Below are 230686 nucleotides of genomic sequence, written 5' to 3'. Positions count from 1 at the left end.
CCATCTTGTTGTGCAGCGGCGCCCAGCTGCGCACCCGCTTGGCGTCGATCATCGCCTCCATCTCTTCGACGGTGTTGAAATCGACGTGGAACTGTTTGAGGTAATGTGCGGGGCGAAAGATGAAAGGCGGCGCGGCCTGCGCCAGCATCTGCAAGAAGATCGGGTTGGGCCGGGGAAAGCTCACCACCACCGTGTGCTGGTCCGGGAATGACATGGTGCCGAATTCGTCGCCCACGCGCATGATCTCGGGCGGGCCATTGGGGCTCAGCTCGGGGTTCTGGGCGACGTTTTCCCACCAATAGCGGAAATCATCCGACGTAAACGGCGACCCATCCGACCAGCGATGCCCGGGCCGCAGATGCAGGGTAAACACGCGGCCCCGCTCGACCTCGAAATCGTGCAGGATATCGGGTTTGAGGCGGTATTTCTCGTCATATCCCACAAGGCGGGCATAGCCGTAGACCACCATCTGGCGCACGTCCTTGGAGCGGGTGACCATTGTGCGCAACGTGCCGCCTTGCGTGCCATAGGTGCGCCCCTTGGCCTCAAGATCGACGACCAGGGGCGTGTCGGGGATACGCTCGGCGGCGGGGTCCATGTTCCCCTTCTTGATCTCGCTTTCCCAGAACGGGCTTTCCTTGACGACCGGCTGTGCGACCGCCGGCAGGGCAAGAAGGGCGGCAAGGCACAGGGCACTGAAACGGTTAAACATGGCAACGCACCTTGTGTCCGGGCTCGATCTGTATGAGGTCGGGGGCATTCAGCCCCTCGAAGCGGAACTGTTCGGACCAGTCGGCGGACGACCCGGCCCCGCGCGACACCAGATCGAGGTCGATGGGGCGGTTCAGGTCCGGTTCCGGCTGGGCGGCGATCAGCGCCTTGGTGTAGGGATGGCGCGGGCTGTAAAACAGCGTGTCGGGCGGGGCCTGTTCGACCACCACACCCTGACGCATCACCGCCACTTCGTCCGCGATGCGGGCCACCACGGCCAGATCGTGGCTGATGAACAGGTAGCTGAGACCCATACCGTCGCGTATGCGCTCAAGCAGGGTCAGGATCTGTTCCTGCACCGATACATCCAGCGCCGAGGTCGGCTCGTCACAGACCAGCAGCACGGGGTCGAGCGTAAGGGCGCGCGCAATCGACAGGCGCTGGCGCTGACCACCGGAAAAGGCGTGTGGATAGCGTTTCAGCATATCCGGGTTCAGCCCGACCCAGCGCAGCATCTCGGCTGCCTTGTCGCGGCGCGCAGTCTTGTTGCCGATCTTGTGGATTTCCATCGGCTCGGTCAGAGCCTCCTGCACCCGCATGCGCGGCGAAAGCGAGGAATAGGGGTCCTGAAACACCATCTGCGCCTGACGCTGAAAGGCGACCTTTTCAGCGCGGCTGAGGGCGCCGATATTGACCGGCTCACTGCCTGCCTCGGCGCGAAACAGCACTTGGGCGCCGTCATCCGGCACTTCGGCACCAAGGGCGATGCGCGCGCACGTGGTCTTGCCCGACCCGCTTTCGCCCACCACCGCCAGCGTCTTGCCGCGGGGCAGTTTCAGCGACACGTCGCGGCAGGCATGCACCAGCTTGCGCTCGCGCCAGCCGCCTGCGCGCACCGAATAGGTTTTGGACACTTTTTTGAGTTCGAGGATCAGATCGTCCTCGACCACCGGGGCCGAAGGTTCGGCCACTTCCGGGATCATCGGGGCCGCGGCAAAGAGTTTCTGGGTGTAGCCGTGACCCGGCGCGCTGAGGACGGCCGAGGCCGGTCCGCTCTCCATAACGTGACCCTTGTTCATCACCACGACAGAGTCCGCCATATTGGCCACCACGCCCAGATCGTGCGTGACCAGGATCATCGCCATGCCGGTGTCGCGCTGCAGCGTCTTCATCAGGCCCAGAACCTGGGCTTGCGTGGTCACATCCAGCGCCGTTGTGGGTTCGTCCGCGATCAGCAAATCGGGCTTGGCGACCATGGCCATGGCAATCATCGCGCGCTGGCGCATGCCGCCCGACATCTCGAACGGATAGGCGCGGTAGGCGCGTTCGGCATCAGCAAAGCCAACCCGGTCAAACGTGGCCAGCACGTCGCGCTTGGCCTCGGCCAGCGTCATGTCGCGGTGCAGGGTCAGCACTTCGCTTACCTGATTACCGATCCGGTGCAGCGGCGACAGGGACCGCATAGGTTCCTGAAAAATCATCGAAATCGCGTTGCCGCGAATGGCCCTGATTTCTTTCTTGCCGAGGGTCAGCAGATCGTTGCGCGAGGCCCCCGTGCCAAATTCGATCGTGCCGCTGCGCAATTGTGCCGCCCCCGGAAGGATGCGCAGAACCGAGCGGCAGGTCAGCGTTTTGCCCGATCCGCTTTCGCCCACCAGGGCCAGCGTTTCACCTGCATCGACGGAAAAATTGACCCCCGCCACGACCGGAGGCGCCTCGCCAAAGCCGATTGACAGGTTCTTAACGTCCAGCAGGGGGGGCATATACCGTCCTTTGTTGCGTGAGCGTGCCAAAGGTCAGTGAACCCGATTCCGCCCCGTAGGTCCATACACAGGTTATCGCGCGATTGTTGCTACACTTTTTCCGCGTTCTGCCCCATGTAGAATGAAAGCCTGAGGAATATGTGAATGACCCAAAGCCGCCTTGATCTCTTTGTCGACCGCATGGTGTCCCAACGCGCCTGTCTGGACCACGCCGCGACCCGGATCGCCGATCTGTCCGGCCCTGTGTTCGAACTGGGCCTTGGCAACGGGCGCACCTATCATCACATGCGCCACATCCTGCCGGATCGCGACATCTTTGTGTTCGAGCGCGCCGTGGCCTCGCATCCCGACAGCACCCCGCCCGAAGACATGGTGCTGCTGGGCGATGTCTATGACACGCTGCCCGCCGCGCTGACCCGCTTTGGTGACAGTGCGGCCCTGATCCATGCGGATCTTGGAGGGCACATTGCGGCGAAGAACGACATTTTTGCCCGCAACATCTCGCCCTTGGTCGAGCCGCTGGTGGCGGTCGGCGGCCTGATGGTGGCGTCTGACCGGATGTATTTCGACAATCTGGTTGAACAGCCCTTGCCCGAAGGTGCGGTGCCGGGCCGCTGCTTTATTTATCGGCGCGAAAGCTGATCCGCATCACGCTGATGGATAGCGACCCTCCGGGGGGGATTTTTTAAATCAGAGAAGAGGGACGTGGCGTCCTGACGGGTAGGGCTTGCCCTTTTGTCGAACTGCCATAGGCTGGCCGCGCGCGTGTCGGCAGGAGGAATCCGGCACCCGCTCATCTGAATATGCGGAGGCCCCATGAGCGACAAGATTGCCTATTCCCGTCACGGTGACATTGCCGTTCTGAGTGTGCAGAACCCGCCTGTGAACGCACTGTCACAAGCGGTGCGGCAGGGTTTGCTCGATGGCGTGACCCGCGCGGAGGGCGATACGGGCGTGCGCGCCGTGCTGATCGTGGGCGAGGGGCGTGCGTTCTTTGCCGGGGCCGACATCACCGAATTCGGCAAGCCGCCAATGGAACCCTACCTGCCGGACCTGATCAACCGGATCGAGGCCTCGCCCCTGATCGTCGTCGCCTCGATGCACGGGGTGTCCTTGGGGGGCGGGCTGGAAGTTGCGCTGGGCTGTCATTATCGCATCGCCGTGCCAAGCGCCCGCGTTGGCCTGCCCGAGGTGCATCTGGGCCTGATCCCCGGCGCTGGCGGCACCCAGCGCCTGCACCGTCTGACCGGGGTTGAGGCAGCACTCGACGTGATGACCACGGGCCGCCAGATCGGCGCCGCCAAGGCTCATGAGCTGGGCATCATCGACGAAATCAGGGACGGCGATCCCAGGGACAACGGCATCGCCTATGCCGAACAACTGCTGGTAGATGGTGCCGCACCCCGCCCGGTCAGCGGATTGCCCCTGCCCGCCGCCATCGACTGGGACGGCGCGTTCGAGGCGACGCTGGCGCGCTCCAAGGGGCAGATTTCGCCCGCATGGTGCGTGCGCGCCATTCAAGCCTCTTACGAGAACGACTTTGCCGAAGGGCTCAAGGCCGAGCGCAAGATATTCTTCGACCTCATGCAGACCGACCAGCGCAAGGGCATGATCCACGCGTTTTTCTCGGAACGCGCGGTGGGCAACCTGCCGGAGTTGAAAGGGGTCGCACCACGCCCCGTCGCCCATATCGCGGTGATCGGTGGCGGCACGATGGGGGCGGGGATTGCGACAGCGGCCCTGCTTGCGGGCCTGCGCGTGCACCTGCTGGAAATGTCGCCCGAGGCAGGAGAGGCCGCGCGTGAACGGATCGCGGGCAACCTTGCAGGGGCCCTGAAACGGGGCAAAATCAATGACGAGCAGCACGCCACGATCCTGAACTCGGCCCTGCAGATCGTGACCAGCTATGACACGCTGGCCGAGGTCGATCTGGTGATCGAAGCGGTGTTCGAGGACATGGAGGTCAAAAAGGCGGTCTTTGGCGAACTGGACCGCGTGTGCAAACCGGGTGCGGTGCTTGCCTCCAACACGTCCTACTTGGACATCAACGAGATCGCGGCGACGACCTCGCGGCCCGGCGACGTGCTGGGCCTGCACTTTTTCTCGCCCGCGCATGTGATGAAGCTGCTTGAGGTCGTGGTGGCGGACAAAACCGCGCCCGAGGTGGCGGCTACAGGCTTTGCACTGGGCAAGGCGCTGGGCAAAATCAGCGCCCGGGCCGGGGTCTGCGACGGGTTCATCGGCAACCGGATCCTGTCGACCTACCGCACCTGCGCGGATCACATGATTCTCGACGGCGCCTCGCCCTACCAGATCGACACAGCCCTTGAGGCCTTCGGATTTGCCATGGGACCTTTCGCCGTGGCCGACCTTGCGGGTCTCGACATCGGTTGGGCCGTGCGCAAGCGCAAGCGGGCCGAGGGGCTGGATTCCCGGGCGCGGGACACGACCTATGCGGATAAGCTGTGCGAGGACGGCCATTTTGGCCAGAAGACCGGCAAGGGCTATTATGACTATGCGGGCGGCGCCAGGGCGCGCGTGCCCAACCCCGATGTCCTGCCCCTGATCGAGGCGGAGCGGGCCGCACAGGGCATCACCCCGCGCACCTTCACGGACGAGGAAATCGTACGCCGCTACATGGCGTCCATGGTCAACGAGGCGGCCAAGGTTGTGGGCGAGGGTATCGCGCGCCGCCCGCTGGACGTCGATATGGTGCTGCTTTTTGGTTATGGCTTTCCGCGCTATCGCGGCGGGCCGCTGAAATGGGCGGATATCGTCGGGCTTGACGGATTGCTGAGCGATATCAAGGCCTACGCCGACACCGACCCCTATTTCTGGCAACCTGCGCCGCTTTTGACCGAACTGGTCGCGACGGGGCGCACATTCGACGATCTGAACAAGGAGGGCTGAGACATGGACTTGAGCTTTACACCCGAGGAACAGGCCTTTCAGGACGAAGTGCGCGCCTTTATGCGTGACGAGTTGCCGGGCGAGATTGCCGATAAGGTGCGTCTGGGGCGCGAGTTGACCAAGGACGATATGGAACGCTGGCACAGCATTCTGAACGCACGTGGCTGGCTCGCGCAGAACTGGCCTGCGTCCTTTGGTGGCGCAGAATGGAGCGCTGTGCAGCGCCACATCTATGACGTCGAGGCCGCCGCCGCCGCCGCGCCGCGCATCGTCCCCTTTGGGTTGTCGATGCTGGGGCCTGTACTGCAGAAATTCGGCAGCAAAGAACAGCAGGACCATTGGCTGCCGCGCATTCTGGACGGCTCGGACTGGTGGTGTCAGGGCTATTCCGAACCGGGGGCGGGGTCCGATCTGGCGTCGCTGAAAACTCGCGCGGTGCGCGATGGTGACCACTATGTCGTCAACGGGCAAAAGACGTGGACGACCCTTGGCCAGCACGCAAACATGATCTTTTGCCTTGTGCGCACTGACCCCGAGGTCAAGCAGCAGGAAGGCATCTCGTTCCTGCTGATCGACATGGACAGCCCCGGTGTCGAAGTGCGCCCGATCATCCTTCTGGATGGCAGCCCCGAGGTGAACGAGGTCTGGTTCACGGATGTGCGCGTGCCGGTCGAAAACCTTGTCGGTGAGGAAAACAAGGGCTGGACCTATGCCAAGTATCTGCTGACCCACGAACGCACCGGCCTTGGCGGGGTCGGGGCCAGTCAGGCAGCACTCGCGGCGGTCAAACGGGTGGCCCGGGCCGAGATGCAGAATGGCAAGCCGCTGCTGCAGAACCCCCATTTCGCCGCCCGCGTTGCGCAGGTGGAAATCGACATGCGCGCGATGGCCACGTCAAACCTGCGCATCGTATCCCAAGCGGCCGCCGGGGGCGCGCCAGGGCTTGAGGCGTCGATGCTCAAGGTCAAAGGCTCGATCATCCGTCAGGAAATCAACGATCTCGCGCGCCGCGCCGTCGGCCCTTACGCGATGCCCTTCGCCTCTGAGGCGGTCGACGGGGCCAATGATCTGATCCCGGACCCGCACGAGGCGGGGCCGGTCGCAGCGGAGTACTTCAACAACCGCAAGCTGTCGATCTTTGGCGGCTCGAACGAAATCCAGCGTGGGATCATCGCCAAGGTGACCATGAGCGGGGGTGCATAAATGAACTTTGATCTGACCGAAGAGCGGCAGATGCTGCAGGACACCCTGCGCCGCTATCTGCGTGACAAATACACGACTGCCGTGCGCAACGGCATTCTGAACTCCGAGGCGGGCATGTCGCCCGAGATCTGGGCCGAACTGGCGGAACTGGGTGTGCTGGGCGCGCTCTTTACCGAGGAACAGGGCGGCTTTGGCGGTGCAGGTTTCGACATCGCGGTTGTGTTCGAGGAACTGGGCCGCGCGGGTGTGGTCGAACCGGTGCTGGATGGCGCGCTGATGGGCGGGCGGTTGCTTGCCGCTGCGGGCAAGGGCGACATGGTCGAAGAGCTTATCGCAGGCGCGCTGCATCTGGCTGTTGCCCATGGCGAGCCCGGCGGGCGCTATGATCTCGACCATGTCCAAACGGTTGCGAACGGGGGCCGCCTGACCGGGCGCAAGGCGGTGGTGATGAATGCCGAGGCGGCGGATCACCTGATCGTCTCGGCCCGCGAGGGCGACACCATCGGCCTCTACCTCGTGGCCAAGGGGGCTGAGGGGCTCGACATTCAGGGCTATCCGCTGCTGGCCGGGGGCCGCGCGGGCGAGGTCACGCTGGACAATACGCCTGCCACGGCTCTGGGCCTTGGTCTTGCGGAGTATGAGGCCGTCAACGACCTCGCCCTTGTCGCCATCAGCGCCGAAGCGCTTGGCGCGATGGAGACGGCCACGGCGCTCACCAAGGACTACCTGATGACGCGCAAGCAGTTCGGGCGGCCCATCGGTACGTTTCAGGCGCTCGCGCATCGCATGTCCGATCTGTTGATCGAGTTGGAACAGGTGCGTTCCGCCGTGATCAACGCGGCAGGCAACCTTGATGCGCATGACCGCGATCTGCACCTGTCGGCCACCAAGAACCTGATCGGGCGGGCCGGGCGGCTGGTCGCCGAAGAGGCGATCCAGATGCATGGCGGCATCGCCATGACGCAGGAATACGAACTGGCCCATATCGCCAAGCGGATCATCATGGCTGACCACCGCTTTGGCGACACGGATTATCATCTGGAGCGGTTCATTGCCCTCTCCGCCGCCTGAGACGGGGATCATTCGGGACACGAGACCGGCGCGCAGACGCTGTTGGGTTATGTGGTCGATATCACGGCCGGGGATGGCACGGCGCGCTGCCATCTCGACATTGGCCCCCAGCACAGCAACCGCCATGGTGGGCTGCATGGGGGGATCATCTCGTGCATGCTTGACAACGCGATGGGCTTTGCCGCCTCGCTCACCGGCGAAGCGGCGGGCGAGACCCGGTTCATGACGATTTCGATGACGACGCAATACCTCGCCCCGGCGCGCCCCGGTCGCGTGACGGCGAAGGGAGAGATCAGCGGCGGCGGGCGTTCGCTGGTCTTTGCCGAGGGGGTGGTGACGGATCAGAACGGCACGGTCGTGGCCACATCCACAGGTGTCTACAAGCGGGTCAAACCATGAGACCGGGCAGGGCGCGGCATGGCTGAGGACCGCGTTGATCACCTGCTTGCCGCGCAAGTGGCCGAGCGCCCGGACGCGCTGGCACTTGAGGATGCAACCGGGGCGGCGTGGTCGTGGTCCGATCTGGACGTTTCCGCCCGCGCGCTGGGTGCAGAGCTGCGCGCGCAAGGTGTTATGCCCAAAGACCGCGTGCTGATCATGATCGAAAACTGCGCCGCTGCTGTCGCGGCCCTGTTTGCATGCTGGCAGATCGGGGCCGTGCCCGTGCCGGTCAACGCGCGCCAAAGCGGGCGGGAGATCGATCGGATTGCCGCCCATGCGGCCCCGCGCGTGCTCCTGTTCACCACCGAAGTCTCCCCCGATGCCACCACCCACGCCGCGCGTTGCGATGCCGCGCCTTTGCACGGGGTGTGGGGTCAACTCGCCATCGCGCAAGGCAGCGGTGATGACGTACCCTGCGCGCCCGACACCGCTGTTGTCCTCTACACCACCGGTACCACAGGCGCGCCCAAAGGCGTGATGTTGAGCCATGCCAACCTGCGCTTCGGGGCCGCCACATCCGTCACCTTCCGGGGCATGACATCGCGCGACCTGATCTATGGCGTGCTGCCGATCACCCATGTGTTTGGTTTGTGCTCGATCCTTGTGGCGGCGGTGCATGTGGGCTGCACCCTGCGGCTGATCCCCCGCTTTGACGTCAGCGCCGTGTTCGAGGGTTTGAGGCGGGGCATCACGCTGTTTTCCGGCGTGCCGCAGATGCACGCGCTGCTGATGGCCCATGCCGCCGCACAGGGGCTGGAACAACTGGGTTCGGATACATTGCGCTTTGTCTCGTCCGGTGCGGCCCCGCTTGATCCTGCGTGGAAGCGCAAGGCCGAGGCGTTTTACGGCGTCGCCTTGCAGAACGGCTATGGCATGACCGAAAGCACGGCCGGGATCGCGGTGACACATAATGCGCTGGGTGATCCGGACATTTCGGTCGGTCCAGCCCTGCCCGGCGTGGAGCTGCGCATCGACGAGGATGTGCCCGGCGGCGGGGACGGCACGGGCGAAGTGCTGGCGCGCGGCGGTCACGTGATGACCGGCTATTTCCGCAATCCCGAGGCGACCGCAGCGGTGCTGAACGCCGAGGGCTGGTTGCGCACGGGTGATCTGGGGCGCATGGACGATCAGGGGCGGTTGCATATCGTGGGCCGCTGCAAGGAGTTGATCATCCACGGCGGCTTTAACGTCTATCCGCCCGAGGTCGAGGCGGTGCTGAGCGATCATCCCGGCGTCGTGCAGGCCGCTGTGATTGGGCGCGCGCGTGCAGGGGATGAAGAGGTGCTGGCATTCGTGCAGATCGTGCCGGGGGCTGGTGTTCAGGAGGCAGAGTTGCGCGCCTATGTGGCCGAGCGGCTGGTGGGGTACAAACGGCCCTCAACTTACGTCTTTGCCGACAGCCTGCCTGCGGCACCCACGGGCAAGATCCTGAAACACAAGCTGATCGCAGTTTTTGCCGACCGTTTGGACTAGGGCGGAGTGCGACACGCTCTCCGGGGTCGCTTTCCGACACGGAAAACGGCGCTGAGAAAAGTGGTTACGTCCAGACACCCTCGGCAGCGGCGCGAATGGCGCGGATATTGTCGCCATAGGGCGCCGGGTCACTGACCGACCCGCCACGAAATACCGCTGATCCGGCCACCAGCACATCCGCACCTGCCTTTGCAACAAGCGGCGCGGTGGTGGGGTCAACGCCGCCGTCGATCTCGATATGCACAGGCCGGTCGCCGATCATATCGCGCAAGGCGCTGATCTTGGCGGTCATGTCGATGAATTTCTGACCGCCAAAACCGGGGTTCACCGTCATCACGCAGATCAGATCGACCATATCCAACACCTCGGCCACCGCGCTGGCCGGGGTGCCGGGATTGAGGGCCACGCCTGCTTTCATCCCCGCGCCCCGGATTGCCTGCAGCGTGCGGTGAATATGCGGCCCTGCCTCCACATGTGCGGTCAGCACATCCGCGCCCGCCTGAGCAAAGGCGTCGATGTAAGGGTCCACAGGCGCGATCATCAAATGCACATCCATCACGCCCTTGATGTGGGGGCGGATCGCCGCGCAAGTGGCCGGGCCAAAGGTGATATTGGGCACGAAATGCCCGTCCATCACATCCACATGAATCCAGTCCGCGCCCTGCGCCTCGACAGCGGCGCATTCCGCCCCGAAATCGGCGAAATCGGCGGCGAGGATCGAAGGTGCGATCTTGATGGTGCGATCAAAGGGCATGGCAGGCTCCTGTCAGGTGTGGTCGCGATATACCGACCCCGCGTCCCGGTGGAAAGGGGCCCTTCGGGGAGGATTTTTTTTAATCAGAGAAGGGGCAGGTGTCGCCGACAAGCCCTGCGGGCGCGTTTCGCTTGTGACTGGGCGGAGCCCTGCACAGGTCGGGGCGGAACTTATTTAATTTGACATACGAATTAAAGCGAGTGAGAGTGCCCGACAGGGAGGATTCTTTATGTTTCTGGGGCTTGATCTGGGCACCTCGGGTGTCAAGGCGTTGCTGGTGGACGGCGATGGCCGGGCCGTGGGCAGTGCTGATGCGACATATGACGTGTCCAACCCCGCACCCGGCTGGAGCGAGCAGGACCCGGCGGACTGGATCACAGGCGTCACCACCGCCCTGAGCGCGCTCAGGGCCGCACACCCGCAAGCGTTTGGCGCAGTGCAGGGGTTGGCCCTGTCCGGGCATATGCACGGTGCGGTTCTCGTGGACGCGGACGGCGACGTCCTGCGCCCCTGCATCCTTTGGAACGACACCCGCAGCTTTGATCAGGCCCGCACCATCGACAGCGCTGAAAATGCCCGCGAGATCAGTGGTAACATCGTCTTTCCCGGCTTTACCGCGCCAAAACTGGCCTGGGTCGCTGCAAATGAGCCGGACATTTTCGCCTGCGTCGCCCGCGTGATGCTGCCCAAGGACTATGTCGTGTGGTGGCTGACGGGCCGCTACGCGACCGAAATGTCGGATGCGGCCGGAACCGCTTGGCTGGATGTGGGCGCACGCGCCTGGTCGGACGAGTTGCTGGCCCTTGGCGGCATGAGCGCGGCACAGATGCCCGACCTCTTGGAAGGCTCGGACGTGGTGGGCGAAGTGCAATCCGCCCGCGCCGGCCTTGGTCTGCCTGCCACCTGCAAAGTGATCGCAGGCGGGGCGGACAATGCGGTGGCCGCTTGCGGCGTCGGCGCGCTGGGCGAAGGGCAGGGGTTCGTCTCGCTTGGCACCTCGGGCGTTGTGCTGTCGGGGCGGGACACCTATGCGCCGCTGCCCGCAAGTGCTGTGCACACGTTCTGCCATGCGGTGCCCGGGCGCTGGTACCAGATGGGCGTGGTGCTGGCCGCAACCGACAGCCTCAACTGGCTGTCCCGGATCACCGGACAAAGCGCGCAAACGCTGGCTGCGGGTGCAGGTGAGGCGCTGCAAGCACCCGGCCCCGCCAAATTTTACCCGTACCTGTCGGGCGAGCGCACGCCGCACAATGACGCCCATGTGCGCGCCGGGTTCACCGGGCTGGATGTGGCCACCGAGACCGCAGACCTCACCCGGGCCGTGATGGCAGGCGTCTCCTTTGCCCTGCGCGACAGTTTCGAGGCGCTCAAAGCCACGGGCGCGCAGCTGGACACAGCGCTCGCCATCGGGGGCGGCAGTCGCTCGGATCACTGGTGCGCGATGCTTGCCACCACGCTCAATATCCCGCTGGAACGACCCGCCGAAGGAGCCTTTGGCGCCGCCCTCGGGGCCGCACGCCTTGCCATCTGCGGGGTGACGGGCGCGGAACCTGCCAGCATCATGACCAAACCCCCCATTGCCGACATCATTCACCCACAGCCCGACTTGGTCGCGGCCTATGACGATGCCTATCGCGGTTTTGCCGCCGCCTATCCAACTTTGAAAGACATGCCATGACCACAGGATTTTTCGACGCCGTCCCGCCCGCCAAGTTCGAGGGCGCAGACAGCACCAACCCCATGGCCTTCCGCCACTATGACCCGAACGAAAAGGTCATGGGCAAACGGATGGAGGACCACCTGCGCTTTGCCGTCGCCTATTGGCACTCGTTCGCGTGGGAAGGGGGCGATCCGTTTGGCGGACAGACCCTGATCCGCCCCTGGCACCCGCAGGACGATATGGGCCGGGCCAAGATGAAGGCGGATGTGGCGTTCGAGATGTTCGAGCGGCTCGGCGTGCCCTATTTCTGCTGGCACGACGCAGATGTGCGCCCCGAAGGGGACACGCTGTCCGAAAGCATCGACCGGCTGAACGAGATCACCGACTATTTCGCTGAAAAAATGGACGGGGCCAAGGTCGGCTGCCTCTGGGGGACGGCCAACATGTTCTCTCACCGGCGCTGGATGTCAGGGGCGTCGACCAACCCCGATCCGGACGTGTTCGCCTATGCGGCGGCCACTGTGAAATCCTGCATGGATGCGACGCTGAAACTGGGGGGCGAAAATTACGTCCTCTGGGGTGGGCGCGAAGGGTACGAAACCCTGCTCAATACCGATATGGGGCGTGAGTTGGACCATATGGGCGCGTTCCTCAACATGGTCGTGGAATACAAGCACAAGATCGGGTTCAAAGGGCAGATCCTCGTGGAACCCAAACCGCAGGAACCCTCCAAACACCAATACGACTTTGACGCGGCCACCTGCATCGGCTTCCTGCGCAAATACGGGCTGGAGGATGAGGTCAAACTGAACCTCGAACAGGGGCACGCGATCCTGGCCGGGCACAGCTTTGAACACGAGATCGCGGTGGCCGCATCCGAGGGGCTGCTCGGCTCCATCGACATGAACCGCAACGACTACCAGTCCGGCTGGGACACCGACCAGTTCCCCAACAACGTGCCCGAAGTGGCCCTGTGCTACTACCACATCCTCAAGGGCGGCGGCCTCGGGCAGGGGGGCACAAACTTCGACGCCAAGCTGCGCCGCCAGTCTCTGGATGCCGAGGATTTGATCGCCGCCCATGTGGGTGCGATGGACATTTGCGCGCGCGGGCTCAAAGCTGCGGCAGCGATGATCGAGGATGGCGGGCTCGAGGATGCGCTCAAGGCGCGCTATGCGGGCTGGGACCGGGACGAGGCGCAAGCGATGCTGAAAAGCGATCTCGCCACGATCTCGGAACGGGTGCTCGGCCACGGGATCGAACCGCAACCGCGCTCGGGACGGCAGGAGATACTGGAGAATTATGTCTCGCGTTTCGTTTAAAACCCTTGCCTTCGGCCTGATCGCCGCGCCCCTCTGGGCGGGCGATCTGCCATTTGACGAACCTGTCTTTCCCGACCACCCCAGCGCCCAGATCGAGCTGGGGCAATTGCTGTTTTATGACCCGATCCTGTCAGGCTCGCGCACCGTGTCCTGCGCCACCTGCCACCACCCGAAATTCGCCACCGGCGACGGGGTGTCGCTGGGGCTGGGGGACGGGGGCAAGGGTCTTGGGCCTGATCGCGCGGTCGATGCGACCAACCCGCCCGAACAGCGCATTCCGCGCAATGCCCCACCGCTCTTCAACCTGGGGGCCGTTGAATTCACGTCCTTTTTCCACGACGGACGACTTGAGGAAGACGCAAGCCGACCCACAGGCATCCGCACGCCTCTGGGCTCGGAAATGGAGGCTGGATTTGCCTCCGCCCTTTCCGCACAATCCATGTTCCCGGTGCTGTCAGCGGACGAAATGGCCGGGCACTATACCGAAAACGACGTGGCGCAAGCCGTCCGTCAGGGCCTTCTGACGGGCGCGGGTGGTGCATGGGACATCCTGTCCAAACGGGTCGAAGGCATCCCCGAATACCGCGCCCGTTTCGATGCGGTGATCGGGCCCAAGCCGGTGGCCTTTACCGACATCTCCGACGCGCTCGCCGCCTTTCTTGATTTCGAATGGCGCGGCGTGGCCAGCCCCTTTGACCTCTACCTGCGCGACGGTACGGTGATGGAGCCTGCCGCGATGCGCGGGATGGAGCTGTTTTACGGCAAAGCGCAGTGCGTAGACTGCCATTCGGGCCGCTTCCAGACCGATCACGATTTCCACGCCATCGCCATGCCTCAGATCGGGCCGGGCAAGGCTGCGCGCTTTGAATCCCACGCGAAAGACACCGGACGGATGCGCGTGACGGGTGACCCGGATGACGCCTATGCCTTCCGCACGCCCCCGTTGCGCAACGTGGCGCAAACCGCGCCTTACGGACATGCCGGGGCCTACGGCACACTCGAAGGGGTGGTGCGTCACCACCTCGACCCGGTGACCTCACTGCGCGCCTATGACATCAGTCAGGCGATCATGCCGGGGTTCACGGCGGATGATCTGCGCGTGCTGGGTGACGAACAGGAAATGGCCGCAATTGCGGCTGCCAACACGCTCAAACCCATCACGCTCAGCGATGCAGAAGTTGACGATCTCCTGGCTTTCCTCAACGCGCTCACCGACCCGCAAAGCATCCGCGGCGCCTTCGGCATCCCGGACGCAGTGCCAAGTGGCCTGCCCATCGACCGGTAAAGTACCGCCAGTCCTCCCTTCTCTGTTTTCAAAAAATCCTGGGGGAGTCCGAAGGACGGGGGCAAAGCCCCCCAAAACATGGCGTCGCCGCATGGCGGCCTTTGGATCACCGCCAAACACCGCGCGCTGCGTTAACACATCGCCCCAAGTGCATCCGCGGTGCACAGGTTGTGCACAGCCTGTGCACGCGCAGTGCATGCCCAAAATCAGCCATTAACCCATATAAACAAGGGCTGAACGCGACAGCGACGCTATTCGTTAACAACCAGCACCTGATCCGCGCGCACAGAGCGCCAGTCCGACCAGTCTTCATGAGGCCAGCGCACGCGCAGACGCACACTCTCGGCCGCGCCCAATCCAAAGTGCTGCGGTCCGGCCACGCCACCGGCATGGCCCCCGCCCACGGTCACTTCGCGGGCTTGCACGGTGGTGCCGTCATCCACCTCAATCCACGCGCCAATCCCACGGGTGTTCACACCTTTCCGGCGCAGATCGACCGCCAGCCAGTGCCCGGTGCCGACACTCACATTCTGCCAGACCTCCAGCGGTGCGCGGCGGTTCACCACCGCCAGATCCAGCAGCCCGTCACCATTCAGATCGACCAGCGCCGCACCCCGTCCACGATGAAGCGAGGCAACACCCGCCACATCCCCGGCCTCGGTGAACGTTCCGTCTTCTTGCGAAATCAACAGGTTATTGGGGTCTTCCATCGCGTTTCCGGGCATCTGCTGCACATTGCCCTTGGCGATGAACACATCGTCGCGCCCGTCATTGGTCACATCGCCAAAGGCGATATGCCATCCGGTCGAGGGGCGGCCATCACCGCCCGTATAGGGCCGTTGCGCCGCTGTTCCCATGGCAAAGGGCACGTCCGAAAACGCGGGGCCCTCGCCTGTGCGCCGCATCAGGCGCTGATCCCCCATCGAGCTCAGAAACACCTCGTCCCGCCCATCCCGATCCAGATCGCGCGTGGCAATGCCCATGCCCCACAGTTGATGGCGCGCCCAGCCTTCATTTTCTGTAAACAGACGCGGGCTATCTTCCATGGCCCAAAGCTGCTCCTGCCCGTCGCGCACGTAGTAGTGGCGGTCATTCGAAACTCGCAAATCGGCCCGACCGGAACGGGCCCAGTCAGTAAACAGGATCGACAGCGCGCAATGGCCGGGGGTCAGATTGAAACGCGCATAGCCATCCGGGTCAGGGCGGTGCAGATGGTTCACATCACAGGCCTCGAACGGACCATCCGGATCCGTCCGGTCCACATAGTGACCAAAGGCGAGGGTGGGCAGGCTTTGCCCCGCTTCCCAAGTGGCGGAAAACGCGGTGCTCCATGTGTCATCTGTGTCGAAGGGGACGGGTTCAAAATTGCAGTCACCGAGGCTGCGCAGAAGGGCATCGGGCCCAACCCGCAGGACAACAAGATCCAGCAATCCATCGCTGTCCAGATCAATCGGATAGGCGCCGGTGGTTGCACCGATATCCAGCACCTCCGGCGTCGCATCCTCAAAGGACACAGGGCCACCCTGCAGGGACGTGTTGCGCAGCAAGATGGGTGGATTGCTGCCCCCCGCCGCCACCAGATCGGGGCGCATATCGCCGTCACAATCCAGTACCGCGAGGCCGCCGCCGACAAAATGCTCCCACCCGCCATCATAGACATGCGGCGGGACATCGACGGGTTGAAAGGCAGGCGTCTGGGCCGCCACGCCCGGCGCGATCAGCAGGGCGGCAAGGCACAGGGTTTCACGCATCTTCCAATGCTTCCACGGCAGTATCCTGAACAAATTCAAGCGCATAGGCCGCACCACCCCTTGCCCACATGAAGGTGTCCCAGCGATGAACAACAACATCCGGCGCGGGTTTGTCGATGTCGACGATGCTCTTGCGCATCTCTTCGATCACGACATCCGCATAGAGGTGGTCAAACTGCATCTGCTCGCCCGCAAGGATGATCCGTTCGGGGTCAAAGATGTTGACGAGGTTGGCAAGGCCAAGGGCGAACATCTTGCCCGCCCGCTCGATCACGGTGCGCGCGGTCGGGTCGCCCGCCTTGGCGGCCGCCAGAACCGCTGTCACCGCCTTGGGGGTAGAGGCCATCTGCGACACGGCCCCCACGCTGACCGCCTCGCGCACAACGGCGTAGTCCGCCACATAGGCCTCAAGACACCCCCGCTGCCCGCAACGGCACAGCGCGCCATCCAGATGCACCTTGGTATGGCCAAACTCGGCGCCGCAGCCGCGCGTGCCCCGATACAGCTGCCCGCCCAGCACCATGCCCATGCCCACCCCGCTTTCGATGGTGATGACGATGAAATCGGAATGATCCTTGCCGATGCCAAAGGTCAGTTCGGCGATGGCAACAAGGTTGGCGTCGTTGTCCACATAGGCCGCAATGCCCAGATGCTGCGACAGCACGGTCCCAAAAGGCACGTTGCGTCGATCAAGCGACGGGGACCAGTAGACAAGGCCATTGCCCGCATCGACCACACCGGCCAGCCCGACTCCGACACCCGAGATATCCGAAAGGGTGCATTCCGCCTTGGCCGCGAGCCCGGACAGCCCCTGAGATATCTCGTCCGCCAGCTCTTCGGGCGTATAGCGGCGGGGTTCGATCCGACGCTCGTGATGGGCAACATCGGCCCCGTCAAAGTCCATCAGCACCAGCGAAATGCAATCATCCGCCACCTTGAGGCCCGCAATCAGATGGGCGCGCCCGGCGATTTTCAGATCGACCCGCGGGCGCCCGCGGGGGGTGTCATCGCCGGTCGAATCACGTGGCACTTCCTCGATCAGACCACCGCGCAAAAGCTCGGCCGTGATGGAGGTCACGGTGGCCCTGCTGATTCCCGTGCGGTCTGCCAAATCGATGCGCGGCAGTGGTCCGCGCTGCGAAATCTCGCGCAGCAGCAGCCGTCTGCTTTCAACCTTCTGGTGGCGGAACGCCATGAAAACAATTCCTTTTTCCCCTCCCGCCCACGGCATCGCCGCGCACGCTCCATGGGGATGATGACTGTTTTTCCGCAGCCTGTCCAATTTAATTTGCTTTTCAAATTAAAACGTCTATCAATATCCCACCCAGCCGCAAAACGCATGACGGCGGGGCAATGTCTTTGGGAGGACACTTGATGAAACGACGTACTCTACTTGGCGCCCTTGCGGCTGCCACGATGCTCACCACACCTGCCTTTGCTGACGGCCACGCCAAAACAGTTGGCGTCAGCTGGTCGAACTTTCAGGAAGAGCGCTGGAAAACAGATGAGGCCGCAATCAAGGCGGCGCTGGACGCTGCCGGTGCGAATTATCTGTCCGCCGACGCGCAATCCTCATCCACAAAACAGCTGGCCGATATCGAAAGCCTGATCACGCAAGGCGTTGATTCGCTGATCATCCTGGCACAGGACGGTGCGGCCATCGGCCCGGCCCTGGATGCGGCCGAAGCGGCTGGCATCCCTGTCATCGGCTATGACCGCCTGATCGAAGACCCACGCGCCTTCTACCTCACATTCGACAACGTCGAAGTGGGTCGGATGCAGGCCCGCGCCGTGTTCGAAGCGGCACCAAAAGGCAACTATGTGATGATCAAGGGCTCGCCCACCGATCCGAACTCCGACTTCCTGCGTGGCGGTCAGCAAGAGGTGATCCAGGCGGCCATCGATGCCGGTGACATCACCATCGTTGGCGAAACCTACACCGATGCATGGGCTCCGGCCAACGCACAGCGCAACATGGAACAGATCCTGACCCAGAACGACAACAACGTCGACGCGGTCATCTCTTCCAATGACGGCATGGCCAGCGGCGTAGTCGCTGCCCTGACGGCGCAAGGCATGGACGGCATCCCCGTCTCCGGCCAGGACGGTGACCACGGCGCGCTGAACCGCGTCGCCAAGGGCACGCAGACCGTATCGGTCTGGAAAGACAGCCGCGAACTGGGCCGCAACGCCGGTGAAATCGCTGTTGCTCTGGCCAATGGCACAGCCATGGATGCAGTCGCAGGCGCGGGCAAATTCACATCGCCGGGCGGTGTGGAAGTCAACGCGATGCTGCTGGCACCCCAGCCCATCACCAAGGACAACCTGAACCTCGTTCTGGATGCCGGCTGGATCCCCAAGGACGTGCTGTGTCAGGGCGTCTCGGGTGTGGCTGTCTGCAACTAAGCCTTTCCGTTTAAGATAAAGGGGCCCCATCCTCGGATACGGGGGTGGGGCCCTTTTCACAAAACCCGCCTGGAACGGCGGTAACAGGGGGAGCGACCAATGGGCGGCCTTGGGAAGCTAATAAGAACTTTGCAGCTGGACACGCGGCTGCTGGGGATGATCGGAGCGTTTCTGTTGATCGCTCTCATCTTCAACATCGCAACAGGCGGGACGTTTCTGACCCCGCGCAACATTTTCAACCTCACACTGCAGACAGCGTCGGTGGCGATCATGGCCACGGGGATGGTGTTTGTGATCGTGACCCGCAATATCGACCTGTCCATCGGCTCTATCGTTGGGGTGATCGGCATGGTCATGGGGCTGGTGCAGGCCTTTTGGTTGCCCGAGATCGTGGGCTTTGGCAGCCCGGTGATCATCGTGGTGACCGTGCTGGTCGGAATCGGGCTGGGTGTGCTGATCGGGGGCCTGCAGGGCTGGATGATCGGCTACCTTATGATCCCCTCCTTTATCGTGACCCTTGGCGGCCTGCTGATCTGGCGTGGAGCGGCCTGGTGGGTGACGCGCGGCACAACTGTCTCGCCGCTGGATGCGAATTTCGTCATGCTCGGCGGGGCCAGCGGCACAATTGGCGTGACCGCCAGTTGGGCGCTTGCCATTGTCGGCGCGCTCGCCACGGTCTGGTTCCTGATGCGCTCGCGCCGTCAGCAGATGGCGCATGACATCGCGGTCAAGCCGCTCTGGGCGGAATATGCTCTGGCCGGCATCCTGGTCGCTGCCATTGCCGGGATCACGGCCATCATCAACGCCTATCAAATCCCGACCCGCGTGTTGCAACGCCGGTTCGAACGCAACGGGCTGGAGATGCCCGAGGGCTATACTGAAGCCTACGGTTTCCCTATCTCGGTCCTGATCGTGATTGCCATCGCCATCGTGATGACCATCGTGGCCCGCAAGACCCGCTTTGGCCGCTATGTCTTTGCCATGGGCGGCAACCCGGATGCGGCAGAACTGTCGGGGATCAACACCAAGATGCTGACGGTCAAGGTGTTTGCCCTGATGGGTGGCCTTGCCGGGATCGCGGCCATCGTTGCCTCGGCCCGTCTGGCCTCGGCCGGGAACGACCTTGGCACATTGGATGAGCTGCGCGTGATTGCGGCCGCCGTCATCGGGGGCACCGCGCTCGCCGGTGGGGTCGGCACGATCTATGGCGCAATCCTTGGGGCATTCATCATGCAAAGCCTCGTCTCTGGCATGGGCATGGTCGGTGTGGATGCGCCGTTCCAGAACATCATCGTCGGCGCCGTCCTGATCCTCGCGGTCTGGGTCGACATCCTCTATCGTCGCAGAACGGGAGAAGCCTGATGACCACTCCATTGCTCGAAATGCGCAACATCTCGATCCATTTTGGCGGGATCAAGGCGGTGGACGACGTGTCCATCGACCTGATGCCTGGCGAGGTTGTGGGCCTGCTGGGTCACAACGGGGCGGGCAAATCCACGCTGATCAAGATCCTGTCGGGCGCCTACAAGAAGGACTCGGGCGAGATCTATGTGGATGGCCAAAAGGTCGATATCCGCAGCCCCGCGGATGCGCGCAAGTACAACATCGAGACGATTTATCAGACACTTGCCTTGTCTGATAATCTCGATGCGGCCTCGAATCTGTTTCTGGGGCGCGAGATCACTACGCGCTTTGGTCTGGTCGACGACACCAAGATGGAGGCCGAAAGCCGCAAGATCATGGCGCGGCTCAACCCCAACTTCAAACGCTTCTCCGAACCGGTCCGCTCGCTGTCCGGCGGACAACGGCAATCGGTGGCCATTGCGCGCGCGGTCTATTTCAACGCCCGCATCCTGATCATGGACGAACCGACTGCGGCCCTTGGCGTGCACGAAACGGCCATGGTCGCGGACCTGATCAAAGAGCTGAAGGCACAGGGTCTGGGCATTTTCCTGATTTCGCACGATACGCGCGAAATGATGGAATTGTGCGATCGGGTGTCGGTGATGAAGAACGGCCAATTGGTCAGCACCGAACGGGTCGAGGACGTGACCGAGGACGATGTGTTGTCGATGATCATCATGGGCAAAAAACCCGGAGAGACGGTCGATGCGTGAGGGCGCTGGCGCTCCGAACCTCGTCGCCGATGTCGGGGGCACCAATTGCCGTCTGGCACTGGCGGATGCGGGTGGCGTGCGCGCCGACACGGTGCGCCGCTTTCGCAATGACGACTTTGCCAGCTTTGCTGATCTGGCGCGTGGCTATATCGCTGACCAGCCTCTGCTGGCCTCTGCGGCTGTGGCGATTGCTGGGCCGGTGGGCAAGGGCGAGGGGCGGCTGACCAACCGCAACTGGCACTTTGACGCGACGGGTCTTGAGGCCGAATTGTCGCTGCCACGGGTGCATCTGCTCAACGACCTTGAGGCGCTGGGTCATGCGATCTGCGTGCTGCCCGACGCCTCGCTCAGCCATCTGAGCGGCACCCCCACACCGGACGAGCCGCAGGCACTGGTTGTGGGACTTGGTACCGGGTTCAACGTGGCCCTCACGCATCGCCCCTCGGGCGTGGTGTTCTCGGCCGAGATGGGCCATGCGCGCCTGCCCCATTCCGTCGAATCCATCGTGGCCGACGCTATTGGCGACGCAGATGTGTTTGACACGGTGGAACATCTGCTTGCGGGCAAGGGGCTGGCCAAGCTGCACAAGGCCCGCACCGGTCACAGCTGCGACCCCGAACATGTCGAGGCGGCTGAGGGCGGTCGCGAAACGCTTGCCCTTGCCGCCCGGGCGTTGGGAGCATTGGTGCGCGAAGTTGCCTATCTTTACCTGCCCGAGGGCGGGATCTACTTCAACGGGAGTCTCGCGCGGACCTTGCTGTCAGGTGAGACGCGAGAACTGGCGCTTGCACCTTTGCTGGCCGAAACCGGCTTTGGCGGGCGCATGGCGGGCATCCCGACCTATCTGCTGAACGATGACGCCTCGGCCCTGCAGGGCTGTGCGCGGTTCCTGTCGGTGGGGACACCCTAGGCCCGGCGCGCGATGTCCGTGATGGCGTCAAAGGCGGTGTCGAAATCCCGTGCTTCGCAGTCGAATTGCCCGGCGGTGAAGCGGATCACCTTTTGCCCGTCCACCAGCGTCTGCGTCAGGTATATCCGCCCGTCCGTATTGATCGCATCCACAAGGGCCTGCGTCTCTTCATCCGAGGCACCGGCCACCTTGAAGGTCCACAGCGACAGGATCGGCTCCGTCACAATCTCGAACTCCGGCTCGCCGCGCAGTCGTTCGCACAAGGCCTGGCTCCACCTCACATGGTTGCGGATGCGGGTGCGCAGCCCCTCCATCCCGTAGTGGCGCATCAGGAACCACAGCTTCAGCGCCCGAAACCGCCGCCCCAGCGGTATCGACCATTCGGAATAGTCGATGATGTCGTCAGCCCCGTGGGTTTTCAGGTATTCAGGACGAATGGCGAGGGTCTGGCGCAGCAGGTCTGGGTCGCGCAGGAAATGGGCGGCACAGTCGAACTGCGCGCCCAACCATTTGTGCGGGTTGAAGACGATGCTGTCGAACTGATCGGCCCCGGTCCACAGGGTGCGAAATTCGGGGCAGATCATGGCTGAGCCCGCCCAGGCTGCGTCCAGATGGGTGTAGATGTCGTGTTTTTTGGCGATGGCGGCCACCGCTTCCAGATCGTCGCAGGCCCCCATGCCTGTGGCACCGGTCCCGGCGATGATGCCTGCGGGAATGCGGCCTGCCTGCTTGTCCTCGGCGATGGCGGCCTCAAGGTCGATCGGGTCCATATGGCGCAGATCGCCGGTGGTGCGGACCTTGACCAGATTGTCTTGCCCGATGCCCGCGACCCAGATGGCCCGGTCAATCGACGTATGCACCTGATCCGAGCAATAAATGCGCAATTGCGGCTGGCCATGCAGCCCCTCGATATTGCCGCGAAAGGCGAGGGCCCGCTCGCGCATCGTCAGCACTGCAACGAGCGTGGCCGAAGAGGCGCTGTCCTGAATGACCCCCCGAAACACCTCCGGCAACCCCAGCCCATGGCGCAGCCAGTCCATCATCCGGGTCTCCATCTCCGTCGCGGCCGGGGAGGTCTGCCAAAGCATGCATTGCGGCGCGATGATCGCCGTCAGGAATTCGGCCAGCACCGAGGCGGGCGCCGCATTGGCGCTGAAATAGGCGAAAAAGCGGGGATGCTGCCAATGGGTGATACCGGGCATCACGATCTCCTCGAAATCGGCCATGATGGCGCCCAGATCAGTGCCAGTCTCGGGCGGCGTGTCGGCGAGTTGGGCGGCGATGTCACCGGGGCGGGTCTGCGCGCGCACGGGGCGGTCGCGCAGGGTCTTGTGATAGCTGGCCCCCCAATCTGCGCTTTGCTTGGCGTGTTTGGCGAAATCATCCCAACTCATGTGCGTCCTTTCATGGGCGGTGGCGCACCAGGGTGCGCCTTACAGGCGTAAGGCAGAGGTGTCCTCCGCCCGGATCGATCTGTGATGCTGTTTCTGCTGGTTTGAATAGTGAACCAGCGGATGCAAAAAAATATTGCAACCTGAAACACGCTGCGTCAAGCTTTGCGGATGTCGACTATCGCCAAAGCTCTTGGACTTTTGGACCTGTTTTCGGATGGCCAGCCCCGGTTGGGCCTGTCTGATGTGCAGCGCCTGACGGGGCGGGACAAGGCAACGGTGCACCGCCATCTGGTTGCGCTGGAGCAGATGGGATTTCTTGAGCAGGACGCAGATACCCGGGCTTATCGCCTTGGTCCGGCCCTGACCCGACTGGCAGGCATGCGCGCGCGCACCGTGCCCGAGGTCGAAATGGTGCGCACGGTCATCGACGCGCTCAGCCGCGCGGCCAATGAGCTGGTCCATATCAGCCGGTTGCAGGGCTTTGATCTGGTCGATGTCTACCACGCCGAACATCACGATCATCCCGTGCGCGTCAGCTTTGACGCCTATGGGCTGCCGCCGCTGTTTGCTACGTCCTCGGGCAAGGCTTACCTCGCCTATTCCCCTGGCGGTCTTGTCGATCTGGCGCTGGCCGATCCGCGCACGTGGTTGCCCGGTGCGGGTGCGCCCGACAAGACTGACCTGCTGGCCGAATTACAATCTATTGCCCGGCGCGGATATGCCCGCAACCGCGATGCGTTGCGGCTCGGCGTGTCCTCGGTCGCGATCCCGGTCTTTGATGCGGCGAGCCGTGCGGTCGCCACCTGTTCCATCGCCTATCCCACCGTACGGGGCGGAGCGGAGGCCGAGGCCCGCCTTGCCGCACTGCTGATGGCGCAGGGGCGCGACATCACGGAGGCGATGGGCGGCGCCGTGCCCCCCGATGTGCAGGCCATCTGGACCCCAAGCCGCGAAAGGGCCGCGTCATGAAAGACAGCAATTTCCTGAAAGAGCACAACGCCCGCCAGTTCTGGCACCCGATGACCCACCCGGCCGACAGCAATGCCAACCCGCCCACCATCCTGACCGGGGGGGAGGGTGTCTATATCACGGACGTGGACGGGCACCGCAGCATCGATGCTGTGGGCGGCTTGTGGAACGTGAACCTCGGCTATTCCTGCGCCCCGGTCAAAGCGGCCATTGCCGCGCAACTGGACGCGCTGCCCTATTATTCGACCTTTCGTGGAACCTCGAACGACAAGGCGATTGAGCTCGCCTATTTGCTGGCCGATTTCTTTGAGCCGGACGGGATGACGCGCAGCTTTTTCACCTCTGGCGGGTCCGACAGCATCGAGGTCGCGCTGAAATTCGCCCGCCAGTATCACCGCATCCGGGGCGAGGGGACGCGGACCAAGTTCATCAGTCTGGAAAAGGGCTATCACGGCACGCATTTTGGCGCCGCCTCGATCAACGGCAATGCCAAGTTCCGTAACGCCTACGAGCCGCTGCTGGCGGGCTGTTTCCACATCCCCGGTCCCTATCTCTATCGCAACCCGTTCGGGGTCGAGAGCGCGGCCGAGCTGGCCAAACTCTCTGCCGCCATGCTCGAACGCGAGATCGCATTTCAAGGGGCCAACACGGTTGCCGCCTTCATCATGGAGCCTGTGCTGGGCGCAGGCGGGGTGATCCCGCCGCATCCCACATTCATGCAGATGGTGCGCGACATTTGCGACAAACATGGTGTGCTGCTGATCACGGACGAGGTCATCACCGCCTTTGGTCGTACAGGCTCACCCACCGGGTCGCGCCATTGGGGGGTGCAGCCCGATTTGATGTGTACGGCCAAGGCGATCACCAATGGCTATTTCCCCTTTGGCGCGGTGATGATCGCCGATCACATCGCCTCTGTGTTCGAAGAGGATCGCACCGGGATGGGTTCGGTCGATATGGGTTATACCTATTCCGGGCACCCGGTCGGGGCCGCGGCGGCGGTTGCCACCATGACCGAAACCACGCGCATCCGCCCTTGGGAAAACGCGGGCCCGCGCGGGGCAGAGTTGAAGGCCGGGCTGACAGAGCTTGCCACGCGCTATGACGTGATCGGCGATGTGCGCGGCGAAGGGCTGATGTGTGCCATCGAACTGGTCAGCGACCGCGTGGCCAAGACGCCTGTGGGCAAGGCAGCACCGCTGGCCTTTCAACAGGCCGCATATCAGGACGGCGTGATGGTGCGGGTGTCGGGCAACAACGTGATCCTGTCGCCACCTCTGATCATCGATGCAAGCCATGTGCAAAAGATCCTCGCCGCGACCGAGGCGGGTCTCAAGGCGGTCGCCGCGTCATGAAAAGCCGGGCCTCCGCCACTGCGCTCAAAAGCGCGACGCGGCGGGCCCCGCAGCCTTCAACCACGACGCCGCGCGGATTTGTCAGTATCTGTCCGCCCGCGCAGCGCGTGAATGTCGCGGATGTCACGGACTTTCGCCGCACCCGGGGTGATTTTGTCTTTTCCGTCTTCATGGTCGGGATCGCGCTGTTTTTCCTTGCCTTTTTCTTCACCCAGACCGGGTGGGAGGACCGCAAGCTGCCCGCCAATATGGCGCGGTACTGGATGGATCAATTTGGCGTCTCCTCGCCCGAGGGGCGGCTGGGACGGCTCGGCCGCATCCTGAAACAGGGCTGGGTCGCGCCACTGATCTGTCTTTGCATTCTGGTCCCTGCCGCTCTGTGGAACCTGCGCGGGGCATGGCGGGCACAGGTCTGGCGGGCGCGATTTCGCCAGCCCACAGCCCTGCGCCATGAGTTGACCCAATGGGCGCGGGCACTGGAATATGTGGGCTGGTTTGTCGCCTACACGGCCCTTGTTCCCGTGCTGGGGTATCTGGTGGCGACGCTGATCCTTGGCACCGCTTTGCCCTGGCGGCTGGGCTATCGGGGCGCGCGATGGATGGGCATTTGTCTGGCTGCCAGTTTCACTATTGTCCTGATCTTTCGCACCGGCCTGCAGATCCGCACGCCGGTGAATATCTGGCTGTATGACCAACTGCCGCAGGGCATGGAGACGTTCATGCAGGTGTGGTTCTAGTATGGAGGCACTTTGGACAGGGCTCGACAATCTGGCAAGCTGGCCCGTGCTGGTCGCTATCCTGATCGGGTCGGTTGGGGGGCTCGCCATCGGCGCGGTGCCGGGGATCGGCCCGGCCATTGCCATCGCGATCCTGCTGCCTGCCACCGTGTTCCTCGATGATCTCGTGAGCCTCGTGCTGCTGCTGGGGGTATACGGATCAAGCATGTATGGCGGCGCAATTCCTGCGATCCTGATCAACACGCCCGGCACGCCGGTCAATGCGCTGACCACCTATGACGGTTATGCGATGACCCGCCGGGGCGAGGCCGCGCGGGCGCTGTCGCTGGCCTATGCGGCGTCGTTCTTTGGCGGCTGTTTTTCGATCCTTTTGGGCTTGTCCGCTTTGATGCTGTTTGGCCCTTACCTGCGCGATTTGGGTGCGCTGTTCGGGCAGCGGGATATCTTTATGGCGGCCGCTTTGGGTGCTGTTTTGCTGGTTGCGGCGCATCGCAAGACGATGGGGATTGCGGCACTGCTGTTTGGGCTGGGGTTCCTGATCTCGCTTATCGGGCGGCAGACGACACGGCAGATCGACCGCTATACCTTTGATGTCGAATATCTTTTTCCGGGCTTTAATCTCATTGTGGTGATTGTCGGGATCTTTGCGATTTCTCAGGCTCTGTTCCTGCTGACAGGCAAGGATGCAGACCCGCCCGAGGCGCGCCTCAAGGGGGGATTGCTGCGGGGGTTTGGCGAGTTGGGGCGGTTCAAACCCGTGGCGGCAATCAGCGCAGGGTACGGGACGATCATGGGCATCATCCCCGGCGTGGGCGAGTTCGTGGCGCAGTTTTTCAGCTACTCGACTGCGCGGGCCATATCGCGCGATCCGGGCAAGTTCGGGCGCGGCGCGCCGGATGGGCTGATCGCGTCCGAGGCCTCCAACAACGCGGTGCCTGCGGCGGCCATGGTGCCGCTGCTGGCGCTTGGCGTGCCGGGCGAGGCGCTGACGGCAATGATGATGGTTGTGTTCTTTGATGCGGGGATCAAGCCAGGGCCGGATATTTTCGAGAACAACCCGGACTTCCTGTTTTCGCTGTTCTTTGCGCTGTTGATCATCAACGTGCTGGTGGTGATAACGCTGTTGGTGTCCACCCGCCACATCGCGCGGATCATCTATATCCCCAATCGGTTGCTTGGTGCGTTCATCCTGATCCTTGCCTTTGTGGGCGTGTTTTCGATCCGCAATTCGTTTGCGGATTGCATGTTTGCGGCCGGGTTCGGCTTTCTCGGGTTTGTCCTGCGCCGCCTGGATTGGCCGCTTGTGCCGATCGTTCTGGGTCTCGTTCTGGGCTCGATCATGATCGACAAGCTGACCGCCGGGTCGGGACAGATCAAGACCGTGTTCGATCTGGTCAACAGGCCCGTGTCGGGCACGCTGTTCGTCGTCATCCTTGTCGTGATTTCGGTCACGATCTTCACCAGCCTTCGCACCCGAAGGTTCGAACATTAACCAAAAAGCAAAACAAACTCAGGGAGAGTGAACATGAAAAAGCTTTTGACATCAGCGGCCCTAGCGCTTGCGGCCCTCACAGGGCCTGCGCTGGCTGAATATCCGACGGGGCCTGTGCAGTTCATCGTGCCGTGGCCTCCGGGCGATTTCGAGGACATCCTGACGCGCATGATCGCCGCCGACATGGCCGAGGCGACGGGACAGCCGGCAAGTGTCGTGAACCGTCCCGGCGGCGGGGACGGGCCGTTTCCCGGCGCCTTGGAGGTGCTGAATGCGCCCAATGACGGGTCGGTCATCGGCTCCTTTGTGATTGGTGTGCCGGTGGTTGGCCCCAAGATCGACATCGGCATCGAGGAAGACAGCTTTGTCCCCGTGGGCATCTTTCTGACCTACCCGTTTGTGCTGGCAGCCAGTGGCGATGCGCCTTATTCCAACATGGCGGAACTTGCTGATTACGCGAAAGAAAACGACGTTGTGCTTGGTCATTTCGGGGCCGGTCTGACCCCCACAGCGGTGTCCATGGCGGCGGCCGTAAAGATGGGGTTCGAGTTTGCCGATGACAGCGCATTCGACCTGCTGGACTGCAACACGCTGTCCTCCGGCGATGCCGATGTGATCAACACGACGCTGGCCCTGATCGAGCCTTGTCTGGGCGAGATCAACGTGCTGGGCAATATCGGCGCTGATCCCATCGCCAAGCTGGACGGGGTGCAGACCATTGCCGCGCAGGCGGGGGTCAACGATGTCGAATTGTGGAACGGGCTGTTCGTGACCAAGGGCACGCCGCAAGAGGTGATCGATGCCATCGCGGAGGTTGCCGCCAAGACGATGGCCTCGCCCGAGGCACAGGCGTTGATGGCTGAAACCGGGGCTGCCGTCTACTGGCAGGGTCAGGCCGAGGCCGAGGCGCGGATTGCGGCGGATCGTAAAAAGTCCGCTGAGATCAACGCGATCCTGGGTCGATGATCCCTGTGGGGCGGCCCGCTGGACCGCCCCATGTTTACTCTGAACGAGGTGACCCGTGGCCCGTCTCAAACTCGGCATCCTGCAGGTGAACCACGACCGGTCGGTCGAGGTGGGCGATGCGTTTCCGGATGACGCGCACCGCTTTCGCGATCTGTTTGATGCGCAAGATCAACGGTTTAGCTATCGCGTTTACATGACCATCGGGGGCGAGGTGCCGGCTGACGTACACGAGCAGGACGCCTACCTCATCACCGGCTCACCGCTGAGCGTGCTGGATGATCTGGCCTTTTTGCCTGCGCTTTACGACTTCATCCGGGCCTGCGATGCGGCGCAAAAACCGCTGTTGGGCGCGTGCTTTGGCCATCAGGCGATTGCGGTGGCCTTGGGCGGGCAGGTGGCCCGGCAGGACTGGAATATCGGGATCGACCTTGTCGAGATCACCGGCGCGATGCCTTGGATGGTGCCCGCGCGATCCACGCTGAACCTCTATCAGTTTCACCATGATGGGGTGACGCAATTGCCCGAGGGATGTGTGGTGTATGCCACCTCAAACAAGTGCGGGATCGCTGGATTCACCAAGGGAAATCATATCTTTACCACGCAAGCCCACCCTGAGTTCACCGATGCGTTCATGCGCTGCGTGCTGGATTACACCAAGCCGATCCTGAACCCCGTGCAGATCGCTGAGACCGAAGCGACGTTGGATGCTTCGCAGGACGGGCCGGTATTCGCGCAGTGGGCTACCCGCTTTTTCGGAGGGACACCATGAAGAACCTTGCCGATCACGACAGCTTTGTAGATGGCGTGCCGCATGGCACGTTTGCGCAGATGCGCGCGCAAGCACCGTTGCATTGGACGCCTGATTTCGGCGCGGATCGCGGGTTCTGGTCGCTGACCCGCTACGCCGACATCATGGCCGCGCAAAAGGACCCGCAGACGTTTTCGAGCGCGCAGGGCATCCGGATCGAGGATCAGAGCCGGGCAGAATATCTAGCCCGCCGCACCTTTCAGGAGACCGACCCGCCCGAGCATTCGACAACACGGCGTGTGGTCAATCCGGCCTTTGCCAAGCCGGTGATGGCGGGGTTCGAGCCGATGATCCGTGACCTTGCCCGCGACATCGTTTCCCAGGCGCTGGACCATGCCGAATTCGACGGGGTCGAGCACATCGCCAAACGTCTGCCGATGCTGATGCTGGGTCGCATCCTTGGCGTGCCGGATGCGGACCTCGACTGGCTGGTCGAGCGCGGTGATGCGCTGATCGGCAACACCGATCCGGAGTTCACGACCACCGTCATCGACAAGGTCAACACGGATGATTATGCGATGATGCCCTTTCGCTCTCCGGCGGGCGTAGAGCTATATGATTACGCTGAACAGATTCTTAACGGTACGCGCGAGGTGGACGATGCGGGCATTCTGGCACGTGTTCTCAGGGCTGAGGGCGGGGCCATTCAGGGGCAGGAGTTCAAGAACTTTTTCTGTCTGCTGGTTGCAGCCGGGAACGACACGACGCGCTATTCCATTGCCATGGCGTTGTGGCTGCTGAGCCAGCAAAAGGAGCTGCTGGAGCAACTGCAATCGGGGGCGGTCTGGGACACATGCGCGGATGAGTTTATCCGTCTTGCCTCGCCCACGCTGCACTTTCGCCGCACCGCGACGCGCGATGTGGAGATGCACGGGGAGACGATCAAGGCAGGCGACAAGGTGCTGATGTGGTTTGTCTCGGGCAGCCGGGATGAGGCGGTGTTTGACGCCCCCGACACCGCCAATCTGGCGCGCAGCCCGAACCGGCATCTGGCCTTTGGACAGGGGGGGCCGCATGTCTGTCTGGGCATGTGGCTGGCCAAGCTGGAGTTGAAGGTGGTGCTGCAGGAACTGGTCCCTCGCATCACCGCGCTTGAGGCCACATCCGCCCCCACCTGGACCCGTTCGAATTTCATCTGCGGGGTCAAATCACTGACCCTGCGCCCAACGCTGAAGTGATGTCGATGACCAAACGCACCCGAGTTCTGTTCTGTGATCTTTTGAACCTGCCGCGCGGCAAATACATCCCCGCCGAAGTCGCTGCGGGGGGCAAGATCGGCTTTGCCCGGGGTGTGTTTGGCACCACTTTTGATCGCGATCTGATCCCGGTGCCGGGGGCGGGCGTGTTTGACGGCATCCCGGATATGGAGCTGGTTCTGGATGGCGCCCGCTGCCCGGACTGGCAGGCCGGGACAGAGATTGCACTGGGAACGCTCCACGTGGATGGTGCGCCCTTTGAACTCTGTGCACGCGGGCGCTTGCAGGCAGCGGTCGAGGCGTGGAAGGGTCGTGGCCTCAGCCCGAAAGTGGGTTTGGAACTAGAAGCTTACGTGTTTCAGCAGGATGCAGACGGGGTTTGGGCGCCCTATGACACACCCGGCGCGTTTGTCTATGGAACGGGCTCGCAGAATGATCCGGCAGGGCTGATGAATGCGCTGTGGGACGTGGCGGGCGAGGTAGGGCTGCCAATCGAGTCGATGAACGGTGAATATGACAACGGGCAGTTCGAATTGACGCTGCAATTTGATGATGCGGTGGCGGCTTGCGACAACGCGTTCCTGTTCAAAACGATGGCGCGTGAGGTTGCCGCTGATCTGGGCCTGTTGCTGACCTTTCTGCCCAAGCCGATCCCGGATCGGGGGGGATCGGGGCTGCATATCAACTTCAGCTTTGTGGATGAGAGCGGGGCCAATGTGATTGCGCCGGATGGGGCGCTGTCGGACGTGGCCAAGGGGTGCATTGCGGGGATGCTGCATCACCATGAGGGGCTGGCGGGGCTGCTGGCGAGCACGGTGAACAGCTATGATCGGCTGGGGCCTGCGTCGATGGCCGGGTATTGGGCGAACTGGGCGGAGGATCATCGGTTGGTGACGGTGCGCTCGTCGGTTGCGTCGCCGAGAACAGCGCGGCTCGAGCATCGGATGGCGGATTGTGCGACCAATCCCTACCTCGCGGTGGCGGCGGTGTTGCAGGCGGCGCTGATGGGGGTCGAGCAGGGTTATTCCGTGCCCGAGGCGGAGGATCTGGATGGGCTGGAGAATGTGCGCGCGACGCGGCACGTGCCCTCGGCCCTTGATCGGGCGCTGGACGCTTTGGACAAGGACAAGCCGCTGCGGATGGCGGTGGGGGAGGGGATTTGTGACGCCCTGATCTTCCTCAAGCAGGACGAATGGAAGCGGTTGAAGGACAAATCCGTGGACGAGGTGCGGGATTTTTACCTGCCATTTGTTTAACGCTCGGATTTTTGTTGATTAAGCGTTTGTTTGGAATGGTTTACGCCAGATATGGCGGTGCACAACCCGTACACAGGGCGTGCACAGCCTGTGCACCGCGGATGCACCAACGGCCAAGTGTTAACGCGTCGCGCGCCTCTTTTCGGGTTGCCGCAACGCGGCCTAGCTGGCCGCCAATTCGTTGGCCCAGGGCGGGTTCGCACCGGCGCGTGAAACCGTGACGGCCGCCGCGCGGGCGGCGAGGGTGAGCATGTCGTGCAGCGTCGCCTCGGGCAGGTCCGCGATGGCGGCGGGGTTCAGGGCGTCTGCGGCGCGCAGGGCGGCGAGGCAGCCCGCGTTGAACGTGTCACCGGCCCCGACCGTGTCCACCACCGTCGCTTTTTCTGCTGGCACGTGCAGGTGCCGTCCGCTGGAGAGATAGGCGGTGGCGCCGTCGCCCCCTTCGGTCAGCAGGAACATCTTTGGCCCGCGCGCGAGGATCGCCTGCGCCTTGTCTGCCAGCGAGGCGCTGCCCGGTTCCACCCAGTTCAGATCGTCATCGGACAGCTTGATGATGTCCGCCCGCCCGATCAGCGCGTTGAGCCGGGTGCGGTAGCCGTCGTGATCCGAGACAAAGCTGGGCCGGATGTTGGGATCGGCCATGACGAGACGCCGTTCGGGTTGCGCCAGCGCAAGTGTCAGCAGGCTGTCGGCCACGGGCGGGTTGCACAAGGATATGCCGCCAAAGAACATCGCCTCGGTTTCGGCGGGCACGGGGTCGATGTCGTCGGGCTGGATCGCGCGGGTGGCGGTGCCCTCGTCATAGAAGGTGTAGGTGGCCTGCCCCTCGTCCAGATGCACAAAGGCGAGCGTCGTGTTGCGCGCCGAGCGCACTGTGTAGGCGGTCGACACATTGCTGGCCGTCATGTGATCGGCGATCATCGCGCCAAACGGGTCCGAGGACAGGCCAGTGATCAGGCCGGTAGACACGCCGAGCCGCCCAAGGGCCACAGCCGTGTTCAGAACCGCCCCGCCCACATGCGGGACATAGGCACCATCCGCGTTGGGGATCATGTCAATCAGCGCTTCGCCGCAGCACAGGATCATGTTGGCACCTCCGTCCAGATGATGTCAGCCGGGGCCGACGTGGTTTGTACAGTCGTGATGTTGGGCACGTCGTTTGTGTCGATCCAGGCTTGCGCGCCCGGTTTGCCGTGTTCGACCCAGCGGGCCTTGAGACGTTCGATCAATAGCTCCATCGGCGGGTTGAGCGCAATGGACAGGGCCCAGAGATCGTGCAGCTGGTCCCAAGGCGATTTGTTGAGCAGCAGGTAGTTGCCTTCGACGATCACGGTCTTGCAGGTGGCCGGAACGCGGCCCGCGCCTGCGATGGCAATCTCGCGGCTGCGGTCGAAAATGGGGTAGATGACCGGATCGTGGGATTGCAGGGCCCTGATCATGCGCACAAAACCGTCTGCATCAAAGGTGTTTGGCGCGCCCTTGCGGTTTTGGGTGCCGTCCTGTTGCAACAGCCGGTCGTCGAGGTGAAAGCCGTCCATGGGCACGACAGCCGCCGCTTCGCCCTGTGTCGTCAGGTGCGCGGCCACAGCCTGTGCCACGGTGCTTTTGCCGCTTGCGGGCGGGCCCGCGACGGCCACGAGCCGCCGGTGCGGGGCGGGTGGCTGCGCGAGGATGCGCGCGCAGATCTGGTCGAGCGTCATGTCAGGCCGCCATCTCCGGAACCGCAGCGCCGGTCATATAGGCCACCGCGTCGGACATGGAATGTTCCTTCGGGTCGATCACGCAGAGGCGTCTTCCCAGTCGGTGGACATGGATGCGGTCGGCGATTTCGAACACATGCGGCATGTTGTGGCTGATCAGGATGATCGGGATTCCCCGGCTGCGCACGTCCTGAATAAGCTCGAGCACCTTGCGGCTTTCCTTGACCCCTAGAGCGGCCGTGGGTTCATCCAAAATCACCACCTTGGAGCCAAAGGCCGCCGCGCGCGCCACGGCGACGCCCTGACGTTGTCCGCCAGAGAGGGATTCGACCGCCTGATTGATATTCTGGATCGTGGCGAGGCCCAGTTCGGACAGCTTTTCCCGGGCGAATTTCTCCATCGCCGATTTGTCGAGCTGGCGGAACAGCGTGCCCATGATCCCGGGTTTGCGCAACTCGCGCCCCATGAACATGTTGTCGGCAATCGACAGGGCCGGGGACATGGCCAGTTGCTGATAGACGGTTTCGATGCCCATCTCGCGGGCCTCGATGGGGGAGCGGAATTTGATCTCCTTGCCTTCCAGCCAGACCTGCCCTTCGTCCGGGATGGTGGCGCCGGAGACGGCCTTGATCATCGAGGATTTGCCGGCCCCGTTGTCGCCGATCACGGCGAGGATTTCGCCGGGGTAGAGGTCAAAGTCGGCGTGATCGAGTGCGGTGACCTTGCCATAGCGTTTGACCAGTCCGCGTGCTTTCAAAATCGGTTCCATTATGCTGCAACCTCCCTGATCTCAGCGGCTTTGCCGCGTACCCGACAGGCGATGCGTGCATCGACGAGAGGGCATTGGAGCAGCGCCGCTGCGCAATTGGGTTCAAAAGGCGTGAGGGTCATGCTGCAACCTCCCGGATCCACTGGTCGACCGCGACGGCGGCGATGATGAGCAAACCGATCAGCATGAAGGTCCATTGCGGGTCGGCCCCGGCCATGCGCAGACCCAGTTCGAACACGCCCACGATCAGCGCGCCGAACAACGCCCCCGCGATCGAGCCGCGCCCACCAAACAGCGAGATGCCACCGATCACCACCGCCGTAATCGCCTGAATGTTGCCAATGACCCCGGTGGTGGCCGAGGGCGAGATCGACCCAAACCGTCCGATCATCACCCATGCGGCCAGCGCGCAGATGAACCCGGCGGCCATGTAGACGGACATGTAGGTCTTGTGCACGTTGACGCCAGAAAGTTCTGCCGCCTCCGGATCGTCGCCCACCGCATAGACGTGCCGCCCCCATGCGGTCGAGCGCAAGCTGTAGGCCAGCACCACGAACAGGAGGATCATCAGGATCACGCCGAAGGTAAAAGTCGCCCCGCCGAATTTGATCGGTGTGCCGAGGAATTGCAGGAACGGCGCTTCGGCCTCGATATCCTGGCTGCGGATGGTTTCGTTGTTGGAATAGAGATAGTTCGCCGCCAGCACAATCTGCCACATGCCAAGCGTGACGATGAAGGGCGGCAGTTTCATCCGGCTGACGAGCCAGCCGCTGATCGCGCCGAGCGCCGTGCCCACGGCCATCCCGATGGCGACCGAGATGGCGGGTGGGATGCCGTAGCTGAACGTCGCCTTGCCCATGACAACCGTGCACAGCACGGCGATGGCGCCGACGCTGAGGTCGATGCCTGCGGTCAGGATGATCAGCGTTTGTGCCGCCGCCAAGACACCTACGATCTGCACCTGTTGCAGGATCAGCGTCATGGCGAAGGGGGAGAAAAAGCGTGAGCCGAGCAGGATGCCGAACAGGGCAACCGAAAACACCAGGACGATCAGCGGTACGAGTGACGGGGTCTGGTGCAGGCGGTTCTGCACGCGGCCCACAAGTCCAGTGCGCGTGTCCTCGAACTGCGCGATTGCGTCTGAGGCCGCACTGGCGGCGGCTTCGTGGTTGTCAGATGGTGACATGCGGTGTTCCCCCTCCCAAGGGTTGAAAAGGGGCAGGCGCGTGGCCCGCCCCGATCTATGTGCGTGGTTTCGGTGCTGTATCGGAGCACCGGAAGTGTGACCCCCGGGGCTCCGCCCGTAAATCCCTCAATCGCCCCGTTGGGGCGATTGCCGGACGAAGTCCGGTCAGGGATTTACCCCCAGCACCGATCCGTGCCTTCGGCGACCGAGATGCTCTCGACCCCATCCGCAGGCTTGTCCGTCACCAGTGACACGCCGGTGTCAAAGAACGCCTTGCCTTCGGTGGCTTCGGGCTTGCTGCCGTCCTTGGCCCAGGCGGCAATCGCCTCGATGCCAAGCGATGCCATCAGCAGCGGGTATTGCTGCGAGGTGGCCCCGATCACGCCGTCCGCGACGTTCTGCACGCCGGGGCAGCCGCCATCGACGGACACGATCAGCACGTCATTTTCGCGCCCGATGGCCTTGAGCGCCTCATAGGCCCCCGCAGCGGCAGGTTCGTTGATCGTGTAGACCACGTTGATGAAGGGGTCCTTGGCCAGCAGGTTTTCCATGGCGCGGCGGCCGCCTTCTTCGTTGCCCGACGTGACGTCGTGACCCACGATGCGCGGATCGTCCTCATCCCCCCATTTGTTGGGGTCTTTGATGTCGATGCCGAAGCCCGTCATGAAGCCCTGGTCGCGCAGCACGCCGACGGTGGGCTGGCTGATGGCGAGATCGAGCATGGCGATCTTGGCGTTGGCAGCGTCATCGCCCAGCGTCGCAGCCGCCCATGCGCCGATCAGCTCACCGGCGAGGAAGTTGTCGGTGGCAAAGGTCATGTCTGCCGCGTCAATCGGCTCAAGCGGTGTGTCGAGCGCGATGACCAGAAGGCCTGCGTCGCGCGCCTGTTGGACCACGGGTGTGATCGAAGACGTGTCGGACGCGGTGAGCAGGATGCCCTTGGCGCCATTGGCGATGCAGGTTTCGATCGCCTGGACCTGCGTTTCATGGTCGCCATCGACCTTGCCCGCATAGGAGTTCAGCGTGATGCCCAGCTCTTCGGCCTTGGCGGTCGCACCTTCGCGCATTTTGACAAAGAAGGGGTTGGTGTCCGTTTTGGTGATCAGACAGGCCGAAATGCCGTGGCCGTCCGCAAATGCAGCACCTGCCATCGTTGTCATGGCACAGGCCGTGCCGAGAAGTAATTTCTTCATGGTGTCCTCCCTAGGTTTTGGTCAATCCGGGCGTTCACCCGGCGGTGACTTCCCTTAGGGAAACGCGATTCTGCGATGGTGTCAATTAATAAATCAACTTGATTTATTAATGGCGCTGAGTCTGAATATGGGCCAGGGAGAAGACGGTCATGACACTGGACCACGTGCGCAGCCTGTCCGGCGGGATCAATCAGACGGGCGTGCGCGCCTACAACGAGCGGTTGTTGCTGTCGATCCTGCAGCGCAACGGCGCCTTGCCGGGCAGTGATCTGGCGCGCCGCACCGGCCTGTCGCCGCAAACCGCCTCGGTCATCCTGCGCAAGCTGGATCATGACGGGCTGCTGCTCAAGGGCATGCCGGTCAAGGGCAAGGTCGGCAAACCGTCGGTGCCTTATGCGCTGAACCCGGACGGGGTGTTCTCGCTGGGCCTCAAGGTGGGGCGGCGCAGTGCGGACCTTTTGGTTCTCGATCTGGAAGGCAAGGTCCGCCATCAGCTGCGCGAGACCTATGATTATCCGTTGCCCGACACTGTGTTCGGTTTTCTGCGGGACGGCTATGCCTACCTCATTGACGACATGACCGACACCATGCGTAGCCGTTTGTGCGGGATCGGTGTCGCCGCCCCGTTCGAATTGTGGAACTGGCACGAGCTGATCGGCGCCCCGGCCAAGGATTTCGCCGCGTGGAAGGATGCCGATTTCAAGGCGCAGGCCGAACAGATCACCGGGCTGCCAGTCCATATGGTTAATGACGCGACGGCCGCCTGCCGGGCCGAGCATATCTTTGGCATCGGGCGGGAATATCGCGACTATGTCTATTTCTTTGTTGGTGCGTTCATCGGGGGCGGAATTGTCCTTGATCACGCAGTGTTCGAGGGCAATCAGCGCAATGCCGGTGCCTTTGGACCGCTGCCTGTCGCCGATGTAAATGGGGTCGAGCGGCAGTTGATTGACCTTGCTTCGATCCGCACGCTTGAGGCCCGCCTTTCCAGCGCGGGCGAGGATCCACGCCAGTTGTGGCGCCAGCCACAGGACTGGTCCCATCTGGAGCCTTTTGTTGCGCCCTGGCTGGATCAGGCGGCGCGTGCGTTGGCCACGGCGATGACCGCGTCCTGCGCGGTGATCGATTTCGAGGCGGTGGTGATCGACGGGGCCATGCCTTCGGATGTGCGTGCGCGGTTGAGTGATCTGACGCGCAACTATCTTGCCACCAAGGACATGCGGGGGCTGATCGCACCCGTCACCATCGAGGGCCATATCGGGGCCAATGCGCGCGGCATTGGGGCCGCGGCGGGGCCGATTATCGGCCAGTTGATGCTGGACCGGTCAGCGGCGATGTTTGACCACGGATAAGCGGTTGGATGGCGGGGTGAAACCCCGCCCTACATCATCGCACGACCGCTGGTGCCAGAGCCCGTAAGGCGGAGGTGTCCTCCGCCCAAGTCTTCAGCGGTAGTGCAGCGATTGGCCGTTGGCAAAGAGCTGCACCTTGCCGGGCACGGCGGTGACCTTGACCGTGGTGCCGCGCAGATTCTGGTGGATGCCGGGCATTTTGGCCAGGACCGGATCGGCCCCGCCTTCGGATTTGAAGTAGAGGATCGTGACCTCGCCCAGAGCTTCGGTGAAATCCACCACCCCTTCATAGACCGCGTCATCGCCAGTGGTGACTGTCATGTCCTCGGGGCGCACGCCAACATTGACCTTGAGACCCTTGTCGCTGTGATTGGTTGGCACGTCGGCAGAAATCACATGGCCCTGCGCCATCTTGACCTTGGTCTGCGCGCCGGTTTCGATCACTTCGCCGGGCAGCAGGTTCATCGCCGGAGAGCCGATGAATTGCGCCACGAACTCGTTCTGCGGGCGCTCGTAAAGTTCGAGTGGAGAGCCGACCTGCGCGATGCCCTTGTTGGCCAGCACCACGATGCGGGTGGCCAGAGTCATCGCCTCGACCTGGTCGTGGGTGACGTAGATCATGGTGCTGTCGGGCATGGATTCCTTGAGCTGCGCAATCTCGATCCGTGTGGCGACGCGCAGGGCCGCATCAAGGTTCGAGAGTGGTTCGTCAAAGAGATAGACCTTGGGGTCGCGCACGATGGAGCGCCCAATAGCGACCCGCTGGCGTTGCCCACCCGACAGCGCCTTGGGCAGGCGGTCGAGATAGGGTTCGAGCTGCAGGATCCGCGCGGCCTTGTCGACGGCGGCGTTGATTTCCTCGTTCGACTTTTTGGCCAGCTTCAGCGCGAATGTCATGTTATCGCGCACCGTCATGTGCGGATAAAGCGCGTAGGACTGGAACACCATCGCGATACCGCGCTGGGCGGGGGGCACGTCATTGACGACGGTGCCGTCGATTTCCAGCGTCCCGTCCGAGATCTTTTCCAGCCCCGCAATCATGCGCAAAAGCGTGGACTTGCCGCAGCCCGAGGGGCCGACAAAGACGATCAGCTCGCCTTTTTTGATGTCGAGGTTGATGTCCTTGAGCACGCTGACTGTGCCGCCATAGACTTTGGCCACATCCTTGAGTTTCAAATCTGCCATGGTCGTCCCCTCCCGTGGACACGCCCGCTGTTAGAGCGCATATTTCTCGTGTTCAGTTTCTGCGGGCCAGGGCCACTTGCCATGGTCCCAGATGCAATGCGTTGTCTGCGCCGGGGCCGATGCTGCCCAGTTCGGCGCCTATGGTGACCCAGTTGCCATCCGGCAGGTGATGGGTCGCGGTTGTGTCGCTCAGGTTCACGGCGCAAAAGACCACCTCATCCCCGTGGGTGCGCGTGAAATAGACCACGTCTCCGGCGGCCTTCACCCCGTCATGATCCCCTTTTTGCAGGGCCTTGTGGGCTTTGCGAAACCCGATGGCCTTGCGGTAGTGGTGCAGGATCGAGCCCGGGTCCGCCTCTTGGGCGGCGACCGAGTTGTGAGCGTGTTCGGGGCTGACAGGCAGCCATGGATCGCCGGTGGTAAAGCCTGCGTTGCGGTTTGACGCCTCCCACGCCATTGGCGTGCGGCAGCCGTCGCGGCCCTTGAATTCGGGCCAGAATTCGATCCCATAGGGGTCTTGCAAGTCTTCAAAGGCGACGTCCGCCTCGTGCAGGCCCAGTTCTTCGCCCTGATAGATGCAAGCCGAGCCGCGCAGGCACATCAACAGTGTCGATAGCGCCCGGGCGGCTGCCGGAGACAGGTCCCAGCGGCTCATGTGGCGCACCACGTCGTGGTTGGAAAACGCCCAGCAGGCCCAGCCGTCGCTGACCAGCCGGTCGACATCACCCATCACCTTGGCCACGCGTTCAGCCGTGGGGATGGTGGGCGACAGCAATTCAAAGCTGTAGCACATGTGCACCCGGTTATCGCCCGTGGTGTATTCGCCCATGATCTCGAGCCCCATCTGGGCATCCCCGACCTCGCCCACGGCGGCGGCGGCATCGTATTCCTCAAGCACCGCGCGGAACCGTTCGAGGAACAGCAGGTTTTCGGGCTGGTTCTTGGAATAGAGGTGCAGCTGGTGATTGTAGGGGTTCACCGATGGCGCGATGGTTGCGTCCCGCTGGTCCTTGGGCAGGGCCGGGTTTGAGCGCAACTGCTTGTCGTGGATATAGAAGTTGATCGTATCGAGCCTGAACCCGTCCACGCCCCGGTCGAGCCAGAACCGCACCACGTCCAGCAGTGCATCCTGCACGTCCGGGCAGTGAAAGTTCAAATCGGGCTGCGACGTCAGGAAGTTGTGCAGGAAATACTGCTCGCGCCGTCCGTCCCATTGCCAGGCCGACCCGCCAAAGATCGACAGCCAGTTGTTGGGTGGGGTGCCGTCCTCTTTCGGTTCGGACCAGACGTACCAATCGGATTTGGGATTGTCCCGGTTGGCGCGGCTTTCCTTGAACCACGGGTGTTCGTCCGAGGTGTGCGACAGCACCAGATCGATCATCACCCGCAGGCCGAGGCTGTGCGCCGTTTCGGTCAACACGTCGAAATCCGACATCGTGCCGAACATCGGGTCAATGCCGCGATAGTCGCTCACGTCATAGCCGAAATCCTTCATCGGTGACGTGAAGAACGGCGATATCCAGATCGCATCGACCCCAAGCGAGGCGATGTAGGGCAGACGTTGGGTGATCCCGTTGAGATCCCCGATGCCGTCGCCATTGCTGTCCTGAAAGCTGCGCGGATAGATCTGATAGATCACCGCACCGCGCCACCAGTCCTTGTCAGCCACAAGAGCTTGCCCCATGTCGATTGTCGCCCTTTCGTTCATACCAAACCCTTATTTTACTGAACCCGCCAGCAGCCCGCGTACGAGATATTTCTGCATGGCAAAGAACACGCACAGAGGCACCGCGATCGAGACAAAGGCCGCCGTGGCCAGAATTTCCCAGTTGCCGCCCCGTGTTCCCAGCAGGTTCACGATCTGGTCGGTCATCACGGTGGTCTGGCCGGTTGCGTCGATCAGGAACACCTTGGCCACCAGCAGGTCATTCCACGTCCACAGGAACTGGAAGATCGCAAAGGAGGCGAGCGCCGGGAAGGACAGTGGCAGGATGATCTTGGTGAAGATCTGGAAGTCCGTGGCCCCGTCCACCTTGGCGTTTTCGATGATGTCACGCGGCAGGCCGACCATGTAGTTGCGTAAGAGATATATCGCGAGCGGTAACCCGAAGCCGGTATGGGCCAGCCAGGCGCCCAAATACCCTTTGCCGATGCCGATATCGACATGCAGTTTGAGCAGCGGAATCAGCGCCAGTTGCAGCGGCACGACCAGCAGGCCCACAACAGCGGCAATCAGCAGTGCGCGCCCCGGAAAGTCCATCCACGCCAGCGCATAGGCCGCAAAGGCCGCCACAACGATGGGAATGATTGTGGCCGGGATCGTGACCGTCAGCGTGTTGAAGAACGCCTTGGCCATGTTGTCGCCGGGCCCGCCGCTGAACAGGATGTTGTCATAGTTGCGCACGGTGAATTCCGGCGGCGAGATCGCGGTGACAAAGGCCCGCTGCCCGCGCCCCGAGATCTGTTCGTCATTGCCGGACCAGACATAGTTGCCGTCTGAATCAACGGTGAAGGTTTCGCCATCGCCGAGATCGGCGGTTTCGCCTGCCTGATAGGCGCTGACGTCACGCGACGAGGTGCCCCAGCTTTGGATTTCGCCGACGGCGGTGCCTTCTTCAAAGAGGTTGCCCTCGACCACGAACAAGCCGTCGCGTTCGATCCGGTTGTCGTCCGGATCTGCCACGCGATAGCGTTCGGTCTGCTCGGAAGGGAACAGGGCCGCCCACCAGCCTGAGCCGGAAATCTGGTCTGCAGTGCGGAAGGAGGACACCAGAAGGCCGAAGGTCGGAAAGACCCAGAGCGCGACCAGCAGCACGACCGAGATGTTGACAGCCCAGCCCAGAGACGATTTGGAACCAGCAATGTTATCCATGATTTGCTTCCTTATGGGCGCGGGCCATTATTTCATCTCCTTGCGGGCGTTGTGGACGTTCCAGATCAGGATGGGCGAGACCATGATCATGATCACGATGGCCGCCGCCGATCCGACGCCCCAGTCATTGGCGCGGAACAGCTTGTCGAACATGTAGTTGGCCAGAACCTGCGTCTCCCACTGGCCGTTGGTCATCGCAAACACGATGTCAAAGACCTTGAGAACGGTGATGGTGATCGTCGTCCAGACCACCACGATGGTGCCCATGATCTGCGGCACCTTGATCTTGAAAAAGACCTGGAACGGGTTGGCGCCGTCGACGATGGCGGCCTCGATGGTTTCCTCGGGGATGCCGCGCAGGGCTGCCGACAGGATCACCATGGCAAAGCCGGTCTGAATCCAGATCAGCACCACCATCAGTAGGAACGAGTTCCAGAACGGGATGGTCAGCCATGTCTGCGGCTCGCCGTAGGGGTAGTCAAATGTGAACACTCCGATCAGCGAGGAGATGGACAGATAAACGAGGTAGAGCGCGCCGGCCCCGACAAAGAGGCGCAGCGGCACAAAGCCCGCGCCGCCGCCGTTCTGGCGGCTTTCGGCGATGGGGCGCACAAAGATCCAGCCCACATAGGCGACAATCCCGGCAAAGCAGAGCAGGATGATCGTCGGCAACAGTTGCAGCATCAGAAATGATCCGATGCCGCCATCAAAATTCAACCACACCGCGTTCAGGATGCCGATCTGGTTTTGATCAGCGGGCCGGGTTTCATAGACCAGCTTGAAAATCACGCCCGCCCCCACGAAGGAGATCGCCATGGGCATGAAGATCAGCGACTTGGCCACCGATCCCCATTTGATCCGGTCGGTCAGTTGCGCGGCCAGAAGGCCGAAGGCGGTGGAGGCGGCAGGCACAACAATCAGCCAGAGCAGGTTGTTGCGCAGTGCCTCCCAGAATTTCGGTTCGCCGAACATCTGGTTGTAGTTGGCCAGCCCCACAAAGGCGCCACCCTGATCGCGGTCCGTCAGGGACAGGCGCAGGGTCTCGAACACCGGATAGGCAAGGTAAAGGCCAAGGGCGAACATGGCCGGAAACAGGAACAGCCAGGGCCGGATCATGTTGGCCTTGTTAATATTCTGCCCCGCCTTTGGGCCTTTGGCAGGGTACAGCACTTTGTCCAGAAACTGGTTGGACAGGTAGAAATAGGCGATGCACCCACCGACGCCGATGATGATGGTGATCAAGCCTTGGAATGCCGGGTTCATGGACTGTCTCCCTTGTCACGGGCCCTTTTGGCCGATGGTGACCGCATTTTTTCGGTCTGTTCTTGGACCAGCCCGCGCGGGGCGGACTGGTCGTTTTCGTGAGTGGTGCGTTTGCTTACTTGAGCGCGTCCCAGCTGGACTGGATGTCAGCCGCAACGGCTGCGGCATCCTTGCCACCTGTGTAGTCGACCATGCCGGTCCAGAAGGTGCCGGCACCGACGCCACCGGGCATCAGGTCAGACCCGTCGAAACGGAAGGTGGTCGCGCCCAGCAGAACGTCACCCAGCGCGCGCAGCGTGTCGTCCTTGTAGGCCTCGGTGTTGACGCCCTTGTGGGGTGTGAGGAACCCGGTCTGCGCCATCATGATCTCGTGGCTGATGGGCAGTTTGAAGAATTCCATCAGTTCCGAGGTTGCATCCGATGGGCTGGTGACAGCCATCAGAGTGCCGCCGCCCAGAACCGGGTTGCCCAGGTCCTTGGAGGCGTAGCTTGGGAAGTAGAAGAAGCCGGTGTCCACGCCGAATTCCACATCTTCGGGGAAGAAGGCAGGCACAAACGATGCCTGACGGTGCATGTAGCACTGTGGGGGAGACGAGAAGAGGCCCTTGGGGCTGTCCCGGAAGTCGGTCGAGGCCACCGCACCGGCACCGCCGGACACTTTGGCATCATCACGCGCGAAATAGCCGAACTCTTCGATGGCGGCCACGACACGTGGGTCATCGAACGGAATTTCGTTTGTGGTCCACTGGTCGTAGACCGAGGGTTCGACCGTGCGCAGCATCATGTCCTCGACCCAGTCGGTCGCAGGCCAGCCTGTCGCCGCACCACTTCCCAGACCAATGCACCATGGCACTTCGCCGTCGGCCACGATCTGGTCGGTCAGGGCCTTGAGCTCTTCCATGGTTTCAGGAATGTCATAGCCTGCATCTTCGAAGTTTTCCGGGTTGTACCAGACCAGCGATTTGACGTTCACGTTGTAGAAAAAGCCATACATCTGGTCGTTGCCATCGGCATCCGCATAGGTGCCCAGATCGACCCAGGACTGACCGGCGGCGTAGTTTTCGGCAACCCAGGAGGCCATGTCATCGCCCAGTGGCGTCAGCTGACCCTTGCCCGCCATCACGGCAGCCAGACCTGGCTGTGGGAAGACAGAGATGTTGGGGGCGGAGCCCGCTTCGGCGTCGATCACGATCTGCTGCTCGAAGCTGTCGGAGCCGGTGTAGATCACGTCGGCACCAGTGGCGTCTTCGAAATAGGCCAGCGCGTTGTTCAGATAGCCGTCTTCGGGTGTCAGCCAGGGGCCGAACACTGTCACGGTCTGACCGCTCAGGTCTGGGGCGTTTTCGGCCCATGCGTTGTAGCTGTCCCAGCTGAACGGACCTTCGCCGACCGGGAACGTGATGTGCCCGTCTGCATGTGCGGTCGCCGCCGTGATTGCCAATGCGGCTGCACTGGCCAGTAGAGTTCTGGTCATTTTGGTTATCCTCCCATTTATACCCAATTCGCACCGCCACTGAGACGGCCCGCCCACGCGATGGCACTTTGCCAAAGCGCTTTGGAATGGCCCGACCGTCGCTGAAAAACATCTGTCTGTCAAACACTGTGCGCGTGAGGGTCGCAGAAAGCGTAACACGCAGGGGTGGAATCGCCGAAGGTTTTGACGAAGGGGTCGCCATTGAGTAGCGTCGCCGCAATCTAAAGCGCTTTGGATCGGAATCCTGTGAATCTTAAGGAACTATCGAAACATCTGGGTCTCAGTCAGACAACGGTCAGTCGCGCGCTGAACGGATATCCCGAGGTGTCAGAGGCGACGCGGGCCCGTGTTGTGGCCGCAGCGCATGCCAATGATTACAGCCCCAACACCCGCGCCCAGGGCCTCGCCACGGGGCTGAGCCGCTGCATCGGGCACGTGATTTCGGTGGGTGATTCGGGTGAGATGGTGAACCCGATCTTTGGAGATTTCATGGCCGGTGCGGGCGAAACCTATGCCGCGCACGGCTATGACATGATGGTGACGCGGGTGGGTGAGCGCGACGAGGCGGAAACCTATCGCCGTCTCAAGGCGCGCGGTGCGGTGGACGGGCTGGTGATGCATTCCCCCCGTTTCAACGATTCGCGGCTGGACCTGCTGAATGATCTGGGGCTGCCGTTCGTGGTGCATGGCCGTTCAAGCGGGGCGCAGGTGCCCTATTCCTATCTCGATGTGAACAACCGGCGCGCCTTTTACGAGACAACGCGGCATCTGACGGGGCTCGGCCACCGCCGGGTTGCGCTGCTCAACGGGCAAGAGCAGCTCGATTTCGCGATTCGTCGTCGTCAGGGCTATGAGCAGGGCATGCAGGAGGCCGGGTGCGACATTGACCCGGACCTGATGGCGCAGGACGAGATGACCGAGGATTACGGCTATCGCACCGCGATCAGTATGCTGGATCTGCCTAGCCCCCCGACCGCCTTTCTGGTGTCGTCGATCATTTGTGCCGCTGGCGTGCGCCGCGCGCTGGATGACCGCAACCTGCGCCCCGCCAAGGACGTGTCGATTGCGACTTTTGACGACTGCCTCAGCTACTTTCGCAACAGCGCCGCCCCCCCGGTGTTCACGGCGATGCAGTCATCGGTGCGCGCAGCGGGTGCGACGCTGGCCCGGATGCTGATCGACCGGATCAACACGCCAAACGCGCCACATACCCAAACCCTTTGGGAGGCCGAATTTGTCGTCGGGGCCTCCACCGGCCCGATCAAGGACTGACCCCATGCTGACCCATGCCCGTTCCGATTTCCCCGACGGTTTTCTGTTCGGGGCCGCCACCTCTGCCTACCAGATCGAGGGCCACGGGTTCGGCGGGGCCGGGCGTGCCATGTGGGACGATTTTGCCGCGACACCCGGCAATGTGGTTCGTGCCGAAGACGGGGCCCGGGCCTGCGATCACTATCACCGCTATGCCAGCGATCTCGATCTGCTCAGCGATGCGGGCTTTGACGCTTACCGCTTTTCCACCAGCTGGGCGCGGGTGATGCCCGATGGGCGCACGGTCAATCCCGAGGGCCTCGATTTCTATGACCGGCTGACGGATGCGATGCTGGAACGTGGCCTCAAGCCGATGGCGACGCTGTATCACTGGGAACTGCCCTCGGCGCTGGCCGATCAGGGCGGCTGGCGCAATCGCGACATCGCGGGCTGGTTCGGGGATTTCACCGAATGCGTGATGGGCCGACTTGGAGACCGGATGTATTCGGTGGCCACGATCAACGAATTCTGGTGCGTGTCATGGCTGTCCCATTTTCTGGGCCAGCACGCGCCGGGCCTGCGCGACATCCGCGCCACCGCCCGCGCGATGCATCATGTGCTGCTGGCTCATGGCACGGCGATCGAGCGGATGCGCGGCATGGGGGTCATGAACCTTGGTGCTGTGTTCAACATGGAATGGGCGGCCCCGGCGGATGACAGCGCCGCGTCGGTCGAGGCGGCGGCCCTTTATGACGACTATTACAATCATTTCTTTGTGTCCGGCGCGTTCAAAGGCACCTATCCCGACCGGCTGGTCGCCGCACTTGGACCGCATCTGCCGCAAGGCTGGCAGGATGATTTTGCGACCATCACCGCGCCGCTTGACTGGGCCGGGATCAACTACTACACGCGCTCTTTGCTGGCCGGAAATGATGGTCCATGGCCGCATTTGCATGCCGTTGAGGGACCGCTGGAAAAAACCCAGATGGGGTGGGAGGTCTATCCCCAAGGCTTGCATGATTTCCTTGTGCGCACGGCGCGCGACTACACTGGTGATCTGCCGATCTATGTGACCGAAAACGGCATGTCCAATGCCGACCAGCGGGTCGATGGCACCGTGGATGACCCCGCCCGCATCGCCTATTTCAACAGCCATCTGTCTGCCGTGCGTGACGCCATCGCCAAGGGCGTACCCGTCAAGGGGTACATGGCGTGGTCACTCTTGGACAATTACGAATGGGCGCTGGGGTATGAGAAGAGATTTGGCATGGTGCATGTGGATTTTGACACGCTGGAACGGACGCCCAAAGCGTCCTGGCACGCGTTCAAGGACATGCTGGCGCGGTAGTTCCTGCGTGAAGAGGCAACCCTGCGACCTGCAGAAATAACTGCAATTACAAACCTGTAGGATAATGACGCCGATCGGTCAGCGTACCCGCTCGTATGGCGCAGAGACAAATCGCTTGCCTGTCAGCCATTAACAAGCAAGGATGTCGCATCGACGTTGGGAGAACCAAGGACGTTGGTGCCGAAGGAGCAACCGCCCCGGAAACTCTCAGGCAAACGGACCGACGTTGATGTGAAGACTCTGGAGAGTGGCATGTAATTTGTGCCCGCCGAAGGGATAGCGATCTCAGGCAAACGTACAGAGGGGGCATCACGCGTGAAGGCTTGTGCTTTCACGCTTTGGTGGTGCCGCAGGAATCCCAGATTTCCGAATGGCCCAAGACAAGTAGAGGCCTTCGATGACTGACCTTTTTCATACGCCGCTGCATCAGCTTCACGTCGCACTCGGTGCCAAAATGGTGCCTTTTGCTGGCTACGACATGCCGGTGCAATACCCGATGGGGGTCCTGCAAGAGCATCTGCACACCCGCAGCAAGACGGGGTTGTTTGATGTCAGCCACATGGGGCAGGTGATTGTCAGGGGGGTCGACTATCAGGCTGCCGCCACGGCGCTTGAGGGGATTATTCCGGTCGATATCCTTGGTCTTGGAGTTGATCGGCAGCGTTATGGGTTTTTTACCAATCCGGAGGGCGGCATCCGGGATGATCTGATGCTGGCCAACCGCGGAGATCACGTGTTCATGGTCGTGAATGCGGGCTGCAAGGCGGATGACATCGCCTATATGAACGCCAGTCTGAGCGGCGTCACCGTCACCGAAGTCACGGATCGCGCGCTGTTGGCCCTGCAGGGTCCCGCCGCCGAGGCTGTCTTGTCGACATTGGATGCGAACGCCGCCGATATGCGGTTCATGGATGTGGCCACGCTGTCGCTGGCCGGGGCGGAGTGCTGGGTGTCACGTTCGGGGTATTCCGGCGAAGACGGTTACGAGATTTCCGTCCCAACCGCACAGGCCGAGGTGCTGGCGCAGGCGCTGCTGGCCCACGCGGATGTCGAACCCATCGGTCTTGGCGCGCGCGACAGCCTGCGTCTTGAGGCCGGGCTGTGCCTGTACGGGCATGACATCAACACCGACACGACCCCTGTCGAAGGCGCGCTGAGCTGGGCAATCCAGAAGGTGCGGCGCAGGGGTGGTGATCGGGCCGGGGGCTTTCCCGGTGCAGACGTCATTCTGGGCGAGCTTGCCGATGGTGCGACGCGCAAACGCGTTGGCCTTCTGCCCGAGGGGCGTGCGCCGATGCGCGAGGGCGTGGCCCTGTTTGCGCAGGCCGATGACGATGATCCGGTCGGCGCGATCACATCCGGTGGCTTTGGGCCCACGGTCGGTGCACCCATTGCGATGGGGTATCTGCCGGTCGCGCACTGTGCAAACGGAACCACGGTTTTTGGCGAGTTGCGCGGCAAGCGATTGCCGTTGACGGTCACCTCGCTTCCCTTCATTCCTGCAAATTTCAAACGCTAACTGACGGAGACTAAACATGAAATACACAGAAGAGCATGAATGGCTGCGCCCCGAGGGCGACGTTGTGGTGGTTGGCATCACTGAACATGCCACAACCCAATTGGGCGATATCGTCTTTGTCGAACTGCCCGATGTCGGCGCCGAAGTGGCCAAGGACGACGAGGTGGTGGTGATCGAAAGTGTCAAGGCCGCCTCGGACATCATGGCCCCGATTGACGGTGAAATTATCGAGGTAAACACCGCCCTTGCCGAAAATCCAGCGCTTGCGAACGAAGATGCGACCGGCGCGGGCTGGTTCTTCAAGATCAAGCCATCTGATCCTTCGCAGATGGACGGCCTGATGGACGAAGCCGCCTATAACGCAATGATCGCCTGAGACTGCGGAGCCAAACATGACCTTCACCCCGACCGACTATCTGCCCTATGACTTTGCCAATCGACGTCACATTGGACCCTCGCCTGCCGAAATGACCGAAATGCTGAACGTGGTGGGGGCGGACGATCTGGACGCGCTGATCACGGACACGGTGCCGGCCAAGATCCGGCAGGCCGACCCGCTTGATTTCGGCAAACCTATGTCAGAGCGCGAGTTGCTGCATCACATGAAGGTCGTGGCCTCCAAGAACAAGGTTTTGACCTCGTTGATCGGGCAGGGGTATCACGGCACGGTCACGCCACCCGCCATTCAGCGCAATATCTTTGAAAACCCGGCCTGGTACACGGCCTACACGCCCTACCAGCCCGAGATTTCGCAGGGCCGTCTCGAAGCACTTCTCAACTTTCAAACAATGGTGTCCGACCTGACGGGGCTGGAGATTGCCAACGCCTCGTTGCTGGACGAGGCGACGGCCTGCGCCGAAGCGATGACCATGGCCCAACGGGTCGCCAAGACGAAGGTCAGAGGATTCTTCATCGACGAAAACTGCCATCCACAGAACATCGCTGTGATGAAGACCCGCGCGGCCCCATTGGGGATCGAGGTGCAGGTTGGCAAACCCGATGATCTGGATGCCAGCGGCGTCTTTGGCGCGATCTTTCAATATCCGGGGACCTATGGGCACCTGCGCGATTTCGCGCCCGAGATGGCCAGGCTGCACGAGGCCCAAGCCATCGGCATTGTCGCCGCCGACCCTCTGGCGCTGACATTGCTGAAGGAACCGGGGGCGATGGGGGCCGATATTGCTGTCGGCAGCACGCAGCGCTTTGGCGTGCCCGTCGGATATGGCGGCCCGCACGCGGCCTATATGGCGACCAAGCAGAACTATGCCCGGTCGATGCCGGGCCGGTTGGTGGGCGTGTCCATCGACAGTCACGGCAACCGGGCCTACCGGTTGTCTCTGCAAACCCGCGAACAGCATATCCGGCGCGAAAAGGCGACCTCGAATGTGTGCACGGCGCAGGCGCTGCTGGCCGTGATGGCCGGGTTTTACGCGGTGTTTCATGGCCCCCAGGGCCTCAAGGCGATTGCCCAACGCATCCATCGCAAAACGGCGCGGCTGGCCGAAGGGATCAAGGACGCAGGCTTTGATGTGCGTCCGGCGACGTTCTTCGACACGATCACGGTTGAGGTTGGCCCGCTGCAGGCGGCCGTGATGAAATCGGCAGTGGATGAGGGCATCAACCTGCGCGCTGTCGGCACCACTCAAGTGGGCATCACGCTGGATGAACGCACGCGCCCCGCCACCATCGAAGCCGTCTGGCGTGCCTTTGGGATCGAGCGCGAGGACAAGGACTACACCCCGCATTACCACGTGCCGGAAAAGCTGATCCGCACCTCGGATTATCTGACCCACCCGGTGTTCCACATGAACCGGGCCGAGACCGAAATGATGCGCTATATGCGCCGGTTGGCGGATCGCGACCTTGCCCTTGATCGCGCGATGATTCCGCTGGGGTCCTGCACAATGAAGTTGAACTCGGCCGCGGAAATGATGCCGGTGTCCTGGGATGAATTCTCGCTTTTGCATCCTTATGTCCCCCGTGATCAGGCGGCGGGTTATATGGAAATGATCGACGATTTGTCGGCCAAGCTGTGCGACGTGACCGGCTATGATGCGATTTCGATGCAGCCCAATTCCGGCGCGCAGGGCGAATATGCAGGCCTGTTGTCGATAGCCGGCTATCACCGCGCCAAAGGGCAGGATCATCGCAACATCTGCCTGATCCCGATGTCCGCCCATGGCACCAATCCGGCCTCGGCCCAGATGGTCGGCTGGAAGGTTGTGCCGGTCAAATCGGCGGCCAATGGCGACATCGATGTCGAGGATTTTCGCGCCAAGGCGGAACAACATGCCGAAAATCTGGCGGGCTGCATGATCACCTACCCCTCGACCCATGGCGTGTTCGAGGAAACCGTAACCGACATCTGCAAAATCGTGCACGCGCATGGCGGGCAGGTCTATATAGACGGGGCCAATATGAATGCCATGGTCGGACTGTCCCGTCCCGGTGATCTGGGCGGCGATGTCAGCCACCTGAACCTGCACAAGACCTTTTGCATCCCCCATGGTGGGGGCGGACCCGGCATGGGCCCCATTGGCGTCAAATCCCACCTGATCCCGCACCTTCCGGGTGATCCCAATACGGGCGAAGGGGCAGTGTCGGCGGCGGCCTTTGGCTCACCCTCGCTGCTGCCCATCTCATGGGCTTATTGCCTGATGATGGGCGGCGAGGGGCTGACGCAGGCCACGCGCGTCGCCATCCTGAACGCCAACTACATCGCCAAACGGCTCGAGGGGGCGTTTGATGTCCTGTACAAAGGGCCCACAGGTCGAGTCGCCCATGAGTGCATCATCGACACGCGCCCTTTTGCCGACAGCGCCCATGTGACAGTGGATGATATCGCCAAGCGTCTGATTGATTGCGGGTTTCACGCTCCAACCATGAGCTGGCCCGTTGCAGGCACGCTGATGATCGAGCCGACCGAATCTGAAACCAAGGCCGAGCTGGACCGGTTTTGCGATGCGATGCTCGCCATTCGGGCGGAGATTGCGGAGATCGAAAGCGGTACTGCCGATCCCGAGCACAATCCGCTGAAATACGCGCCGCACACGATGGAGGACCTGGTCAAGGACTGGGACCGGCCCTATTCGCGTGAAACAGGGTGCTTCCCGCCCGGCGCGTTTCGGATCGACAAGTACTGGCCGCCCGTCAACCGCGTGGACAATGTCTGGGGGGATCGGAACCTCACATGCACCTGCCCGCCGATGGAGGAGTACCTGGACATCGCCAGCTAGCGTGCGGCCCCGGCGCGATTTGTCGTGGAGGGGTTCGTGATCCGGCAGATCGCGACGGTGCCATGGTTGTGCTTTTCAATCCGCAAAACCCCTGCCAAACTCAGCGGAACGGATACATCCACACCTTGTAGTCAGCGACCAGAATATGCGCCCGATCAATCTCTTCCTGCGTCATTTTCTTGACCACCTCTTCGAGGCTGATCGCGGCGTCCGGATCGCCCCCGATGGCGGAAAGGGTGTACCACATATAGGCGCGCACAAGGTCCGGGGCAGGCATGCCGCGCCCGACCTCGTAGTACCAGCCGACGCCCGATTGCGCACCCGGATGCCCTTTCATCGAAGCCCGCAGGTACCATTCAAACGCCCGCTCGTCGTCCCGCTCGACCCCGAGGCCGAGGGCGTACAGGACACCGATCAACTCTTCGGCCTCGGCATTGCCCGAACGGGCGGCGGGCCAGAGCGCGTCATAGGCGGCCTTGTACGCGCCGGCCTCCATCAGATCGCGCGCCTGTTCCAGTTCGGCCAGCGCCGGGGCGGCCAGAAACACAAGGGCTATGGCAAGTTTGCGCATGTCATCCTCCTGAGTGCGACGCCGGTCTTCGCCGATGATCTGCCGCGCGCCTTGGGGCCGGATGATTTCATCCCCGTCGACGCGGCGCAAGCGCAGTTGGGGCAGCTCCTGTTTTACGACCGCATCCTGTCGGGCAACCGCAACATCGCCTGTTCCACCTGCCACCATCCTGATCTCGGCACCGGCGATGGTCTCAGCCTTGGCATCGGTGAAGGGGGCGAGGGGCTGGGCCCCAAGCGTACCGCTGGCACAGGCGATGATCGCATACGCAAGCGTATCCCGCGCAACGCGCCGGGGTTGTGGAACCTTGGCGCGCGTGACCTGACTGTCATGTTCCATGACGGGCGGCTGAGCATCGCGGACACTTATGAGAACGGGTTCAACTCTCCGGCCGAAGAGCGTTTGCCCGAAGGTCTTGATAACCTGCTGGCTGCCCAAGCCATCTTTCCTCTGGTCGCCCAATTCGAGATGGCGGGTAACCCGAAGGAAAACGAAGTGGCGGGAGCGGTGCATGATCGCATCGATTACGCCTGGCCGATCCTGACCGATCGGGTGCGCCATATCCCGGCCTATGCCGATCTGTTCGCCGCGGCCTATCCGCATATCGAGACGTCCAGCGACATCACGATTGCCGATATCGCAAATGCCCTCAGCGCCTTCATGATCTGGGAATGGACCAGTTTTGACAGCCCGTTTGATGCCTATCTGGGTGGAGATTCGGCGGCACTGACAGCGCAGCAGGTCGCGGGGATGGAGCTATTCTATGGCAACGCGGGCTGTTCGGCCTGCCACGCCGGGTCGCTGATGAGCGATCAGGAGTTTCATGCGCTGGGTCTGCCGCCCTTTGGACCCGGGCGCACGCGCCAATGGGACCCGATGGTGCGCGATGTGGGGCATATGGGCGAAAGCAACCGATTGGAGGATGCCTATGCGTTCCGTACGCCGATGCTGCGCAATGTGGCGCTGACTGCACCTTACGGGCACAACGGGGCTTATCCGACGCTCGAAGGGATCGTGCGGCACCACCTTGATGCCGAGCAGGCCTTTGAGGCGTGGACGCCGGAACTGGCCGCACTGCCCGAGGTGCCGTGGCTGTCACAGATCGACTTTGCCGTCTGGCAGGACAGCCGCGAAATGGCGCGGCAGCGTGCGGTGCTGAACCGCGCATCCGTCGAGATCAGTGACGCCGAGGTCGACGCCATCGTCGCATTCCTGAAAGCGCTGACCGGAGCGAGTGCGCAGTCGGACCGGCTGGGCATACCGGATACCGTACCCAGCGGCCTGCCCGTGGACGGGCCGATCCGCTAGCGCCCCTTCCAGACCGGATCGCGCTTTTCGGCAAAGGCGCGCGCGCCTTCTAGCTGATCTTCGGAGCGGTAGAGCCGTTCGACCGAGGCCAGTTGGCTCTTGGTGATCCGGTTCATCGCGTCCTGAAACTTGGCATCCTCAGCGTCGCGCACGATTTCCTTGATCGCGGCATAGACCAGCGGTGGGCCGGAGGCGAGCAGGCGGGCGAGGTCCCAGGCGCGCTCCATCAGGTCAGCGCCGAGCACGATTTCGTTGACCAGCCCCCAGCGATGCGCCTCGTCCACATCAAACCAACGCCCGGTCAGTAACAACTCCATCGCGATGTGATAGGGGATGCGCTTGGGCAGCTTGACCGAGGCCGCATCGGCCACCGTGCCCGAGCGGATTTCCGGCAAGGCAAATTGCGCGTGATCGGCGGCCAGAATGATGTCGGCACTCAGCGCCAGTTCCAGCCCACCCCCGCAGGCGATACCGTTCACGGCGGCGATCACCGGCTTGTTCATGTCGCGCAGTTCCTGCAGGCCGCCAAAGCCGCCGACGCCGTAATTGCCGTCGACCGCGTCGCCATCGGCGGCCGCCTTGAGGTCCCAGCCGGGGCAAAAGAATTTCTCTCCCCCGCCGGTCATGATCGCGACGCGCAAATCCGGGTCATCCCGAAAGGCCATGAATGTGTCGCCCATCACGACGCTTGTGGCCAGATCGATGGCATTGGCCTTGGGGCGATCAAGCGTGATTTCGAGGATCGCGCCCTCGCGGCGTGTCTTTACCGGGCTGTCGGTCATGTGCGCTCTCCTGTGGCGGCAAAGGGATCGTTGTCGGGGTCGGGATTGCGGATGTATTCGGCCCAGTTGGCGGCGTCCTGTGCAGGTTTTTCGCCGAGGCAGTCCTCGATCACGGCCAGTGCCATGTCCATGCCTGCCGACACGCCGGAGGAGGTATAGATCGACCCGTCCTTCACCCAGCGCGCGCTGCGCTGCCAATCGACTCCGCTGGTCTGGTCGACCACCCAGTCAAAGGCGAGCTTGTTCGTGGTGGCACATCGCCCTTCAAGCACGCCTGCCTTGGAGAGCAACAGCGATCCGGTGCAGACCGATGTGGTGTATTCGGCGCTATCTGACTGGTCTTTCAGCCATTTCAGAAACGTCTCATCACTATCCACATTGCGCGTGCCGCGACCGCCGGGGACAAGCAGCATGTCGTACTTGCGCCCGTCGTCAAAGGTATCCTCGGCATAGGTGCTTGGCCCGCCCGACGCTTTGACGGGTCCCGTTTGTGCAGCCACTGTGCGGATTTCGAAATCATCTCGAAAAAAGGAAAACATCTCGAGTGGCCCGTATAGGTCAAGCATTTCAAAGTCTTCAAACAGCACGGCGGCCAGTGTTCGCATCGGCTATGGCTCCTCTGCCAGTCGGATCAACGCATCGACCGCCACCGCGCGGGTCGGGGTGCAGATCAGCGGATTGACCTCAACTTCGCTGAGGGTGCCCTGATGCGCAAGGACGTAGGCCTGAATGGCAAGGACGGCCCGGATGATCGCGTTCCGGTCTGCGGCGGGTTTGCCGCGATAGCCGCGCAGGACGGGGGCAATGGCGAGGGTGTCGAGCGCGGATTGGATGTCGCCTTCGGCCACGGGCAGCAGCAGGGATGTGGAGTCACGCAGGAGTTCGGTCAGCACGCCTCCGGCCCCCAATGTCAGCACAAAGCCGTGGGCAGGGTCGCGAGTCACGCCGATCAGTAGCTCGGCAATGCCGTCTGTTACCATCTCCTCGATCAGGATCTCCGGAGTGCCGATGCGCGTGGCGGCCTCTGCGATGTCTGCGTGATCAAGGCCCAGAACCACCGCTCCGGCTTCTGTCTTATGTGCGAGGCCCAGCCCCTTCGTCGCCAGCGGAGCAGTCAGGGCCTGCGACATGGCCTGTGCGTCCGTCGCCGGGCCGGACGCGCGGGCCGGGCAGGCCAACCCATACGCCGAGAGGGCCGCCTTTGCCGCATCTTCGCCCAGCGTTTCGCGCGCTGCCCCGGTGCCCGGCAGGCACAGCGGCAGGTCGTGGGGGGCACGTGCGGGGCCAGCGGCGGCGATGGCTGCCAAGGCTTCGCGCAGGCCGAAGAAAGGGATGACGCCGCCCGCCATCAACTGATCGGCGACGTCTGGCGGCATCAGCTCGGGCAATGTGGCAACGACGCCGAAGGGGCGGCCTGTTTCGCGGCGCACATTGAGGGCCGCATCCGTAGCGCAGGTCCAATCGGTGGCGTCGGTGGCGGGGTAGTCGACGATCGACAGGGTCATGTCGATATGATCTCCGGTCATGCCCGCCCAGGCCTGCGCCATCGCCTTTGCGTCGCGCCAGATATACGTGTTGTAGTCCAACGGGTTGCTGAGCGCGACCATCGGCCCGAGCGCCGCGCGCAGCCGCGTGGACTGGACCTCATCAAGGGACGGAAAGGTCAGTGGGGTCTCCAGCGACATGTCCGCAATCAGGCTCGCCTCGCCCCCTGAGCAGCTGATCGAGGCCAGCCGCGTGCCGCCAAGGGGACCGTAGGCATGCAGCAGTTTCAGCGTCTCGAGGAAATCGGGCAGGGCGCGCAGACGCGCGATGCCAAGGCGGTCCAGCAGCGCCTGCGCGCCTGCATCCGAGCCTGCGAGAGACGCGGTGTGGGACACGGTAGCCTGTTGCGCCTGATCGGAAGCACCGACCTTGAGCGCGATCAGTGGCACGCCGCGTGCGTGGGCATTGGCCGCCAAGGCCTCCCAATGGCGCAAGGCCCCGAACCCTTCGATATGTAACCCGATGGCGGTGACGCGCGGATCATCGAGAAGGGCCATCGCGATCTCGGCCTGTGAGGTTTGGCCCATGTTTCCACATGTGACCACGTAGGCGACGGGCAGAGCGCGTTGCTGCATGGTGAGGTTGATGGCGATGTTCGAACTTTGGGTCAGGATCGCCACACCTTTTGACACAGGCATGCAGCCATGCTGGTCGGGCCACAGCAGCGCGCCGTCAAGCGCGTTGATGAAGCCATAGCAGTTGGGCCCGAGGATCGGCATGTCGCCCGCTGCGGCCACGAGGCGGTCCTGCAGGTCATGCGCGCCGGAATCCTCGGCCCGCGCCTCGGCAAAGCCGGAGGCGAAACAGACCGCACCACCCGCACCCATTTGAGACAGTTGGGCGACGACATCCACGGTTGTGTGGCGATTGACGCCGATGAACACCGCATCGGGGGCTTCGGGCAGATCGTCCAGCGAGGGAAAGGCGCCATGTCCAGCTACGAGCGCGGCTTTGGGATGTACCGGCCAGATCGCCCCGTCAAATCCCATCTTTTCGGACTGTGCGATCACCTGCGCGCACCACGCGCCGCCACCTATCACGGCGATAGAGCGGGGGCGCAACAGGCGCTCAAGCCCCCGCATGGATATCTCTGCACATCTTCTTTTGACCCAAAATACCACGGGGAGCGCGAGGGGCAGCACCCCTCGTTCCCGCGATATCAAGATGGCCTGAACGCAACCGCATCAAGCCCCCAGCGGGCGCAGCAAATCGCGCGCGATGATGTGGCGCTGGATTTCGCTGGTGCCGTCCCAGATGCGTTCGACGCGGGCATCGCGCCAGAATCGTTCGATCGGGAAATCGTCCATCAGCCCCATGCCGCCATAGATCTGCAGGGTTGCATCGGTCACGCGGGCCAGTGTTTCAGACGCGTAAACCTTTGCGCTCGCAATCTCGCGGTTGGCGGGCAGGCCCTGATCCAGACGCCACGCGGCGGCGAGCGTCAGCCAGTCGGCGGCGTCGATCTCGGTGATCATGTCGGCGATCTGAAAACCCACCCCCTGAAACTTGCCAATGGGCTGTCCGAATTGTTTGCGCTCGGCGGCGTAGCTGAGGGCATAGTCGAAACACCGCCGTGCCCGTCCCACGGAAAAGGCGGCAACCGTCAGGCGCGTGGCGTAAAGCCACTCGTTCATCACTGCAAAGCCGCCATCGACTTCACCCAGCACTTGTGCATCGGACAGGCGGCAGTCATCGAAATCCAGAATGCAGTTCTTGTAGCCCTTGTGGCTGACGGAATTGTAGCCTGCGCGCACCTCGAATCCCGGCGTGCCGCGATCCACGAGAAAGGTGGTGATCCGTTTCTTGGGGCCTTTGTCGGTCTCGTCCACACCCGTGGCCACGAAGACGATGAAGAAATCGGCGTGATCCGCGCCCGAGATGAAGTGTTTGGAGCCATTCACGACCCAATCCCCGCCTGATCGCACAGCGCTGCATTTCATGCCGCGCACATCCGATCCGGCATCAGGTTCGGTCATGGCCAGCGCGTCCATCCGCTCACCCCGCACGGCGGGCAACAGATAGCGTTCGCGCTGATCGTCGTTGCAGGCCATCAGGATGTTTTGCGGACGGCCAAAGAAGTGGGTGAGCGCCATCGACCCGCGCCCCAATTCACGCTCGACCAGCGTGAAATCGAGATGACTGAGGCCCGCGCCACCCACCTCTTCGGGGAAGTTGCAGGCGTAAAACCCAAGCTCAATCACTTTGGCCTTGATCGCCTCGCCCAATGCGTGGGGCACCTCTCCGGTGCGCTCGACTTCGGCCTCATGGGGATAGATTTCACGCTCGACAAAGCTGCGCACAGTCGAGACGATCATTTCCTGTTCGTCGCTGAGGCCAAAGTGCATGGGGAGGCTCCTGTCCGGGGTGGTCTGAGGTCACCAAAACCCAAGCGGACGCGGCATGCCAAGGCAAATCCGACAGGACGCGGGCAGGATCAGACAAAATCGTGTGCGCTATTCGACGTCGAGAGGTTCGAAATCCTCGGCACGGGCGCGGTTCCAGCGGTGCAGATAGCCGTATTTGTCCTCTTCCTCGCGCAGCAGAAAGCCGTCAGGCAGGTAGGGATAGACCTCTTGACCCGTGACCATGTTGCGATCGCCCTCACGCATGAGCAGGTGATGGGGGCGGAAATCGTTGGGGTGGGACAGACCGGCAGCGCCTGTCATTTCGGCCAGCGCCTTGAGCGTATTCTTGTGGAAGCGATACACCCGCTCGGCCTTGTCCGGCACCACCAGCGCGCGTTGGCGCAGTGGGTCCTGGGTGGCGACGCCCACGGGGCAGTGGTTGGTGTGGCAGGCCTGCGCCTGAATGCAGCCGATGGCAAACATGTAGCCACGCGCGGAGTTGGCCCAGTCGGCCCCAAGCGCCAGCATCTTGGCCATGTCAAAGGAGGACACGATTTTGCCCGAGGCGCCGATCTTGATCCGGTCGCGCAGGCCTGCACCCAGCAGCGTGTTGTGGGCAAATGTCAGCCCCTCGACCAGCGGCATGCCAACATGGTTGGCAAATTCGAGCGGCGCGGCCCCGGTGCCGCCTTCCTTGCCGTCGATCACGATGAAATCGGGGGTGATCCCGGTTTCGATCATAGCCTTGACGATGCACATGAATTCGCGACGGTGGCCGATGCACAGCTTGAAGCCCACAGGCTTGCCGTCCGCGTTGTCACGCAGCTTGCCGATGAACTGCATCATCTCGATGGGGGTCGAAAACTCGGGATGGGCCGAGGGCGAGACGCAGTCCTGACCCATGGGGATATCGCGGGCTTCGGCAATTTCCGCGGTGATCTTGGAGGCGGGCAGGACGCCGCCATGGCCGGGCTTGGCGCCCTGGCTGAGCTTGAGTTCGATCATCTTGACCTGTGGGTCGCTGGCCTGTTTGCGGAACTTGTCGACGTCAAAGCGCCCCTCATGGGTGCGACAGCCGAAATAGCCCGATCCGAGTTCCCAGATCAGATCGCCACCGCCCTGACGGTGGTAACGGCTGATCCCGCCCTCGCCGGTGTCATGGGCGAAACCGCCCTTTTGGGCGCCTGTGTTCAGCGCCAGAATGGCATTGGCGGACATCGACCCGAAACTCATCGCTGAGATGTTGTAGATGGATGCCTCGTAAGGCGCCTTGCAATCCGGCCCGCCTATGGTGACGCGGAAATCGTGGTTCGTGAGGTGCTGAGGGACGACCGAATGGGTGATCCACTCGTAACCTGAATCGTAGACCCGCTGCTGGGTGCCGAAGGGGCGTTTGTCCTCGACCCCCTTGGCGCGCTGGTAGATGAGCGAGCGCTGGTCGCGAGAAAACGGTTCTTCGTCCTGATCGCTTTCCATCAGGTATTGCCGGATTTCGGGCCGTATTCCTTCGAACAGAAATCGCAAATGCCCCATGATCGGATAGTTGCGCAGGATTGAATGGCTGGGCTGCATCACGTCGTAGATGCCAAGGGCCGTCAGGCCCGCAAAGAACAAGGCCAGGACGATCATCCAACCCGACCAGATCAGGGCGATCAGGCAAACAAGCGTCAGGGCGGCGGATGCAATAAGAAGGCTGTAGCGGGTCATGATCGCATCCTTTGATGGGCGTCTGTCAGTCGCGCTTTCGAACGCGCGGGGGCTGGTCAGGTCTGGCCCTTGCGTGATTGTGCATTGCGTGCGCGGTGTTGCAAGGCTTGTTCGGGTGTGTGGGAACCTTGTGCGCAGCAATCGCTGCGAGTCACTCCGGTTTGCGGTCGGTCTGTGCGATGGTGCGCCCCTGTTGGCCGATCGGGTTGGGTCCATCGTAGGTCCACCTGTACGCGGGCGGGGTTGGCCCCTTGTTGCGTCCGCCCTGGTTCATCTGTTCCCATGCGTGGGACAGGATGCCCACCGAACGCGAAAGGCAAAACAGCCCGCGCGCCAAGGGTCCGGCGAATCCGAGTTCGGCAAAGATCACGGCGGTGGCCCCGTCGATGTTCATCGGCACGGGCTTGCCCTTACGGGTGTTGAGCGTGTGTTGAAGGGCGCGCGCGATGTCGGCGTAGCGACCATCGACCGTGCCTGCGCGCGCGGCCCCGTCCACCAATGTCAGCAGGCGCGGGGCGCGGGGGTCTTCGGGGGTGTGGAAACGGTGACCAAAGCCGGGGACGAAGCGGGTGCGTTCGGCCTGCCAACGGTCGATCATCTCTGCTGTTGCCGTCTCAAGGGCTGCGCCATCGCGCATTGCACTGTCGATCCAGTGATAAAGCTCGACCGCCTGTTCCCCGGCGCCGCCATGCACATCGTCAAGCATGTTGACGCCCGTCGCCATCGCCCCGTTGAGGCCAAGACCGCAGGTCACCGCCATTCTGGCGGCAGCGATGGAAGGCGCCTGGGGGCCGTGATCGACGGCGGCTACCAGCGCGGCCTCGAACAGCGACGCTTGGGCGTCAGTGGGCAAGTCCCCGCGTGTCATCAGCCAGATCATCTGAGGAAACGTGACTTGGCCGATCAGGGCCTCGATCGGGTAGCCGCGCAGGCGGATTTCGCCGGGCGCCATGTCGATGATGTCGGTGCGCCACCAGTCGGGGACATCCTTGCCAGCGTCGCTCATATCACACCTTCCTGTTTCAGGGCGTCCAACTCGTCGCCGGAAAGGCCCAGTTCAGCCCAGACGTCATTATTGTGCTCGCCAAGCGTCGGGGGCGGAGTTGCGACGGACGGTGCGCACCCGTCAAGTTTGATGCCAGTTGTGGCAACGGTGACGTCGCGCCCCACACCGGGAGCGTCCTTGAACGTATGCAGAAAACCGCGATCCGCGATTTGTGGGGTGTCCAGCACTTCGGGCACGCTCAGCACGGCGCCGGACGGGACGTCGATGTGGTTCAACTCTTCGGCCCAGACATGCGCGGGTTTGGTGGTCAGCACGGTTTCCATCTCGGCCTTCAGCGTCAATCGGTTCTGTTTCCGCATCTCGCGGGTGGCATATTCGGGGCGGTCGCGCAGGGCGCTCAGGCCCAGATGATCGCTCAGCAACACCCATTGTTCGTCCTTGTTGGCCGCGATGTTGATCAGGCCATCGGCAGCCTGAAATGCGCCGGACGGGGCGGAGGTTGCGTTTTCGTTGCCGTTGGCAGTCGGGGCGACCCCGCCGATTAGGTGGTTGGAGACGGCCCAGCCCATGGCCGACAGGACAGATTCGAGCATCGAGACGTCAATGAATGTGCCCCTTGGCGTGGCGTTCAGCGCTGCGGCCACGGCAAAGGCCGCGGTAATGCCGCCCATCGTGTCCGCAACCGGATAGCCGACACGCAAAGGTGCGCTGCCTGCATCGCCGGTGATCGACATCACGCCAGAGACGCCTTGAATGATCTGGTCATAGGCCGGGCGATGGACCCAAGGACCATCCTGCCCAAAGCCGGAAATCGCACAATAGACCAGCGACGGATTGACCTCTTTCAGCACCGCATAGTCGACGCCAAGGCGGTCCATGACGCCGGGGCGGAAATTCTCGACCAGCACATCGGCGGTCTTGACCAGTCGCAGGAATAACGCCTTGCCCTTGGCGCTTTTGAGATCGAGGGTGACCGACTTTTTGCCCGCGTTCTGGGCCAGAAAAGAGACGCCCATACCTTTGGCATTCAGGTCAGGATCAGCGCCAAGTTCGCGGGCCAGATCGCCGCGCCCGACCGCTTCGACCTTGATCACCTCGGCGCCCAAATGGGCCAGATGATGACAGCAGAAAGGGCCCGCCAGCACGTTTGTCAGATCGAGAACACGGATGTCGGACAGGGGGCGCATCGGGTCCTTGCGGTGTTTGAGGCCTGTTTTGGTGTGTCCAGTCAGGCAGCACCGGTTACAGGTTAGAGGCCTGATCGCGCGAAGGAAACCGTGTAGTGTTGCGGGGCTAGGCCGCTCTCAAAGCAACACCCGGCGCGTTTGATGCCCAAGGGCCGCGCCGGGTGTCACAGGTTTCAGCAGTCTTAGCGGTTCAGAGCGCCAACACCAGAGAAGCGGAAGGCCTCTTGTTCCAGCGCGTTCAACTCATCCGCGCTCATTTGATCGTGGGCCACAGTGATGCGGCCAAGGAAGACAAGCGGCAGTTCTTCGGCGCGCCCTTCGAGGTCGGCCTTGATCGCTTCTGCCGTGGCAGCACCCACATCGTCACCCATGCGCATAGGTGTGGCGTCCAGCTCGCCGCGACGGATCGCTTCCAGCTCAAGACCTGTGCCGCCCCAACCGGTCGAGAAGATGTCTTTCTCTTTGCCCATGGAGACTTGCGCTTCGACCGAACCCATCGCCATCGCCGTGTTGGCGTTGTGGATGATTTTGGCCTCTGGGTAGGATTGCAGGATCAGGGACGTGCCCTCGAATCCGCCTTCGGTCTGGTATTCACCGTAGTGCTCATAAACCGTGGTCCAGTTGCCCTTTTCCTCGACGCAGGCTTTGAAATCGCCCGAGCGTTGGTTGTCGGTGATGCCTGGAATACCCCGGTTCATGGCCATTGTGACGTCGTTGCCAAGGCGACCCAGCATGTATTCGCACATGGTCAGGGCACCGGCGGCGGACGAAAAGTCAAACCATGCAGCGGGTTGCGGGTCGAGGAACTTCAGCGGTGTGTGAAAGGCCCAGACATAGGTGGCAAAGCCGTCATTCTTGGCCAGCTTTTCGATGTTGTCACCCTGAATGGCCAGTTCGGACGGGCCAAAGATGACATAGTCATAAAGGTCCGCGTCCTGATCCACCTGGCTTGCATAGGTCGCTTGCAACGAGTGTTCGATCTGGCGGCTGGCGAATTCGGTTGTCTCGTAAGCGATGCCCAACTCGTCCAGACGTTTGGTCATCGCCAGATAGTTGCGCGCCCAGAAATCCGATGTGTCGGCTGAAGGGTAGATCAGCGCGATCTGGATCGGCTCGTCCAGAGTGCCGGAGTAAGCGACCGCTTCGCCGCCAACCACGGCTTGCAATGCTTCGAGTTTGCCGGGGGCGTTGACTTCGCCCGGCAGCCAGTGGTCGCGATCCGCGATGCCCGGCAGTTCCTGCAGCGGCAGATGCCCGTCCGCCCATGCGGCCCCGGCCATGGCAACGCCGGCCACCAGTGCGGTTGTTGTAAATAGTTTCATGTAAAGTCCTCCCGTTTCATGAATACGAAGCTGTTTGGTTCGGGCGCAGGTTTTGACCTGCGCCCGACCGCTTCGCTTGTTTGCCGATCACCCGCTTGGATTGGGGTTGCCAGCCGTCAGCAGGCCAACCGCAAGCAGCGCGATCAGCACACCAATCAGAGCCGCACAGAAGCGCAGCATTTTCTTTCCCTCGGGCGTGTTCAGGCCAGCCATCAGGCCACCCGCGCCGTCGCGGTCCTTTTTCTGCATCCAGGTATAGAGCGCGACCGAGCTGATGATCACGACACCCGATGCCACCGATTGCCAGAAGAATTCGATCCGCAATGTCACCAGGGCGTTGATCATCATCGACAAGAGCAGCACCCCGGCCAGCGAGCCGACAATCGCCGCGCGCCCACCAAAGAGCGACGTGCCGCCAACCACCACCGCCGCAATCACGTGCAGGTTAAAGTATGGGGCCGACGTCGCCTGAATGGCGTTCAGCTTGCCCGTCAGCATCACACCGGCAAGTGCAGCGCAAGCTCCGCACAGCACATAGGCATAGACCTTGTGGCGATTGACCGAGATGCCGGTCAGTTCCGCCGCTTCGGGGTTTGAGCCGATGGCGACCGTGTAGCGCCCGAAATAGCTGCGGTGCAGGATGAAGTAGCCCGCGATCATTGTCGCCAGCCCGATCAGCACCGGGATGGGTACGAAGCCCGGAATCTGGCCACGCCCGATATCCGTCAGAAAGTCGGGAAAGCGCGCCAGCACCAGCCCTTTGGCCAGCACGAGGGCAAAGCCACGATAGACCAGATCCATCGCCAATGTGCCGATCAGGTCAGGCACGTTGAAACGGGTGATGATCAGCCCGTTGATCAAGCCCATGACCGCCCCGAGGGAAATGGCGATGGGCACGGCGATATAGACAGATACGCCGTATTGCTTGATCAGAAAGGCCATGATGATTCCGGACAGGGCCGCAATCGAGCCGATGGACAAATCGATCCCGCGCTGGGTGATTACAAAGGTCATCGCCATCGCCATCGGCATATAGAGCGCCGCATCCAGCAGGATCAGGTTCAGGTTCGTCGTGCGGAAATAGCGGGTCGGTTCGACGATGCCCATGAACACCAGAATGGCGAGGATCATGACCATGGGGCCGATGATCGCGATGTAGGGCTCGAGCCGTTCCGTGAAGGAACGGGATGTCGTTTCGGTCATCGCCATTATGCGGCCTCCTCTGCGCCGACGATCATGCCAAGCACTTCTGTGATGTTACTTTCCGCTGTTTTGACGACGCCGACGCACTGGCCGCGGCGCTGCACGTGGATGCGGTCAGAGACCTGAAACACATCATCCAAAGAATGGCTGATTAGGATCACGGCAAGGCCCTGGGCCTTGACTGCTTCGATCAGTTTCAGTGTGCGTGCGGTTTCCTGTGGACCGAGGGCGGCGGTGGGTTCGTCCATCACCAGCACGCGCAACCCGTCATGATAGACGGCGCGCGCAATGGCGACGGCCTGACGCTGACCGCCCGAAAGGCTTTCGGTCGGGGCATCCAATGACTTCAGCTTGACCCCGAGGCGCTCCATCAGGACGCGCTCGGTCTCGGCCCGCATGCGTTTGTTGTCGAGCATGGTGATGCCGAAAATCTTGCGTGTCAGTTCGTTGCCAAGAAACATGTTGGCTGCCGGATCAAGGTGATCGGCCAGCGCGAGGGTCTGATAAACGGCATCAATCCCCTCTTCGATAGCCTCGGCGTGGTTGGAAAAGGCGACGGGCCGACCGTCCAGCATTATCTCGCCGGATGAGGGCTGATAGACCCCGGTCAAAACCTTGATGAGCGTTGATTTGCCCGCGCCGTTGTCACCAACGATGGCCAGCACTTCGCCGGCATGGGCATCAAGATCAACGTTGGACAGGGCGGTCACCCCGCCAAATCGTTTGGTGATCCCGCGCATCTTTACGAGTGGTTCGCTCATCGTGGTCTCCTCTGGCGCCGCATTGTGTCCCACGGAGGCGATCCGGGGCGGCAATTGGTCTTTGGATGTGCGTCCATAGGGCCCCGGCGCGGTTGCGTCGGGGCCCTATGGGCAAAGCCTTACTTGCCCCAGATTGCCTTGTAGGCATCGCGGTAAGGGGAATCCGGGTCGAATTGGTTGCTATCGCCCAGTTTGGCCAACCCTTCCTGTGTGACCAGCGCAGGCGAGGTCACATAGCCCGAGCAGGGTTCACCTTGAACGGCGCGGTTCAGCTCGTCCACCAGTTGCCAGCCTTGCAGGTTCAACGGCTCGGCCACGGTGATCGCCTGATATTGCGCACCGCGGATACGCTGGAAGGCAGCCTCGGATCCGTCCCCGGCAGAACCGGCGAGCGGCGCGCCGTCGCCGCTAATCCCGGCAGAGGCGAGGGCTGGCCCCATGAAGTCGAAATAGAGGTCGTTGATCGCCAGCGCGTGGGTCCAGCTGGCCCCGTATTTCTGGAGCAGCGAGGTGGTCAGCGGACCCATGCGGCTGGATGTGTCGGCGATTGGCGTGTCGACATATTCAAGGACGGTGCCGCCCATGGCCTCGATGGTTTCCTTGATCCTGTCGGCCTTGTCGATGGCGATCTGGTAGGTGCTGTCGGTAAAGATCACGACGCCTACATCGCTGCCGCCATCTTCCATGGCCCATTCTGCGGCCACTTCGGACACCTGCATCGCGTCCGTCGAAACATTCGCAAAGATGCCGCCGGGCGCGTCACAGCCAATCTTGGGACCCGAGTGCCATGCGACCATCGGAATGTTGGCCGCCGCGACACCCTCAAGGGCGGCCTGCTGTTCGACGGCGTCAAAGCCGTTGATGATGATCCCGTCGGGTTGCAGCGCCATGGCCTGACCGATGGCGGCGGTCCGACCCTGGATAGAACCACCCCCGTCCAGCACGCGCACGTCCCAGCCGATAGCGGCGGCGGCCTCTTCAACACCGGTGGTCACGCCCAGGATGCCGCCGTTTTTCAGATCACCCGCAAGTACCACGATGGACTTGCCATCGGCCGCTTTGGGTCCGCTTGTGGGCCCGTCAAAGGGCACTTCGGCGAGGCCGGGCAGACCAAAGCCTGCTATGACGCTGCCCACCAGGACGGTGTTCAAAAATGTTCTCTTTTTCATGTCGTTCCTCCCGTTACATGATCGCGCTCACGCGCTATTTCTTGGCGCCTTTGCGGCGTTGCGCGTACCCGGCGATGCCGATGGCAATCAGCAGGGTGACTCCGTTGAACAGCGGCTCGACCCAGAAAGAGCCGCCGAATTGTTGAATGCCGGAAATGCCGACGGCCAGAATGGCGACGCCGACGATCGTGCCCCAGACATTGACCCGCCCCGGCTTGATCGTGGTGGACCCCAGAAACGCCCCCACAAGGGCGGGCAGCAGGAATTCCAGCCCGACCGAGGCCTGACCGATGCGCAGTTTCGAGGCCAGAATGACCCCGGCCAGTGCCGTGATCGTTCCCGAGCACAGGAACGCGCCGATGACGTATTTGCGGGTGGGAATGCCGTTGAGCTGGGCCGCTTTCTGGTTGGCCCCGATGGCATAGAGATAGCGCCCGACTGGTGTGTATTCGAGGACGATCCACATGATGACCGTGATGCTCAGAACGTAGAACCCGGTGATCGGCAGGCCCGCAATGAACGTCCCGTTGATCGACAGGAACCCGTCCGGCAACACCCCGACCATTTGCCGCCCGCCCGTGTGCCACAGCGCCAGCGCGTAAAGCACGGTGCCGGTGCCCAGAGTGGCGATAAAGCTGTCGATCTTGGCCACTTCGACCAAGAGACCGTTGAGGAAGCCCGAAACCGCCCCGAGAACCAGCACCACGGCAACCGCCACGGGCCAGGGAAAGCCGTAGATCGTCTGCAGGCTGATCGCGAGGATGTGCCACAGCACGATACCATAGCCGACGGTCAGATCGATCCGACCGGCGGCCATGGGGATCATCGCCCCAAGGGAGAGAAGGGCGATGATCGCCTTGTCCGACACGATGGCACGCAGGTTCAACATGGTCGGAAACGTGTTGGGCAGCAGGATCGAGAACAGCCCGATCAGGAACACCGTCAGGATCACCAGCCCGTAGACCGGCAGGAACCGGGCCAGCCGCGCACCAAAAGACAGGCCCTTGAGGTCGGCCTTGGTCGGCTCCAGCGCGCCGGATTCAAGCGATTGCATTTGTAGGCTCCTGTGATGGTGCGATATTTCCGGCAGAGGCCGATTGGATCAGGTTCTCTGTGGACAGGCGGGTGCCGCTGAGTTCGTCCACGATGGTGCCCTGAGAGAACACGATCGCGCGGTGGCAGATCGTGGCGATTTCCTCGAAATCGGTCGAGACGACGATGATCCCGACCCCTTCGGCCAGCGCGCGGTTGAGCAGGGCATAGATTTCAGCCTTGGCGCCAACATCGACACCGGCGGTCGGGTCTTCGCAGATCAGCAGCGTCCGATTGGTGGCGAGCCAGCGCCCGATGACCACCTTTTGCTGGTTGCCACCCGACAGGGCCTCGATGGCGAGGCTCGGGTCATTCGGCGACAGGCCGAGTTCGGCCCCGATGGCACTGGCCTGCGCGGCCTCAGTCCGGGGGGACAAGATATTGAGGATCTTGCGGCCAATGCCATCGGGATTCAGAAACGTGTTTTCGCGGATGGTCAGGTTCATCGCGACGGATTCTTCGGTGCGGTCCTTTGCAACCAGACCGACGCCCGAGGCCAGCGCCTTTTGCGGGGTGGTGAGGTCGGGTGTCACGCCCTTCAGCGTCACATTGCCCTCGAACGGTTCAAGACCGAAGAGCGCCCGGCTGATGGCCTCATGACCGGCTCCGCGCAAGCCGACGAGGCCAACAATCTCGTTCTCGGCCAGTTCAAAATTCAGCGGGCCCACGCCGGCGACGCGAAAACCATCCAGGTTGAGAATGGTGTCGCCCTTGGGCGCCGTGCTTTTCGCGGTTTCGCGGGTTTTCCGCCCGACGATCTTTTGCACCAGCTCTTCAGGCGTGGTGTGGGCGATGTCGCGGATGCCAACCATCATGCCATCGCGCAGAACGGCAACGCGGTCGGCGACCTGAAAGATTTCGTCCAGACGGTGGCTGACATAGATCATGCCGACCCCTTGTTCGCGCAAGGGGCGCAAGGCCTTGAACAGCCGCTCGACCTCGTCTGCAGGCAGGGATGCGGTCGGTTCGTCCAGCACCAGAAATTCGCTGTCCACAGCCAACGCGCGGGCAATCGCGACCAGAGATTTTTCAGTACGCGACAGGGCCTCGACCCGCGTGGTGGGATCGAAATCGCAATCGACCTTTTTCAGAGCGGCAGCGGCAAATTCCTCGACCGAGCCCCAGCGGATCAAGCCTCCTTTGCGGGCAAAGCCGAGGGCCAGCGCGATGTTTTCGGCCACGGTCATCCATTCGATCAACCCGAGGTCCTGGTGGATGAAGGCGACCTTTTGGCGCTCGCCAAATCCGGCGGGACGGTGCTGGTAGGGCTCGCCATCTATCAAAACCCGCCCGGCGTCGGGTTGATGGATTCCGCCCAGCACCTTGATCAGCGTGGACTTGCCTGCACCGTTCTCGCCCAGCAGGGCCACAACCTCGCCGCGCCCTACGGACAAGGACACATCCTTGAGCGCGTAAGTCCCGCCAAAGTGCTTTTCGATGCCGTCAAAAAACAGACCTGACTGCAGGTTCTGCATTTAGTGCCCCTCCCATATACGGCTCAACGCTTCCGTTGAGTTACCCGTAACGTTGCGCTATTGTTTGGCGAAGGAATGGGATGAGTCAAGGGATTAGTTACCGGTAACGTAGTGAGCGGAAATGGCCGAAAAATCGCATAAAAACAACAAAGTAAGCCTTTCTCAGGTGGCAAACGCCGCCGGGGTGTCCAAGATGACGGCCAGCCGAGTGCTGCGCGGCGAGGGCGGCTATTCGGAAAAGACCCGTGATCTGGTCATGCATCAGGTCGATCGCCTCGGCTATTTGCCGAATCGTCTTGCGGCAGTGTTTGCGGGCGACAAAACCTCTACCTTTATTGGTGTTTCGATCCCCGATCTGGGCAACGAGGTGTTTGCGCAGGTGCTTGAAGGTATTGATCACAAGCTTGGCTCGTTTGGGCACCAAACCGTTCTTGGGCTGACACAGCATACCGAGAAGGAAGAAGAGGACTGGATCCATACCGTTCTGTCCTGGCAACCGGCGGGCCTGATCCTGACCGGGCGGTTCCATTCGACCCGTGCCACCGAGATGTTGCGCAACTCCGGGCTGCCGATTGTCGAAATCTGGGATCTGAACTCCAGCCCGCTGGATATGAGCGTGGGGATCAACCATTTTGACGCGGGCTTTGACATGGGTCGGTTTCTGGTGGGCTGTGGTTATCGCAACATTGGATATGTGGGCACGTCCCATGACACGGCCAATGCGGCCACCACGCGGCTGGCCGGGTTTGTCAAAGCGGTGACAGGCGGTGGCGGTGAGGTGACCAAGCAATTGTGCCTGCACGACACAGCCGCCTATTACCCCGGGTATTACGGCACTGAACAGTTGCTGACATCCACGCCGACGCTGGATTGCGTCTTCTACCAGAATGACGCGATGGCCTTTGGGGGTATGCAGTATTGCGCGGCCAAAGGGCTGAAGGTGCCCGGTGATATCGGCATCGCGGGCTGGGGCGATCTGCCTATTGCGGCGGTGTTGCCACGGCGGCTGACCTCGATGCACGTGCCACATCTGCGGCTGGGGCAAACGGCGGCCGAAATGATGATGTCGCGGCTGTCTGGCGAACCGGTGCAACCTGTGAAGGACATCGGGTTTCAGTTGATCCCGGGCAGTACCGTGAAAAACGTCGGGCTGCGCTGAGCGCCGCGAACCCTGCAATATCCGAACGACGGAGATGCCGAAATCGGCCTGCAAATTTAACTGCGATTAAATCTACTAAAGAATTAGTTGACAGATCAGTTGCCCTGCGAATAGCGTTGGTTTGCTGGCATAAGTCAGCTCAAATAATCTTTGGGAGGAGATAAGATGCGCAAGTATCTGCTCTCCGCGACTGCGGCTGCTGCCGTCATCGCGGGGTCCGGGTCTGCTTTTGCCGACGCAGCAGCAGCTCAAAAATGGATTGATCAGGAATTCCAACCGTCAACCCTGTCAAAGGCCGAACAGCTGGCCGAGATGGAATGGTTCATCAGCGCGGCCGAGCCGTTTAGCGGCATGGAAATCAACGTGCTGTCCGAAGGCATTCCGACGCATGGCTACGAATCCGAAGTGCTGACCAAGGCCTTTGAGGAAATCACCGGCATCAAGGTGAACCACCAGATCCTCGGCGAGGGCGAAGTGGTGCAGGCCGTGCAAACCCAGATGCAAACCCAGCGGAACTTGTATGACGGCTACGTCAACGACTCCGATCTGATCGGCACACACTCGCGTCTGCAACTGGCTTACAACCTGACCGAACAGATGGGTGGGGACTGGTCGGCGACGACCAGCCCGACGCTTGATCTGGATGACTTCATGGGCATTCAGTTCACTACGGGCCCGGATGGGAACCTCTATCAGCTGCCCGACCAGCAGTTCGCGAACCTCTACTGGTTCCGCAAGGACTGGTTCGATGACGAGGACAATAAGGCCGCGTTCAAGGCCAAGTACGGCTATGATCTAGGCGTTCCGGTCAATTGGTCGGCTTATGAGGACATTGCTGAGTTCTTCAGCAACGACGTGCAGGAAATCGATGGTGTGCGCATTTATGGGCACATGGACTATGGCAAACGCGCACCCGATCTGGGTTGGCGGATGACCGATGCGTGGCTGTCGATGGCAGGCACAGGGTCCAAAGGTGAGCCAAACGGTATTCCAATCGACGAATGGGGTATCCGGATGGAAGCCGGATCGTGCAACCCTGCCGGTGCGTCCGTGACGCGCGGCGGTGCGGCCAACGGCCCTGCGGCCGTCTATGCGATCCGCAAGTGGGACGAATGGCTGCGCAACTATGCCCCTCCGGGTGCGGCGTCGTTTGACTTTTACCAGTCGCTGCCCGCGCTGTCCCAAGGCAACGTGGCCCAGCAAATCTTCTGGTACACCGCCTTTACCGCGGACATGGTCAAGCCGAAATCCGAAGGCAACAACACCGTGGATGACGATGGCAACCCGCTGTGGCGGATGGCCCCCAGCCCGCACGGCCCCTATTGGGAAGAAGGCCAGAAGGTTGGGTATCAGGATGTGGGATCCTGGACGTTCCTGAAATCCACACCTTCGGACCGGGCACAGGCTGCATGGCTTTATGCGCAGTTCGTGACCTCCAAGACGGTCGATGTGAAGAAGTCCCATGTGGGTCTGACCTTTATCCGCGACACCACCGTCAACCACGAAAGCTTTACCGAACGCGCGCCCAAACTGGGTGGTCTGGTCGAGTTCTATCGTTCGCCTGATCGCGTGGCATGGTCGCCAACCGGCATCAACGTGCCTGACTATCCCAAGCTGGCCCAAATCTGGTGGCAGCAGATCGGTGACGTGAACTCTGGTGCGTTCACCCCCCAAGAGGCGATGGATCGTCTGGCCGGGGAAATGGACATCACCATGGCCCGGATGCAGGCGGTTGACGAAGCCGCGGGTGTCTATGGTGGCTGCGGCCCACGCCTGAACGAGGAAAAAGACCCCTCTGAATGGCTGGGCAAAGGTGGCGCCAAAGCGAAACTGGACAACGAAAAGCCGCAGGGCGAGACCGTCAACTACGACGAGCTGGTCGCACGCTGGAACCAGTAAACCATTGCCGGCCCTCCTGATCGGGGGGCCGGTGTCTTGGCCGACGCCTCTCCCATAGGCATCGGCCATCCTCTATCGGGGTGGGGAACACATGGTAGTTGAGCTAATTGGAGCGACAAAGTCGGTCCGTGGGATCACCCATATCAAGCCGACATCGCTCAAGCTGGAAACCGGGCACTTTAACGTGCTTTTGGGGCAGACCGGATCGGGCAAGACATCACTGATCAAACTGATGGCGGGGCTGGACCCGCTGGCCGGCGGGCAGGTGTTCATGGACGGTATGGATGTATCCAAACTGTCCACGCAAAAGCGCAATATCAGCCTCGTGCACCAGTTCTTTGTGAATTACCCGCACATGACCGTTTTTGACAACATCGCCTCCCCCTTGCGGGTTGCAGGCATGGCGAAGTCCGAACTTGAGGCCCGGGTGCAGGAGGCGGCGGACATCCTGCAACTGGGTCCGATGCTGAAACGTCGCCCGCATGAATTGAGCGGCGGGCAGCAGCAGCGCTGCGCCCTTGCACGCGCCATCGCCAAGGAAAGCCGGGCGGTGTTTCTGGACGAACCTCTGGCCAATCTGGACTACAAACTGCGCGAAGAGTTGCGCGAGCAACTGCCCGAGCTGTTTGCCGGGCGCGGGGCGGTGGTGGTCTATGCAACCTCCGAACCCGAAGAGGCCTTGTTGCTGGGCGGCAAGACCGCGTTGATGGATGACGGCGTTGTCACGCAGTACGGCACCACGGCCGACATCTACCGCAAGCCTGAAAACCTGACCGCTGCACGGGTGTTTTCCGACCCGCCAATCAATGCGGCAGAGGTAATCAAGACCGGGCAGACCGCGCGGATGAAAACCGGAGTCAGTTGGGATCTGGATGGCCCGGCAGCGGACCTGCCCGATGGACCCTACACAGTCGCCATTCGCCCACACCATGTGTCGCCGGTTTCAACGTCCGAAGGAGACGTTGCGATGGATGGCACGGTTCTTGTGACCGAGCTTTCGGGATCGGAGTCCAGCGCCCATTTCCAAATGGGTGAGGACGGGTGGGTGTCCCTTGCACACGGCGTTCACCCTTACGAAATCGGCGAAAACCATCGCTTTTACATGGATGCCAGCAAAGCGTTTTTCTTTGCCCCGGACGGGAGGCTCGCAGCCTGATGGCAAAGATCACATTGTCCAACCTGCGCCACTCCTATGCGCCCAATCCGCAAAGTGCCGATGACTATGCACTCAAGCAGATCGATCTCGATTGGGAGGACGGCGGCGCCTATGCGCTTTTGGGGCCGTCGGGGTGCGGCAAGTCCACGCTGCTCAACATCATTTCGGGTCTGCTGGTCCCGTCCGAGGGGCGCATCCTGTTTGATGATCGTGACGTGACTGGCCTGCCGCCTGATCAGCGCAACATCGCGCAGGTGTTCCAGTTTCCGGTGATCTACGACACGATGAGCGTGCGCGACAACCTCGCCTTTCCGCTGCGCAATCGCGGCGTGGAGGAGGGACGCATCGCGCAGCGCGTTGCCGAAATTGCGCGCATGCTGGATGTCGAGGACATGCTGGATGTGCGCGCCTCACACCTGTCGCCGGACAACAAGCAAAAGATTTCGATGGGCCGGGGTCTAGTCCGCGACGATGTGAATGTCGTGATGTTTGACGAACCGCTCACCGTGATCGATCCGCATCTGAAATGGAAATTACGATCAAAACTCAAGGAGTTGCACCAGCGGGTGCGCGCAACAATGATCTACGTGACCCACGACCAGACCGAGGCGCTGACATTCGCCGATCAGGTTGTGGTGATGCAGCAGGGCGAAGTGGTGCAGATCGGAACGCCGGTCGAGTTGTTCGAGCGGCCCCAGCACACCTTTGTCGGCCATTTCATCGGCTCGCCGGGCATGAACGTGCTTCCGGCCGTCCAGGCAGACGGGCGCGCGACCTTTCAGGGCCAACCCGTCGCGCTTGAAGGCAAGATCACCGGGCAGGGCGGGGCAACCGAATTGGGCATCCGGCCTGAGTTCGTCACCTTCGCAGACGAAGGCCTTGAGGCGCGCGTGCGCAAGGTCTCGGATGTGGGCCGCCATTCGGTGGTCGAGGCGATGGTGGGCGACACGGCGGTCAAGGCCGTGGTCGAGGGCGACGTGCCCGAACAGGGGGCGGCGGTGCATCTGCACTTTGCGCCCAAACACACGCGGCTGTACCGCGACGGCTGGATCGCAACGGAGGTGGGCCCATGAAAACCGAGAACGCAAAGGCGTGGTTCTTTGTCCTGCCCGTGCTGCTGCTGGTTGCCTTCAACGCGCTGGTGCCGATCATGACGGTGGTCAACTATTCGGTGCAGGAGACCTTTGGCAACAACGTCTTCTTCTGGCAAGGCCTCGACTGGTTCGAACAAATCCTGCGCTCGGACCGGTTTCATGCCGCCTTGGGTCGGCAGTTCCTGTTCACCTTCCTGATCCTGATCATCGAGGTGCCGCTGGGCATCATCATCGCGCTGTCCATGCCGAAAAAAGGCATCTGGGTGCCGGTCTGTCTGGTCCTCATGGCCCTGCCGATGCTGATTCCGTGGAACGTGGTGGGCGCGATGTGGAACATCTTTACTCTGCCCAAGATCGGCTTGCTCGGATATCTCATGAACGACGTGCTGGGCATCGCCTATGACATGACCCAGAACCCGTTGGCTGCTTGGATCACGATCATTGTCATGGATGTCTGGCACTGGACGTCGCTGGTGGTGCTTTTGGCCTATGCGGGCCTCGTGTCGATCCCGGATGCCTATTACCAGGCGGCCAAGATCGACGGTGCCTCTCCCTGGAAGGTGTTCCGCTACATCCAGTTGCCCAAGCTCAAGACGGTGCTGACCATCGCGATCCTGTTGCGGTTCATGGACAGTTTCAACATCTACACCGAAGTGTTCGTGCTGACCGGCGGAGGGCCAGGCAATTCGACGACACTGCTGTCGATTGATCTGGTCAAGATTGCGCTGGGCCAGTTCGACCTTGGGCCCGCGGCGGCGATGAGCCTGATCTATTTCGCGATCACTCTGCTGGTGTCGTGGTTGTTCTATACGCTGATGACGAAGGATGATGCGAAATGAAACAGACCCAATTCCATCATCTGTACCGTGCCCAAACACAGGGCAGCCCTGCGATGCCGTGCCAAAACTTTGCAGATGAGGTATGCACATGAGAAAACGCTCTCTCATACCGATCCTCTACGTCGCTTTCCTGATGCTGCCGATCTACTGGCTCGTCTCGATGAGCTTTAAGACGACAAACGAGATCCTGTCGGGTTTCAGCCTGTTTCCACAGACCTTTACGCTGGAAAACTACGCGGTGATCTTTACGACCCCGACCTGGTATTGGGGCTACCTCAATTCGATCTTCTACGTGTCTCTCAACACGGTGATTTCGGTCAGTGTCGCGCTGCCTGCGGCTTACGCCTTTTCGCGCTACCGGTTCCTTGGGGACAAGCAGTTGTTCTTCTGGCTTCTGACCAACCGTATGGCACCGGCGGCAGTGTTTGCCCTGCCATTCTTTCAGCTCTATTCATCCGTCGGTCTGTTTGACACGCACATCGCCGTGGCGCTGGCCCATTGCCTGTTCAACATCCCGCTGGCGGTCTGGATCCTCGAAGGATTCATGGGCGGCGTGCCCAAGGAACTGGACGAGACGGCCTATGTGGATGGCTATTCCTTCCCGCGCTTTTTCGTCACCATTTTCCTGCCGACGATCAAGGCCGGGGTCGGGGTCGCGGCCTTTTTCTGTTTCATGTTCTCATGGGTTGAATTGCTGCTGGCCAAGACGTTGACGGCGGTGGAAGCGAAACCCATCGCCGCCGAGATGACCAAGACGGCATCCTCGGCGGGCTACGAACTGGGGCTGCTGGCGGCGGCGGGGACGCTGACGATCATTCCGGGCGCCATCGTCATCTATTTCGTACGCAACTACATCGCCAAGGGCTTTGCCCTGGGGAGGGTATGATGAAACGTCTGATCCTGCCGCTGGGCCTGCTGGCCGCAAATCCTGCATTCGCCCAAGGCTGGGGCAATGTGGCCAACAAGGAGGAGCCTGCCTTTTCCTGGACCGCGCCGCTGTGGCCTTCATTCTGGATGGCGTGGACCCCGGCGACGTTCGTGTTGTTCTGCGTTCTGTTCAGCGTGATCGCCCTGATCGGGGTGCTGGAAGCAACCAAGTACCGCGATGGGTTGGAGCGCAAAGGCATCCTTGGGTTGACCACGACAATCGGTGATCGGCTGTTCATCACGCTTTTGGGGACGTCCTATATCTTTCTCGCGTGGCTCGGAATTTTTGGCCAGCCGCTGTGGTGGCCGCTCGGGCTTTCCATTGTCTGGGGCATCTTTTGTTTCAGGAAAGTGTGAGAAATGGCTTTGGATCACGGCAGCGATGCGTTTTACTTGATACGCGTAACGAGTGAGCGTGTGTGCGGAACGGAATGGCGATGAAAAAGAAGAAAAGCGAACTGCTGACGGAGGTGGAACTGGAGTTCATGAATGAACTTTGGGCCTTGGGAGAGGGAACTGTGCGTGACGTGCTGGACAAGCTGCCAGAGTCGCGATCCCTTGCCTACACCTCGGGCGCCACCATTCTGCGCATCCTTGAACAAAAGGCATTCGTCACCAGTCGGAAATCCGGCAAAAGCCACATCTATACACCGACCCTGGCCAAGGACGCCTACCAGTCACGCTCGCTTAAGGATCTGTCGATGAAACTGTTTGACGACACGCCCGCATCGCTTGTGGCGCGTCTGGTGAACGATGATGAATTGACCGAAGAAGCATTGGGGCAAATCCGGGCACTTGTGGATCGGAGGTTGAAAAATGATAGCGGGTGAAGCACTGCTCGATGCGTTCATCAATGCCAATATCCTGTTTGGTGTGGCATTTGTTCTGTGGTTCCTTGTCCGGGCCGTCATGTGCCGGGTCGGTCTGAAATACGCCTACGGGATTCAGCTGTCGCTGCTGAACGCGGTCTTTATCGCCATTATCTGCGCCCCGTTTCTGGTGGCAGGGTTCAGCGCACTTCAGGGGTCCGGCGTCGCCAAAGGCGTGAACGTTAACCTGTCGGACATGGTTGTGTCCTACTACCTCAATGGCGGTCTCAAGATGAAAGCCTCGGATTTCGAGGGGCTGATCCTGATGCGCGATACGTTCATCCTGAATGTGATGCATGCGGACGGTCTTTTTGCACGGGCGGTGATTGTGACCTTTGTGGTCGGGGTTGCCTTGGGGTTTGTGCGCCTATGTTATTCGATCTTTTGCCTCTGGCGGATTGTGGCCAGCAGCTATGACCTGCGCCGTATCGGACGCGTCCGTATCCGCCTGTCTGACCGTACGCTGGTGCCGTTTTCGACGCGGGGATTTCGCAATTACTACGTCGTTATCCCGTCGCAAATGCTGGGGCAGCGGGACGAGTTGAAGGTCTCTCTGGCCCATGAATTCCAACACATCCGCCAGGGCGATCTGGAATGGGAAGTGCTGCTTGAAGTGATCAAGCCGTTCTTTTTCCTCAACCCGGCCTATCATGCGTGGAAGCGGCAGGTTGAGCATCTGCGCGAGCTGAGCTGTGACAGCAAGGTCATGTCGCACGGTCGGATCGACGTGCGCGAGTATTGCGAAACACTGTTGTCGGTGTGCCAGCAGACCCTGCGTCGGGACCGCGCCTTTCTGTTGGCCGTGCCCAAGGTGACGCTGGTGACGGCGGATCGCACACCAGTGAAGATCGGCAAGAGCCTGCTTGAGCGCCGTATCCTATCGGTGCTGGATGCGCGGCGGCTGCGGTATCAAAAGCTGGTCTTTGTCACCGCCGCCATTCCCCTGATCGCAGCGGTCGCCTTTACCTCGGTCGCGATCCAGCGGCCCGGTGACTGGAGCCATGACCGGCTGATGCTGTCGACTGTGGTCAACCTTGACCGGCTGGACGAGATCAACCGGCTGTCCACCTTCGGTCGTATCCGTAACTAAGGCCCGGATTAGAAACGCAAAGCGCGCCCCGGGATGAGGGCGCGCTTTCTTGTTTTTCAGTGTAGGCTCAGTCCCCGTCGGCGACGCCTTCAGCCTTGCGCTTTGCGATCCGCGCCCGGTAGCTGGGCAGCAGGATCAGGATGGCCGCGATGACCAGCAGGCCAAGCGTCATGGGCCGTTCCCAGATAAAGCTGACCCCGTCGTAAAGCTGCATGGAGCGGGCAAAGTTGTTTTCGAGGATCCCGCCCAGAATGAAGCCGATCAGCAGTGGTGCCAGCGGGTAGTCGGCGAATTTGAGAGCGGTCGCACAGACCCCAAAGCCGACAAGGATCAACAATTCGGTTGCGTTGTTCTGCCCGATATAGGCCCCCATCAAGGTAAAGAACAAAATGAACGGGATGAGGAAGTTGCGCGGGATCGACAGAACCTTGGCGATGTAGGGGATCAGCGGCAGGTTCAGGATCAGCAGCACCAGATTGCCGATGAACATCGACATGATCACGGCCCAGAAAATCTGCGGCTCGTCGATCATCAGGCGCGGGCCGGGCGAGACGTTGAGCGCGATGAGCGCGCCCAGCAGGATTGCCGTGGTGCCCGAGCCGGGGATGCCCAGTGTCAGCAGTGGCACGAACGAGCCCGTGCAGGCGGCGTTGTTCGCCGTTTCGGGCGCGGCAAGACCCTTGATCGATCCCTTGCCGAACTCGGCCTGCTCTTCCTTGGTGGCGAGGTTGCGCTCAACCGCGTAGCCGAGAAAGCTGGCGATGGTGGCACCCGCACCGGGCAGGACCCCGATAAAGAACCCCTGCACCGATTGACGTCCGACCACCGGCGCGATGGAGCGCGCCTCGGCACGGGAAATGCGCAGGTCCTTGATCTCGTCCTCGGCGCTGCCTGCGACTTTGGGCTTGAGAACGAGAAACAGCGCCTCGGGCAGGGCAAACATCGCCATGGCCAGCGTGATAAAGCCAAAGCCGGACTGCAGATCCATGATGCCAGCGGTAAAGCGCGGCAGGTTGAACAGAGCGCCCTCACCCACGGTGGCCATGATCAGTCCAAGCAGAGTCATGATCATGGCCTTGGCGACCTGACCGGTGCCCGCAAAGGCGGCGATGGCCGACAGGCCCACCACCATCAGCGCGAAATACTCGGCCGAATGGAACAACAATGCCACCGATGACAGCATCGGCGCGAAGACCATGAGCAACACCGCCCCGATGGTGCCCCCGGCAAAGCTGCACACGGCGGCGATGGTCAGCGCCTTGCCCGCCTTGCCCTGGCGCGCCATCGGATAGCCGTCAAAGCTGGAGGCGACCGTGCCCGCAACGCCGGGCGCGTTGAGCAGGATTGACGACGTCGAGCCGCCAAAGATCGCGCCGTAATAGACCCCGGCCAGCAGGATCAGTGCGGCGGATGGATCGCCCATCGAAATGGCAATGGGGATCATAATGGCGATGATCGACATTGGGCCAAGCCCCGGCAGCATGCCGATGAATGTGCCGATCAGACAGCCCGCGATCACCATCGCGAGGTTCTGGAATGACATGGCGGTCTGCAGACCGATCAAAAGTCCTTCAAGCATCGATCAGCCCCCCAGAAAGCCGGGCAGCGGACGCAGGAAGATGCCAAGCACCTCCTGCACCAAATACCAGACGATGACAGTTGCGATGAGGGCGACGACGACCATCAGAACCCATTTGCGCTCGCCCAGTATGAACGCGCCGAGAAACAGGAATGCGGTTGTGGAAAACAGAAAGCCTGCCGGGCGCAGCAGCAGCGCATAGGCGACCATCAGGCCGAGCAGCAGCACGGCTTGGCCGAGTTTGTACTCGTGCAGGCGGCGATAATCGATCTCGGCCTCTTTGGGCTCGGATTTTTCGATGCCGGACAGGATGACGAGGCAGGCGATAATGGCCAGAACCGACAGCGCCTTGGGAAAGGTGCTGGGCCAGATCGGGTTGCGTTTCATGAACGGGGCGAGGCTTGCATCCATCGTGAACCAGGCCGTGTAGCCGTAGACCAGGCAAATGCCCAGCAATATCAGTGCGATCCAGCGATCAAGCGCCATCGTTTTGTCCCCCCGGAAAACAAAAAAAACGGCAGAGCGGCGGACCGCTCTGCCGATGAAATCAAAGCTTAGAGAAAGCCCAGTTTCTTCATCAGATCGCCGATGACCTTTTCCTGGTCTTCGAGGAAGGCGCGGAAATCGTCACCGTTGTTGTGGATGTTGACCCAACCGTTACGCGCACGGACTTCTTCCCATTCGGGTGTGTCATACATCTTGGTGATGGCGTCCTGATAGGCGGCCAGCTTGTCGTCCGGCAGGCCGGGCGCACCAAAGAACCCGCGCCAGTTGACGAAAGTGGTGTCGATACCCTGTTCGGTCATGGTCATCGCATCTGCCGCCGCGGGCACCCGCTCTGGGGACGTGACGCCGATGATTTTGACCTCACCCGCATTGGCCAGATCGATGGCTTCGGACAGGCCTGTGGACAGGGCTGCGATCTCGCCCGACAGCAGGGCTGCCATGGCTTTGCCGCCAGCATCGTAAGGAATGTACTTCACTTCGAGCGCGTCGCGGCCCGCTGCTTCCATCACCATCGCGGCCACAAGGTGGTCCATGCCACCCGGAACCGAGCCGCCGCCAATCGCGGTGCCCGAGGGGTCCGCATCATAGGCTGCGATCAGGTCTGCCATGGTGTTCACGGGGCTGTCCTTGCCCACGACCATTGCGGCATAGTCACCGATGGTGCCCGCCACGAGGGTCAGGTCCCGGAAGCTCTGCGGGAACACGCCGGTGAGCGAGCGGATCACGATGGGGGTCGAGTTGACCATCAGGGTGTCATGGTTGCTGTCCGCATTCTCGATCAGAAAGCCGATGGCCTTGCCACCGCCGCCGCCGGACATGTTTTCGTAAGACGCCGTGCCCACCAGACCGGCGCCCGTCAGGGCCTCACCCGTCCCGCGCGCGGTTCCGTCCCAGCCGCCGCCAGCACCGCCGGGGATCAGAAAGTGGATCTTGTCCACAACCTGGTGACCGTCCGCGAAAGCAGATGAGGCAAAGCCCATCGTGGCAACAGCTGCTGCAATCAGGGCCCTGCGGCCCAGTGTAAATGTCGTCATTCTTTCCTCCCATTTGACAACTGCCCGCACTGCGGCTCAGTTGCCTTAACCAAGACATAACAACCTGACACTGACCTGACACCGATAAAATTGGCACCTGACGCAGATGAAATTCCTTCTTGTGGAAGACAATCAGGAACTCGCAAGTGCGATTTCATCCCGCATGCGTCAGGACGGGCATGTTATTGAACATGCACCGAATTTATCCGATGCACAGGCCTTTATCGAAACCACCGAATTCGATCTGATCCTTCTGGATATCATGCTGCCGGATGGGGACGGGCGTGCCTTTCTCAAGCGCCATCGCGCCAGCCAACTGGACACGCCGGTGATCATCCTGACCGCGCGCAGTCAGGTTTCGGATCGAATCGGCACGCTTGATCTGGGTGCGGATGACTATGTGACCAAGCCGTTTGATCACGCCGAACTGGAGGCCCGCTGTCGCGCAGTGTTGCGCCGCAAGGCGGGGACCTCGCAAACCGTGATCGAGCTGGGCGGTGTGCGATTTGACCCTGTCGCCGGGCTTTTGGATGTGCGCGGGCAACGTGTCAGTTTACGCAATCGGGAACTGCGTCTGCTCGAGCTGTTGATCAATGCGCCCGGGCAGGTCTTTTCCAAGCAGAAGCTGGCCGATCGGCTGTTTTCCTATGACCATGATGCGTCCGAAAACGCGATCGAGGTCTATGTCGGACGCTTGCGCAAGCATCTCAAGCCGTCTGATCTGACAATCACCACCCTGCGTGGGCTTGGCTATCGGCTCGACAATGGGTCATAGCCCGTCCGTTTCCGGTTCTCTCAGGAACCGCCTTGTCCTCAGCCTGATCGGCGGCGCGGCCATTCTCGCAGTCTTGCTGTTCTTTGTGGTCCGGAACTATGCGGCTCAAGTGGCACAACAGGGGCAGGACAACATCTTGCGTGCCTCGGTGACGTCGATTTTGGATGCGGCGGCCATTCGCGAAGGAGAGGTCGAGGTTGATATCCCTTACGCGGCATTTTCGATGTTGGGCACCGCGTCGGACGACCGGATTTTTCATGCCATTTATCAGGATGCCAGATTTCTGTCTGGCTATCCCTACCTGCCGATGGCTGCCGGGCGGGGGCGCGAAAGCACCTTTGCCACGGTGTCTCATCAGGGCGAGGCCGTGCGCGTCGTGACGGCCAGCCGCGTGTTGATCGCAGATGGCAAACGCACGAATGTCCGGGTGGCGCTTGCGCAAACACAGGATGCGTTGTCGGGCCAGCTGGAGCAGATCTCGAAGAATGCCGCCCTTTTGGGGGCGGGCTTTTTCGTGCTGGCCATCTTGTTATCCTTTTGGGCCACATCGGCCACCATAGGGCAGTTGAAGCGGCTGACAGACGCGGTTACTCGCCGCGGGCCTCAGGACCTCAGTCCGTTCCAAAAACCGGTGCCGTCCGAGATGCTGCCGCTTGTCACCTCGCTCAATTCCCTGATGGGGCGGCTGGATCAGTCTCTTGGCCAGTCCGAAGACTTCATCGCCGAGGCCGCACACCGGGTTCGCACGCCGCTGGCCACTGTGCGCTCTTATGCGGAAGCGACGTTGCAGCGTCTGGACAAGGAAGAAAACCGGCAAGACATGCGTTCGATGATGCGGGCCATCGACGAAAGTTCGCGCGCAGCCGTGCAGTTGCTGGATCATGCGATGATCACTTTTCGCTCGGATCATCTGGAACGGCAGGATATCGACCTTGCGCAACTGGTCGATGAACTTGTAGTGCGATTGACGCCGATTGCAGAGATGAAAGACCTGACGCTGCACTATGAAAGCGACGGGCCGGTGCCCTATTCCGGGGACCCGATCCTGATCCAGAATGCGGTGCGCAATCTGCTCGACAATGCGCTGAAATATGCCCCCATCGAAGGCACGGTGACCATCGCAGTCTCCGCCACCCCGCAGGTCGTGATCAACGTATGCGACAGTGGCAAGGGATTTCCTGACGGGGAACTTGAGACGCTGACCTCGCGATTCAAACGCGGTGCAAATGCCGAAGGCACAATCGGGTCAGGCCTTGGATTGACGATTGCGATGGATGTGGCCTCGGCCCATGGCGGTGTGCTCAAGCTTTCAAACCAACCGGAGGGCGGCGCGTGCGCACAACTCTTGTTCTGATATTTTTGCTGCTCCCGGTGCTTGCCCTCGCGCAGGATTGGGAGGATCGGCGTGTCTTCGGCAACCCGGAAGCAGAGACGCAACTGCGCATCATTTCCAGTACGGATACTTCGCTGTTTGCGCCGGTCATCGAGCGCTATCTGGGCGATAACACGGACCTATCCGTCGAATACCTCGTGACCGGAACGTCTGATATCTACACAATTTTTCGCGAAAATCCCGAAGCCTTTGATGTGGTGATTTCAAGTGCGATGGATTTGCAAATCAAGATTGCCAATGACGGCTTTGCACGGCCGTTGTCGAATGTATCGCATCCCGAATGGGCCCAGTGGCGCAGCAGCCTGTTTGCTTTCACGTCCGAACCTGCGGCGATTGTGATCAATCGGGCGGCATTTGCAGGGCAGGCCATCCCCGGCACCCGTCAGGAATTGATCGAAGCCCTGCGCGCGCGCCCCGAGATGTTTCGTGGCCGCGTTGGAACCTATGATGTGCGTCAATCCGGGTTGGGATACCTGTTCGCCACCCAGGACGCCCGCGCATCCGAGACATACTGGCGCTTGATGGAGGTCATGGGGGCCTTGGATGTCCGGCTGTATTGTTGTTCGGGCGATATGATTGATGATCTGTCGGATGGCACAATCGCTGTCGCCTATAATGTGCTGGGAAGTTACGCGACCGCCCGAGTGGACAGCCGGGAGACACTTCAGATTATTTTACCATCCGATTTTCCAACGACCATGATGCGCACGGCCATGGTGTCGCGCGCGGCACCCCATCCCGAACGCGCCGATGCCTTTGTGCGGCACCTGATCGCGCTTCAATCCAGTGCGGATGGGGGTGTCCTTCCGCTTCCGCCAATAGACGCGCAGGTCAACGACCCGGATGGCGCAACGATTGTTCTGGAACCTGCTCTCATGACGTTCCTCGATGCGCTCACCCGCAAGAAATTCCTTGCCGAGTGGGAAGACGCGGTCATCCAGAAGTAAGTCATGTCAACGGCCGGATCTGGTTCAATGGATTTGCTGCGGTGGTCGCAAGGATGGTGAGCTATTTACCGTTGTCCAACCCCTCGCGACGAGAAAGGGGATATCGTCGAATGTTAGGTTGGGTTTCGTCCCATTGAAATCAGGCTGACTGGGAGCAGAAGGTTTTTGATTGACGTGCATGTCTTATAATCTAAACGTTCGGCCCGTCGTAAAAAACTGCGTGGAATTCATTAAATGTACTTTCGAAATGGATAGCACTTTTTCGAATTTTCAGAAATTCTAAGAGACATAATTCAATTTGTGTTTCAATTCACCTTCGTTTTGAGAGATATCCTCAGAATCACGTGCCAAAGAGAATTGATCGACCGCACTGCTGAGGGCTTCTGCTTCTCCGCGCAACGCAAAACTTGCGGCCGTCATTTCTTCAAACATGGCGGCATTCTCCTGGGTCACGTGATCCAGGTCTGTCACGCCTGCGTTGATCTCGCTCAGCCCGGAGGATTGCTCGTTGGTCGAGGTCGAAATTCCGGACAGCCGCCCGGCAATCTTTTCCACGGACGAGTACAGGTGGGTCAACGCATTGCCTGACTTCTCAACCAATTCGACACCGTGATGAACATGTTCACGGGACGTATCGATGAGAGCCGTGATCTCGCGCGCCGCATCCGCGGACCGTTGCGCCAGTGCACGCACTTCGGTTGCAACGACGGCAAACCCTCGGCCCGCCTCTCCGGCACGGGCGGCTTCTACTCCGGCATTCAACGCCAGCAAATTTGTCTGAAAGGCGATGTCGTTGATAAGCGACGTAATCTGGCCGATCTGTTCTGACGACGACTTGATTTCGTCCATGGCGCGTACGGCTGCGTCTGCGACTTCGGCCCCTTCTTTTGCCTTCTCCTGTGCCTGCACCGAGATGGTGTTGGCTTCGGCGGACCCTTCGGCAGATGTCTTGACCGAAGCAGTCATCTCATCCAAGGCGCTGGCCGTTTCCTCCAGCGTCGCGGCCTGTCTTTCGGTTCTTTTCGACAGGCTGTCTGCTGCGCTGCTGAGTTCTGCCACCTCGTTATGAATGGAGACAGCGTTGTTTTTCACGGCGGCGAAAGCGGTATTCAGGCTGTTGACGGCTGTATTGAAATCCATCCGCAACTTCTCGTACTCTTCTGGAAACGTTTGTGAAATTGTCGATGACAAGTCACCGGTCGACAAGGCGTGTAATGCCTCGCCCAATGTTTCAACGACACCTCGCTGTTCTTCAGCGCGTTGCGCGTTGATGGCCGCATTTTTGGCCTCCAACGCCTGTTCTTTCTCGAGACGTTCACGTTCCAGCCGTTCCTTGTCTGCCTTGGCCTTTTGCTGATCCAACTCGCGCTGACGGCGTTCCTGTTCCCGTTCGGATTCAAGTTTTTTCTGCGCAGTTTCCGCCTCAACGCGTTCGGCTTCCAATTGTCTTGTCTCGATCATCGTGTCGCGAAAGCGGATCAGCGCCTGACCGAGAAGCCCGATTTCATCCCCGCGTTTATCAAGGTCGGTTTCAAATTCCGTGTCCCCGTCATGAAGCTTGGCAATGATCGACAGTGACTTTTCCAACGGGCGCGTGACGGACAGCGAAATTGCATAAAGCATCGCGCCAAAACCGATGAAGGCCAAGGCGCCAATGATCGCGGCCATCGTTTTGGCCTGGCGAATATCGGCCTCGACGAACGCGCGCGTGTAAGCGGTGTAAAGATCGCCAATTTCCGTCCCATCGTCCCTGTGCAGCGGCGTGCGGTAGATTCGCAGCGAACCGACATTGATGATCGTGTCCTGTGCCGGGTCCATTTCGGACAGTTGCGAAATAAGTGCATTCCACTCTTCTTGCCACTCCATCTCGTTTGAGGTGCGTGCCATGACGTCCCCCGAGGACGTCACTTGCGCAAACTGAAATGACGATACGCGCGCCAGGCCTGAAATCGATTTCTGAACACTGTCCGTATTATAGTCCCAAACCGCCTCAACAAGCGAAGGACCGATATATTCCTTGGCCGACTGATATTCGTTTTCAAAATTCTGGTACAGCTCGGCGCTGTATTTCGTCGCCCAAAAGAACGTCAGCCCCAAAACAAGCAACAGAACAGACGCTTGCGTTGGAATCAAAAGTTTTTGTTTAATGGACAGTTGTGGCATTCATTCGCATCCGGCTCGTTCCAGCCCGTGCAAACTAGAATCGGAAAGTTGCCATCTTGCTAACGGTAGTTTCCGGAAATCCGAACAGTCTTTAACCGATGTTTCAGACTTTCTTGGCTACACGTTTCGCCACTGAAACTGCGTGCTCCGGGGCCCGGCGGCGCGGCGTTTTACACCTTATGTAGCGGAGAAAACATGAACACGATTACCAGACGCGGCGCTCTTGGCGTATTGAGCGGAGCCATTGTTTCAACTGTTGTCCCAAGCGGCGCTTTTGCTGCGATGGGACCGTATAAATTTGTGCGCATCGACGGTCTTGCCGAGCAGGCGGTTGGTGAGGCGCTATTGAAAGAAGTGTACAAACGGGCCGAGATTGACATTTCCGTCACGCCAATGCCCGGTAAGCGGGCGCTGCAACAGGCTTCCTCTGGCGCGATGGACGGGGAAACGCTGCGGGTGTTTGCTCTGGGCGAAAATGTGAAATCGCTGATCCGGGTGCCAACGGCGCTGTCGAGCCTGCAAACCGTTGCGTTCCGCAAGACCGGTTCCGACGTTTCCGTCACCAAGAAGGAAGACCTGAACAACTATTCGAATGTGATTGTTACTGGCGTTCTACATACACACGCGATCACCGAAGGTGTGTCTGATGTGAACGAGGTGAGCGATCCCAGTGCGATGTTCAAGCTTGTCCAAGGGGGGCGTGCGGACATTGCCTTGACCAGTTATCTTGATGGTCTTGCGTCGATCCGCAAACTCAAGATCGAGGGCGTCGAGGACATCAAACCGGCGCTGAACGACCAACCGCTGTTTCACTATGTCCACGAGTCAAAACAGGATGTGGTTCCGGTGGTGGACGCCATCATCAAGGGCATGGCTGACAGTGGCGAGCTGGCGGAGCTGCGCACGAAGCTGGAACAGGACTATCTCGCGCAACTTTGACACAGAATGTTTGGCGCCTTTGGTTGGGCGTCAAACACCCATCTTGAATACTGCCACGACGCCAGAACGTCCCGACGGGGCTTTCGTGAGCTTCTCATACGTTGGTGGTTTTTCGATGTCTGCCCTTAGGCAGATGCTGATGAGGGCGGCACTTGGCAGGTGAGTTTGAGATCTATTTTTGGTGCTATTGCGCGCGGATCCCCGCATGGAGTTTTCCGGTCCGGCGACGAATAGAGTGAAGGACACGGGTCGTTCTTGGTCCGCTGTGTTAGTGAGTTGTAAAACGCAGTTCGAAACTGTGTGTTCCGCGCTCCAGTGCCGAAAAAAAACCTACCATCACTGTTTGTTCGCAAAGATGCTGCCGCAATCTCTCCGGCAACCCAGTTGCGATTGAAGCGGATACAAACCATTCAGCCACAACAGCCAGTGTACCTTGTACCGGACCATAGGCTAGGTGATGCACTCTGCGTTCGTTGCCCGCTCCGACACGACCGCAGTCAAAAAGGCTGCTTGGTGTGCCAAATGGCTGCAGCATGCTAGATATGATTTTAATTTGGGAAAAATGACCTGAGGCAAGTGAACAGCCCTTTGATCTGGGGTGGTCACATATCTTTGGTATCCAAGCCTTTTTGTTGATTTTGGACGGATCGCCGAATGCGATGCCGGGAAGCTTTTTTAAAAAGGCTTTTGAGAAGTACGGCTATAGCAACACAGATGGTTTCGGACCAAGGCCGCAAATTCCTTGAGATGTTTGTTCTAACCATGACGGCGCAACCTTCGGTGGATGCCCCCGCGACGGATGATGCGGCCGAGGCTTTGTCCGGCGATGCAGATGTCACGCCTTTCCAAAAGGCCAAGGCGGAATGGGAGCGGACGCGCAAGGATCTCAATGGGCAGATGAAGGCTCTGCAATCCGCCATCCTCAAGCGCTGCGCGCAGATCGGTATCACCGGTATCAAGGGCGAAACGGATGAACTTCTCCGCCAGTTGGGTGGGCTTGATCAGGCGCTGGAAGATGCGTTGCAGACTGTCATTGCATCACCCGACGCCGAAACGCGGCAGGGCAATCAAAAAGCCGCCGGAAAAGTCGCAGACAAGATGCTGAAGGAATTGAACAGTCCGTTTTCAACACCGTGGACAGCGGCAACGGGTTTCGCAGCGTGGCTGTGCGGGCGGATGCGGTGGATGTATTGCGCGCCGTGTGTTCGCTGTTGTGAGCGTGACACCGCGCCAGAGAGAGGGCTGACATGGGCAAGGGATTTGACATCCAGATGCCGCCGGACATCACCATAGACGAGCGGATCTTTCTGATTTCGCATCTCAAGGTGCCTGAGGAAAAACTGAAGGGCCGCGTGTTCACCCGTGACAGGACGCGCGACAAGATACGCCAGACCAAAAGCACAATCGTTGATGACGACAAGCAGTATGCCGAGGCGCGCGAAGGTGTGAAGTTCAAGCTTGACCGCCTGCAAACCGGTGACTGGAGCAGGGCCGGCTATCCGGACGCGTGGGAGAGTGATCCGTTGTTTTCTCAAAAGCTGGACGTCTATCAGAAAGAGTTTGTCAAAGCGCTGGGCGAGACGCGCGACTCCACTGCCGTGACCGCGTTTATTCAGGGGGCCGCTGACCTTTCGCGGTTGATGGATCAGGTGGATACGCTGGCCGAAGGGATCGTTGGGTTCGAAGTGGTTGCCGCTGCAGACGCCGATGATCAACAGGCCGCGCCAGCCCCCGTTGCCCCCGTTCCTCTGGACCAACAGCGCGCCACGCTTGAGGCGCGCGTTGCCACGCAAACCCCGCCGCAGGCCGCACCCAACACGGTCGAGCGGGCGTCCCTTGACGTGCGCGACCTCAAACGGATGGAGTTGGTGGCCGCAGAGCGTACGCGGCTCAACACGGCTGATGCTGCATTGACGGCCTGCAAAACCGGGCTGGAAGCCTTGCGCGATGCGACCCCGGCGCCACATGCGGTTGAGATATTGCGCATCCGCGAGGAACTCAAGCAGGTCGCCGCGCAACTGGTGGTTGTGACTGACCGAAAGGAGACGCTGAACGCCTTTGACGCAGGTTTCGCCACACGCGAAGAGGTCAAGGCGGACATGGACGCGCAACAGGCAGGCCGATGTTGCGGCGGACGCGGTCGGGGCAGCCCTTTCGACGATGGCTGCTGGCGACGGGTTGCTCGCGGATGTGGCGGCAGGCGCGCTGGCCAGTGGCGACACCAAGGTCTCTGGCGATACGTCCGTGGCAACAGCGCTGGACAAGCAGCTTGAGGCTGACATTGCCGCCCTGGCGCCGCGATCACGGCGGATGTCACCACGCCCTTGCCCGGCACGACGCGGATGCATCTGGTCGAGCCTGATGTGATGTGCCTGAGTATGGCGCAGGCGGGTGCATTGAATGCGGCGCTGCAAAGTGCCACGACTCTGCGCACCCAGACTCCGTCTGCCGTTAAGGAAGCCTGGGCGATGTACGAACTGGCCAGCACCATGCGCACGCATTTTCACCGTCAACGGCAGGTGCCCATGCTTCAGCCGAAACCGGTCAGCGACTTGCGCGCAGACCTGATCGCGCGCGCCAAGTCGGTGATGGTCGATCTGGATCGCTTTTGGGGGCAGGGCGGTGACGTCTCAGCCTTGCGCCCCGTGCTGGTCAGCACCAGCGACCGGCTGGTGCTTGCGGCCGACGATCCCGCCCTGTTTGCCATCGAAAAGGAACTGGACACCTTCTGCCACGATCTGGCCGATGCGCGCATGGCCTTTCAGCCCGCCGCATTCGCTCCGGGCAGCGATGAATATCTGCGCACCCAAGAGGCGGCACCGCGGGCCCGCGCGCTCAACACCAAGCTGTTGGATGTCTATTCGACCGAAACCATTTCCGGCACTGATATTGCGCGGGTCGACCGCGCGCTGTTGATCATCATTCCGGGCGCGGGGCAGCGAACCTGACCAGTTTTATCGCATCAAGACTGAGGAGCATCAGGGCGCGAAGGAGCCCAAGCTGAAGAACAAGAACATCCCGCGCGAGACGGCTGCCGCCCTAAGGGAAACGGCAAACCGGCTTGATGACCTGTCCCACGCCACGGTGCCCGAGCTGGGCGACAACGTGATCAGTGCGGCTGGCGACGCGGACCAGTTGGTGGCCAATCTAACGGACGAGTCGCTGGCCCTCATGGCAGACATAAAGACTGGCATTTCCAAATGCCGCTCGGCCGCCATGTATGCACGGTTTGAAACCTATGTCGCGGCGGAATTGAAAACCAAGCTCGAACGCGTTGGCGGCATCGAATCCAGCTATCCCAAGGCGGGCGATCCGGCGGGTCTGCTGGCCGAACTGGTGGGCAGTGGCGCCAAGAAACCCGATGGCGGTTTACATCAGGCCTTCAAGGACATGTTCGAGCAGGCCAAGGCCGACGAAAAGGCCTATGGCGACGTGGTCAAGGCGTTGGACCAGATCGACAAGCAACTGGCGGGCAAGACCGGGTGGTTCTCGAACCGAAGCAATATCGGCACTGCCATGGATGATCTGCGCGCGCTGGAAGACAAGCTGGCGAGCCGGTTGGCCAGGCAGGTGTCGGGGTGGCGGATGAAGCCGTCGAGGGATTGGCCGAACCGGGCGTGGACAGCGGATCGGCCAGTGCTGTGAACAAGGAAACCGCCTTTGACGCGACACAGGCCGCTCAGCTTGAGGCCATTCTGACCAGCGCCGCATCACTGGTCTAGCAACAAAGCCTCGTGGATGTCGTCCTTGAGGCGCAGTTCACCAAGGAAATGCACGACGCCCAGATGGAGGCCGCTGAACAGGCACTGCAAAGCCTGAGTTCTCCCGAAATCGTCGCGGAAATCCGCGGCGAGATCGCGGCCGAGTTGCTCGAAGTCGAGGAAATGTATTCCAAGGCCATGCCGCAGCTTGATGTGGTCGACCCGCAAGAACTGGCGGCAGCCCATGCAGCGCTGGACAAGGCAATGGGGCAGGGTGCGGAACTGAACACCGCGCTGACCCTGTTCGAAATAGTCAATGGGGGCCTCGCGGTGCTGGCCTCGGTCTATCCGGGGGTGTCTATTGCCGTTGCGGGCAAAAAGCTGATCAAGGATGGCATGATCCTCAAGAAAAAGGTCGAGCTGCACAACGCCTGGGTCGATGTGATGAAAACTGCCGTGGCAAGGCAGGGCGGTACCGCTTCGGCCGTCGAAAACGCGCTGCACAACGCCAAGGTCCATCGCAACACCGCCGCGATCGACACAGTGTTTTCCTTTCTCAAGGTCGGCTCGTCCGTCGTTTCGACATTGGATCCGTCGGGTATCGGATTGGCAGTGTCCGGCGCGGTGACAATGGCGGCGGCCCTGAACACGGCCGTTCAGCGGGTGCATGGCTGGAACGAGGTGCGCAAGGGGTGGAACGCCTACAAGGCCGCCAAGGAAGACCCGGCAAACCGCCGTCTCGCCCGCGCTGCATTGCAGCTGAATTCGACGCTGGCCAAGTGCTGCATTGCCTGTGGTGCGACCGAACTGAACGATCCGGCGGCCAAACCGGCCCTGATGTCGAGCGGCCTGTCGATTGCCGCCATCCAGAACGACGACGATATCTGCGTACGTCTGGTCGACTATCTGCAAAAGGAACTGGCGGATGACGGCGAGGTCCTCAAGGTCGAACTCAGAACGTCCAACGCGTCGTATCCCGGCAAGCCTAAGTTGAGCCTCACCGGTTGGCGCCGTTTTGTGTCGGCCGCAAGCAAAGCGGCCCCGCCTTTGCATTCCACCTGCCGGGACACGCCCGCGATTGACCGTCTGCTGGCTGAGGCGTCGGATGCGGGACCTTGGCCCGCCCCCGACAGTTTCCCCGCGACGGATGATCCGGACTTTGAAGCGGACGCAGTCGAAGAGGCGGTCGATTCCACGCCAGCCGCTGCGGCACTTTTTCAACGGTTGGAGAACGCGATTGATACCTACAAACCGCTGGCGGTGGGAGAGACCGGCGGGGCCCTGCCGCCGCATACATCGATGGCCGAAGCCGTGAGCGCCTTTGGCACATTGTCGCGTTGGCCGATCAACAAGGCCAAGGCAGATGAAACGGCCCTGGAAAAGTTGCTTGCCTGATGTGTTCGCCGGGAATCTGCCGCGCACATCCGGCTGATCTAGATCACGATGGGCAATTGCCTTGCGCCCGAGATGGTGTTTGCTGACCCACCCGGCAGGTTTGCGCCTTAAGCTGTGAAGCCCGCCAGACACTGGTTTCAGTGTCACATCTTGAAATGAAAAATTCCTCTAAGCATTTGTCTTTGGTCAATTTAACAGTGTGGCCACCCAAAGTCCGACAGTCCGTCGAATCGATCTGCGTGACCAACACTCCGGGCCTCCTCCCATCACTTCCACGCACGTTCAGGAATGTTGAATTGACATACCTTATTAAAATACTCAGATTAATCGCAATATCCAGCCACCCCGATTTCATCCGGGGAAGCCCGACAATCGTCAGATGAAAGGATTCCCGAGATGAGAGATATCGCAGAGCGTTTGAACGACCACATCCGAGAACGCAGCACACCCCGCCCGGACCGATCCGAGATGGCCGAAATCTGGCTTCAGGTCGGATTGCCTCAGGGGCTTAGCATGGAATGGGTGTTTGATCGTTACGATCAAGGCAGCACATATGCACAACGGCGCAACCGATGACCTATCAGCCCGCCCCAGAGACGTTGAAGCCTGCGCCAAATACGCTGCCGACCTATGCAGCTGAGGACCTCACGAAAGGCGCGGATCAGGCGCAAATCGTTCTGGGCAATCAGACCTACCTCTTGCGGATCACGCGGGCTGGCAAGTTGATCCTGACCAAGTGACACGCGTCGTTTGAAGCCGTGCTCCATATGCCGGCCTTTGTCTCTGCTTCAGATTTGCGTCTATGATGCATTTGGCCAAAGGCATCGAGCGGGGCAATTGGATGAGGAAGCAGTACCACACCCGAGCCGTCGGGGCCGACCGGCATGTCTGGGATATTCATCGTCTGGTGCGGATTGCCCGGACGCTGACAGCCCATCCTGTCCCGCTGTCCGAGATATCAGAATTGGATGAACTCTGGTGGTTTCAGACCGAAGACGACGTTCCGACGCCGCGCGCCGTTGCCGCGCATATGGCGCTGGTTGAGCAAGCTGATCTGCAATATCCGATCCTGCTGTGCAGCGAGGGGCGTCTGATGGACGGTATGCACCGCGTGGTCAAAGCGGTGCTTGAGGGCAGGGAGACCATTCAGGCCATCCGGTTCCCGTCGACGCCCGACCCGGACTATGTCAACGTTGACCTGAACGATTTATGCTATCCGGATGAAGACGTCTGAACCTCTGCAGCTAGACGCAATTCCAAGCGCTGAGATTCGAACAGAGGATCAACCATGAACAACCTTGCTTCGGCCCAGTGGCTTTTTGAAAACCAGAACCGCGAGGATGTCGTGATCCTCGATTGTTCGGTTTCCCCGTCGTCGGATGACAATGGAAAAACGGTTTACCACAGCGGCAAGGCCCAGTTCGATGCAGGCCACATTCCCGGCGCACAACATGCGGACCTTGTCGGGGCCTTGGCAGGCAAGACCGGAAGCATGCTGTTTCAAATGCCGGATGCGGAGCAGTTTCGTGATGAAATGCAGCGCCTTGGCGTGCATGATGGTGCGACGGTTGTTCTTTATGATCAGAGCTTTACCGCCTGGGCTGCGCGGGTCTGGTGGATGTTGCGCTGGATCGGATTTGACAACGCCTTTGTTCTGAATGGCGGCCTGAAGGCGTGGACCGACGCAGGCTATGCCATCTCAGAGGACACTGACCCGCCTGTGCCCGGCATGCTGTCGCTCGCGCTGCGCCCTGACGTCATTGCCCGGCAAAGCGACGTGCGCACGTCGTTGGATGATCCGCAAACCTGCCTGATCGACACGCTGTCGGCTGAGAGCTTTCAGGGTGAAAACAACGCATATGCGCGCCCGGGTCACATTGCGGGGGCCAGCAACGTCTTTGCGCTGTCCATGTTCAAAGAGGATGGCACCTTCAAATCAAAAGACGACCTGCAGGCCATGTATGACGGTGCCCCAGATCAACGCCAGATCACCTATTGCGGCGCAGGCATCCTTGCCTCGGCGACGGCTTTTGTGCTGGTGCAGCTGGGATATGAAGACGTCAGTGTCTATGCCGCGTCCCTGCAAGAATGGGCCGCGGATCCGGACAATCCGATGTCTGTGAAGGACGGTTGAAAAGACGGATTATTGGCTTGACAGGTAAAAGTGATTGCTATCAAGTTGTATATACAAATATTGCGAAATGCTGCCATCCGAACCATCACCTGCACGTGCTTTGACGCTGACGTTCTGGCGGAACGGAGAATTGACGCCCTGATGAAACAGGGGTGTCTGGATGCAAAACCGCAAGCTCAAAAACCAAGGGAGAGAAACATGCGACCGCTGACGAGAATGGGCCTTTTCGCATCTGCGATGGCATTGATGCCGATGATGGCGACAAGCGACACGGCTGACGGCGAAGCCCTCAACACTATGTCCTGGCCGGAAATCGAAGAGCTTGCCCGTGGTGGCGAGGTGAACTGGTTCCTGTGGGGCGGTTCGGACAATATCAACCAATATGTCACCGAATATGTCGGCGGCATTCTCAAGGATGAATATGACATCACGCTGAACCGGGTCGGCCTCAGCGACACGGTCGAGGCCGTGAACATCGTGTTGGGTGAGAAGGAATCCGGCGTGCTCGACAACGGGTCTGTCGACATGATCTGGATCAACGGCGAGAACTTCCGCACCATGAAACAGGGTGATCTGGCCTATTGCGGCTATACGGATGTCCTGCCCAACAATGCGCTGGTCGATTGGAACAACCCGGCGATTGCCAACGACTTTGGTGTACCCGTCGAGGGATGCGAGGTGCCGTGGTCCAAGGCGCAGTTCGCCTTTGCCTATGACACCGCTCGTATGGACAACCCGCCGCGCTCGATCGCCGAGCTTATTGACTGGGTCAAAGCCAACCCCGGCCGCTTCACCTATCCCGCACCACCGGATTTCAACGGATCGGTCTTTGTGCGCCACGTGTTCTATTATGCGGCTGGTGGCGTCGACAATCTGCTGGGTGACTTTGATCAGGCCAAATATGACGAGGTTGCGGCCAAGACCTGGGACATCCTGAACGATCTTGAGCCCTACCTGTGGCGCGAAGGGGCAACATACCCGGCCTCGATTTCGGCGATGGAACAGCTTTATGCCAACTCCGAAGTCGATCTTACTTTCAACTATGAACCTGCTGGCGTTGGTCTGAACATCGAGAACGGCACCTTCCCGCCAACCACCCAAGGCTATGGCCTGACGGATGGCACGATCGGGAACACCAACTACACGATCATCCCGTTCAACTCGCCCAACAAAGCGGCGGCGCTGGTTCTGCAAAACGTGCTGCTGTCAGGTGAGGCGCAGCATCAAAAGGCGCTTCCAACAGTGTGGGGCGCGGCGCCCGCCATCGAAGTCAGCCGCACAAGCAATGATGTACAAGCCAAGTTCAACGCCATCGAAAAGCACCCCAACGTGGTGCCTGCCGAAGAACTTGCAAAGGTCGCTTTGCCCGAACTTCAGGCCTCCTGGATTTCGGCAATCGAAAAGGGCTGGCTGGAAAACGTCGGTCAATAGTCTCTCCCTGTGACTTCCCCTGCGGTGCTTTTGACATCGCAGGGACTTTTCCTTCAGACCTCAAAGACGGTGGGTGCAGGGCGCAATGTCGGACCGCATGAAAATCTTTCTGCTGCTGCTGCCGGCCATGTCCATTATCGTGGTCCTTTTTTTCGGCGGCCTGCTGATCGGGCTGATGCGCAGCTTTAACTACATGCCGGTGATCGGACTGACCGAACCGGACCTCAGCGCCTATGCCTCTGTCTTTACTGACCGCGAATTCTACTATTCGTTCCTTTTGACCTTCCACATCGCGTTCACCTCGACGGTGATCTCTTCGATCCTCGCGATTGGCGCGGCCCTGTTGCTGCGCCGCAATTTCATCGGGCGTGGCGTTGTGAATTTCCTCTTTCAACTGAACCTGACTGTGCCGCATCTGGTTGGTGCCATCGGCATCCTCTACCTGTTCTCGCAATCGGGCAGCTTTGCGCGTCTGGCGGCCGAATTTGGCATGATCCAGCGGCCCAGCGATTTCCCGGCACTGGTGTTTGACCCCTATGCGATCGGGATCATCCTGCAATATGTCTGGAAGGAAATCCCGTTCATCGGCGTGATCGTTCTGGCCAACATGCAATCCATTGGCGAGGACTACGAAAGCGTGGCGCGCTCGCTTGGGGCCAGCAAGTGGCAGACCTTTCGTCATGTGCTGCTGCCGCTGATCTTTCCCGGTGTGCTGTCGGCCAGTGTGATGGTCTTTGCCTTCACCTTTGGCGCTTACGAGATCCCCGCGATCCTCGGTGCCAATTTTCCCGCCGCGCTGCCGGTGCTGGCCTATCGCAAATACACCGACGTCGATCTGGCCGCGCGCCCCGAGGCGATGGCCATGGCCATTGTCATCGCTCTGTTGAGCGCGCTGATGATCTATTTCTACGTGCGCTATTCGCGCCGCCGGATCAGGGGATAAGACATGGGCAAGGAACCCCTTGGCATAAGAAGCTTTCGCGTCCTGACCGGGGCAGTACTGATCACCTGGCTGATCCTACCGCTTGTGCCGCTGGCGATCTGGTCCTTTGCCAAGGGCTGGTTCTATCCCGACATCCTGCCGCGCAACTGGTCCATGCGGGCGTGGGAATATGCCATGTCCGACACCGCCGGGGTGCTGGACAGCCTGTGGCTCACTATCTGGATTTCACTGGTCGCGACCATTCTGTCGATCCTTGTGGGCGTGCCTGCCGGGCGTGCATTGGGAATGTACAAATTCCGCGGCAAGGAGATCGTCGAACTGATGATCCTGGCCCCCACAATCGTCCCCGGCATTGCCGTGGTGCTTGGCATCCACTCGATCTTTATCTCCATGGGGCTGACCAACTCGGTCGAGGGCGTGATCCTCGTCCACCTGATCCCGACGTTGCCTTACATGGTTCTGGTGATGGCCGGGGTTTTTGCCAATTACGATCCGGCCTTTGAGGCGCAGGCGCGCAGTCTGGGTGCGTCGCCGCTCAAAACGTTCTGGTACATCACGCTGCCCGCGATCCGCCCGGGCATCATCGTTGGCGGCCTGTTCGCCTTTCTCGTCTCGTGGAGCCAGTACATCCTGACCCTGTTGATCGGTGGTGGCCGCGTCGAAACGCTGCCGCTGTTGCTGTTCAACTTCGCCACTTCGGGGCGCAACGACATCACGGGCGCCATCGGCATGATCTACATTCTGCCCGGCATCATCATTCTACTTCTCACCGCCAAGCATCTGTCCGGACGCAGTGGCGCAGTCGGAGGCTTTGGCCAGATTTGACCCATGTTTCGATTCAAGAACTGACCAAGGTCTATCCGGGCGCTACGGAACCATCGCTGGATCGGTTGTCGCTCGAAATCCCGACCGGAGAGTTGACCGCGCTGCTGGGTCCGTCGGGCTGTGGCAAGACCACGACCATGAAGATGATCGCAGGCCTGCTCGAACCCACTTCCGGCGATGTCTGCTTTGACGGGCGGTCCGTGCTGCGCGACAAGCCGGAAAACCGCGGCGTCGTGATGGTGTTCCAGAACTACCTGCTGTTTCCCTATATGAGCGTGGCCGACAATGTGGGCTTCGGTCTGAAGATGCGCAAAACCGACCCCGCGGAGATCAAGCGCCGCGTTGGCGAGATGCTTGATCTGGTCAAACTGCCCGACCTGGGCGACCGCAAACCGTCCGCACTGTCAGGCGGGCAACAACAGCGGATCGCACTGGCCCGGGCACTGATCGTGCAGCCCAATGTGCTGTTGCTGGACGAGCCGCTGTCGAACCTTGATGCGCATTTGCGCTTTGAGATGCGTGACCTCATCCGCTCGCTGCAGCAGGAAATGGGCATCACCACCATTTTTGTCACCCATGATCAGGAAGAGGCGGTTGTTCTGGCTGACCGCGTGGCGCTGATCCTTGATGGCCAGATGAAGCAATATGAAAAGGCCGACGTGTTCTACAAACGCCCTGTGGACGAGGCGACAGCGCGTTTTTTCGGGGGCCACAACTTTATCCCCGGCCATTCGAATGGTCGGGCGTTTGATTGCGCGTTGGGCAAGCTGGTCCTGCCTGAAGGTGCGAAATCCGGCGCCGGCAAGCTGACATTCCGGCCCGAGAACGTGCGGATCGGGCATGATGCAGACGGGGAAAACAACCTTGATGCCGTAATCGAGGACATCATCTATCTCGGCACCCAAACCCGGCTTAAGCTGCGCGTGGGCGACACCGCATTAGAGGCGGTGGTCAATCCTAACGAGATCGAAAACCATCCCAAGGGCGGCAATCTGCCCATTCACATGCCACGCACAACCCTATGGGTGATCGAATGACGGTGAATTTCCGCTCCATCTTTGAGGTGACCCGGGACGAGTGGCTCGGGGGTCTGAAGCTTGCCGAAGAGGACATTCCAGACGTCGTCATCATGGAGGGGTCATGGTGGCGTGACGCGCGGCAAAAGATGCGCCTGAAACACCTTAGCGACGTGCGAGAGCTGGGCTTCCCGGACATCTTCTGGGGTCGTTGGAAGGACAAGAAGGTTGTCTTTTGCATGGCCTATGGGGCGCCGCGTGCGGTCGAGGTTTCCCAGATGTTCGCGGGTCTTGGGTGCAAGCTGGTCGTTCAGATCGGCACCTGCGGTGGGCTGCAGCCTCAGCTGAAACCGGGCGATATCATCGTCCCCGACCTGATCCGCTGCGAGGACGGTGTGGCCGAACACTACACCAAAGACGGGTTGACCCGCGCCGACCCGGACTGGGTCGAAAGGGCCGCAAATGCCCTAAAGGCCCGCGATCGCACCGTCTATGTCGGCCCGCACGTGACCTTTGCCTCGCTCTTTGCCGAAACGGTCGAGATGTATGAAACCTGGCACAAGGACGGGCTGCTGAGCGTCGAAATGGAGGCAGCAACCTCAATCGCCGCCGCCCGCCGTTTTGGTGTGCCGGGCGTCGCACTGGTTGTCGTCTGGGACGAGTTGACCGCAGGGCGCCGGTTCATGGACCCGATGGCGCCCGAGGACTTGGCGGAACTCGATATCAGCAACGAGGCGGTGTTCACCGCAGCCCTGGAACTGACGGAGCAAAGCACATGAAATACGGCATTCACGCAGGTCTCTGGCAGGCGCAATGGACGGACGAAATTGTTCCCATCCTGCGCACTGTGGCCGATTTGGGTTTCGATGGCGTCGAGGTCTCCCTTTTGGGCATGACCGATGAAAAAGCAGCCGCCCTTGGCAAGGCCGTACGCGATCACGGGCTTGAGGTCACCTGCTCTGACGGGCTGGCGCCGGACAAGGACATCACGTCAGATGATGCGGACGTGCGTGCGGCTGGTGTCAAATATCTGCAATGGGCCATCGAAACGACGGCCAAGATCGGATCGCGCGGATTGGCGGGCGTCGTGTTTGCCCCGTGGGGCGTGTTTGACCCGCTCAACAAACCAACCCGCGCCGCCCGATCCGCCGAAGCGCTGGGATCGCTCGATCAGGTGCTGGCGGACAATGATGTCACGCTTGGGATCGAGGCGCTGAACCGCTTTGAAACCGATCTGGTCAACACCGCTGACGAGGCCTGTTCGATTGCACGCGCCTCGGGCTCGGACCGGGTGGGCGCGCTTCTGGATACCTTTCACCTCAACATGGAGGAAAAGGATATTCGCGCCAGCATCGCCGCCTCGGCCGACAAGCTGGTGCATTTTCATGTCTCGGACAATGATCGCGGCGCGCCGGGGTCGGGCCATGTCCCGTGGGATCACGTCAAGGCCGGGTTGGCGGACGCCAATTACAACGGCTGGATTGTGGCCGAGATGTTCGTCATCGCAGGCAACCCTGCGAGCGCTGACCTGAACATCTGGCGCAACATCGAACCCGAACCGACCGATGCCGCCAGACGCGCGCTGGCCTTCATGCAAGAGACGTTTGGATGAAGGATTTCCTCGCCCTTTGTGTCACCCGCTTTGAAGCGTTGGAGCAAGAGCTGAATGCCCTTGATGCCGCGACAGGTGATGGTGATCACGGGGCTACGATCCTGAAAGGGTTGCGCGCTGCGGCTGCTGCCGAAGACGCGCCCGAAAAGGCGTTTCGCAGGGCAGCGGGAGGGGCGTCAGGGTCGCTCTTTGCTCAGATCATTGCCGCATTGGCCAAGGTCGAGCAGGGCTCAGACCTTGGTACGGCACTGGGCGATGCGGCCACGCGGATCACCCAATTGGGTCAGGCGCAGGCCGGAGACAAAACGCTACTCGATGCCTTGTTCCCTGCATCACAGGCCGCAGATCCGCGCGCGGCGGCAGAGGCTGCCGAACTGGGCCGACGGTCCACAAAAGACATGGCCGCAAAGCGTGGGCGCGCCAAACATGTCGCAGGCGCAGGCGTGGGATATGTCGATGCCGGAGCAACATCCGTGGCGGTCCTTTTGGATGTCTTTGCAACATGGAGAGGCACATGAAAAAGCTTTTCAACAGCCAGGAGCGTATGCCCGACGACATGATCGACGGGTTTGTCGCGGCCTTCCCCCAGATCGTGGCGCGTGGCCAAAGCCCGCGTGTGGTGCGGCGAAAGACCTTGCGCACCAAGGAAGGCAAGGTCGCCCTGCTGATCGGCAACGGATGTGGGCACGAACCCATCGCTATGGGTTTTGTTGGCGAGGGTCTGTTGGATGCAAATGTGGTTGGCGATGTGTTTGCCGCGCCTTCCGCAGACGCCATTCTGGAAGGGATCGAAGAAGTCACGGGCAAGGCGGGTGCCGTGTTGCTGATCTCGCGCCACGAGGGTGATGTGATCAACGGCACGGCCGCCGCGATGGAGGCGCAGGATGACGGGCTGAATGTGCAGCCCTTGCTGATGTATGACGACATCTCGTCTGCGCCAAAGGGTCAGGAAGAGGACAGGCGCGGTGCGGCAGGTACCATGTTCATCTATAAGATACTCGGCGCCGCCGCAGAAGAAGGCATGGCGCTCGATGATCTGATGACGCTTGGCGCTGCGGTCCGTGCCGCCACGCGTACCTTGGGTGCGGCTGTCTCACCCGGCGTGTCGCCGATCACGGGCGAGTTGATGTTCACCCTGCCGGACGACGAAGTGTTCATCGGCATGGGTGTGCACGGCGAACCCGGCGTGGGTCGCCGGAAGATGGAGCCGATCCGGGACCTTGTCGCCTTCATGCTGGCCGAATTGCTGGACGATCGGCCAATTGCGACAGGCACACCGACCGTTGCCCTGATCAATGGCAGTGGCGGCACAACACAGATGGAGCTGCTGACGATCTACGGCGAGGTTGCCAAGCAGCTGGCTGAAATAGGGATCGAAACGGTGTCCCCCATGATCGGCTCTTATTCCACGACGCAGGAAATGGGTGGATTTTCGATCTCACTGTTCACCCCAACGCAGGAGATGATGCGCCTGTGGCGCATGCCCCATGGGGCCCCGCATTTCCCGCATATTGACCGGCAAGGAGGCTGAGCGATGGCCGACCCATTTCATGGCGTTGCAGTTGATGCAGGCAGTGGGTTGGCTGCCGCGATCAAATCCGCGCGCGGGGACAAGGAGCAGGAAGACGACCTGCTGACCTTCAAACGCGCGGTTCTGGAAACGCTCGGGCCTGACGCGTCCACCGTGCTGGTGGATGCCAATTGTGGCCCCGACCTGCTCACCAGCTACCCGGATGGCTGCACCCGCATGCTCGCCTTTGAGGCGGATGTCTACCACATCTCGGATGAGGACCGGATCACCGTCCTGCCGGACAATTTCACAGTCGCGGATTATCCCAAGATGGGCGTGCCGCTGTTGAAATTCTTCATGTATTACGCCCCCGACGACGATGCGGCGCTGAATACGCGCAAGCAGGACCTTGTGGCAGATATTGGTGCGCAATGCCGCGCGGCGGGCATCCAGTTCCTGATGGAACCGCTGGTCTATCATCCCACGACCGACCCGGGCACGGCGGAATATGCCGCACTGAAACCCGGCCTTGTGCGGCGCGCCACCGAGGTCTTTGCCGATCCGAGATTTCGGGTCGATGTCCTCAAGGTCGAAATTCCGGTCGACCTGAACTTTGTCGAAGGGTTTGGGCAAGCCGACATGACCCGCGCCGATGCGTTGCAGGCGTTTCGCGATGCGGCCGCTGCGGCAGGCCAGGTCGATCTGGTCTATCTCAGTGCCGGCGTTGCCTTTGAATGGTTTGAGGCCTCTCTCAAGATGGCGCGGGAAGCGGGGGTTCCATTCCGGGGCTTCATGTGTGGCCGCGCGATCTGGTCTGATGCCGTCGGGATATTCGGTGATGCCGGAGAAGAGGCGCTGCGCGCGTGGCTGAAGGAGACAGGGCGGCAAAGACTGCGCCAGTTGATCGCCGCATTGGATTAGGAGAACGCTATGCTTTTGAAGGACAAAATCGCAATCGTGACTGGCGGTTCCAGCGGCAATGGACGTGCGATTTCCAAAGCGTTTGTCGATCAGGGCGCAAAGGTTATCGTCGCTGATCTCACCCCCGAAGGCCGCGAGGGCGGCGAACCCACGGCGGATGAAATCAACGCCAAAACGCCGGGCATGGCCAGATTTGTCAAATGCGATGTCAGGCAGGTTGCCGAACTCGAAGCCCTTGTCGCCGCTGCCGAAGACTGGGGCGGCGTCGACATCATGGTCAACAACGCGGGTATCCTGCAAAAAGAGCCCTTTCTTGAAGCCACCGAAGACACCTTTCACCGCATGATCGACGTGAACGTTAAATCCGTGTTCTTTGGCAGTCAGATGGCGGCGCGGTCCATGGCAAAGCGCAAAAGCGGCGTGATCATCAACATGTGCTCGATTGCGGGCATGCGCGGCACGGGCGGGTTCACGCATTACAACCAGTCAAAAGGTGCTGTGCGTCTGTTGACCTATGCGCTCGCAGACGAATTGGGGCCCATGGGCATTCGCGTCAACAACGTGAATCCGGGCATCATGCGCACTATGATGAATGTCGAGGATGACCCGGTCATCGGCACCGAAACCGGCGAAGGGTACCTCGACATGATCCCGGCCCGGCGCTGGGGCGAACCCGAAGAGGTTGCGGATGCCTGCGTCTATCTTGCATCCGACCTTGCCAAATACGTCATGGGCACGTCCCTTGTCGTGGACGGAGGATATTTGCGGATATGAAAATCGGGCTGATCAAGGCATCGCTGCCAAGTTATTTCCCGGAAAAACACGGCGTCTGGGCCGCGGCCGAGGCGGCCTTGACCGAGTTGTGCGCAGCAGAAGGGGCCACTTTGGTTGTCGCAGGCACCGTCCCGATGGATGCGCGCGAGACCCGGCAGGTGCTCGACGCGTTCCAGACCGACGGAGTGGATTTTGTCCTTGTTCTGCATGGCGGTTTTTCCATGGGGGACGTAGCGCGTGCCGTTGCTGCGTCGCCGTTCCGCTGCGGGTTCTGGTCCGTGCCGGAGCCGGTGCGCACGGGCGATGTGCAGCTTAACAATTTCGTATCGCTGAACATGTCGATGTCCATTGCCCGTCAGGTGCGTGACCTGTCCAGCAATCCTGCCCAATGGTATCACGGCGCGCCCGACAGTCCGGCCTTGCGCGCCCGCCTGACCACCACGTTGCGCGCCATCCGTGCCGTCAAGGCCCTGCAGGGTGCGCGGATCGGTGTGATCGGCGGGCTTGCCATGACATTTTACAATATGGAGGTCTCGACCTCTGACCTGCGCCACCGCCTCGGGGTCGATGTGGCCCATCACGATATTCACGAACTCACCGACCGGATGGAGGCCATCGACGAGGCGCGCGCGGCAACCGAAGTTCTGGCCATGGCGCGGGCGGCAAAGGTCGATGGCGTATCGGATACGCAAATGACCCTCACCGCCCGTGCGGCGCTGGCCCTGTCAGATATGGCAAAGTACGGGGAATATGACGCATTGGCGGTCAGCGATTGGCCCGCATTGCAGGCCAATCCCGGCATGCACCCCGGCGCCGCTTTCACCTGGCTGGAAGAGACGCAAAACCTTGCCGTGGCCTCCGAAGGGGATGTGCTGGGGGCCATCACGCAACTGCTCGCCCGGGCGCTGACCGGCAAGGTCGGCTATGTGCTTGATATGACCGAACCCGATCTGGACGCCGGACAGTTGCTGATGTGGCATGGCGGCGGAGGGCCGCTTTATCTGGCGGATGCAAAGGGTGCGCGTTGGATCAACCACCCGATGATCGGACGCGGCACCGAAGAAGGGCCGATCTATGGCGCGATCAGCGATCTGGTCTTTGCCGATGGTCCGGTGAGCGTCTTCCGGGTCGCCCGCAATGCGGGGGCTTTCTTTGCGATGACGGCCACCGTCGCGGGGCGCGATCCCAGCGGGTTCACCGGCTGTCGCGGCTGGCTTGAGGATTTCACAATAGACGGTGAAGCGGCGAGCCTCGAAGATGTTGTGGCCTCGGTCATGGCGCATGGGCTGGAACATCATTTCATTCTGGTGCCGGGCACGCACAGTGATGCCCTGACCGAATTCGCCTCATGGTGCGGGATGGACATTCTGGGCCGCGTGCCGATGCGCAATCATCTTGATCGGCGCGATTTTACCTGACCGCGCGCGCCAGCTTGTCATAGAAATCGAGGAATATCTCGTCGCGCTGTACATCATGGGCCTCGCGCATCAGATGGCGCGTATCGGATTTCTCCCAAAAGAGGTCTTCGTTCAGGATCGGGGACGTGGTGAGTATGGTCGGCACCCAGTCCGGATTGATCAGCCACGCGATGTCGATAATGTCCCAGATCACCCACGTCCGGCGCGCCCGATCGTCGATTGCGAACATGTCATGCAGCGGATTGTTGGTAAAAAGGTGATGCAGGTAGTCGCCAATCGCGCCCTGACCTTTGACATGGGCTTCCATCTCGGGCCGCGAAATCTTGAGCTGCGCACCCACGTGATATCCGGGCAGGTAAATATGCGGCACGCCGCTGTCAAATATCACCCGCGACGCATGCACGTCCTGCACAAGGTTGAGCGAGGGCCGATTGCAATGCGGGGCATGGGACGGGTAGGCCGAGGTCCAGATCACGACAATACGCTCGCGTATCTCCGGCGCTTTGAGGATCGCGGCTGCGATATTCGTCACGCATCCCATTGCCGCGATGTAGAGGGGCGTATCGCCGGACATGGCGTGGTCGATGATGACATCAACCGAATCCGATTCCACGATGTCATCCGCATGTTCCATATAGCGCGTCGCACCGCGATAGACGCGACCATCAGAGGGCATTCCCAGCTTGTCATAGACCCGGCAGATCTCGGCATAGCTCAACTCCATCCCCTCGGGCGGTAGTATGAAGTTCAGGTCTGCCGCACGCTGCCCAACCTTGTGAAGCCGGTCGATCCAGCCCTGAAACCCGCCAACCAGATGCTCTTGATGGTTCTGCCCCGCCTCCATTGCCCGCTCGGCGGCCAGCAATTCGGGCTGGTGGTGGGCAAAGGAAAACGGCTCGGCCGTGACCGCCTCGACCGTCATATGTTCGGGCGACAGCAAGGCCCAGGCCAGCGCGTACTGGTCGTCAATCTCATTGGCCGTGTCAGTGTCGATCAGCAGGCGCACCGGCCCATCCGAGGGCGGCGCAAGACGCTCTTTCATCAACTCTTCGGGCAGCGGGGTGAACGACGCCATGTCAGGATCCTCGCAATGGATAGCGGGGTTTGCGCGAGGCCTGCGTCAGGCTGAAGCTGAGCGGGCCGTTGCGATAGACATCCTCGTGAAACACCATCGCCCCGTTGTCATCATATGCCGAACAAGCCTGTCGGAGCAGGGGTGTGCCTTCGTCGATCCGGAAGGTCTGCGCCATATCCGCATCCGCCAGAACCGGGCTGATATCCTCGCAAGCCGCCGACCATTCGAGGTGAAACCGGGCCTGCAAAATGCGCAGGATCGACTGTTCGGGACCGGTTTCGGGGAAATCGGCAGGGCTTGCCTCGTGCAGCAGGGCACTGGGCGCATAGGTCATCACCAGCATCGTCGGCTCGCCATCGACCATGCGCAGACGGACCACGCGGGTGATTTCGGACCCGCGCATTTCGGGCGGCAGGGTGGACGTTTCCGGCGCGCCCGGCGCAAAGCGATCAATCGAGACAAAGCGCGAGGTCGGCTCGCGTCCCGCCCGCAGCATCGCGTCGGTAAAAGAGGTCAGACAGGTATCAGAGGCGGGCGACAACGTCAGAACCGTGTACCCGCTGCCCTGCTTGCTTTCGACATATCCGTCCTGCACCAGCATATCGAGCGCCTTGCGGATCGTGACCCGGCTGACATCAAAGTGGCTGGCCAACTCGCTTTCCGTTGGCATGCGCCCTCCGACCGGGTAGCGCCCCGCCCGCAAACGATCGAGGATGACCCGATAGGCCCGTTCATATTTCGGAAGTGTTTCAACCTGCATGTTGCTGTCCTCTCAGACCACCTGACCACGCACGATGCGGGGGTGAAAACAAATTGCGACTGTCCTTACGGCAAAGCGGCGGCGCTGTCATTTCGAAGTCCCCTTTGCCAGTTCTTGTTCCGCCTCACGCAGGGCGCGGCGATTGATCTTGCCCGACGATGTCATTTCAAAGCCATCGACAAAGGTGACTTCGCGCGGGGCCTTATACCCGGCCAGCCTGTCATTTACATGTGCGCTCAGCGCCGTGGCCAAGGCCGCATCACCCGTTACACCAGCCTTGGTTTTCACAACGGCCTTTACGATTGATCCGCGATCCGCATCCGGTTTGCCGATCACCGCGACCTCGGCCACGGCGGGATGCGCCAGCAGACATTCCTCGATCTCGGCAGGGCCAATCCGGAACCCCGACGATTTGATCAGATCGTCCGAGCGCCCCTTGTACCAGAAATACCCATCCTCATCCCGCACGGCGAGGTCATGGGTGCGCAGATAGGGCCCCAGTTTCATCTCTTCGGTCTTGTCGGGATTGTTGTGATAGCCCAGAAACTTCGTCGGCGAGGTGTCACTGGTGACAATTTCGCCCGGTTCACCGTCCGGTACGTCCTGTCCGTCCCCATCGACCAGCCGCACATCATGGCCGGGATAGGCCCGGCCCATGGACCCCGGTCGCCTTGGGTAAATGGCTGCGCAGTTGCCGATCAGGTGGTTGACCTCGGTCATGCCGTAAAACTCGTTGCACACAACGCCCAGCTTGGTCTCGGCCCAGGTCAGGGTTTCAGAGGCAAGCGCCTCGCCGCCCGTGCAGATATAACGCAAGGCCAGATCGTATTCGGCATGCGGATCGGCTGTCTGGGCCAGCCTTTTGATCGCCGTGGGGGCCAGAAAGGTGTGGGTGACCTTGTGTCGGCTGATAAAGCCATAGGCATATTCGGCTGTGAACCGTTCCAGCGAAGTCGCGATCGGTTTGCCTGCCATCCATGCCGGGAACAGCATGTCCAGCAACCCACCAACCCACGCCCAATCGGACGGCGACCAGTAGACGGCGTCGTCCTCCTCCATCGCAAGGTTGAAAAACAGGTTGATCGACGGGGTGTAGGCGGCAAGGACGCGGTGCCCGTGCAGAATGCCCTTGGGCTTGCCCGTTGAGCCTGACGTATACATCAGCAAGGCCGGGTCATCCGCACCAGAATAGTCCGGCACGAACCCTTCTGCGGGATACGCGAACGCGGCGGCAAGGTCATGCTCATCTGCTGCAGGATCGCGGCACAGGACCGTTTCAAGATGCGGAAAGTCGGCACTGGCCGTTGCGCGCATCGGCGCCCAGGCCTCTGCACTTGTGATCATGACCGGCAGTTGGCAATCGTTTATCGCGTGGCGCAGCGTGTCGGGGCCATAAAGTTGCGACAGCGTCACCGCAACACCGCCAAGCTTGCAGATCGCCATATGCGCCACGGCAGTGTCGGGGTGTTGCCCGGTATGCAGGCCAATCAGACTGCCGCGCTCGTACCCTTTGCCCCGCAGCCAGGCAGCCAGACTCGTCGCGGCGCGATCCACTTCGGCAAAGCTTTGGACCGTGACGGCACCGCTCTGATCTTCGAAAATCAGGGCCGGGTTGTCGCGGGTATCGGCCCCCAGATATTTGCCCACCGTCATGTGGAAAATATTGGCATCCGGCGCCCAACGGATCGCAAAACCGTCACCCGTCTTGTGCAGGTTCAGCCCGTCGAGCAAGGCATCGGGAATGGGCAATGTGCCTGTCATGTTTGCATGTCCTGCGAAATTGGGCCCAGGACCATTTGCGGCGCATCACCGTCGGGTCGATACAGACATCCGCGGGTGTCATGGGCCTCGATGCCTTGAAGTCTGACAACGCTTTGGGTGTCCGCACCGTCGAATTTGACCAGTGCAAAGGCACCATCGACACCTTCAGTGCGCCAGACGATGTCGGCCTGACCTTTGAGTTTTTGCCACTCGCCCGCCGCCTCCCCGCAGGTGCAGGTTCGCAGCGGAGGGTAGCTCACATTCTGACAGGCGGCGCATCGGCGTGCCCATGCTGTCGCGGTCAGCAATCCGTCGATGAAGGGGGCGAAAAACCCCGGGGCCAGTACGTAATCCAGTGTCAGCCGGTGATTGATCATGCCGCCACCGCCTGCCGCAGAAGGGTTGTCGCGGCGACTGTGCAAATGCCGCCATGTGTATCGGCCAGCGCATATTGCGGCACCGCTTTGGGCTGCAGATCGGAGTGATAGCGCCCCTCAAGCAGCAAGGCACACGTGGCGGTCTGCCCGACTCCGGTTGCGCCCACCGGCGCCCCTTGCCCCATCAATCCACCGGACAGATTGACCGGACAGCGCCCGTCTGGAGCAAAGCGTCCGTTCCGCAAGTCCTGAGCCGGTTGGTCGGACAATCCGAGGGCTAAAAGCGCCTGCAACTGCGCCCCGGCATAGGCGTCATATATCTCGGCCAACCCAATCTGGTCGGGGACAATGCCGGCCTGCTGACAGGCGATCTTTATCGCCCTTGTCTTGGCCGTGAAGTGACCGGGTGAGGATCGCGCGCCCAAATGCATGTGATCTGTCGCAGCCCCTATGCCTGCAACCTGTGGCGCGCCCGCCCGACTGCGTGGCAGTGCCGATCCCTGAGAGACAATCAGGGCCGCCGCGCCATCCGAGAGAGGCGAGCAATGCAGCCGCCGGTAAGGGCTTGCGATCATGGGGCTTTCGGCGATCTCTTCGGCGCTGTCGCGACGGCCCAGATGTGCGCCGGGATTGTAGCAGGCGTTTTCGCGGTTTTGCTGTGTGACTGCGGCCAGATCGTCGTTGGTCGTACCAAATTCAGCGGCAAAGGCCTGATAGGACAGACCGTACAGCGCGGTGGGGGTCACGCCTGTCATACCGTCCGTCCATGCATCAAAGGAAAAGCCGTAAAGCGTGCGGATTGCGTCCCCCGACAGGCTTGAGGCGGATGGATCGACCCCGATGACGGCCGCATGTTTTGCTGAACCGGAAGCGACCGCATTCACCGCCGCATGCACGGCCACTTGCCCTGATGCACCCCCGCCCTCGCACCGAGTCGCGGCAACCCCGACCAGCCCAAGATCGCTCGCCAGAATTGATCCCGGATTAAGCTGCATTGAGAAAAAGTCGCTTTCCGTGGCGACGAACAGCATGTCGATATCGCCACATTCCAGATCAGACATGGCCAGTGCTGCCTCGAACGCCTCTGCGGCCCAATCGCGGAACCCGCTGCCGTCTTTTCTGCGGCCATACGGGGTCAGCGCGGCGCCGGAGACTATGACGGGGGGCAGTGACATGGCAATATATTGACTTAACTTATTTGTATATACAAGTTGAATTGACCGGCACATTTCGTACGGGAATCAGCGCTATCGGGGCTGCATGAAAGCATTTGATCCATCCCATTCTTCGGGTGCGGCCCTCGCGGTTGCGGTGATCTGCTGTTTCTTTGCCGGCGGGCTTTACGGGTGGAGCGCGCTTGCAGCACCCTTGCAGGTGACCTTTGGGATTTCGACAGCCGATACCGGCCTCGCCTTTTCGCTGGCCATTGTGAGTTTCACGCTCGCCGTCATTTTCACCCCTGTGTTTTTCGCGAACCGTGTCTCGACCCGTCACATTGCGGGATTGGCCGTGATCGGGGCCATCTGCGCCTTCATGGCCGTCCATGCGGCCAGCTTCGGGATGTTTCTGTTTTGGTTCAGCGCAGGCTTTGGCGCGATGAGCGGGGGGCTTTACAGCACAACGCTTGCCATTGGCGCTGCCTCAACGAACCGCACGGTCGCGACGCCCGTCATTGTCGCAAGCTTTGGTGCCGGAGGGGCGGTGTTCGGCCCGCTCTGGCGCATTCTGGACGCGGCCAATTGGGGGCTGCACGGGCTGTACTTTCTGGCCGCGGGACTGACCCTTTCGGGCATCTTGGGCTGGCTTATCAATCACACGATTTGCACAAGATCCGCATCATCCGGTGACATGCAGGCCCGAGCGGACGCGGAGCCATCCCAGCAACGCCGTCTCGCCCTTTTGTGGCTGATATTTGCGTTTGGGTCCTATGGCGGTCTGATGGTTCTTGGCATGGCCTCGAAAATGATCGACGCAAACGGCATCAGCATATGGCTGGCCAGCCTCACCCTGTCCGGCATTGCGATCTGCAACACGGCAGGCCGGTTGAGTGTCGCAGCACTTTGCCCACGTCTGGGTCTTGCCGTGTGCCTGTCCCTGTCGGTTGTTTTGACCACATCAGGGCTGGTTCTGATCTATGCGGGGGGCGTCGTTGCCATCCTGATCAGCCCGGGCTTGATGCTGATCGCTGGCGGCTATGGCCTCGTGGCGTCAACCATTCCGCTGCTGACCTGCGCATCGTTCACGCCAGACACCTTCCAGCGACGGTTCGGCATTGTATTTACCGCATGGGGCACGGCGGGGTTCAGCGCGCCGTGGATTGCCGGAACGCTGTTTGACATGACCGGGAGTTTTGATCTTGCTTTGCTGAGCGCCATTCTGGCCACCGGTGCGTTTGCGGTCATCGGGCGGTCGTTGGTGAGGGAGATCGAGCAAAGTATCGATGATCGGACTTCGTTGCAGCCGCCCAGAGTGTGATGCCGCCCGACAAAGGCGGTCACCGGTACAGAGAGTTTTACGTAAACTCTGCACATCTTAGACACCAACCAACAGGTTGTGATTCACATAGGGTCGCTCAGCATGAATAAAGTGGCTGGGATGGTAGGATTCGAACCTACGGTACACTGTACCAAAAACAGTTGCCTTACCACTTGGCTACATCCCAACGTGAGGGGCTAATTAGTCTGCTGCGGGCAAGCGCGCAAGCCCCTATGGGGCAAAAAACACATCATTCCTTCGCACCATCATCGCTCAGCAGATCAGGAGCCTCTGGGTCGCTGCGTTCGGCTTCGACCAGCCTGTCCAGCGCCGCCTCGGAGGTGTCCAGCACGTCATCGGGCGTACTGGTCGGCAGCATCTCGGCTTCGGGCGGTTTGCGCGTGTCGCTTTCGGTGATCGTCGCCTGCATCGTACCTGAGGCTCCCAGCATCTGGATGCGATAGGTGGTGTCGGGCACTTCGACCCCGGCGGCCTCGATGGCGGCCTTGACGAGGCGCAGCACCTCGCCCTTGGCCCGCACAAGCGAGGTTTCGCGCTGGTCGATCCATCCGGTCACCGTCAGGATCACCGCGCCGTCGCCGATCCGATCGATCCAGACCATCGGCGCAGGTTCATCCAGCACGAAGGGCTGCTCTTCCACCACCGCTTCGGACAATTGGCGCACCGAGGCCAGATCGCAATCCGACGCGACCCCGATCTGAAATTCGAACCGGCGTTCATGGTGGGTCGAAAAGTTCACGATCCGGCTTTTGAACACGGTCGCGTTGGGAATGCGGATGTGGTTGCCGTCAAAGGACAAAAGGATGGTGGCGCGGCTGGTGAGGCGGATGACCTTGCCCAGATCCCCTTCGATTTCGACAATGTCGTTGGGCCGGAAAGGCTGGCGGATCGACAGCATGATCGAGGCGATGAAATTCTCGACCGTGTCGCGCACGGCAAAACCGATGGCCAGACCGACGATCCCGGCGGCACCAAGGATGGTGCCCAAAAGGGCCGTGGCCCCTAGGATGTCGAGCGCGATCACCAGCCCGCTGACAAAGAACACCATGCGCACGACTTGCCGGTAGATATTGGCGATGAATGCATTAGGCGCGATCCGGTCCCAAGGGTAGCGCATCCGCGCCAGCAGGATCCCGGCAAAGAGCACCACAAGAAAGGCAAGCAGGGCAACGGCGACCAAAGGCAACAGTGCCACGGCTTGGGAAATACGGGTGCGGAACCGCTCGACGGCAGGGTTAAGCCGCGCCACCACATCCGTGGTCTCGGCCACCTCGTTTTCGATGGCCACAACTCCAGCCACCCGCGCCACGATGTCATTGAGCCGTGCGGCTTGGGGCCCATCAATGGTGGTGCCCCGCAGGGTCACAATGCCGGAAGAGACGGTTACGGTAACCTCTTCGTACCCGTCCAGTTCGCCTAGGATGTCGCGGATACGCACGGCGATGGCGGCGTCTTGCGTGGCGCTGTCCTCGACCTGGATCGTGCCTTGCGGCTGGTCAGCGTTCTGGGCAAGGGCCGGGCCTGCGCCCAGGCACAACAGAACAAGCAGGGCGCGGATCATCGGCTGACCTCCACCAGGATTGCGCCGGATCGGTTGCCGGTTTCGACTGCCTTATGCGCTGCCGCGCAGTCTTTGAGTGCATAGGTTTCGGCGATGGGGCAGGACAGCGCGCCTTGTTCTAGGGCAGCGTGCAGGTGCTGGATTGCCTGCATGCGTTCCTGCGGAGGCAGCAGATAGATCAGGAGGATGTCGATGGCCACCGCCTTGAACAGCATCGGCCCAAAGGCGAGGTGCGGGGTCATGTCCTTGGCCGAGCCATAGGCCGCAATGGTGCCGTTGGGCACGATCACCTCGGCATCGACGGCTGCGTTGAGGCCGAATTCGACCTCGATTATCCGCTCGATTGGGCTGCCTGCCGCGCAGTCGGTGATGGCTGCGGCCAGATCGGTCTGGGAATAGTCCAGCACCGCATCCGCCCCGGCCCGCTGTGCGGCCGCAACCCCGTCGCCGCGCGCCGTCGCGATGACCCGCGCACCGCCCCACTTGGCCAGTTGCACGGCCAGGAGGCCGACCGTGCCTGCGCCGCCTTGCACCAGCACGGTCTTGCCAGCCACATCGCCGCCGCCGAACACGGCGTGGGCTGCCGTGAGGCCGGGAATGCCCAGCACGGCACCCGTTTCCAGCGAGACGGCATCGGGCAGGGCCACGGCCTGATCGGCGGGCAAACAGATATGCGTCGCCGCGGTGCCAAAGGGGCGCTGCCACTGGCCGTTCCAGATCCAGACCCGCGTGCCGATGCGATCCTCAGGCACGCCTTCCCCTACCGCTTCGATCACGCCCGACCCGTCGCTGTGCGGGATGATTTGCGGAAAGGCTGGTTTGGTCACACCGGGGCGTGTGCCCGAGCGGGCCTTGACATCAGATGGATTGACCCCGGAAAAGGCCAGCCGCACCAGCACGTCGCCGGGATCGGGTGTCGGCGTGGGCATCTCGGCCAGGGTCAGCACATCCTCGGCGGGTCCGAAGGCTGAGTAGGAAATGGCGTGCATGATTGTGGTCCGACTTTGGTGCGAATGTCCGGGCAGGATAGGCACACGGGCGGGAATGGCCAGCCCCGAGATGCACGTCGGGTTCAGATGGTCCTGGGGCCCGGGGATATGCAAAGAACAGGGGCAATGACCCCTGTTCTCCAGTTCGATGAAAGCGTTTGAGGGGGCTTAGCCCTTGCGGTGATTCATCCAGCCCATGAGGCCGAGGCCGGCCAGCAACAGGGGCAGGGAGGCAGGCAGCGGTACGGCTGGAATGGACGGCGCAACTTCGGCAAAGACGAAAGACCCGGTCCGCGTCTCTTCCTCTGCGTTGCCGGTAATGGCGTCAAAGCCGATGGCGATTTGATTGGGCACACGACTGCAGGCCCCGGTATTTTCGCCCTGCAGGCAGAAATAGTTGCCATGATCGCCACCGCTGAACAGCGCGGCCGTGTTCCCCGCGAAGTCAAAGATCAACTGCGTCGCACTTGCGGTAACGCCGGTGGCAGTGCCCGATCCGAAGGTTTCTAAAAAGGAAATGCCCGCAGAGGCCGTTGTCGTGCCGATCACGTCCGGCGTACCGCGCCACAGGTTCGGGGCGGTCAAAGTAAGCTCCCACGCGACGAAGTCGCCTGCCGCAAGCACACCCAGAGTGCCGTTGGTTTCAAAGAACCCCGTGACCGATCCGTTGCCGATGTTGAGATCAATGTCATAGGTGATTGCGGCTGCGGGATTGGCAACAAAAGCAAAGGCGGCAAGGGCAAAAGCGGTGAGTTTTGAATGAAACGTCATGTCGTGCGGTCCTGATTATGTGGGCGATTTTTGAGAAGGTGACGTAATTTGTTTGGGTACAGAATGTGTCGGATCTAGCAAGGCCGAGTCAGTCGCGCAATTCGTCCATTGAAACACCCCACAATCGCGCCTTGGGGGCCCAGCCCTTGTAGCCAGCGGCGGTGACGCGGCACCATTCGGGGTCGCATTTGCCGAGCCGTGCAATCACGCCTGCCTCCAGGGCAGCGGCCACGGGGGCTTCGGCATCGGGGCGGGTGCGGATGGTCAGCATGTCCTGTTCGATCAGCACAGTGCGGGTGCCGGACAGCAGCGAGTAATGAACCCAGCCGCCCAGCCCGTCGCGGTCCTCGACCCGGCGCCAGTGGCCGTGTTCGGCGGTGACTTGCAGCGGCATGTCACGGCGGGTGTAGACCCAGTCGATCCGGTGCGACAGGGAGGGACCGCGCCGCACGTTGCCCTCGGCGGCCTTGAGCGACACGTAGCGGGGCAGGGGCAGGTTGGTCACAGGCCCCACGTCCTTGGCCAGCGCAGGCGCCGCCAGCAGCACAGCACAGATGGCCGCACAAAGGACGGCCTTGATTGGAGAAGTTTCGCGCATCTCTCGCCTCTTGAAATGGCCGAGGTTCTTGTGCCTCGTGCTCACTTCCGCCACCATGGTCTGAAATGGCGCAAACGCCAAGGCCGGGGAGGGCATCAATGCCAAAGGATCGTCTGAGTGTTGTCGTTACGCGACGGTTGCCCGCAGAGGTGGAAACCCGGCTGAGCGAACTCTTTGATGTGACCCTGCGCGACAGTGACGACGCGATGAGTCGGGCCGAGATTGTCGAGGCGATGAAGTCCGCGGATGTGCTGGTGCCCACGATCACCGACACAGTGGATGCGGCGATGATCGGGCAGGCCGGGGACCGCCTGAAACTGATCGCAAATTACGGGGCGGGGGTGGACAATATCGATGTCTCGACGGCCCGCCAGCGTGGCATTCTTGTGTCCAACACGCCCGGGGTTCTGACCGAAGACACGGCCGACATGACGATGGGTCTGATCCTGGCCGTGACCCGGCGGATGCCCGAGGGGCTGGCCGCGATGCAGGCAGGCAACTGGAACGGCTGGTCGCCGACCGCTTTTCTGGGCGGGCGCATTGCCGGGCGGCGTCTGGGCATTCTGGGCATGGGCCGGATCGGGCGGGCCGTGGCGAAGCGTGCCGCTGCGTTCGGCATGCAGGTCCATTATCACAACCGTCGCCGCCTGCGCGCGGAGGTCGAAGAGGATCTTGAGGCCACGTGGTGGGAGAGCCTTGATCAGATGGTGGCGCGCATGGACGTGATCAGCATCAACTGCCCGCATACCCCGTCGACCTTTCATCTGATGAACGCGCGTCGCCTCAAATTGATGAAGCCGGACGCGGTGATCGTGAACACCTCGCGCGGCGAAGTGATCGACGAAAATGCCCTGACCCGCATGTTGCGCACGGGCGAAATCGCCGGGGCGGGCTTGGATGTTTACGAGGGCGGCACGCAGGTGAACCCGCGCCTGCGCGAGTTGCAGAACGTGGTTCTGCTGCCCCATATGGGCTCGGCCACGCGCGAAAGTCGCGTTGAGATGGGCGAGAAAGTTATCATCAATATCAAGACCTTCGACGATGGGCATCGCCCCCCTGATCAAGTGGTCCCGTCGATGCTGTAGCCAGCCGGAACACGACACGTTTTCCGGCCAAGAGTTTTGCTCAAAACTCTTGTTCACCAAAGGAGAAACTGATGCGCTTTTGTCTGACTGTTGCCTTTTCGATCATCGCCGGTGCGGCCCTTGCCCAGCAAGCAGCCGATACGGTGCAGCCTGAAACCGGGACCGCCGGGACAGGTGTCGCCACCTCCGAACGTGCCGCCGCCGCACTTGCCGCCAAGGACGCCGGATCACCTGTCACCGCGCAGACCTACATGGTCGCTGCCGCCAATCCGCTGGCCGTGCAGGCCGGGGTCGATGTGCTGGCCGAAGGCGGTACCGCTGCCGATGCGCTGGTGGCTGTGCAGACCGTTCTGGGCCTCGTCGAGCCGCAATCCTCAGGGCTGGGCGGTGGCGCGTTCCTTGTCTGGTATGACGCAGCCTCGGACACCCTGACCACGCTGGATGGCCGCGAAACCGCGCCGCTGGCTGTCACGCCGACCCTGTTCCAGAACGAGGACGGCACGACGATGGGGTTCTTTGATGCGGTTGTCGGCGGCCGCTCTGTCGGCACGCCGGGCACACCTGCCTTGCTGGCCGAGGTTCACGCGCGCTGGGGCAACCAGCCGTGGGAGGGTCTGTTTGATGCGGCCATCGATCTGGCCACGGGCGGGTTCGAGGTTTCACCGCGGATGGCTGGATCGATCGAGCGGGACGCGGAACGCCTTGCGGTGTTCCCGGCCACGGCGGCATATTTCCTCCCCGATGGCGCGCCTCTGGCAGCGGGAAGCACGCTCAAGAATACGGCCTATGCCACCACGCTGCGTGCGCTTGCGACAAGCGGGGTGGATGCGTTCTATACCGGTCAGATCGCCAAGGATATCGTGGCGACGGTGCAGCAATTCTCTGCCAATCCGGGAGTGCTGTCTGAGCTTGATCTTGCCGTTTATCAGGTCAAGGAACGCCCGCCCGTCTGTGCGACCTATCGCGCGCATGACATTTGCGGCATGGGTCCGCCCTCTTCGGGTGCGCTGAGCATCGGGCAGATTCTGGGGATGCTGGATGGCTATGATCTGGCCGCATTGGGGGCCGAAAACCCTGAAAGCTGGCGACTGATCGGTGATGCCTCGCGCCTCGCCTTTGCGGATCGGGGCCGCTACATGGCTGACAGTGATTATGTGCCGATGCCTACGGCGGGTCTGGTTGATCCGGCCTATCTGGCCGAGCGGGCGACCCTGTTGGGCGGCGAAGCGGCGCTGAGCGAAGTCGCTCCGGGCAATCCGGCCTTTGATCACGCGCTGAACTGGGCCGATGATCAAAGCATCGAGTTTCCCTCGACCTCGCATATCTCGATTGTCGACAGTTTCGGCAATGTCGCCTCGATGACGACGACCATCGAAAACGGGTTTGGATCGCGGCTGATGGTGCACGGCTTTCTGCTCAACAACGAGTTGACGGATTTCAGCTTTGCCACCCATTCGGACGGGGTGCCGATTGCCAACGCCATCGCGCCGGGCAAGCGTCCACGCTCGTCCATGGCGCCGACCATCGTGATGAAGGACGGCGCACCGGTGCTTGCCATCGGGAGCCCCGGAGGCAGCCGGATCATCGGCTACACGGCCAAGGCGATCATCGCCTGGCTCGACTGGGGCATGGATGTGCAACAGGCGGTCAACCTGCCCCATGCGGTGAACCGGTTCGGCTCTTATGATGTCGAAGAGGGCACGGCAGCCGCCGATCTTGCCCCGGCTCTTGAGGCGATGGGCTATGAGGTCAATGTGCGCGGTCTGAATTCGGGCTTGCATGCCATTGCCATTGGCGATGTGTTGCAGGGCGGGGCGGATCCGCGTCGCGAAGGGATCGCGCTGGGCGACTAGGCCCGGACGTCAGGGAAAGGAGCCAGCACCATGGCACAGGCTATTGATTTGCCACGCAATGAGGATGGGATCGCCAGCGCGCTGGGTATTCTCAAGCAGCAGTTTGGCGACCGGTTCCACACTGGACAGGCCATCCGGGATCAGCATGCCCACACCACGACGTGGCTGACCCCGCAGCCTCCGGATGCGGTGGTCTTTCCCACTTCGACGCAAGAGGTGTCCGACATCGTCAAGGTCTGCGCGACCCACCGCGTGCCGGTCATTCCCTATGGCACGGGCACCTCGCTTGAGGGCCATGTGAATGCGCCTGCCGGGGGTGTCTGCGTTGACATGACTAGCATGGACCAGATTCTTGCGGTCAATGCAGAAGACCTTGATTGCGTGGTGCAACCGGGTGTGACGCGCGAGCAGCTCAACACCTATCTGCGGGACAGAGGGCTGTTCTTTCCCATCGATCCCGGCGCCAACGCGTCGCTTGGCGGCATGGCCTCGACCCGGGCGTCGGGCACCAATGCGGTGCGCTATGGCACGATGAAGGACAATGTGCTGGCCCTTGAAGCGGTGATGGCCGATGGCCGCGTGATCCGCACGGCGCAGCGCGCGAAAAAGTCCTCGGCGGGGTATGATCTGACCCGTCTTCTGGTCGGTTCGGAAGGGACGCTGGGCCTGATCACTGAAATCACCCTGAAACTGCATGGCATCCCCGAAGCGATCCAGGCGGCGCGCATGTCCTTTCCGTCGATTGATGCGGCCTGTCAGGCGGTGATGACCACGATTCAATATGGCATCCCCGTCGCCCGGATCGAGCTGATGGACGAATTGAATATTCGGGCGGCCAACGCCTATGCCGGTCTTGATCTGCCCGAAACGCCGCTGCTGCTGCTTGAATTTCATGGCTCGGACAGTGCTGTGGTGGAACAGGCCGAAATGTTCGGCTCCATCGCCGAGGATGTGGGCGGGTTCGATTTCGAGGCCACCGGATCAACCGAGGAACGCAACAAGCTGTGGCAGGCCCGTCATGACCTGTATTGGGCGACAATGCTGCTGCGCCCGGGCGCGCAAGGCGTGGCGACGGATGTCTGTGTGCCGATTTCGCGGCTGGCAGAGGCCGTGACCAGCGCGCAGGCCAAGGCCGCGGAGTTGAACCTGTTGTCCCCGATTGTGGGCCATGTGGGGGATGGGAATTTTCACTCGCTTGTCCTGCTGGATATGGAGGATGCCGACGAGGTCGCCCGCACCGAAGAGTTCACCGCCTACCTAGCCGAAGAGGCGATCCGCATGGATGGCACCTGTACGGGCGAACACGGGATCGGGCAGGGCAAGATCAAATATCTGGTCAAGGAACTGGGGGCGGCGGTCGAGTTCATGACGGCCATCAAGGGCGCGTTTGATCCGCTTAACATCATGAATCCGGGCAAGATTTTTGGCCCGCATCAGGGCTGACACAGGTGCTGCGCGCCCAGTTGATATGCGCGGCCTGCCTATGGGCGCATGCGGCGTTTGCGGAAAGTGATGGGGCGACGTACCGCGTCGAGGTCTCTTTTGACTGGTCCGGGCAAGCGGGTGCGGGCGGCCATCCGTCGGATGCGCACTGGTCGCGCCTGATCGCGGTGGCCCACAGTGCCCGCTATGCGCTGTTTGCCGATGGGCAGACCGCCTCAACCGGCCTTGCGCTGGTGGCGACCAACGGTCGGGTGTCGGTGCTTGAGGCGGAACTGGCCGAAACCCGGCGCCGTGGCCGCGCCGGTGTTCCTGTTGTGGTGCCGGGTCTTGAGACCGGAGTGGGGACGTTTGTGCTGGACCTCGCGCTTGATCCAAAGCTCTCGCAGGTGTCCTTTGCCACGATGCTGGCCCCCAGCCCGGACTGGTTTTCCGGGGCGAGCGGGGTGGCGTTGCTGGTCGATGGCGCCTGGGTTGAACGGCTCGACGTGCCGTTGTGGGTCTGGGACGCGGGCGCGGATCATGGGCCGGATTTTGAAGGGCCCAACATGGATACGCAGCCGCGCCAGTCGGTGCGGTTGCTGGTGCATCCGGCCTTCCTGACGGCGCGTGGCATGACCCCGATTGGCACGGCGACGTTTACGCGCCTGCCTTGATCTTGCGGACGCGCTGACGCGCGACGCCATTTTTTTGGGGGGCTAGCCCCCGTCCTTGCGGACTCCCCCAGGATTTTCTCAAATCAGAGAAGGGAGATGCGCGGCAGGCGTCGTTTTTTTGCTGCGAGCGGTCGGCTTGCTGGCGCGCGACAAGTGAGGGTTTCCTAGAAGATAACAGTCTGCTTGAGGGAGTCGGGACATGAAAACGCAAATCAAAGCATTGGTTGTCGGGGGCGGGGCCGTGGGCACGTCGATTGCCTATCATCTGGCGCGTGCGGGCTGGGATGACGTGATGTTGCTGGAGCGGGACGAGCTGACGAGCGGCAGCACCTGGCATGCGGCGGGTCTGCTGCCCTATTTCAACATGTCCTACGCCACCACCCACATCCACGACTATTCGATCAAATTTTACAAGACCCTTGAGGAAGAGACGGGCCTGAACGCTGGCTTTGCCGTGGTGGGCAACCTGCGCATGGCGCAGACGCAGGAGCGCATGGACGAATATATGCTTTATGCCTCGACCGCCGAGACCTGCGGTGTGCCTTACGAATTCCTGACGCCCGCGCAGATCAAGGAGAAGTGGCCGCTGATCCGCACCGAGGATCTGAAAGGCGCGCTGTATCACCAGACCGATGGCTACATTAACCCTGCTGACGTCACCATGGCGATGGCCAAGGGCGCGCGTCAGCGCGGCGTGATGATCGAGCGCAAGTGGCAGGCGGATGCGTTTCACTGGAACGGGGAGGCCTGGGAAGTGACGGCCACCAAGATGGTGGAAAAGGGTGGCAATCTTGTGCCGTCCGACGAGCAGATCGTGATCACCGCCGAGCATGTCGTCACCGCCTCGGGCAACCACGCCCAACGTACCGCCAGGATGCTGGGCATCAAGATGCCTGCCATCCCGGTCGAGCACCAGTTTATCGTTATGGAACAAGACCCTGAGCTGGTGAAGTTCCGCGCCGATGGGAATGGCGAACACCCCGTGATCCGCGATGCGGATGCGCAATCCTATGTGCGCGAGGAACGGGGTGGCTGGATCCTTGGGGTCTATGAAAAGAATGCTCCGGCCTGTTTTGAATACGGGGTGCCTGACAGTTTCCGGGCCGATCTGTTCCAGCTGGATCTGGAGCGGATTGAAGAGCAGTACATGGCGATGATCCACCGGGTCCCTTCCTGCGAAAACAGCGGGTTGAAGGACGATTTCAACGGGCCGATCTGCTATACGCCGGATGGCAACCCGCTGGTGGGGCCTGCGCCGGGTCTGCGCAATATGTGGCTGGCCGAGGGGTTCAGCTTTGGCATCACGGCGGCCGGTGGCACGGGATATTACCTTGCGCAGATGATGGTGGAGGGGGAGGCCGAGATCGACATGGCCTCGCTCGACCCCAAGCGCTATGGCAACTGGATGACAACCGAGTTCGCGGCGCGCAAGAACGAGGAATGTTACGACCACGTCTACATCCTGCACCACCCCGATGAGGAGCGCCCGGCCTGTCGGCCGCTGCGCACGTCGCCCGCCTATGATCGCCAAGCCACCAAGGGCGCGCAGTTCGGGTTTGTGAACGGATGGGAGCGACCCAACTACTACGGCCCACTCGATGCGCCGGAGAATTTTGATCATGATTCCAGAAGCTTCCGCCGTGGTGCATGGTGGCAATATGCCCATGATGAAGCCAAGGCGATCCGCGAAGGTGTGGGCCTGATCGATGCGACGGCCTTTACCAAGCACCGGATTTCGGGGCCCGGCGCGACCGCCTTTCTGGACTGGTTCACCACCAACAAGCTGCCCAAAGTGGGCCGCATCAACTTGACCTATGCGCTGACCGCCGCCGGTACGACGCGCACGGAATACACCATCGTGCGACTGGCCGAGAACGACTATTACCTCGTCTCTGCGGGCGCGTGGACGGCCTATGATCAGGATTACCTTTACAAGGCGATCGAGGATATGGAGCCGACATTCGGCCGTATCAACGAGGCGGAAGAGACCACGCAATGGGGTGTGTTCGCCCTGGCCGGGCCGAAATCGCGCGATGTGATGGCCGCGCTGATCAAGGATGCGGACCCTGAGAGTGCCTTGTCCAACAAACGCTTTCCCTGGCTCTCCATGCGCAATATCGAGCTGGGCATGTGCCCTGTGCGTGCCATTCGCGTGGCCTATACCGGGGAGCTGGGTTGGGAGCTGCACCACCCCATCGAGATGCAGAATTATCTGTGGGATCAATTGCTTGCTGCTGGCGAGCCGCACGGGCTGAAGCTGGTTGGCGCGCGTGCGCAGAACTGGTTGCGGCAGGAGAAATCCTATCGCGCCTTCGGGACCGAGTTGGGGCGCGATGCGACGCCTTTGGAGGCCGATTTGCCGCGCTTTGTGGACCTCTCCAAGGACTTCCATGGAAAGGCCCCGATGGAGGCGATTGGTGTACGCTCAAAATGCGTGACGCTGCTGATCGACGGGCCGGAGGATGCTGATCCCTGGGGGCGCGAGGCGCTCTATCATGGGGATACGCGCGTGGGGCGTTTGACGTCGGGCGGGTACTCCGTCGCCTTTGGGAAGTCGATTGGCATGGGGTATGTCCGCCCCGAATTGGCGGTGCCGGGCACGAAGGTGCAGGTCAGGATGCTTGACCAGCTGTGGGATGCCGAGATCGTGCAGGACAGCCCTTATGATCCCAAGAACGAACGCATCCGCATTGATGGATGAAGCGGCGGCGGGGTGGAACGCCGCCCTACCGGATGCTGCGCCGGTCGAGCCAGCTGTCCCAGGCCTCGCGTGAGCCGTTGAAGGCGTTGATGTCGATTGCGCCGGGCGTGTTGGGCAGGGTGCCGGTGGAGGTGTATTGCCAGAAGCGCCAGCGTTGGCCGGGGAAGGCTTCGGCCGGGGTTTTGGCCGTGGTTCGCAGCCAGAAATCTATTCCTCTGAAAGCACTTAGCCCGTTTTCGGCATAAAAGCGCGGGGTGGTGTAGATGATCGGTTTCTGCCCGAAATGGGCGGTGACGATGTCCATCCAGCGTTGCATTTCATTGCGCACGGTGGCCCCGTCCGGGCGGCGCTGGCAGGTGGGGGAAAACGGGTTCCATTCCATGTCGAGGACCGGGGGCAGCGTGCCCTTGGTGCGCGGAACAGTGTCGATAAAGAACTGTGCCTGTACCTCGGGCGAGGTGCAGAAATAGTAGAAGTGATAGGCGCCACGCCTGATCCCGGCGCGCGCGGCCCCGCGCCAGTGATCGTCGAATTTGATGTCCTTGAGGTCGCCGCCTTCGGTCGCTTTGAGGAAGACGAATTCGATGCCCACGGCCTTGGCCCGCGCCCAATCGACCGAGGTTTGAAAGCGGGCGGCGTCCATACCGCGCACGGGGTACGTGCTGGGCTGGCGTCCGTTGAAGCGGACCGGATCGCTGTCGCCGATGACCATCGGTCCGTTGAACGGGGCCGGGCCCGGGGCGCAGGCGGCGAGGAGCAGGATCAGCAGGGCGGCAAGGGTTCGCATCAGCAAGGGGACCTTTCAAGAAAAGCGGGCGGGGGAGAGCGCGTTGATGGTGGCGGTGTCGACCTGCGGGCTGTGTCCGAGGGTGATGTCGGCAAGCAGCTGGCTGGCCGCGGGGGCGGTCTGAAAGCCATAGCCGCCCTGTCCGGCACACCAGATAAATGACGCGTTTTCAGGGTCTTGCCCCAGAACCAGCGTGCGGTCGGGGGCGAAACTGCGCAAGCCTGCCCATGAGGATTCGACCCGCGTGACCGGCTCGGTGACGTGCTGTCCATAACGGTCGAGCCCTTGGGCCAGCACCATGTCATCGGCCCATGCGTCATGCGGTTCGACGGTGTCCGCGTCCGCCGGAGAGACCAGCAGCGCGCCTGCGTCGGGCTTGGCATACCACGCCTCATTGACGCCGAAGAAGATCGGCCAGCGTGACACATCCCGCCCGCCCGGCGCAGGGATGCGCGCCATGGAGCGGCGGTGTGGGCTGATCCCGACGGGTGTGATCCCGGCCATGACCGCGATCTGATCGGCCCATGCCCCGGCCGCATTGACGAGCCGTGGGGCGGTTAACGTCTCGTTACCGCAACGCACGGTCCAGACGTCGTCGAAACTGAGCGCCGTGACCGCGTGCCCGGTCAGAACCTGCCCGCCATTTGCGCGCACCGTCCTTGCGAAGTCCTGAATCATGCGGTCGGTGTCGATGTCGAACGCGTCCGCGTGATAGGCGGCGCGGGTGATGGTGTCGTTCAGGACGGGGACGTGGGTGCGGGCCTCTTGCACTGAAATTTCAGGGCATTTCATGGTGTTGGCATCCGCCTCGAAGGCCGCGTCTTCGCCTGCCCGTCCCACCAGAAGAAAGCCGCGTGGGGACAGATAGGGCTGGTGAAAGGACGCACTTGCACGGTTGAGCGTGATGACCGATGGCAGGCCGTAGTTTTCCTCGAACAGCGCGGCGGAGCGACCCGAGGCGTGGTATCCGAGCGCGCTTTCGCCCTCGACCAGCGTGACCTTGGCATGGGCGGACAATCGTGCGGCGGCGGAGACACCGGCGATGCCACCTCCGATCACGATGATGTCGCTCATGCCTCTTCGATCCGGTCCGTGGCCGGGGGCGGGGTCTGGCTGAGCGCGGTGATCTGGTCATAGAGTTCGCCCGTCATGTCGATGTCGAGCGCGGCCAGCGAGGGCGCGAGTTGTTCGACCGAGCGCGCCGAGATGATGGGGCGGGGGCGGGCCGGATGGGCCATGGCCCAGGCCACGGCGAGCGAGGCCGGGTGCACGCCCATATCACCCGCAAGAGCGGCCAGATCAGCCGCCGTCTGATGCATCCAGTCGACATTGTAGCGCGTCGCATACATCGCATTCTCGGTCAGGCGTCCGGTTTCTCCGCGTGCGTATTTCCCGGTCAACAGTCCCCCACCCAATGGGGAATAGGGCACGATTTCAATCCCTTGATCCACGCACATGGGAAAGATTTCGACCTCGGCCTGGCGTTTGACGAGGCTGTGCATGGGCTGCACCATCTCGATTTTCACATCGAATTGCGCGGCCACAGTTTGCGCTTTCATCACCTGCCACGCGGCAAAGTTCGACACCGCGATGTGGCCGATCTTGCCTGCATGTTTCAACGTGGCCAGCGCGTCGAAGGTTTCCTGCAGTGGCGTGTCGTCGTCAAAGCGGTGCAGGTAGAGGATGTCGACCGTATCGAGCTGCAGGCGCTGTTGCGAGGTGGCAAAGCCGGTCAGGATGTTGTCGCGGCTCGACCCGCCGTCATAGGCCGCCTTGGTCGCGATGATCAGGCTGTCACGCTCGGCCCCGATCATCTCGCCCAAAAGGGTTTCGGAGGCGCCGCCATTGTAGACGAAAGCCGTGTCGAAATGGGTGATCCCGGCGGCGCGGGCGGCGTCGAACATCGCGCGGCTTTGCCCGGCATCGGCATTGCCGCCGAATTGCATGGTGCCAAAGGTCAGGGGTGAAAGCGGGGTGCCGTTGGGGGATGTAATCATGCGAAATTGGTGCCACGGGGGCTGCGTGCGCGCAACGGTTAATGGCGCGCCTCGGGCGAATCGTGCCGAGGCCCTGTTAACCATGGGGTTTGGGCCATGCACTGGACGTGCACCACCTGTGCACACCCTGTGCACCGCGCGATGCACCGGGGCCGGGTTAACGGACCGTGCGCGCGGGTTTATGAACAAAGTGTAAACGGCCCCTGAGCGGTGTGATATGCTGGTTCCGATATTACGGAAAGGGTGACGTTATGGCGGATGGATTTGAGCAGATGGTGGACGCGGCGCTGGCCTTTTTCCCCAAGCTGGCGGCGAACAATTCCAAAGAGTGGTTTGATCCGCACAAGACCCATTACAAGGAGGCGATTGCCGCGCCTGCCGGTTTCTTTGCCGATCTGATGGCCGAGGACCTTGCCCGCCTGACCGGCAAGCCGCACAGCCCGAAGGTGTTTCGCATTTACCGCGATGTGCGCTTTTCCAAGGACAAGACGCCGCTCAACACCCATCTGCATGTGATGTGGGGTCCGGCGGACAAGGACGCGCTGGCGCCGTCCTGGTTCTGGGGGCTGAGCCCGGATTATTTCATCCTCGGGATGGGGGTGATGGGCTTGCAGGGCGAAAGCCTGACCCGCTACCGTGGCTTTGTGGATTCCTGGGGCGACGGGGTGCAGGAGGCGCTGGATGGTGCGGCGGCGTCCGTGGGGGCCACAATGAGCGATTGGGGGCCTGATCCGTTGAAGAAGGTGCCCAAGCCCTATGCCGCCGATCATCCCCATGCCGCGTTGCTGAAGCGCAAGGCGCTGGCGGTGAGTGCGCCGATGCCCGGTGACTGGCGGGAGGCGGGGGGTCCTCAAGGCGTCAGTGGCGACGGCGAAAGGGTTGCTGCCCGTGTGGGAGATGTTTGACCGGCATTTGTGAGGGTGGTTCTGAGCGCCCGGATCGGAATCAAGCCGAAGGCGCCGATCAATCGCCAGCCCGCCCGGACGGGCCGGCGATTTGGTTGATCCTGGTGCGACAGGTCAGCGGAGAGATATCCTTGAACCATAAAGCGCCCGGGAAGGGGCGTTGCACCGCCATCCCGCGGACTGGCAATGGATCGGCTAGGGAAAGTAACCGGAACCCTGTTTGCTCATTGGATGCAACATACCAGATAGGCACCAAAGATCGGAATCAAGCCGAAGGCGCCGATCAATCGCCAGTCCGCCCGGACGGGCTGGCGATTTGGTTGATCCTGGTGCGACAGGTCAGCGACGCGATATTCTTGAACTATAAAGCGCCCGGGAAGGGGCGTGGTATCGCCATCCCGCGGACTGGCAATGGATCGGCTTGGATGATTTTTGGTTCTGACCGGAAATTTTTTCGCCCAAAATGTCCATTCACCCGATCCTCGTTCGTCATGGATGTGAAAGCACACACGCTTTCGCCAACATGAGGAGAGAAGATCATGACCATCTGGACCATTCTTGCCAGCAGCGCAGGCGTTGTCGCGCTCGCCGCTGCAGGCAGCCTGCTATTGCCCCGCCACGTCCATGTCGAGCGGCAGGCGACCTTGTCCGCCGCTCCCGAGGCCGTGCTGGCGCTGGCCGCATCGAACACCGGTTACCAGCAGTTCAACCCTTATCTGAGTGCTGACCCTGCGCTGAAGATCGACCCGTTCGGGCCTGCGACGGGTGTGGGGTCAGGCTTTGCCTTTGACGGCAAAGACGGCACGGGCACTCAAGTTGTGGCCGAAGTGCGCGCGGATGCGGTGCGCTATGACATCGATCTGGGGCCCATGGGCCAGCCCACCCAGACCATCGCCACCCGTTCCGTGGATGGTGGCGTTCTGGTGACGTGGAGCATGGATGCGGACATGGGGTTCAATCCCGTGGGCCGCGTTATGGGCCTTTTCCTCGATCGGATGATCGGCAACACTTTCGAGCAGGGTCTTGGCAACCTTGCCACCGCACTCTGAAGGAGATTTCCAATGCGCTATACATTTTTGCTTTATACCGATCCGGCTGATCTGGCCAACATGACCGAGGCGGAGGGGATGGCCCAACGACAGGCCTATCAATCCTATATCGAGGCGCTGAATGCTGCCGGTGTGTTTGTCGACACCGACTGGTTGCAGCCGGTGACCACGGCCACCACCCTGACCCTGAAGGGCGGAACGCGGCAGGTGCAGGATGGCCCGTTTGCCGACACCAAGGAGCGGCTGGGCGGATATTTCGTCATTGAAGTGCCTGACCTCGACGTGGCGATGAGCTGGGCAGAGAAGTGTCCCGCCGCGCAGACCGGAAAGGTCGAAATCCGCCCCTCGGCCATGCCGACCGGGTGAGGCGCGTGGCACCGGAGCCTTGAATGACTGATGCGGACCGCGCTGCCGAACGGGTGGCGCGGGACAGCTACGGGCGCTTGCTGGCCTATCTTTCGGCGCGCAGCCGCGACATCTCCCTGGCCGAGGAAGCGCTGGCCGAAGCCTTTGCCCGTGCGCTGAGCACGTGGCCCGACGTCGGCGTGCCCGACAACCCTGATGCGTGGTTGCTGGCCGTGGCGCGCAACGCCATGACCGACCGCCAACGCCATTTGACCCGGTTCCATACGGACGCGGAGGTACCCGACATGCCTGCCCCCGAGGCAGCCCAAGACCTGCCCGACGAGCGCCTGACCCTGCTGATGGTCTGTGCTCACCCGGCTATCGCGCGTGATCTGCATACCCCTTTGATGTTGCAGACTGTTTTGGGGATCGAAGCGCGGGTGATCGCGCGATTGTTCATGGTCTCGCCAACCGCGCTGACCAAGCGGCTGGTCCGCGCCAAGGCCAAGATCAGGGCCGCCCGTATCCCGTTTTCGCTGCCTGCGCACGAGGATTTGCCGAACCGGGCCGCAGCGATCATGGAGGCGATCTATGCGGTGCACGGTGTGGACTGGGTGTCGCCCGGGGACGGGTTGGGCGATGAGGCGCTGTATCTGGCTGATCTGCTGGCGCGGCTGTTGCCGCAGGACGCCGAAGCCGCAGGCCTTGCGGCGTTGATCGCCTTTGGTCATGCGCGTGCGCAGGCCCGCGTGCGTGACGGCATTCTGGTGCCGACGGATACGCAGGATACAGCCCTTTGGGATGCCACATTGCAGGCCTATGCCGACCGTCAATTGACCCGCGCCTTTGCTTTGGGCGCGCCGGGGCGGTTTCAGATCGAGGCCGCCATCCAGCAGGTGCATATGCGGCGCAAAGGCACGGGCGTGACCGATTGGGAGGCGTTGAACCGACTGTATCATGCGTTGTTACAGATTGCCCCGTCGACCGGGGCGCGGGTGGCGCAGGCGGCGGTGACGGCACGTGTGCACGGCCCTGCGGCGGGGTTGGAGGCGTTGGCGCAGATCGAGGTTGAGGCGGGCACGGATGTGCAACCGCTCTGGGCGGCGCGGGCGGATTTGCTGGCGCAACTGGGGGAGGGTGCGCAGGCCGAGGTTGCCTATGACAAGGCGATTGCGCTGGCCACGGATATGCCGGTGATCCGCTTTTTGCGCGGCAGGCGTGACGCCCTGATAGATCGCATTTGAGCGAAATTGCGCGGGTTACGTGCGGGGATGGCAACCAGTTGTCAACGGCTTTGTTCCACTTTTGTCTTCACGCGATGATTTCAGAATGAGGTTGGTATGGAGCGGATATGGGGCCTGTTGGCCTGTGCGGGATTGTGTGTGCAGGCGGCCATTGCCTGGGGTGAGGCACTGCCAATGGCCGCCCGCGGCAGCCTGCTGACCGAACGCGCGCCGCTTTACGTGCAGACCGCTGTGAATGCACCGTCCTCGCCCAGTCTGTTTGCGGGCAAAAGTGGCACCAGCCTGTTTCGCCCCATGCCAGTGTCACTGAAAGCGCCACCTTCCTTTGGATCGATCCCGACACCCGGTGTTGGTCCGTTGGGCGAGCTTCGGTCGCTGATCGCGCGGGCCGAAGCGGGCAAGAAAGGCTATGATGCGGTGCAATACGGGGCTGACATTTTGCCTGCCGCACCGCCGACCGCGATGACCATCCAGGAGATTTACAACTGGATCGACGCAACACCCGGACAGCCGCACGCCATTGGGCGCTACCAGTTCATTCCGCCGACCCTTCGCCGTTTGGTCAAACGTCTGGGGATCAGTCCCGAGGCGCGGTTCAGCCCCCGGGTGCAGGATCAGCTGGCCGATCTTTTGCTAAAGGAGGCTGGCCTGCATCGCTTCCTCTCCGGAGAGATGGAGCGGCAGGCGTTCATGAACAACCTCGCCAAGATCTGGGCCGGGCTGCCCAATGATACCGGAAAGTCGCACTATCACGGCTATGCCGGGAACAAGGCGACGATGACCTGGGCGTTTTTCGATGCACAGATGGCGCGGATTTTTCCGGGCTGATTCTGGCCTTTCACGGATTGCGATGCTGCGTCGCACAACCGCCCGGACCCGAGTGGTTTCGGGAGTTTGGGCAGAAGCGGTTTGCGTGCGTTCACGGAGCGGCGGGCTGGTTCGAACCACGTGACGAAGCGCGAGGCCCGGCAGTGCCTGCGGCGTTGATGGGGTAACAGCTCGACGCGTGTGTTTGCCGTGGCTACAAATCGTGCGGTCTTTGCGCGGACGTCATCGATCAAGAAAACATGGTATAAAAATCAATAGGTTGTTTGATTTCGGCCCCGTTTTGAGGTGCGCACCTCAGAAATATGTAGACTTGAGGAGCGTACCTCAAATAGCGTTTGAGTCGTCTGATGGACGATTCGGCGGCGTGAATTGAAACGTCGGCTTCACTCTGGGAGGAGAACCTATGAAACATTTGAAACTGGCCTCAGCCAGCGCGCTCAGCATTGCAGCAGCGTCATTCGCAAGCACCGCGCAGGCAGAAGACCTGACATTGTGCTGGGCCGCCTGGGACCCGGCAAACGCGCTTGTGGAACTCAGCAAGGAATTTGAGGAACAATCCGGCCATTCCATGAGCTTTGAGTTCATTCCATGGCCCAACTTTGCCGACCGGATGCTGAACGAGCTGAACTCGGGCGGCAAGCTGTGTGACCTGCTGATTGGCGACAGCCAGTGGATCGGGGGCGGCGCCGAGAACGGCCACTACGTCAAGCTGAATGACTTCTTTGATGCCGAGGGCATCAGCATGGACGATTTCGCCGAAGCGACCGTTTATGCCTATTCCACATGGCCCAAAGGCACGCCGAACTACTACGCGCTGCCTGCGATGGGCGATGCGAATGGCTGGTTCTATCGCAAGGACTGGTTTGCCGATCCCGAGATTCAGGCCGCCTATAAAGAGGCCACGGGGCAAGACCTGCGCGAGCCGCAGAGCCAGAAGGAAATGCTGCAGATCGCCCAATTCTTCCAGGGCCGCGAGATTGACGGCAAAACCGTTTATGGCGCGTCGATCTTTACCGAGCGTGGGTCCGAAGGGATCACGATGGGCGTGACGTCGGCGCTTTACCCTTGGGGGTTCAAATACGAAAACACGCCCGGCTCTTACGACATGGACGGCGCTGTGAACTCGGCTGAAGCAGTTGAGGCCCTTGAATTCTATAAGGAATTCTACGAGACGGCGACGCCTCCGGGCTATACGAACAGCTATATGGGTGAATCGCTGGACGCGTTCAAATCCGGTCAGGTCGCGATGGCGATGAACTGGTTTGCGTTCTTCCCGGGCCTTTATGCCGATCCGGCCACGGGCGGCGACAAGATCGACTTTTTCGTGAACCCACCGCAAAATCAGGCAGGTTCCACGCTGGGCGGTCAGGGCATTTCAGTTGTCGCCTATTCGAACAAGCAGGACGCGGCCCTTGAGTACATCAAGTGGTTTGCCGATCCCGAAGTGCAGGCCAAATGGTGGTCGCTGGGCGGCTATTCGGCGCATAATTCGGTGCTAAACGATCCCGGGTTCAAGGACAGCGCACCCTTTGCCGGTGATTTCCTCGAGGCGATGGGATCGGTGCAGGATTTCTGGCAGGAGCCGGCCTATGCCGAGTTGTTGCTGGCCATGCAGAAACGCCTGCATGACTACATCGTGGCCGATCAGGGCACGGCGCAGGAGGCTCTCGACAAGCTGGTCGAGGACTGGACCGAAGTCTTCGAAGACGAAGGCAAGCTTTAACGCGCATGCATTGGCGGGGTACCCCCCGCCACTCAGCCTCCCTTGACGGTTGGGCGGGGACATCCCGCCCGGCCACAGGAAAGAAGTGAGTCGATGACAGACACGCCTGCCACACGCGCAGCCAAGGCGACCCCGGTTCGGGTGGCCCGCAAGATCAAGGGCCTGAGCGACCGTGCCATTGCATGGATTTTCGTTGGTCCGACGATCTTTCTGCTGCTCGCGATCAACATCTTTCCGCTGATCTGGACGATCAACCTCAGCTTTACCAATTTCCGCGCCAACCGTCCCAATCGCGAGGTCGACTATGTCGGCCTGCGCAATTATGAGCGCATCCTGACCGACAGCGACATCTGGCTGAACATGCAGGCCACGGCGCATTTCCTGTTCTGGACGATCTTTTTCCAGGTGCTGATCGGATTCACGCTGGCCTACCTGATCAACAAGAAATTCAAGGGCAACGATCTGTGGACGACCATCATCGTGCTGCCGATGATGCTGTCCCCGGCGGTGGTCGGGAACTTCTGGAAGTTTCTCTATCAGCCGCAGATCGGGTTGTTCAATTATATCGTCGCCTTCCTGTCGGGCAAGGATCCGTCGAGTTTCGAGATGCTGGGGTCGGTCCAGCTGGCGCCCTGGTCCATCGTGATTGTGGATACGTGGATGTGGACGCCGTTTGTGATGCTGATCTGTCTGGCCGGGCTGCGGTCGATCCCCGACTACATCTACGAGGCGGCCGAGGTCGATCGCGCCAGCAAGCTGCGCCAGTTCTTTACCATCACCATTCCGATGGTGCTGCCGTTCTTGATGCTGGCGGTGCTGTTCCGCGGCATTGAGAACTTCAAGATGTTCGATCTGGTGGTGCAGTTGACGGGCGGCGGGCCGGGTTCGACCACCGAGCTGACCTCGATCAACCTCAAGCGCGAGGCGTTCGAGAAGTGGCGCACAGGCTATGCCAGCGCCTATGCCATCATCCTCTTTGTCACGGTGTTCGGGTTGGCCAGCATTTACGTCAAAGCGCTGAACAAGGTGAAAGAACGATGACCCGATGCGCGCCTCAAAGTCCTGAGAAAGACTTTGTCCAAAAATATTTCTCAATATTTTTGCCCCGTTCAAATGCCGGAGCCTTGATATGAGCAGTTTTTCCGTCACCGAACCGTCCAAACGGTCCAAGTGGTTCGCAGGCACGCTGGTCATCGTCTATGCGCTGGTCACCATGGTGCCGCTGGCGTGGATCATGCTGACCGGGTTCAAATCGCCGTCGGATGCGATCAGCTATCCGCCCAAGGTCGTGTTCGAGCCCACGCTTGAAGGTTATGTGAACCTGTTCACCACGCGCACGCGGCAGACGGACGAGTTCCTCGCCGCCAACCCGCCCGAGACCTGGTATGACGAGATTGTACGCGAATATGACATGGTCATCGCGGGCCCCTCGAAGTTCGGCGAGCGGTTTCTGAATTCGGTTGTGATCGGGTTCGGGTCGACCTTTCTATCCATTTTCCTGGGCACGCTGGCGGCTTATGCCTTTTCGCGGTTCAAGATACCGCTGGCCGATGATCTGCTGTTTTTCATCCTCAGTACGCGGATGATGCCGCCCATTGCGGTCGCGATTCCGATTTTTCTGATGTACCGGCAGCTGGGTCTGTCAGACACGCATCTGGGCATGATCCTGCTTTATACCGGGGTCAATATCAGCCTCGCCGTCTGGCTGCTCAAAGGGTTTATCGACGAGATTCCGCTGGAATATGAAGAGGCCGCACTGATCGATGGCTACACCCGCTTTCAGGCGTTTTACAAAGTTGTACTGCCGCAAGCGGCGACGGGCATCGCATCGACCGCGATCTTCTGCCTGATCTTTGCGTGGAATGAGTATGCTTTTGCGGTGCTGCTGACCTCTGGCACGGCGCAGACGGCGCCGCCGTTCATTCCGACGATCATCGGGGTTGGGGGTCTGGATTGGCCTGCGGTTGCGGCGGGGGCGACGATCTTCCTGCTGCCGGTCATGATTTTCACCATTCTGCTGCGCAAGCACCTGCTGCGGGGCATTACATTCGGGGCGGTGCGCAAATGATGACCTTCGGATTTGCATATTTGAAGAACAATGAAGGGCAGGGCGATGCTTGAGTTTTTCAACGGCCTCATGCGGTTGCGGCGCGGTCCGTGGGAGATGCTGGCGACCATCCTCATTGGTCTGGGTGTGTTCATGCTGATGCAGCCCTTTGTGCTGTGGCTGTACACCTATTCCTTCATCGTCACGCTGGTGGGCACCGTGATGTTCATCATCGTGTCCCACTTCAAGGAGGGGGAGTGATGCTGAAATCCACATGCGCCATCCTGCCAAGCCGGGATTTTGACCGCACCGCCGCCTTTTACCGCCAGATCGGATTTGAAGAAACCGGACGCTGGACGGGGCAGGGATATCTGATCCTGCGGATGGACGATGTTGAGGTGCATTTCTTTGAGCACAAGGATCACGACGCAAAAGCCTGCGATCACGGTGCCTATATCCGCACCACCGACGTAGATGCCCTGTCGGCGCATCTGTCGACGCAGAACATCGCGGCCAAGGGCATCCCAAGCTTTCATCCGGCCGAGGACAAGACGTGGGGGATGCGCGAACTGGCGATCATCGACCCCGATGGCAATCTTTTACGTGTAGGGCAATTTCTCTGATGGCGCAGATCGTGATCAAGAACATCCGCAAGGATTTCGGCGACTTCAACGCGGTGAAGGAGAGCAGCTTTACCATCGAGGATGGCGAGTTTTTCATGCTGCTGGGCCCGTCGGGCTGCGGCAAGACCACCACCTTGCGCATGATTGCGGGGCTGGAATTGCCCACGTCCGGGGAGATTTATCTGGATGGGGAAGAGATCAGCCAGCTGCCCCCGTCCAAGCGCGACATTGCCTTTGTGTTTCAGATGTTTGCGCTTTACCCGCATCTCAATGTGCGCCGCAATCTCAGCTATCCGCTGGTCAGTCAGGGCATGGCGCGCCGTGATGTGAAGGCCAAGGTCGAGGAGGTTGCGCAGATCCTTGGCATCACGGATATTCTCAACCGCCCCGTTGGCGGGCTGTCGGGTGGGGATCGTCAGCGCGTGGCGCTTGGCCGCGCCATCGTGCGCGAGCCCAAGGCCTTTATGATGGATGAACCGCTCGGTGCGCTGGATGCAGAATTCCGCGAGCATATGTCCGAAGAGCTGCGCGCCCTGCATGACCGGATGGGGGCGACGACCGTCTATGTGACCCATGACCAGCTTGAGGCGATGCAGATGGGCGACAAGATCGTGGTGATGAACAACGCCGTGGTCGAACAGTTCGGCACGCCCCAGCAGATCTATGACAAGCCTGCGACGATGTTTGTGGCTGACTTTATCGGCTCGCCGTCCATGAACTTTCTGCGCTTTGACGGGACGGTGGCCGATGGGGCCGACAGTGTCAGCCTGGATGGGCAGGTCATGCAGATCCCGCGCCATATGCAGGGGGCGCAAGGCAAGCTGGTGTTCGGGGTGCGTCCGGAACATGTGACCCTGTCGGACGATGGGGCCTATCGCGGCGAGGTGCTGGCCTCGGAATACCTCGGGACCACCCAGATTATCACGCTGGACACTCCCAATGGAGAGTTGAAGGCCCGCATCGACAGTGCGCAAGTCGCCAGCGTTGGTGAGACCGTGGGGCTGGGGTTCAATCCGGGCACCGTCACGCTGTTTGACGAGGGGTCTGGACGCGCTTTGCGTTCGGAGCTCAACGACGAGGTGCTGGCCCATGGCTGAGGTTGTCCTGAAGAACCTGTCCAAATCCTTTGGCAAGGATGTCGGGATCGCGGATGTGTCGATGACCATTCCCGATGGCGCCTTTGTCGTGTTGCTGGGCCCGACCGGCGCGGGCAAAACGACGACTCTGCGCCTGATTTCGGGGCTGGAAAAGGCGGATGCGGGCGAGATCTGGATTGGCGGGCGCAATGTGGGGTCAGAAACGCCGGCGCAGCGCGATGTGGCGATGGTGTTCCAGCAATACTCGCTTTATCCGCATTTGTCCGTGCGGGACAATCTGGCCTTTCCGCTGAAGTCCCCGATCCTGAAAACCCCTGCGGACGAGATCGAGCGCAAGGTGGCCGAGGTCGCCAGCGTTCTGCAGATTGCCCACAAGCTGGACAACAAGGCGACCGAATTGTCCGGGGGTGAGATGCAGCGCGTGTCTATTGGCCGTGCCCTTGTGCGCGATCCGTCGATTTACCTGATGGACGAGCCGCTGAGTTCGCTCGATGCCAAGCTGCGCACCGATCTGCGGGTTGAACTCAAACGCATTCAGGCGAGCCTTGGGGCGACGCTGCTTTATGTCACCCATGACCAGATCGAGGCGATGACCATGGCCACCCATGTGGGTGTGCTGAATGAGGGGCGGCTGGTGCAATACGGCTCTCCGCGCGAGATTTACGAGAACCCCAACTGCCTTTATGTCGCCTCGCGCTTGGGGTTGCCGCGTATCAATATCGTGCCTGCCGATCTGTTTGGCGGCGCGCCTGCGGGGGCCACGCAGATCGGAATGCGCCCGGAACATATTGCCCAGGGCGAGGGGCAGGAGGCCGTCGTGCAGCGTGTCGAGCATCTGGGCGATCAGGCCCGGTTGCATCTGACCTGCAAGGGCCATGCCATCACCACCATCGCCGACCCCCATACCACCTACACCCCCGGTGCCCAGATCAGGATCGCACCGAAAAACCCGCTGTGCTTTGACGCGGATGGCCTGCGGATTTTGTAAGGAAGGACCAAAGAGATGAGCCAGTTTATCAATGCCAAGGACAGCCTTGTCACCGAAGCCATTGACGGGCTGTTGGAAACCTCTGGCGGCGCGTTGACCCGGCTGGATGGGTATCCGCATATCAAGGTGGTTTGCCGCGCGGATTGGGACAAATCCAAGGTTGCGCTGATCTCTGGCGGCGGGTCGGGGCATGAACCGGCCCATGCTGGGTTTGTCGGGCAAGGCATGCTGACGGCTGCGGTGTGCGGCGAGGTTTTTGCCTCGCCCTCTGTTGACGCCGTATTGGCGGGTATTCTGGCGGTGACGGGCAAGGCGGGGTGTCTGCTGATCGTCAAGAACTATACCGGGGATCGGTTGAATTTTGGTCTGGCAGCCGAGCGCGCGCGCGCCTTTGGGTTGGATGTGGAGATGGTCATTGTCGATGACGATATCGCCCTGCCGCATCTGCCGCAGCCACGAGGCGTGGCGGGCACGATGTTTGTGCACAAGATCGCAGGCGACCTCGCCGAGAGCGGTGCTGATCTGGCCAGCGTGAAGGCTGCCGCCGACCGCACGATTGCCGCCATGGCCTCGATCGGGATGTCTTTGGACACTTGCACCGTGCCCGGCTCGGCCAAGGAAAACCGGATTCCCCTTGGCAAGGCGGAACTGGGCCTTGGCATTCACGGCGAGGCGGGAGTCGAGCAGGTCATGTTCGAGACCGCCCATTCGGCGATGGATATGGTGCTGGACAAGCTGAGTGACCGGATTGCCTCAGGCGCGCATGTGGCGATCCTGAACAATCTGGGCTCGACCACGCCGCTGGAGATGTCGATCCTTGCCCATTGTCTCGCTACCTCGCCCAAGGCGGCCAATGTCAAACATATCATCGGCCCGGCGCCTCTGATGACCTCGCTGGATATGCACGGGTTTTCCGTCTCGGTCCTGCCGGTGGATGAGGCCAATCTTGGTCCGCTGTCCTCAGCAGTCGATCTGTCGGCCTGGCCGGGGATGAAGGATGTGGCACCGGTCAAGGTTCAGCCCCTGCCCGACGGGTTGAGTCCGATCCAGCCGATCCCGTCGGCCAATGACAAGACCGCCGGAATCATCGCGCAATGCTGCGATCTGCTGATCGCCGCCGAGGGTGATCTGAACACGCTGGATGCCAAATCCGGGGATGGCGACACGGGCAGCACGTTGGCCACGGCTGCACGTGCGCTGAAGGGCGCGCTGGACCGGATGCCGCTTGCGGATTTGACGCAACTGTTCCGCGCGATCTCGAACGAGTTGAGCCAGACCATGGGGGGCTCGTCCGGTGTGATCCTCGCCATCTTTTTTGGCGCCACCGGGGATGCCTGTGCCAGCGGCAAACCGACGCCCAAGGCGCTGATGGCGGGCCTTGAGCGGATCAGTCAGGTCGGCGGCGCGCAGAAAGGGGATCGCACCATGATCGACGCGCTTGCCCCGGCTCTGGCCGCCTTGCCCGACGGAATTGCAGCGGCGGCGGCAGCCGCGCGGGCCGGTGCGGATGGCACGGCGGCGATGGGCAGCGCCAAGGCGGGCCGTGCATCCTACGTGCCCGAAGAGAACCTGCTGGGCCACAACGATCCGGGCGCCGAAGCCGTCGCGCGCCTGTTTGAAGGGCTTGCCAAAGCCATGTGAGGCAACAAGAAGGACACAAGTGAAGCACCCCGACGACACCCTTTCCAACCCGACCATCAACGACATCGCCCGTGTCGCAGAGGTCAGCCTTGCGACGGTGGACCGCGTGTTGAACGCGCGCCCCGGTGTGCGCGAGGTGACGGTGCGCAAGGTGAACGAGGCGATTGCGGAACTGGGCTATGTGCGTGACACGGCGGCGGCCAATCTGGCGCGGGGGCGGGTCTATCATTTCACCTTTATCCTGCCGTCGAACGAAAACGAGTTCATCGCGCTGCTTGAGGCGCAGATCGAGTTGCTGGCCCGGGGCTTGCGCCATGAGCGCACGAAACTGTCCTTTGTGCGGGTCGCTGCCTTTGATCCCATGGCGCTGGCGGCGGCGATCAATGCCATTGATCCGGCACTGGTGGACGGGGTTGCGATCTTTGGCCCCGAGACCCCTTCGGTGCGGGATTCCATTGCCCATCTCAAGGCCAATGGTGTGACCGTGGTGTCGCTGGTGTCAGACATTCCAAGCTCTGAGCGGGACAATTACGTGGGCGTGGACAACGTGGCCGCCGGGCGGACCGCAGCGCAGTTGCTGGGCCGGTTTCTGGGCAATGCGACGGGCAAGATCCTCGTGCTGACCGGGTCGATGCTGGCGCGTGACCACCTTGAGCGCCGCTTGGGATTTGACGAGGTGATGGCGCGGGATTTTGCGCATCTCGATGTTCTGGCCTCGCTTGAGGGGCGGGACGATCCGGACCTGATCCAGCGCCTGTTGCCGGACGCCTTTGCCGACAATCCCGACATCATTGGCATCTATTCCTCGGCCGCCGGAAATGACGGGTTGCTTCGCCATTTCAACACGCATGCCATGGCGCGCCGCCCGGTGGTGGTGGCCCATGAATTGACGCCGCTGTCGCGCGATGCGCTGGCGCGCGGCTGCTTTGATGCGGTGATCAGCCAGGATGCCGGTCATTTGGTACGCAGTGCGGTGCGGATCATGCGCGCCAACAGCGACGGGATGCCGATTAACCTTGCGCAGGAACGCATCCGCATTGACATATATCTAAAAGAAAATATGGCCCTGTAAGGGCCGGAATTTGGGAGGACCATCCATGAAAACCATCAAGGGCCCTGCGCTGTTTCTGGCGCAGTTCGCGGGCGACGAGGCCCCGTTCAATTCGTGGGATTCCATTACGAAATGGGCGGCTGATTGCGGCTATAAGGGGGTTCAGGTGCCAAGCTGGGACGGGCGTCTCTTTGACCTCGCTCGGGCCGCCGAGTCCAAGGATTATTGCGACACGTTCAAGGGGCAGGCCGCGGCCAACGGGGTCGAGGTGACCGAGCTTTCGACCCACCTGCAGGGTCAGTTGGTGGCGGTGCATCCGGCCTATGACACGGCCTTTGACGGCTTTGCCGACCCGTCGGTGCATGGCAACCCCAAGGCCCGCCAGGAATGGGCCGTTGATCAGATGATGAAGGCAATTTCTGCATCGGCCAATATGGGCATCAAGAACCACGTGTCCTTTTCCGGCGCGCTGGCCTGGCCCTATATCTACCCTTGGCCGCAACGCCCTGCGGGTCTGATCGAGACGGCCTTTGACGAGCTTGCCCGCCGGTGGCGCCCGATTCTGGATCATGCAGAGGACAATGACGTCAACATTTGCTACGAAATTCACCCCGGCGAGGACCTGCATGATGGTGTGACATTCGAGATGTTCCTTGAGCGTGTCGGCAATCATGCACGCTGCAACATGCTTTATGATCCGTCGCATTACGTGCTGCAATGTCTGGACTATCTCGACAATATCGACATCTATGCCGAGCGCATCAAGATGTTCCACGTCAAGGATGCGGAGTTCAATCCCACGGGTCGTCAGGGCGTCTATTCGGGCTATCAGCCCTGGGTGGACCGGGCCGGGCGTTTCCGCTCGCTTGGTGACGGGCAGGTTGATTTCGCGGCCGTTTTTTCCAAGATGGCGGCCAATGACTTTGACGGTTGGGCCGTGGTGGAATGGGAGTGCTGTCTGAAACACCCCGAGGACGGGGCGCGGGAAGGGGCGCAGTTTGTCTCTGACCACATCATTCGGGTGACCGAGCGCGCCTTTGACGATTTTGCCGATGGTGGCACGGATGAGGTCGCCAACCGGGCGATGCTGGGGATCGGCTAGGACGGGACCGCCTCCGGCGGGCATATTTGAAGAACAATGAAGACGGGGCGATCCCCGGAGAGGAGAGGCAATGACACGGATCAAACTGGGCATGGTGGGCGGCGGCAATGACGCATTTATCGGCGGTGTGCACCGGATCGCATCGCGCATCGATGACCGGTTCGAACTGGTGGCGGGGGCCTTGTCCTCGACCCCTGAAAAGTCGCGCGCATCCGGCGAGGCGCTGGGCCTGCCGCGCATCTATGAGGACTACAAGGCGATGGCGATCCGTGAAGCCCGTCTGAAAGATGGGATCGAGGCGGTGTCCATCGTGACCCCGAACCACGTCCACTATGCCGCCGCGCGCGAGTTCCTGAAGCGTGGCATTCACGTGATTTGCGACAAGCCGCTGACCTCGACCCTTGCGGATGCCAAGAAGCTGGTGAAAGCCGCTGAGGCCTCGGATGCGCTGTTTGTGCTGACCCATAACTATACCGGCTATCCCATGGTCCGGCAGGCCCGCGAGATGGTCGCCACCGGACAGATCGGCAATATCCGCGTGGTGCAGGTCGAGTATCCGCAGGATTGGCTGACGCAGGACGAGTCGTTCAAGCAGGCCGAGTGGCGCACGGACCCGGCCCGCTCAGGGGCGGGGGGCTCGACCGGTGACATCGGCACACATGCCCATAACCTTGCCTGTTTCGTCACCGGGTTGGAGGTCGAGAGTCTGGCCGCAGACCTCGATGCCTTTGTTCCCGGTCGGCAGGTTGACGACAACGGCCACGTGATGCTGCGGTTCAAGGGTGGGGCCAAGGGGATGTTGTGGTGTTCGCAGGTCGCGCCGGGCAATGAAAACGCGCTGCGCATCCGGGTCTATGGCGACAAGGGCGGGCTGGAATGGGCACAGGAGGATCCGAACTATCTGTGGCACACGCCTTTTGGCGAGCCCAAGCGCAAGATCACCCGCAATGGCGCGGGGGCCGGAGACGCCGCTGCCCGGATGAGCCGTATCCCGCCGGGCCACCCCGAGGGGTATCTCGAAGGGTTTGCCAATATCTACTCCGAGGCAGCGGACGCCATCGAGGCCCATCGCACAGGTGCTGCGGTGGACAGTCAGCTGTTCTATCCGACCATTCAGGACGGGTTGCGCGGGGTGCAGTTCATTGATGCCTGCGTGCGTTCGTCCAAGCGCAATTCGGCGTGGGTCGCCGTTTAGCGGTCACTGGTGCGGGTTGGATAAACGGTCGAATTACCTGGGCTAACTGTCCAGATGCGGTGGTGCGTCCACGCCGTGTGCCTCCCCGTCTTCGCGGTCCCAATAGGCAATGTAGATGCCGGGCGGTTCCTTGCCTGCGGCCATGCGCTCGACCATCTCTGGGCTGCGGGTGATCCTTGAGTGGTGCTGGCGCGCCCATGCGAAATGCAACTCGCGCAGGCGGGCGATCTGGTCCTGATGCGCGGGGCTGTCGCCCAGATCGTGCACCTCGTCCGGGTCCGTTTCCAGGTCGAACAGAAGCGGGCGCATCAATTCGACATGCACGTATTTCCACCGCCCGTCGAAGACCATCACGAGGCGCGCGTCGCTTTCGCCAATGTCAAAATCCGCGCGGGCGTCACGGGTGGAATAGTCGTATTCCGAGATGCAGTGATCCCGCCACGGGGCATCCTGTCCGTGCAGGATCGGTTGGAGCGAGCGGCCTTCCATCACATGTGGTTTGGCCTCTCCGCCCATGAGTTGGTGGAATGTCGGGGCAAGGTCGATGCCTTCGACCAGCTTGTCGCAGGATGTGCCGCGGGTGCTGTCGGCCTCGGCGCGGGGGTCATAGACGATCAGCGGAATGCGGGCGGAGCAGTCATAGAACAGATCCTTTTCGCCCAGCCAGTGATCGCCCATATTGTCGCCGTGGTCAGAGCAGAAGACGACCATCGTGTCCTTCATCCGCCCGCTGGTTTCGAGGTAGCCGAACAACCGGCCCATGTTGTCGTCGAGTTCCTTGATCAGCCCCATATAGACGGGGGCGACGACGTCGCGGACGCCCTCGCGCGCAAAGCTCTTGCAGATGCGCGTCTGGGACCATGACTGCATCAGCGGGTGGGTGTGTTCGTCCACTCGACGGTTCACGGGTGGCAAATCGTGTTTTGAATACATGTCATTGTAGGGCGCAGGCGCCATGTAGGGCCAATGGGGTTTGATGTAGCTCAGGTGGCAGAGCCAGGGGGAGTCGCCCTGTGCCTCCATGAACTCGATCCCGCGTGTTGTAAGCCACGCGGTTTCTGAATGTTCTTTGGGAACACGGGCGGGCAAGGGCGCGTTTTCCAGATACCAGCCCGATTTCTTTTGCCCGTCGGGGCCGATGGCGGTGTTGGCCCATTCCTCCCACGGGGTGTCGCCGTCCATGCCATGGGCGCGCAAATAGCGTTCGTAGTCCTCGCCGCAACGGTTCTTGTCGGTGGCGGCATTGGTGCCATCGTCGCGCACGAACACCTCGAACCCGCATTCGCTGACCAGTGCGCCGATGGTGCTTTCGGGATCGATGCCAAGGCGCTTCATGCCCTCTTCGTCAGGGCGCATGTGGGTTTTGCCGACAAGCGTGCTGGTCACGCCGATGTCGCGCAGTTGATCGCACAGGGTGGGCTCTCCAACGCGCAAGGGAAAGCCATTCCACGTCGCACCGTGGCTGCGCACATAGCGCCCGGTGTAAAAGCTCATCCGGCTTGGGCCGCAGATCGGGGATTGCACATAGGCACGATCAAAGCGCACACCTTTTGCGGCCAGACGGTCAAGATTGGGGGTCTCGATGTGCTTGGCGCCATAGCAGCTGAGGTAATCCCACCGCAGTTGGTCGGCCATGATCCAGAGTACGTTCATGATCTTGTCTTTCTCGCGGCTCAGCGCGGCGCCATGTAGAGGTTCTCGGATTTCAGGGTCTCGATATTCGCGTCTTCCCGCGCCATCGCCCGCTGGACAGCGGGGCGGGCATTGTTCAGATCGAAGTGCCGCCTGATTTTGGGAAAGGCCGACCCGTCATAGCCGACCCCGGTGATCCGTCCCCAGACCCAATAAAGATAGCCGTCCACAATCGACCACGTATCGCCATACCACCATGGGCCATTGTCCAATCGGACCTCGACCATGGTCATGATTTTGTTCATATCTTCGATGCCTTTGGGGCGCACGATCTCGAAGGATTGCGCCGCATCCGGGATCATTTTCATCGGCATCGCAATGCGGGTGACGGTCGGGTGCACCGTGCCTGCAAAAAAGGCAAGGTCTGCCGTTTGCCGCGTTTGATCGAGCGCATCGCTCGCGTCTGGCATCAAATGGGCGTCGGGAAAGGTGGCGGCGAGCCAGCTCAGGATGGCGACGTTCTCGGTCAAGGGCTCACCGTCCACCAGCAAGGTCGGCACCTTTCCCTTAGGATTGAGTTTCAGAAACTCGGGCGAATTCTGCTGATTTGCGGCGGTCCGGATCAGCGACGTCTCGAAAGGGGCGCCGATTTCTTCGAGCGCGATGGTCGCCACGCGGGCACAGGTGTTGGGCGCAACAAAGAGTTTCAATTGGGGCATTGCGTGGTTTCCTGATCTGGTTACTAATGACGAAGCGAAAGAAATATCGATTTTTTGGTCTAAAAGTGATTAAAGCAGTTAAAAAATACTGTGTCACTGTCAAAAATACACATCATCTGGGAGGATTCATGATGTCACGACAACTTCTTGCGGTGCTGGCCGCGGCGACTTGCCTTGGCTCGGGTGCAATGGCGCAAAGCCTTCTGACGGCAGAAACCGCTGCGCCCAACACGACACCGGGGATTTCGATCATTTCCCTGTCCGAAGCTGCTGCAAAAGCAGGTGTTGCCGACATTCAGGTCACCTCGGGTCAGACGTTGACCAACTCGGTCCAGAACGTGGCCGAAGGCAAGACTGACATCGCCGCTGCCCCCTTTATCCTGCCTTTCCTGATGTCGCGCGGCGTGGGTCCATATGCTGGATTGGGTGCCGAAGCCGGTGCTGATCTGGCCGGAAATCTGGCCGTGCTCTACACTTACCGCGTCTCGGTGCAGGGGCTTATGGCCTATGACAGCTCAAACATTTCCGGGTGGGACGGTCTGGAAGGCAAAACGATCTACAATGGCCCCCCGCGCGGTGCGGCCCTGACCAATGCGCGCCTGCTGGCAAAAACAGTGTCCGGATTGGAAGAAGGCACAGGCTATACCGGTGTTCAGGTAAACTGGGGTCAGGCGGTCAAAACCATGCAGGACGGGTCGGCTGATGCGTTTATCCTGCCGCAGGCCTTTCCCGACCCGCGCGTCGCCGCCGCTTTGGCCTCGGGCAACATGACCCTGTTTTCGATGCCCAAGGACGTGTTCGACGGCGAGGCATTTCAAAAAGTGACCGGCCTGCCGGGCACCGTCGCGTTTTCAATGGCCGTGGCTGACATGGGGTACGGGGACGGCGTCACTATCATGTCAGAAGATGACACGTATCGTGGGCCGGCGACCGTGGGCGGTGACATCGTCAACGTGGACATGGACTTTGATATGGCCAAGGCGCTGACCGCTGCGTTCATTGAAAATATTGAGCCGATCTATCACGCCAAAGCCTCATTCATGCCGGTGACATGGCACGGCGAGGTTGACCCGGAAGTGACGGATATGTGCGGCGCGAACCCGATGAAGTACCACCCCGGCGCGGTCGCTGCGTGGGAAGAGGCGGGTTATACGCTGCCGGATTGCGCCAAGTAAGGAAAAGCAACAACGGCCGGGCGCATCATGTGCCCGGCCTTTCGCAAGCGGCGGGGAAGTGAATGGCCGAGGCATCGACAGAACAGCAGGGCGCGCGCGGGGTCTCGCGGCCTTTGCTGTTTGTCCTGTCGCTGTCGCTGGTCATTATTGGCCTCTTTAACTCGACGCCCGGCATCCCCGGATATGACGATCTGGCCGCCGCCCTCTGGGGCGAAAGCGGTGTGCGGTTTCGCAAGTTTCCGACCGAATGGTTCTATCCGCTGTTCTTTGCGTTGATGATGTGCGTCGTCGTCCTCAAACACTCGATGTGGCGCGACTGGGTGGATCTTGCACCGGAGCGGCGCGCCCTTGGTCTGGTGCTGGACGTCGCACTTGTGGTCATGGCGCTGACCATCTCGGTCACCTACCTCGTTGAAATTGAATCGGTCTGCCTGATCGATCGCTTGAACGGGGATCGCGCACGTTTGATTGCGCAAAGCCTGACAGCGGCGGCAGAGTTCAACGATCTGCTGGGCCTTCCGGCGCCCACAACGGTTGAGGACCCGCAATGCGTCAACACGACCAGAGGGTGGTTGGTGCTGATTGTCGGCCTCGCGGTCGCTGTCTTCCTGACATACAACATCAAGGTCTGGGGCCTGCCGCTGGTCATCGTGGCCATCGCCGTGGCCAGCTATACGATCCTCACCGTGCTTATCTGGTATTTCTACGGTGCCGATGACATCAACAAATACCTCGTGACCAAACTGGCGGGCGAGCCGCGCCTGCTGGCCGATGGCAGGCCCCGCGTGCATGACGTTCTGGTTAACAATGCATCGGGTCTTTTGGGTCGGTTCATGGACATCATGTTGAACACGATCTTTCCCTACCTGATCCTCGGCTCGCTGTTTGGCAGTTCCGCAGGAGGACGATCCCTGATCAAGCTCGCATTTCGCTGGACGCGGCATTTGCGCGGCGGTCCAGCCCATGCGGCCATCGTGTCGTCAGCCATGTTCGGCACGATCTCGGGCGGGCCGATTGTCAACGTGCTGTCGACCGGCGTGCTGACCATCCCGATGATGATCAAGCGCGGCTTTTCCAAGGTCTTTGCAGGCGGGGTCGAGGCGGCGGCATCCTCGGGCGGGTCAATCATGCCGCCCGTGATGGGAGTCGCTGCATTCGTTTTGGCCTCGCTCACCTCGGTGCCCTATTCCAGCGTCATTGTTGCGGCGATCATCCCGGCCATCGCCTTTTTCGTGTGCCTGTTCCTGTCGGCTGTCTTTCAATCGCGCAAACAGAACATTACCGCGATTGGCGAGATCACCGAGGACATGATCCTTGACCGGCAGGATTACCTGAACCTGATCATGGTGTTCGGCCCCATTCTGCTCATCCTGTGCCTGCTGCTGATCCCCAAGGATGCGGTGGGCTGTGGCCTTCTGGGTGGGGTCTTGGGCGCGGACCGCACGTTCAGCGACGCAGGCTGTCAGGTTCAAAGCCTGAGCTGGTTCTTGCAAGCGGTGCAAAATTCATCCGGCTCGGCCGGGTCGGCGGGCTGGTGGGCGGTGATGCTGCTTTTGGGTTTGCTGTTCTTTGATCCGGACATTCGCGCGCGCCCGGGCAAGATCATCACCGCACTCTCTGAAGCAGGCGTTTTGATCGCCACGCTTTATCTGATGTTTCTGGCCGTCTCGATCATCGACTTTTGCCTGTCATTCACCGGGCTGCCCGTCTTTTTGTCGCTGGATGTGTTGTCATGGCTCAACAGCCTGGACTTGGGCGGCGTGGGTACAGCCCTGCCGCAGTTCGTTGCGCTGCTGATGACGATGCTGCTGGCGGTCCTTCTGGGCATGGGGATGCCCGCCGTGCCCGCCTATATCAATGCGGCCCTATTGATGAGTCCCGTACTCGCCGGATTGGGCCTGTCGCTGTTCACTGCACATATGTTCATTTTCTATTTCGCGGTGGCCAGTGCGATCACGCCGCCCGTTGCCTTGGCCGCTTTTGCGGCTGCATCGATCACCAAGGCCGAGCCGATGGCCACAGGGCTGTCCGCCGTCAAATCCGGGATTGTCATCTTCATCGTTCCGTTTGTTTTCGCCTTCCATCCGGAGTTGTTGCTGATCAACGAGGCCATTCTGGACCCCAATTCCGCAAGCGGCGCCTTTCTGACCGGCTATGACGGCGAGCGGGATGTATTGGCCTTTGTCCTCCTCCTGATGCGCCTTGCGCTTGCGCTTTATCTGTTGGCCTCCGCCTTGGCCGCCTTCGATCAGGCGCGCCTTGCCGCGTGGGAGATTGCTGCGCGTTTGGGTCTGGCCGTGCTGTTGTTGATGAAGGCTGAAACGATCTGGATCGCCGCAGTTGTGGCGACTTTCGCAATCCTGTTTGCACATTACCGACAGCGATCGCCCGTTCCGGGCTAGATGGGTCCGGGCGAGTGGCCGGAGTTGAGCCTGTACAGCGGACAACCACCAAGGGCCTTTGTCGCCCCGCGTGGTGAGGGCAATCAATGGCCCCGGTCGACCGATCCTTGACGCAGTTGACCCGGATCATGCGCCTTGTGTCCCGCGCATTTTACATGCGCATGATCCGGGTCGTGCGGCCGTGTGCCGCGCCGCTACTGGGTGGCCATGCAACGAATGAAAGGCATGGTTATGACACTCAAAAACAAGACGATCATCATCACGGGCGCGAGCAGCGGGATCGGCGCTGCTGCCGCAATTCTGTTTGCAGAAAGCGGGGCCAACGTTGTTCTGGGCGCCCGTCGGGAGGCTCAACTGAATGAAACCGTTGCGCAAATCCGAGAGAGCAACGGAAACGCTGTTTGTCTGCCGGGGGATGTCACAGATGAGGCCTATGCCAATGCGCTTGTGGAATTGGCCGAAAAAAGTTTTGGTGGTCTCGATGGGGCGTTCAACAACGCTGGCACCATGGGCGATATGTGTTCGATCCCTGATATGGGGCGCGACAATTGGCGAAACGTGATCGCGGTCAATCTGGACAGTGGGTTCTTTGCGGCCAAGGCTCAGATTCCCGCTCTGCGCAGGCGTGGTGGCGGTTCGGTTGTTTTTACGTCGTCATTTGTCGGACACACAATTGGCCTGCCAGGAATGGGAGCATATGCCGCGTCCAAGGCTGGGTTGATTGGTCTGACACAGGTTTTGGCGGTGGAACACGGGTCCGAAAACATCCGGGTCAACGCATTGCTTCCTGGAGGCACAATGACACCGATGGCCGGAGACGACGCCGCATTCCATGACGTTGTCCGAGGATTTCATGCGCTGAAGCGTATGGCCGAACCGTCAGAAATCGCCGCGGCAGCGCAATTTCTGCTTTCGGATGAGGCCTCGTTCGTGACCGGGAGCGCGATGCTTGTCGATGGTGGGAACTCCATCTGCAAGCTATAGGCATGACACAGCAGGCATTGGTCCAGATTCGGCCAATGCCTGTTTGACCTCGCGTTCGCGACTTTCACACCGCGCGGTCTGAGACCTCTATCGCAGCCCATCCTCACCTTTGACTTCGCTGACCTCCAGTCCGCCCATGCGGCTGTGCACCCGGCCGCCGCATGACATGGCGAGACCAAAGACAATCTCGTCTGCCTTCGGGCCATCGGGCAGGCCAATCTCGATCCCGTCGAAATGGCTGCGCACATAGGCGGCGTTGATGTGGCCGAGCGGGATGTCGAGCCTGCTGCCGACCCCGCCGCGTTTCATACAGGAGGGCACGATGGCATTGGAATCGTTGAGTTCCCCTCGCATCGCGTAACCGCCGGGCGCGTGCCACAGCGCGGCGTGTTCCAACTCGCCCGCTTCGCCGACGATGGCCCCTTTGCCATAGCCGTCGACCTTGTCCTTGCCGCCGAGGGCGGTGATCAAACGCGCGCTCATCAATGCCCCGAGAGGTTTGAGGTCGTCCATGGCTGGTTGCAGATTGGCCTCGTACTGGCCCGCGAACGGGTTGCGGACGCAGGCGAGGATTGCGCCCAGCATCCGTGGGATTTCCGGCTTTGGCCCGCCATCATGATGCACCTCTTCGATGATCAACTGCGTCTTGCGAATGATAAATTCAGGCATGCGCGTAGGCTCCTATCTGGGGGGCTTGGAGTGTTTCCGTCTGACCCTGGAGTGCGAGAACCACATCCAGAATATGGCCCGCTTTGATCAGCGGATCGGCGAATATGCGTCCGTTTTGCAGCGCGTCGCGGATGTCGGTGGCTGACAGGGTACCGACATCTGTGGTGACGAGGCGCTCGCCCAAATCGCTGTCGGGGTTCATGTCTGATGCGGGTTGTCGTGTCACGTGGGGGTGTCCGGGCAGGTCCACGGCGTTGGCAATCAGCGTCGCGGCGGCGTCGGCTGCTGCGGCTGAGCGGGCCAGCACGGTCACAGCATCAGCGATGCCGCGCGAATGGCTGCGCCCGCGCCAGCCGGACGTGGCAATGCCGCGCACCGGGTCGGTGGCTTTGACCGTTATCTCGCCTGCAGGCCCGAGCACGGTGAAGGTTGCGGATCCCGTCAGATGCAACGCGATGTCTCCACCATTGTTGACGTAGGCCTTTGGCGGCTGGTGGTGTTTCAGCATGGCGGCCAGTACCTCATCCGCCACGGCACCGGCGACCGCCGCCATGGGCGTGACAAAGACGCCATCAATAGGTTGGACCGCGCGCATCATCCGATGTGCGATTGGATTGGAAAAATGGGTTGTTGCCGCAAGCGGTTGCCGCAAGTCCGCAAGCTCGGACACCAGCCCATCCAGAACGGTCTGAAACCTGTCGGTGGCCGCACGGTAGCAGCTTTGCCGCTCTGGTCCGTCGACACCGATGATCAGGTCAATCGGGCCGTGATGCAGATGCAGCCGATCCCCTGCCAGCAGCGCGGCTTGTGGCCCCATACTCATTCCAAAGCGCCGATGATGCGGGCGTCTGCACCATATTCGCCCCCGGTTTCCAATACGTCATCGAGGTCGCGGATTTGTGCGGCATGCCCGCCCAAGGTTTCATAGGCGGCGCGCGCCATGGTGAATTCCAGCGGGGCGACCAGCGCAGGTGTGGGCACATAGCCAAAGGCGCCATCCGGCACTTCGGTCACATCCACCATGACGGTGATGCCGCCGCCGGGCCAACGGTAGGCATGTGCGCCGCCAATGGTGACATTGGTTTCGTTGTCCTTGACCGATTGGGTCAAGCGGATCGGGTTCTGGGTCACGCCAGAGCGGAGCGACCCCCCCGCGCCGCCCATGAACAGCACGGTGCAAAGGGCCGGTTCGCAGTTCTGTTCAATTAGGCGGACGGAGGCGCGCAGTTCATCCGGCATCTCTTCTGCCACGGGTTCCAGCGCCCTGTTCAGAACGTAATAGCCTGCGTGTTGGCCGGTGGTTGACACCATGAGAAGCCGCAGGCCGGGCCGTGCCCCTTTTTCGGGGCGCCATGGGCCCAGAATGGTAAGCGGGTCGTCAATATCCGTGCCGCCCCAACCCTGGCCGGGCCCGGCCACTTTGAAATAGCGCCCCGGCGTGGATCGGCGGCCCAGAATGCGAATGCCGCTGGCGGGCCAATCAATGACTTTGCCCGCCTGATGTTCGGACACGACCCCGGTGATGTGGTCATCGACCACGACCACCTCGTCCACCAGCCCCTGCCATTGCGAGGCGAACATCCCGATCGTGGCCGAGCCGCAGCCAACGCGCATCCGATCCTCGGCCTCGCCATCGACGATGGGTGGCTGCCCGGCCTGCACGATGACGCTTGAACCGCCATCTACTGTCAGCTCAACCGCTTCCTTGTTGCACAGGCGCAAAAGCGCGTCGCAGGTCACGCGCCCCTCGGCCTTGCTGCCGCCTGTGAGGTGGTCGACGCCGCCCAAAGACAGCATTTGAGAGCCATATTCCGAGGTCATCACATGGCCGATCACCTCGCCGTTGGCGCGCACGGGGCTGGCCTCTTTTCCCAAGTGTCGGTCTGTGTCGATCTTCACTTTGACGCCGCAATAGGAAAAAATGGCCTCGGTCACCACGGTAACGCAATCGACGCCCTCGATCTCGCGGCTGACGATAAAGGGTGCGGGTTTGTAGTCGGGATAGGTCGTGCCGGCGCCGATGGCGGACACGATGACCTCGTTTCCGGTTGCGCTTTGCCCATCCCAATCGGCGGAAAGGAAGGGTTTGATTTCGTCGCCCTTGGCAATGCGCCGGTCCAGAATGGTCAGCGGATCGCAGCGGATGATCTTGCCATCTATGTTGGCATAGCGATCGCAGGCCCCCACTTTGCCTTCGGCGATATAGCACATGACCGGGCAGGCATCGCAGCGGATTTTCTCGGGTCGGGTCATGTGGCCGCCTTCATCGCGGCCATCACCCGGTGGGGCAGGGCGGGCAAATGCGTGATCTTGGCGCCGCACGCATCTCGGATTGCGTTCAGGATCGCGGGGGCCGTGGGGATCAAGACATGCTCGCCCAGTCCCTTGGCCCCCATGGGCCCTTCGGGGTCAGGCTTTTCGATGAGGATCGAGTGGACCGGGGGCATGTCGCCGATGGTCGGGATCAGGTAATTGTGCAGGTCCTCGGTCTTTCCGGGTAGGTATTCCTCCATCAATGCCAGCCCCAGCCCCTGGGCAATGCCCCCCTCGATTTGCCCTTCGGCGAGGAGGGGGTTGATCGCGCGGCCCACATCATGGGCGGCTGTCATGTGCAGCACTTTGGTGGTGCCCAGTTTCAGGTCCACTTCGACCTCGGCGATTTGTGCGCCGTAGCCATAGACGGCGTAGGGTGTGCCTTGCCCGTTTTCGTCCAGCGCCGTTGTTGGGGGGTCATAGGTTTCCTCGGCGCAGAGCACATAGCCATGCGCATCCTGTGCCAGTCCGGTCAGGTCGATGACCCGCTTTTGCGTGCCTTGGTGAGCGATCAATTGGCCTGTTTCGAGGGTCAGTTCCGTCAAATCGCTCAGGTTGGTGAGCCGCAAAATGGCGGCGCGCAGTGCCCGCCCTGCGGCCTCTGCGGCCCTGCCCGTGATGAACGTCTGGCGCGAGGCGGATGTCTTGCCACAGTCCGGGGTGAGGCCGGTATCCGGGCCAATCAGGTCCACATGATCAATCCCGATGCCCAATGCGTCGGCAGCGATCTGGGCTATCACCGTGTTCGCCCCCTGGCCGACATCCGTCGCCCCCTGGTGCAGTTTCAGTTGCCCGTTTGGTGTGATGCCTAGGCGGACGGTCGAGGGGTTAGGTAGAGCCGTGTTGCCGCAGCCGTACCAGCATGAGGCCACGCCGATCCCGCGCTTGCGATCTTCGTGCGTTGCGTTGAATTCTGCAGCAGCGGCCTCGGCCCGCGCCCAATGTGGCGCAAGCGCGTCGAGACATTCCTGCAAACCAACAGCCTGCAGGACCTGCCCAAAGGGCGTTTTGTCACCATCCGCCAGCGCGTTCAGCCGCCGAAAGGCCAGCCTGTCCATCCCGCATTTGTTCGCGAGTTCATCATAAAGCAGTTCCTGCGTGATCGCGGCCTGCGGCACACCAAAGCCACGGAAGGCGCCTGCTGTCGGACCATTGGTGTGGATGGCGCGGCTGGTCGCGCGGTAGTTGGGTGTGAGGTACGGCCCGGAGGCATGCACGGGCACGCGGGTCGCCACTGTTGGGCCCCAACTGGCATAGGCACCGGTGTTGAAATCGCCGTGGAACACCATGGCCGTCACGCGACCGTCTGCATCGGCGCCAATGCTGGCCTCCATCGTGCCGGGGTGGCGTTTGGTGCTGGCCTGCATGGATTCCGTGCGGCTGAACACCATATGGCACGGCCGCCCGGTCTTGAGCACGCCGAGCCCCAGCAAGGGTTGCAAGGTCAGGTCCAGCTTGGCGCCGAAACCACCGCCCGCAACGGACGGGATGATGCGCACCTTGTCGCGCGGCAGGCCCAGAACCTTGGCGGTTTCTTCTTGGTCCATCACGGGCGCTTGGGTGCAGGCCTGAATGGTCAGCACGTCGCCGTCCATCCACGCGGCACCGGCCTCGGGTTCGATATAGGCGTGCTCGACGTAAGAGGTTTCAAACCGGCCAGTCACCACATGTGCCGCATCTGACAGCGCCTCATCCGGGGCGCCGCAGGCTACCCTGCCACGGATGAGCGTGTTTTCGGGGCGGTTGTCGTGCACAAGCGGTGCGTCGTCGCCTGTATCTTCCACAGTGAGGAGATGAGGTTTCGGCGTCCACGACACCGGAAAATCGGACAGATCCAACGCCTCGACGTCGCTCGGTTCGCCCACGATTAGAGCGACCGGTTCACCGAGGAAACGCACGGTGCCATCTGCCAGTGCGGGTTGGTCGGCAAGCGGCGGGATGACCCCGTAGGCGTTCTCGCCCGCAATGTCACGCACCGTGATCACGGCCAGAACGGCCGGATGCTGGGATGCCCACACGGCAGTGTCGCCCAAGGCAAAGTCAGCGTGATAATGTGGAGAGCGCACCGCCCGGATCAATAAAGACCCGTCGCGCGTGAAATCCGCACCAAACACTTCGGTTCCATCGACCTTGGCCTGCCCGTCAAGGCGTGGGATGGATTGGCCGACGACCGGGCCTTGGTCTGGAATGCGTAGGGCGCTTCCGTCTTGGTTGGCGGCCATGACCGCATCAATGATCTTGCGATAGCCGGTGCAACGGCACAGCACACCGCCGAGGGCGGTTTGCACCTGCGCCTCGTCGGGATGCGGGGTCGCGCGAAGCAACTCCATTGCGGCCATCATGATGCCGGGCGTGCAAATGCCACATTGCGCAGCACCATGGTTGAGAAAGGCGGTCTGCAGACGTTTCGCAAGCTGTGGTTCCGCTGTTTCCAGCGTTTCAATCTGGCGTCCGTCGGCCTGAATGGCGGGCGTCAGACAGGCGCAATGCTGTGCGCCGTCAATCAGCACCGTGCAGGCCCCGCAATCCCCGGCATCACAGCCGATCTTGACGCTTTTGAGGTTCAGATCATCGCGCAACACTTCGGACAGCCGACGACCCGGATGGGTCTGCACCCGGTGAATGTCGCCGTCGATTGACAGCGAAATCTCGTTTGCGAGGTCCTTCATGCCAGCCTCTCGACGGTGCGGCGCAGCAATTCGGTCGCACCGGTCTTGCGGTAGGATTTGTCGGCCCGGATATCGTCAATCGGATTGATGGCTTTGGCCACCAACGCGTCGGTGATCAGGTCAGGTCTGATGGGCTGGCCGATCAGGCGGGCCTCGACCTCTGGCAGGCGCGTTGCAACCGGGCCGCAAGACCCGATGGCCAGCGCGGCTTGGGTCACGACGCCGTCCTTTACTGCGATACGCGCCGCTGTCATCGCGACCGAGATCACTAGGTATTTTCGTGCACCAAGCTTCAGAAAATGGCTGCGACCGTCCATCGCCGCCGCCGGGATATGAATTGCGCTGACAAGCTCATTTTGGGCCAGGGCCGTCTTTCTTGGACCCGTGATGAAGGTGGCAAGCGGCAGGTGGCGGGTGCCTTCGGGGTTGCTGATTTCAACCTGAGCATCCAGTACAAGCAAAGGCGGCACGCCGTCCGCTGCGGGCGAGGCATTGCACAAATTGCCTGCCAAGGTGCCCCGGTTCTGGATTTGTATCGCGCCCACTTCGCGCGCGGCCAGTTTCAAGCCGTCAAAGGCGGCCGGCAAATCCGCGTTGATGATGTCCGACCACGTTGTCGTCGCCCCGATCCGCAGCCCTGCATCCGTTCGGGTGATCCCGCGCAAATCGGCAATTCCGGTGATGTCCAGCGTCGGGCCGTCCAGCACCTTGCGCTGCGTGGCTGGAAAGAGATCGGTGCACCCCGCCGCAACCTGCCAGTTGCCCGACGCCAGTATAGCGAGCGCATCGTTCAGAGTGTCTGGGCGTTGATACAGATGTCTGTCCGTCATGGCCGTGCAGAATTGTTCGTATACAAGCAGATGTTGCGGGAGGCCGTGCAAACTGTCAATGCTTTGCTATGTCCAAGGAAATGAAGAAACCGGATCCTTATCAGCTGTCCCACCAGATTGGGTACAATCTGCGCCGCGCCAACCAGCGCCATGTGGCGATCTTTTCCAAACATGTCGAAGGGCTGACGCCGACGCAATTTGCCGTGCTCGCGCGGTTGTGGGAGTGCGGGGCGCTGTCGCAAAACAAGCTGGGGCGGCTGACGGCGATGGATTCAGCGACCATCAAAGGGGTTGTTGAACGGCTGCGGACCAAGGGGCTGGTGCAGTCCTCGGCCGATCAGAACGACCAGCGATTGCGTCTGGTTGATCTGACGCAAGCGGGGCGCGCTGCCTTTGAGGTCGGCCTGGATCAGGCGTTGGCCGCGCGTTTGGAGACAGTTGAGGGTCTGACGCCCGAGGAAATCGAGGTTTTTGAAACGCTATTGGCCAAGTTGATCTGAGGCCCGCCACGGGGCCCAGTCAGTTGCGCCTTGGCTCAGATGCCGACGTATTTTTGCAGCAAGCTGGGGTCATCGCGCAGCGTTTGTGTCTCGACCACTTCGCGCCCGTGCCCGTTTTCGATGAACGCAACTCGGTCGGCCAGAGACAGCACCGCCTCGATCCGTTGTTCGACCAGAATGACCGCCTTGCCCTCATCCCGCATCGTTCGGACGGTGTCGGTGATCAGCGCGATCATTGAGGGTTGCAGGCCTTCGGTCGGTTCATCCAACAGCAAGACCGAAGGGTCCAGACAAAGCGCGCGGGCGGTGGCCAGCATCTGTTGCTCACCGCCAGACAGGGTTTCGGCCTGCTGGGTCAGCCGCTCGCGCAAGCGCGGGAACATGGTCAGGATACGTTCGCGGGTGGCGGCGGATTTGCCACGCGTCATCAGCCCCACGTCGATGTTTTCAGCTACCGTGAGTTCCTTGAACAGGCGCCTGCCTTGCGGGACATAGGCGATGCCCTGGCGCGGCACTTCGTGGGCGGGAAGGGTGCTGATGGTTTGCCCATCAAGGCTGATGGTGCCTGATTGCAAGGGCAGCAGCCCCATGATCGCCTTGAGCGTCGTGGTTTTGCCTGCCCCATTGCGGCCCAAGAGGCACAGCACTTCACCCGGGCGCGCCTCGAACGATAGATCGTAAAGGACCTGAACCTGCCCGTAGCCGGTGCTTATTCCATCAAGTTTCAGCGTCATCCGGTCCCCAGATAGGCGTTTTGCACATCGGCATTGGCGTGGATTTCGTCCGGAGTCCCGCGGGCGAGAATCCTGCCCGTATCCAGCACCGTGATTTCATCGGACAGCGCCATCACGACGCTCATATTGTGTTCGATCAGCAATATTGTCGTGTCACCGGCCAGTTCTTTGATCAACGCGTTGAAGTCTTCGATCTCGCCTTCGGCAAGTCCCTGGGTCGGTTCATCAAGGATCAGCAGGCGCGGGTTCTGGGCGACGCCCATGGCGATTTCCAGCAGCCGCTGGTGCCCATAGGCAAGATCCCCGGCGATCCGTGACGCGCGGTCAGCCAGCCCGACCCGGTCGAGTGCGGCAAGTACGGTGGCTTTGTCCCGTTTCCCAAGGGCCAGCGCCACATTGTCGAAAAGGTTGAGGCGGGCATAGATCGCGGTGATCTGAAACGTATAGGCCATGCCGCGCTGGATGCGGGCATGGGCTGGCAGAGCGGTGACGTTTTCACCGTCAAACCACACCTCGCCCTCGCTGATCGGAATGCGGCCAGACACCATGCCGACAAAGGTGCTTTTGCCAGCTCCATTGGGCCCGATCAGCGCGTGAATTTCTCCCTTGGCGAGGGTGTAATCCACCTTGTCGACGGCCCGCAGGCCACCGTAGATACGCGTAAGACCTTTGGTTTCCAGCAGCATCATGGCAGCCACGGCACCCAACGGTTGCGGATTTCACCGACGATCCCGGCCCGCGCAAACAGGGTCAGCAGCACAAGCGCGGCCCCCGCGATCAGCATATAGGCGTTGGTGACCCCGCTGGCATAGTCGATCAGGTAGAACATGAACGCCACGCCGATCAGCGGGCCAATCGTGGTACCCATGCCCCCGAGCAGCACCCAGAGCAGCGGAAAGATGGAGTATTGCACCGACGCAAATGTCGCACCGACATAGCCGAACAGGACGGCATATCCCGCCCCCGCCGCGCCAGCGATCGTGCCGGAAATGATCACTGCGCCCAACTTGTGGCGGAACACGTCATAACCCAGCATGCGCGTGCGTTCCTCGTTTTCGCGCACCCCGATGAGGACACGGCCAAAGGACATCTGCATCATCCGCGCGGTGATCAGCAGGGCGACGGCAAAGAGGGTCAGCGCCGCGAAATAGCGGGTCAGCGGTTCGGTCAGTGCGTAGCCTGCGATCTGGCGGGTGGCTTGTGCGATCACGAATCCTTCGTCCCCGCCGGTCCATTCCCCGAGGTACAATGCGGTCAAATAGACCGATTGCGCGAACATCAACGTGACGATCATGAAGGCGACGCCGATGGTGCGCAGGGCCAACAGTGCCACAACGGCTGACAATGCAGCCGCACAGATCAGGCCAATCACAAAGGCTGGTATGACCGTCAAACCCCCCAGATGCATCGCCATCCCGCAACCATACATGCCAGCGGCAAAGAACATCGCGTGTCCCAGGCTGAGCAGTCCGGTGTAGCCAAACAGCACGTTGTAGCCGACCGCATATGTCGCGAGCACCAGAATGCGCGCAAGGTTCCCCTGATGATAGGTCGGCAGCACAAAGCCCAGCACGATCAACACGGCGATCAGCCCCAGATGCAGGGCGACGGATCGGGCATCAAGATTCATGCCATCTTTTTCCCAAAGAGCCCTTGCGGGCGGAAGACGAGGACGAGGGCGACAAGCAATGTCGCGATGATCTTGGACAGTGTCGGGCTGAGGAAAACCGAGATGATCCCGTCCGACATGCCGATCAACAGGGCGGCGACGATTGTGCCGCGTACCGACCCCAACCCGCCGATGATCACAACGATGAAACTCAAGAGCAGCGGATCATGGCCCATCAGATAGTGCGCCTGTTGGATTGGCACGATCAGTACAGCCGCCAATGCCGCCAGCGCCGCGCCAAAGCCAAACACAATCGAATAGACCCGCTGCACCGGAATGCCAAAGGCCAGCGCTGTTTCCCGGTCCATTTGTGTTGCGCGCATGATTAGCCCCAGCCGGGTGCGCGACATGACCAGCCAGAAGGCCAGTAGGATGGCGATGGCAGCAACGATCACAAACAGCTTGTAACTGGTGATGCTCAGCCCCCATGGATAGAAAAACGCCAATCCGTTTTCGCCCCATTCCACCCAAGGCAGCGCAATGCGGTGGCTGAAGGGGGGCTCGACCGGCCGGGCCTCTGGCCCGTAGATCATCAGGGCGGATTGCTGAAGGATATAGAGCACGCCGATAGTGCCCACGATGGTTGCCTCGGGATCATAGGCGACGTTCTTGAGGATCAGCCGATCCACCAGCATGGCCACGGCCCCTGCTATCAGCGGTGCAATCGCAAGGGCTGCCAAAAAGCCGATGGCCGGGTGGCCTGCGATGGAATTGGCCACAAACCACGCCACCACGGCACCCAGCATAAAGAATTCGCCATGCGCGACATTCACCACCCGCATCACACCAAACACCAGCGACAGGCCAAGCGCCGTCAGCGCCAGAACCGACGCGCCGACAGCGCCCTCAAGGATGGCGAGCATGAGGTGGGGTCCGAACTCCATTCAGTCCTTACTCGTCAGGCCGGGACCGGTGCCCCGGCCGTGATGTCATGGTCTCAGAACGATTGCGTCGTATAGTCGACCTCATCTGGATAGAGTGTGTCGTCGATGGATGTCGTGTGCACCTTGACCAGACGCCCGTTTTCGACGCGCGAGATGTATTGCACGCCAAATACCTGGTGCGTCTTGCCATTGAACAGTTTAGGCCCCTGCGGGTGTTCCATGCTTTCGGGCATGTCGGTCATCGCCTCGACCGCTTCGATCAGCTTTTGACGGTCATCTGGGCCTTGGTAATCTGCCGCTTCCATGCCCGCCTTGATGATGTGCAATGTCTCCCAGCAGCCAAACATGTGGGCGTAGGTCGACACATCGCTCGGGTCTGAGACCGACGCCCCGTTTTCATCGACGCCAACAGCGGCGCGATAGGCTTTGTCGTATTCGGTCTGGTCGGCCTGTGCGTAGCGCGGGTTACCTTCCCAGAAATAGGTGCCTTCGAGGAATTCCAGACCGGGCGAGGCCAGATCGACCGCCTCAAGCGAGTCGATAAAGCCAAAGATCGCAGGGCTGGATGGGCCAAAGAATTCACCCAGCTCCTTGACAAAGGTCAGCACGGCGGGGCCGACCATGACGTGGTATAGCACCTCCGTCTCGCGCGGGATCTTGGGGAAATATTTGGTGAACGACGTCTCGGATGGGGGCACGGCGATATGTTCCAGCACCTCGCCGCCCTGCGCCTCGATCGCGGCGGTAAAGAAATCGCGGTGGTCGTGGCCAAAGGCGAAATCGGGGAAGATCATCGTGACCTTCTTGCCGAGATTCTCCGACACATAGGGCGCCATTGCCTGCACCTGACTTTTCACATCCGTAATGCCGGGCTGCAACGTGTAGCGGTTCAGCGCGCCTGATGCGACGTGATGCCCCTCGGAGACCACAAAATATGGGATTTTCTGTTCCCCGGCCGCCGGGGCAGAGCCAATCACGACATGGCTGAAGAGTGTGCCATATGCGACGTCACAACCGTGCTGGTTTGAGAATTTTTCGACAACCTCGGCACCGCGCTTGGGGTCGGTCCCGTCATCTTCGGCGATGATCTCGACCGGGCGTCCGTTGATGCCGCCTGCATCGTTGATCATTTTCAGTGCAGCTTCGGTCGTGCGCCCGTACCAGCGCCCGTAGGCTGCGCCAATTCCGGTCGAGTGCTGCTGGAAACCGATCTTGATCGGGGCTGCGGACTGCGCGCTGGCAAAGCGCCCGAGCAATGGCGATGCCGCCAGGAGGCCACCAGCGCCCGCCCCTTTTAGCAAGGTCCGGCGGGTTGTTTTTAATGCCTTGGTCATCTGAATTCTCCCTGTGGATGGGCCCTTTGGCCTTTGTGCAATTGGTTAAATGTTGTTTGCATACATGCAGTTTGTCCAGAAAATTCTGGCGATGGGCGTGAAGCTGGCGGCTTATGCCCCTTTCGGAGCCGCCAAAAGCCACAGGCCTAGAAACGTGTAGCCGATCATGAAAACCGACAAGGGCAGGGTGGCGATAACCGCCCGACGGTGGTCGCCAAACAGCGTGATGGCGACCCGGTGTGCCAGCAGAACCGACCACACATGGCCCACAACAACCAGCCCGGCCTGCGTGATCCAGATCAGGCGCACGGTGTCGATACGGTTGAAGAATCCGGTCGTCACGCGAAAGGGCTGTATCCCTAGAAAGTCCGCGCCCGTGGCAAATGGGTCGCTGAGGGCTGCAATAGTGTACTGGATGCCAACCATGAAGGCGGTCAGATAATGTGCGACGTGATAGACAAGCGCAATGGGAAGGACACAAAGCGCCAGCCACCCATAGGCCTGCGCGAACGGCGTCTTCGCCCCGGCCAGCGCCATTCCCACCCAGATTGTCAGGGCAAATATTGCCATCAATCCCAGAATGGATGTGATCAACCCCATCAACGTCACGCCGATGATCGCCGAGCGGCCGGGGAACTCAAGCGGGTTGACCCCAATCTGGCCCAGCCACCAGAATGTCTCGTTCAATCCGTCAAAACTGCCGACACCCAGCAGGGTCAATGCGAACAGGCCCGCAGCGGGCCGAGGCGGGGCTTGGGCAATCTGCCAGCCGGGTCCGCCGATCCCGGCAGGGTGCTGCAATCGGATCGCAGTCAGGCTGGCAAAGGATGCAAACAGGGCGTGGCCCAACTCGGCGCTGTGGCACCATCTGGGACCAAACAGGATCAGCCCGACAAAGGTGACGCCCCAATACCCCGCCACCAGTTGCGCCAATCGGGTCGGATCGTCCGGGGCCGGGTCTGCCAACAGGAATGCGGCAAAACAAACCAAGGTTGCGGTGGCAGGCCAAAGCCCGATGCGGTCGGGTAACCGCATGGGTGGTTCCTTGAGGTTCAACAGGCGGTAAAGGCCGGTCCACGGGTTGATCCATGTCCAGAGATTGCCAAAAACGGCCGAGAGGCTGACCAACGCGATCCAGCCGATTGTCCAAAACCCCAACGGCATCAGGTTCGACAGCGGATCGCGCGACCCGTAGATGCCGATATAGATGCCGAAGAACATCACGCAAAAGGACAGCAGACTGGTGATGACCGGCCACTTGCCAAAGTCGCGGGGCGTTAGTGCGCGTGCTGAAAACAGTCCGGTCACCACGGCTTGCGGCATCGCAAACAACGCGATCACAGTCATTGCGACAACGGCCACCCCGGCGGTGATATAGGCCCCGGTAGGCAGAAGCAGGACAAAGCCTTGCTCTGAGACATGCGCCATTGCGGGACCGCCCCACAGCAACGCTGGCTTGACGACTATGATGATGTTCCTCAGTCTCACGCGGGCATGATGCGTGGGGAGTGCCATAGATGAAAGCGGCTTTTCTGTTTGTGGCGATTGCGGCGATCGTGTGTGCACTTTGGTTCAGCGGGTTGCTCACCGCGCCTGCACAAAATCTCCTGATCACCCAGTCCAGAGCGTTCCCGATGGGCGATGGTGCAGCGGCTGTGCTGACCATCGACAATCAGGGCGCGCCGGATCAACTGGTCTCAGTCAGCAGTCCCTCGTACGCGGTCACATTGCAAAACGCTGAAGGTGGCTTGCCCATTCAGACCGGCACATCTTCCCTGGCGACGGACGCGGCGCATATCATGATCAACGCATCCTCAGCCTTTGAGGACGGCACCTTGATCCCGATCACGCTAACCTTCGCCGAGGCGGGCAATACCAACATCAAAGTCCGCTACACCGCGCTTGAACCCGGCAGCAAGGAAGCGCATATGCCGAAGGGCCATGGCGCGATGCAGCACGATGTGAGCGATGCACCACATCCGAGCCTCAGCCTGAGCGTCGAGCAAGTTGACAACGGCTGGACTGCACGGATCGAGACAGCCAACTTTACCTTTTCCGAAACAATGCAGGACGGCGATCATATCGCGGGCACCGGGCATGGCCATATTTACCTGGGCGGAATGAAGCTGGGCCGGGTCTTTGGAGACAGCTATAGCATTGGTGCTTTGCCATCCGGCCAACACGTCTTGCGCGTTTCGCTGAACACCAATGATCACCGCGCCTATGTGGTGGACGGCAATCCGGTTGCGGCTGAAACCATCATTACAGTTGACTAGCTTCGTTTCTGTGCGACTTTATTGGTATACAAGTGAGTTTGCATGAGGCACCCCGCGTGGCCAGAGACAGAATAATCGGCGTGGACGTTGGCGGCACCTTTACCGATCTGGTGACGATTGATGGCGAGTCCGGTGGCATTCGCATCGCCAAGACTCCTACAACACTGGATAATCAGGCCTTTGGCGTGATCAATGCGCTGTCCATCGCCGAGATCGATTTGGCAGACGTCGATCTGATCGTGCATGGCACGACCACGACCACCAACGCCGTGCTTGAGCGCAAACTGTCAAAGACCGGGCTGATCACGACAGCCGGTTTCCGCGATGTGCTGGAGCTTGGGCGGCGGACCCGCCCGCAGCCTTACGGGATGAAGGGACAGTTCTTTCCGATCATTCCGCGTGATCTGCGCCTGGAAGTGGCCGAGCGCATGGATGCCGGTGGCAACGTTCTGACGCCGCTGGATGAAGCCGCATTGCGCGACGCCCTGCAGGCACTGCTTGATGCGGGTTGCGAAGCGTTGGTGATCCACTTTCTGCATGCCTATGCCAACCCCGCCCATGAGCTGCGCGCGGCAAAGATCGCGTCGGACATCTGGCCCAACAGTTACATCACCACAGGTCATAGCCTGCTGTCGGAAACCCGCGAGTTCGAACGTGGGGTGACGGCGGCTGTCAACGCCTCGGTCCAACCCTTGTTGGAACGGTATGTAGCCCGGTTGCGCGACGAATTGGCCAGTAGGGGATACAAGGGCGACGTTCTGGTGATGAACGGCAACGGAGGGATGGTGTCATCCCGGCTTGTGGCGCGCGAGGCGGCCAAGACGGTGATGTCCGGGCCCGCATCCGGCGTCATGGCGGCGGCCTATACCGGTGTGCGGGCGGGCGAAAACAATCTGCTCACCTATGACATGGGGGGCACCTCCACGGACGTGGCGCTGATCCGCAATGGTACGCCGCCGATCTCAAACGAGATCGAGATCGAATATGCCATGCCCATCCATGTGCCCATGGTCGACGTGCGCACGGTGGGGGCAGGCGGCGGATCCATTGCATCGGTTAATGCGGCAGGCCTGCTAGAGGTCGGACCGGCAAGCGCAGGCGCTGATCCCGGCCCCATCTGTTATGGCAAGGGCGGGACGGACCCCACCATATCGGATGCCAACATGCTGCTGGGGCGACTGAATCCTGACAAGCTGAACGCGGTCGCGGGCGGTGTTGGCCAAGATCAGATTGCGCAAATTTTTGCAGATAGGCTGGGCGCGCCACTCGGCGTTGACGCGGTGCAAGCCGCCGAGGCTGTGATCCGTGTGGCCAACGCCAAGATGGCTGGGGCCATCCGCATGGTCTCTCTCTCGCTCGGGGCCGATCCGCGCGATTTCGCGCTGTTTGCCTTTGGTGGGGCGGGGCCATTGCACGCGGCGGACCTTGCGCGCGAACTGGGTGTGCCCCGTGTGCTGATCCCGGCGCGACCGGGCATGACCAATGCGCTGGGCTGCGTCGTCGCTGATCTGCGCCATGACTACGTCCAGACCGTCAATCAGCCGCTTGGATCGGACGATGTCAGCGTCATCCATGATGTCTTTGCCCAGCAGATTGCGGCAGGCGAAGCCGCATTGGCCAAGGAGAGCATCACAATCCAAGACATTCGCAAGGACTTTAGCGTTGATATGCAATTCCTGGGCCAAAGCCATGTGGTTCGCGTGCCGCTTGGACATGCGACACCTTCTGCGTCCGAACTGCGCGCAGGGTTCGAGGAGGTTTATTGGAAGCGCTTCAAGGTTGAATTGCCGGAAATCCGTGCGCGCATCGTGAATGTGAATACCTCGGTCATTGGTGTGCGTGATCCGGTGGACCTGTCGCGTCTGATCGACCCCGACGGTCGGCATGACGCGGCCACTCCGGCGGGCCGTCGTTCCGTGGTCTTTGACGGCGCGGCGCATGACACGGCTGTTTACTGGCGTGATCATCTGCCTGCAGACACATCCTTTGCCGGGCCTGCCATTGTCGAACAACTCGATTGCACCGTGCTGATCCCTCCGGGCGATACGGTCACGTCCGGGGCGGACGGCAATCTGATCATCCACATCGGGGGCGCGGCATGAGTATTGATCCCATCACGCTGTCGGTCATTCAGGCCGGATTGCAACAGGTCTGCGATGAGATGGACCTCAGCTTTTCCCGCGCCGCCTTTTCGCCGGTCATAGCCGAGGCAAATGATCGGTCGGACGGCATCTACAGTGCCGTTGACGGCGCGCTGATTGCACAAGGGGCCGGGGGGTTGCCGGTGTTTGTCGGCACGATGCAGTATTCGACTCGCGTGCTGATCGAAATGATCGCCGCAGGTACCGTTGCAGCACCGAAGCCGGACGACATTTACATCGTGAACGACCCCTATCTGGGCGGTACGCATCTGATGGATGTACGCTTTGCCAAGCCGTTTTATCGCGAGGGCGAAATATTTTGCTGGCTGTCCAACACCGGTCACTGGCCGGACACGGGCGGAGCCGTTCCGGGTGGCTTCTCCGCCTCTGCCACTTCGGTCGAGCAGGAGGGGCTGCGATTGCCGCCCGTGCGTCTGTTCAAGGAGGGGGTGCTCGACCCGGAGATCTACAGCATCATTTGTTCGAACATCCGGGTCGCAGATCAGCGGATTGGTGATGTCAAAGCGCAGGCGGCGGCCTTGACGGTTGGTGAGGAGCGGTTGAATGCCCTGCTGGACCGCTACGGCGATGATGTGGTGCAGGAGGCGATTGCAGAACTGCGCAGCCGGGCGGAGACGCAGATGCGCACGCTGATCGACGGAATTCCTGACGGCACCTACACTTCGACTGCGTGGATCGACAGCGATGGCGTGGTGAACGAACCGCTCGCCATCCGGCTTTTGATCCGCAAAACGCCGGGGCACCTGCAATTTGACTTTTCCGAAAGCAGCCCGCCGTGCAAGGGGCCGATGAATTCGGTTCTGGCGACAACCCTGTCTTCTGTCTATCTGGCGATGCGCCATATCTTTCCCGAAGTGCCGATCAGCGCAGGCGCCTTTGCCCCGCTGGAGGTGTTGCGGCCCGAAGCCACGTTCCTTGATGCGCAATATCCGCGCCCGGTCTCGGGATGTGCCGCCGAAGTCTCGCAGCGGATTGCCGAGGCCGTGTTTGCCGCGCTGGTGGCCCCTTTGCCCGACCGTGTGACAGCCGCGCCGGCGGGCACGAGCGGAAACTTCGCTTTGGGCGGATATGACCCTGAGACGGGTCGCGACTATGTCATGTACCAGCTCTCTGGCGGGGGTTATGGCGGCAATGCCGATCATGACGGGATGACAAACGGGTGCTCCACCATCGGGATTTCAAAGGCACCGCCGATTGAGATCATGGAGCAGAATTTCCCGGTTCTCTATCACCGCTATGCCATGCGCGAAGGGTCCGGAGGTGCTGGTATGTATCGGGGTGGTCTGGGTCTGGAATACGAGGTCGAGCTGCGTCGTGGGGCGGCAACGGCGAGTTTCGTGATGGATCACGGGCGGTTTGGCCCGCAAGGCGCATTGGGTGGCTCGGACGGGGCGGTGAATGAGGTCGAAATCAAACGCGGCGATCAGAGTTACACGCCTGAGCATCTGTCCAAAGAACAGGACATCGCCCTCGCGCCCGGAGACAGAGTGTGCGTCAGAACGCCCGGCGGCGGAGGATATGGCGATCCGGTCAAGAGAGACGCTCAGATGATTGCACGGGACAAGCGATTGGGACGGGCCTGAGGGTGTAAGTCAATGGTCAGAGCGGCGACACGCACCAGCCTATGCCAGTACGGCGCTGACATATTTTTCAACATCCTTGGACAATTCAGTGTCCAAAAAACCTGCACGCGCACGGAACACCATGCCTTGCCGAAGATCAAAGAGCAGCTTGGCACGATCCGCGCATGGAAAGTCGGGTGGCAGCGACCCTTTGTCGATTTCATGGGCAAAGCGCGCTGCGATGCGTTGGTCGGTTGTCTCAATTGCATCGCGCAACAGCTCTGCTGTGCCCTCAACGTGACCTGCGCTTGTCGCCACGCATGACGCAAGAAAACAGCCCGTCGCGCCGCTGTCGTGGCGCGTTGAATAGTCAATCGCTGCCAAGAAGAACGCATAGACGGCCTTGCGAATGTCCGGCTCGCTTTCCAATGCAACCAGCGGGGCGCAGGCGTCATTCGAGGCATAGCTGTCGATCGCTTCAAGATAGAGCCCGTGTTTGTCGCCGAACTCCGCATAAAGGCTGGGGCTGTTGATGCCCATCGCGCCCGTCAGGAATTTCATCGACGCGCCTTCGTAGCCCTGTTTCCAGAATACGCCGACGGCTTTGGCCAGCGCCTCGTCCCGGTCGAACGCTTTGGGGCGTCCAACTTTTTTTGTGTCGTTCATTACAAAAGCCCTTGACGATTAGCTGCATGTTCATTCTATAACGTTCATTACAAAAAACAAGGACGGCAAAAATGCAATCGCAAAAAATACCGGCCGGGGCCACGTTCCCGGCGATAAACGTCGCTAGGCTTGGGGGCGGACACCTGACACTGGGCGCGCCCCAAAACGGGTGTGACTGGCAGATGGTCGTTGTGTACCGGGGAAAGCATTGCCCGCTGTGCACGCGATATCTCAAGGAGTTGGAAACACTCTTGCCCGAGTTTCATGCGCTTGGCGTGGATGTCGTGGCCGTCTCGGCAGATCCGGAAGACAAGGCGCGTGATCAGATCGCACTGGTTGAGCCCAGCTATCCAGTTGGGTATGATTTGAGCCTCGCGCAAATGCACGCGCTTGGGCTCTACGTCTCTGATCCCCGATCCGCGCAGGAAACGGACCGGCCATTTGCCGAACCAGGCCTTTTTGTCGTGAATGCGGATGGGCAGGTTCAAGTCACCGACATTTCCAACGCACCATTTGCGCGACCCGATCTAAAGAGCTTGCTGGGTGGCCTTGGCTTTATCCGCAATCCCGAGAACAACTATCCAATTCGGGGGACCCGGGCCGCATAGCGCCGAGAACCCTCGTTCAAAATCAATGACCTACCTCGAAAGGACAAGCTCATGCGCTTGATATCCGCTCTCTCTAGCTGTGCCGTAACTGTTTCGATGGCATTGCCAATCTATGCAGAAACAGAGGCGCAAGCCAAAACGCGTGAGAGCCTGACAGCGTTCAATGAACGTTTCAATGAACTCGCCGCAACACATGACGCTGCAGGTCTGATCGACCTCTACCACGAGGAAGCATATTGGATCGCGCCCGCAACGCGACCGGCGCAGGGGCGCGATGGTGTGCCGCGTCAGACGATCACGTTCATGGCCGAGAACAAGGGCGAACTTTCGCACACTATTGAGGATCTGTTCATTTCTGACGATGGCACGCAGGCCGTCATGAAGGGCGTGACCAGGGCTGCGGTCGAAAGCCAGGGATTTCAACTCGAGGGGACGTATATCTACGTTCTTGAGCGCGAAAACGAGAACGCGCCGTGGCGGATCGTGTTGGACATGTTCAGCAACTACGCCGTCGAATGATTTTCGACCTTCCCCCCCAAATACCAATCGCTCCTGAAAGGAGAAATGCAATGGCAATGACTGAATCCCACCCGAATGCAGCGGCGGTAAAAGAGGCGCTGGATGGCTTGATCCACGGGGTCTCTGGCCACTCGTTCGAGGTGCTGGACGCCCTCTATCATCAAGACATGCAGACCTATGTTCTGTTGAATGACAACACCCTGATACGCAACGATAAAACCGGATTCATGGAGTTCATCAGGGGCAACATGGGCGCACTCAAAGACGATAGCCCGTGGGTCAAATATCACCTTGTCGAGGCTGATGACACGCACGGTCATATTGTGATCAGCCGCAAGAACGACGCGACGGGGCGCTATCAGCTTATCTCGCTCAGCATCGACTTTGTCTTTGAAGACGGACGGTGGCAGATCGCACGTGAGATCGTAATGACGCGTGATGAGGCCGTTGACGACTGACGTAAAGGCCAAGGGGCCACGCCCAAATGCAGCTATCGGTCTTGAGGATGGCCAATCGCCACCGAGTAGAGGACCCCGGCCTTGAGTGGATCGAGCTTCAGTTCACGCAGCAGCGCGCTGTCGACATAGCCGCCCATGACCAGTGAGCCGAGCGCGAGATCGACGCTGGTCAGGCATATGTTTTGCGCGGCGTGACCCGCTTCGAGCAGCATGTAGCGATAGCCGCGCGGGCCGTATTTGCTCTGGCAATGCTCGAACCGCGCGGCGAGGCAAACCAAGGCATTGGCCTTGGCGACGAAGCCGTGCGTGTAGAATACCTGGTCCAGCCCCTCGAACCCATCGCGCGTTTCTCGCAACAGCATCCGACCGCGCAGTCCATCATAGAAATAAAGCCCGTCCTCCATGCCGCTGACCGACTGGGTAAAGACATAGACGTCCAGCGCGTAAGACCCGCCTGCGGATGGCACTGACCGCCGCAAGGGCAACAGGTTGGTGTCTTGCGGGTCAGCCGAAACCAACCCGTAGGCAGCATGCAAAACGCTGGACAATGCATCCAAGGACAAAGGCTCACCAGAAAACGCACGCACCGAGCGTCGCCCGGCGATCAGCTGTGACAATGCGGTTGTCTTGGGTTTGGGCAGATTGATCGGTGGACCAGAAGGGTCGGGCAGAGGAAATTCCTGCACATAGGGTTCGGCCGTATAGGCCTGATCATTTCGCCACGGCTCGGAATTGAGATGGTAGAGCAGGGACAGGCTGGACTGGTCGTTGGCGGGAATCATCATCGCATCACGCCATCGGATGTGGACAGAGGTTGAGTTCTTCGGGCGTCGCTGGTTGCTCCCGCAGCCCCAATGTCACCGGCAAATCAAACAGCCTGCGCCCGCCCAGGCGTTCCTCGCGATAGCCGAAATGTATTGGCTGTAACCCTGTGGCGAGCGTGCGGGCCACGCGGTAGCCCGCTTGCGCCACATCGGGCAGTGTCAGATCGATGGCGGCGACCCGCGACCCGGCTGCGATCAGACCCTCGATTGTCCGCTCCAGATCACCCTCGACCGAACCGGTGGACGCGCTCGGAATGTCTAACAGGGCGGTGGTTTTGCCGCCCGCCCTGAGAAATCCGGTTTCATGGGCATGTTCGGGCAAGGCGTGGAATGCGGGATGATCTTCCAGCGTTTCGATGTCCTCATATCGGGCGTAGCTACGAGTCTGATCCCGGTCGGCGAAGCGTTGTATCTCCGAAGGGCGGGCCTGACACAGTTCAAACAGCGCCTGTTCGACAGCCGCTGATGGATCCAGCCGACATCCCATGCCGACCACCTTGTGCGGATGCGCCGGGTTCTCATCCGTGGCCATGGCAAGGACAACGCTTTGAGGTTGGTCGGTGGGCAACAGGAACAGCTCCACCTGCAATTTCATAAGCCGATAGCGCAGCAGGATGTCACCGGACACGCCTGCGTCTTCGGGCACGTCGATCCGCGTGCAGGGCAGTCGGTTTGCCCAGGTGATGATCAGCGCGTCGCGTTCGATCAACTCGTTAAGCCCACCGAGGATCGCGGCATCCAAGGTCGCGCCCGCCGCCAGCCCGTTGGAGGTTGCGGGTGTAAAGAAATCCCCGGCACCTGCGATCGGTTGGGTGAGGTAAACCATGCTTGCAGGCAGGGTGACCAGTTGCCCATCAGGCAGCAGCTTGCCACTCACCCAATGTATCGGTGCATCAGGGTCCCAACGGTTATAGGGAAAGCCGGGCGCATTCATCCGGTCCTCGCCATAAAGCACCAATTCATCAGGCGTGATCACGGGGCCCGACAGATCGCTTAGCCGGGCGGCAAAGACCCGATCATGATCCCAGTGATAGGCGCAGTACCGCTCCACCGCTTCGCCCAAAGCGGACAGCTTGGCATCGCGTCGCGTTCGGCCCTTACCGGCATTGATGCGGTCCGCCGCGTGGGCGTTGCGGAAATCGTAATGTGCCAGCATCGCCGTATACAGAAAGGGCGGCGCGGGTTCCTCTGGCCCGCGTTGCTGCGGGCTGAGATTGGTCACCAGCCCGGTATGCGGACTGACGAGAATGTCCCATGGCTCAAGATTCATGACTGCCACCTGTGCCGTGACAGGCCGGACACCACGGTTTTTTGAGAACCATGTGCCGCTGGGTTTCCAGTGTCGCCAGATTGATTGTGAGAACCCGACCAGTGAGGGCAGGTTCGGTATATCCCGCAAGCGTGGCAAGGACCTCCAGCCCGAGGTAATGCGCGGCAAGACCTGCGGAAAAGACGGTCGACTGGCGCTGAGCGCCCACATCTTGTTGCGCCTTGTCCATATACTTTTCGTGGGCAAAGGCCGCCTCGGGATTGCCCGCCGTGGCAATCGCGCGCATCCGGTAGCACATGAAGCAGGCGGTGTGGTCCGGGACCACTCCGGGGCCCACGATTGTCTCGACGCCTTCCTGTTGCGTCGATATCCAGCTGCGCTTGTCGGCGAGGCACACCTTGTTGAGCTTGTAGCTGAGGTTCACCAGTCCCGGATCAAGGCAGGACACCACATATGTGGCCCCGTCAATTGCGGCGCGGATATCGTCCTCGGTTTCCAGCGGTTTGGTCAGCGGTGCGACGGCCAGTTGCGGTGCCTTGGCCGCGAGGGCGTCGGCGAGTGCCTCGGCTCGAGGGCGACCGATATCTGTCAGGCTGTACGCGGCGCTGAGGTAGATGTCCGATTGAGTGACCTCACCCGGGTCAATCGCGATCATCCGACCAATGCCGGCAGAGGCCAGCCCCATGGCCGTCGTCGCGCCCGCACCGCCAAGTCCCAATATGGCGACGGTCGATTGTTCGAGCCGCTTTTGCAACAGCTCGGCACCGCCTGGCAGGTCATGGAACAGGTTGGTTTGGGGCGCGCGGGGGTCGTCATTGACGTCTCCACCCTCGACCAGCACGCCCTGCTGCCCGAGGGTCGCTAGCGCCGCGTCGAGATCGTCGGCATCAAAAATATCGGAGGTACGTTCACGGATTTCGATGATCGGGTGGTTTCCGTCAAGCAGAGGGACCACATGTCGCTGGAACTCGCGAAAGGAATGCCCCTTCAGCTTGATCTTACGCTGTGGCGAGGCGATGCGCAGTACCTCGTCGCCCGAGGCGTCCGGGGGCTCAGACCAGATCGAGTAGTGCCCCAGTATCCTTGGTCGCTGAAAGCTCGGCATGGGCAGTCCTTTCGTCGTCAGTCAGGTCGGGCGGGCGCTTGCGGAAAACAGGCAAGGAGAGGTAGCGGCCATCGTCCTCGGCCATCAGTTTGTCGGCGACGAGCGTATCGAGCGCGTCTTGAATAGCCGCTTCTGTCTCGCCGAGGGTGCTGGCAAGGGCCGCAGGTTTTGCCGCGATGTCGCAGGCCACAAGTAGCTGTGCGGCGAGGCCGGATAGGCTGCGTTCAGGCTTTGTTGTGCAGGCGCGGGTGTCCTCGATCTTGATGCTGCCGTCGGACAGGCAATGCGCGTCCAGCCTCGCGCGGTCTTCGCCATTGAATTCTGCCCACCACGCCGTCACCGCGGATTGAACCGGTCGGACGTAAAGGTCGGGATTGCGCCCATCCTCGTAGTCGAAGTCAAAATAATAGGCGAGTTCGGACAGGTCCTTTCGGCCCAGCGGGAAGACGTAAAAATAGGCCTGCGCAGGGCGCATCCGGGCAAAGCCAAAATCATCGGCGCGGCTGTGGAACGGGCTGAACCGGTCCAGCCTCAGCCGCGCGCAGGAATAGGGTGGTTTCAGATGTGACAGGCTGGGCAAAAGGGTCGCCATGCGCGCGTATTCCTTCTGGTCCTCGCCCGGAAAACCGGCAAGAAGGTTCCACGCCGCGTCGATGCCAATCTCTTCGCACCAACGCAAAAGCTGGATGTTCTGAAAGCCGGTGCACCCTTTTTCCATCAGCTTCAGGACACTGTCGGAAAAGCTCTCGATCCCCGGCTGAATCTGGGTCAACCCACCCGCTTTCATTTCCGAAAGCTGGGCGTAACGCAGGTTGGCCTTTACCTCGTAGAAAATGTCGAACGTGATGTCGGACGCGGCGAGCAGAGGGAACAATTCGCGCACGTAGGTCATGTCCAGAATGTTGTCGACGCAGCCGAACCGCGGCACGTCATAGGTGCGCGCGAGCGTCGTGATCTCGTCGTAGGCGCGCTTGGCCGTTTTGGAACGAAAGGCCATGGTGTCGCCGTTCAGGCCGCAAAAGGTGCAATGGTGTTTTGCGCCCCACCAGCAGCCGCGCGACGTCTCGATCACCAGATGTGGTTCGAATTCCGGGTGGTTCAGTTCGGATGTTTTGATGCCTTCGAAATACCCTGCAAAATCGGGCAGGGGCAGCGCGTTCATGTCCATCACGGGGGCCGAGCGAACGGCGCGGTCCATCCGACTGCGCGACAGCACCCCGGGCACGGGGCTGTCATCGCCAGTCTCGATGGCGGTCAGCAGGCGTGGCAGGCTGACGTCACTTTCACCGGAACAAATATAGTCGATCCACGGCATGGCCCGGATCAGTGCCAGCCCCATCTCGCCCTCGCAGTTCGCCCCGCCGAAGATCACGAGCGGCGGGTCGGGCAGGGCCTTGAGACGCTTGGCGACGGCAAGGCTGGGACAGGTCTGGTGGAAGGTGGATGTGAAGCCCACGACATCAGGATCATCGGCCATGATCCTGTCCACGCAGGCCTCAAGGAACGCATCGCGATGGGTGCGCGCCTCAAGCAGATCGGACACAGTCTCGGGGTCCGCGCCGAGTTTGGGCAGGAAGACGTCGTTCAGATAGTCTTGGGAGTCGGGGATGTCACCGCCGAAAACGTCGTCCGCAAAGAACCATTCGCCCACCAGCATTTCAGGCGGCCAGGCGCTGGCGATCCGTTGATAAAGCGGCAGGCCCAAAGTGGAGGCAAGCGCGAGATTGCAATAATCCACCCGCGCCTCGTGCCCCGCCTCTTGCGCCGCGGATGATAACAGACTGACGCCGATACACGGCCTTCCCGCATCGGCGAAAGGCATCACGGCAAAAACAATACGCATGCAGCCGTCCTTTCGACAGACGTGCCCTAAGACCCCTAGGTGGGTTCAGGCACCAAGGATCAGCTACCCAGCGAACCGAAGCCGCCGCCTGCGATTGGACCCGGCAGGCCGCCGCCGCATTCGTTAATGCATTGGTTGATGCACTGGCTGACGATCGTGCACGGATTGACAACGGTGCAAGGTCGGATCGTGCACTGGGAGATGATCGTGCAGGCACTGATGACCGTACACTGGCGAATGGTACACTGGTTGATGATGCAGTTTGCGACAATGCAGTTCCCCGGCACCGGGGTCAGTCCGGCCGGGTTTCCACCGGCAGCAGGTGCGGCGGTCGCAGTTGCAGCCGCGGCTGGTCCCCCCATTAGAGAGGCCACTTTGTTGAACGCCGCCATCTCTTCTTCGGTGACGTTCATCGCGGACATCTTGTCCTCAAGTTCCGCCACACGCATTTCGAGGGTTCTGTCTTTTTTGGATTCAGCCATAAAAATTTCCTCCGCTCTAAAGAATAAATTCTGAACGTTCGGCACCCTGTTATCGGGGTGCGGCACAAGGTTTTTCAGCTGTCGTTTCAGCTGGTAAAACCCGCGCCGTAACGAAGGTTAACGTATCACATTTTTGTCATTGAAGGAAGATCACAGTGGGCAGCATCACGTGCGAGGTTCGCCAAACGGTTGCACTGATTCAGAGGCGTGGTCTGATCCGGAAATTGTCCGCCCGGGTTTTTTGGTCTCACTTTAAGACGATGAAATACAGCCGCGATCTGGGAGTTATGTATATTTTTCAATATGTGCAGGACGCCTGGTTTAAATTCTTGGCTTGGTTGAATGGCGTCTCTGATGAGTTTTGCGCAATGGATGAAAGAGCCGCCTCAGTGTCCGCGCTCCTCTCGGATACCTGCCGCTGCAACTCCTAGTTGGAGTTCTTCCGTCCTGAGTCGCAGCACAGATTTTTCTTCGTAAAGGGGCATCCAAATTGGGTCAGGCGACTCAGCAAATTCAAGCTTGAGATGTATGCTGTTTGTCCAAACTTTGAGGGGAGCATCGCAAAGTGGCGCCTTGTCTCGCAGATGCCGGTCAAGTCTTGCGGGCAATGCATTTGATCTCCACGACGGCACCGTCTCGCACAAACCCGGTGACCTCGATGGCCGTCCATGCCGGATAGGGTTCCTGCACGTATTGTTCGCGAATGCTCCGGAATTGCTCGAGGTGATCGCGCAGTCCGACATGGTAGCTTGTCATCTCCACGAGGTGCTCAAAACCTAGTCCGGCTTCCTCTAACACCGCCTGTATTTTGGCGAAGACCGTTTCGATTTGTTCTGCTGGGTCATCAGAGTATTTCCCATCCGCAGAGGCGCCTGTGAAGCCGGTCATGAAGACAAAACCGTCATGCTGCAACCCGGGCGACATTTTCCAGTCGGTGACGTATGTATCCAAAGTGGGTGGAACAATCGCTTTTGGCATCTCGATACGTCCTTCGCTTTGCGCTTCCGGCCACGTGTAGCACCGGGACCCAATGCTATGAAACAGGCCTTTGGAGGCGGATTGGGCCGATGCGTTCACAAACCCTTATCCCAATTTTGAAAAACACGCGTCAAAGGGTATAGCCGAAGGACGGCTCCATCCTGATCTGGCCAAACTCTATCTGGTGCGCGGATTTCATGACAGCCGGTTTTTTTGCAACTCTGTGCATGTACGCGGTATTGATGGTGCTGAACCCAAGGCCCGTTGAGGGCCCCATACGCCGTTGGTTCAGCGATTTCCAAACCCGACAAACGCCCAGCACACCTGATGTCTGCGCTCTGTCAGGCCGAAAAAGGAGCCACATCGCGGACACGCGACGTCCCTCCGCAACGCAGGCAAAGGGCCAAGCGCGGCGCCTGCAAATAAAGGTTCGCCAATTGAGCACGCCAAATCGCTCGAATTAGTCGCCAAAAACTATGGTTTCCGCGATTGCATCACGATGTATGCGGCCATCCGTCAGAAACCAGCCAACGCTTGCCCAACCGCTATTGCCGATTCAGTGCCAGGCTGGTTCCGAGCATGACAAGAACGCTGCCTCCAACGCGTTGAGCAATTCGGTTGGCCGCGCCCGATTTCTTAAGGGTCGTTGCGACCTTGTCCGCCAGAACAACGCAAAACGCGTCAGCCGTCGAGAACATCAGATTAACAATCGTGCCAAGGATCAAAAGCTGCGCCCAAATGGGCAATGAAGCGCTTGGATCCGCAAATTGTGGGAGAAAGGCAACAAAGAAGAGCGCTGTTTTCGGGTTCAGCACTTCGACTGTTACACTTTCCCAGAACGCTCTGGCCGGGGTCTTGGGCGCTACGGAAATGCTATCCGAACCGGCAGGTTGGTCGCCCAGGAACATCTTGATCCCCAGCCAGATCAGATATCCCGCGCCTGCCAGCTTAAGACCGAGATACAGAGTGGGGATCGCCTCGAACAGAACCGCGAGGCCAATTGCAGCGGCGAGCACGTGTACGTAACCGCCCAGATGTATCCCCAGTGCAGCGTACCAGCCTGCGCGACGTCCACGCGCGATTGTCTGCGCGGCAGCATAGAGCGTTGACGGCCCCGGCATGTAGGCAAAGACGCTGGTTGCGATGAGGAATGCGAGGAACGTCTCGACGGAGGGCATGTTTGTTCTTTCGAGGGTTTGCGTCGTGAATAGGTATTCCACCTTGTCGATCGTGCATATCCCTAAGGGCCTGCAATTGCAGTACCCAAAGCGATTTCGTCCCATTTGTCCCGAGGAAGCCGCCCAGACAGCATGAGCAAGCGGGCCTTCCTATGCCTCACCGGACATCAAGGCACCAACTTATGCCTTGGCTTCACTCTCCATCCGCGTGGCCCAGCCATCTGCGAGATCAATGAGGACGCCTTTGAATTGCTGTTTGGCAATGGCACTGAACAACCATCTGGCAACCGGATTCCCCTTGGGTTCTGCAATAATCTGGATGTCGAATTCAGAACCCAGCGGATGTTGCTCGACCGTCCAGCGGCCGGACAATTCGGCAATCGGGTAGGGATAGTCTTCTGCCTCGGTGTGGATGCGAAAGCCGAAGGATTTGCCAGGCTCAAACACGTCGCAGGTTTCCTCCCAGTTTTCGCCTTTCGGGCCGTAACACCGCCGTTTCATACCCAACCCGTCGCCTGACATCACCTCGACCTTGGCGATGTTGCTGGCAACATCCGCATAGGCGGGATGATCGGTCATCACGTCCCAAACGGTCTCGGTCGGTGCCTTCACCGTGCGTTTGACTGATGCATAAAGCTTCCCGTCGCGCATGGTGACCTCCGCAATCGGGACGGGCTTGGTAATCTTGGCGGCCGATGCGAACTGCGCGATGGCGAAGAATGCGACAACAATGGCGACCGCCGTGACGATCAAGAGGCCCGGCGTGGTGAGCAAATCACCAAAGAACGCAATCAACACGACGCTGCCAACCACCCAAATGGTATCCAGCAAAACGATCTCGTTCACGGCCGCCCTAGTCACAAAGCGGTTGCGGGCCAAAAACACCAGCAGCGCGGAAAACCCAATGAGGCCAAGACCCATCAAGCGCAGTGCAAGCGGCATCCAGTTTTCAGGAAATTCAATAAGGATCGGGGCCAGCATGCCCGCGGCAACAAGCGCCATCAGGCCGTTCAAACCAGAGAATGCCGCGTTCATTCCAAGGAAACGACGGGCAGCGCGTGAGTGTGTCATGATGAGTCCTTTGTGGTTCTGAGTTCGCGGATCAGACTCGCACTCAAACCGTTTGGTCTCAATTACGTCTCAGGTAAGGGAATGCGTGCCGAATCCGCTCTGTTCGATTTGCGGATTGAAACGCCGCGACCTGCTCGCGATGCGACGGGAGTTGGTTTATCCCTTGCGATCGGGCGCCAACCAGCCGCGATAGTGAATGAGCTGTCCGAAGATCGGTACCGAGAGCTTTACGTCGAAGTGAAAGCGGCCCATTTCATCCACGTATTCGCGCGTGTCAGAGCGAGGGGCAAGGACTCTGGGCAATGGCAGCTTTCCAAGCCACCATTTTGCAAGAGGCATTCGAAGGCCGTCGGCGTCCTGCGCGAGCCTGAGCGCAAATGAAAACGGCGCAAACCGTTCGACAATCATGCCGTTGCCCGAATGGCTGAGGACGGACGTCATTGATTTGTTTGCAAAGGTCCGTGTCCAAACCTCAATCGGCATGCCATGCGACGATTGTTTCCGGTCTATGCTGACGGTTACCGGCACGGCCTGACCTGTCTGCGGAAACCCAAAAAGTCGTGCGATCACTTGCGGTAGTATCCCGGCCCCCCTTTCGACATCGGCCTCTCCCGACCAAAGCACAGGTCCGGACGGGGCATGAAACTGCTGCAAGCACTCAGGCAGAGCCTTGATCGCCCGCGCCCCAAGGGCCTTTTCAAAGATACTCTGATCCGTTTGAACCACGGACGTGGCGGTCTTGATGTCATAGGCCTGCATTTCTTGCAGGATGTCTTCAAGCGACAGTGCGGAATGCGCGAAACCGGCGCCTGCGCCCACAGTGCACGACAAGAGTTTTCGGATGGCGGCAGCCGCGGGCAGGATCGGAATATATGGCCCATGGTCTTGCCGCGCGACGAGCGACCATGTCGCTTGCGTCATCACGCCGTCTGCATTGAGCCCGCAGATGTCGACCAACATGCCACCCGAAGACGACGTTGGAATCCGGGTGATTTGGCGCGCTTTCAGCAGCACTGGGATCAGCGCGATTGGTGAGCCGATAAGCTTGTGTTTGCACAGCATTGCAATCGCTTCGATCCCGCGCTGCTCGACCCCGGATTCCAGCCCCGCAGAGAATGACACACGCGACTGCACATCCAGAAGCGGGCCAACGTATTCCGCGTCAAAGGTCTCAACCGCAGCCACACGCCGCCGCCCGAGGCCGGGCAGATTGATCCGTTTGGCATTCCGCCAGCCGGTCGTTTGCGTCAATCGCCCGTTTGACCAAAGCGGCACATCCTTGCCCGCATAGCTCAAGATGGCTTCGATCACCGACCTGCCGACCTCACTTTTGCCACCCGGCGTAATGGCCATGTCAATGGTATCGACCCGCTGCCATCCAAGGGTGAGATGCCTGGCCACAGATGTCGACAAGGTCGGCGTTGAGCTGGCACCACTCAGCGCGCAGACACCGTTCTGGCGCGCCGTCACATCCAGCGCGGCGCCAAATCCGGCAAGGTAGTCGCGCGCGTCGGCGAGGTCGATGAAATGCGCCCCTGCTTTCAGAACTGCCTGCGCCGTCTCATATCCCGCACCTTGAAACGGGCCGGAACAGTCCACGACGATGGAAGGCCGAATTTGGTCAAGTTGCTCTTGCAGGTTCACCTGACTGTCGAGCGCGATGGGGTGCAGCGTGGCTTGCGGACTGGTCAGCGTCTTGATGAAGGCCGTGGCCTTTACGGCACTTCGCGATGACACGTTCAGCACAAGGCCCCGCTGGCTGGACAAATGACGCACGAGCCGCTTTCCGAAGACGCCGGTGCCACCAATGATCAGGACGTTTGGAGCGGTCACAACACAAACCTGTGGCGCTGGTCTGCCGCGGGCACAATGCAATGGGTGGTCTGGCCAAAAAGTATGTAGCGATTGCGCGCGACACATCGGTAGGCCGCATCGCGCCACGACCTCGGGATCAAGCGGCACAGTCTGGCCACCCATGCCAGACCCTTCAAATGCTGTGCCAAGGCAATCACCGCATCGGAGGCCTCTAACGCACGACCATCTTCGATGAACAGGAATGTGGCCGGATCGTCCGGATCAACGTCATGTTGCCGGGCCAGCGCGCGACCTTCGTCAGACTGGATTGCAACAAATCGAATGGTCGCCGCCTTTTCGTGGCGCAGCGTAAACTGGACACCCCAACTGCACAGCACGCATTGGCTGTCAAAAAGCCAGATTGCGTCGTTTTGCATGGTGATCATTCCTTTGCATCTTGGAACTCGGCGTCCTGGCTGATGACATTGCCGAAAATCGCATGCCGCAGACGCATGGAAAACCGAAACCGCCCCGAGCCCAGATCATGATGGCCGATCACCAAGGCGCCCGGTGCAATTGGCTTTGGAATTTTGATGCGCTTGCCAAAGAGAGACAGGAAGTAGTGATCGCTCTTGAACAAGAGCGCACCGTTTTCCTCGACAACACGCAAGGCCATGCCGATCCCGTATCCGATGTATTCCTCGATCCCGGTGACACCCGCGAACCGTTTCGAGCTGTGGATCATCTGCGGAAAACCAGCAGCACGCCCGTATTGGCGGATCCAGAACTGGCCGTTGCCGGCGATATCTTCGGTGACGATCACAACGGCGGGTTTGCCCGCGCAGCTCATGTCATAAGGCAAAGGTGCTCCGATAAGGCGGGTCACCTGGGCCAAGGCCCATCCGGCCCAGTTCATCTCAATGTGGGTCACAACGCCTTGGTAGGCGACGCTGACACCGCCGCGTACGCGTTTGCCAAAACGGCGCCGGACGGCCGAGGGCAGCCTCATCCAGCTGTCATGTCCCAGCAGATCGCTGAAACGGTGATCGTCCATCGGCAGGTCGGGGTGGGGAACAGGGCGTACTTGCATAATCGTAACTTTCGAAAAGAGTTGAGCGTAACGGGCGGGGTGCGCGCGTTACTCCGACTTCTTTCCGGTGATGGAGAGCAGGGAAATCACCTTGTTGCCCATCTTCATCAGCATTTTCAGCTTGGATTTCGGAACGCCCAGCATCTGATCGTACCAGCCGTCCACAACGTGCAGGAATTCCTGCATTTCCTTCATACGTGCCAATGCGATTGGGTCCGGATTGTCCTCGGCTTCTGCGGCGGCCACGCAATCAGACAGTACCCGCATCGCCGGGTCGATTTCCCGTTCCTTGCGCCCTTGCGCGACGCGGGTCGCGATTTCCCAGACATCGCATTCGGCCTCGAAATGCTCGCGTCGGTCGCCAAGAATGGGAACGCGGCGGATCAGTTTCCACCCGACCAATTCCTTGAGCGAATTCGAAACGTTCGAGCGCGCAATCCCAAGCCGGTCGGAAATTTGTTCGGCGTTCAGCGGCGAGTCGCTGAGAAACAAGAGCGCCTGGATTTGCGCCACGGATCGGTTCACGCCCCATTGGCTGCCCATGTCCCCCCAATACAGGATGAACTGGGCTTGTGCGGCGGATTCGGTTTTTACTTTAATTTCTGTCATGACAGAAATATCGGATATTACAGTTGAGATGTCAATAGGTTTGATTTGAGGTCGCCCGGAGTGGCTCAGATCGGCGCCACGCTTCGCCGAGTACTGGCCTGACAAATCGGAAAACCTGCGGTCTTTGGCTTTCCTGAAACACACACGTGTTCCGAGTGGGATGCAGGACGTGGTGGCCGTGTAGGCTTGGTGTTTCCGTGGGTGAACATCGGATGCGCGATGGGCTCCTTTTGGGGGCAATGCTGCCAGCCATGAACTGCAACGCGCACCCATTCCCTGCATTGATAATCATCAAGCCACTAGGAACCACTCCAAGGTATCAAGGCAAAGAAACGGAGCTTCCTATGCCAGTAACGATCCGAAAGGCGACGCCAGACGATGCGCCCCTGCTTGTGCGCGTTGTCGATACGGCCAGTGGTAGTGTTGTACCGACGCTCTGGGCTGAGATGGCCCCGCCGGGCTTGGATGGATCCCGCGCCGGGCTCGGGCTTATTATGGCCGAGGATGGGGACTTCAGCTACACGAACGGGTTTATCGCCGAACGCGACGGCACGGAATTGGGTGGATTGATCGGTAACGTCCTCCCACCCACTCCGCAGCCCATCAGTACTGACGTTCCCGAGGTATTTGTCGGTGTTGAAGCCCTGGCACAGCTCGTGCCGGGCCATTGGTACATCAATTTCATGGCCGCACTGCCCGATTTTCGACGCCAAGGCGTGGGCACTGCCCTGCTGAACGAGGCTGAAAAGCAGGCACGAGGTTGCTCTTGCCCGGGCCTCGCGTTGATCGTTGCCGCGTCAAATGAGAATGCCATACGGGTCTACCAAAAGGCCGGATACGCTGAACGCGCGCGGCGCCCGTTCGACCTGTCTGCTTTTGGCGAACAACCAACGGAAGCGGTGCTGATGGTGAAGAAACTGCGCTAGCTGTCCGCGTGCCACCCGTTTTTGACATCCCAGCTCTCGCTATGCTGCGAACTGGAATGCGTGAACCAAGGCTGCCGCGTCGCTTAAGACTGAGTTGCGCCAATCGGTGCCATATCCGGAAAGGCAGGGCCATGACCGATGATCATCCTAACCTCGCGGTTCTGAAGCGGCTCGATCTGGCGGACTTGAGCGGGTCGGCGGAGCAATTCACTGCGGGTTTTGTTTGGCATTACTTCAATATCGCCCTGCCGGATTTGCATGGCGATTATCAGGGCGCTGCGGGACTCGGTCGGTTTTTCACGAAGCTGACGGCAGACACGGATGGCACATTCCGGATTGACCCTCTGTCCATCGCGGCCTTCGGAGACGAGCTTGTCGTGACCCATGTTCGCGACCGGCTGGTGCTGGACGGACAGTCAATGGCGATTGACGCGGTGGTTGTATGGCGCATCGTTGATGGTCTGATCACTGAGGCATGGGATATTCCGGCGATCAACACCGCCACGTTCTTGGACAACGCCCAAGACAAATGATCGGGGCCGGTTTGACCGTCCCACCCGGTCGACGAGGAAACCGCACGCGATTTGTCGATAGGACCACGTTTGGCGGGTATGCACACAGAGGTCGGAGTTTCAGACCAGCAACGAGTCAACAGGCCGACGCAACGACATCGGCAACGCGGGCGCCCGGCCAAAGCGGATGACAAGATCGGGGCGCCGGTCAGGCAGATCGAGCCAACGCGCAAACTCTTGGCGCAGTTCTGGGACTTCGATTGGCTGGTTGATATGGGCGTTTCTGATGCCCAGGGCCGTCGCCTGAAGTGCAAAACGCTCAAAGCTGCGCCCGACATTGATCCAATGGGCCGGGTTGGCCTTGTCCGCGACGAACACCGCAACCCCGGCAGAGGATCGCACATGATCGCGATACTTCGCGTTCTCGTTGTCCTTGGTGAAAACCGCGTCGAACAGGCGGCCACCGAGCCATTCCGGCAGCGCAGGATTTCCTGAACATATGCTGAATAGGCCGTCTCCCATCTGCACCGCCTTATCGGGGCTGAACCTTAGCCAATCGCGCAGTTCTGCGATAAAAGCGGGATCGTCCATCTGGGCGCTGTTCCCTGCAACGACAAACTCAGCGACCGTTTCAAGCTGCGCGGCTTCGGTGAAGAACAGGACATCTACCCCCTCTCGTTTTGCGGCGGCTTGCAAAAGGCTGAGGTCTTCGGTCGAGACCGGCTGTCCGTCATAGGCCGACCGCGTCGACTGGCGCAGTGGTATGGCCTTGTACAGGGTCGGGTCATCTGGCTGTCCTGCGCTGAGGCGAATATCGATCACGGGGAAGCCTTGGGCGACATCAAGCGATACGTCACAATTCTGGCCATGGGCACGCGCCGCGATGACAAGGTTTTCTGCCGCACAGCCCAGGCTGACGTAAAGGTGGTGATCATCCGGATCGACGACCTCGGTCCTGCGTGTGAAATCGGGCAGTATCTGGACGCCTTTGTTGGTCAGCCGGAAGGTCCACGGCTGGGTATTGTGTCCATTCGCAGCCAATGTGGCCATGCGCAAGAGGTCTTGCCGCGTTGGATCGCCGGACAGGAGGTGCCGCTGCCGCGCAATCGCATCGTCATACCCGTCAAGGCCTGGCCACAGGGCATATCCAACACCTGCAAGGGCAGCGGCAGATGCGGCTGAGGTGATCAAGGTTCGACGCGAAAGCATGTCGGTCTCCATTCCTCTTTCAGGTCACATTGGTCGCAGTCTGATCAGTGCTGCAGCGTCCGGCACGACCACGTCGGCGAAAAACACCACGATATCCCATTTCCCCTCCGACGCCCGACTTCAGGTTTGCTCAACCGTCACGAATATCTCGGTTTCAAGTTCATCCTCCGAGGACACCTCGTCTGGTTCGTTGAGGTAGATCTCCCAGGTCGGTGCGCCGGCCGTCATGCCGTTCTTGGCCAGGTATTCCATCATGTCGCCGTAGCTGATGCGCAACATGGAATAGGGTCCGCGATGGATGTAGTTCAGGACCTTGCCCGCAGGCAGCACATCGCCCTTTACGTCACCTTCGGCCTTCTTGGCGTCTTCAGCCGAAACGAAGAACCCGGCGCGAAAGGTCATGACCTGCGGATCGTAGGTGTAGTAGGCGGACAGCGCTTTGCCCGCACTGGTGATCCCTTTTTCTGCGATCAGGTCGCCGACCGCCTGAAAGGCCATCCCCATATTCTGGCTGATGTCGCCAGGGTCCATCGAGCAGCTCCGTTCGCAATAGAGGTAGGGCTGCGCGTCGACCTCAACCAGTTTGTAATCTGTCATGATGTGACCTTTCCTGAGTTAACCGCGGAGTTGTTTGAAAACTGTCGGATCGATGCTGGCCGCGCATTAGGTGCCGCCCCACAGCGCACCTCAAAAGCGAGAGTGGGGTTTGCCCATCTCTTTTGCGATCATCGCATCTGTAACCGCGAAGCGGCCAGGCAAGACGACGGCAAAAATGCCGTGCAGCGCGACGGCGACCCCCCAACCCAATGCGGGCCAGTGAACCCAGATTGTGCCGGAAGACGTGACAAAGTTGATGACCGCAAGAAACAGGATGACCGCGATGTAGACGGCCAGATGGGTGTAAAACCCGATCCGCGCCTCGATGCGGTCTTTTGCGGCTTGATATGCTTGGGACTGCTCCATGGCCGATCACTTTCAATGGGGCTTTCGGTGGCAACGTACCGAGCCGCCGACGCGCGGTATTGAGCAATATCAATCTACATTGCTCAGTCGATTGTATCCCAGCCTTGTCAGTCGATTTTCGCCAAGGAAATCGAGCCTTCACTCACGCGGGAGTGCCGCTGCGCAAACAAAAAGACGATCTTGGACAAGACCCCTTTTCATCCCTTTCGCTCACCAGAAGCGAAGCTGGAATATCTGAAAGCGTACGACCATCAGGCTGAACAATGGCCACTCCCATCGGAGTCGCGGATCGTTGACACCTCGTTTGGTCAGACATTCATCCGCGTGCAAGGTCCTGCCAATGGTGCGCCACTGGTGCTTCTGCCCGGCGACACGGAAACCTCGCTGTCATGGTTGCCAATTATCAAGCCACTTTCCAAAGGTTTCAGGACCTATGCGATCGACCACATCTACGACAACGGGCGCAGCGTCTATTCCAAGGCAATGACGCGCCCGGCGGATTTTGTCGTCTGGCTTGATGAGGTTTTTAATGCGCTGGGTTTGGAGCGGATCAACCTCGTTGGATATTCCTATGGCGGCTGGCAGACTGCTCTTTATGCGCTGGCACATCCCGGTCGCGTCAAAAAGCTGGTTTTGCTGGCGCCGTCGTCCACAGTGCTTTCACCTGGCCCCATCATGCTGGCAAGAGCGATCCTTTATCATTTCCTGCCGTTCCGTTTTGTCGCCAGAATCTACTTCCATTGGTACGGACCAGATGCCGTGAAGGACGACCAGACCCGTTCGCGTATCGACGAGATGGTCGAAGAGGACCTCCTTGCACGGCGATGTTTCAAAAAGCGCAAATTCGTATTCCCGACGCGATTGAGCGATGCCGAGTGGGCAAATCTGGCCGCACCGACGCTGTTTCTGGTCGGTGAGAACGACAAGACCTATTCCCCTGCGCGTACCGTGAGTCGTCTGCATCAAGTCGCGCCCGCTGTCGTCGCGAAAGTCGCCCCGAACACCGATCACTACATCACGCTGACGAACCCGGATTGGGTTGTCGAGACCATGCTTGGTTTTCTCCGGGGCTCCGAAGATTGATGCGCGTGAAGCCACGTCGGTCCAAAAAAGATCGCATTCGACGAGTGGATTAGGGGATCATCGGTACTGATTTCGGGATCAGATATGTCAACCCGCTACGAAAGCCGATCCACGTCAGACCACCACTTCCAAGCGTTGTATCGCAGTTCATTCACACGCACCGATCCGCCCACGACGCGGCAAGCGTCTTGGCGGCGTTTGGATCGGCGCGCACCCCACGGTCACTGGAAAGCGCATTTCGGTGCCGCTGACAGATGCCAGGCCTCACAACGAAAAAAGGCCCCGCGCAGTGCAGGGCCTAAGGTTTCTCAAGTGACGCCGCTTATTGCGGGATTTCGCCTTCGATGCCTTCGACATAGAAGTTCATGCCCGCGAGCGTTCCGTCATCTGCCGTCTCGCCATCGGCCAACCATGGGGACCCGTCTTGCTTGTTCAGCGGGCCGGTGAAGGCGTGGTAGGACCCGTCCGCCAGCGCGTCTTTCAGCGCGAGCGCTTCGGCTTTGACATCCGCAGGCACCGCGTCAGAGATTTCACCGATGCCGACCATGCCAGGGCCGATACCGTCCCATGTGTCCTTCTGCTCCCATGTGCCGTCCATCACAGCACGTGTGCGCGCGATGTAGTAGGGTGCCCAGTCGTCAATGATCGACGAAACCCGTGGGAATGGCGCGTATTGGCCCATGTCCGAGGCTTGCCCGAAGGTCACGACATTGCCAGCTTCTTGGGCGGCGGCCTGCGGGGCAGTCGAGTCTGTGTGTTGCAACACAACATCCGCACCCTGTTCGATCAGAACCTTGGCAGCGTCCGCCTCCTTGGCGGGATCGAACCATGTGTAGACCCAGATCACCTTGAATTCGACGTCCGGGTTGACCTTGGAGGCGTGGATATAGGCCGAGTTGATGCCCCGGATCACCTCAGGGATCGGGAAGGACCCGATGTAGCCGATGATGTTGGACTTGGTCATGTTGCCCGCAATGTGGCCCTGAATGGCGCGCCCTTCGTAAAAGCGGGCCGAGTAGGTCGACACGTTCGGGTGCAGGCGCTTGTAGCCTGTGGCGTGCTCGAATTTCACATCCGGGAACTTGGCCGCGACATTGTTGGTCGGGTCCATATAGCCAAAGGAGGTGGTAAAGATCAGGTCCGCTCCGTCCAGCGCCATCTGCGTCATCACGCGTTCGCTGTCCGGGCCCTCGGCCACGTTTTCGACAAAGACGGTTTCGACCTTGTCGCCGAATTCCGCTTCGACTGCTTGGCGACCCTTGTCGTGTTCGTAGGTCCAGCCGCCGTCGCCGACGGGGCCGACATAGACAAAGCCGACCTTGGTTTTTTCATGCCCGTCGGCGATCGCGCCCCCGGCAAAGCCAAGCGCGAGCGCCGCACTGGCCATCAGTGTGGTGAGTTTCATGAGTAGGATTCCCCCTAGTTGAGCGCCTCTTATCCTGAGACGTGGAATGTGCGCCCCAGTGAGCCGGGAGCGCGTGATTTGTCGCTGGACAGAATCACCAGAACGATGATCGTCACGATATACGGGGACATTGCCAAATACTCGACCGGAATGGCAACGCCCGCGCCTTGCAGGTTCAACTGTAACTGGGTGATTCCGCCAAAAAGATAGGCACCCAGCAGCACTCGCCATGGCTTCCACGAGGCAAATACAACCAGAGCGAGGGCGATCCAGCCCACGCCTGCCGTCATGCCTTCGGTCCATTGGGGCACCCGAATGAGGCTGATATAGGCCCCGCCCAGCCCCGCGCAGGCCCCGCCGAACATGATCGCCGCGGTGCGGATACGCTTGACCTTGTATCCCAGCGCATGTGCCGCGTCGTGGTTTTCGCCCACCGCGCGCAGGATCAGCCCGGCGCGGCTGAATTTCAGCGTCGCCCAAGTACCTGCGACGATGACGAGGCCGATATAGACAACCAGATCATGGCCAAAGAATATCGGCCCGATCACCGGGATGTCCGCCAGTGGCCCCAGCGGGGTCGCCTCGGTCCGTGGCGGTTTGATCCCGACATAGCTTTGGCCCATCAACGCCGACAAGCCGAGCCCAAAGAGTGTGAGCGCAAGACCCGAGGCGACCTGATTGGCCAGCGCAACTTGCGTCAGAAACGCAAAAAGCAGGGACAGCACCGCGCCCCCGATGGCCGCAGCGATGAACCCAACGGTGGGCGAGCCTGTATTGACGGCAATGATGAAGCCGCAAACCGCGCCCGTGATCATCATCCCCTCGACACCGAGGTTCAAAACGCCTGCGCGCTCGACGACCAATTCTCCGATGGCGGCCAGCAGGATCGGCGTGGCCGCCGCGATCATGGCGGCGATCAGAAGGATGGGGTTGATGGCAGAGAGGTCCATGTCAGAACACCCCCGAATGCAGCAATATGTGGGTTGACCCTATGGCGAGGGTCGCGCTCGCCAGCATCACGGCCATATGTCGCACATTTGGACGATGTAGCCGCATCAGAAAGTGCCGCAATCGGGGTGACGCGATCGGGGGCAGAATGGCGATAATGGCAATCACCACGATATGTACCCCGACAAAAGCGGCCAAAGCGCCGAGGCCGAGCGCACTGCTCTCCAAAAGTTGCATATGAAGCATCCAAAGCATCATCAGGCCCATTGCGGCCCCCATGAACGCTGGCAAAAGTATTTTGCGTATCATGTTGCAACTTCCCCCGTTCCAAACCGCACGCGGTAGTTCGTCAGCACATCCAGCGCGAGCAGGAAGAACAAGAGCATCCCCTGAAAAACCTGTATCGCCGCCGCAGGCAGACCCAGCTGGCTTTGCGCGATGTCTCCGCCGATATAGGTCAGCGCCATCAGCAAGCCTGCGGCCACGATCCCCAGCGGATTGAGACGACCCAGAAAGGCCACGATGATCGCCGTGAACCCGTACCCTACGTTGAAATCAATGCTGATCTGCCCCGCGGGCCCCGCCACTTCAAACATGCCCGCAAGCCCTGCGAGCAACCCCGAAGCGCCAAGACAAAACAGGATCAGCCGCGCCGGATTGACACCACCAAATTTGGCGGCGCGTGGCGCTTCGCCCGTCACCCGGATGGCAAAGCCCAGTTTGTGCCGGGTCAGCATGATATAGGCAAAGATCACCGCGATCAGCGCCGCAACCACCCCCCAGTGCATGCCGGTGCCCGCGATCAACTCGGCATTATGGGCCGACGGATATTGCTGCAGGTTGCGCGAGCCGGGAAAGCCGAATCCTTCAGGATTCTTGAGCAATCCCAGCGACATGGACGCCAAAAGCTGTTCGGCCACATAAACCAGCATGAGGCTGACAAGGATCTCGTTGGTGCCAAATTTCACCTTGAGAAAGCCCGGAATGAGCGCCCACAAACATCCGCCCAAAGCCCCTGACAACACCATCAGCGGAAAGATCAGCACAGACTCGATTGGATAAAAGGCCAGCCCCGCTGCCGCGCCGCAGATGGCGCCAACAATGTACTGCCCCTCGGCGCCGATGTTCCAGATGCCAGCTTTGAACCCAAGCGCCAGACCTATGGCAATCAGCACCAGTGGCGCGCCCTTGATCAACAGTTGCGGGCGGTAAAAGAACGAAAACTCGCCAAACAGCGGCTCCCAGAAAATCGTGAGAATGGATTGGATCGGGTCCTTGCCGAGGGCGGCAAACAACACGCCGCCAAAGATCATCGTGGCAACAACGGCGAGCAAGGGCGTGGCCCAGGACATGGCCTTCGACGGCTGCGGCCGTTTCTCAAGGCGGATCATTGTGCCTGCCCTTCATTGTTCCAAAAATATGCACGGATCGACGGATCACACATGTGCAACCTCCATTCCGTGCGCGCCGCCGAGCATCAGGCCGATCTGTTCCACATTGAGACCAGAGGTTGGTTTGGGCGCGCTCAACCGCCCCTCGTTCAGCGCAGCAAAGCGATCCGAGATTTCCATCAACTCGTCCAGATCCTGGCTGATGATCACCAGCGCCGCGCCGCCAGCGGCCAGATCAAGCAGGGCCTGCCGGATGTCAGCGGCTGCAGCGGCATCCACGCCCCACGTGGGTTGATTGACCACCAGCACTTCGGGGCGCTGCAACACCTCGCGCCCGATCACGAATTTCTGCAGGTTCCCGCCCGACAGCGACCGCGCGGCATTGTGCGGCCCCGGCGTGCGCACATCGAATTCAGTGATAATCCTCTCGGCAAAGCCGCGCGCCTTGGTCCAGTTCAGCATTCCACTGCGCGCCAGACCTTCGCGGGTCATACCGGTCAGCATCGCGTTTTCCGTCAGGGACATGTCGGGTGCTGCGGCGTGCCCCAGCCGTTCTTCGGGGGCAGCCAGCACGCCCAATCCGCGCCGCGCCTCGGGGCCGATGGTGGACAGATCGCCCCCTTTGAAGCTGACCATGCCGTTTCCGCAGGGCAATTCGCCCGACAACACGCCCAGCAATTCGTCCTGTCCGTTGCCCGCAACTCCGCCGATGCCCAGCACTTCGCCCGCCCGCACTTCGAACGAAATGTCCTTGAGTGCCATGCCAAAGGCCGAGGGCGAGGCCGCAGACAGCCCGGTAACCGACAGCATCACTTCGCCTGCGTCATGGGCAGCGGCCTTGGGCGTGGCCAGCGTGCTGCCCACCATCATTTCCGCCATCTCGCGCGCCGAGGTGTCGCGCGGCACGCAGGTGCCAACGTTCTTGCCACCCCGCAGAATGGTCGCCGCATCGCAAAGCGCGCGGATTTCCTCGAGCTTGTGCGAGATGTAAAGGATCGCCGTGCCTTCTTCTTTCAGCTTGCGCAGGGTCTCGAACAGAATGTCGACCTCTTGCGGGGTCAGCACCGATGTCGGCTCGTCCATGATCAGCAGTTTCGGGTCCTGCAGAAGGCAGCGGATGATCTCGACCCGCTGCCGTTCGCCTGCAGAGAGATCCCCGACCGTGCGGTCCGGCGACAACGGCAGGCCGTAGGTTTCAGACACCTCGCGGATGCGGGTGGCCAGCGTCGCCATGGGCGGAGGGGCCTCCATCCCAAGAGCGATGTTTTCGGCTACGCTCAGCGCATCAAAAAGGGAAAAGTGCTGGAACACCATGCCGACACCGGCACCCCGAGCAGCCCGCGGATCAACGGGAGCAAAGGCCGTACCATGCATCTGCATCACGCCGCTGTCGGGCTTGACTAGTCCGTATATTATCTTCACCAGAGTGGATTTCCCCGCCCCGTTCTCGCCCAGCAGCGCGTGGATTTCACCGACGCCGATGTCCAGCGTCACGTCATCGTTGGCGATCACGCCGGGATAGGCCTTAGTCAGCCCCGAAAGCGCCAAAAGGGGGGTCGTCATGCGTGTACCTCCGTCCGGGGTCGGGCCTGCCTGCGCTCCATCAGTAGCCGATGGGCGACGCCAATCGCAATCATATGTGGCTGTTTGCCCAAGGCCGGATCGCCGATGGGGCAGGTGATGCGCGCAATTTGATCCGCACGATGCCCGAGTGCGTCGAGCCGCTTGCGAAAGCGCGCCCATTTGGTCGCCGACCCGATCAGCCCTGCGCTGCCGAACCCATGGGTCAGCAAGGCGTGGCAAAGAGACAGGTCGAGGTCATGAGAATAGGTCAGGATCAGATGATCCGCATGCGCAGGCGTGCGGGACACCAGCCGGGCTGGATCGCGCGCAGGCACAACGGTGATCCCGTCAGGCACAACATCCGGAAACCGCTCCGCGCCGGTATCGACCCATGTGATCGCAATGCACGGCACCGGGTGCAAGACATCGACCAGTGCACGGCCGACATGGCCGGCCCCCCAGATCCACAATGGGCGATCCGGGGCACGCACCCCTTCCACGATCCAGCCCTCAATCCGCTGCGGCTCAGGAATTTGCCCCTGATTGCGTGCTTCCCTGAGGATGCGCTTGACCGCCAACGGCATCGCCCCCGACCCGCGCGCGATGACATCCGTCGGCAGGGCAATGGCGCGGGACAGATCATAGACTTCGCTCAGCACCTCAACGGCCCCACCACAGCATTGACCCAAGTCAGGTCCCAGCGCATGGCGGCTGACCCGGTCCTGCTCCAAGCCGCGCGCGGCCTGCGCCAGTTGGTATTCCAACGCGCCGCCGCCAATGGTGCCCGACTGCCCGCGATCCCAGACACACATCGCCGCCCCAACCTCGCGTGGGGCCGATCCGTGAACAGCCGCAATCACGACGCGCACAACACGGCCATGGGCTTCGCAGGCCGCGATCAGAGCGTCCCGGTCAAACATCGCGGGCCCGGTGGATGGCGGCCAACACGGCCTCGGCCGTGGCGGGGGCGTGCAGGTCCGGAAAGGTAGGGCCGCAGGCCGAAACTGCGTCGCTCAGCGCCAGAAACGCCGAAATGCCCAGCATCAGTGGCGGCTCGCCTACAGCTTTGGACTTGTAGATCGTGTCGGCGCGGTTTTCACCCTCCCACAGGGCCACGTTGAACACGGGCGGGCGGTCCGCACAGGCCGGAATCTTGTAGGTTGACGGCGCATGCGTACGCAGGCGTCCCTGATCGTCCCAAACCAACTCCTCGGTCGTGAGCCAGCCCGCACCCTGCACATAGCCCCCCTCGACCTGCCCAATGTCGAGGGCCGGGTTCAGAGAGGCCCCGGCATCATGCAGGATATCAGCGCGCAGGATGCGGTTTTCGCCTGTCAGCGTGTCGACAACCACCTCGCTCACCGCCGCGCCATAGGCAAAGTAGAAGAACGGGCGACCCTGACCCTTGATCCGGTCCCATTCGATGTCGGGGGTTTTGTAAAACCCCGTGGCCGACAGGCTGATGCGGGCCTGATGGATCAGCGCTGCGACCTCGGCAAAGCTGTAATCGGCCTTGCCTGCCTGCACACGACCCTCTTCAAACTTCACCGCATCAGGCCTGCATTGGTGCAATTGTGCCAGATATTCAGCCATCCGGTCGCGAATGGTATCGCAGGCGGCCTTCACGGCCATCCCATTGAGATCGCTGCCAGAAGAGGCCGCCGTCGCCGAGGTGTTGGGCACCTTGGCCGTATCCGTCGCAGTGATCTTGATGGCTTTCAGCGGCACACCAAATCGACTCGCCGCCACCTGCGCCACCTTCTGGAACAGACCCTGACCCATTTCAGTGCCGCCGTGATTGAGGTGGATCGACCCATCCGCATAGACATGCACCAGCGCGCCCGCCTGATTGAGATGGGTGAGGGTGAAGGAAATCCCGAATTTCACCGGCGTCAGCGCGATGCCCTTCTTGAGCACCGGATTGGCAGCGTTCCACTCCGCAATCGCGGTGCGGCGCGCGTCGTAATCCGAACGGGCGCGCAATTGCTCGACCAACCCGTCCAGAATGAAATCGGTCACAGGCTGACCATAAGGCGTTGTCTGCGCCTTCATTGTTCCGGAAATATGCCCGCCAGAGGCATAGAAATTCTTCTGGCGCACCACCAGCGGATCATGCCCGAGTTCCGCAGCGACGTGATCCACGATCCGCTCCATCCCCAGCATACCTTGCGGGCCGCCAAAACCGCGGAAGGCCGTGGCGCTCTGGGTATTGGTGCGCAAGCGGTGGCTTTCGATGCGCACATCAGGCAGCCAATAGCCATTGTCCGCATGCAGCATGGCCCGATCCGCGACCGGCAGGGACAGATCCAGTGCCCAGCCGCAGCGGGTAAAGTGGCGCACATCCAGTGCCGTAATGTGCCCTTCATCATCAAAGCCGACGTCGTAGTCGATCCGGAAATCGTGCCGTTTGCCGGTGACAATCATGTCGTCATCGCGGTCGTAACGCATCTTGCACGGACGCCCAGTTAGACGCGCGGCCACCGCGCAGGCAACGGCCAACGCATTGCCCTGGCTTTCCTTACCGCCAAAGCCGCCGCCCATTCGGCGGGTTTCCACCCGGACAGCGTGCATGGGCAGACCGATGGCATCCGCCACCTTGTGCTGGATTTCGGTGGGATGCTGGGTCGAGGAGATAACATGCATGTCCCCATCCTCGCCGGGCAGTGCGAGGGCGGCCTGACCTTCGAGATAGAAATGCTCCTGCCCGCCGATATGCAGGCTGCCGCTCAACGTGTTTTCGGCAGCATCCAGCGCGCCCGCCGCGTCGCCACGTTCATAGATGCGCGGGCCGTCCTCGAAACGGGAGTCGGCGGCCAGCGCCTCCTCTATCGAGAAGATCGGTGTGGTTTCGACAAATTCGATCCGCGCCTGACGGGCAGCAAAGCGGGCCTGCAAATGCGTTTCGGCGATCACTGCAAATACAGGTTGCCCCATGTAGTGCACAGCCTCGGTGGCCAGCAGCGGTTCGTCATGGGCCGAAGGTGAGACGTCATTGGCAAAGGGCAGATCGCTGGCCGTCAGCACAGCCACCACACCCGGGGCGTCGCGGACAGCGTTGAGATCCAGCGCGGTAATGCTTCCGCTAGCCGAAGTGCTGAGCCCAAAGGCAAGATGCAGCGTGCCGGTGGGCGTCGGCATGTCATCGACATAGCGCGCCGCACCCGTCACATGCAGATGGGCGGCATCGTGGGGCAGGGGCTTGGCGACGCTCATGCGGTCACCTGCAACACGTCGATCATCTGTCCCTGATCCTCAAGCCATGCCCGCAACAGCATGTTTTGCGCGGCCTCCATCCGGTACGAGGCAGAGGCGCGCATATCGGAAAGCGGAGTGAAGTCCTGCGAAAGCGCAGTCATGGCGGCGGCCACCGTGGTTTCGCTCCAAGGGTTGCCGACCAGCGCAGCCTCGGCCCCCGCGGCCCGTTTCGGCGTGCCAGCCATGCCGCCAAAGGCGAGCCGTGCGGCGGTGACCACACCATCCGCCACTTCGATCCAGAAACAACCGCAGACGGCCGAGATGTCCTGATCAAAGCGTTTGGACAGTTTGTAGCAGCGCAAATGATCGCCCGCGCGCGGGATCGTGATCGCCTCGACAAATTCGTTTTTGGCGCGGTCCTGTTTGCCGTAATCGACGAAGAAGTCTTCGAGCGGCAGGCTGCGCGCGCCGTCAACGCTGCGCAGATGCAAACTCGCCCCAAGCGCAATCAGGGCGGGCGAGCCATCCCCGATGGGCGAGCCGTTGGCGATGTTACCTCCGATGGTGGCGGCGTTGCGCACCTGCACCGAACCATAGCGGCGGATCAGCTCCGCAAATGCCGGATAGTGCGTGGCAATGGCGCTGTGCAACGCGCTGAGTGTTGTGGTCGCGCCAATGCGGATTTCGGTATCGGTGATGGTGACGCCCGCAAGGTCGGGAATGCGGTTGAGGAAAGCGACAGGGCCCAGCTCGCGGAATTGTTTGGTGACCCAAAGACCCACATCCGTGGCCCCTGCGATCAGGGTGCCGTCGGGGTTCTGGTCCAGCCATGTTGCCAGGGCGTCGGGCGTGGTCGGGGGCTCTGCCCCACGCTCCTGCGGAGCGTGCCCCGTGGTATTTTTGGTCAGAAGAAACCGGGCGTCATGCATGTGATCCGGGATCGGCGCAGTCTCGGCCTCTTTCGCGGCGCGGATGATCGGGGCGTAGCCGGTGCAGCGACAAAGGTTGCCCGCCAGTTGCGTGTCGTGATCTGTGGCCCCGTTCAGATGCGCGCAAGCCATGGTGGTGATGAAACCCGGCGTGCAAAATCCGCATTGGCTGCCATGGTGTTTCACCATCGCCTTCTGGATCGGATGCAGGGTGCCGTCAGCGGCGGCGATGCCTTCAACGGTGCGGATCGCCTTGCCCTCGATCTGGGGCAGGAACAGGATGCAGGCATTGAGCGCGCGCGCCCCGCTGTCATCCGTCACGATGACAGAACAGGCGCCGCAATCGCCTTCGTTGCAGCCTTCCTTGGTGCCGGTGAGGTGCTGATCCTCGCGCAGCCAGTCAAGAAGGGTGGTGGTGGGGGACGTGTCCGCAGTGACCTGTCTTCCGTTCAGAAGAAATGTCGTGTGCATGTCTGTAGCCTGCCGCGGTACCATGAGCCCTGAAAATGTGGCGCAGCCTCGATGCGGCGTAGAGGCGGGGACACGGGGCGTATCAGCACAGAGGCTATGCGGGGCGACCTTGTCTTGGCAAGTGTGATTGCGCGTTGCGCCGTGGTGCCGATTTGGTGTGCATAACTTTGCGCCACCACTGGATATAGCGGCAGGCTGGCCCTAGTCTGCATTCCATGACAGATGCCCCCCGATTCATTCACCTGCGCACCCATTCCGAATATTCGTTGCTGGAAGGGGCGATGCGCCTCAAAAAGCTGCCTGATCTGGTGCGCGGTGCGGACATGCCGGCCATTGCGCTGACGGATACCAACAACATGTTTGCGGCGCTGGAATTCTCGGTCGGAATGGCCGGGGCGGGGGTTCAGCCGATCATCGGCTGCCAGGTCGATCTGCAATACATCACACCGCGACCCGGCGAGCGCCCGCGCCCGCCTGCGCCCGTCGTTCTGCTGGCCCAGAGCGAGGCGGGCTACGAAAACCTGATGAAGCTGAATTCGTGCCTTTACCTGCGCGAAGGGTCGGAACTGCCCTTTGTCACGGTCGAGGAACTGGCCGGGCATTCTAGGGACGTGATCTGTCTGACCGGCGGACCGGAGGGCCCTGTGGGTATGCTGCTGCAGACCAGCCAGCGCCCGGCGGCAGAGGCGCTGATGGGGCGGTTGGCGGATGCTTTTGGTGACCGCCTTTATGTCGAATTACAGCGCCATCCGGGCGAGGGCGGTGCGCCCGAGGCCGAACGGCTGACGGAGCGCGGCTTTGTCGAGATGGCCTATGCGATGGACCTGCCTTTGGTGGCGACCAATGACGTCTATTTCCCCAAGGCGGACATGTATGAAAGCCACGATGCGCTGATCTGCATCGCTGATGGCGCTTATGTGGACCAACAAGAACCGCGCCGCCGCCTGACGCCGCAGCACTATTTCAAATCTCAGGCCGAGATGGTGACGTTGTTTGCCGATCTGCCCGAGGCCATTGAAAACACCGTGGAAATCGCGCGCCGCTGTGCGTTCATGGCCTATCGGCGTGACCCGATCCTGCCCAAGTTCGCCGATGACGAAGTTGAGGAGTTGCGCAAGCAGGCCAATGCCGGGCTTGTTGAGCGGCTCAAGGTCATTCCCCACGCGGCATCGGTCGAAGAATACCAGAAACGGCTCGATTTCGAGCTGGACATCATCGAGGGCATGGGCTTTCCCGGCTACTTTCTGATCGTTGCCGATTTCATCAAATGGGCCAAGGACGAGAACATTCCGGTAGGCCCGGGCCGTGGCTCGGGGGCTGGCAGCCTTGTGGCCTATGCGCTGACGGTCACCGACCTTGACCCTTTGCGCTACGCGCTGCTGTTCGAGCGGTTCCTCAACCCCGAGCGGGTCAGCATGCCAGACTTCGACATCGACTTTTGCATGGACCGGCGCGAGGAAGTGATCCGCTATGTGCAAGGCAAATACGGGCGCGACAAGGTGGGGCAGATCATTACCTTTGGCGCGCTGCTGTCCAAGGCAGCAGTGCGCGATATTGGGCGGGTTTTGCAGATGCCTTACGGGCAGGTGGATCGCCTGTCCAAGCTGATCCCGGTCGAGGGGGTCAAACCCGTCAGCATCGAAAAGGCGCTGGCGGATGAGCCGCGCCTGCGCGAAGAGGCGCGCAACGAAGAGGTGGTCGCGCGCCTGCTCGAATATGGCCAGCAGGTCGAAGGGCTGCTCAGGAATGCCTCCACCCACGCCGCTGGGGTGGTGATCGGCGACCGGCCGCTCGATGCGCTGGTGCCGCTGTATCAGGATCCGCGCTCCGACATGCCTGCAACCCAGTTCAACATGAAATGGGTGGAACAGGCGGGGCTTGTCAAATTCGACTTTCTGGGCCTGAAAACACTGACCGTGATCCAGAACGCCGTGGAACAAATCCTTGCAGCGGGTCGCCCATTGCATGTGGCAGCCGATGGCACCGAACTCTACACACCTGCGCCGGGGATGGAGAACGACATCGGGGGCATCCCGCTGGACGACGAGGCGTCGTACAAACTTTACGCTTCGGCCAAGACAGTGGCGGTGTTCCAGGTGGAAAGCTCGGGCATGATGGATGCCCTGAAACGAATGAAGCCGGACTGCATCGAGGATATCATCGCCCTTGTCGCCCTCTATCGACCGGGCCCGATGGAGAACATCCCGAAGTTCTGTGAAGTCAAGAACAAGCTGTCCGAGCGCGAGACGCTGCACCCGACCATCGACCACATTTTGGACGAAACCCAGGGCATCATTGTCTACCAGGAACAGGTGATGCAGATCGCGCAGGAAATGGCCGGATACAGCCTTGGTGGCGCTGACCTGCTGCGCCGCGCGATGGGCAAGAAAATTCAAGAGGCGATGGATGCCGAACGGCCCAAGTTCCTGAAAGGGGCGGGTGAAAACGGGGTGGACGAGGCCAAGGCGATCGAGGTCTGGAACCTGCTCGACAAGTTCGCCAATTACGGCTTCAACAAATCCCACGCAGCGGCCTATGCGGTGGTCAGCTACCAGACCGCATGGCTCAAGGCGAACCACCCGGTTGAATTCATGGCCGGGGTCATGAACTGCGATATTCACCTCACAGACAAGCTGGCGGTCTATTTCGAGGAAGTGCGCAAATCGCTTGATCTGCCTTGGGTGCCGCCTTGCGTGAACCGCTCGGATGCGACGTTCAAGGTGGTGGATGGCGCGCTGGTCTATGCGCTGGGCGCGCTGAAAAACGTCGGGGTCGAGGCAATGCGGCTGGTGGTCGAGGGGCGCGGGGACAAGCCATTTGCCACGCTGTTTGATCTGGCGCGGCGGGTCGATCTGAAAAAGGTGGGCAAGCGCCCGCTGGAAATGCTGGCACGGGCCGGGGCCTTTGATCAACTCGATCCAAATCGGCGGCGGGTGTTTGACGCACTGGATGCGCTGTCGGCCTATTCGGCGGCGGTGCATGACCAGAAGAATTCCAATCAGGTGTCCTTGTTTGGCGAGGCGGGCGATGACTTGCCCGAACCGCGCCTGATGCCGGTCGACGACTGGCTGCCTGCCGAACGGCTGGGCGAGGAATTCAAAGCGGTCGGATTTTATCTCTCGGGCCATCCGCTTGACGATTATATGGGCGCGCTGAAACGCAAGGGCGTGATCACGCTGGACGAGGTCACCGCCAAGGCCGAAAGCCAGCCGCTGGTGGCCAAACTGGCAGGCGTCGTCGCGGGTCTGCAGGTGCGCAAATCGGCACGTGGCAACCGCTTTGCCTTTTGCCAGATGTCGGACACGACCGGCGCGTTCGAGGTCACGCTATTCTCGGACAGCCTTGAAAAGGCGCAGGATTACCTGATCACCGGCGAAAAAGTTATCGTGACAGCCGAGGCGACGATGGAAGCGGACCAGCTCAAACTGTTGGGTCGATCAGTAGCGCCCATCGACACGGTTGTGGCCGATGTGGGTGGTATGGGTTTGCGCATTTTTGTCGACGCTCCGGCCGCCCTCACCTCGGTTGCTTCGGTGCTCGACGGGGCCGCGCAGGCGGCCAAGGGGGCAGGGCGCGGACCCATCACGGTGTGCCTGATGGATGACAGCCTGCCGGGCGAGGTCGAGATGGACCTGGGCGCCGAATTCCCCGTCACCCCGCAGATCAAAGGCGCGATCAAGTCGCTCTCTGGCGTCGTCGAAGTGCAGGAGATGTAGGCGGGAATCGCCCCCCTGACTGGACGCAGATGCGATCTCACGCTAAATCTACCATTCGGGGGGAGACACAAGACAATGCGCATTGCGTGGATGTTTATGCCATCTTTGCTGATACTTGGCGCATGTGGGGACCCACTTGCGGGTATTGAGCGCGTGTCTGATGGCGTGGATTTGCCCGACGAGGTCGTGTCGACCGCCCTGCCAACACAGGCGGAAATGGAGCGCGAGGAAAGCATCCTTTCCGGGCTGTTTCGCAAGAGCGCTGACGAGGTCCCCCCGCCGGTCGAGGATGCCCCGCTGATCGTCACCGATGGGACAGAAGAGACGGCCACTGACCCTGCGATATTGGTGCAAGACAGCGGTCCAGCGCCCGAGGCTGCCGCCGGTCTCACACCCGAAACACCCATTGCAACGCCGGAACCAAGACGCAGAGGCGTTCTGGGCTGGTTACGCCGTGGTGCTGTGGCAGAGGCTGAGGATCTGGTGGTTTCTGAAGATATAGAGGTGGGCGAAAACATCGGCCCCATTGATGCAAGCATCACCGACGGCGACGTTGAACCCGAACCGGTGGACATCGCATCGCTCGACCCCGACATCGCGATAGAAACACCACCAACCGAGCTGGTAGAGCCCCGAAAACGCCGCGGTCTGTTCGGGTCGTCTGCACCAGTACAAACTGCAGGTATGGCCTTGCAAGACACCGCCCCGGGCGCGGCCCTGCCATTTGGCGAAGTGGCGCGCGTTTGTGGCGCGCGCGCAGGCGACCTGGGCAAACTCGTCGAACAGGCCGCGCGCAAGGGGCGCGGTTACAAGCTGTATGACAGCGCCCCGGACAGCGCCTTCCCGCGCGCATTCTATGTGACCGGTTTCAGCGACAACTGCGCGCGTCAGTTCACCGCAGCGCTCGCTATATTTGGCTCCCCCGAATTTCACGAACAACTGCGCTATGGTCTGCCTGCCGAGGAATACCCCTATTCCACCACTGACCGCGCCTATGAGAAGGTGAAGGCCAAGATCTGTAATGTTCGACGCAATCAACCTTGCGGCGTGCGTGTGTCACGGCTGGAAAAAACAACGGCCTTTGTCAGCGTCTACGAACATTTCGGCGAAAATGCGCGCTGGGCAGACATGCTGCTGCATGACGGGGCGCTTCTGGCAACGTCCGTCAAGACGCCCTGAGCGTTGGGCGTGATTTGCGGGGCGGCCCTTCGGGGAGGATTTTTCCAAATCAGAGAAGACCAACCCGTTCATCGGATATTAAGGTTAATTCCCTTTGATTGACGTGCACCGGGAGCAGGGATGCGAACCGGTGTAATCGGAGAAGGCCCTTGGTCCTTGGGATCAAGGGCTGGACCCGGCCCTTCTCTGATTAAATAAAATCCTCCCCGAAGGGCCGGTGTGCCAAAGGCCGTCGCGCGGGTGTTCAGTAATGCGGCGGCCGTTCGTCACCGACCACGACGCCACCGCCACCTTGCGCCTCGCGCTCGGCCTCGCGCGCCATCAGCATCTGAGCACGTCGCGTCACCAGCGCAAGCTCGCGTTCCTGACGGGCCACGATGTCCGACAGGTCCTCGACTGTGCGGGTCAGATGGGCGATTTGTTCCTCAAGAGTATCGATGCGGCTGTTCATGAGGTCCATGTGGGGCAAAAGAGGCCTCTGTGCAAGCGGCGCGCACCTTGCCCCGCTGGGGACCATGGGCTAGTGACGCGCCCGAACCCCATGCGGAGTGCGATCATGGCAAAGACGAAAAAGACCCCGCGCCCCAAGGCCCAGACGCCCAAGGGCTTTGCCGACTATTTCGGCAGCGATGTAACTGAACGTGCCGCGATGCTGGCACGCATCGCCGAGGTCTATCATCGCTACGGGTTCGACGCGTTGGAAAGCAGTGCGGTGGAGACGGTCGAGGCGCTCGGAAAATTCCTGCCGGATGTGGATCGCCCGAACGAGGGTGTGTTTGCATGGCAGGAGGAAGACGGCGACTGGCTGGCGCTGCGCTATGACATGACGGCCCCGTTGGCGCGCGTCTACGCCCAGCACCGCAATGACCTGCCAAGCCCCTATCGCCGCTACACGATGGGTCCCGTCTGGCGCAATGAAAAGCCTGGGCCGGGTCGGTTTCGTCAATTCTATCAATGCGATGCGGACACAGTGGGTACGGCCAGCATGGCGGCGGATGCCGAGATTTGCGCGATGCTCGCCGACACGCTTGAGGCCGTCGGAATCGCACGCGGCGACTATGTGATCCGGATCAACAACCGCAAGGTGTTGAACGGCGTAATGGAGGTTGCGGGGCTGGCCGGTGAGGACAAGGGGGCCGAGCGCGGCATCGTCCTGCGTGCCATCGACAAGCTGGATCGGCTGGGTTCGGACGGGGTGCGCGCGCTGCTTGGCGCAGGGCGCAAAGACGAGAGTGGGGACTTCACCGACGGTGCGGGTCTGGGCGAAGCGCAGGCCGATGTCGTGATGGGGTTCATGGACGCCAAGCGGGACACAGGTGCCCAGACCGTGGCGCGTTTGCGCGAACTGGTCAGCGGGTCGGACGTGGGTGAGGCTGGTGTCGGCGAACTCGAAGAGATCGCCGCCCTCCTCGACGCCGCCGGTTACGGCCCCGACCGCATCGTCATCGATCCTTCGGTCGTGCGCGGCCTCGGCTACTACACCGGCCCCGTCTACGAGGCCGAACTTACCTTTGAAATCAAGGACGAAAAGGGTCGTCCACGCAATTTCGGTTCTGTCGCAGGCGGCGGGCGTTATGACGATCTGGTCAAGCGCTTTACCGGTCAGGAAGTGCCTGCAACTGGCGTCTCCATCGGCGTTGACAGGCTGTTGGCTGCTCTGCGCGCGACCGGCCGGATCGAGGCGCAAACCCATGGCCCCGTTGTCGTGACCGTCATGGATCGCGAGCGCATGGCCGATTATCAGGCGATGGTCGCCGAACTCCGTCAGGCGGGTATCCGTGCTGAGGTTTATCTCGGCAACCCCAAGAACTTTGGCAATCAACTCAAGTACGCGGACAAGCGCAATTCGCCCATCGCCATCATCGAAGGCGGCGATGAAAAAGAGCGTGGCGTCGTGCAGATCAAGGACCTGATCCTCGGCGCCAAGATTGCGGAAACAGCCACCCATGAGGAATGGAAAGACCGCCCCAGCCAGTTCGAAGTGCCCCGCGCCGAGATGCTGGCCAAGGTGCGCGAGATCCTCGCGGGATGAGTGAAGCACGCACCCGGGCCTTTGCCTTGCGCGACAGCTTTGTCGACGCGGGCGCGCAGGTGGTGGACCCGCCGGTGCTGCAGTCGGCCGACTTGCTGCTGGACTTGTATGGCGAGGATATTCGCGCGCGCGCCTATGTCACCAGCGACGCGATGCGGGGCGAACAGATGTTGCGCCCGGACTTCACCGTGCCCGTGGTGCGCATGCACATGGCGCACGGGGCCGATCCGGCGCGGTACACATACGCTGGCGAAGTCTTTCGCCGGCAGGAAGACGACCCCGACCGCGCCAGCGAATATCTGCAGGTGGGTTACGAGGTCTTTGACGGCAGCGACCCGGCGGCGGCTGATGCCGAGGTATTTTCGCTGATCTTTCAGACGGTTGCCCCGCTTGGCCTGCGCGCCGCGACCGGGGATATCGGGATTCTGATGGCGGCCGTCGAAGGCCTCAAGACAACCGAACGCCGCAAAGCCGCGCTGCGCCGTCACATCTGGCGCCCGCGTCGGTTCCGTGCGCTGCTGGACCGGTTCGGGGGTCGCACCGCCATCCCCGAAAGCCGCGCAAAGCTGCTGGCAGGGGAGGTCGGCACCGATGCCCCCCTGACCGGCCTGCGCAGCCAGTCCGAGATCGACGCCCGCCTTGCCGCGCTGGTCGAAGACGCCGCGCAACCCCCGATCAGCGGGGCGGAGATGGAGTGCCTTGATGCGCTGCTGGCGGTGCGCGAAACGCTGCCCTTTGCCTTGTCGCATCTGCACGATTTGTCCATCGATCTGCCTGCCATAAAAGTGGCGGTGGGTCGCGTCGATGCCCGGGCTGAGGCGTTATCCGCGCGCGGTGTCGACATAGATCGGCTGGAATTCGAGGCGAGTTACGGGCGCACGCTGATGGAGTACTACGACGGCTTTGTCTTTGGTTTCTACGCCGAATCCCGTCCCGACCTGCCCCCCGTCGCCACTGGCGGGCGCTATGATGCCCTGACCCGGCGCCTTGGCAAGGGCGTGGAAATCCCTGCGGTGGGGGCGGTCCTGCGCCCTGACCTGATGACCCTGCTGGAGGGTGCGTCATGAGCATCAAGCTGGGTGTACCGTCCAAGGGACGGCTGATGGAAAAGACGTTCGAATGGTTCGCGCGTCGCGATGTGACCCTGACCCGCACCGGGTCAGAGCGCGAATATTCGGGCGAAGTCGCGGGCATCGACGGCGTGGCGCTGGTGCTGTTGTCCGCGGGGGAAATCCCGCGCGAACTGGCCGCTGGGCGCATCCATCTGGGGGTGACAGGCACCGATCTGATCCACGAAAAGCTGCCGCTTTGGGAACAGCAGGTCAAACCGATTGCCGAGATGGGGTTTGGCCATGCCGATCTGGTGCTGGCCGTGCCTGCAGGTTGGGTCGATGTGGACCTGACCGAGGATCTGGATGCGGTTGCAGCGATGTTTCGCGACCACCACGGCTTTCGTCTACGAATTGCGACGAAATATCATAGGCTTGTGCGTGATTTTCTGCGCGAGGCGGGTGTGGCCGACTACCAGCTGGTCGACAGTCAGGGTGCGACCGAAGGCACTGTGGCCAATGAAACCGCCGAAGCGATTGCCGACATCACTTCCAGCGGAGAGACCCTGCGCGCCAATCATCTCAAGATCGTCAGCGATGGGTTGATCCTGGCCAGTCAGGCGACGTTGTGGCGCAGCCGCACGGCGCAGGTTGAGGATGCGGATCGCGCGGCGCTGAACACACTGCTCAAACGACTGGGCTAATCCAACTCACTTATGCTGCGGCTTGCCGCGATGCACCAACCCGACACAAAAAACGGACCCGGCCAAAGCCGAGCCCGTCAAACCGCATCCACAACCAGTCAGGTTTGCGGGATCACCAGACGCTGTCCAATCTGGATGCGCTCTGGCGACGAGAGCTTGTCGCGGTTGGCCTGGAAAATCGTCAGGTAATTGTTGGTGTTGCCGTAGAATTGCAGGGCGATATAGGCAAGGCTGTCGCCAGCCTCGACTGTGTAGTAGCGCTGCCCGTTTTCGACTTCGGTCACCTGCGCGGCGGCCGGGTTGATCTTGGCAAGGATGGCCACGGCCTCTTCTTCGATCTTAGCGCCAACCGCACGTTCTATGGGCGATCCGTTGGTCAGTGCGCGCTCGACCAGATCGAACAGGATGACGCGCCCGTCATAGACGCCATCGCTGGTCTTGACCGCGTCGCTGACGGCGATCATCCCGGCCTCTGCCGCCGAGGACAGCAGGGTTTCCAACTGCACCTGATCAATCAGCTTTTGCGGGAACCAGATGCGCAGAACTTCCTTTTCGTCTTCGGTCTCGGTGGTCAGCACATAGTTGCCAGCGACGGCGGCGGCTGCCAGTTCGTTAACGCCCTGGATCGCCACGGACATGGTTTCCCGACGGGCCTCGTCCTGAGCGAGCGCTGCGGACACCAGCGGATCGTCAGCGCGCGACATCAATGCCTCGATCCGTTCGGCTGTGGTTTTCTCGTCTTCCTCGACAGCGGCGGCTTCGACCTTCGGAGTTGGTGCGGCTGGAGCAACCACGGCAGGGACCGGCGCAGGGTCTGGCGCGACAACCTCAGGTGCGACGGCCACCTGTTCGACCTGCTGCACCACGGGCTGGGACAGGACCGGGGCAGGGGACAACAGGTCAACCTGCTCGGCGCGCGACACCACACCGCCCTGCTGCATCTCTTGCAGCAGTTGCGACATTTCTGCGATCTTGGCCTGTTGTGCCTGCCACTGCCCGTATCCGACCGTTGCCCCGATCCCGACGAAAAAAGCTCCGCAACCGATCACCAGCGGCAGCAGAACCCCGGAGCGGCGCGGTTGCACGTAGTATTGAGTGTCCTTCGGTTGCATTGTTGCTTATCCCTCTGTCTGTCTGCCCGAACGGGTCCGTGAGTGTGGACCCGCATGTGATGGGTCTGAATGTGTTTTTGTCCTGTCGCGTGCTGTGCCGGTACGTGAAATGCGCTTTCTGAATATGGTCTCAAACGCTCAATATTTTGATGGTTAACCAGGCAAGGTTCGCAACATCTAGTGTTGGAATCCAAATATAGACGGGCGGTTCTTTGCCGGTCAAAGCCAAAAACCGAACATTCTGGGGTGAATGGTCTATCCGATTGAAATTGAATGAATTTCAGCTGTGGATATCTCTGAGGGCATGCAATTGACGTAAGGGAGAGGCCTCAAGGTCGGATAGAATCGGCAAAGCGTTTGACGCGCGTGAGCAGATAAACGCCCGCTCAGAGCACGCCGATTTCGGCAAGTGCCCGGTTCAGCTCAACCGGCAGGGGCTCTTCGCTTTCGCGGCCCTTGGGCAGGTCGGGTGGGGCGTCTTGTGGTTTGAGATAGCGCCAGCCCTGAAACGGACGTTTCAGCGCGCTTTGCACCCGCACCAACTCGGGGTCGGATACGATGGAACAGCGCCGAATTCCATCGGACCCAAAGTACTCGTCCAGCCGCAGGATACGTTGCCGACAGGTCAGAACGCCCTTGATTACCCAATAGATCGACCCGCCGTTCAGGATCTCTGCCTCGCGCTTGGGCCACATGCGGGTGACGTGTCGCGGCAGGCCGTCCGGGGTCTGCGCACGTTTGGTGGCTTGCCAATCGGCAAGGTCGTCGACGGTTTCCGTGCCCACCGACAGTTTGATCAGATTGACGTAGTTATCCACAGAGTCGTCCCCAAGCCACACTCTATATTGTAGCACTTATCTTTACTTCTGCAATCTGTGGGGGTGTGATACCTTGTTGGTCTTTCAAGATGCCGAAAGATTCGATCGCCACCACGGGGATGCCTTGATGACACGCTTTGCTGCGCCGATTGCCGAACAGATCTGGGACATGAAGTATCGCTTCAAGGAGGCCGATGGCACGCCCATCGACGTCACGGTCGAAGACAGTTGGCGCCGGATCGCGCGTGATCTGGCCAAGGTCGAGGATGACCCAAGCGCTTGGGAAGACACGTTTTACGCCGCCCTTGAAGATTTCAAATTTCTGCCCGCAGGGCGCATCACCGCTGGTGCCGGAACAGCCCGTTCGGTCACTCTGTTCAACTGTTTTGTCATGGGCACGATCCCCGACAGCATGGGCGGCATTTTCGAGATGCTGAAAGAGGCGGCCCTGACCATGCAACAGGGCGGCGGGATCGGCTATGATTTCTCGACCATCCGGCCCAAGGGCGCGGACGTCAAAGGGGTGGCGGCGGATGCCTCCGGTCCCCTGTCCTTCATGGATGTGTGGGACGCGATGTGCCGCACGATCATGTCCGCAGGGTCGCGGCGCGGCGCGATGATGGCGACGATGCGTTGTGACCACCCGGATATCGAGGATTTCATCACCGCCAAATCCGATGCTGCCCGCCTACGCATGTTCAATGTCTCGGTTCTTGTGACGGATGCGTTCATGGAGGCGGTGAAGGCCGACGGCCCATGGGATTTGCAGTTCGAGGGCCGCGTCTACAAGACCGTGCAGGCGCGTGATCTGTGGAACGGTATCATGCGGGCGACCTATGATTATGCCGAGCCGGGCGTGATCTTCATCGACCGGATCAACACGGCCAACAACCTGAATTATTGCGAGACCATCGCGGCCACGAACCCCTGCGGCGAACAGCCTTTGCCGCCCTATGGGGCGTGCCTGCTCGGCTCGATCAATCTCGCGCGGCTGGTCAGTGACCCGTTCGGCGACGCTGCAGCGCTGGACGAGGATCAACTGGTCGAACTGGTCGGCACCGCTGTGCGGATGATGGACAACGTGGTCGATGCCTCGCGCTTCCCGCTTGAGGCGCAGGCCCGTGAGGCCGCTAACAAACGCCGCATCGGCCTTGGGGTCACGGGGCTGGCGGACGCGCTTTTGATGGTCGGCCTGCGCTATGGATCTGACGAGGCGGCGCGTCAGACCGAACGCTGGTTGAAAGCAATCGCCCGCGCCGCGTACCTGGGCTCCGTGCAATTGGCAAAGGAGAAGGGCGCATTTCCACTGTTCGACGCGGATGGCTACCTGGCCTCTGGCACCATGCAGGCGATGGACGATGACGTGCGCACCGCCGTGGCCGAACACGGCATCCGAAATGCGCTGCTGACTTCCATCGCACCCACGGGCACCATCAGCCTGTATGCAGGCAATGTCAGTTCGGGGATCGAGCCGGTCTTTGCCTATGCCTACACCCGCAAGGTGCTGCAAAAAGACGGCTCGCGCACCGAAGAAGAAGTCGTGGACTACGCCGTGCAGATGTGGCGCGAATTGAAGGGTGACACCGAGTTGCCCGACTACTTCGTGAACGCCCAAACGCTAGCCCCCAGCGATCACGTCAAGATGCAGGCCGCAGCTCAAAAGTGGGTGGACTCGAGCATCTCCAAGACGATCAATTGCCCCGAAGACATCAGCTTTGACGCGTTCAAGGATGTCTACATGCAGGCGTGGGATACCGGGTGCAAAGGCTGCACGACGTATCGGCCCAATGCCGTGACCGGGTCTGTGCTGAGTGTGGCGGAGGAGAAGCCGACGCTGCCTGAGTTGGACACCGCTTTTGAACGATTGGCTTGGGCTTCAGAGCAAAAGGGATACGCGAAACCATCACAACTAGCCGATGCAATGGGCATCGAACGCACGTATGTGAGCCGCTTTCTGAATGGTTCGCGTAAACTTTCTAAGGACTTCGCCGAACAATTCGCAACACATCTGGATGTTCCTGCTGGCTGGCTGCTGTTTGGTGAAAATGAGAGGCCAGAGGTGCTGTCAATGAGTGACGCGGAACCCCAAACTCCCCACGGCGACGTCATCTACATGTCCGAGCCCCTCGACCGGCCCAGCGAACTCGAAGGCAACACCTACAAAGTCAAGTGGCCGGACAGCGAGCACGCGCTTTACATCACCATCAACGACATCGTGCTGGGTGGGCATCGCCGCCCGTTCGAGGTTTTCATCAACTCCAAGAATATGGAGCATTTCGCCTGGACCGTTGCGCTGACCCGCATGATCTCGGCCGTGTTCCGGCGGGGCGGGGATGTGAGCTTTGTCGTCGAAGAGCTCAAGGCCGTGTTCGATCCGCGCGGTGGTGCGTGGATGGGGGGCAAGTACATTCCCTCCATCCTTGCCGCCATCGGGGGGGTGATCGAACAGCACATGATCGCCACCGGGTTCATCGCAGGCGAGGGGATGGGTTTGAAAACCGACCCGCGCGCAGAGGTCGCCGAACTGGGTGCGCCGCGCGGCAAGGCGTGTTCCAGCTGCGGCTCTTACGAGTTGCGGATGATCGAAGGGTGCATGACCTGCGCCTCTTGCGGCTTTTCCAAGTGCGGGTGACGTGGGGCGAAGTGGGAGTGTGGAGCGGGTGATCCGGCTCTGATTTCAGGCCGCGCAACGGCCTCTGATTTGAAGGCCGATCGCTCCACCGGTTGTGAACCTCATTACGAGATGTTTTCTCGCAAAACCAAATGTTTGCCCAGATCTTCCAACTTCAGTTCCACTCGCGCTTAGGTCATCCCTGTTGATCTTATTGACGCCCGAAATGGATCCGCTGTTCCGACCTCATCGCCCGTCCATTTTTGCTGCGGTCATCAGCTTCGCTCGCACCTGCTGAGCATGGCGCATGCCCGGCACGTTCAACCCGTGGCGCGCCCGAGGTGGCGTCATTCCGCCTGCTACTACCGCAGGTAGGGACTTCCTTACTTGGTGCCCGTGTCGGCGCCACCTAAATTGAAGACACCAAGGCAAGACAACGCGATCTTCCCCGCGTTCCCTAATTTGAACGACCCATTTCAAGACCCGAGGGGCCGCATTTCCAGGCTCCGACGCCCAAATTTTTAAACATCAATTTTAGATTTCTCGCAGGAGATTCAAATGAAACAGAGTTACAGTCTGGCGCGGTTATTGACCGCGCTGCCCATCCTTATATCGTCTTCCACCCCCCTCTTTGCCCACGAAGCGTGGCTGCTGACACCCGCCGAAATCGAGGACCTGTCTCGCGCGCCGATCCCGGACTTGTTCCGCAGCCAGCTTTGGCTTGGTGTTGCCGCAGCCGTCGGATTTGCGCTGACACTTGTGGCCCTGCGGCTTGAGCCGGTGATTGCCGCGGTTGAGTACCGCGTGATCACACCGATCTGGAAACGCTACGGCGACATTGGCCCACTGGCGCTGCGCTTTGGTCTGGCTGTCATGATGCTGCTGGCCGCCTTCGGTGGTTTGCCACGGCACGGCACTGAAATCTGGACCACGCCCACATTCCTTGTGCCGGACATGCAGCTGACCACGGTTGCAGGTGCACAGGCGCTGATCATTGTGCAGATCGCGATTGCGATGCTCTTGATCGCCGGGCTTGCAACGCGCATCTGCGGTGTCGCCGTGATCGGCCTGTCGCTTGCCGGGGTGGCCATTTTCGGTCCCGGATTCTGGAACTACACCCCGCATTTTGCCGCCCCCGGCTTCATCCTCATCGCATTGGGCGGCGGTCGCTTTTCCTGCGATCACATCTGGAACCTCGATGCTGTTGAGGCGCTTGTGGCACCCCACCGGCAGGTGTTGTGGCGGATGTCGCATATCCTGATTGGTGCCGGGTTCGTGTATCTGGGCCTTGCATACAAGCTGATGCAGCCCACGCTTTTGATCGCGATCCTCGAACACGGGAACATGCCCACATTTGGTCTGCCGATGCCCATCATCGCATTGGTGATGACCGGGGTCGAAGTGCTCTGCGGTGCATTGCTGGTCACCGGGCGGCTCGTGCGGCCTGTGGCGCTGGCAATCCTTGGGGCGGTGACGTTCCTTGCGATCGTTCTGGGTGAAACGCCGCTGTTCCACGCCAACCTTTACGGTGCGCTGTTTGTCATCCTGCTGGCCGGGCGCAACGTGCCCGTTGCACACAGACCCGCGCGGTTCAGCAGAGTGGGGGCGGTCTGATGCTGACATCCATCTTCTCCCGACTGAGCGTCTGCCCCTGCCTCATTGCTGCACTTTTGGTGACACTCGTGATCGCAGCGCCCATCGTAAACGCCAAGGGAAGGCCGCCCCGCGCGGTCTTTCTGATCCTGCCCGAGACGCAGACCCCGCCCCGCGTTGATGTGCAGGCCAGCGCGCTTGGGGGTGGTCGGTATCTGATCAAGCTGCAGGCCTCTGATTTCATGTTCACCGACCTTTGCGTCGCAGATGCGGAGGCCATTCCCGTCGGGCACGCCCATGTTCATGTGAACGGGGAAAAGGTGGCCTCGGCCTACACACCAATTGTCGAGATCGAGCTGTCAGAGCCCGGAACGCATGTGATCGATGTCGTATTGCGCGGGCAGGACCACCGTCCCATCATCGCACGCGACGGGTTGGTGCAAGGCCAGCTTCATATCACCGTTCCAGGCTAGAGCGCCCCACGTAGGTTCGCAGCATGTGCGCATCGTAAAGCGGCATCGCGACCACCTCTTCCCCGATCTGGGACACTGCGGGGGACAAATAACGAATGGCGGGCGTGCGTGTTTTGCAGCCCGCCGCGACCTTCAGCCCAAGGCTCGTCTCGCAACGAGAGATCAGGCCTTGCGACAGCATATCCTCGGTCAGGGTATCAAAGCGCGAATTTGGACCGGCCCCGGCACAGTTGATGACAAAGCCTGTGGGTATGCGCGCTTCGCGCCCGTCCTCATCGACGACGGTGACCACCGCAGCGTCTGCCTCAGACTCCACCGATTTGACCAGACCCTTGACGATCCTGACCTGTCCCGCATCCAGGAGGCGGTGCATATCGAGGATCGTGTCGCGTGTTCCACCGCGCAACCAGAAACGCAACCTGCCCGCAATCTTGAGCGCCTCGGTCGGGTCCGACACGTAGTGATGCAGAGGGGTGTCCAGAAAATGCGCTCTGAACCCCGCCCGAATTTCGCGCATGTCGTCGCAAGCCGCTTTTGCCGATGAAATCTCGCGCTCGATTTCGGCAAGGAAGGTCTGTGCCGTTTCGTGCCCTTTGGTCAGATTCGGAACCGTGAGTTTGCGCGGCAGGCGCGGGACCAAGGCGGCCGGAACCTCGCCATCAGGCGCGCAGGCGACAAACCGGATTTCGTGATCGGCGCGCAGGCTTTGACACAGGCGCAGCACATCCAGCATCGCGGCGTTGCCGCCGATACAAAAGATCTCGGCCCCGCGTTTGATATGCTCGGCGATGCGATGTTCGTTCCCAAAGACGGTCGGGACGCTGTGCGCGCCATCGTCCCCGTCAATCCGCATGGTTGAGGGCCCGCCGGGCGCGACATCCACGGACTGCGCGGACAGGGTCTTGCCACTTGCGCTGCGCACGGTCACCTCATTCGGTGCGACGCGGATCGAGACGGCGTCGTCTTCGACGCGGATCACGCGGGTGCCATCCGCTTCAAGCTGCGCAATAAGGGCGTCCGCTTGTTCCTGCATGAAATCGCCATAGAATTCGCGCGGCGCATTAACGCCATAAAGGTCACCGGCCTCGATCAGGGGGGCAGCGGCGGCCAGCCAATTCGGGCTGCGGCCGGTCATGGTGTCGCGCAGGCGCGGCCAGCGATCCCCAAGCCATTGCGCAAAGCGCGGGTCAATATCGTCCGCGGGCGAATTCAGCAGGTAGGCAAATCGCCACGGCGTATCGACCTCCCCCTTGGCATAGGCGACCCCGCGCCCGAATTCGGACGCTGACTGGCCAATCAAGGTAATCTCGCGGAGGTCTTGTCCCCGGCAATTCTCAAGGAATGCGAGGGCCGTTATCCCATCACCGACGATGATATGGGACCTGGGGTTTGAATGCTCAGCCATCGGCGTCTCGCGCAAGGATAAGATCAAATCTTTGCCCCGCAGCGGGGACGAGTCAACTCTGGCAACTTGGTCCTGCCGCCCTAGGGGGCGCGGTAAAGGCCGAGGCCACGATGTGTCGTTTGATGAGAAACCGACGCCCAAGGGACTCTGTCGACGGCAGGCACGGCGCGCTTGACGTGTAAACTTGCCCCACTGTGCCCTTTGCGCACTAGGCAACCTGCGTGATGGCCTCTATCCAGATCAAGGCTCGGGGGGGCACCTTTGTTCAGGATGGCCTGATGTTTCGATTGATTGCGGCGGCGCTTGTCGCATGTGTTTGCTTTTCCTCGTTGGCAGAGGCGCAGGACCGGACGCGCCTGGGCTATGGTCGGCTGATCACCAATGACTTTATCGGCGATGGCGAAGACCGTTGGCGCACAGGCAGCATCCAGTCCTCGCGCATCTGGGGCCCGGCGTGGACGGGCACCGCACCTGCGGGGTTCGGTCAGTTGCTCGAATTGCGGCTGGGTGCGGAAATCCTGGCACCGGACGACATCCGCAATGTCTCGGCCAGTGATCGGGCTTATGCTGGGGCGCTGTCGATTGGGCTGCACAGCCATGTCCAGCGGGGGCAGGTTGAAATCGCCGTTGGCGGTGATCTGGTATTTGTCGGCCCGCAGACCGGGCTGGATGATTTTCAGGATGCCTTTCACGACCTCCTGAACGTCGTACGCCCGTCCGAAGCGGTGCGCGCCGCACAGATCGGCAATGCGATCACCCCCACTGCGGTGGTCGAGATTGGACGGAACTTTACCCTGAGTGACAGCACCGTACTGCGCCCCTTTGTCGAAGGGCGCTTGGGCAACGAGACGCTGGGGCGGGTCGGGTTCGATCTGACGTTCGGCCAGCTGGGGCGGGGCGAATTGCTGGTGCGGGACGCCGTGACCGGCCACCGATATCGCGCGGTCGAGGCCGAGTGGAGCGGGTACAGCTTTGTTCTGGGCGCGGATGTCGCGGCGGTCAGCGACAGTGAATTCCTGCCGGAAGGCGGCAGCGTGACACTGCGCGACACCCGCGAGCGTCTGCGCGCAGGTCTGACCTGGCGCAGCGAAACCGGCATCACCGCGTTTTACGGCCTGACCTATCTGGGCGAGGAATTCGAAGGCCAGACCGAAGGGCAGCTGGTTGGATCAATACGCCTGCGTGTGCCATTCTAGGCGGGTTTCGGGTGCAAGATATTACACAAATGCCACACCTGCCCAGAAAGTGCGTGAATAACCCGTCGCAAGCCGCTGGAATCTGACACAAATTTTGACTTCTCTCAAACCGCACGCTTTGATAGCGTCAAGACAATAAAAAAAGACAAGGCAGGCACATAGGGCAATGAAGACGGGCTTTCGTGGCACGTTTGTCATCTCCTGGTCGCAAACAGAAGTAGATGGTCTTGAGGCCGCGCCGCTGCCAGCATTGGCAGTGGGGGCGGCATGGGCATGGCGCGGAGACGTCGTGCGCGTGGATGGACCCCATGATGTGTTGCGTCTGGACAAGGCGGACGGAAGTGAAGCGCTGCGCAGACGCGCGGCGCGCATGGTGCATCGCCTTGTCGGTGCGGCACTGGACACGGCTCCGTTGACCCCACCTGCGCCGGAGTCGGCACCGATCTTGAGCGACAACAGTTTTGTCGTCACCGATGGCGGCAAAAGTTACACCGTGACGCTGATCGATGTGGGACCGGGCAAACCGCCGCTGTTGATGTTTGTCGATGACATCCCGCCCCGCGACACGGACCTTTGGGTTGTGCACCATACGCTGAACACCTCGCCCGGCGACGGGATGGGGGCGGGTGCGGGTGGCGTGATCTGTTTTACGCCGGGCACATGGATCGACACGCCGGATGGCCCCCGCCTGATCGAAGAGTTGCGCGAGGGCGATCGCGTCTCGACCAAGGACAATGGCGATCAAGAGGTGCAGTGGATCGGTGCGCGTCGCATGACTGGCGCACGTCTGTTCGCCATGCCGCGCCTGCGCCCGGTGCGGATTTCCACGGGCGCGTTGGGGATCGAGCGCCCGGATCAGGAACTGCTGGTCTCGCCCGAACACCGGATGCTGATCGAGGGGCCCGTTGCGCGTGATCTGTTCAACACCGACGAGGTGCTGGTCGCAGCCAAGGACCTGATCAACGGCCTGACCATCTCGGTTGATCTCACGGTGCCAGAGGTGACGTACGTCCACTTGCTGTTGCCGCGCCACGAGGTCTTGCGAGCAAATGGCGTCGAAACAGAGAGCTTTCATCCCGCCAACACGGCACTGTCGACCTTGGGCGAGAATGATCGCGACCGTTTGCTGACCCGCTTGCCGGACCTCGAGTTCGATCCACACACCTATGGCACCTATGCGCGTCGCAACCTTAGCAGTTCAGAGGCCGCGATCTTGCGTCACGCGGCATGAGCCGGGCGGAATTTTGAGAAAAATTCCGGATCGTTATCCGAGATCGGAAAACGGTGCGCTTGGGGGGTGAGGTCTGGGTTGGATGTCGAGCGGTATATGGGGCTTTGCCCCGCTGCTGCGCAGCTCCCCAGGATTTTTTTAATCAGAGAAGATGCGTTGGGTAGACGTTTCACGCAGACCAATGCGTTGGACGTTGGGTTGTCAGCTACCCTCAGCCCCGATCAGCTCCGCGATGATCGCTTTGGCGCTTTCGCTGGACCAATCCGCGTCCCCGCGCAACCGCGCGATTTCACGCCCCTCGGGGTCGATGATCACGGTGATCGGCAGGCCGAAGATACCCATTTGTGCCGCCAGCTTCTGCTTGGGGTCCTGATGGCGCGGCAGGTTGTCGATGCCAGTGTCATCAAAGAATTTGATGATCCCGGCAGGTGAATTGCGCCCCGTCGCGATGGTCAGCACTTCGAAACCGTCCCCGCCATAGAGGCTTTGGAGTTCCGACAGCATCGGCATTTCGTGACGGCACGGCGCACACCACGTGGCCCAGAAATTCAGCAGCACGTATTTGCCGCGATAGTCCTCGAGTGTGGCGGTGCCGGCGTCGTCCGCAAGATCAAAGGCGGCGTTTGATACGGCGGCGGGGGTGTCATGAAAGATCAGCTTGCGCATATCGCCGTCCCGCAGGGCGGCGGCGGCGGAGGTGTCGGCGTGGCCGGGAATTGCGCTGATCGCAAGGGCCATGTAGAGGGCTGCAGCAACTAGTCTTTTCATCTTCTCACCTCTGATGGGCCAATCCATGACCGATAAATCTGCAAACACCATGTGGGGCGGACGCTTTGCCGCCGGGCCGGACGCGATCATGGAGGCCATCAATGCCTCGATCGGGTTTGACCAGCGCATGGCGTCCCAGGATATTGCAGGCTCGCGCGCCCATGCCGCCATGTTGGGCGCCACGGGCATCTTAGGCAATAAGGATGTCGAGGCGATACGGGAAGGCCTGCTCACGGTCTTGTCAGAGATTGAGGGCGGCACGTTCGCGTTTTCGACCGCCCTGGAAGACATCCACATGAATGTGGAGGCGCGCCTGAAAGAGATCATCGGTGAACCTGCGGGCCGCCTGCACACAGGCCGGTCGCGCAACGATCAGGTGGCGACGGATTTCAAACTCTGGGTGCGGGATCAGTTCGATGCCGCCGAAGGGGCGCTGCTGTCGCTGATCGCTGCCCTGCTCGATCAGGCCGAGGCGGGGGCGGATTGGGTCATGCCCGGCTTTACCCACCTGCAAACCGCGCAGCCCGTCACATGGGGCCATCACATGATGGCCTATGTCGAGATGTTTGGCCGCGATCTGTCCCGCGTGCGCGATGCGCGCGTGCGTATGAATGAAAGCCCCTTGGGGGCGGCGGCGCTGGCGGGCACCTCATTTCCCATCGACCGGGACATGACCGCTCAGGCGCTGGGCTTTGAGCGGCCCGCCGCCAACAGCCTTGATGCGGTGAGTGACCGTGACTTTGCTCTGGAATTTCTGAGCACGGCCAGCATCTGCGCGATGCACCTGTCGCGCTTTGCCGAGGAACTGGTGATCTGGTCCTCGGCCCAGTTTCGCTTTGTCACCCTGTCGGATCGGTTCTCGACCGGGTCCAGCATTATGCCGCAGAAAAAGAACCCTGATGCGGCAGAACTCATCCGCGCCAAGGTGGGCCGCATCTTTGGGGCCAATACGGCGCTGATGATGGTGATGAAGGGGCTTCCGCTCGCCTATTCCAAGGACATGCAGGAAGACAAGGAACAGGTCTTTGACGCAGCCGACAACTGGATGCTGGCGCTGGCCGCGATGGACGGGATGGTGCGCGACATGACTGCTAATCGCGAAAGTCTTGCGGCGGCGGCAGGCTCCGGATTTTCCACGGCAACCGATCTTGCCGACTGGCTGGTGCGGGTGCTCGGCCTGCCGTTTCGCGACGCACATCACATCACCGGCGCCCTTGTGGCCATGGCGGAAACCCAAGGCTGTGACCTGCCCGATCTGACGCTGGAGCAGATGAAATCCGCCCATTCCGGCATCACATCTGACGTCTTTGACGTTTTGGGCGTGGAAAATTCCGTCGCATCGCGTACATCTTACGGAGGCACCGCGCCCACACAGGTCCTCGCGCAGGTCGCCCGCTGGAAGGAGATGTTGTCATGAAACGCGCCCTTTGCCTGATCGCCCTGTTGGGCCTTGCCGCCTGCGGAGTGGACGGCGAACCCGAGCGCCCCGTTTCGACCAATGTCGGCATTTCCGTCGGCTCCGGCGGGCATGTCGGGGGTTCGATCGGTGTTTCCCGCGGGCCATTGACCGTTGGTGTGGGCATCTTCTGATCTGATGGCCCCGATCCGCATGATCTATCTGGCCCTCGCGATCTGGGGGGCGATTCATCCGATGTATTACTTTGTCAGCTGGTTCAACGCGAACGGCTATGACCTGATGGCGATGGTGGATGCGTGGCATGTGAATGCCGCCACCAGCGGGCTGGTCTGGGATCTGACCATCGCGGCGGTGGCATTGACGGTTTTCATAATTTCCGAAGTTGCGGTGCGCCGGAACTGGGTGGCGCTGATCGCCATCCCGGCGACCTTTTGCATCGGGGTAAGCTGCGGGCTGCCGCTTTACCTGTTTTTACGCTCGCGGCCTGTGAGCTAACACGCTGGGCTGCGCCAGCTCTGGGGTGGTGCATCCAAGTGTTCCGCCTGTGCGCTTTATGTATGCCAAAGACATCTTCGTTCTCCGGTCCGTGCAGCTTTCACCATTGCACCAGCCCGCGGGAGGGCTGGCGCAGCCCGGCGGCCGTATACGCGGCCTTGACTACGGGCGCGAATGAACTCGGCCGACTCCGAGCTCCGTAAAACTTTCACCAATTTGGAAACAATAACGCCCCATTGTTGCCATTTTCGCAATTTATCCCTGCGATTGAGGCAGAACTGGGTATCAAAAAACGGGGCACAGACTCATGACGGATACAAATTTACAGGCACCACAAGGCGCACTTCTGGACGCGCCGGGCACGGCGAAAAAGGCCGAGGCCCCGATGATCGCACAGGTGGCAAAGGCATACGGGGTCAGCCCGTTTCGCCAGATGCGCGACATCTTTTCGATGCGCCGGGGCGCGCAAAAACTGAGTGGGCCGGAATACTATTCCCTGCGCCTGTTCGATCCGGCAAAATCGCCCACGGACAAGCGTGCGTTTCTGGGGCAAGCCGGGGTCAACGCGCTCAATACGTCGATGAACCCGCCAATGGCCGTGCCGACGCGCGCCTTTGTCGGCAACAAGCTGCTTTATACGAAGCTTTTGACCCAACTCGGCATCCCGACCCCCAAAACCCAAGCGCTGGTCAGCGGATTTCGCGATGCAGGGCAATTGCCTGTGCTGCGCGATGCCGCCGCCGTGGCCACCTTCCTGCGCACAGACGCAACCTATCCGCTTTTCGGCAAACCGCATCACGGCTCTCTCTCCGAAGGATCAGTGCGGATCGAGGCGCGGGAAGGTGACACATTGCGCTTGGGCAATGGCAAGGTCCTGAACGTCGACGCCTTTGCACGCGAGGTGCTGGACCGCTATCCCGGCGGCTTCCTGTTTCAGGACGCGCTCCGCCCGGACCCGGCGATGGCCCGCATCGTGGGGGCCGCCATCGGTTGCGTGCGCATTGTCACGGCCAATGATGGCAGCGGCGCGAAACCGGCCTATGCGGTCTGGAAGCTGCCCGCACCGGATGCGATGTCGGACAACTTCTGGCAGGCAGGCAGCCTGCTGGCCCATCTTGAACTCGACAGCGGCGAGGTGCTGTCCTGTGTTCGGGGCACGGGTCTCAAGTCCGAAGAGATTATTGATCATCCGACTTCTGGCCAGCCGATTGTGGGCGTGACCTTGCCCCATTGGAAAGAGACGCTGAAAATCGCCGTGGATGCCCATGCTGTTTTCCCCGAATTCGGTGTCTGCGGCTTTGACATCGCGGTGACCGGCGACGGGCCAGCGATCGTGGAATGCAACGACAACCCCTCGCATATGCTTTACCAGATCGCCGCCGGGCGCGGTGTCGCAAATGCCGATCTCACCCCCATCTGGGACGCCGTGGCCGCGCGCCAGATCAAGCAGGTCGCCAGAATCCAGACCGCCGGGAGGGCAAAAAAATGATCACGACCGCAGACAAAATCCTTCTGGCCGCCCCAAAAGACCCACGCCCGGCCGCCGCTGAAACCATGGTCGCCGTCGCCCGCCGCTTTGGCGTTGGCCCGCTTGGGCAGATGCGCGAAATGATGGCGCTGCGCTGGGGGCCGGGCAAGCTGGCCAGCCACGAATACTTCTCGACCGGCGCCTATGATCCGGCGCTGTCCAAGGCGCAAAAGCGCGAATACGTGGGCAAGATCGGCAGCTACGAGCTGAACGTCGCCGCATCCCCGATGAAACTGACGGGCACGCGCGCCTTTCTGCGCGACAAGGTGATGTATACCGCCCTTCTGACCCAACTTGGCCTCGCCACAACGCACACCCAGGCCGTGGTGCACGGCGATCGCGTGTTCGGCAATATCACCACGCTGCGCACCCCTGAACAGGTCGAGGATTTCCTGCGCACATCCGCCGTTTATCCCCTGTTTGCAAAGCCTTGCGAGGGTGCGGCCAGTGTTGGTTCGGCCCTGATCGAAAGGCGCGAGGCAGACAGTCTGCATCTGGGCAACGGGCGCGTCGTCCCGGTTGCGCAGTTCGCGCGCGAAGTGGTTGCCGACTATCCCGAAGGCTTCATCCTGCAATCCGCGATCAAGCAGCACAGCGCCATGACAGATATGACAGGCGCATCCGTCGGTACCCTGCGCGTGGTCACGTTGCGCGATGAAAACGGTATTTCGCCGCTCTATACGGTGTGGAAAGTCCCTTCGCCCACGGCCATGTCGGACAATTTCTGGCAGGCGGGCAGCATGGTCGCGCTGATTGATGATCACAGCGGGCAAGTGAAGCAGTGCAATATCGGATCGGGTCCGGCAGCAGAGTGGATCGACAAACACCCCGTCTCGGGTCTCGTCTTCGAAGGCTATCAGATCCCGCACTGGGACAAACTGATCGAAACCGCCTGCACAGGGCACGGTCTCTTTCCCGAATTCGGCGTTGTCGGATGGGACATCGCCATGGGCGAGGACGGGCCGGTGATCATCGAATGCAACGACAACCCCTATCACGTGCTTTGGCAACTTGCCGCGCGCGAAGGCATTCGCAACAACCGTTTCCTGCCCCGGTTTGAGGCGGCCACCGCACGGTCGAACGCCATCCTGCAATCGAAAGTGTCGACCTTCCGCGCCCGCCAAAGCGCGAAATCCGCCAAGAGCTGATTGAACAAGCCTGCACCGGTCGCTATTGGCCGGTGCATGGACCATTTTCTCTACCGCGATGGCGCGCTTTTCGCCGAAGACGTCCCCCTGTCCGAGATTGCGGCAGCGGTTGGCACGCCCTTCTATGTCTATTCAACCGCAACGCTTTTGCGCCACTATACCGTTCTGGATGAGGCACTGGCAGGCACCGACCACCTGGTCTGCTATGCGATGAAGGCGGCCAGCAATCAGGCCATCCTCAAGACGCTGGCGCAGGCTGGCGCGGGCATGGACGTGGTGTCGGGCGGTGAATATCTGCGCGCCAAGGCTGCAGGTGTGCCCGGCGAGCGCATCGTCTTTTCCGGTATCGGCAAGACGGCAGACGAAATCCGCATGGCCCTGACCGGCGGCATCCGCCAGTTCAACGTCGAATCCGAACCCGAGATGGAGGTGCTGAACCGCGTCGCGGGCGAGGTTGGCGTGACCGCCCCCATCACCATCCGGGTGAACCCGGATGTGGACGCCAAAACGCACGCCAAGATCGCCACCGGCAAGTCAGAAAACAAGTTCGGCATTCCCATCGCCCGTGCCCGCGAGGTCTATGCCATGGCCGCTGCGATGGAGCACCTCGAAGTGATCGGCATCGACGTCCACATCGGCTCGCAACTGACCGATCTGGCACCGTTCGAACTGGCCTATCAAAAGGTCGCCGAACTGACCGGGATATTGCGCGCTGACGGGCACAACATCCGCCGCCTCGATCTGGGCGGGGGCCTCGGCATACCATACGCACGCAGCAATGAGGCGCCGCCGCTGCCGGTGGAATACGGCGCGATGGTGCAGCGCACGGTCGGCCATCTGGGCTGCGAGATCGAGATCGAACCGGGCCGTCTGATCGCGGGCAATGCGGGCTGCATGATCAGCGAGGTCATCTATGTGAAATCCGGCGAGGGGCGCGATTTCCTGATTCTGGACGGCGCCATGAACGACCTGATCCGCCCCGCCATGTACGAGGCACACCACGACATCGTGCCCGTGATCGAACCGGAACCGGGCGTCGAACAGGTGCCTTACGACATCGTCGGGCCGGTCTGCGAATCCGGTGACACCTTTGCCAAGCAGCGGATGATGCCGCCGTTGACCGCCGGTGACCTCGTCGCCTTCCGCTCGGCGGGCGCATATGGCGCGGTAATGAGCAGCGAATACAACACAAGGCCCCTGATTCCGGAGGTTTTGGTGAAAGGTGATCAATACGCGGTGATCCGCCGTCGCCCGACCTTTGACGAAATGATAAATCGCGATAGCATCCCCGAGTGGCTTTAGCCGCGCTTAAGGTCGCTTGGCTTTAGCTGCGCGTAAAGTCGAGTGGCTTTGATACGCTCAAAGCCTATATTGAAGGTTCAGGCGCTGTTATGCGCCGCGCCACCGGTAAGGGACGCGAGATATGGCCAGTTTTTCGAAACATGATGTGCGCCGCGGGCTGAGCGCGTTGCGCTGGCCGCTGTTCTGGACCCGCGCGGGCATGTTTGCGGAAAACTTCTGGCGTGCGACGTGGCCGCTTGCCACGGTTGTACTGGCAGTTCTGGCCGTGTTGATGCTGGGCCTGCAGGACAGCTTCATGGTCGAAGCGGTCTGGGCCGCTGCCGTCATCTCGGCCCTCGCTGGGCTTGCGGCGCTGATCTATGCGATCGCGCGCTTCCGCCTTCCGACACAGGGCGCGGCCCTTGTGCGGCTCGACGAAACCCTGCCCGGGCGACCCATTCAGGCGCTGATGGACACCCAAGCGGTGGGCGACGCTGACGCAGCCTCGATGGCCGTCTGGCGCGCGCATCAGGCGCGCATGGCAAAGCGCGCGGCTGAGGCCAAACCCGTGCCCGCCAATCTGCGCATCGCGCGCCGCGACCCTTATGCCCTGCGCTATGTGGCCGTTGTGATATTTGCCGTGGCACTGATCTTTGGCTCGATCTGGCGCGTGGGGTCGGTCACCACCATGACCCCCGGCGCCGGCGAAGGGCTTGCGACCGGCCCGGTTTGGGAAGGCTGGGCGGAAAGCCCGCGTTACACGGGCCGGCCCACCATCTACCTCAACGACATCGCCGAAGGGCCGCTGGAAGTGCCCGCAGGCAGCCTGATCACCCTGCGCCTTTATGGCGAAGTCGGCGCGCTCACCGTGTCGGAGACCGTATCGGGCCGCGTAGGCGAGGTGCCCCCGGCCTCGGCATCAGAACAGGATTTCACCGTCGTGACCTCAGGCGAGATTGCGATCAACGGCCCCGGCGGACGGACATGGTCGGTGGCCGTGATCCCCGACGCCGCCCCGCGCGTGTCGATCCTGAACGCGCCGGACTCGGATGCACTTGGCGAGATGTCACTGCCCTATCAGGCCTCTGACGATTACGGGGTCGAGGCGGGCGAGGCGCGCTTTGCCCTTGATCTCAACGCGGTGGATCGCCGCCATGGCCTTGCCATCGACCCCGATCCGCGCCCCGAACTCACCGTGTCCCTGCCGATGCCCATCGCAGGGGACCGCACCCAGTTCGAAGAATCCCTGATCGAGGATTTTTCCGAACATGCATGGGCCAACCTGCCGGTCACGGTGGTGCTCAGCGTTCTGGACGCCTCCGAACAGCAGGCCGAAACCGCACCGCGTCAGATCGTGCTGCCGGGACGTCGCTTTTTTGACCCGCTCGCGGCAGCGATCATCGAACAACGGCGTGACCTCATGTGGTCGCGCGACAACGCCACCCGGATCGGCCAGATCCTGCGCGCGGTCGCCCACCGCCCCGAGGAAGTCTTTCGCAAGGAAGTCGACCAGTTGCGCCTGCGCCGCGTCATCACCAAGCTGGAGACGCTCGCCAGCTATGGGCTGACCGACGAACAGCAGGACGACATCGCGCGCGATATGTGGGACCTCGCCCTTGGCATCGAAGAAGGGGACCTGTCCAGTGCGCTCGAACGGTTGCGTCAGGCCAAGGAGCGCCTCAATCAGGCGATGCGGGACGGGGCCAGCCCGGCCGAGATCGAAGAACTGATGCGCGAATTGCGCCGCGCCACGGACGACTACATGCGGCAACTGTCGCGGCAGGCGGAACTGGACGAACAGTCCAACCCCGAAAACGGGGGCCAGCAGAACAGCCAGAACCAGATGCAGATGAATCAGGATGATCTGCAGCGGATGATGGACCGCATTCAGGAACTGATGGAACAGGGCCGCATGGCCGAGGCCGAACAGGCGCTGCAGGAACTGCAGGAAATGCTCGAAAACATGCGCGTCACCCAAGGTGAGGGGCAGGGCGGTCAGTCGGCGGGCGAACAGGCGATGGAAGGTCTTGCCGAAACGCTGCGCGAACAGCAGGGCCTGTCCGATCAGGCCTTCCGCGATCTGCAGGAACAGTTCAACCCGGGCGCTCAGGCCGGTGAAAGCCAGGGCAATGAGGGCCGCAATGGCGGTCAGGGTCAGGGTCAGCAGCACTCGCAAGGGGGCGAAGGTCAGGGCGAACAGGGTGACGGTCAGGACGGCAGCGACGGCAACCAGCAGGGTGAGGGCGAGGGGTCTCTTGCCGACCGCCAGCAGGCGTTGCGCGACGAGTTGAGCCGCCAGCAAGGCAGCCTGCCCGGTGCGGGAACACCCGAGGGGGATGCCGCACGCGACGCGCTGGACCGCGCAGGTCGGGCCATGGAGGGCGCCGAAGAGGCGCTGCGCCAGGAAGATTTCGCCGAGGCCATCGACAACCAGTCCCAGGCGATGGAGGCCTTGCGCGAAGGCATGCGCGCGCTGGGAGAGGCGATGCAGCAAGAGGCCCAGAACGGCCAGCAGGGCCAGGGCATGTCGGATTCGGACCGCCGCGCCGATGCACGTGACCCCTTGGGCCGCGATCCCGGTTCAAACGGGTCGGTGGGCACCGAAGAAGGGCTGTTGCAGGGCGAAGACGTCTATCGCCGCGCCCGCGATCTGCTGGACGAAATCCGACGTCGCTCGGGCGAAGGCGAGCGCCCGGATGTGGAACTGGACTACCTCAAGCGGCTGCTCGACCGGTTCTGATATCCTGCGGGATCAGGTCTCTGCCGACGACGCCAAACGATCCAGCCAGGTCAGCAACGCAGTGACCTGACCATCCAGCCAGGCGCGCGCCGTGTCCACAAATGCCACGTAGCTGCTGAGGTACGGATCGACTTGCGGAACGGCCTGCGCAATCTGCGGCGCCATCATGTAGATCGCGCCAAGGATGATCGCCAACAGGATCATCAGGGTAAAGCCGCGGCGAAAGCCGGATTTCGAGGGCGGCGCGACCGCGGTCGCATGTATGTCGCTGGATGGGCCCGAACTGCCCGTCTGACGGTCTCCGGACGAGCGCAGGGTCGAATTGATCTCTTCGATATCGGGCAGCAGGTCACGGCGTGACCCCAATGCGGCGGCGGTTGCGGCGGCCTCACTGACAGTACTTCCGGAGCCTTCTTCGCCGCGCAGCTTGGCGGTGCGCTCCTGCGCCTCGCGGCTGCGGCGCTGATCATCACTTTCGGCGTCCGGCAGACCAAGTTCCGGCTGACTTTCCAGGGTTTCGCCAGCGCGCGCCTTGGTTTCCAGTTCGGCCTCCTGACGCAGAATGTCTGCAACCGACGGGTCAATTTCGCGCCGTTTGGGTTCCGGGGGCGTCTCGACACGCTCTTCATCCTCGGCCGGGGCGTCATCGGGGTCCTGCAGGTCGGCGGGCTGCGCCGCCTCTTCGGCCGGTTCGGGGATGTTGTCCGGGTGGTGCTGAAACCAGGTCTGACCGCAGTTGGAGCATTGCACATCCCGCCCGTCGGTCGGGATCACGTCATCCACCACCTCATATTGCGCGTCGCAATTGGGACAAATCAGCCGCATCTCTGGTCCTGCCTTCTTTTTTAACTCCACCATATGTTGTAGAGGGCATGCAGAAAAGTAATAATTGCGTTGACCGGACCCAGCTTACCAATTGAAACCCGCATGATGCTGAGGCACAACAGGTGCGATGGGCGGGGGCAAACGTGATCGAGCTTGAAAATGTGGCGTATAGTTACGGTGGGGGCGAACTTTTGTCGGATATTTCCGTCAAGCTCGCGCCGGGTTCCTTTCATTTCCTGACCGGCCCGTCGGGGGCGGGCAAGACGACCCTGCTCAAGCTCTGCTATGGTGCGCTGTTGCCCTCCGCAGGCTATGTGCGCCTGTTTCAGACCGATGTGCGTTCGCTGGAACGCGATGACGTGGCGCAACTGCGCCGCAAGATCGGCGTGGTGCATCAGGACGTGCAATTCCTGGACCACCTGTCGGTCACCGACAACGTGGCCCTGCCGCTGACCGTGTCGGGCCGCCACGCCGAGGCCGCAGGCCCTGATCTGGCCGAGTTGATGAACTGGGTCGGCCTGACCAACCGGGCCGACGCCCGTCCACCGCAACTCTCCGGAGGTGAACGCCAGCGCGTTGCCCTGGCGCGCGCGGTGATCATGTCACCCGACATCGTGCTCGCGGACGAACCCACCGGCAACATCGATTGGGAGATGTCCCAACGTCTGCTCACCCTGCTGGTCGAGCTGAACCGCATGGGCAAGACGGTGCTGATCGCGACCCACGACCTTGGCCTGATCCGCGCCGCCAAGGCGCAGGTGCAGGCCCGTGTGCTGCGCATTTCCAACCGCCGCGTGCAACTGGCGGGGGCCGATCTGTGAGGTCCGCTCTCAAGTCCTTGCGCACATTGGTGGCGGGTGATCCCTATGCGGGACGCGTGGTGCCGCCTTCGGGTTTCACGGCGCAACTGACCCTCTTTGCCTCCGGTGCGATGGCCTTTCTGGCGGTGTTCGCGCTGGCCTTGTCGCTGGCCAGCGGACGGCTGGCCGAACGCTGGGGCAACGAACTGGCCGGAACCGCGACCATTCGCATCGTCGCCCCGCAAGACCAACGCGCCCAGCAGACGGCCGCAGCCCTTCAGGTGCTTGAAACCACACCCGGAATCGCGCGCGCGCGGGCACTGAGCGATGCCGAGCAACAAGCGCTTCTGGCCCCGTGGTTCGGCTCTGACCTGCCGCTCGACAGCCTGCCCGTGCCGCGCCTGATCGAGATTGTGAGCGCGGGGCAGGGCTTTGATGCAACCGGCCTGCGGCTGCGTCTGGCTGCCGAGGTGCCGGGGGCCGTTCTGGACGATCATGGCCGTTGGCGCGCACCGCTGGTGGCCGCCGCTCAGCGCCTGCGCCTCTTGGGCTGGCTCGCCGCAACACTGATCGTGGCGGCGGTGGCGGCGATGGTGACGCTGGCGGCCAATGCCGCATTGGCGGCCAATGCGCAGGTCGTGGCCGTGTTGCGCCTTGTCGGGGCGACGGATCGTTACATCGCGCAGGCCTTTGTGCGCCGCTTTACGTGGCGCGCGCTTGTTGGGTCGACCGCAGGGGTTGTGCTGGGGCTGATTGCCGTCTGGCTGCTGCCCTCGGGCGGGGATGCGCCCAGCTTTCTCACCGGGATCGGGTTTCAGGGCATCGGCTGGCTTGTGCCGCTGCTGTTGCCGCTGGTCTGTGCGGTGGTCGCGCTGGCCGCCACCGCCTTTGCCGCCAGCCGCGCGCTGAGGAGCCTGTCATGATCCAGACCATCCGGTCTTACCTGTTCATCGCCCAGATGTACGTGATGATGCTGGTCATCGGCCTTGCCTTTTTCCCCTATGCGCTGTTCGCCAAGGAAGGGGCGCGGCTGTGCTGCAAGACCTTCAGCCGCTGGGTGTTCTGGACGGCAAGTTGGATGATTGGCCTTCGCTGCGAAGTGCGCGGCGACGTCCCCCAGGGCGAAGTGCTGATCGCGGCCAAGCACCAGTCGTTCCTCGATATCATGATGATCTTTACCGCCCTTCCCAAGGCCAAGTTCATCATGAAGCGCGATATCCTGTGGACGCCCATCATCGGGTTTTACGCCAAGCGGCTGGAATGTGTCGCCGTTGATCGGGGCAAGCGCGGGGCCGCCATCGCCAAGATGGTGGCAGATGTCGAGGCCGGACGCGCTGATCCGGGCCAGTTGATCATCTACTCGCAAGGCACCCGCGTCGCACCGGGGGTCAAGGCGCCCTACAAGGTCGGCACCGGCGTGCTTTATGAACAATTGGGCCAGCCTTGTGTGCCCGTGGCAACCAATGTGGGCATCTTCTGGCCCCGCAAGGGCATGTGGCGCAAGCCGGGGCTGGCCGTGGTCGAATTTCTGCCCTTGATCGAAACCGGCATGGATAAAGACGCCTTTCTGGCCCATCTCGAAGAGGTGGTGGAAACGCGCTCGGATGCGCTGATGCGCGAGGGAGGGTTCGACCCCGATGGAGTTCATTGACACCGTAGAAGGGCTCGAAGCGCTCTATGGCACGCCCGGTGCGGCCTCGATCCGCAAAGTGGCCGATCATCTGACGCCGCTTTATGCCAAGTGGATTGCACAGTCGCGCTTTGCCGTGCTGACCACGGTGGGACCGGCGGGCACCGATGGCAGTCCGCGCGGCGATGACGGGCCAGTGGTGACCCCCTTGGATGCGCGCACGCTGGCGATGCCGGACTGGCGGGGCAATCAGCGGCTCGATTCCTTGCGCAACATTGTCGAGGACGGGCGCGTGTCGCTGATGTTCATGGTGCCGGGATCGAACACGGTGGTGCGGGTGAACGGACGCGCCCGGCTGACGGCGGACGAGGCCTTGCGGGCGCAGTTCGAGCAAAAGGGCCGGCAACCGGCCACGGTGATCGTGATTGCGGTGGGCGAGGTCTATACCCAATGCGCCCGCGCCGTGTTGCGCGCCGGATTGTGGAGCCGGAACGATGCGGACGGGTTGCCGACACCGGGCGAAATCCTTGCAGAGGTGTCGGGTGGAGAAGAAGGTGGTGCGGCCTATGATGCCGAATGGCCCGCGCGCGCCGCGCGGACCATGTGGTGAACGTTTCCCGACTTCTCAAAACGGGCCGGAATTATTAAGTAAAATTCCGAGGCCCGTTGTGCCTCGTTAAGGCAGCAGCACTTTGTCGATAGCGTGGATCACACCATTGGTGGCAAAGATGTCGGCCTGAATAACAATGGCATCGTTCACCTTCACGCCCGAGCCGAACTTGCCCACGATCCCGTTCACATCCACGGTGGCCCCGTTCACCGTCGCCACCGTCTGGCGCGTGCCCAGCACGTCCCCGGCGGTGATCTGGCCGGGCACCACGTGATAGGTCAGGATGCTGACCAGCGCGTCCTTGTTTTCCGGCAGCAGCAGATTGTCCACCGTCCCTGCAGGCAGTGCGGCAAAGGCCGCGTTTGTGGGGGCAAAGACCGTGAACGGCCCGGGCCCTTTCAGAGTGTCGACAAGATCAGCGGCCTGCAATGCGGCCACGAGGGTGGAGAAATTGGGATCCCCCGCCGCGATGTCGACGATGTCATCACCTTGCGGTTGCGCACAGGCACTCAGCGCGAGGAGGGCAGCACCGCCCCCGAGAAATTTCAGCGTATTGCGACGATCCATCGATCATATCCTTTCTTCAGTTCACATCTGCAGGGCCATGCGGCTCCGCCTTGAGCCAGCAAAGGCGTTTCTCATCCGAAAAGAAATTCGCATTGCCGCCCGTATGGGATCAAAACGAGTGATCGGCAGGAAAGTTCCTTTGGGGCGCGGCGCAAACGGCAACAGCCCGCCTGCGCCGGGGCGCAGGCAGTTGATTTGGGACGCAAAGGCGGGTTTTGACGACGAAATACGGACCTGTTGGTCAGTCGCTCGCAGGTGCGCCTGACCTTCGGATCAGCTGTGGATCGGCCCCAATCCGCAGGCCAGGGCGGCCTCGCGCACGGCCTCTGAATAGGTCGGGTGGGCATGGCATGTCAGCGCCAGATCCTCGGCCGAGGCGCCGAACTCCATGGACACGCAGATCTCGTGGATCAGATCGCCGGCGGCGGGGCCGATGATATGGGCGCCCAGAATCCGGTCGGTGTCTGCATCCGCGAGGATTTTCACGAACCCGTCGCCCGCGAAATTCGCCTTGGCCCGACCGTTGCCCATGAAGCTGAACTTGCCGACCTTGTACTTTGTCCCCGCCTCTTTCAGCCCCTGTTCGGTGGCGCCGACATTGGCGACTTCGGGGTGGGTGTAGATCACGCCGGGGATCACGTCATAGTTCACGTGCCCATGTTTGCCCGCGATGTGATCGGCGGCGGCCATGCCTTCGTCTTCGGCCTTGTGGGCCAGCATGGGCCCCTCGATCACGTCGCCGATGGCGTAGATGCCGGGCACATTTGTCTGCCAATGGGCATCAACCGCGATCTGGCCACGCTTGGTCATCGCAATGCCCAATGCATCAAGGCCAAGGCCTTCGGTGTAGGGTTTGCGCCCCGTCGCGACCAACACGATGTCGGCATCCACAACGTGTTCGCTGTCATCCTTGCGCAACTTGTAGGTAACCTTGGCCTTGGTCTTGGTCGCGTCGACCTTCTGAACGGCGGCTCCCATGGTAAAGCTCAGACCCTGTTTGGCCAGCAACCGCTGGAACGTGCGCTGCACCTCGGCGTCCATGCCGGGGGTGATCGCATCGAGAAACTCGATCACCTCGACCTCTGCGCCCAGACGGGAATAGACCGAACCAAGTTCGAGCCCGATTACGCCAGCGCCGATCACCACCATCTTCTTGGGCACCTTGCCCAGTTCCAGCGCGCCGGTGGAGGTCACGACCACCTTTTCATCCACCTCGACGCCCGGCAGGGAGGAGGGTTCGGAGCCGGAAGCGATGATGATCGACTTGGCCTCGTGCACGTCCTCACCGACCTTGACCTGCCCAACGGCCGGAATGCTGCCCCAGCCTTTCAACCAGTCGATCTTGTTCTTTTTCATCAGGAATTCGACACCTTTGGTGTTCTGCCCGATCGTGTCATCCTTGTAGGCCAGCATCTGTTTCCAATCGACCGATGGCGACTTGCCCTTCAGACCCATGGCGGCAAAGTTGTGCTCGGCCTCGTGCAGCATGTGCGAGGCATGCAGCAGCGCCTTGGACGGGATGCAGCCCACGTTCAGGCAGGTGCCGCCCAGCGTCTCGCGCCCCTCGACGATGGCGGTTTTGAGGCCC

208 protein-coding genes, 1 tRNA gene, 1 pseudogene and 1 riboswitch (2 of these 211 running past the window's edge) are annotated in these 230686 nt (G+C 61.2%); of the genes and pseudogenes, 118 read left to right on the top strand and 92 right to left on the bottom strand.

The window, feature by feature from the left end; genetic code table 11:
- Both Q1A89_RS09790 and Q1A89_RS09785 read right to left on the bottom strand, forming a co-directional pair.
- A protein-coding gene (locus Q1A89_RS09790; RefSeq protein WP_299726945.1) for an ABC transporter substrate-binding protein crosses the window boundary here: on the bottom strand, positions 1 to 712 show its start. 1211 nt of this gene lie to the left of the window's left edge; 712 of the gene's 1923 nt are visible here — the first part of the coding sequence; its start codon is at positions 710 to 712; its stop codon lies beyond the left edge, outside the window.
- The gene (locus Q1A89_RS09785) at positions 705 to 2474 is read right to left on the bottom strand and encodes an ABC transporter ATP-binding protein (RefSeq protein WP_299726943.1); all 1770 of its coding nucleotides are present in this window, start codon (positions 2472 to 2474) and stop codon (positions 705 to 707) included. The genes Q1A89_RS09790 and Q1A89_RS09785 overlap by 8 nt, the downstream gene beginning before the upstream one ends.
- A gap of 144 nt (positions 2475 to 2618) precedes the next feature.
- Here Q1A89_RS09785 and Q1A89_RS09780 point away from each other — a divergent pair, with 144 nt between their 5' ends.
- The 6 genes from Q1A89_RS09780 to Q1A89_RS09755 all read left to right on the top strand — a co-directional run bounded on the left by Q1A89_RS09780 (position 2619) and on the right by Q1A89_RS09755 (position 9572).
- Positions 2619 to 3116, top strand: coding sequence for a class I SAM-dependent methyltransferase (locus Q1A89_RS09780; RefSeq protein ID WP_299726940.1), 498 nt, complete (start codon positions 2619 to 2621; stop codon positions 3114 to 3116).
- Positions 3117 to 3290: 174 nt separating this feature from the next.
- A complete protein-coding gene (locus Q1A89_RS09775) occupies positions 3291 to 5384 on the top strand; it encodes an FAD-dependent oxidoreductase (protein WP_299726937.1) in 2094 nt (697 codons plus the stop codon).
- Positions 5385 to 5387: 3 nt separating this feature from the next.
- Positions 5388 to 6587 carry an acyl-CoA dehydrogenase family protein gene (locus Q1A89_RS09770; protein WP_299726934.1) on the top strand — a complete coding sequence of 400 codons (1200 nt, stop codon included), beginning with the start codon at positions 5388 to 5390 and terminating at the stop codon, positions 6585 to 6587.
- Positions 6588 to 7658: an acyl-CoA dehydrogenase gene (locus tag Q1A89_RS09765; RefSeq protein WP_299726931.1), complete on the top strand. Its 1071-nt coding sequence runs from the start codon at positions 6588 to 6590 to the stop codon at positions 7656 to 7658.
- 51 nt (positions 7659 to 7709) lie between these two features.
- On the top strand, positions 7710 to 8057 hold the full coding sequence (locus Q1A89_RS09760; RefSeq protein ID WP_299729101.1) for a PaaI family thioesterase: 348 nt from the start codon (positions 7710 to 7712) through the stop codon (positions 8055 to 8057).
- Positions 8058 to 8075: 18 nt separating this feature from the next.
- Positions 8076 to 9572: a class I adenylate-forming enzyme family protein gene (locus tag Q1A89_RS09755; protein WP_299726928.1), complete on the top strand. Its 1497-nt coding sequence runs from the start codon at positions 8076 to 8078 to the stop codon at positions 9570 to 9572.
- Between the two features lie 64 nt (positions 9573 to 9636).
- On the opposite strand, the gene rpe is transcribed toward Q1A89_RS09755, so the two are convergent.
- The gene (gene rpe, locus Q1A89_RS09750) at positions 9637 to 10326 is read right to left on the bottom strand and encodes a ribulose-phosphate 3-epimerase (protein WP_299726926.1); all 690 of its coding nucleotides are present in this window, start codon (positions 10324 to 10326) and stop codon (positions 9637 to 9639) included.
- Positions 10327 to 10555: 229 nt separating this feature from the next.
- Between rpe and xylB the strand changes: the two genes are divergently transcribed.
- From xylB to Q1A89_RS09735, 3 genes are read left to right on the top strand one after another with little or no spacing between them, the layout of a single operon-like run.
- Positions 10556 to 12004 (top strand): xylulokinase, encoded by a 1449-nt coding sequence (gene xylB / locus Q1A89_RS09745; protein WP_299726924.1) that lies wholly within the window; start codon positions 10556 to 10558, stop codon positions 12002 to 12004.
- On the top strand, positions 12001 to 13308 hold the full coding sequence (xylA, locus tag Q1A89_RS09740; RefSeq protein WP_299726922.1) for a xylose isomerase: 1308 nt from the start codon (positions 12001 to 12003) through the stop codon (positions 13306 to 13308). Before xylB ends, xylA begins: the two co-directional genes overlap by 4 nt.
- Positions 13289 to 14593, top strand: a complete 1305-nt coding sequence (locus Q1A89_RS09735) for a cytochrome c peroxidase (protein WP_299726920.1) — start codon at positions 13289 to 13291, stop codon at positions 14591 to 14593. The genes xylA and Q1A89_RS09735 overlap by 20 nt, the downstream gene beginning before the upstream one ends.
- A 251-nt stretch (positions 14594 to 14844) precedes the next feature.
- Here Q1A89_RS09735 and Q1A89_RS09730 read toward each other — a convergent pair whose 3' ends face one another.
- Complete coding sequence (locus tag Q1A89_RS09730; protein WP_299726917.1) at positions 14845 to 16344, bottom strand: CRTAC1 family protein; 1500 nt, start codon at positions 16342 to 16344, stop codon at positions 14845 to 14847.
- Complete coding sequence (locus Q1A89_RS09725) at positions 16337 to 17539, bottom strand: ROK family transcriptional regulator (RefSeq protein WP_299726915.1); 1203 nt, start codon at positions 17537 to 17539, stop codon at positions 16337 to 16339. The genes Q1A89_RS09730 and Q1A89_RS09725 overlap by 8 nt, the downstream gene beginning before the upstream one ends.
- A 221-nt stretch (positions 17540 to 17760) precedes the next feature.
- Between Q1A89_RS09725 and xylF the strand changes: the two genes are divergently transcribed.
- From xylF to Q1A89_RS09705, 4 genes are all read left to right on the top strand, one after another.
- Positions 17761 to 18750 carry a D-xylose ABC transporter substrate-binding protein gene (gene xylF / locus Q1A89_RS09720; protein ID WP_299729099.1) on the top strand — a complete coding sequence of 330 codons (990 nt, stop codon included), beginning with the start codon at positions 17761 to 17763 and terminating at the stop codon, positions 18748 to 18750.
- A gap of 99 nt (positions 18751 to 18849) precedes the next feature.
- Complete coding sequence (locus Q1A89_RS09715) at positions 18850 to 20112, top strand: sugar ABC transporter permease (RefSeq protein ID WP_299726913.1); 1263 nt, start codon at positions 18850 to 18852, stop codon at positions 20110 to 20112.
- Positions 20112 to 20867, top strand: a complete 756-nt coding sequence (locus Q1A89_RS09710; protein ID WP_299726911.1) for an ATP-binding cassette domain-containing protein — start codon at positions 20112 to 20114, stop codon at positions 20865 to 20867. The genes Q1A89_RS09715 and Q1A89_RS09710 overlap by 1 nt, the downstream gene beginning before the upstream one ends.
- The gene (locus Q1A89_RS09705; protein ID WP_299726909.1) at positions 20860 to 21777 is read left to right on the top strand and encodes a glucokinase; all 918 of its coding nucleotides are present in this window, start codon (positions 20860 to 20862) and stop codon (positions 21775 to 21777) included. Before Q1A89_RS09710 ends, Q1A89_RS09705 begins: the two co-directional genes overlap by 8 nt.
- On the opposite strand, the gene Q1A89_RS09700 is transcribed toward Q1A89_RS09705, so the two are convergent.
- Entirely contained in the window at positions 21774 to 23171 is a 1398-nt protein-coding gene (locus tag Q1A89_RS09700) for a pyridoxal-dependent decarboxylase (RefSeq protein WP_299726907.1), read from the bottom strand. The two genes, Q1A89_RS09705 and Q1A89_RS09700, sit on opposite strands and share 4 nt — an antisense overlap.
- A 168-nt stretch (positions 23172 to 23339) precedes the next feature.
- Here Q1A89_RS09700 and Q1A89_RS09695 point away from each other — a divergent pair, with 168 nt between their 5' ends.
- Genes Q1A89_RS09695 through Q1A89_RS09660 form a run of 8 tightly spaced genes read left to right on the top strand, consistent with a single transcriptional unit; the run spans position 23340 to position 31950 of the window.
- Positions 23340 to 24140, top strand: a complete 801-nt coding sequence (locus tag Q1A89_RS09695) for an IclR family transcriptional regulator (protein WP_299726904.1) — start codon at positions 23340 to 23342, stop codon at positions 24138 to 24140.
- The gene (locus Q1A89_RS09690) at positions 24137 to 25495 is read left to right on the top strand and encodes an aminotransferase class III-fold pyridoxal phosphate-dependent enzyme (protein WP_299726901.1); all 1359 of its coding nucleotides are present in this window, start codon (positions 24137 to 24139) and stop codon (positions 25493 to 25495) included. Before Q1A89_RS09695 ends, Q1A89_RS09690 begins: the two co-directional genes overlap by 4 nt.
- Positions 25492 to 26232, top strand: coding sequence for a tripartite tricarboxylate transporter TctB family protein (locus tag Q1A89_RS09685; RefSeq protein ID WP_299726899.1), 741 nt, complete (start codon positions 25492 to 25494; stop codon positions 26230 to 26232). The genes Q1A89_RS09690 and Q1A89_RS09685 overlap by 4 nt, the downstream gene beginning before the upstream one ends.
- A gap of 1 nt (position 26233) precedes the next feature.
- On the top strand, positions 26234 to 27724 hold the full coding sequence (locus Q1A89_RS09680; protein ID WP_299726897.1) for a tripartite tricarboxylate transporter permease: 1491 nt from the start codon (positions 26234 to 26236) through the stop codon (positions 27722 to 27724).
- Between the two features lie 33 nt (positions 27725 to 27757).
- Entirely contained in the window at positions 27758 to 28690 is a 933-nt protein-coding gene (locus Q1A89_RS09675) for a tripartite tricarboxylate transporter substrate-binding protein (protein ID WP_299726895.1), read from the top strand.
- 55 nt (positions 28691 to 28745) lie between these two features.
- Positions 28746 to 29459 carry a type 1 glutamine amidotransferase gene (locus Q1A89_RS09670; RefSeq protein WP_299726893.1) on the top strand — a complete coding sequence of 238 codons (714 nt, stop codon included), beginning with the start codon at positions 28746 to 28748 and terminating at the stop codon, positions 29457 to 29459.
- Positions 29456 to 30676: a cytochrome P450 gene (locus tag Q1A89_RS09665; RefSeq protein ID WP_299726891.1), complete on the top strand. Its 1221-nt coding sequence runs from the start codon at positions 29456 to 29458 to the stop codon at positions 30674 to 30676. The genes Q1A89_RS09670 and Q1A89_RS09665 overlap by 4 nt, the downstream gene beginning before the upstream one ends.
- Before the next feature lie 5 nt (positions 30677 to 30681).
- A complete protein-coding gene (locus Q1A89_RS09660) occupies positions 30682 to 31950 on the top strand; it encodes a glutamine synthetase family protein (protein WP_299726889.1) in 1269 nt (422 codons plus the stop codon).
- A gap of 162 nt (positions 31951 to 32112) precedes the next feature.
- On the opposite strand, the gene Q1A89_RS09655 is transcribed toward Q1A89_RS09660, so the two are convergent.
- From Q1A89_RS09655 to Q1A89_RS09635, 5 genes are all read right to left on the bottom strand, one after another.
- Positions 32113 to 33036, bottom strand: coding sequence for a carbohydrate kinase (locus Q1A89_RS09655; protein WP_299726887.1), 924 nt, complete (start codon positions 33034 to 33036; stop codon positions 32113 to 32115).
- Positions 33033 to 33650 carry a nucleoside/nucleotide kinase family protein gene (locus Q1A89_RS09650; protein ID WP_299726885.1) on the bottom strand — a complete coding sequence of 206 codons (618 nt, stop codon included), beginning with the start codon at positions 33648 to 33650 and terminating at the stop codon, positions 33033 to 33035. The genes Q1A89_RS09655 and Q1A89_RS09650 overlap by 4 nt, the downstream gene beginning before the upstream one ends.
- Position 33651: 1 nt before the next feature.
- Entirely contained in the window at positions 33652 to 34419 is a 768-nt protein-coding gene (locus Q1A89_RS09645) for an ATP-binding cassette domain-containing protein (RefSeq protein ID WP_299726883.1), read from the bottom strand.
- A 118-nt stretch (positions 34420 to 34537) separates the two neighbouring features.
- The gene (locus tag Q1A89_RS09640; RefSeq protein ID WP_299726881.1) at positions 34538 to 35605 is read right to left on the bottom strand and encodes an ABC transporter permease; all 1068 of its coding nucleotides are present in this window, start codon (positions 35603 to 35605) and stop codon (positions 34538 to 34540) included.
- Positions 35606 to 35778: 173 nt separating this feature from the next.
- Positions 35779 to 36798, bottom strand: coding sequence for a sugar ABC transporter substrate-binding protein (locus Q1A89_RS09635; protein ID WP_299726878.1), 1020 nt, complete (start codon positions 36796 to 36798; stop codon positions 35779 to 35781).
- Between the two features lie 149 nt (positions 36799 to 36947).
- Here Q1A89_RS09635 and Q1A89_RS09630 point away from each other — a divergent pair, with 149 nt between their 5' ends.
- A complete protein-coding gene (locus tag Q1A89_RS09630; RefSeq protein WP_299726875.1) occupies positions 36948 to 38150 on the top strand; it encodes an ROK family transcriptional regulator in 1203 nt (400 codons plus the stop codon).
- Between the two features lie 93 nt (positions 38151 to 38243).
- Here Q1A89_RS09630 and ugpC read toward each other — a convergent pair whose 3' ends face one another.
- The 5 genes from ugpC to Q1A89_RS09605 form a co-directional block, all read right to left on the bottom strand.
- On the bottom strand, positions 38244 to 39335 hold the full coding sequence (gene ugpC, locus Q1A89_RS09625; protein WP_299726872.1) for a sn-glycerol-3-phosphate ABC transporter ATP-binding protein UgpC: 1092 nt from the start codon (positions 39333 to 39335) through the stop codon (positions 38244 to 38246).
- 52 nt (positions 39336 to 39387) lie between these two features.
- A complete protein-coding gene (locus Q1A89_RS09620) occupies positions 39388 to 41043 on the bottom strand; it encodes an alpha-amylase family glycosyl hydrolase (protein WP_299726869.1) in 1656 nt (551 codons plus the stop codon).
- Positions 41044 to 41052: 9 nt separating this feature from the next.
- On the bottom strand, positions 41053 to 42207 hold the full coding sequence (locus Q1A89_RS09615; RefSeq protein WP_299726867.1) for a carbohydrate ABC transporter permease: 1155 nt from the start codon (positions 42205 to 42207) through the stop codon (positions 41053 to 41055).
- Positions 42208 to 42234: 27 nt separating this feature from the next.
- A complete protein-coding gene (locus tag Q1A89_RS09610; protein ID WP_299726864.1) occupies positions 42235 to 43470 on the bottom strand; it encodes a sugar ABC transporter permease in 1236 nt (411 codons plus the stop codon).
- 115 nt (positions 43471 to 43585) lie between these two features.
- On the bottom strand, positions 43586 to 44944 hold the full coding sequence (locus tag Q1A89_RS09605) for an ABC transporter substrate-binding protein (protein WP_299726861.1): 1359 nt from the start codon (positions 44942 to 44944) through the stop codon (positions 43586 to 43588).
- A gap of 246 nt (positions 44945 to 45190) precedes the next feature.
- Here Q1A89_RS09605 and Q1A89_RS09600 point away from each other — a divergent pair, with 246 nt between their 5' ends.
- The 5 genes from Q1A89_RS09600 to gcvP all read left to right on the top strand — a co-directional run bounded on the left by Q1A89_RS09600 (position 45191) and on the right by gcvP (position 52298).
- On the top strand, positions 45191 to 46216 hold the full coding sequence (locus Q1A89_RS09600) for a substrate-binding domain-containing protein (protein ID WP_299726858.1): 1026 nt from the start codon (positions 45191 to 45193) through the stop codon (positions 46214 to 46216).
- A 4-nt stretch (positions 46217 to 46220) separates the two neighbouring features.
- Positions 46221 to 47543, top strand: coding sequence for a GH1 family beta-glucosidase (locus Q1A89_RS09595; protein ID WP_299726855.1), 1323 nt, complete (start codon positions 46221 to 46223; stop codon positions 47541 to 47543).
- 147 nt (positions 47544 to 47690) lie between these two features.
- Positions 47691 to 47776: riboswitch (glycine riboswitch) on the top strand.
- A gap of 164 nt (positions 47777 to 47940) precedes the next feature.
- Complete coding sequence (gcvT, locus tag Q1A89_RS09590; RefSeq protein WP_299726852.1) at positions 47941 to 49062, top strand: glycine cleavage system aminomethyltransferase GcvT; 1122 nt, start codon at positions 47941 to 47943, stop codon at positions 49060 to 49062.
- A gap of 16 nt (positions 49063 to 49078) precedes the next feature.
- On the top strand, positions 49079 to 49438 hold the full coding sequence (gene gcvH, locus Q1A89_RS09585) for a glycine cleavage system protein GcvH (RefSeq protein WP_299726849.1): 360 nt from the start codon (positions 49079 to 49081) through the stop codon (positions 49436 to 49438).
- Positions 49439 to 49454: 16 nt separating this feature from the next.
- Positions 49455 to 52298 (top strand): aminomethyl-transferring glycine dehydrogenase, encoded by a 2844-nt coding sequence (gene gcvP / locus Q1A89_RS09580; protein ID WP_299726846.1) that lies wholly within the window; start codon positions 49455 to 49457, stop codon positions 52296 to 52298.
- A 100-nt stretch (positions 52299 to 52398) separates the two neighbouring features.
- Here gcvP and Q1A89_RS09575 read toward each other — a convergent pair whose 3' ends face one another.
- A complete protein-coding gene (locus Q1A89_RS09575; RefSeq protein WP_299726843.1) occupies positions 52399 to 52869 on the bottom strand; it encodes a tetratricopeptide repeat protein in 471 nt (156 codons plus the stop codon).
- A 51-nt stretch (positions 52870 to 52920) separates the two neighbouring features.
- Here Q1A89_RS09575 and Q1A89_RS09570 point away from each other — a divergent pair, with 51 nt between their 5' ends.
- Positions 52921 to 54177: a cytochrome c peroxidase gene (locus Q1A89_RS09570; protein WP_299726840.1), complete on the top strand. Its 1257-nt coding sequence runs from the start codon at positions 52921 to 52923 to the stop codon at positions 54175 to 54177.
- Here Q1A89_RS09570 and Q1A89_RS09565 read toward each other — a convergent pair.
- The 13 genes from Q1A89_RS09565 to Q1A89_RS09505 form a co-directional block, all read right to left on the bottom strand.
- Positions 54174 to 54959, bottom strand: a complete 786-nt coding sequence (locus Q1A89_RS09565; RefSeq protein WP_299726837.1) for a carnitinyl-CoA dehydratase — start codon at positions 54957 to 54959, stop codon at positions 54174 to 54176. The genes Q1A89_RS09570 and Q1A89_RS09565 overlap by 4 nt on opposite strands.
- Positions 54956 to 55564: a DJ-1/PfpI family protein gene (locus Q1A89_RS09560; RefSeq protein WP_299726834.1), complete on the bottom strand. Its 609-nt coding sequence runs from the start codon at positions 55562 to 55564 to the stop codon at positions 54956 to 54958. Before Q1A89_RS09560 ends, Q1A89_RS09565 begins: the two co-directional genes overlap by 4 nt.
- Before the next feature lie 3 nt (positions 55565 to 55567).
- Positions 55568 to 57586, bottom strand: a complete 2019-nt coding sequence (locus Q1A89_RS09555; protein WP_299726831.1) for an acetate--CoA ligase family protein — start codon at positions 57584 to 57586, stop codon at positions 55568 to 55570.
- A 102-nt stretch (positions 57587 to 57688) separates the two neighbouring features.
- Positions 57689 to 58849: an acyl-CoA dehydrogenase family protein gene (locus tag Q1A89_RS09550; RefSeq protein ID WP_299726828.1), complete on the bottom strand. Its 1161-nt coding sequence runs from the start codon at positions 58847 to 58849 to the stop codon at positions 57689 to 57691.
- 108 nt (positions 58850 to 58957) lie between these two features.
- Complete coding sequence (locus Q1A89_RS09545) at positions 58958 to 60556, bottom strand: glutamate synthase-related protein (protein ID WP_299726825.1); 1599 nt, start codon at positions 60554 to 60556, stop codon at positions 58958 to 58960.
- Positions 60557 to 60707: 151 nt separating this feature from the next.
- Complete coding sequence (locus Q1A89_RS09540) at positions 60708 to 61562, bottom strand: citryl-CoA lyase (protein ID WP_299726822.1); 855 nt, start codon at positions 61560 to 61562, stop codon at positions 60708 to 60710.
- Positions 61559 to 62749: a CoA transferase gene (locus Q1A89_RS09535; protein WP_299726819.1), complete on the bottom strand. Its 1191-nt coding sequence runs from the start codon at positions 62747 to 62749 to the stop codon at positions 61559 to 61561. The genes Q1A89_RS09540 and Q1A89_RS09535 overlap by 4 nt, the downstream gene beginning before the upstream one ends.
- 182 nt (positions 62750 to 62931) lie before the next feature.
- Positions 62932 to 64071: a substrate-binding domain-containing protein gene (locus Q1A89_RS09530; RefSeq protein ID WP_299726816.1), complete on the bottom strand. Its 1140-nt coding sequence runs from the start codon at positions 64069 to 64071 to the stop codon at positions 62932 to 62934.
- 87 nt (positions 64072 to 64158) lie between these two features.
- On the bottom strand, positions 64159 to 65280 hold the full coding sequence (locus Q1A89_RS09525) for an ABC transporter permease (protein ID WP_299726813.1): 1122 nt from the start codon (positions 65278 to 65280) through the stop codon (positions 64159 to 64161).
- The gene (locus Q1A89_RS09520; RefSeq protein ID WP_299726810.1) at positions 65280 to 66035 is read right to left on the bottom strand and encodes an ATP-binding cassette domain-containing protein; all 756 of its coding nucleotides are present in this window, start codon (positions 66033 to 66035) and stop codon (positions 65280 to 65282) included. Before Q1A89_RS09520 ends, Q1A89_RS09525 begins: the two co-directional genes overlap by 1 nt.
- A 119-nt stretch (positions 66036 to 66154) precedes the next feature.
- Positions 66155 to 67204: a substrate-binding domain-containing protein gene (locus tag Q1A89_RS09515; protein ID WP_299726807.1), complete on the bottom strand. Its 1050-nt coding sequence runs from the start codon at positions 67202 to 67204 to the stop codon at positions 66155 to 66157.
- Between the two features lie 34 nt (positions 67205 to 67238).
- Positions 67239 to 68258 carry an ABC transporter permease gene (locus Q1A89_RS09510; protein WP_299726804.1) on the bottom strand — a complete coding sequence of 340 codons (1020 nt, stop codon included), beginning with the start codon at positions 68256 to 68258 and terminating at the stop codon, positions 67239 to 67241.
- Positions 68245 to 69771, bottom strand: coding sequence for a sugar ABC transporter ATP-binding protein (locus Q1A89_RS09505; protein WP_299726801.1), 1527 nt, complete (start codon positions 69769 to 69771; stop codon positions 68245 to 68247). The genes Q1A89_RS09510 and Q1A89_RS09505 overlap by 14 nt, the downstream gene beginning before the upstream one ends.
- Positions 69772 to 69892: 121 nt before the next feature.
- On the opposite strand from Q1A89_RS09505, the gene Q1A89_RS09500 reads away from it, so the two are divergent.
- The 9 genes from Q1A89_RS09500 (at position 69893) to Q1A89_RS09460 (ending at position 78804) form a co-directional block, all read left to right on the top strand.
- Positions 69893 to 70930 carry a LacI family DNA-binding transcriptional regulator gene (locus Q1A89_RS09500; RefSeq protein WP_299726798.1) on the top strand — a complete coding sequence of 346 codons (1038 nt, stop codon included), beginning with the start codon at positions 69893 to 69895 and terminating at the stop codon, positions 70928 to 70930.
- A gap of 165 nt (positions 70931 to 71095) precedes the next feature.
- Positions 71096 to 72829 (top strand): ABC transporter substrate-binding protein, encoded by a 1734-nt coding sequence (locus Q1A89_RS09495; RefSeq protein ID WP_299726795.1) that lies wholly within the window; start codon positions 71096 to 71098, stop codon positions 72827 to 72829.
- A gap of 91 nt (positions 72830 to 72920) precedes the next feature.
- Entirely contained in the window at positions 72921 to 73985 is a 1065-nt protein-coding gene (locus Q1A89_RS09490) for an ABC transporter ATP-binding protein (RefSeq protein ID WP_299726792.1), read from the top strand.
- A complete protein-coding gene (locus tag Q1A89_RS09485) occupies positions 73985 to 75058 on the top strand; it encodes an ABC transporter ATP-binding protein (RefSeq protein WP_299726789.1) in 1074 nt (357 codons plus the stop codon). The genes Q1A89_RS09490 and Q1A89_RS09485 overlap by 1 nt, the downstream gene beginning before the upstream one ends.
- Positions 75055 to 75918, top strand: a complete 864-nt coding sequence (locus Q1A89_RS09480) for a sugar ABC transporter permease (RefSeq protein ID WP_299726786.1) — start codon at positions 75055 to 75057, stop codon at positions 75916 to 75918. The genes Q1A89_RS09485 and Q1A89_RS09480 overlap by 4 nt, the downstream gene beginning before the upstream one ends.
- A gap of 88 nt (positions 75919 to 76006) precedes the next feature.
- Positions 76007 to 76804, top strand: coding sequence for a carbohydrate ABC transporter permease (locus Q1A89_RS09475; RefSeq protein ID WP_299726783.1), 798 nt, complete (start codon positions 76007 to 76009; stop codon positions 76802 to 76804).
- Entirely contained in the window at positions 76804 to 77202 is a 399-nt protein-coding gene (locus Q1A89_RS09470) for a DUF2160 domain-containing protein (protein ID WP_299726780.1), read from the top strand. The genes Q1A89_RS09475 and Q1A89_RS09470 overlap by 1 nt, the downstream gene beginning before the upstream one ends.
- Before the next feature lie 80 nt (positions 77203 to 77282).
- A complete protein-coding gene (locus tag Q1A89_RS09465) occupies positions 77283 to 77675 on the top strand; it encodes a BlaI/MecI/CopY family transcriptional regulator (RefSeq protein WP_299726777.1) in 393 nt (130 codons plus the stop codon).
- Positions 77662 to 78804, top strand: coding sequence for a M56 family metallopeptidase (locus tag Q1A89_RS09460; RefSeq protein WP_299726774.1), 1143 nt, complete (start codon positions 77662 to 77664; stop codon positions 78802 to 78804). Before Q1A89_RS09465 ends, Q1A89_RS09460 begins: the two co-directional genes overlap by 14 nt.
- Positions 78805 to 78871: 67 nt before the next feature.
- On the opposite strand, the gene Q1A89_RS09455 is transcribed toward Q1A89_RS09460, so the two are convergent.
- The 3 genes from Q1A89_RS09455 to Q1A89_RS09445 form a co-directional block, all read right to left on the bottom strand.
- Positions 78872 to 80383 (bottom strand): tripartite tricarboxylate transporter permease, encoded by a 1512-nt coding sequence (locus tag Q1A89_RS09455; protein WP_299726771.1) that lies wholly within the window; start codon positions 80381 to 80383, stop codon positions 78872 to 78874.
- 3 nt (positions 80384 to 80386) lie between these two features.
- Positions 80387 to 80869 (bottom strand): tripartite tricarboxylate transporter TctB family protein, encoded by a 483-nt coding sequence (locus Q1A89_RS09450; RefSeq protein ID WP_299726768.1) that lies wholly within the window; start codon positions 80867 to 80869, stop codon positions 80387 to 80389.
- Between the two features lie 68 nt (positions 80870 to 80937).
- Positions 80938 to 81924 (bottom strand): tripartite tricarboxylate transporter substrate-binding protein, encoded by a 987-nt coding sequence (locus Q1A89_RS09445; RefSeq protein ID WP_299726765.1) that lies wholly within the window; start codon positions 81922 to 81924, stop codon positions 80938 to 80940.
- A gap of 106 nt (positions 81925 to 82030) precedes the next feature.
- Here Q1A89_RS09445 and Q1A89_RS09440 point away from each other — a divergent pair, with 106 nt between their 5' ends.
- From Q1A89_RS09440 to Q1A89_RS09430, 3 genes are read left to right on the top strand one after another with little or no spacing between them, the layout of a single operon-like run.
- Positions 82031 to 82699, top strand: coding sequence for a response regulator transcription factor (locus Q1A89_RS09440; protein ID WP_299726762.1), 669 nt, complete (start codon positions 82031 to 82033; stop codon positions 82697 to 82699).
- A complete protein-coding gene (locus Q1A89_RS09435) occupies positions 82689 to 84053 on the top strand; it encodes a sensor histidine kinase (protein ID WP_299726759.1) in 1365 nt (454 codons plus the stop codon). The genes Q1A89_RS09440 and Q1A89_RS09435 overlap by 11 nt, the downstream gene beginning before the upstream one ends.
- Positions 84032 to 85039: an ABC transporter substrate-binding protein gene (locus Q1A89_RS09430; RefSeq protein ID WP_299726756.1), complete on the top strand. Its 1008-nt coding sequence runs from the start codon at positions 84032 to 84034 to the stop codon at positions 85037 to 85039. The genes Q1A89_RS09435 and Q1A89_RS09430 overlap by 22 nt, the downstream gene beginning before the upstream one ends.
- A gap of 279 nt (positions 85040 to 85318) precedes the next feature.
- Here the strand turns inward: Q1A89_RS09430 and Q1A89_RS09425 are convergent, their stop codons facing one another.
- Positions 85319 to 87202 (bottom strand): methyl-accepting chemotaxis protein, encoded by a 1884-nt coding sequence (locus tag Q1A89_RS09425; protein WP_299726753.1) that lies wholly within the window; start codon positions 87200 to 87202, stop codon positions 85319 to 85321.
- 282 nt (positions 87203 to 87484) lie between these two features.
- Here Q1A89_RS09425 and Q1A89_RS09420 point away from each other — a divergent pair, with 282 nt between their 5' ends.
- From Q1A89_RS09420 to Q1A89_RS09320, 21 genes are all read left to right on the top strand, one after another.
- Positions 87485 to 88141, top strand: coding sequence for a transporter substrate-binding domain-containing protein (locus Q1A89_RS09420; RefSeq protein ID WP_299726750.1), 657 nt, complete (start codon positions 87485 to 87487; stop codon positions 88139 to 88141).
- A gap of 654 nt (positions 88142 to 88795) precedes the next feature.
- Positions 88796 to 89434, top strand: a complete 639-nt coding sequence (locus tag Q1A89_RS09415; RefSeq protein WP_299726747.1) for a hypothetical protein — start codon at positions 88796 to 88798, stop codon at positions 89432 to 89434.
- The gene (locus Q1A89_RS09410) at positions 89389 to 90414 is read left to right on the top strand and encodes a hypothetical protein (protein ID WP_299726744.1); all 1026 of its coding nucleotides are present in this window, start codon (positions 89389 to 89391) and stop codon (positions 90412 to 90414) included. The genes Q1A89_RS09415 and Q1A89_RS09410 overlap by 46 nt, the downstream gene beginning before the upstream one ends.
- 51 nt (positions 90415 to 90465) lie before the next feature.
- A complete protein-coding gene (locus tag Q1A89_RS09405) occupies positions 90466 to 91089 on the top strand; it encodes a hypothetical protein (RefSeq protein ID WP_299726741.1) in 624 nt (207 codons plus the stop codon).
- Positions 91090 to 91225: 136 nt separating this feature from the next.
- Positions 91226 to 91786: a hypothetical protein gene (locus tag Q1A89_RS09400; RefSeq protein WP_299726738.1), complete on the top strand. Its 561-nt coding sequence runs from the start codon at positions 91226 to 91228 to the stop codon at positions 91784 to 91786.
- An 89-nt stretch (positions 91787 to 91875) separates the two neighbouring features.
- Entirely contained in the window at positions 91876 to 93237 is a 1362-nt protein-coding gene (locus Q1A89_RS09395) for a hypothetical protein (RefSeq protein ID WP_299726735.1), read from the top strand.
- A gap of 396 nt (positions 93238 to 93633) precedes the next feature.
- Positions 93634 to 93813, top strand: coding sequence for a hypothetical protein (locus tag Q1A89_RS09390; RefSeq protein ID WP_299726732.1), 180 nt, complete (start codon positions 93634 to 93636; stop codon positions 93811 to 93813).
- Positions 93810 to 93977 carry a hemin uptake protein HemP gene (locus Q1A89_RS09385; protein WP_299726729.1) on the top strand — a complete coding sequence of 56 codons (168 nt, stop codon included), beginning with the start codon at positions 93810 to 93812 and terminating at the stop codon, positions 93975 to 93977. The genes Q1A89_RS09390 and Q1A89_RS09385 overlap by 4 nt, the downstream gene beginning before the upstream one ends.
- A 101-nt stretch (positions 93978 to 94078) precedes the next feature.
- Positions 94079 to 94471, top strand: a complete 393-nt coding sequence (locus tag Q1A89_RS09380) for a hypothetical protein (protein ID WP_299726726.1) — start codon at positions 94079 to 94081, stop codon at positions 94469 to 94471.
- A gap of 54 nt (positions 94472 to 94525) precedes the next feature.
- Complete coding sequence (locus Q1A89_RS09375) at positions 94526 to 95371, top strand: sulfurtransferase (RefSeq protein WP_299726723.1); 846 nt, start codon at positions 94526 to 94528, stop codon at positions 95369 to 95371.
- A 198-nt stretch (positions 95372 to 95569) separates the two neighbouring features.
- Complete coding sequence (locus Q1A89_RS09370; protein ID WP_299726720.1) at positions 95570 to 96802, top strand: ABC transporter substrate-binding protein; 1233 nt, start codon at positions 95570 to 95572, stop codon at positions 96800 to 96802.
- A gap of 97 nt (positions 96803 to 96899) precedes the next feature.
- Positions 96900 to 97745 carry an ABC transporter permease subunit gene (locus tag Q1A89_RS09365; protein WP_299726717.1) on the top strand — a complete coding sequence of 282 codons (846 nt, stop codon included), beginning with the start codon at positions 96900 to 96902 and terminating at the stop codon, positions 97743 to 97745.
- A gap of 3 nt (positions 97746 to 97748) precedes the next feature.
- Positions 97749 to 98570: an ABC transporter permease gene (locus Q1A89_RS09360; RefSeq protein ID WP_299726714.1), complete on the top strand. Its 822-nt coding sequence runs from the start codon at positions 97749 to 97751 to the stop codon at positions 98568 to 98570.
- Positions 98567 to 99607, top strand: coding sequence for an ABC transporter ATP-binding protein (locus Q1A89_RS09355; protein ID WP_299726711.1), 1041 nt, complete (start codon positions 98567 to 98569; stop codon positions 99605 to 99607). Before Q1A89_RS09360 ends, Q1A89_RS09355 begins: the two co-directional genes overlap by 4 nt.
- Positions 99592 to 100365 (top strand): hypothetical protein, encoded by a 774-nt coding sequence (locus Q1A89_RS09350; RefSeq protein ID WP_299726708.1) that lies wholly within the window; start codon positions 99592 to 99594, stop codon positions 100363 to 100365. Before Q1A89_RS09355 ends, Q1A89_RS09350 begins: the two co-directional genes overlap by 16 nt.
- The gene (locus Q1A89_RS09345; protein ID WP_299726705.1) at positions 100362 to 101198 is read left to right on the top strand and encodes a sugar phosphate isomerase/epimerase family protein; all 837 of its coding nucleotides are present in this window, start codon (positions 100362 to 100364) and stop codon (positions 101196 to 101198) included. Before Q1A89_RS09350 ends, Q1A89_RS09345 begins: the two co-directional genes overlap by 4 nt.
- A complete protein-coding gene (locus tag Q1A89_RS09340) occupies positions 101195 to 101716 on the top strand; it encodes a DAK2 domain-containing protein (RefSeq protein ID WP_299726702.1) in 522 nt (173 codons plus the stop codon). Before Q1A89_RS09345 ends, Q1A89_RS09340 begins: the two co-directional genes overlap by 4 nt.
- A complete protein-coding gene (locus Q1A89_RS09335) occupies positions 101713 to 102729 on the top strand; it encodes a dihydroxyacetone kinase subunit DhaK (RefSeq protein ID WP_299726699.1) in 1017 nt (338 codons plus the stop codon). The genes Q1A89_RS09340 and Q1A89_RS09335 overlap by 4 nt, the downstream gene beginning before the upstream one ends.
- Positions 102730 to 102732: 3 nt before the next feature.
- Complete coding sequence (locus tag Q1A89_RS09330; protein WP_299726696.1) at positions 102733 to 103629, top strand: tagatose 1,6-diphosphate aldolase; 897 nt, start codon at positions 102733 to 102735, stop codon at positions 103627 to 103629.
- 9 nt (positions 103630 to 103638) lie between these two features.
- Positions 103639 to 104403 (top strand): SDR family oxidoreductase, encoded by a 765-nt coding sequence (locus Q1A89_RS09325; protein WP_299726693.1) that lies wholly within the window; start codon positions 103639 to 103641, stop codon positions 104401 to 104403.
- Entirely contained in the window at positions 104400 to 105821 is a 1422-nt protein-coding gene (locus tag Q1A89_RS09320; protein ID WP_299726690.1) for a hypothetical protein, read from the top strand. The genes Q1A89_RS09325 and Q1A89_RS09320 overlap by 4 nt, the downstream gene beginning before the upstream one ends.
- Here Q1A89_RS09320 and Q1A89_RS09315 read toward each other — a convergent pair.
- The 5 genes from Q1A89_RS09315 to Q1A89_RS09295 all read right to left on the bottom strand — a co-directional run bounded on the left by Q1A89_RS09315 (position 105814) and on the right by Q1A89_RS09295 (position 110969).
- Entirely contained in the window at positions 105814 to 106896 is a 1083-nt protein-coding gene (locus Q1A89_RS09315) for a nucleoside hydrolase (RefSeq protein ID WP_299726686.1), read from the bottom strand. The genes Q1A89_RS09320 and Q1A89_RS09315 overlap by 8 nt on opposite strands.
- Before the next feature lies 1 nt (position 106897).
- Entirely contained in the window at positions 106898 to 107656 is a 759-nt protein-coding gene (locus Q1A89_RS09310) for a GntR family transcriptional regulator (protein ID WP_299726684.1), read from the bottom strand.
- Between the two features lie 87 nt (positions 107657 to 107743).
- Positions 107744 to 109417 carry an AMP-binding protein gene (locus tag Q1A89_RS09305; protein ID WP_299726681.1) on the bottom strand — a complete coding sequence of 558 codons (1674 nt, stop codon included), beginning with the start codon at positions 109415 to 109417 and terminating at the stop codon, positions 107744 to 107746.
- Complete coding sequence (locus tag Q1A89_RS09300) at positions 109414 to 109794, bottom strand: hypothetical protein (protein WP_299726679.1); 381 nt, start codon at positions 109792 to 109794, stop codon at positions 109414 to 109416. Before Q1A89_RS09300 ends, Q1A89_RS09305 begins: the two co-directional genes overlap by 4 nt.
- Complete coding sequence (locus Q1A89_RS09295) at positions 109791 to 110969, bottom strand: thiolase family protein (RefSeq protein WP_299726677.1); 1179 nt, start codon at positions 110967 to 110969, stop codon at positions 109791 to 109793. The genes Q1A89_RS09300 and Q1A89_RS09295 overlap by 4 nt, the downstream gene beginning before the upstream one ends.
- An 85-nt stretch (positions 110970 to 111054) precedes the next feature.
- Here Q1A89_RS09295 and Q1A89_RS09290 point away from each other — a divergent pair, with 85 nt between their 5' ends.
- A complete protein-coding gene (locus Q1A89_RS09290) occupies positions 111055 to 112269 on the top strand; it encodes a hypothetical protein (RefSeq protein ID WP_299726674.1) in 1215 nt (404 codons plus the stop codon).
- A gap of 112 nt (positions 112270 to 112381) precedes the next feature.
- Here the strand turns inward: Q1A89_RS09290 and Q1A89_RS09285 are convergent.
- From Q1A89_RS09285 to Q1A89_RS09265, 5 genes are all read right to left on the bottom strand, one after another.
- Positions 112382 to 112456: transfer RNA gene (locus Q1A89_RS09285), tRNA-Gln, on the bottom strand.
- Between the two features lie 63 nt (positions 112457 to 112519).
- Complete coding sequence (locus tag Q1A89_RS09280; RefSeq protein ID WP_299726671.1) at positions 112520 to 113851, bottom strand: mechanosensitive ion channel family protein; 1332 nt, start codon at positions 113849 to 113851, stop codon at positions 112520 to 112522.
- Positions 113848 to 114840, bottom strand: a complete 993-nt coding sequence (locus Q1A89_RS09275) for an NADPH:quinone reductase (protein ID WP_299726668.1) — start codon at positions 114838 to 114840, stop codon at positions 113848 to 113850. Before Q1A89_RS09275 ends, Q1A89_RS09280 begins: the two co-directional genes overlap by 4 nt.
- 168 nt (positions 114841 to 115008) lie before the next feature.
- Positions 115009 to 115611, bottom strand: a complete 603-nt coding sequence (locus tag Q1A89_RS09270; RefSeq protein ID WP_299726665.1) for a PEP-CTERM sorting domain-containing protein — start codon at positions 115609 to 115611, stop codon at positions 115009 to 115011.
- Positions 115612 to 115699: 88 nt separating this feature from the next.
- Positions 115700 to 116209, bottom strand: a complete 510-nt coding sequence (locus Q1A89_RS09265; RefSeq protein ID WP_299726662.1) for an SH3 domain-containing protein — start codon at positions 116207 to 116209, stop codon at positions 115700 to 115702.
- A gap of 98 nt (positions 116210 to 116307) precedes the next feature.
- On the opposite strand from Q1A89_RS09265, the gene Q1A89_RS09260 reads away from it, so the two are divergent.
- The 5 genes from Q1A89_RS09260 to Q1A89_RS09240 all read left to right on the top strand — a co-directional run bounded on the left by Q1A89_RS09260 (position 116308) and on the right by Q1A89_RS09240 (position 123944).
- Positions 116308 to 117294 (top strand): D-glycerate dehydrogenase, encoded by a 987-nt coding sequence (locus tag Q1A89_RS09260; RefSeq protein WP_299726659.1) that lies wholly within the window; start codon positions 116308 to 116310, stop codon positions 117292 to 117294.
- Between the two features lie 71 nt (positions 117295 to 117365).
- Positions 117366 to 119147, top strand: a complete 1782-nt coding sequence (gene ggt, locus Q1A89_RS09255) for a gamma-glutamyltransferase (protein WP_299726657.1) — start codon at positions 117366 to 117368, stop codon at positions 119145 to 119147.
- Between the two features lie 30 nt (positions 119148 to 119177).
- Positions 119178 to 120590 (top strand): FAD-linked oxidase C-terminal domain-containing protein, encoded by a 1413-nt coding sequence (locus Q1A89_RS09250; protein ID WP_299726654.1) that lies wholly within the window; start codon positions 119178 to 119180, stop codon positions 120588 to 120590.
- A gap of 5 nt (positions 120591 to 120595) precedes the next feature.
- The gene (locus Q1A89_RS09245) at positions 120596 to 121243 is read left to right on the top strand and encodes a spondin domain-containing protein (protein ID WP_299726651.1); all 648 of its coding nucleotides are present in this window, start codon (positions 120596 to 120598) and stop codon (positions 121241 to 121243) included.
- Positions 121244 to 121442: 199 nt separating this feature from the next.
- Entirely contained in the window at positions 121443 to 123944 is a 2502-nt protein-coding gene (locus Q1A89_RS09240) for an FAD-dependent oxidoreductase (protein WP_299726647.1), read from the top strand.
- A gap of 25 nt (positions 123945 to 123969) precedes the next feature.
- Here the strand turns inward: Q1A89_RS09240 and Q1A89_RS09235 are convergent, their stop codons facing one another.
- From Q1A89_RS09235 to Q1A89_RS09225, 3 genes are read right to left on the bottom strand one after another with little or no spacing between them, the layout of a single operon-like run.
- Complete coding sequence (locus tag Q1A89_RS09235) at positions 123970 to 124731, bottom strand: GH25 family lysozyme (protein ID WP_299726644.1); 762 nt, start codon at positions 124729 to 124731, stop codon at positions 123970 to 123972.
- Positions 124732 to 124746: 15 nt separating this feature from the next.
- On the bottom strand, positions 124747 to 125805 hold the full coding sequence (locus Q1A89_RS09230; protein ID WP_299726641.1) for an FAD-dependent oxidoreductase: 1059 nt from the start codon (positions 125803 to 125805) through the stop codon (positions 124747 to 124749).
- Positions 125802 to 126728 carry an aldo/keto reductase gene (locus Q1A89_RS09225; RefSeq protein WP_299726638.1) on the bottom strand — a complete coding sequence of 309 codons (927 nt, stop codon included), beginning with the start codon at positions 126726 to 126728 and terminating at the stop codon, positions 125802 to 125804. The genes Q1A89_RS09230 and Q1A89_RS09225 overlap by 4 nt, the downstream gene beginning before the upstream one ends.
- A gap of 251 nt (positions 126729 to 126979) precedes the next feature.
- Here Q1A89_RS09225 and Q1A89_RS09220 point away from each other — a divergent pair, with 251 nt between their 5' ends.
- The 16 genes from Q1A89_RS09220 (at position 126980) to Q1A89_RS09145 (ending at position 142566) form a co-directional block, all read left to right on the top strand.
- Positions 126980 to 127633: a TIGR02453 family protein gene (locus Q1A89_RS09220; protein WP_299726635.1), complete on the top strand. Its 654-nt coding sequence runs from the start codon at positions 126980 to 126982 to the stop codon at positions 127631 to 127633.
- A gap of 539 nt (positions 127634 to 128172) precedes the next feature.
- Positions 128173 to 128682: an SRPBCC family protein gene (locus Q1A89_RS09215; protein ID WP_299726632.1), complete on the top strand. Its 510-nt coding sequence runs from the start codon at positions 128173 to 128175 to the stop codon at positions 128680 to 128682.
- Between the two features lie 12 nt (positions 128683 to 128694).
- Positions 128695 to 129048: a YciI family protein gene (locus Q1A89_RS09210; RefSeq protein WP_299726629.1), complete on the top strand. Its 354-nt coding sequence runs from the start codon at positions 128695 to 128697 to the stop codon at positions 129046 to 129048.
- 23 nt (positions 129049 to 129071) lie between these two features.
- Positions 129072 to 130271: a DUF6596 domain-containing protein gene (locus Q1A89_RS09205; RefSeq protein ID WP_299726626.1), complete on the top strand. Its 1200-nt coding sequence runs from the start codon at positions 129072 to 129074 to the stop codon at positions 130269 to 130271.
- Between the two features lie 96 nt (positions 130272 to 130367).
- Entirely contained in the window at positions 130368 to 131099 is a 732-nt protein-coding gene (locus Q1A89_RS09200; RefSeq protein WP_299726623.1) for a hypothetical protein, read from the top strand.
- A 403-nt stretch (positions 131100 to 131502) separates the two neighbouring features.
- Positions 131503 to 132822 carry an extracellular solute-binding protein gene (locus tag Q1A89_RS09195; protein WP_299726620.1) on the top strand — a complete coding sequence of 440 codons (1320 nt, stop codon included), beginning with the start codon at positions 131503 to 131505 and terminating at the stop codon, positions 132820 to 132822.
- Positions 132823 to 132915: 93 nt separating this feature from the next.
- Positions 132916 to 133863 carry a sugar ABC transporter permease gene (locus tag Q1A89_RS09190; RefSeq protein WP_299726617.1) on the top strand — a complete coding sequence of 316 codons (948 nt, stop codon included), beginning with the start codon at positions 132916 to 132918 and terminating at the stop codon, positions 133861 to 133863.
- 88 nt (positions 133864 to 133951) lie between these two features.
- Complete coding sequence (locus tag Q1A89_RS09185; protein ID WP_299726614.1) at positions 133952 to 134890, top strand: carbohydrate ABC transporter permease; 939 nt, start codon at positions 133952 to 133954, stop codon at positions 134888 to 134890.
- 45 nt (positions 134891 to 134935) lie between these two features.
- Positions 134936 to 135130 carry a hypothetical protein gene (locus Q1A89_RS09180; RefSeq protein WP_299726611.1) on the top strand — a complete coding sequence of 65 codons (195 nt, stop codon included), beginning with the start codon at positions 134936 to 134938 and terminating at the stop codon, positions 135128 to 135130.
- Positions 135130 to 135492 carry a VOC family protein gene (locus Q1A89_RS09175; RefSeq protein ID WP_299726608.1) on the top strand — a complete coding sequence of 121 codons (363 nt, stop codon included), beginning with the start codon at positions 135130 to 135132 and terminating at the stop codon, positions 135490 to 135492. The genes Q1A89_RS09180 and Q1A89_RS09175 overlap by 1 nt, the downstream gene beginning before the upstream one ends.
- Positions 135492 to 136589, top strand: a complete 1098-nt coding sequence (locus Q1A89_RS09170) for an ABC transporter ATP-binding protein (RefSeq protein ID WP_299726605.1) — start codon at positions 135492 to 135494, stop codon at positions 136587 to 136589. Before Q1A89_RS09175 ends, Q1A89_RS09170 begins: the two co-directional genes overlap by 1 nt.
- Positions 136582 to 137577 carry an ABC transporter ATP-binding protein gene (locus Q1A89_RS09165; RefSeq protein WP_299726602.1) on the top strand — a complete coding sequence of 332 codons (996 nt, stop codon included), beginning with the start codon at positions 136582 to 136584 and terminating at the stop codon, positions 137575 to 137577. The genes Q1A89_RS09170 and Q1A89_RS09165 overlap by 8 nt, the downstream gene beginning before the upstream one ends.
- A 15-nt stretch (positions 137578 to 137592) precedes the next feature.
- Positions 137593 to 139218: a dihydroxyacetone kinase subunit DhaK gene (locus Q1A89_RS09160; protein WP_299726598.1), complete on the top strand. Its 1626-nt coding sequence runs from the start codon at positions 137593 to 137595 to the stop codon at positions 139216 to 139218.
- A gap of 19 nt (positions 139219 to 139237) precedes the next feature.
- On the top strand, positions 139238 to 140290 hold the full coding sequence (locus Q1A89_RS09155; protein ID WP_299726595.1) for a LacI family DNA-binding transcriptional regulator: 1053 nt from the start codon (positions 139238 to 139240) through the stop codon (positions 140288 to 140290).
- 25 nt (positions 140291 to 140315) lie between these two features.
- Complete coding sequence (locus Q1A89_RS09150) at positions 140316 to 141371, top strand: sugar phosphate isomerase/epimerase (protein WP_299726592.1); 1056 nt, start codon at positions 140316 to 140318, stop codon at positions 141369 to 141371.
- 70 nt (positions 141372 to 141441) lie between these two features.
- Positions 141442 to 142566, top strand: coding sequence for a Gfo/Idh/MocA family oxidoreductase (locus tag Q1A89_RS09145; protein ID WP_299726589.1), 1125 nt, complete (start codon positions 141442 to 141444; stop codon positions 142564 to 142566).
- Positions 142567 to 142608: 42 nt separating this feature from the next.
- On the opposite strand, the gene Q1A89_RS09140 is transcribed toward Q1A89_RS09145, so the two are convergent.
- On the bottom strand, positions 142609 to 144219 hold the full coding sequence (locus tag Q1A89_RS09140; RefSeq protein WP_299726586.1) for an alkaline phosphatase family protein: 1611 nt from the start codon (positions 144217 to 144219) through the stop codon (positions 142609 to 142611).
- Positions 144220 to 144239: 20 nt separating this feature from the next.
- Positions 144240 to 144917, bottom strand: a complete 678-nt coding sequence (locus tag Q1A89_RS09135; protein WP_299726583.1) for a glutathione S-transferase family protein — start codon at positions 144915 to 144917, stop codon at positions 144240 to 144242.
- A gap of 128 nt (positions 144918 to 145045) precedes the next feature.
- On the opposite strand from Q1A89_RS09135, the gene Q1A89_RS09130 reads away from it, so the two are divergent.
- The 3 genes from Q1A89_RS09130 (at position 145046) to Q1A89_RS09120 (ending at position 149478) form a co-directional block, all read left to right on the top strand.
- Entirely contained in the window at positions 145046 to 146092 is a 1047-nt protein-coding gene (locus Q1A89_RS09130; RefSeq protein ID WP_299726580.1) for a TAXI family TRAP transporter solute-binding subunit, read from the top strand.
- Between the two features lie 62 nt (positions 146093 to 146154).
- Positions 146155 to 148494: a TRAP transporter fused permease subunit gene (locus Q1A89_RS09125; RefSeq protein WP_299726578.1), complete on the top strand. Its 2340-nt coding sequence runs from the start codon at positions 146155 to 146157 to the stop codon at positions 148492 to 148494.
- A gap of 231 nt (positions 148495 to 148725) precedes the next feature.
- Positions 148726 to 149478, top strand: coding sequence for an SDR family oxidoreductase (locus Q1A89_RS09120; protein ID WP_299726575.1), 753 nt, complete (start codon positions 148726 to 148728; stop codon positions 149476 to 149478).
- Between the two features lie 87 nt (positions 149479 to 149565).
- Here Q1A89_RS09120 and Q1A89_RS09115 read toward each other — a convergent pair whose 3' ends face one another.
- The 5 genes from Q1A89_RS09115 to Q1A89_RS09095 are packed head-to-tail and all read right to left on the bottom strand — an operon-like array spanning position 149566 to position 155959.
- On the bottom strand, positions 149566 to 150147 hold the full coding sequence (locus Q1A89_RS09115) for an amino acid synthesis family protein (RefSeq protein WP_299726572.1): 582 nt from the start codon (positions 150145 to 150147) through the stop codon (positions 149566 to 149568).
- Positions 150140 to 150970 (bottom strand): UPF0280 family protein, encoded by an 831-nt coding sequence (locus Q1A89_RS09110; RefSeq protein WP_299726569.1) that lies wholly within the window; start codon positions 150968 to 150970, stop codon positions 150140 to 150142. Before Q1A89_RS09110 ends, Q1A89_RS09115 begins: the two co-directional genes overlap by 8 nt.
- Entirely contained in the window at positions 150967 to 152400 is a 1434-nt protein-coding gene (locus tag Q1A89_RS09105) for a 6-hydroxynicotinate reductase (RefSeq protein WP_299726566.1), read from the bottom strand. Before Q1A89_RS09105 ends, Q1A89_RS09110 begins: the two co-directional genes overlap by 4 nt.
- Positions 152397 to 155129, bottom strand: a complete 2733-nt coding sequence (locus tag Q1A89_RS09100) for a molybdopterin-dependent oxidoreductase (RefSeq protein ID WP_299726563.1) — start codon at positions 155127 to 155129, stop codon at positions 152397 to 152399. The genes Q1A89_RS09105 and Q1A89_RS09100 overlap by 4 nt, the downstream gene beginning before the upstream one ends.
- Complete coding sequence (locus Q1A89_RS09095) at positions 155126 to 155959, bottom strand: xanthine dehydrogenase family protein subunit M (RefSeq protein WP_299726560.1); 834 nt, start codon at positions 155957 to 155959, stop codon at positions 155126 to 155128. Before Q1A89_RS09095 ends, Q1A89_RS09100 begins: the two co-directional genes overlap by 4 nt.
- Before the next feature lie 68 nt (positions 155960 to 156027).
- Between Q1A89_RS09095 and Q1A89_RS09090 the strand changes: the two genes are divergently transcribed.
- Entirely contained in the window at positions 156028 to 156459 is a 432-nt protein-coding gene (locus tag Q1A89_RS09090; RefSeq protein ID WP_299726557.1) for a MarR family transcriptional regulator, read from the top strand.
- 35 nt (positions 156460 to 156494) lie between these two features.
- Here the strand turns inward: Q1A89_RS09090 and Q1A89_RS09085 are convergent, their stop codons facing one another.
- The 6 genes from Q1A89_RS09085 to Q1A89_RS09060 form a co-directional block, all read right to left on the bottom strand.
- Positions 156495 to 157193, bottom strand: a complete 699-nt coding sequence (locus tag Q1A89_RS09085; RefSeq protein WP_299726554.1) for an ABC transporter ATP-binding protein — start codon at positions 157191 to 157193, stop codon at positions 156495 to 156497.
- Positions 157190 to 157882 (bottom strand): ABC transporter ATP-binding protein, encoded by a 693-nt coding sequence (locus Q1A89_RS09080; RefSeq protein WP_299726551.1) that lies wholly within the window; start codon positions 157880 to 157882, stop codon positions 157190 to 157192. The genes Q1A89_RS09085 and Q1A89_RS09080 overlap by 4 nt, the downstream gene beginning before the upstream one ends.
- Positions 157879 to 158823, bottom strand: coding sequence for a branched-chain amino acid ABC transporter permease (locus Q1A89_RS09075; protein WP_299726548.1), 945 nt, complete (start codon positions 158821 to 158823; stop codon positions 157879 to 157881). The genes Q1A89_RS09080 and Q1A89_RS09075 overlap by 4 nt, the downstream gene beginning before the upstream one ends.
- On the bottom strand, positions 158820 to 159746 hold the full coding sequence (locus Q1A89_RS09070; RefSeq protein WP_299726546.1) for a branched-chain amino acid ABC transporter permease: 927 nt from the start codon (positions 159744 to 159746) through the stop codon (positions 158820 to 158822). The genes Q1A89_RS09075 and Q1A89_RS09070 overlap by 4 nt, the downstream gene beginning before the upstream one ends.
- Positions 159747 to 159799: 53 nt before the next feature.
- Positions 159800 to 161080, bottom strand: coding sequence for an ABC transporter substrate-binding protein (locus Q1A89_RS09065; protein WP_299726544.1), 1281 nt, complete (start codon positions 161078 to 161080; stop codon positions 159800 to 159802).
- A gap of 111 nt (positions 161081 to 161191) precedes the next feature.
- A complete protein-coding gene (locus Q1A89_RS09060; protein ID WP_299726542.1) occupies positions 161192 to 162508 on the bottom strand; it encodes a hypothetical protein in 1317 nt (438 codons plus the stop codon).
- Between the two features lie 89 nt (positions 162509 to 162597).
- On the opposite strand from Q1A89_RS09060, the gene Q1A89_RS09055 reads away from it, so the two are divergent.
- Genes Q1A89_RS09055 through Q1A89_RS09045 form a run of 3 tightly spaced genes read left to right on the top strand, consistent with a single transcriptional unit; the run spans position 162598 to position 167101 of the window.
- Positions 162598 to 163356: a hypothetical protein gene (locus Q1A89_RS09055; protein ID WP_299726540.1), complete on the top strand. Its 759-nt coding sequence runs from the start codon at positions 162598 to 162600 to the stop codon at positions 163354 to 163356.
- 56 nt (positions 163357 to 163412) lie between these two features.
- Entirely contained in the window at positions 163413 to 165458 is a 2046-nt protein-coding gene (locus Q1A89_RS09050; protein WP_299726537.1) for a hydantoinase/oxoprolinase family protein, read from the top strand.
- Positions 165455 to 167101 (top strand): hydantoinase B/oxoprolinase family protein, encoded by a 1647-nt coding sequence (locus tag Q1A89_RS09045; protein ID WP_299726534.1) that lies wholly within the window; start codon positions 165455 to 165457, stop codon positions 167099 to 167101. Before Q1A89_RS09050 ends, Q1A89_RS09045 begins: the two co-directional genes overlap by 4 nt.
- Before the next feature lie 39 nt (positions 167102 to 167140).
- Here Q1A89_RS09045 and Q1A89_RS09040 read toward each other — a convergent pair whose 3' ends face one another.
- Positions 167141 to 167746, bottom strand: coding sequence for a TetR/AcrR family transcriptional regulator (locus Q1A89_RS09040; RefSeq protein WP_299726530.1), 606 nt, complete (start codon positions 167744 to 167746; stop codon positions 167141 to 167143).
- Between the two features lie 71 nt (positions 167747 to 167817).
- Here Q1A89_RS09040 and Q1A89_RS09035 point away from each other — a divergent pair, with 71 nt between their 5' ends.
- The 3 genes from Q1A89_RS09035 to Q1A89_RS09025 all read left to right on the top strand — a co-directional run bounded on the left by Q1A89_RS09035 (position 167818) and on the right by Q1A89_RS09025 (position 169331).
- A complete protein-coding gene (locus Q1A89_RS09035) occupies positions 167818 to 168354 on the top strand; it encodes a peroxiredoxin-like family protein (RefSeq protein ID WP_299726527.1) in 537 nt (178 codons plus the stop codon).
- 96 nt (positions 168355 to 168450) lie between these two features.
- On the top strand, positions 168451 to 168873 hold the full coding sequence (locus tag Q1A89_RS09030; RefSeq protein ID WP_299726524.1) for a nuclear transport factor 2 family protein: 423 nt from the start codon (positions 168451 to 168453) through the stop codon (positions 168871 to 168873).
- A 50-nt stretch (positions 168874 to 168923) separates the two neighbouring features.
- Positions 168924 to 169331 (top strand): hypothetical protein, encoded by a 408-nt coding sequence (locus Q1A89_RS09025; RefSeq protein ID WP_299726521.1) that lies wholly within the window; start codon positions 168924 to 168926, stop codon positions 169329 to 169331.
- A 32-nt stretch (positions 169332 to 169363) separates the two neighbouring features.
- Here Q1A89_RS09025 and Q1A89_RS09020 read toward each other — a convergent pair whose 3' ends face one another.
- The 6 genes from Q1A89_RS09020 to Q1A89_RS08995 all read right to left on the bottom strand — a co-directional run bounded on the left by Q1A89_RS09020 (position 169364) and on the right by Q1A89_RS08995 (position 175833).
- Positions 169364 to 170116: a SagB/ThcOx family dehydrogenase gene (locus Q1A89_RS09020; RefSeq protein WP_299726518.1), complete on the bottom strand. Its 753-nt coding sequence runs from the start codon at positions 170114 to 170116 to the stop codon at positions 169364 to 169366.
- Positions 170117 to 170120: 4 nt separating this feature from the next.
- A complete protein-coding gene (locus tag Q1A89_RS09015; protein WP_299726515.1) occupies positions 170121 to 171425 on the bottom strand; it encodes a YcaO-like family protein in 1305 nt (434 codons plus the stop codon).
- On the bottom strand, positions 171415 to 172530 hold the full coding sequence (locus Q1A89_RS09010; RefSeq protein ID WP_299726512.1) for a TOMM precursor leader peptide-binding protein: 1116 nt from the start codon (positions 172528 to 172530) through the stop codon (positions 171415 to 171417). The genes Q1A89_RS09015 and Q1A89_RS09010 overlap by 11 nt, the downstream gene beginning before the upstream one ends.
- On the bottom strand, positions 172478 to 174373 hold the full coding sequence (locus Q1A89_RS09005; RefSeq protein ID WP_299726510.1) for a RiPP maturation radical SAM C-methyltransferase: 1896 nt from the start codon (positions 174371 to 174373) through the stop codon (positions 172478 to 172480). Before Q1A89_RS09005 ends, Q1A89_RS09010 begins: the two co-directional genes overlap by 53 nt.
- Before the next feature lie 59 nt (positions 174374 to 174432).
- Positions 174433 to 174855, bottom strand: coding sequence for a hypothetical protein (locus Q1A89_RS09000; protein WP_299726507.1), 423 nt, complete (start codon positions 174853 to 174855; stop codon positions 174433 to 174435).
- A 591-nt stretch (positions 174856 to 175446) separates the two neighbouring features.
- On the bottom strand, positions 175447 to 175833 hold the full coding sequence (locus Q1A89_RS08995; protein WP_299726504.1) for a RidA family protein: 387 nt from the start codon (positions 175831 to 175833) through the stop codon (positions 175447 to 175449).
- 331 nt (positions 175834 to 176164) lie between these two features.
- Between Q1A89_RS08995 and Q1A89_RS23495 the strand changes: the two genes are divergently transcribed.
- A complete protein-coding gene (locus Q1A89_RS23495; RefSeq protein ID WP_366524489.1) occupies positions 176165 to 176416 on the top strand; it encodes a glyoxalase superfamily protein in 252 nt (83 codons plus the stop codon).
- On the opposite strand, the gene Q1A89_RS08990 is transcribed toward Q1A89_RS23495, so the two are convergent.
- From Q1A89_RS08990 to Q1A89_RS08965, 6 genes are all read right to left on the bottom strand, one after another.
- Positions 176379 to 177116, bottom strand: a complete 738-nt coding sequence (locus tag Q1A89_RS08990; protein ID WP_299726502.1) for a LysE family translocator — start codon at positions 177114 to 177116, stop codon at positions 176379 to 176381. The two genes, Q1A89_RS23495 and Q1A89_RS08990, sit on opposite strands and share 38 nt — an antisense overlap.
- A gap of 75 nt (positions 177117 to 177191) precedes the next feature.
- Complete coding sequence (locus tag Q1A89_RS08985) at positions 177192 to 178082, bottom strand: SRPBCC family protein (protein WP_299726500.1); 891 nt, start codon at positions 178080 to 178082, stop codon at positions 177192 to 177194.
- Between the two features lie 156 nt (positions 178083 to 178238).
- Positions 178239 to 179915: a DUF4166 domain-containing protein gene (locus tag Q1A89_RS08980; RefSeq protein WP_299726498.1), complete on the bottom strand. Its 1677-nt coding sequence runs from the start codon at positions 179913 to 179915 to the stop codon at positions 178239 to 178241.
- A complete protein-coding gene (locus tag Q1A89_RS08975) occupies positions 179912 to 180313 on the bottom strand; it encodes a DCC1-like thiol-disulfide oxidoreductase family protein (protein WP_299726496.1) in 402 nt (133 codons plus the stop codon). The genes Q1A89_RS08980 and Q1A89_RS08975 overlap by 4 nt, the downstream gene beginning before the upstream one ends.
- A 5-nt stretch (positions 180314 to 180318) precedes the next feature.
- A complete protein-coding gene (locus Q1A89_RS08970; RefSeq protein ID WP_299726494.1) occupies positions 180319 to 180966 on the bottom strand; it encodes a DUF4166 domain-containing protein in 648 nt (215 codons plus the stop codon).
- Positions 180967 to 181014: 48 nt separating this feature from the next.
- On the bottom strand, positions 181015 to 181575 hold the full coding sequence (locus Q1A89_RS08965; RefSeq protein WP_299726492.1) for a MarR family transcriptional regulator: 561 nt from the start codon (positions 181573 to 181575) through the stop codon (positions 181015 to 181017).
- A 344-nt stretch (positions 181576 to 181919) separates the two neighbouring features.
- On the opposite strand from Q1A89_RS08965, the gene Q1A89_RS08960 reads away from it, so the two are divergent.
- Together Q1A89_RS08960 and Q1A89_RS08955 are read left to right on the top strand one after the other, a co-directional pair.
- The gene (locus tag Q1A89_RS08960; RefSeq protein WP_299726490.1) at positions 181920 to 182501 is read left to right on the top strand and encodes a GNAT family N-acetyltransferase; all 582 of its coding nucleotides are present in this window, start codon (positions 181920 to 181922) and stop codon (positions 182499 to 182501) included.
- Positions 182502 to 182632: 131 nt separating this feature from the next.
- On the top strand, positions 182633 to 183034 hold the full coding sequence (locus Q1A89_RS08955) for a nuclear transport factor 2 family protein (protein WP_299726488.1): 402 nt from the start codon (positions 182633 to 182635) through the stop codon (positions 183032 to 183034).
- Positions 183035 to 183133: 99 nt separating this feature from the next.
- Here Q1A89_RS08955 and Q1A89_RS08950 read toward each other — a convergent pair whose 3' ends face one another.
- The 3 genes from Q1A89_RS08950 to Q1A89_RS08940 all read right to left on the bottom strand — a co-directional run bounded on the left by Q1A89_RS08950 (position 183134) and on the right by Q1A89_RS08940 (position 185185).
- Positions 183134 to 184222, bottom strand: coding sequence for a nitroreductase family protein (locus Q1A89_RS08950; RefSeq protein WP_299726486.1), 1089 nt, complete (start codon positions 184220 to 184222; stop codon positions 183134 to 183136).
- A gap of 120 nt (positions 184223 to 184342) precedes the next feature.
- Positions 184343 to 184819 carry a GyrI-like domain-containing protein gene (locus Q1A89_RS08945; protein WP_299726484.1) on the bottom strand — a complete coding sequence of 159 codons (477 nt, stop codon included), beginning with the start codon at positions 184817 to 184819 and terminating at the stop codon, positions 184343 to 184345.
- A 90-nt stretch (positions 184820 to 184909) separates the two neighbouring features.
- Positions 184910 to 185185 carry a 2TM domain-containing protein gene (locus tag Q1A89_RS08940; protein WP_299726482.1) on the bottom strand — a complete coding sequence of 92 codons (276 nt, stop codon included), beginning with the start codon at positions 185183 to 185185 and terminating at the stop codon, positions 184910 to 184912.
- Positions 185186 to 185365: 180 nt separating this feature from the next.
- Between Q1A89_RS08940 and Q1A89_RS08935 the strand changes: the two genes are divergently transcribed.
- Positions 185366 to 186268: an alpha/beta hydrolase gene (locus tag Q1A89_RS08935; protein WP_299726480.1), complete on the top strand. Its 903-nt coding sequence runs from the start codon at positions 185366 to 185368 to the stop codon at positions 186266 to 186268.
- Positions 186269 to 186590: 322 nt separating this feature from the next.
- Here the strand turns inward: Q1A89_RS08935 and Q1A89_RS08930 are convergent, their stop codons facing one another.
- Genes Q1A89_RS08930 through xdhA form a run of 8 tightly spaced genes read right to left on the bottom strand, consistent with a single transcriptional unit; the run spans position 186591 to position 196170 of the window.
- Positions 186591 to 187673: a BMP family ABC transporter substrate-binding protein gene (locus Q1A89_RS08930; RefSeq protein WP_299726478.1), complete on the bottom strand. Its 1083-nt coding sequence runs from the start codon at positions 187671 to 187673 to the stop codon at positions 186591 to 186593.
- A gap of 29 nt (positions 187674 to 187702) precedes the next feature.
- Complete coding sequence (locus Q1A89_RS08925) at positions 187703 to 188623, bottom strand: ABC transporter permease (RefSeq protein WP_299726476.1); 921 nt, start codon at positions 188621 to 188623, stop codon at positions 187703 to 187705.
- A gap of 1 nt (position 188624) precedes the next feature.
- The gene (locus tag Q1A89_RS08920) at positions 188625 to 188930 is read right to left on the bottom strand and encodes a hypothetical protein (protein ID WP_299726474.1); all 306 of its coding nucleotides are present in this window, start codon (positions 188928 to 188930) and stop codon (positions 188625 to 188627) included.
- Positions 188927 to 190012 (bottom strand): ABC transporter permease, encoded by a 1086-nt coding sequence (locus tag Q1A89_RS08915; protein WP_299726472.1) that lies wholly within the window; start codon positions 190010 to 190012, stop codon positions 188927 to 188929. Before Q1A89_RS08915 ends, Q1A89_RS08920 begins: the two co-directional genes overlap by 4 nt.
- A gap of 45 nt (positions 190013 to 190057) precedes the next feature.
- Positions 190058 to 191575: an ABC transporter ATP-binding protein gene (locus Q1A89_RS08910; RefSeq protein WP_299726470.1), complete on the bottom strand. Its 1518-nt coding sequence runs from the start codon at positions 191573 to 191575 to the stop codon at positions 190058 to 190060.
- Complete coding sequence (gene xdhC / locus Q1A89_RS08905; protein WP_299726468.1) at positions 191572 to 192495, bottom strand: xanthine dehydrogenase accessory protein XdhC; 924 nt, start codon at positions 192493 to 192495, stop codon at positions 191572 to 191574. The genes Q1A89_RS08910 and xdhC overlap by 4 nt, the downstream gene beginning before the upstream one ends.
- Entirely contained in the window at positions 192488 to 194788 is a 2301-nt protein-coding gene (xdhB, locus tag Q1A89_RS08900; protein ID WP_299726466.1) for a xanthine dehydrogenase molybdopterin binding subunit, read from the bottom strand. Before xdhB ends, xdhC begins: the two co-directional genes overlap by 8 nt.
- Positions 194785 to 196170 (bottom strand): xanthine dehydrogenase small subunit, encoded by a 1386-nt coding sequence (gene xdhA, locus Q1A89_RS08895; RefSeq protein ID WP_299726464.1) that lies wholly within the window; start codon positions 196168 to 196170, stop codon positions 194785 to 194787. Before xdhA ends, xdhB begins: the two co-directional genes overlap by 4 nt.
- A gap of 215 nt (positions 196171 to 196385) precedes the next feature.
- On the opposite strand from xdhA, the gene dnaE reads away from it, so the two are divergent.
- Positions 196386 to 199886: a DNA polymerase III subunit alpha gene (gene dnaE, locus Q1A89_RS08890; protein WP_299726462.1), complete on the top strand. Its 3501-nt coding sequence runs from the start codon at positions 196386 to 196388 to the stop codon at positions 199884 to 199886.
- Between the two features lie 153 nt (positions 199887 to 200039).
- On the top strand, positions 200040 to 201065 hold the full coding sequence (locus tag Q1A89_RS08885; protein ID WP_299726459.1) for a hypothetical protein: 1026 nt from the start codon (positions 200040 to 200042) through the stop codon (positions 201063 to 201065).
- 244 nt (positions 201066 to 201309) lie between these two features.
- Here Q1A89_RS08885 and Q1A89_RS08880 read toward each other — a convergent pair whose 3' ends face one another.
- The gene (locus Q1A89_RS08880; protein ID WP_299729097.1) at positions 201310 to 201504 is read right to left on the bottom strand and encodes a SlyX family protein; all 195 of its coding nucleotides are present in this window, start codon (positions 201502 to 201504) and stop codon (positions 201310 to 201312) included.
- A gap of 117 nt (positions 201505 to 201621) precedes the next feature.
- Between Q1A89_RS08880 and hisS the strand changes: the two genes are divergently transcribed.
- Genes hisS through hisG form a run of 3 tightly spaced genes read left to right on the top strand, consistent with a single transcriptional unit; the run spans position 201622 to position 204850 of the window.
- A complete protein-coding gene (hisS, locus tag Q1A89_RS08875) occupies positions 201622 to 203097 on the top strand; it encodes a histidine--tRNA ligase (protein ID WP_299726456.1) in 1476 nt (491 codons plus the stop codon).
- Complete coding sequence (locus Q1A89_RS08870) at positions 203094 to 204164, top strand: ATP phosphoribosyltransferase regulatory subunit (protein ID WP_299726453.1); 1071 nt, start codon at positions 203094 to 203096, stop codon at positions 204162 to 204164. The genes hisS and Q1A89_RS08870 overlap by 4 nt, the downstream gene beginning before the upstream one ends.
- The gene (gene hisG, locus Q1A89_RS08865; protein ID WP_299726450.1) at positions 204161 to 204850 is read left to right on the top strand and encodes an ATP phosphoribosyltransferase; all 690 of its coding nucleotides are present in this window, start codon (positions 204161 to 204163) and stop codon (positions 204848 to 204850) included. The genes Q1A89_RS08870 and hisG overlap by 4 nt, the downstream gene beginning before the upstream one ends.
- A gap of 98 nt (positions 204851 to 204948) precedes the next feature.
- Here hisG and Q1A89_RS08860 read toward each other — a convergent pair whose 3' ends face one another.
- Positions 204949 to 205962, bottom strand: a complete 1014-nt coding sequence (locus Q1A89_RS08860; RefSeq protein WP_299726447.1) for a LysM peptidoglycan-binding domain-containing protein — start codon at positions 205960 to 205962, stop codon at positions 204949 to 204951.
- A gap of 386 nt (positions 205963 to 206348) precedes the next feature.
- Positions 206349 to 206780, bottom strand: coding sequence for a DUF1489 domain-containing protein (locus Q1A89_RS08855; RefSeq protein ID WP_299726444.1), 432 nt, complete (start codon positions 206778 to 206780; stop codon positions 206349 to 206351).
- A 127-nt stretch (positions 206781 to 206907) separates the two neighbouring features.
- On the opposite strand from Q1A89_RS08855, the gene Q1A89_RS08850 reads away from it, so the two are divergent.
- The 3 genes from Q1A89_RS08850 (at position 206908) to Q1A89_RS08840 (ending at position 211457) form a co-directional block, all read left to right on the top strand.
- On the top strand, positions 206908 to 209412 hold the full coding sequence (locus Q1A89_RS08850; RefSeq protein WP_299726441.1) for an adenosylcobalamin-dependent ribonucleoside-diphosphate reductase: 2505 nt from the start codon (positions 206908 to 206910) through the stop codon (positions 209410 to 209412).
- A 537-nt stretch (positions 209413 to 209949) separates the two neighbouring features.
- Complete coding sequence (locus Q1A89_RS08845) at positions 209950 to 211005, top strand: hypothetical protein (RefSeq protein WP_299726438.1); 1056 nt, start codon at positions 209950 to 209952, stop codon at positions 211003 to 211005.
- Positions 211005 to 211457, top strand: a complete 453-nt coding sequence (locus Q1A89_RS08840; RefSeq protein WP_299726435.1) for a hypothetical protein — start codon at positions 211005 to 211007, stop codon at positions 211455 to 211457. The genes Q1A89_RS08845 and Q1A89_RS08840 overlap by 1 nt, the downstream gene beginning before the upstream one ends.
- Here Q1A89_RS08840 and Q1A89_RS08835 read toward each other — a convergent pair.
- Complete coding sequence (locus tag Q1A89_RS08835) at positions 211441 to 212862, bottom strand: FAD/NAD(P)-binding protein (RefSeq protein WP_299726433.1); 1422 nt, start codon at positions 212860 to 212862, stop codon at positions 211441 to 211443. The two genes, Q1A89_RS08840 and Q1A89_RS08835, sit on opposite strands and share 17 nt — an antisense overlap.
- A gap of 278 nt (positions 212863 to 213140) precedes the next feature.
- Between Q1A89_RS08835 and Q1A89_RS08830 the strand changes: the two genes are divergently transcribed.
- Together Q1A89_RS08830 and Q1A89_RS08825 are read left to right on the top strand one after the other, a co-directional pair.
- A complete protein-coding gene (locus tag Q1A89_RS08830) occupies positions 213141 to 214058 on the top strand; it encodes a lipid A-modifier LpxR family protein (RefSeq protein ID WP_299726431.1) in 918 nt (305 codons plus the stop codon).
- A gap of 166 nt (positions 214059 to 214224) precedes the next feature.
- A complete protein-coding gene (locus Q1A89_RS08825; protein ID WP_299726429.1) occupies positions 214225 to 215289 on the top strand; it encodes a Hint domain-containing protein in 1065 nt (354 codons plus the stop codon).
- 201 nt (positions 215290 to 215490) lie between these two features.
- Here Q1A89_RS08825 and Q1A89_RS08820 read toward each other — a convergent pair whose 3' ends face one another.
- The gene (locus Q1A89_RS08820) at positions 215491 to 216057 is read right to left on the bottom strand and encodes a TlpA disulfide reductase family protein (RefSeq protein ID WP_299726426.1); all 567 of its coding nucleotides are present in this window, start codon (positions 216055 to 216057) and stop codon (positions 215491 to 215493) included.
- A 25-nt stretch (positions 216058 to 216082) separates the two neighbouring features.
- Here Q1A89_RS08820 and argH point away from each other — a divergent pair, with 25 nt between their 5' ends.
- The 7 genes from argH (at position 216083) to Q1A89_RS08785 (ending at position 224666) form a co-directional block, all read left to right on the top strand.
- Positions 216083 to 217474: an argininosuccinate lyase gene (gene argH / locus Q1A89_RS08815; RefSeq protein WP_299726423.1), complete on the top strand. Its 1392-nt coding sequence runs from the start codon at positions 216083 to 216085 to the stop codon at positions 217472 to 217474.
- The gene (locus tag Q1A89_RS08810; protein WP_299726421.1) at positions 217471 to 217647 is read left to right on the top strand and encodes a hypothetical protein; all 177 of its coding nucleotides are present in this window, start codon (positions 217471 to 217473) and stop codon (positions 217645 to 217647) included. Before argH ends, Q1A89_RS08810 begins: the two co-directional genes overlap by 4 nt.
- Positions 217648 to 217651: 4 nt before the next feature.
- Complete coding sequence (locus tag Q1A89_RS08805) at positions 217652 to 217969, top strand: DUF2834 domain-containing protein (RefSeq protein ID WP_299726418.1); 318 nt, start codon at positions 217652 to 217654, stop codon at positions 217967 to 217969.
- A gap of 307 nt (positions 217970 to 218276) precedes the next feature.
- On the top strand, positions 218277 to 219458 hold the full coding sequence (locus Q1A89_RS08800) for a sugar-transfer associated ATP-grasp domain-containing protein (protein WP_299726415.1): 1182 nt from the start codon (positions 218277 to 218279) through the stop codon (positions 219456 to 219458).
- Positions 219455 to 220645, top strand: coding sequence for a sugar-transfer associated ATP-grasp domain-containing protein (locus tag Q1A89_RS08795; RefSeq protein ID WP_299726413.1), 1191 nt, complete (start codon positions 219455 to 219457; stop codon positions 220643 to 220645). Before Q1A89_RS08800 ends, Q1A89_RS08795 begins: the two co-directional genes overlap by 4 nt.
- 36 nt (positions 220646 to 220681) lie before the next feature.
- A complete protein-coding gene (gene lysA / locus Q1A89_RS08790) occupies positions 220682 to 221947 on the top strand; it encodes a diaminopimelate decarboxylase (RefSeq protein ID WP_299726411.1) in 1266 nt (421 codons plus the stop codon).
- A gap of 121 nt (positions 221948 to 222068) precedes the next feature.
- Positions 222069 to 224666, top strand: a complete 2598-nt coding sequence (locus tag Q1A89_RS08785) for a TIGR02302 family protein (protein ID WP_299726409.1) — start codon at positions 222069 to 222071, stop codon at positions 224664 to 224666.
- Positions 224667 to 224678: 12 nt separating this feature from the next.
- Here Q1A89_RS08785 and Q1A89_RS08780 read toward each other — a convergent pair whose 3' ends face one another.
- A complete protein-coding gene (locus tag Q1A89_RS08780) occupies positions 224679 to 225491 on the bottom strand; it encodes a zinc-ribbon domain-containing protein (protein ID WP_299726407.1) in 813 nt (270 codons plus the stop codon).
- Between the two features lie 143 nt (positions 225492 to 225634).
- Here Q1A89_RS08780 and Q1A89_RS08775 point away from each other — a divergent pair, with 143 nt between their 5' ends.
- The 4 genes from Q1A89_RS08775 to Q1A89_RS08760 are packed head-to-tail and all read left to right on the top strand — an operon-like array spanning position 225635 to position 228531.
- Positions 225635 to 226312 carry an ATP-binding cassette domain-containing protein gene (locus tag Q1A89_RS08775; RefSeq protein WP_299726404.1) on the top strand — a complete coding sequence of 226 codons (678 nt, stop codon included), beginning with the start codon at positions 225635 to 225637 and terminating at the stop codon, positions 226310 to 226312.
- Entirely contained in the window at positions 226309 to 227214 is a 906-nt protein-coding gene (locus tag Q1A89_RS08770; RefSeq protein WP_299726401.1) for an FtsX-like permease family protein, read from the top strand. The genes Q1A89_RS08775 and Q1A89_RS08770 overlap by 4 nt, the downstream gene beginning before the upstream one ends.
- Complete coding sequence (locus tag Q1A89_RS08765) at positions 227211 to 227942, top strand: lysophospholipid acyltransferase family protein (RefSeq protein ID WP_299726398.1); 732 nt, start codon at positions 227211 to 227213, stop codon at positions 227940 to 227942. The genes Q1A89_RS08770 and Q1A89_RS08765 overlap by 4 nt, the downstream gene beginning before the upstream one ends.
- Positions 227929 to 228531 (top strand): pyridoxamine 5'-phosphate oxidase family protein, encoded by a 603-nt coding sequence (locus Q1A89_RS08760; RefSeq protein WP_299726395.1) that lies wholly within the window; start codon positions 227929 to 227931, stop codon positions 228529 to 228531. The genes Q1A89_RS08765 and Q1A89_RS08760 overlap by 14 nt, the downstream gene beginning before the upstream one ends.
- 66 nt (positions 228532 to 228597) lie before the next feature.
- Here the strand turns inward: Q1A89_RS08760 and Q1A89_RS08755 are convergent, their stop codons facing one another.
- The gene (locus tag Q1A89_RS08755; RefSeq protein ID WP_299726393.1) at positions 228598 to 229098 is read right to left on the bottom strand and encodes a fasciclin domain-containing protein; all 501 of its coding nucleotides are present in this window, start codon (positions 229096 to 229098) and stop codon (positions 228598 to 228600) included.
- A gap of 273 nt (positions 229099 to 229371) precedes the next feature.
- Positions 229372 to 230686: pseudogene (gene lpdA / locus Q1A89_RS08750) on the bottom strand (dihydrolipoyl dehydrogenase); its annotated part runs 77 nt beyond the window's last position; the annotation flags it as partial.

It is taken from the genome of uncultured Tateyamaria sp., from assembly GCF_947503045.1.
Lineage (GTDB): Bacteria > Pseudomonadota > Alphaproteobacteria > Rhodobacterales > Rhodobacteraceae > Tateyamaria.
The sequence above is the reverse complement of the archived record's forward strand: the minus strand, read 5'-3'. Positions and strand labels throughout refer to the sequence as shown.

Coding starts and splice junctions, on each gene's coding strand:
- Q1A89_RS09550 (WP_299726828.1), bottom strand. CDS start 58,849: ATGCACTTTGGCCTCAGCGACGAACAGGAAATGATCGTCTCGACTGTG.
- Q1A89_RS09235 (WP_299726644.1), bottom strand. CDS start 124,731: ATGCGAACCCTTGCCGCCCTGCTGATCCTGCTCCTCGCCGCCTGCGCC.
- Q1A89_RS09370 (WP_299726720.1), top strand. CDS start 95,570: ATGCGACCGCTGACGAGAATGGGCCTTTTCGCATCTGCGATGGCATTG.
- ugpC (WP_299726872.1), bottom strand. CDS start 39,335: ATGGCAGATTTGAAACTCAAGGATGTGGCCAAAGTCTATGGCGGCACA.
- Q1A89_RS09060 (WP_299726542.1), bottom strand. CDS start 162,508: ATGGCGCATGTCTCAGAGCAAGGCTTTGTCCTGCTTCTGCCTACCGGG.
- Q1A89_RS09530 (WP_299726816.1), bottom strand. CDS start 64,071: ATGAAACTATTTACAACAACCGCACTGGTGGCCGGCGTTGCCATGGCC.
- Q1A89_RS09645 (WP_299726883.1), bottom strand. CDS start 34,419: ATGGAACCGATTTTGAAAGCACGCGGACTGGTCAAACGCTATGGCAAG.
- Q1A89_RS09445 (WP_299726765.1), bottom strand. CDS start 81,924: ATGACGACATTTACACTGGGCCGCAGGGCCCTGATTGCAGCAGCTGTT.
- Q1A89_RS09500 (WP_299726798.1), top strand. CDS start 69,893: ATGGCCGAAAAATCGCATAAAAACAACAAAGTAAGCCTTTCTCAGGTG.
- lysA (WP_299726411.1), top strand. CDS start 220,682: ATGGACCATTTTCTCTACCGCGATGGCGCGCTTTTCGCCGAAGACGTC.
- Q1A89_RS09145 (WP_299726589.1), top strand. CDS start 141,442: ATGACACGGATCAAACTGGGCATGGTGGGCGGCGGCAATGACGCATTT.
- Q1A89_RS09610 (WP_299726864.1), bottom strand. CDS start 43,470: ATGAACCCGGCATTCCAAGGCTTGATCACCATCATCATCGGCGTCGGT.
- Q1A89_RS09505 (WP_299726801.1), bottom strand. CDS start 69,771: ATGCAGAACCTGCAGTCAGGTCTGTTTTTTGACGGCATCGAAAAGCAC.
- xylA (WP_299726922.1), top strand. CDS start 12,001: ATGACCACAGGATTTTTCGACGCCGTCCCGCCCGCCAAGTTCGAGGGC.
- Q1A89_RS09110 (WP_299726569.1), bottom strand. CDS start 150,970: ATGAGTATGGGGCCACAAGCCGCGCTGCTGGCAGGGGATCGGCTGCAT.
- Q1A89_RS09280 (WP_299726671.1), bottom strand. CDS start 113,851: ATGATCCGCGCCCTGCTTGTTCTGTTGTGCCTGGGCGCAGGCCCGGCC.
- Q1A89_RS08780 (WP_299726407.1), bottom strand. CDS start 225,491: ATGCGGCTGATTTGTCCCAATTGCGACGCGCAATATGAGGTGGTGGAT.
- xdhB (WP_299726466.1), bottom strand. CDS start 194,788: ATGAGCGTCGCCAAGCCCCTGCCCCACGATGCCGCCCATCTGCATGTG.
- Q1A89_RS08945 (WP_299726484.1), bottom strand. CDS start 184,819: ATGACAGATTACAAACTGGTTGAGGTCGACGCGCAGCCCTACCTCTAT.
- Q1A89_RS09100 (WP_299726563.1), bottom strand. CDS start 155,129: ATGAAGGACCTCGCAAACGAGATTTCGCTGTCAATCGACGGCGACATT.
- Q1A89_RS08925 (WP_299726476.1), bottom strand. CDS start 188,623: ATGGACCTCTCTGCCATCAACCCCATCCTTCTGATCGCCGCCATGATC.
- Q1A89_RS09490 (WP_299726792.1), top strand. CDS start 72,921: ATGGTAGTTGAGCTAATTGGAGCGACAAAGTCGGTCCGTGGGATCACC.
- Q1A89_RS09545 (WP_299726825.1), bottom strand. CDS start 60,556: ATGACCCGCTACAGCCTTCTTATTGCATCCGCCGCCCTGACGCTTGTT.
- Q1A89_RS09440 (WP_299726762.1), top strand. CDS start 82,031: ATGAAATTCCTTCTTGTGGAAGACAATCAGGAACTCGCAAGTGCGATT.
- Q1A89_RS08870 (WP_299726453.1), top strand. CDS start 203,094: ATGAGTGAAGCACGCACCCGGGCCTTTGCCTTGCGCGACAGCTTTGTC.
- Q1A89_RS09630 (WP_299726875.1), top strand. CDS start 36,948: ATGACACTGGACCACGTGCGCAGCCTGTCCGGCGGGATCAATCAGACG.
- Q1A89_RS09195 (WP_299726620.1), top strand. CDS start 131,503: ATGAAACATTTGAAACTGGCCTCAGCCAGCGCGCTCAGCATTGCAGCA.
- Q1A89_RS09455 (WP_299726771.1), bottom strand. CDS start 80,383: ATGCTTGAAGGACTTTTGATCGGTCTGCAGACCGCCATGTCATTCCAG.
- Q1A89_RS09635 (WP_299726878.1), bottom strand. CDS start 36,798: ATGAAGAAATTACTTCTCGGCACGGCCTGTGCCATGACAACGATGGCA.
- Q1A89_RS09695 (WP_299726904.1), top strand. CDS start 23,340: ATGTCGACTATCGCCAAAGCTCTTGGACTTTTGGACCTGTTTTCGGAT.
- Q1A89_RS09615 (WP_299726867.1), bottom strand. CDS start 42,207: ATGGATAACATTGCTGGTTCCAAATCGTCTCTGGGCTGGGCTGTCAAC.
- Q1A89_RS09560 (WP_299726834.1), bottom strand. CDS start 55,564: ATGCGAACACTGGCCGCCGTGCTGTTTGAAGACTTTGAAATGCTTGAC.
- Q1A89_RS09730 (WP_299726917.1), bottom strand. CDS start 16,344: ATGCGTGAAACCCTGTGCCTTGCCGCCCTGCTGATCGCGCCGGGCGTG.
- Q1A89_RS09090 (WP_299726557.1), top strand. CDS start 156,028: ATGTCCAAGGAAATGAAGAAACCGGATCCTTATCAGCTGTCCCACCAG.
- Q1A89_RS09650 (WP_299726885.1), bottom strand. CDS start 33,650: ATGACGCTCGACCAGATCTGCGCGCGCATCCTCGCGCAGCCACCCGCC.
- Q1A89_RS09380 (WP_299726726.1), top strand. CDS start 94,079: ATGAGGAAGCAGTACCACACCCGAGCCGTCGGGGCCGACCGGCATGTC.
- Q1A89_RS09015 (WP_299726515.1), bottom strand. CDS start 171,425: ATGAATCTTGAGCCATGGGACATTCTCGTCAGTCCGCATACCGGGCTG.
- Q1A89_RS09205 (WP_299726626.1), top strand. CDS start 129,072: ATGACTGATGCGGACCGCGCTGCCGAACGGGTGGCGCGGGACAGCTAC.
- Q1A89_RS09705 (WP_299726909.1), top strand. CDS start 20,860: ATGCGTGAGGGCGCTGGCGCTCCGAACCTCGTCGCCGATGTCGGGGGC.
- Q1A89_RS09305 (WP_299726681.1), bottom strand. CDS start 109,417: ATGACAGGCACATTGCCCATTCCCGATGCCTTGCTCGACGGGCTGAAC.
- Q1A89_RS09075 (WP_299726548.1), bottom strand. CDS start 158,823: ATGAATCTTGATGCCCGATCCGTCGCCCTGCATCTGGGGCTGATCGCC.
- Q1A89_RS09360 (WP_299726714.1), top strand. CDS start 97,749: ATGGGCAAGGAACCCCTTGGCATAAGAAGCTTTCGCGTCCTGACCGGG.
- Q1A89_RS08760 (WP_299726395.1), top strand. CDS start 227,929: ATGGAGTTCATTGACACCGTAGAAGGGCTCGAAGCGCTCTATGGCACG.
- Q1A89_RS08990 (WP_299726502.1), bottom strand. CDS start 177,116: ATGGGACGAAATCGCTTTGGGTACTGCAATTGCAGGCCCTTAGGGATA.
- Q1A89_RS09185 (WP_299726614.1), top strand. CDS start 133,952: ATGAGCAGTTTTTCCGTCACCGAACCGTCCAAACGGTCCAAGTGGTTC.
- Q1A89_RS09700 (WP_299726907.1), bottom strand. CDS start 23,171: ATGAGTTGGGATGATTTCGCCAAACACGCCAAGCAAAGCGCAGATTGG.
- Q1A89_RS09475 (WP_299726783.1), top strand. CDS start 76,007: ATGAGAAAACGCTCTCTCATACCGATCCTCTACGTCGCTTTCCTGATG.
- Q1A89_RS08995 (WP_299726504.1), bottom strand. CDS start 175,833: ATGCCAAAAGCGATTGTTCCACCCACTTTGGATACATACGTCACCGAC.
- Q1A89_RS09140 (WP_299726586.1), bottom strand. CDS start 144,219: ATGAACGTACTCTGGATCATGGCCGACCAACTGCGGTGGGATTACCTC.
- Q1A89_RS09525 (WP_299726813.1), bottom strand. CDS start 65,280: ATGGCGATGACCGAAACGACATCCCGTTCCTTCACGGAACGGCTCGAG.
- Q1A89_RS09200 (WP_299726623.1), top strand. CDS start 130,368: ATGGAGCGGATATGGGGCCTGTTGGCCTGTGCGGGATTGTGTGTGCAG.
- Q1A89_RS09295 (WP_299726677.1), bottom strand. CDS start 110,969: ATGTCACTGCCCCCCGTCATAGTCTCCGGCGCCGCGCTGACCCCGTAT.
- Q1A89_RS08975 (WP_299726496.1), bottom strand. CDS start 180,313: ATGCAAAACGACGCAATCTGGCTTTTTGACAGCCAATGCGTGCTGTGC.
- Q1A89_RS09310 (WP_299726684.1), bottom strand. CDS start 107,656: ATGCAGGTTGAAACACTTCCGAAATATGAACGGGCCTATCGGGTCATC.
- Q1A89_RS09240 (WP_299726647.1), top strand. CDS start 121,443: ATGAAAACGCAAATCAAAGCATTGGTTGTCGGGGGCGGGGCCGTGGGC.
- Q1A89_RS09425 (WP_299726753.1), bottom strand. CDS start 87,202: ATGCCACAACTGTCCATTAAACAAAAACTTTTGATTCCAACGCAAGCG.
- Q1A89_RS09410 (WP_299726744.1), top strand. CDS start 89,389: ATGGGCAAGGGATTTGACATCCAGATGCCGCCGGACATCACCATAGAC.
- Q1A89_RS08950 (WP_299726486.1), bottom strand. CDS start 184,222: ATGCTTTCGCGTCGAACCTTGATCACCTCAGCCGCATCTGCCGCTGCC.
- Q1A89_RS09675 (WP_299726895.1), top strand. CDS start 27,758: ATGAAAAAGCTTTTGACATCAGCGGCCCTAGCGCTTGCGGCCCTCACA.
- xylB (WP_299726924.1), top strand. CDS start 10,556: ATGTTTCTGGGGCTTGATCTGGGCACCTCGGGTGTCAAGGCGTTGCTG.
- Q1A89_RS09300 (WP_299726679.1), bottom strand. CDS start 109,794: ATGATCAATCACCGGCTGACACTGGATTACGTACTGGCCCCGGGGTTT.
- xdhA (WP_299726464.1), bottom strand. CDS start 196,170: ATGCACACGACATTTCTTCTGAACGGAAGACAGGTCACTGCGGACACG.
- Q1A89_RS09770 (WP_299726934.1), top strand. CDS start 5,388: ATGGACTTGAGCTTTACACCCGAGGAACAGGCCTTTCAGGACGAAGTG.
- Q1A89_RS09130 (WP_299726580.1), top strand. CDS start 145,046: ATGATGTCACGACAACTTCTTGCGGTGCTGGCCGCGGCGACTTGCCTT.
- Q1A89_RS09510 (WP_299726804.1), bottom strand. CDS start 68,258: ATGCAATCGCTTGAATCCGGCGCGCTGGAGCCGACCAAGGCCGACCTC.
- Q1A89_RS09555 (WP_299726831.1), bottom strand. CDS start 57,586: ATGCGGGGGCTTGAGCGCCTGTTGCGCCCCCGCTCTATCGCCGTGATA.
- Q1A89_RS08860 (WP_299726447.1), bottom strand. CDS start 205,962: ATGCAACCGAAGGACACTCAATACTACGTGCAACCGCGCCGCTCCGGG.
- Q1A89_RS09010 (WP_299726512.1), bottom strand. CDS start 172,530: ATGCCGAGCTTTCAGCGACCAAGGATACTGGGGCACTACTCGATCTGG.
- Q1A89_RS09420 (WP_299726750.1), top strand. CDS start 87,485: ATGGGACCGTATAAATTTGTGCGCATCGACGGTCTTGCCGAGCAGGCG.
- Q1A89_RS09735 (WP_299726920.1), top strand. CDS start 13,289: ATGTCTCGCGTTTCGTTTAAAACCCTTGCCTTCGGCCTGATCGCCGCG.
- Q1A89_RS09115 (WP_299726572.1), bottom strand. CDS start 150,147: ATGCCTGAATTTATCATTCGCAAGACGCAGTTGATCATCGAAGAGGTG.
- Q1A89_RS09520 (WP_299726810.1), bottom strand. CDS start 66,035: ATGAGCGAACCACTCGTAAAGATGCGCGGGATCACCAAACGATTTGGC.
- Q1A89_RS09260 (WP_299726659.1), top strand. CDS start 116,308: ATGCCAAAGGATCGTCTGAGTGTTGTCGTTACGCGACGGTTGCCCGCA.
- Q1A89_RS08965 (WP_299726492.1), bottom strand. CDS start 181,575: ATGACAGAAATTAAAGTAAAAACCGAATCCGCCGCACAAGCCCAGTTC.
- Q1A89_RS09225 (WP_299726638.1), bottom strand. CDS start 126,728: ATGATTACATCCCCCAACGGCACCCCGCTTTCACCCCTGACCTTTGGC.
- Q1A89_RS09070 (WP_299726546.1), bottom strand. CDS start 159,746: ATGGAGTTCGGACCCCACCTCATGCTCGCCATCCTTGAGGGCGCTGTC.
- Q1A89_RS09390 (WP_299726732.1), top strand. CDS start 93,634: ATGAGAGATATCGCAGAGCGTTTGAACGACCACATCCGAGAACGCAGC.
- Q1A89_RS09095 (WP_299726560.1), bottom strand. CDS start 155,959: ATGACGGACAGACATCTGTATCAACGCCCAGACACTCTGAACGATGCG.
- Q1A89_RS09605 (WP_299726861.1), bottom strand. CDS start 44,944: ATGACCAGAACTCTACTGGCCAGTGCAGCCGCATTGGCAATCACGGCG.
- Q1A89_RS08910 (WP_299726470.1), bottom strand. CDS start 191,575: ATGACGACCCCCCTTTTGGCGCTTTCGGGGCTGACTAAGGCCTATCCC.
- gcvH (WP_299726849.1), top strand. CDS start 49,079: ATGAAATACACAGAAGAGCATGAATGGCTGCGCCCCGAGGGCGACGTT.
- Q1A89_RS09025 (WP_299726521.1), top strand. CDS start 168,924: ATGGCAATGACTGAATCCCACCCGAATGCAGCGGCGGTAAAAGAGGCG.
- Q1A89_RS09540 (WP_299726822.1), bottom strand. CDS start 61,562: ATGAGCGACGCTGGCAAGGATGTCCCCGACTGGTGGCGCACCGACATC.
- Q1A89_RS09135 (WP_299726583.1), bottom strand. CDS start 144,917: ATGCCCCAATTGAAACTCTTTGTTGCGCCCAACACCTGTGCCCGCGTG.
- Q1A89_RS08820 (WP_299726426.1), bottom strand. CDS start 216,057: ATGAAAAGACTAGTTGCTGCAGCCCTCTACATGGCCCTTGCGATCAGC.
- Q1A89_RS08970 (WP_299726494.1), bottom strand. CDS start 180,966: ATGCAAGTACGCCCTGTTCCCCACCCCGACCTGCCGATGGACGATCAC.
- Q1A89_RS09685 (WP_299726899.1), top strand. CDS start 25,492: ATGAAAAGCCGGGCCTCCGCCACTGCGCTCAAAAGCGCGACGCGGCGG.
- Q1A89_RS09655 (WP_299726887.1), bottom strand. CDS start 33,036: ATGATCCTGTGCTGCGGCGAAGCGCTGATTGACATGATCCCCAACGCG.
- Q1A89_RS09055 (WP_299726540.1), top strand. CDS start 162,598: ATGAAAGCGGCTTTTCTGTTTGTGGCGATTGCGGCGATCGTGTGTGCA.
- Q1A89_RS09320 (WP_299726690.1), top strand. CDS start 104,400: ATGAAAATCGGGCTGATCAAGGCATCGCTGCCAAGTTATTTCCCGGAA.
- Q1A89_RS08835 (WP_299726433.1), bottom strand. CDS start 212,862: ATGGCTGAGCATTCAAACCCCAGGTCCCATATCATCGTCGGTGATGGG.
- Q1A89_RS08985 (WP_299726500.1), bottom strand. CDS start 178,082: ATGACACACTCACGCGCTGCCCGTCGTTTCCTTGGAATGAACGCGGCA.
- Q1A89_RS09725 (WP_299726915.1), bottom strand. CDS start 17,539: ATGGCGTTCCGCCACCAGAAGGTTGAAAGCAGACGGCTGCTGCTGCGC.
- Q1A89_RS09450 (WP_299726768.1), bottom strand. CDS start 80,869: ATGGCGCTTGATCGCTGGATCGCACTGATATTGCTGGGCATTTGCCTG.
- gcvT (WP_299726852.1), top strand. CDS start 47,941: ATGACTGACCTTTTTCATACGCCGCTGCATCAGCTTCACGTCGCACTC.
- Q1A89_RS09365 (WP_299726717.1), top strand. CDS start 96,900: ATGAAAATCTTTCTGCTGCTGCTGCCGGCCATGTCCATTATCGTGGTC.
- hisS (WP_299726456.1), top strand. CDS start 201,622: ATGGCAAAGACGAAAAAGACCCCGCGCCCCAAGGCCCAGACGCCCAAG.
- Q1A89_RS09265 (WP_299726662.1), bottom strand. CDS start 116,209: ATGCGCGAAACTTCTCCAATCAAGGCCGTCCTTTGTGCGGCCATCTGT.
- Q1A89_RS09150 (WP_299726592.1), top strand. CDS start 140,316: ATGAAAACCATCAAGGGCCCTGCGCTGTTTCTGGCGCAGTTCGCGGGC.
- Q1A89_RS08825 (WP_299726429.1), top strand. CDS start 214,225: ATGAAGACGGGCTTTCGTGGCACGTTTGTCATCTCCTGGTCGCAAACA.
- Q1A89_RS09045 (WP_299726534.1), top strand. CDS start 165,455: ATGAGTATTGATCCCATCACGCTGTCGGTCATTCAGGCCGGATTGCAA.
- Q1A89_RS09020 (WP_299726518.1), bottom strand. CDS start 170,116: ATGATGATTCCCGCCAACGACCAGTCCAGCCTGTCCCTGCTCTACCAT.
- Q1A89_RS08805 (WP_299726418.1), top strand. CDS start 217,652: ATGGCCCCGATCCGCATGATCTATCTGGCCCTCGCGATCTGGGGGGCG.
- Q1A89_RS09000 (WP_299726507.1), bottom strand. CDS start 174,855: ATGGCTGAATCCAAAAAAGACAGAACCCTCGAAATGCGTGTGGCGGAA.
- Q1A89_RS09335 (WP_299726699.1), top strand. CDS start 101,713: ATGAAAAAGCTTTTCAACAGCCAGGAGCGTATGCCCGACGACATGATC.
- Q1A89_RS09275 (WP_299726668.1), bottom strand. CDS start 114,840: ATGCACGCCATTTCCTACTCAGCCTTCGGACCCGCCGAGGATGTGCTG.
- Q1A89_RS09460 (WP_299726774.1), top strand. CDS start 77,662: ATGATAGCGGGTGAAGCACTGCTCGATGCGTTCATCAATGCCAATATC.
- Q1A89_RS08785 (WP_299726409.1), top strand. CDS start 222,069: ATGGCCAGTTTTTCGAAACATGATGTGCGCCGCGGGCTGAGCGCGTTG.
- Q1A89_RS08840 (WP_299726435.1), top strand. CDS start 211,005: ATGCTGACATCCATCTTCTCCCGACTGAGCGTCTGCCCCTGCCTCATT.
- Q1A89_RS09465 (WP_299726777.1), top strand. CDS start 77,283: ATGAAAAAGAAGAAAAGCGAACTGCTGACGGAGGTGGAACTGGAGTTC.
- Q1A89_RS09660 (WP_299726889.1), top strand. CDS start 30,682: ATGACCAAACGCACCCGAGTTCTGTTCTGTGATCTTTTGAACCTGCCG.
- xdhC (WP_299726468.1), bottom strand. CDS start 192,495: ATGTTTGACCGGGACGCTCTGATCGCGGCCTGCGAAGCCCATGGCCGT.
- Q1A89_RS09030 (WP_299726524.1), top strand. CDS start 168,451: ATGGCATTGCCAATCTATGCAGAAACAGAGGCGCAAGCCAAAACGCGT.
- Q1A89_RS09120 (WP_299726575.1), top strand. CDS start 148,726: ATGACACTCAAAAACAAGACGATCATCATCACGGGCGCGAGCAGCGGG.
- Q1A89_RS09385 (WP_299726729.1), top strand. CDS start 93,810: ATGACCTATCAGCCCGCCCCAGAGACGTTGAAGCCTGCGCCAAATACG.
- Q1A89_RS09565 (WP_299726837.1), bottom strand. CDS start 54,959: ATGACCGACAGCCCGGTAAAGACACGCCGCGAGGGCGCGATCCTCGAA.
- Q1A89_RS09215 (WP_299726632.1), top strand. CDS start 128,173: ATGACCATCTGGACCATTCTTGCCAGCAGCGCAGGCGTTGTCGCGCTC.
- Q1A89_RS09345 (WP_299726705.1), top strand. CDS start 100,362: ATGAAATACGGCATTCACGCAGGTCTCTGGCAGGCGCAATGGACGGAC.
- Q1A89_RS09330 (WP_299726696.1), top strand. CDS start 102,733: ATGGCCGACCCATTTCATGGCGTTGCAGTTGATGCAGGCAGTGGGTTG.
- Q1A89_RS08845 (WP_299726438.1), top strand. CDS start 209,950: ATGAAACAGAGTTACAGTCTGGCGCGGTTATTGACCGCGCTGCCCATC.
- rpe (WP_299726926.1), bottom strand. CDS start 10,326: ATGCCCTTTGATCGCACCATCAAGATCGCACCTTCGATCCTCGCCGCC.
- Q1A89_RS08940 (WP_299726482.1), bottom strand. CDS start 185,185: ATGGAGCAGTCCCAAGCATATCAAGCCGCAAAAGACCGCATCGAGGCG.
- Q1A89_RS09665 (WP_299726891.1), top strand. CDS start 29,456: ATGAAGAACCTTGCCGATCACGACAGCTTTGTAGATGGCGTGCCGCAT.
- Q1A89_RS08795 (WP_299726413.1), top strand. CDS start 219,455: ATGATCACGACCGCAGACAAAATCCTTCTGGCCGCCCCAAAAGACCCA.
- Q1A89_RS09220 (WP_299726635.1), top strand. CDS start 126,980: ATGGCGGATGGATTTGAGCAGATGGTGGACGCGGCGCTGGCCTTTTTC.
- Q1A89_RS09515 (WP_299726807.1), bottom strand. CDS start 67,204: ATGAAAAAGAGAACATTTTTGAACACCGTCCTGGTGGGCAGCGTCATA.
- Q1A89_RS09755 (WP_299726928.1), top strand. CDS start 8,076: ATGGCTGAGGACCGCGTTGATCACCTGCTTGCCGCGCAAGTGGCCGAG.
- Q1A89_RS09180 (WP_299726611.1), top strand. CDS start 134,936: ATGCTTGAGTTTTTCAACGGCCTCATGCGGTTGCGGCGCGGTCCGTGG.
- Q1A89_RS09230 (WP_299726641.1), bottom strand. CDS start 125,805: ATGAGCGACATCATCGTGATCGGAGGTGGCATCGCCGGTGTCTCCGCC.
- Q1A89_RS09085 (WP_299726554.1), bottom strand. CDS start 157,193: ATGACGCTGAAACTTGATGGAATAAGCACCGGCTACGGGCAGGTTCAG.
- Q1A89_RS09640 (WP_299726881.1), bottom strand. CDS start 35,605: ATGTCACCATCTGACAACCACGAAGCCGCCGCCAGTGCGGCCTCAGAC.
- Q1A89_RS09290 (WP_299726674.1), top strand. CDS start 111,055: ATGAAAGCATTTGATCCATCCCATTCTTCGGGTGCGGCCCTCGCGGTT.
- Q1A89_RS09175 (WP_299726608.1), top strand. CDS start 135,130: ATGCTGAAATCCACATGCGCCATCCTGCCAAGCCGGGATTTTGACCGC.
- Q1A89_RS08800 (WP_299726415.1), top strand. CDS start 218,277: ATGACGGATACAAATTTACAGGCACCACAAGGCGCACTTCTGGACGCG.
- Q1A89_RS09495 (WP_299726795.1), top strand. CDS start 71,096: ATGCGCAAGTATCTGCTCTCCGCGACTGCGGCTGCTGCCGTCATCGCG.
- Q1A89_RS09170 (WP_299726605.1), top strand. CDS start 135,492: ATGGCGCAGATCGTGATCAAGAACATCCGCAAGGATTTCGGCGACTTC.
- Q1A89_RS09765 (WP_299726931.1), top strand. CDS start 6,588: ATGAACTTTGATCTGACCGAAGAGCGGCAGATGCTGCAGGACACCCTG.
- Q1A89_RS09715 (WP_299726913.1), top strand. CDS start 18,850: ATGGGCGGCCTTGGGAAGCTAATAAGAACTTTGCAGCTGGACACGCGG.
- Q1A89_RS08850 (WP_299726441.1), top strand. CDS start 206,908: ATGACACGCTTTGCTGCGCCGATTGCCGAACAGATCTGGGACATGAAG.
- Q1A89_RS09160 (WP_299726598.1), top strand. CDS start 137,593: ATGAGCCAGTTTATCAATGCCAAGGACAGCCTTGTCACCGAAGCCATT.
- Q1A89_RS09270 (WP_299726665.1), bottom strand. CDS start 115,611: ATGACGTTTCATTCAAAACTCACCGCTTTTGCCCTTGCCGCCTTTGCT.
- Q1A89_RS09005 (WP_299726510.1), bottom strand. CDS start 174,373: ATGCGTATTGTTTTTGCCGTGATGCCTTTCGCCGATGCGGGAAGGCCG.
- gcvP (WP_299726846.1), top strand. CDS start 49,455: ATGACCTTCACCCCGACCGACTATCTGCCCTATGACTTTGCCAATCGA.
- Q1A89_RS09250 (WP_299726654.1), top strand. CDS start 119,178: ATGGCACAGGCTATTGATTTGCCACGCAATGAGGATGGGATCGCCAGC.
- Q1A89_RS09210 (WP_299726629.1), top strand. CDS start 128,695: ATGCGCTATACATTTTTGCTTTATACCGATCCGGCTGATCTGGCCAAC.
- Q1A89_RS09435 (WP_299726759.1), top strand. CDS start 82,689: ATGGGTCATAGCCCGTCCGTTTCCGGTTCTCTCAGGAACCGCCTTGTC.
- hisG (WP_299726450.1), top strand. CDS start 204,161: ATGAGCATCAAGCTGGGTGTACCGTCCAAGGGACGGCTGATGGAAAAG.
- Q1A89_RS08960 (WP_299726490.1), top strand. CDS start 181,920: ATGCCAGTAACGATCCGAAAGGCGACGCCAGACGATGCGCCCCTGCTT.
- Q1A89_RS09125 (WP_299726578.1), top strand. CDS start 146,155: ATGGCCGAGGCATCGACAGAACAGCAGGGCGCGCGCGGGGTCTCGCGG.
- ggt (WP_299726657.1), top strand. CDS start 117,366: ATGCGCTTTTGTCTGACTGTTGCCTTTTCGATCATCGCCGGTGCGGCC.
- Q1A89_RS09315 (WP_299726686.1), bottom strand. CDS start 106,896: ATGGCGTCGTTCACCCCGCTGCCCGAAGAGTTGATGAAAGAGCGTCTT.
- Q1A89_RS09470 (WP_299726780.1), top strand. CDS start 76,804: ATGAAACGTCTGATCCTGCCGCTGGGCCTGCTGGCCGCAAATCCTGCA.
- Q1A89_RS09415 (WP_299726747.1), top strand. CDS start 88,796: ATGCGATGCCGGGAAGCTTTTTTAAAAAGGCTTTTGAGAAGTACGGCT.
- Q1A89_RS09575 (WP_299726843.1), bottom strand. CDS start 52,869: ATGCGCAAACTTGCCATAGCCCTTGTGTTTCTGGCCGCCCCGGCGCTG.
- Q1A89_RS08930 (WP_299726478.1), bottom strand. CDS start 187,673: ATGAAACTCACCACACTGATGGCCAGTGCGGCGCTCGCGCTTGGCTTT.
- Q1A89_RS09035 (WP_299726527.1), top strand. CDS start 167,818: ATGCAATCGCAAAAAATACCGGCCGGGGCCACGTTCCCGGCGATAAAC.
- dnaE (WP_299726462.1), top strand. CDS start 196,386: ATGACAGATGCCCCCCGATTCATTCACCTGCGCACCCATTCCGAATAT.
- Q1A89_RS09620 (WP_299726869.1), bottom strand. CDS start 41,043: ATGAACGAAAGGGCGACAATCGACATGGGGCAAGCTCTTGTGGCTGAC.
- Q1A89_RS09690 (WP_299726901.1), top strand. CDS start 24,137: ATGAAAGACAGCAATTTCCTGAAAGAGCACAACGCCCGCCAGTTCTGG.
- Q1A89_RS08810 (WP_299726421.1), top strand. CDS start 217,471: ATGAAACGCGCCCTTTGCCTGATCGCCCTGTTGGGCCTTGCCGCCTGC.
- Q1A89_RS09350 (WP_299726708.1), top strand. CDS start 99,592: ATGGGTGATCGAATGACGGTGAATTTCCGCTCCATCTTTGAGGTGACC.
- Q1A89_RS09080 (WP_299726551.1), bottom strand. CDS start 157,882: ATGATGCTGCTGGAAACCAAAGGTCTTACGCGTATCTACGGTGGCCTG.
- Q1A89_RS09375 (WP_299726723.1), top strand. CDS start 94,526: ATGAACAACCTTGCTTCGGCCCAGTGGCTTTTTGAAAACCAGAACCGC.
- Q1A89_RS09105 (WP_299726566.1), bottom strand. CDS start 152,400: ATGACCCGACCCGAGAAAATCCGCTGCGATGCCTGCCCGGTCATGTGC.
- Q1A89_RS09340 (WP_299726702.1), top strand. CDS start 101,195: ATGAAGGATTTCCTCGCCCTTTGTGTCACCCGCTTTGAAGCGTTGGAG.
- Q1A89_RS09680 (WP_299726897.1), top strand. CDS start 26,234: ATGGAGGCACTTTGGACAGGGCTCGACAATCTGGCAAGCTGGCCCGTG.
- Q1A89_RS09785 (WP_299726943.1), bottom strand. CDS start 2,474: ATGCCCCCCCTGCTGGACGTTAAGAACCTGTCAATCGGCTTTGGCGAG.
- Q1A89_RS09190 (WP_299726617.1), top strand. CDS start 132,916: ATGACAGACACGCCTGCCACACGCGCAGCCAAGGCGACCCCGGTTCGG.
- Q1A89_RS09780 (WP_299726940.1), top strand. CDS start 2,619: ATGACCCAAAGCCGCCTTGATCTCTTTGTCGACCGCATGGTGTCCCAA.
- Q1A89_RS09040 (WP_299726530.1), bottom strand. CDS start 167,746: ATGAACGACACAAAAAAAGTTGGACGCCCCAAAGCGTTCGACCGGGAC.
- Q1A89_RS09710 (WP_299726911.1), top strand. CDS start 20,112: ATGACCACTCCATTGCTCGAAATGCGCAACATCTCGATCCATTTTGGC.
- Q1A89_RS09775 (WP_299726937.1), top strand. CDS start 3,291: ATGAGCGACAAGATTGCCTATTCCCGTCACGGTGACATTGCCGTTCTG.
- Q1A89_RS08915 (WP_299726472.1), bottom strand. CDS start 190,012: ATGATCCGCCTTGAGAAACGGCCGCAGCCGTCGAAGGCCATGTCCTGG.
- Q1A89_RS08830 (WP_299726431.1), top strand. CDS start 213,141: ATGTTTCGATTGATTGCGGCGGCGCTTGTCGCATGTGTTTGCTTTTCC.
- Q1A89_RS09535 (WP_299726819.1), bottom strand. CDS start 62,749: ATGCGCCCCCTGTCCGACATCCGTGTTCTCGATCTGACAAACGTGCTG.
- Q1A89_RS08765 (WP_299726398.1), top strand. CDS start 227,211: ATGATCCAGACCATCCGGTCTTACCTGTTCATCGCCCAGATGTACGTG.
- Q1A89_RS09165 (WP_299726602.1), top strand. CDS start 136,582: ATGGCTGAGGTTGTCCTGAAGAACCTGTCCAAATCCTTTGGCAAGGAT.
- Q1A89_RS08755 (WP_299726393.1), bottom strand. CDS start 229,098: ATGGATCGTCGCAATACGCTGAAATTTCTCGGGGGCGGTGCTGCCCTC.
- Q1A89_RS08920 (WP_299726474.1), bottom strand. CDS start 188,930: ATGATACGCAAAATACTTTTGCCAGCGTTCATGGGGGCCGCAATGGGC.
- Q1A89_RS09325 (WP_299726693.1), top strand. CDS start 103,639: ATGCTTTTGAAGGACAAAATCGCAATCGTGACTGGCGGTTCCAGCGGC.
- Q1A89_RS09065 (WP_299726544.1), bottom strand. CDS start 161,080: ATGACCAAGGCATTAAAAACAACCCGCCGGACCTTGCTAAAAGGGGCG.
- Q1A89_RS09485 (WP_299726789.1), top strand. CDS start 73,985: ATGGCAAAGATCACATTGTCCAACCTGCGCCACTCCTATGCGCCCAAT.
- Q1A89_RS08955 (WP_299726488.1), top strand. CDS start 182,633: ATGACCGATGATCATCCTAACCTCGCGGTTCTGAAGCGGCTCGATCTG.
- xylF (WP_299729099.1), top strand. CDS start 17,761: ATGCTCACCACACCTGCCTTTGCTGACGGCCACGCCAAAACAGTTGGC.
- argH (WP_299726423.1), top strand. CDS start 216,083: ATGACCGATAAATCTGCAAACACCATGTGGGGCGGACGCTTTGCCGCC.
- Q1A89_RS09480 (WP_299726786.1), top strand. CDS start 75,055: ATGAAAACCGAGAACGCAAAGGCGTGGTTCTTTGTCCTGCCCGTGCTG.
- Q1A89_RS09595 (WP_299726855.1), top strand. CDS start 46,221: ATGCTGACCCATGCCCGTTCCGATTTCCCCGACGGTTTTCTGTTCGGG.